156 protein-coding genes, 1 tRNA gene and 4 pseudogenes (1 of these 161 only partly in view) are annotated in these 176,558 nt (G+C 63.4%); 74 read left to right on the top strand and 87 right to left on the bottom strand.

The features are described 5' to 3' along the window. Positions 1 to 91 precede the first annotated feature (91 nt). The gene (gene ilvD / locus NKH03_RS08800) at positions 92 to 1,936 is read right to left on the bottom strand and encodes a dihydroxy-acid dehydratase (protein WP_352968074.1); all 1,845 of its coding nucleotides are present in this window, start codon (positions 1,934 to 1,936) and stop codon (positions 92 to 94) included. A gap of 268 nt (positions 1,937 to 2,204) precedes the next feature. Between ilvD and NKH03_RS08795 the strand changes: the two genes are divergently transcribed. After that, the gene (locus tag NKH03_RS08795) at positions 2,205 to 2,675 is read left to right on the top strand and encodes a VOC family protein (RefSeq protein ID WP_352968073.1); all 471 of its coding nucleotides are present in this window, start codon (positions 2,205 to 2,207) and stop codon (positions 2,673 to 2,675) included. Between the two features lie 174 nt (positions 2,676 to 2,849). Here NKH03_RS08795 and NKH03_RS08790 read toward each other — a convergent pair whose 3' ends face one another. After that, on the bottom strand, positions 2,850 to 4,442 hold the full coding sequence (locus NKH03_RS08790) for a peptide chain release factor 3 (protein WP_352968072.1): 1,593 nt from the start codon (positions 4,440 to 4,442) through the stop codon (positions 2,850 to 2,852). A 225-nt stretch (positions 4,443 to 4,667) separates the two neighbouring features. Here NKH03_RS08790 and NKH03_RS08785 point away from each other — a divergent pair, with 225 nt between their 5' ends. Then, positions 4,668 to 5,741: an NAD(P)/FAD-dependent oxidoreductase gene (locus NKH03_RS08785; protein WP_352968071.1), complete on the top strand. Its 1,074-nt coding sequence runs from the start codon at positions 4,668 to 4,670 to the stop codon at positions 5,739 to 5,741. Positions 5,742 to 5,811: 70 nt separating this feature from the next. Here the strand turns inward: NKH03_RS08785 and NKH03_RS08780 are convergent, their stop codons facing one another. Then, positions 5,812 to 6,036: a hypothetical protein gene (locus NKH03_RS08780; protein ID WP_352968070.1), complete on the bottom strand. Its 225-nt coding sequence runs from the start codon at positions 6,034 to 6,036 to the stop codon at positions 5,812 to 5,814. A gap of 117 nt (positions 6,037 to 6,153) precedes the next feature. Next, positions 6,154 to 6,396, bottom strand: a complete 243-nt coding sequence (locus NKH03_RS08775; RefSeq protein ID WP_352968069.1) for a hypothetical protein — start codon at positions 6,394 to 6,396, stop codon at positions 6,154 to 6,156. 319 nt (positions 6,397 to 6,715) lie between these two features. Here NKH03_RS08775 and NKH03_RS08770 point away from each other — a divergent pair, with 319 nt between their 5' ends. Further along, entirely contained in the window at positions 6,716 to 7,666 is a 951-nt protein-coding gene (locus tag NKH03_RS08770; RefSeq protein ID WP_352883125.1) for a hypothetical protein, read from the top strand. Between the two features lie 44 nt (positions 7,667 to 7,710). Here the strand turns inward: NKH03_RS08770 and NKH03_RS08765 are convergent, their stop codons facing one another. Both NKH03_RS08765 and NKH03_RS08760 read right to left on the bottom strand, forming a co-directional pair. Beyond that, a complete protein-coding gene (locus tag NKH03_RS08765) occupies positions 7,711 to 8,511 on the bottom strand; it encodes a class II glutamine amidotransferase (protein ID WP_352968068.1) in 801 nt (266 codons plus the stop codon). Between the two features lie 15 nt (positions 8,512 to 8,526). Continuing rightward, complete coding sequence (locus NKH03_RS08760) at positions 8,527 to 8,775, bottom strand: DUF6356 family protein (RefSeq protein WP_352868929.1); 249 nt, start codon at positions 8,773 to 8,775, stop codon at positions 8,527 to 8,529. Positions 8,776 to 8,890: 115 nt separating this feature from the next. On the opposite strand from NKH03_RS08760, the gene NKH03_RS08755 reads away from it, so the two are divergent. The 5 genes from NKH03_RS08755 to NKH03_RS08735 all read left to right on the top strand — a co-directional run bounded on the left by NKH03_RS08755 (position 8,891) and on the right by NKH03_RS08735 (position 12,660). Further along, positions 8,891 to 9,361: an Lrp/AsnC family transcriptional regulator gene (locus NKH03_RS08755; RefSeq protein ID WP_352968067.1), complete on the top strand. Its 471-nt coding sequence runs from the start codon at positions 8,891 to 8,893 to the stop codon at positions 9,359 to 9,361. Between the two features lie 78 nt (positions 9,362 to 9,439). Continuing rightward, on the top strand, positions 9,440 to 9,925 hold the full coding sequence (gene dut, locus NKH03_RS08750) for a dUTP diphosphatase (protein ID WP_352968066.1): 486 nt from the start codon (positions 9,440 to 9,442) through the stop codon (positions 9,923 to 9,925). Further along, a complete protein-coding gene (locus tag NKH03_RS08745) occupies positions 9,925 to 10,587 on the top strand; it encodes an HAD family hydrolase (RefSeq protein WP_352968065.1) in 663 nt (220 codons plus the stop codon). The genes dut and NKH03_RS08745 overlap by 1 nt, the downstream gene beginning before the upstream one ends. 260 nt (positions 10,588 to 10,847) lie before the next feature. Continuing rightward, on the top strand, positions 10,848 to 11,651 hold the full coding sequence (locus tag NKH03_RS08740) for an isocitrate lyase/PEP mutase family protein (RefSeq protein WP_352883129.1): 804 nt from the start codon (positions 10,848 to 10,850) through the stop codon (positions 11,649 to 11,651). 13 nt (positions 11,652 to 11,664) lie between these two features. Further along, positions 11,665 to 12,660 (top strand): proline racemase family protein, encoded by a 996-nt coding sequence (locus NKH03_RS08735; RefSeq protein WP_352968064.1) that lies wholly within the window; start codon positions 11,665 to 11,667, stop codon positions 12,658 to 12,660. 7 nt (positions 12,661 to 12,667) lie between these two features. Here the strand turns inward: NKH03_RS08735 and NKH03_RS08730 are convergent, their stop codons facing one another. Together NKH03_RS08730 and NKH03_RS08725 are read right to left on the bottom strand one after the other, a co-directional pair. Continuing rightward, the gene (locus NKH03_RS08730; protein ID WP_352968063.1) at positions 12,668 to 13,372 is read right to left on the bottom strand and encodes a sulfate transporter family protein; all 705 of its coding nucleotides are present in this window, start codon (positions 13,370 to 13,372) and stop codon (positions 12,668 to 12,670) included. A gap of 88 nt (positions 13,373 to 13,460) precedes the next feature. After that, positions 13,461 to 14,345: an EamA family transporter gene (locus tag NKH03_RS08725; protein WP_352968062.1), complete on the bottom strand. Its 885-nt coding sequence runs from the start codon at positions 14,343 to 14,345 to the stop codon at positions 13,461 to 13,463. A 290-nt stretch (positions 14,346 to 14,635) separates the two neighbouring features. Here NKH03_RS08725 and NKH03_RS08720 point away from each other — a divergent pair, with 290 nt between their 5' ends. Next, positions 14,636 to 15,628, top strand: coding sequence for an adenosine kinase (locus NKH03_RS08720; protein WP_352968061.1), 993 nt, complete (start codon positions 14,636 to 14,638; stop codon positions 15,626 to 15,628). A gap of 478 nt (positions 15,629 to 16,106) precedes the next feature. Further along, positions 16,107 to 16,808: an antitoxin Xre/MbcA/ParS-like domain-containing protein gene (locus NKH03_RS08715; RefSeq protein WP_352968060.1), complete on the top strand. Its 702-nt coding sequence runs from the start codon at positions 16,107 to 16,109 to the stop codon at positions 16,806 to 16,808. A 25-nt stretch (positions 16,809 to 16,833) separates the two neighbouring features. On the opposite strand, the gene NKH03_RS08710 is transcribed toward NKH03_RS08715, so the two are convergent. Together NKH03_RS08710 and NKH03_RS08705 are read right to left on the bottom strand one after the other, a co-directional pair. Beyond that, positions 16,834 to 17,928, bottom strand: coding sequence for a diguanylate cyclase domain-containing protein (locus tag NKH03_RS08710; protein ID WP_352968058.1), 1,095 nt, complete (start codon positions 17,926 to 17,928; stop codon positions 16,834 to 16,836). A gap of 184 nt (positions 17,929 to 18,112) precedes the next feature. After that, entirely contained in the window at positions 18,113 to 20,392 is a 2,280-nt protein-coding gene (locus NKH03_RS08705) for an NADP-dependent malic enzyme (protein WP_352883138.1), read from the bottom strand. A gap of 212 nt (positions 20,393 to 20,604) precedes the next feature. Here NKH03_RS08705 and mutS point away from each other — a divergent pair, with 212 nt between their 5' ends. Beyond that, complete coding sequence (gene mutS, locus NKH03_RS08700; RefSeq protein WP_352968057.1) at positions 20,605 to 23,331, top strand: DNA mismatch repair protein MutS; 2,727 nt, start codon at positions 20,605 to 20,607, stop codon at positions 23,329 to 23,331. Positions 23,332 to 23,530: 199 nt separating this feature from the next. Here the strand turns inward: mutS and NKH03_RS08695 are convergent, their stop codons facing one another. The 3 genes from NKH03_RS08695 to NKH03_RS08685 form a co-directional block, all read right to left on the bottom strand. Further along, positions 23,531 to 24,376 (bottom strand): aldo/keto reductase, encoded by an 846-nt coding sequence (locus NKH03_RS08695; protein WP_352968056.1) that lies wholly within the window; start codon positions 24,374 to 24,376, stop codon positions 23,531 to 23,533. Between the two features lie 85 nt (positions 24,377 to 24,461). Then, positions 24,462 to 24,854, bottom strand: coding sequence for a CopM family metallochaperone (gene copM / locus NKH03_RS08690; RefSeq protein ID WP_352868970.1), 393 nt, complete (start codon positions 24,852 to 24,854; stop codon positions 24,462 to 24,464). A gap of 43 nt (positions 24,855 to 24,897) precedes the next feature. Next, positions 24,898 to 27,402 (bottom strand): heavy metal translocating P-type ATPase, encoded by a 2,505-nt coding sequence (locus NKH03_RS08685; RefSeq protein WP_352968055.1) that lies wholly within the window; start codon positions 27,400 to 27,402, stop codon positions 24,898 to 24,900. Positions 27,403 to 27,594: 192 nt separating this feature from the next. On the opposite strand from NKH03_RS08685, the gene NKH03_RS08680 reads away from it, so the two are divergent. Beyond that, a complete protein-coding gene (locus NKH03_RS08680) occupies positions 27,595 to 30,396 on the top strand; it encodes a [protein-PII] uridylyltransferase (protein ID WP_352968054.1) in 2,802 nt (933 codons plus the stop codon). A gap of 46 nt (positions 30,397 to 30,442) precedes the next feature. Beyond that, positions 30,443 to 32,041, top strand: a complete 1,599-nt coding sequence (gene murJ, locus NKH03_RS08675) for a murein biosynthesis integral membrane protein MurJ (protein ID WP_352868979.1) — start codon at positions 30,443 to 30,445, stop codon at positions 32,039 to 32,041. A gap of 30 nt (positions 32,042 to 32,071) precedes the next feature. Here the strand turns inward: murJ and NKH03_RS08670 are convergent, their stop codons facing one another. After that, the gene (locus tag NKH03_RS08670) at positions 32,072 to 32,236 is read right to left on the bottom strand and encodes a hypothetical protein (protein ID WP_352968053.1); all 165 of its coding nucleotides are present in this window, start codon (positions 32,234 to 32,236) and stop codon (positions 32,072 to 32,074) included. 425 nt (positions 32,237 to 32,661) lie between these two features. On the opposite strand from NKH03_RS08670, the gene trpS reads away from it, so the two are divergent. From trpS to NKH03_RS08655, 3 genes are all read left to right on the top strand, one after another. Then, positions 32,662 to 33,729 (top strand): tryptophan--tRNA ligase, encoded by a 1,068-nt coding sequence (trpS, locus tag NKH03_RS08665; protein ID WP_352968052.1) that lies wholly within the window; start codon positions 32,662 to 32,664, stop codon positions 33,727 to 33,729. Between the two features lie 99 nt (positions 33,730 to 33,828). Continuing rightward, positions 33,829 to 34,320, top strand: a complete 492-nt coding sequence (locus NKH03_RS08660) for a universal stress protein (RefSeq protein WP_352968051.1) — start codon at positions 33,829 to 33,831, stop codon at positions 34,318 to 34,320. A 188-nt stretch (positions 34,321 to 34,508) separates the two neighbouring features. Further along, entirely contained in the window at positions 34,509 to 35,078 is a 570-nt protein-coding gene (locus tag NKH03_RS08655; RefSeq protein WP_352968050.1) for a NifU family protein, read from the top strand. A gap of 184 nt (positions 35,079 to 35,262) precedes the next feature. Here the strand turns inward: NKH03_RS08655 and NKH03_RS08650 are convergent, their stop codons facing one another. After that, entirely contained in the window at positions 35,263 to 35,880 is a 618-nt protein-coding gene (locus tag NKH03_RS08650) for a L,D-transpeptidase (RefSeq protein ID WP_352968049.1), read from the bottom strand. Between the two features lie 227 nt (positions 35,881 to 36,107). On the opposite strand from NKH03_RS08650, the gene cueR reads away from it, so the two are divergent. After that, entirely contained in the window at positions 36,108 to 36,530 is a 423-nt protein-coding gene (gene cueR, locus NKH03_RS08645; RefSeq protein WP_352868993.1) for a Cu(I)-responsive transcriptional regulator, read from the top strand. A 161-nt stretch (positions 36,531 to 36,691) separates the two neighbouring features. On the opposite strand, the gene NKH03_RS08640 is transcribed toward cueR, so the two are convergent. Next, positions 36,692 to 36,910, bottom strand: a complete 219-nt coding sequence (locus NKH03_RS08640) for a hypothetical protein (RefSeq protein WP_352883144.1) — start codon at positions 36,908 to 36,910, stop codon at positions 36,692 to 36,694. A 1,430-nt stretch (positions 36,911 to 38,340) separates the two neighbouring features. Between NKH03_RS08640 and NKH03_RS08635 the strand changes: the two genes are divergently transcribed. After that, positions 38,341 to 38,841, top strand: a complete 501-nt coding sequence (locus tag NKH03_RS08635) for an MmcB family DNA repair protein (RefSeq protein ID WP_352869159.1) — start codon at positions 38,341 to 38,343, stop codon at positions 38,839 to 38,841. A gap of 8 nt (positions 38,842 to 38,849) precedes the next feature. Here the strand turns inward: NKH03_RS08635 and nhaA are convergent, their stop codons facing one another. The 5 genes and pseudogenes from nhaA to NKH03_RS08610 form a co-directional block, all read right to left on the bottom strand. Next, positions 38,850 to 40,046: a Na+/H+ antiporter NhaA gene (nhaA, locus tag NKH03_RS08630; RefSeq protein WP_352968048.1), complete on the bottom strand. Its 1,197-nt coding sequence runs from the start codon at positions 40,044 to 40,046 to the stop codon at positions 38,850 to 38,852. Between the two features lie 224 nt (positions 40,047 to 40,270). Next, positions 40,271 to 40,834, bottom strand: a complete 564-nt coding sequence (locus NKH03_RS08625; protein ID WP_023762754.1) for an ActR/PrrA/RegA family redox response regulator transcription factor — start codon at positions 40,832 to 40,834, stop codon at positions 40,271 to 40,273. 85 nt (positions 40,835 to 40,919) lie between these two features. Beyond that, positions 40,920 to 42,251: an ActS/PrrB/RegB family redox-sensitive histidine kinase gene (locus NKH03_RS08620; RefSeq protein ID WP_352869002.1), complete on the bottom strand. Its 1,332-nt coding sequence runs from the start codon at positions 42,249 to 42,251 to the stop codon at positions 40,920 to 40,922. Positions 42,252 to 42,277: 26 nt separating this feature from the next. After that, positions 42,278 to 44,854 (bottom strand): ATP-dependent helicase HrpB, encoded by a 2,577-nt coding sequence (gene hrpB / locus NKH03_RS08615; protein ID WP_352968047.1) that lies wholly within the window; start codon positions 44,852 to 44,854, stop codon positions 42,278 to 42,280. A 46-nt stretch (positions 44,855 to 44,900) separates the two neighbouring features. Further along, positions 44,901 to 45,016 (bottom strand): annotated as a pseudogene (locus NKH03_RS08610) (DMT family transporter); the annotation flags it as partial. Positions 45,017 to 45,220: 204 nt separating this feature from the next. On the opposite strand from NKH03_RS08610, the gene NKH03_RS08605 reads away from it, so the two are divergent. The 14 genes from NKH03_RS08605 (at position 45,221) to NKH03_RS08540 (ending at position 58,484) form a co-directional block, all read left to right on the top strand. After that, on the top strand, positions 45,221 to 46,552 hold the full coding sequence (locus NKH03_RS08605; RefSeq protein ID WP_352968046.1) for an ABC transporter substrate-binding protein: 1,332 nt from the start codon (positions 45,221 to 45,223) through the stop codon (positions 46,550 to 46,552). A 223-nt stretch (positions 46,553 to 46,775) separates the two neighbouring features. Then, positions 46,776 to 47,723 carry a carbohydrate ABC transporter permease gene (locus NKH03_RS08600; RefSeq protein WP_352968045.1) on the top strand — a complete coding sequence of 316 codons (948 nt, stop codon included), beginning with the start codon at positions 46,776 to 46,778 and terminating at the stop codon, positions 47,721 to 47,723. Then, positions 47,720 to 48,670, top strand: a complete 951-nt coding sequence (locus NKH03_RS08595) for a carbohydrate ABC transporter permease (protein WP_352968043.1) — start codon at positions 47,720 to 47,722, stop codon at positions 48,668 to 48,670. The genes NKH03_RS08600 and NKH03_RS08595 overlap by 4 nt, the downstream gene beginning before the upstream one ends. 199 nt (positions 48,671 to 48,869) lie before the next feature. Next, complete coding sequence (locus NKH03_RS08590) at positions 48,870 to 49,073, top strand: hypothetical protein (RefSeq protein WP_352869012.1); 204 nt, start codon at positions 48,870 to 48,872, stop codon at positions 49,071 to 49,073. Positions 49,074 to 49,075: 2 nt separating this feature from the next. Further along, positions 49,076 to 50,188 (top strand): ABC transporter ATP-binding protein, encoded by a 1,113-nt coding sequence (locus tag NKH03_RS08585; protein WP_352968042.1) that lies wholly within the window; start codon positions 49,076 to 49,078, stop codon positions 50,186 to 50,188. Next, positions 50,181 to 51,194, top strand: a complete 1,014-nt coding sequence (locus NKH03_RS08580) for an ABC transporter ATP-binding protein (protein WP_352968041.1) — start codon at positions 50,181 to 50,183, stop codon at positions 51,192 to 51,194. Before NKH03_RS08585 ends, NKH03_RS08580 begins: the two co-directional genes overlap by 8 nt. A gap of 85 nt (positions 51,195 to 51,279) precedes the next feature. Further along, positions 51,280 to 52,923, top strand: a complete 1,644-nt coding sequence (locus tag NKH03_RS08575) for a dihydroxyacetone kinase subunit DhaK (RefSeq protein WP_352968040.1) — start codon at positions 51,280 to 51,282, stop codon at positions 52,921 to 52,923. Positions 52,924 to 52,995: 72 nt separating this feature from the next. Beyond that, the gene (dhaL, locus tag NKH03_RS08570) at positions 52,996 to 53,598 is read left to right on the top strand and encodes a dihydroxyacetone kinase subunit DhaL (RefSeq protein ID WP_352968080.1); all 603 of its coding nucleotides are present in this window, start codon (positions 52,996 to 52,998) and stop codon (positions 53,596 to 53,598) included. Continuing rightward, on the top strand, positions 53,595 to 53,984 hold the full coding sequence (dhaM, locus tag NKH03_RS08565) for a dihydroxyacetone kinase phosphoryl donor subunit DhaM (RefSeq protein WP_352869026.1): 390 nt from the start codon (positions 53,595 to 53,597) through the stop codon (positions 53,982 to 53,984). The genes dhaL and dhaM overlap by 4 nt, the downstream gene beginning before the upstream one ends. A 21-nt stretch (positions 53,985 to 54,005) precedes the next feature. Next, a complete protein-coding gene (locus tag NKH03_RS08560; RefSeq protein WP_352869029.1) occupies positions 54,006 to 54,308 on the top strand; it encodes an HPr family phosphocarrier protein in 303 nt (100 codons plus the stop codon). Beyond that, complete coding sequence (gene ptsP, locus NKH03_RS08555) at positions 54,292 to 55,878, top strand: phosphoenolpyruvate--protein phosphotransferase (RefSeq protein ID WP_352968038.1); 1,587 nt, start codon at positions 54,292 to 54,294, stop codon at positions 55,876 to 55,878. Before NKH03_RS08560 ends, ptsP begins: the two co-directional genes overlap by 17 nt. 11 nt (positions 55,879 to 55,889) lie before the next feature. Then, positions 55,890 to 56,312, top strand: a complete 423-nt coding sequence (locus tag NKH03_RS08550) for a hypothetical protein (protein ID WP_352881567.1) — start codon at positions 55,890 to 55,892, stop codon at positions 56,310 to 56,312. 95 nt (positions 56,313 to 56,407) lie between these two features. After that, positions 56,408 to 57,394, top strand: coding sequence for a dihydroxyacetone kinase subunit DhaK (gene dhaK / locus NKH03_RS08545; protein WP_352968037.1), 987 nt, complete (start codon positions 56,408 to 56,410; stop codon positions 57,392 to 57,394). A 70-nt stretch (positions 57,395 to 57,464) separates the two neighbouring features. Then, positions 57,465 to 58,484, top strand: coding sequence for a nucleotidyltransferase family protein (locus NKH03_RS08540; RefSeq protein ID WP_352968036.1), 1,020 nt, complete (start codon positions 57,465 to 57,467; stop codon positions 58,482 to 58,484). Between the two features lie 7 nt (positions 58,485 to 58,491). On the opposite strand, the gene NKH03_RS08535 is transcribed toward NKH03_RS08540, so the two are convergent. From NKH03_RS08535 to NKH03_RS08520, 4 genes are all read right to left on the bottom strand, one after another. Further along, positions 58,492 to 59,379: a phosphoenolpyruvate carboxykinase (ATP) gene (locus NKH03_RS08535; protein ID WP_352869043.1), complete on the bottom strand. Its 888-nt coding sequence runs from the start codon at positions 59,377 to 59,379 to the stop codon at positions 58,492 to 58,494. Positions 59,380 to 59,465: 86 nt separating this feature from the next. Continuing rightward, positions 59,466 to 59,900 (bottom strand): lasso peptide biosynthesis B2 protein, encoded by a 435-nt coding sequence (locus NKH03_RS08530; protein WP_352869162.1) that lies wholly within the window; start codon positions 59,898 to 59,900, stop codon positions 59,466 to 59,468. Between the two features lie 20 nt (positions 59,901 to 59,920). Next, on the bottom strand, positions 59,921 to 60,205 hold the full coding sequence (locus NKH03_RS08525; protein ID WP_352869046.1) for a PqqD family protein: 285 nt from the start codon (positions 60,203 to 60,205) through the stop codon (positions 59,921 to 59,923). A 443-nt stretch (positions 60,206 to 60,648) separates the two neighbouring features. Continuing rightward, positions 60,649 to 61,446, bottom strand: coding sequence for a DUF2259 domain-containing protein (locus tag NKH03_RS08520; RefSeq protein ID WP_352968035.1), 798 nt, complete (start codon positions 61,444 to 61,446; stop codon positions 60,649 to 60,651). Positions 61,447 to 61,589: 143 nt separating this feature from the next. Here NKH03_RS08520 and NKH03_RS08515 point away from each other — a divergent pair, with 143 nt between their 5' ends. Further along, positions 61,590 to 63,497 carry a propionyl-CoA synthetase gene (locus NKH03_RS08515; RefSeq protein ID WP_352968034.1) on the top strand — a complete coding sequence of 636 codons (1,908 nt, stop codon included), beginning with the start codon at positions 61,590 to 61,592 and terminating at the stop codon, positions 63,495 to 63,497. Positions 63,498 to 63,777: 280 nt separating this feature from the next. On the opposite strand, the gene NKH03_RS08510 is transcribed toward NKH03_RS08515, so the two are convergent. The 6 genes from NKH03_RS08510 to NKH03_RS08485 form a co-directional block, all read right to left on the bottom strand. After that, positions 63,778 to 66,165 (bottom strand): polysaccharide biosynthesis tyrosine autokinase, encoded by a 2,388-nt coding sequence (locus tag NKH03_RS08510; RefSeq protein ID WP_352881552.1) that lies wholly within the window; start codon positions 66,163 to 66,165, stop codon positions 63,778 to 63,780. 237 nt (positions 66,166 to 66,402) lie between these two features. Further along, complete coding sequence (locus NKH03_RS08505; RefSeq protein WP_352869058.1) at positions 66,403 to 67,299, bottom strand: UTP--glucose-1-phosphate uridylyltransferase; 897 nt, start codon at positions 67,297 to 67,299, stop codon at positions 66,403 to 66,405. Positions 67,300 to 67,370: 71 nt separating this feature from the next. Next, positions 67,371 to 68,321, bottom strand: coding sequence for a glycosyltransferase family 2 protein (locus NKH03_RS08500; RefSeq protein ID WP_352869061.1), 951 nt, complete (start codon positions 68,319 to 68,321; stop codon positions 67,371 to 67,373). After that, complete coding sequence (locus NKH03_RS08495; RefSeq protein ID WP_352968033.1) at positions 68,311 to 69,261, bottom strand: glycosyltransferase family 2 protein; 951 nt, start codon at positions 69,259 to 69,261, stop codon at positions 68,311 to 68,313. The genes NKH03_RS08500 and NKH03_RS08495 overlap by 11 nt, the downstream gene beginning before the upstream one ends. Next, positions 69,261 to 70,256: a glycosyltransferase family 2 protein gene (locus NKH03_RS08490; RefSeq protein WP_352881548.1), complete on the bottom strand. Its 996-nt coding sequence runs from the start codon at positions 70,254 to 70,256 to the stop codon at positions 69,261 to 69,263. Before NKH03_RS08490 ends, NKH03_RS08495 begins: the two co-directional genes overlap by 1 nt. A gap of 25 nt (positions 70,257 to 70,281) precedes the next feature. Next, the gene (locus NKH03_RS08485) at positions 70,282 to 71,454 is read right to left on the bottom strand and encodes a glycosyltransferase (RefSeq protein ID WP_352968032.1); all 1,173 of its coding nucleotides are present in this window, start codon (positions 71,452 to 71,454) and stop codon (positions 70,282 to 70,284) included. Positions 71,455 to 71,745: 291 nt separating this feature from the next. Between NKH03_RS08485 and NKH03_RS08480 the strand changes: the two are divergent. Further along, positions 71,746 to 72,795, top strand: a pseudogene (locus NKH03_RS08480) (polysaccharide pyruvyl transferase family protein); the annotation flags it as partial. Positions 72,796 to 73,020: 225 nt separating this feature from the next. On the opposite strand, the gene NKH03_RS08475 reads toward NKH03_RS08480, so the two are convergent. The 7 genes from NKH03_RS08475 to NKH03_RS08445 all read right to left on the bottom strand — a co-directional run bounded on the left by NKH03_RS08475 (position 73,021) and on the right by NKH03_RS08445 (position 81,281). Continuing rightward, positions 73,021 to 74,487 carry a lipopolysaccharide biosynthesis protein gene (locus NKH03_RS08475; protein ID WP_352869073.1) on the bottom strand — a complete coding sequence of 489 codons (1,467 nt, stop codon included), beginning with the start codon at positions 74,485 to 74,487 and terminating at the stop codon, positions 73,021 to 73,023. Further along, positions 74,484 to 75,566 carry a glycosyltransferase gene (locus NKH03_RS08470; RefSeq protein WP_502913493.1) on the bottom strand — a complete coding sequence of 361 codons (1,083 nt, stop codon included), beginning with the start codon at positions 75,564 to 75,566 and terminating at the stop codon, positions 74,484 to 74,486. Before NKH03_RS08470 ends, NKH03_RS08475 begins: the two co-directional genes overlap by 4 nt. Positions 75,567 to 76,058: 492 nt before the next feature. Further along, positions 76,059 to 77,138, bottom strand: coding sequence for a glycosyltransferase (locus NKH03_RS08465; protein WP_352869078.1), 1,080 nt, complete (start codon positions 77,136 to 77,138; stop codon positions 76,059 to 76,061). A gap of 31 nt (positions 77,139 to 77,169) precedes the next feature. After that, complete coding sequence (locus tag NKH03_RS08460) at positions 77,170 to 78,501, bottom strand: UDP-glucose dehydrogenase family protein (protein WP_352881536.1); 1,332 nt, start codon at positions 78,499 to 78,501, stop codon at positions 77,170 to 77,172. Between the two features lie 67 nt (positions 78,502 to 78,568). After that, positions 78,569 to 79,432, bottom strand: coding sequence for an endo-1,3-1,4-beta-glycanase ExoK (exoK, locus tag NKH03_RS08455; RefSeq protein ID WP_352968030.1), 864 nt, complete (start codon positions 79,430 to 79,432; stop codon positions 78,569 to 78,571). Between the two features lie 150 nt (positions 79,433 to 79,582). Continuing rightward, a complete protein-coding gene (locus tag NKH03_RS08450; protein WP_352968029.1) occupies positions 79,583 to 79,978 on the bottom strand; it encodes a hypothetical protein in 396 nt (131 codons plus the stop codon). Positions 79,979 to 80,261: 283 nt separating this feature from the next. Beyond that, on the bottom strand, positions 80,262 to 81,281 hold the full coding sequence (locus NKH03_RS08445; RefSeq protein ID WP_352968028.1) for a glycosyltransferase family 2 protein: 1,020 nt from the start codon (positions 81,279 to 81,281) through the stop codon (positions 80,262 to 80,264). Here NKH03_RS08445 and NKH03_RS08440 point away from each other — a divergent pair. Then, positions 81,220 to 81,573, top strand: coding sequence for a hypothetical protein (locus NKH03_RS08440; RefSeq protein WP_352968082.1), 354 nt, complete (start codon positions 81,220 to 81,222; stop codon positions 81,571 to 81,573). The two genes, NKH03_RS08445 and NKH03_RS08440, sit on opposite strands and share 62 nt — an antisense overlap. 58 nt (positions 81,574 to 81,631) lie before the next feature. On the opposite strand, the gene NKH03_RS08435 is transcribed toward NKH03_RS08440, so the two are convergent. Continuing rightward, complete coding sequence (locus tag NKH03_RS08435; protein WP_352869090.1) at positions 81,632 to 81,844, bottom strand: hypothetical protein; 213 nt, start codon at positions 81,842 to 81,844, stop codon at positions 81,632 to 81,634. 31 nt (positions 81,845 to 81,875) lie between these two features. After that, the gene (locus NKH03_RS08430; RefSeq protein ID WP_352869092.1) at positions 81,876 to 82,148 is read right to left on the bottom strand and encodes an exopolysaccharide production repressor protein; all 273 of its coding nucleotides are present in this window, start codon (positions 82,146 to 82,148) and stop codon (positions 81,876 to 81,878) included. Positions 82,149 to 82,750: 602 nt separating this feature from the next. Here NKH03_RS08430 and NKH03_RS08425 point away from each other — a divergent pair. Both NKH03_RS08425 and NKH03_RS08420 read left to right on the top strand, forming a co-directional pair. After that, on the top strand, positions 82,751 to 83,428 hold the full coding sequence (locus NKH03_RS08425; protein WP_352968026.1) for a sugar transferase: 678 nt from the start codon (positions 82,751 to 82,753) through the stop codon (positions 83,426 to 83,428). A 100-nt stretch (positions 83,429 to 83,528) separates the two neighbouring features. Next, positions 83,529 to 84,794 carry a polysaccharide biosynthesis/export family protein gene (locus NKH03_RS08420; RefSeq protein WP_352869164.1) on the top strand — a complete coding sequence of 422 codons (1,266 nt, stop codon included), beginning with the start codon at positions 83,529 to 83,531 and terminating at the stop codon, positions 84,792 to 84,794. 213 nt (positions 84,795 to 85,007) lie between these two features. Here the strand turns inward: NKH03_RS08420 and NKH03_RS08415 are convergent, their stop codons facing one another. Further along, positions 85,008 to 86,318 carry an O-antigen ligase family protein gene (locus NKH03_RS08415; RefSeq protein ID WP_352968025.1) on the bottom strand — a complete coding sequence of 437 codons (1,311 nt, stop codon included), beginning with the start codon at positions 86,316 to 86,318 and terminating at the stop codon, positions 85,008 to 85,010. A gap of 126 nt (positions 86,319 to 86,444) precedes the next feature. After that, entirely contained in the window at positions 86,445 to 86,600 is a 156-nt protein-coding gene (locus tag NKH03_RS08410) for a hypothetical protein (RefSeq protein ID WP_352968081.1), read from the bottom strand. A gap of 194 nt (positions 86,601 to 86,794) precedes the next feature. Between NKH03_RS08410 and NKH03_RS08405 the strand changes: the two genes are divergently transcribed. From NKH03_RS08405 to NKH03_RS08395, 3 genes are all read left to right on the top strand, one after another. Beyond that, on the top strand, positions 86,795 to 88,144 hold the full coding sequence (locus tag NKH03_RS08405) for a glucoamylase family protein (RefSeq protein WP_352968024.1): 1,350 nt from the start codon (positions 86,795 to 86,797) through the stop codon (positions 88,142 to 88,144). After that, entirely contained in the window at positions 88,134 to 89,663 is a 1,530-nt protein-coding gene (locus NKH03_RS08400; RefSeq protein WP_352968023.1) for a mercuric reductase, read from the top strand. The genes NKH03_RS08405 and NKH03_RS08400 overlap by 11 nt, the downstream gene beginning before the upstream one ends. 226 nt (positions 89,664 to 89,889) lie before the next feature. Then, positions 89,890 to 91,065 carry a glycosyltransferase family 4 protein gene (locus NKH03_RS08395; protein ID WP_352968022.1) on the top strand — a complete coding sequence of 392 codons (1,176 nt, stop codon included), beginning with the start codon at positions 89,890 to 89,892 and terminating at the stop codon, positions 91,063 to 91,065. Positions 91,066 to 91,146: 81 nt separating this feature from the next. Here NKH03_RS08395 and NKH03_RS08390 read toward each other — a convergent pair whose 3' ends face one another. Together NKH03_RS08390 and NKH03_RS08385 are read right to left on the bottom strand one after the other, a co-directional pair. Beyond that, positions 91,147 to 91,722 (bottom strand): DUF1349 domain-containing protein, encoded by a 576-nt coding sequence (locus NKH03_RS08390; RefSeq protein WP_352968021.1) that lies wholly within the window; start codon positions 91,720 to 91,722, stop codon positions 91,147 to 91,149. 73 nt (positions 91,723 to 91,795) lie between these two features. Further along, entirely contained in the window at positions 91,796 to 93,235 is a 1,440-nt protein-coding gene (locus NKH03_RS08385; protein WP_352968020.1) for an aldehyde dehydrogenase family protein, read from the bottom strand. A gap of 264 nt (positions 93,236 to 93,499) precedes the next feature. On the opposite strand from NKH03_RS08385, the gene NKH03_RS08380 reads away from it, so the two are divergent. Continuing rightward, on the top strand, positions 93,500 to 94,159 hold the full coding sequence (locus NKH03_RS08380; protein ID WP_352881515.1) for a TetR/AcrR family transcriptional regulator: 660 nt from the start codon (positions 93,500 to 93,502) through the stop codon (positions 94,157 to 94,159). Positions 94,160 to 94,302: 143 nt separating this feature from the next. On the opposite strand, the gene NKH03_RS08375 is transcribed toward NKH03_RS08380, so the two are convergent. From NKH03_RS08375 to ssuD, 11 genes are all read right to left on the bottom strand, one after another. After that, positions 94,303 to 94,788, bottom strand: coding sequence for a hypothetical protein (locus NKH03_RS08375; protein ID WP_352968018.1), 486 nt, complete (start codon positions 94,786 to 94,788; stop codon positions 94,303 to 94,305). Positions 94,789 to 94,907: 119 nt separating this feature from the next. Further along, positions 94,908 to 95,468 carry an FMN reductase gene (gene msuE, locus NKH03_RS08370; RefSeq protein WP_352869118.1) on the bottom strand — a complete coding sequence of 187 codons (561 nt, stop codon included), beginning with the start codon at positions 95,466 to 95,468 and terminating at the stop codon, positions 94,908 to 94,910. Between the two features lie 65 nt (positions 95,469 to 95,533). Beyond that, positions 95,534 to 96,781 carry an SfnB family sulfur acquisition oxidoreductase gene (locus NKH03_RS08365; protein WP_352968017.1) on the bottom strand — a complete coding sequence of 416 codons (1,248 nt, stop codon included), beginning with the start codon at positions 96,779 to 96,781 and terminating at the stop codon, positions 95,534 to 95,536. 24 nt (positions 96,782 to 96,805) lie between these two features. Beyond that, a complete protein-coding gene (locus NKH03_RS08360; protein WP_352968016.1) occupies positions 96,806 to 97,612 on the bottom strand; it encodes an ABC transporter ATP-binding protein in 807 nt (268 codons plus the stop codon). A gap of 81 nt (positions 97,613 to 97,693) precedes the next feature. Then, the gene (locus NKH03_RS08355) at positions 97,694 to 99,031 is read right to left on the bottom strand and encodes an ABC transporter substrate-binding protein (RefSeq protein ID WP_352968015.1); all 1,338 of its coding nucleotides are present in this window, start codon (positions 99,029 to 99,031) and stop codon (positions 97,694 to 97,696) included. 82 nt (positions 99,032 to 99,113) lie between these two features. Continuing rightward, positions 99,114 to 100,154: a branched-chain amino acid ABC transporter permease gene (locus NKH03_RS08350; protein WP_352968014.1), complete on the bottom strand. Its 1,041-nt coding sequence runs from the start codon at positions 100,152 to 100,154 to the stop codon at positions 99,114 to 99,116. A 3-nt stretch (positions 100,155 to 100,157) separates the two neighbouring features. Next, positions 100,158 to 101,057, bottom strand: a complete 900-nt coding sequence (locus NKH03_RS08345) for a branched-chain amino acid ABC transporter permease (RefSeq protein WP_352968013.1) — start codon at positions 101,055 to 101,057, stop codon at positions 100,158 to 100,160. Continuing rightward, positions 101,054 to 101,989 (bottom strand): ABC transporter ATP-binding protein, encoded by a 936-nt coding sequence (locus NKH03_RS08340; RefSeq protein WP_352968012.1) that lies wholly within the window; start codon positions 101,987 to 101,989, stop codon positions 101,054 to 101,056. The genes NKH03_RS08345 and NKH03_RS08340 overlap by 4 nt, the downstream gene beginning before the upstream one ends. Before the next feature lie 120 nt (positions 101,990 to 102,109). Continuing rightward, positions 102,110 to 103,213: a dimethylsulfone monooxygenase SfnG gene (gene sfnG, locus NKH03_RS08335; RefSeq protein ID WP_352968011.1), complete on the bottom strand. Its 1,104-nt coding sequence runs from the start codon at positions 103,211 to 103,213 to the stop codon at positions 102,110 to 102,112. 162 nt (positions 103,214 to 103,375) lie between these two features. Next, on the bottom strand, positions 103,376 to 104,827 hold the full coding sequence (locus NKH03_RS08330) for an FAD/NAD(P)-binding protein (RefSeq protein ID WP_352968010.1): 1,452 nt from the start codon (positions 104,825 to 104,827) through the stop codon (positions 103,376 to 103,378). Beyond that, on the bottom strand, positions 104,824 to 105,996 hold the full coding sequence (gene ssuD, locus NKH03_RS08325; protein WP_352968009.1) for an FMNH2-dependent alkanesulfonate monooxygenase: 1,173 nt from the start codon (positions 105,994 to 105,996) through the stop codon (positions 104,824 to 104,826). Before ssuD ends, NKH03_RS08330 begins: the two co-directional genes overlap by 4 nt. Positions 105,997 to 106,324: 328 nt before the next feature. Here ssuD and NKH03_RS08320 point away from each other — a divergent pair, with 328 nt between their 5' ends. After that, positions 106,325 to 106,783, top strand: a complete 459-nt coding sequence (locus tag NKH03_RS08320; protein WP_352968008.1) for a GntR family transcriptional regulator — start codon at positions 106,325 to 106,327, stop codon at positions 106,781 to 106,783. Continuing rightward, positions 106,780 to 107,001 carry an FCD domain-containing protein gene (locus NKH03_RS08315; RefSeq protein WP_352968007.1) on the top strand — a complete coding sequence of 74 codons (222 nt, stop codon included), beginning with the start codon at positions 106,780 to 106,782 and terminating at the stop codon, positions 106,999 to 107,001. The genes NKH03_RS08320 and NKH03_RS08315 overlap by 4 nt, the downstream gene beginning before the upstream one ends. Before the next feature lie 211 nt (positions 107,002 to 107,212). Here NKH03_RS08315 and NKH03_RS08310 read toward each other — a convergent pair. After that, positions 107,213 to 107,288, bottom strand: a tRNA-Ala gene (locus NKH03_RS08310). Positions 107,289 to 107,459: 171 nt separating this feature from the next. Next, the gene (locus tag NKH03_RS08305; protein WP_352869150.1) at positions 107,460 to 107,852 is read right to left on the bottom strand and encodes a TIGR02300 family protein; all 393 of its coding nucleotides are present in this window, start codon (positions 107,850 to 107,852) and stop codon (positions 107,460 to 107,462) included. A gap of 207 nt (positions 107,853 to 108,059) precedes the next feature. Here NKH03_RS08305 and aroA point away from each other — a divergent pair, with 207 nt between their 5' ends. From aroA to rpsA, 3 genes are all read left to right on the top strand, one after another. Continuing rightward, positions 108,060 to 109,418 carry a 3-phosphoshikimate 1-carboxyvinyltransferase gene (gene aroA / locus NKH03_RS08300; protein ID WP_352968006.1) on the top strand — a complete coding sequence of 453 codons (1,359 nt, stop codon included), beginning with the start codon at positions 108,060 to 108,062 and terminating at the stop codon, positions 109,416 to 109,418. Positions 109,419 to 109,692: 274 nt separating this feature from the next. Beyond that, positions 109,693 to 110,343 carry a (d)CMP kinase gene (gene cmk / locus NKH03_RS08295; RefSeq protein WP_352968005.1) on the top strand — a complete coding sequence of 217 codons (651 nt, stop codon included), beginning with the start codon at positions 109,693 to 109,695 and terminating at the stop codon, positions 110,341 to 110,343. A gap of 208 nt (positions 110,344 to 110,551) precedes the next feature. Further along, positions 110,552 to 112,249: a 30S ribosomal protein S1 gene (rpsA, locus tag NKH03_RS08290; RefSeq protein ID WP_023811516.1), complete on the top strand. Its 1,698-nt coding sequence runs from the start codon at positions 110,552 to 110,554 to the stop codon at positions 112,247 to 112,249. A gap of 108 nt (positions 112,250 to 112,357) precedes the next feature. Here rpsA and NKH03_RS08285 read toward each other — a convergent pair whose 3' ends face one another. The 3 genes from NKH03_RS08285 to NKH03_RS08275 form a co-directional block, all read right to left on the bottom strand. Continuing rightward, a complete protein-coding gene (locus NKH03_RS08285) occupies positions 112,358 to 113,065 on the bottom strand; it encodes an SDR family NAD(P)-dependent oxidoreductase (protein WP_352968004.1) in 708 nt (235 codons plus the stop codon). 182 nt (positions 113,066 to 113,247) lie between these two features. Further along, positions 113,248 to 114,849, bottom strand: a complete 1,602-nt coding sequence (locus tag NKH03_RS08280) for a 5-guanidino-2-oxopentanoate decarboxylase (protein WP_352968003.1) — start codon at positions 114,847 to 114,849, stop codon at positions 113,248 to 113,250. After that, positions 114,846 to 115,694: a dimethylarginine dimethylaminohydrolase family protein gene (locus NKH03_RS08275; protein ID WP_352968002.1), complete on the bottom strand. Its 849-nt coding sequence runs from the start codon at positions 115,692 to 115,694 to the stop codon at positions 114,846 to 114,848. Before NKH03_RS08275 ends, NKH03_RS08280 begins: the two co-directional genes overlap by 4 nt. 244 nt (positions 115,695 to 115,938) lie before the next feature. Here NKH03_RS08275 and NKH03_RS08270 point away from each other — a divergent pair, with 244 nt between their 5' ends. The 6 genes from NKH03_RS08270 to NKH03_RS08245 all read left to right on the top strand — a co-directional run bounded on the left by NKH03_RS08270 (position 115,939) and on the right by NKH03_RS08245 (position 121,927). Continuing rightward, positions 115,939 to 116,754, top strand: coding sequence for an ABC transporter ATP-binding protein (locus NKH03_RS08270; RefSeq protein ID WP_352869385.1), 816 nt, complete (start codon positions 115,939 to 115,941; stop codon positions 116,752 to 116,754). A 54-nt stretch (positions 116,755 to 116,808) separates the two neighbouring features. Beyond that, entirely contained in the window at positions 116,809 to 117,606 is a 798-nt protein-coding gene (locus tag NKH03_RS08265) for a transporter substrate-binding domain-containing protein (protein ID WP_023761473.1), read from the top strand. Between the two features lie 156 nt (positions 117,607 to 117,762). Continuing rightward, positions 117,763 to 118,476, top strand: a complete 714-nt coding sequence (locus tag NKH03_RS08260; RefSeq protein WP_352968079.1) for an ABC transporter permease — start codon at positions 117,763 to 117,765, stop codon at positions 118,474 to 118,476. Continuing rightward, entirely contained in the window at positions 118,476 to 119,285 is an 810-nt protein-coding gene (locus NKH03_RS08255; protein WP_352869183.1) for an ABC transporter permease, read from the top strand. Before NKH03_RS08260 ends, NKH03_RS08255 begins: the two co-directional genes overlap by 1 nt. 130 nt (positions 119,286 to 119,415) lie before the next feature. Next, a complete protein-coding gene (locus NKH03_RS08250) occupies positions 119,416 to 120,417 on the top strand; it encodes an Ldh family oxidoreductase (RefSeq protein WP_352869185.1) in 1,002 nt (333 codons plus the stop codon). Between the two features lie 532 nt (positions 120,418 to 120,949). Next, positions 120,950 to 121,927: a complex I NDUFA9 subunit family protein gene (locus tag NKH03_RS08245; RefSeq protein ID WP_352968001.1), complete on the top strand. Its 978-nt coding sequence runs from the start codon at positions 120,950 to 120,952 to the stop codon at positions 121,925 to 121,927. Positions 121,928 to 122,077: 150 nt separating this feature from the next. Here the strand turns inward: NKH03_RS08245 and NKH03_RS08240 are convergent, their stop codons facing one another. Continuing rightward, positions 122,078 to 123,454 (bottom strand): cytochrome P450, encoded by a 1,377-nt coding sequence (locus NKH03_RS08240; protein WP_352968000.1) that lies wholly within the window; start codon positions 123,452 to 123,454, stop codon positions 122,078 to 122,080. A gap of 211 nt (positions 123,455 to 123,665) precedes the next feature. On the opposite strand from NKH03_RS08240, the gene NKH03_RS08235 reads away from it, so the two are divergent. The 4 genes from NKH03_RS08235 to gyrB all read left to right on the top strand — a co-directional run bounded on the left by NKH03_RS08235 (position 123,666) and on the right by gyrB (position 129,388). Next, positions 123,666 to 124,235: an NADPH-dependent FMN reductase gene (locus NKH03_RS08235; protein ID WP_352869190.1), complete on the top strand. Its 570-nt coding sequence runs from the start codon at positions 123,666 to 123,668 to the stop codon at positions 124,233 to 124,235. A 91-nt stretch (positions 124,236 to 124,326) separates the two neighbouring features. After that, positions 124,327 to 125,958 carry a caspase family protein gene (locus NKH03_RS08230; RefSeq protein ID WP_352967999.1) on the top strand — a complete coding sequence of 544 codons (1,632 nt, stop codon included), beginning with the start codon at positions 124,327 to 124,329 and terminating at the stop codon, positions 125,956 to 125,958. 8 nt (positions 125,959 to 125,966) lie between these two features. After that, positions 125,967 to 126,755, top strand: coding sequence for a tetratricopeptide repeat protein (locus NKH03_RS08225; RefSeq protein ID WP_352967998.1), 789 nt, complete (start codon positions 125,967 to 125,969; stop codon positions 126,753 to 126,755). A gap of 161 nt (positions 126,756 to 126,916) precedes the next feature. After that, positions 126,917 to 129,388, top strand: a complete 2,472-nt coding sequence (gyrB, locus tag NKH03_RS08220) for a DNA topoisomerase (ATP-hydrolyzing) subunit B (RefSeq protein WP_352880093.1) — start codon at positions 126,917 to 126,919, stop codon at positions 129,386 to 129,388. Between the two features lie 5 nt (positions 129,389 to 129,393). Here gyrB and NKH03_RS08215 read toward each other — a convergent pair whose 3' ends face one another. The 11 genes from NKH03_RS08215 to NKH03_RS08165 form a co-directional block, all read right to left on the bottom strand. Then, positions 129,394 to 130,848: a hypothetical protein gene (locus NKH03_RS08215; RefSeq protein ID WP_352967997.1), complete on the bottom strand. Its 1,455-nt coding sequence runs from the start codon at positions 130,846 to 130,848 to the stop codon at positions 129,394 to 129,396. A 133-nt stretch (positions 130,849 to 130,981) separates the two neighbouring features. Then, positions 130,982 to 132,379 carry an NAD(P)(+) transhydrogenase (Re/Si-specific) subunit beta gene (locus NKH03_RS08210; protein ID WP_352967996.1) on the bottom strand — a complete coding sequence of 466 codons (1,398 nt, stop codon included), beginning with the start codon at positions 132,377 to 132,379 and terminating at the stop codon, positions 130,982 to 130,984. Positions 132,380 to 132,385: 6 nt separating this feature from the next. After that, positions 132,386 to 132,811, bottom strand: coding sequence for a proton-translocating transhydrogenase family protein (locus NKH03_RS08205; RefSeq protein WP_091581083.1), 426 nt, complete (start codon positions 132,809 to 132,811; stop codon positions 132,386 to 132,388). Continuing rightward, positions 132,811 to 134,097, bottom strand: a complete 1,287-nt coding sequence (locus NKH03_RS08200; RefSeq protein ID WP_352967995.1) for a Re/Si-specific NAD(P)(+) transhydrogenase subunit alpha — start codon at positions 134,095 to 134,097, stop codon at positions 132,811 to 132,813. Before NKH03_RS08200 ends, NKH03_RS08205 begins: the two co-directional genes overlap by 1 nt. An 84-nt stretch (positions 134,098 to 134,181) precedes the next feature. Then, positions 134,182 to 134,406, bottom strand: a complete 225-nt coding sequence (locus NKH03_RS08195; protein ID WP_352869205.1) for an aa3-type cytochrome c oxidase subunit IV — start codon at positions 134,404 to 134,406, stop codon at positions 134,182 to 134,184. 217 nt (positions 134,407 to 134,623) lie between these two features. Then, positions 134,624 to 134,773 carry a DUF3096 domain-containing protein gene (locus tag NKH03_RS08190; RefSeq protein ID WP_013528205.1) on the bottom strand — a complete coding sequence of 50 codons (150 nt, stop codon included), beginning with the start codon at positions 134,771 to 134,773 and terminating at the stop codon, positions 134,624 to 134,626. Positions 134,774 to 134,888: 115 nt separating this feature from the next. After that, positions 134,889 to 135,659 carry an N-acyl amino acid synthase FeeM domain-containing protein gene (locus tag NKH03_RS08185; protein WP_352967994.1) on the bottom strand — a complete coding sequence of 257 codons (771 nt, stop codon included), beginning with the start codon at positions 135,657 to 135,659 and terminating at the stop codon, positions 134,889 to 134,891. Between the two features lie 236 nt (positions 135,660 to 135,895). Beyond that, the gene (locus NKH03_RS08180; RefSeq protein ID WP_352967993.1) at positions 135,896 to 138,211 is read right to left on the bottom strand and encodes a putative bifunctional diguanylate cyclase/phosphodiesterase; all 2,316 of its coding nucleotides are present in this window, start codon (positions 138,209 to 138,211) and stop codon (positions 135,896 to 135,898) included. Between the two features lie 136 nt (positions 138,212 to 138,347). Further along, the gene (locus NKH03_RS08175; RefSeq protein ID WP_352967992.1) at positions 138,348 to 141,842 is read right to left on the bottom strand and encodes an indolepyruvate ferredoxin oxidoreductase family protein; all 3,495 of its coding nucleotides are present in this window, start codon (positions 141,840 to 141,842) and stop codon (positions 138,348 to 138,350) included. A gap of 173 nt (positions 141,843 to 142,015) precedes the next feature. Beyond that, positions 142,016 to 142,564, bottom strand: a complete 549-nt coding sequence (locus NKH03_RS08170) for a hypothetical protein (RefSeq protein ID WP_352967991.1) — start codon at positions 142,562 to 142,564, stop codon at positions 142,016 to 142,018. Next, positions 142,557 to 143,168, bottom strand: coding sequence for a CGNR zinc finger domain-containing protein (locus NKH03_RS08165; RefSeq protein WP_352967990.1), 612 nt, complete (start codon positions 143,166 to 143,168; stop codon positions 142,557 to 142,559). Before NKH03_RS08165 ends, NKH03_RS08170 begins: the two co-directional genes overlap by 8 nt. 148 nt (positions 143,169 to 143,316) lie before the next feature. Between NKH03_RS08165 and NKH03_RS08160 the strand changes: the two genes are divergently transcribed. From NKH03_RS08160 to NKH03_RS08145, 4 genes are all read left to right on the top strand, one after another. Then, positions 143,317 to 144,222, top strand: a complete 906-nt coding sequence (locus tag NKH03_RS08160; protein WP_352967989.1) for a branched-chain amino acid ABC transporter permease — start codon at positions 143,317 to 143,319, stop codon at positions 144,220 to 144,222. 190 nt (positions 144,223 to 144,412) lie between these two features. After that, positions 144,413 to 144,997, top strand: coding sequence for a TRAP transporter small permease subunit (locus NKH03_RS08155; RefSeq protein ID WP_352869223.1), 585 nt, complete (start codon positions 144,413 to 144,415; stop codon positions 144,995 to 144,997). Continuing rightward, entirely contained in the window at positions 144,997 to 146,769 is a 1,773-nt protein-coding gene (locus NKH03_RS08150; protein ID WP_352880073.1) for a TRAP transporter large permease, read from the top strand. Before NKH03_RS08155 ends, NKH03_RS08150 begins: the two co-directional genes overlap by 1 nt. Before the next feature lie 19 nt (positions 146,770 to 146,788). Beyond that, positions 146,789 to 147,817, top strand: a complete 1,029-nt coding sequence (locus NKH03_RS08145) for a zinc-dependent alcohol dehydrogenase family protein (protein ID WP_352968078.1) — start codon at positions 146,789 to 146,791, stop codon at positions 147,815 to 147,817. Positions 147,818 to 148,252: 435 nt separating this feature from the next. Here the strand turns inward: NKH03_RS08145 and NKH03_RS08140 are convergent, their stop codons facing one another. Then, positions 148,253 to 149,362 carry a TRAP transporter substrate-binding protein gene (locus NKH03_RS08140; RefSeq protein WP_126067370.1) on the bottom strand — a complete coding sequence of 370 codons (1,110 nt, stop codon included), beginning with the start codon at positions 149,360 to 149,362 and terminating at the stop codon, positions 148,253 to 148,255. Between the two features lie 267 nt (positions 149,363 to 149,629). On the opposite strand from NKH03_RS08140, the gene NKH03_RS08135 reads away from it, so the two are divergent. After that, positions 149,630 to 150,403 (top strand): gamma-glutamyl-gamma-aminobutyrate hydrolase family protein, encoded by a 774-nt coding sequence (locus NKH03_RS08135; RefSeq protein ID WP_352880071.1) that lies wholly within the window; start codon positions 149,630 to 149,632, stop codon positions 150,401 to 150,403. On the opposite strand, the gene NKH03_RS08130 is transcribed toward NKH03_RS08135, so the two are convergent. From NKH03_RS08130 to NKH03_RS08115, 4 genes are all read right to left on the bottom strand, one after another. Further along, entirely contained in the window at positions 150,404 to 150,808 is a 405-nt protein-coding gene (locus NKH03_RS08130; protein WP_352968077.1) for a hypothetical protein, read from the bottom strand. It abuts the gene before it with no gap. 82 nt (positions 150,809 to 150,890) lie between these two features. Next, positions 150,891 to 151,874, bottom strand: coding sequence for a 2-hydroxyacid dehydrogenase (locus tag NKH03_RS08125; protein ID WP_352967988.1), 984 nt, complete (start codon positions 151,872 to 151,874; stop codon positions 150,891 to 150,893). Then, on the bottom strand, positions 151,871 to 152,893 hold the full coding sequence (locus NKH03_RS08120; RefSeq protein WP_352869391.1) for a LacI family DNA-binding transcriptional regulator: 1,023 nt from the start codon (positions 152,891 to 152,893) through the stop codon (positions 151,871 to 151,873). The genes NKH03_RS08125 and NKH03_RS08120 overlap by 4 nt, the downstream gene beginning before the upstream one ends. Positions 152,894 to 152,971: 78 nt before the next feature. Beyond that, positions 152,972 to 153,856 carry a DMT family transporter gene (locus NKH03_RS08115; RefSeq protein WP_352967987.1) on the bottom strand — a complete coding sequence of 295 codons (885 nt, stop codon included), beginning with the start codon at positions 153,854 to 153,856 and terminating at the stop codon, positions 152,972 to 152,974. A gap of 549 nt (positions 153,857 to 154,405) precedes the next feature. Between NKH03_RS08115 and NKH03_RS08110 the strand changes: the two genes are divergently transcribed. Next, complete coding sequence (locus NKH03_RS08110; RefSeq protein WP_352967986.1) at positions 154,406 to 155,650, top strand: multidrug effflux MFS transporter; 1,245 nt, start codon at positions 154,406 to 154,408, stop codon at positions 155,648 to 155,650. 9 nt (positions 155,651 to 155,659) lie between these two features. Here NKH03_RS08110 and NKH03_RS08105 read toward each other — a convergent pair. Then, positions 155,660 to 156,068, bottom strand: a pseudogene (locus tag NKH03_RS08105) (DUF2000 family protein). Between the two features lie 52 nt (positions 156,069 to 156,120). Between NKH03_RS08105 and NKH03_RS08100 the strand changes: the two are divergent. Continuing rightward, positions 156,121 to 156,974, top strand: a pseudogene (locus NKH03_RS08100) (AraC family transcriptional regulator). 15 nt (positions 156,975 to 156,989) lie between these two features. On the opposite strand, the gene NKH03_RS08095 reads toward NKH03_RS08100, so the two are convergent. Both NKH03_RS08095 and NKH03_RS08090 read right to left on the bottom strand, forming a co-directional pair. Then, entirely contained in the window at positions 156,990 to 157,460 is a 471-nt protein-coding gene (locus tag NKH03_RS08095) for a MarR family winged helix-turn-helix transcriptional regulator (RefSeq protein WP_352869234.1), read from the bottom strand. Positions 157,461 to 157,678: 218 nt separating this feature from the next. Then, entirely contained in the window at positions 157,679 to 158,425 is a 747-nt protein-coding gene (locus tag NKH03_RS08090) for an intradiol ring-cleavage dioxygenase (RefSeq protein WP_352967985.1), read from the bottom strand. 200 nt (positions 158,426 to 158,625) lie between these two features. Here NKH03_RS08090 and NKH03_RS08085 point away from each other — a divergent pair, with 200 nt between their 5' ends. From NKH03_RS08085 to NKH03_RS08070, 4 genes are all read left to right on the top strand, one after another. Beyond that, positions 158,626 to 159,678, top strand: a complete 1,053-nt coding sequence (locus tag NKH03_RS08085) for a CobW family GTP-binding protein (protein WP_352880064.1) — start codon at positions 158,626 to 158,628, stop codon at positions 159,676 to 159,678. A 91-nt stretch (positions 159,679 to 159,769) separates the two neighbouring features. Further along, entirely contained in the window at positions 159,770 to 160,048 is a 279-nt protein-coding gene (locus NKH03_RS08080) for a type II toxin-antitoxin system TacA family antitoxin (protein ID WP_352869241.1), read from the top strand. Further along, a complete protein-coding gene (locus NKH03_RS08075; RefSeq protein ID WP_352869243.1) occupies positions 160,045 to 160,572 on the top strand; it encodes a GNAT family N-acetyltransferase in 528 nt (175 codons plus the stop codon). Before NKH03_RS08080 ends, NKH03_RS08075 begins: the two co-directional genes overlap by 4 nt. Before the next feature lie 106 nt (positions 160,573 to 160,678). Then, positions 160,679 to 161,653, top strand: coding sequence for a WD40 repeat domain-containing protein (locus NKH03_RS08070; RefSeq protein WP_352869245.1), 975 nt, complete (start codon positions 160,679 to 160,681; stop codon positions 161,651 to 161,653). An 8-nt stretch (positions 161,654 to 161,661) separates the two neighbouring features. On the opposite strand, the gene NKH03_RS08065 is transcribed toward NKH03_RS08070, so the two are convergent. Further along, complete coding sequence (locus NKH03_RS08065) at positions 161,662 to 161,859, bottom strand: hypothetical protein (RefSeq protein ID WP_352967984.1); 198 nt, start codon at positions 161,857 to 161,859, stop codon at positions 161,662 to 161,664. On the opposite strand from NKH03_RS08065, the gene NKH03_RS08060 reads away from it, so the two are divergent. From NKH03_RS08060 to NKH03_RS08045, 4 genes are all read left to right on the top strand, one after another. Then, positions 161,833 to 162,192 carry a hypothetical protein gene (locus NKH03_RS08060; RefSeq protein ID WP_352967983.1) on the top strand — a complete coding sequence of 120 codons (360 nt, stop codon included), beginning with the start codon at positions 161,833 to 161,835 and terminating at the stop codon, positions 162,190 to 162,192. The genes NKH03_RS08065 and NKH03_RS08060 overlap by 27 nt on opposite strands. Before the next feature lie 78 nt (positions 162,193 to 162,270). Next, entirely contained in the window at positions 162,271 to 163,650 is a 1,380-nt protein-coding gene (locus NKH03_RS08055; protein ID WP_352967982.1) for an aspartate aminotransferase family protein, read from the top strand. Between the two features lie 32 nt (positions 163,651 to 163,682). Next, positions 163,683 to 165,068 carry a glutamine synthetase family protein gene (locus NKH03_RS08050; RefSeq protein ID WP_502913495.1) on the top strand — a complete coding sequence of 462 codons (1,386 nt, stop codon included), beginning with the start codon at positions 163,683 to 163,685 and terminating at the stop codon, positions 165,066 to 165,068. Positions 165,069 to 165,125: 57 nt separating this feature from the next. Next, positions 165,126 to 165,806 (top strand): UdgX family uracil-DNA binding protein, encoded by a 681-nt coding sequence (locus tag NKH03_RS08045; RefSeq protein ID WP_352967980.1) that lies wholly within the window; start codon positions 165,126 to 165,128, stop codon positions 165,804 to 165,806. A 2-nt stretch (positions 165,807 to 165,808) separates the two neighbouring features. On the opposite strand, the gene NKH03_RS08040 is transcribed toward NKH03_RS08045, so the two are convergent. The 4 genes from NKH03_RS08040 to NKH03_RS08025 form a co-directional block, all read right to left on the bottom strand. Beyond that, positions 165,809 to 167,068, bottom strand: coding sequence for a glycerate kinase type-2 family protein (locus NKH03_RS08040; RefSeq protein WP_352967979.1), 1,260 nt, complete (start codon positions 167,066 to 167,068; stop codon positions 165,809 to 165,811). Then, complete coding sequence (locus tag NKH03_RS08035) at positions 167,065 to 167,568, bottom strand: heme-degrading domain-containing protein (RefSeq protein WP_352967978.1); 504 nt, start codon at positions 167,566 to 167,568, stop codon at positions 167,065 to 167,067. The genes NKH03_RS08040 and NKH03_RS08035 overlap by 4 nt, the downstream gene beginning before the upstream one ends. A 65-nt stretch (positions 167,569 to 167,633) precedes the next feature. Further along, positions 167,634 to 168,947 carry a guanine deaminase gene (gene guaD, locus NKH03_RS08030; RefSeq protein ID WP_352967977.1) on the bottom strand — a complete coding sequence of 438 codons (1,314 nt, stop codon included), beginning with the start codon at positions 168,945 to 168,947 and terminating at the stop codon, positions 167,634 to 167,636. Between the two features lies 1 nt (position 168,948). Continuing rightward, positions 168,949 to 170,166 (bottom strand): urate hydroxylase PuuD, encoded by a 1,218-nt coding sequence (locus NKH03_RS08025; protein ID WP_352967976.1) that lies wholly within the window; start codon positions 170,164 to 170,166, stop codon positions 168,949 to 168,951. Between the two features lie 132 nt (positions 170,167 to 170,298). On the opposite strand from NKH03_RS08025, the gene NKH03_RS08020 reads away from it, so the two are divergent. The 3 genes from NKH03_RS08020 (at position 170,299) to NKH03_RS08010 (ending at position 173,932) form a co-directional block, all read left to right on the top strand. Further along, positions 170,299 to 171,219 (top strand): LysR family transcriptional regulator, encoded by a 921-nt coding sequence (locus NKH03_RS08020; RefSeq protein WP_352967974.1) that lies wholly within the window; start codon positions 170,299 to 170,301, stop codon positions 171,217 to 171,219. A gap of 437 nt (positions 171,220 to 171,656) precedes the next feature. Continuing rightward, positions 171,657 to 172,673 carry an LLM class flavin-dependent oxidoreductase gene (locus NKH03_RS08015; protein WP_352967973.1) on the top strand — a complete coding sequence of 339 codons (1,017 nt, stop codon included), beginning with the start codon at positions 171,657 to 171,659 and terminating at the stop codon, positions 172,671 to 172,673. Continuing rightward, complete coding sequence (locus tag NKH03_RS08010) at positions 172,670 to 173,932, top strand: LLM class flavin-dependent oxidoreductase (protein WP_352967971.1); 1,263 nt, start codon at positions 172,670 to 172,672, stop codon at positions 173,930 to 173,932. The genes NKH03_RS08015 and NKH03_RS08010 overlap by 4 nt, the downstream gene beginning before the upstream one ends. A gap of 19 nt (positions 173,933 to 173,951) precedes the next feature. Here the strand turns inward: NKH03_RS08010 and xdhC are convergent, their stop codons facing one another. Together xdhC and xdhB are read right to left on the bottom strand one after the other, a co-directional pair. Further along, positions 173,952 to 174,890 carry a xanthine dehydrogenase accessory protein XdhC gene (gene xdhC, locus NKH03_RS08005; protein ID WP_352968076.1) on the bottom strand — a complete coding sequence of 313 codons (939 nt, stop codon included), beginning with the start codon at positions 174,888 to 174,890 and terminating at the stop codon, positions 173,952 to 173,954. 73 nt (positions 174,891 to 174,963) lie between these two features. Further along, positions 174,964 to 176,558 carry the 3' portion of a xanthine dehydrogenase molybdopterin binding subunit gene (xdhB, locus tag NKH03_RS08000; RefSeq protein ID WP_352967969.1) on the bottom strand. The gene runs 748 nt beyond the window's last position, so only the last 1,595 of its 2,343 coding nucleotides appear in the window; its start codon lies off the right edge, out of view — the gene reads right to left on this strand; its stop codon occupies positions 174,964 to 174,966.

Raw genomic sequence — 176,558 nt, 5'->3', positions numbered from 1 at the left:
CATCACAGACGGCTTCGTTCTCGCCTCGCAAAATCAACCCGAAGCAAATGTGTGCGCACGCTAGCCCACAGGGGGAGAAGGAAGAACCGCCCTATTCCGGCACGAACCTGACCGCGCCCTTGGCCGCGCTGGTCGCCATGGCGGCATAGGCGCGCAAGGCGGTCGTCACCTTGCGCTTGCGCTTTTCCTCGGGCTTCCAGGCCAGGGCGCCCTTGGCCTCCATCGCCACCCGGCGGGCCGCGATTTCCGCATCGTCGACAGCAAGGCGGATGCTGCGGTTCGGGATGTCGATCTCGATCGTATCGCCTTCCTGCACCAAGCCAATCAGCCCGCCTTCGGCGGCTTCCGGCGACGCATGGCCGATCGACAGGCCCGACGTACCGCCGGAGAAACGGCCATCGGTGACCAGCGCGCAGGCCTTGCCCAGCCCCTTCGACTTCAGATAGCTGGTCGGGTAGAGCATTTCCTGCATGCCGGGGCCGCCGCGCGGCCCCTCATAGCGGATGACGACGACATCGCCAGCCTTGATCTCGTTGGACAGGATCGCCTTGACGCTCGAATCCTGGCTTTCGAAGACGCGCGCCGGGCCGGTGAACTTCAGGATCGATTCATCGACGCCGGCGGTTTTCACGATGCAGCCGTCGAGCGCCAGATTGCCTTTCAGCACGGCAAGGCCACCGTCCTTGGAAAAGGGGTATTCGGCCGAGCGGATGACCCCCTTTTCGCGGTCGAGATCGAGTTCGTCCCAGCGGCGATCCTGGCTGAAGGCGACCTGCGTCGGCACGCCGCCAGGGGCGGCGAGGAAGAAATCGCGCACGCTCTGGCTGGTCGTGCGGGAAATATCCCAACGATCGAGCGCTTCGCCGAGGGTTGACGTATGAACTGTCGGCAGGTCGCGATTGATCAAGCCGGCATTGTCGAGTTGGCCGAGGATCGCCATGATGCCGCCGGCGCGGTGGACGTCTTCCATGTGGACGTCGGACTTGGCCGGAGCCACCTTGCACAGCACCGGCACCTTGCGCGACAGCGCGTCGATGTCGTCCTGATCGAAGTCGATTTCGCCCTCATGCGCGGCGGCCAGGATATGCAGCACGGTGTTGGTCGAGCCGCCCATGGCGATATCGAGCGTCATGGCGTTCTCGAAGGCGCCCTTCGAGGCGATGTTGCGCGGCAGCGCGGTTTCGTCATCCTGCTCGTAGTAGCGCTGGGCGAGATCGACGATCAGGTGGCCGGCCTCGACGAACAGACGCTTGCGGTCGGCATGCGTGGCCAGCGTCGAACCGTTGCCCGGCAGCGACAGGCCAAGCGCCTCGGTCAAACAATTCATCGAATTGGCGGTGAACATGCCCGAGCAGGAGCCGCAGGTCGGGCAGGCCGAACGCTCGATGACCTTGACGTCCTCGTCGGAGATCTTGTCGTCGGCGGCCGCGACCATCGCGTCGACCAGGTCGAGCGCCTGCGTCTTGCCGGCGAGCACCACCTTGCCGGCTTCCATCGGCCCGCCGGAAACGAAGACGGTCGGGATGTTGAGGCGCAAGCTGGCCATCAGCATGCCGGGCGTGATCTTGTCGCAGTTGGAGATGCAGACCATGGCGTCGGCACAATGCGCGTTCACCATGTACTCGACGGAATCGGCGATCAGCTCGCGCGACGGCAGCGAATAGAGCATGCCGTCATGGCCCATGGCGATGCCGTCATCGACGGCGATGGTGTTGAACTCCTTGGCGACGCCGCCGGCCTTCTCGATCTCGCGAGCGACCAGCTGGCCGAGGTCCTTCAAATGGACATGGCCCGGCACGAATTGGGTGAAGGAGTTGACCACCGCGATGATCGGCTTGCCGAAATCGCTGTCCTTCATGCCGGTGGCGCGCCAGAGGCCGCGGGCGCCGGCCATGTTGCGGCCATGGGTGGTGGTGCGGGAGCGATAGGCAGGCATATTTTTTCCTTGGTGGCTGGCCGCAGCCCAGGAATGGCGCGGCGGAGCTGAATTCGGACCGCAGGCGTTATAGACGCGCAAGTATGGTCTGGCCACAATTTTGCAATGCGCCAGATTCCCCGCAAAAAACCAGAGCTTCCGAAAAAATTGCGGCCTGCTGTCGGATTGCATGCCGCATGCCCGTCCTTGGACAAACGGCAAGATATGGCATCATTCTCGAAACCTGCCGTTTCCCTGCAACAGCAAAAGACAACCCGAGGAGCACGACATGCAAAAGATCTCGACTTTCCTGTGGTTCGACACCCAGGCCGAGGAGGCTGTGAATTTTTACGTTTCCATCTTCAAGAATTCGAAGGTGCTGAGCACGACGCGCTGGGGCAAGAGCGGCGGCGATCGTGAAGGCCAGGTGCTGGTCATGTCGTTCGAGCTCGACGGTGTGGAATTCCAGGCGCTCAATGGCGGCCCGCAACACAAGTTCACCGAGGCGATCTCGCTCTCCGTCGACTGCAAGACGCAGGAAGAGGTGGACTATTTCTGGGACAAGCTTGTCGAAGGCGGGCAACCGGTCGCGTGCAGCTGGCTGAAGGACAAGTTCGGCCTGTGCTGGCAGATCGTGCCGGAGCAATTGCCGAAACTGCTTCGCGACCCTGATCAGGCCAGGGCCGACCGGGTGATGCAAGCGATGATGAAGATGGTCAAAATCGACATCGCCAAGATCGAGGAAGCGGCCAGGGGGTGAGAAGCGGTCCGCGTAGCGGACGAAAAGCCAATTGCTTGGCTTTTCGAGCTTCGAACGCCCTGAGCCTGCGAAGGGCCGGGGGCATATAGGGGTCCATTAATTCTTGAGGTTGGCGCTGCCCCCCATCCGCCCTTCGGGCACCTTCTCCCCGTAAAACGGGGAGAAGGGAGAACTTCAAGCCGCCTTGTCGCGGACCTGATAATCCTTGATCGTGGCGAAGCGGATCGCTTTCCAGCGCTCGGCCTCGTAGTTCAGCGAAAAGGCGTGCTGGGCCAGAAACACCGGGTCGTTGTCGAGATCGCGGGCGATGTCGCCGCGATGCGCCTCGATGAAGCGGGGAACCTCGGCCTTGTCGTCGGCCGAGATCCAGCGGCAGACGGAAAAGCGCGACATCTCGAATTCGACGGGCAGCGTGTATTCGAAGTTCAGCCGTTCCTTCAGCACGTCGAGCTGCAGCGCGCCGACGACGCCGACAATCGCTGGTGAACCATCCTCGGGTGAAAACAGCTGCACGACGCCCTCCTCGGCCATCTGGTGCAGCGCTTCCTTGAGCTTCTTGGCCTTCATAGCGTCGCCGAGGCGGACACGGCGCAGGATTTCCGGGGCGAAATTCGGCACGCCGCGGAACAGTATCTCCTCGCCCTCGGTCAGCGTGTCGCCGATGCGCAGCGTGCCGTGATTGGGAATGCCGACGACATCACCGGCGAAGGCCTCGTCGGCGGTGACGCGGGTGCGGGCGAAGAAGAATTGCGGCGCCGACAGCGACATCGGTTTTCCCGTGCGCACCAGCCTGGCCTTCATGCCGCGCTCGAGCTTGCCCGAGCAGACTCGGACGAAGGCGATGCGGTCGCGGTGGTTGGGATCCATGTTGGCCTGGATCTTGAAAACGAAGGATGTCATCTTCTCTTCGGTCGCCTCGACCTTGCGGGTATCGGCTTCCTGCGCGCGCGGCGGCGGCCCAAAGGCGCCAAGCGCCTCGATCAGGTCGCGGACGCCATAGTTGCGCAGCGCCGAGCCGAAATAGACCGGCGTCAGGTGGCCTTCGCGAAAAGCGTCGATGTCGAGCGGCCGGCAGGCTCCGCGCGCCAATTCCAGCTCCTCGATGAAGGCCTCGCGCTCGTTTTCCGGCAACAGCCCGGCAACGCGATTGGAATCGGGACCGTTTACCGGCGTGCGTTCCTTCTCGTCGTCGCCCTTGCGCACCGCGTTCAACGCCAGATGGTAAGTGCCCGAAAAGGTTCTTCCCCGACCAATCGGCCAGGTGATGGGCGCGGTGTCCAGCGCCAGCTTCTGCTCGATCTCGTCCAAAATCTCGAACGGATCGCGGCTTTCGCGGTCCATCTTGTTGACGAAGGTGATGATCGGGATGTCGCGCAGGCGGCAGACCTCGAACAGTTTCAGCGTGCGCGGCTCGATGCCCTTGGCGGCGTCGATGACCATGACGGCCGAGTCGACCGCCGACAGCGTGCGATAAGTGTCGTCGGCGAAATCCTCGTGGCCGGGCGTGTCGAGCAGGTTGAAGACATTGTCCTCGTACTCGAAGGTCATCACCGAGGTGACGACCGAAATGCCGCGCTCGCGCTCGATCTTCATCCAGTCGGACCGGGTCTGGATCTTGTCCTTCTTGGCCTTGACCTCGCCGGCAAGCTGAATGGCGCCACCGAACAGCAGCAGCTTTTCGGTGAGCGTCGTCTTGCCGGCGTCCGGGTGCGCGATGATCGCGAAGGTGCGGCGGCGCGCCACTTCTTCTTCTATTGCTTCGGGCATTCTCTGGGATTTCCGTGTGACAGGCCGGGCTTCTAGCAGCGCAGTGCCAAGCTGTCGACCGGTCCGGCGGGCGGACGCCGCTGGTTGCCGCCCGTCCGTCAGAGCACGGAGTCGGTCACGCCGTGGTTCGGACGAGAGCATTGCCGCATATTTCGCGTTGGCAAGCGGCTGCCGGGATGGCACTGGATGAACATCCCCACGAAATGACGAGGCAAAGGAGCGAACATGACAGCGGCCAAACAAGTGATCGTTATTGGCGCCGGCATCATCGGTGCCTCCATCGCCTGGCATCTGACCAAGGCGCGGGCGCGGGTGACGGTCATCGCCGACAGCGCCGCGGGCGGGGTGGCGACGCCGAACTCGTTCGCCTGGATCAACGCAAGTTGGGGCAATCCGGAGCCGTATTTCCGGCTACGCACCCGCGCGATGGCCGAATGGTCGCGGCTGGCGCAGGACCTGCCCGGCCTCCCGCTCAGCTGGTGCGGCGGCCTGTGCTGGGATTTGCCGGCCGCCGCAATGGAAACTTATGCCACGGAGCATTCCGCCTGGGGTTACGGCATCGAGCGCGTCGATCGCGCCGGCGCGGCGCGCATCGAGCCAAATCTCGCCGAGCTTCCCGAGTTTGCCCTGCATGTGGCTGAGGAGGGTGTCGCCGAGCCGGTGGCCGCCGCCCGCGCACTGTTGGCAGACGCGGAGCGACATGGCGCACGCATCATCTCCAGCACGGTCACGGCGCTGGTCCAGACCGGTGGCAAGATCACCGGTGTCGACACATCGCATGGCCTGATTGCCGCCAACGAGGTGGTGATCGCGGCCGGCGTCGGCTCCCCGGACATCGCCGCGACGGCCGGGATCAACCTGCCGATCGAGACACCGCCCGGCCTGATCGTTCACTCTCGGCCTTACAAAAAGCTGCTTAACGGCCTGGTGCTGGCCGAGCGGCTGCACATGCGCCAGACAGCCGAAGGGCGAATCATCGCCGGTTCGGATTTCGGAGGTGCCGATCCGGGCATGGATCCGCAAGACACCGCCCGCGCGCTGTTCGCGGCCATGAAGGCCATGCTGCGCGACAGTGACGGGCTGGAACTGGATTTCCACACGGTCGGCTACCGACCGACGCCGATCGACGGCTTTCCGATCATCGGCCGCGCCGAGGGCATGGACGGCGTCTATGTCGCGGTCATGCATTCGGGCATCACGCTGGCGCCGGCCGTCGGCCTGTTCGCCGCACGGGAAATACTGGAGGGCGAGCGCGACCCGCTTTTGGCGCCTTATGGATTGGGACGCTTCGCTCAATAGCCCGGCGGACGGCGAAAGCCAGCGGCCGATGCCGCACGGGTCATCGATCCGACGCCGGCCAGCAACCGGCCTAAAGGAAATTGAAATACAGCGCCGGCGGGTACTGCATCCCGTCGGTGGCTGGCGCCTTTGCATCCGCGGCCGGCCTAATCCCGCCTGTCGATGCGTTGTCGAGCGGTGGCCGGGTCGCCTGCGCCTTGGCGGCATTGTCCTGCGTCACCAAGACTTTCTTCTTCGCCTCCGCCACCTGCGACAAGGCAAGCAGCACAAGCAACGCGGACAGAACGAGTTTCATGACGGTTTCCTCTCTGGCTCCAAAGCGCTCCGCATTTTCTGGATCACCCATGCGTCGTGCCCAAGTTCTTGTCTCATGCACTCAAAACCGCCGCGCGGGCTTGCGCGGCTTGGCGCCTCACTGCCTGAAACCGGACTGATCGAGCAAGGCGACCTGTTTGCCATCGATGTAGAAGCGTATGGCGTGCGCCTCATTGTCGACGTCGATGCGCGTCGGATTTGCGGCGAGCGCCACCGGTGCGGCCTTGATATATTTCGAGGGGAATTCACCGGCCGGCGCGTATCGGAAGAGCAGCGCCAACGCGATACAACCAGCGGTAAATACAATGAACGTCAGTCTGGAAGAGGCATTCGAGGTCATCCGGTCGTTCCTTCAGGTTGAGGTGCCACAACGTAAGGTTGCCAGCAGGCTCCTTGAGCTTGGTTGCCCGTTGCTCGATTGGAGCGTGTCAGTGCTCTGCGAAGGAAGGGACGTGCTCGGCCCACGTTCAGCACGTTCTCGCGGAAGATATGCCCCTTGCCCTCCGCGAGCTTAGCGCCGGACCGCTACCGGAAAAGGCAGCACGTACGGAATACCGTGGAATTCTCTGGAATTCCTGGAATATTAGCTAATGGAAATATATCGTGAAAGGATAGATGCAGCATGATATGGCAGACAGCAAGCAGCAAGAGGCAGCCGTATGGCACAGCACATCGCGCAGAAATTGCGGCTGACGTCGGCGTTATTGGGGACCGTCACCCGCAAGGATCTGGCGGCGGCGTTCCGAGCCGTTAATCCCAAGACCGCGTTCGATCTCGGCCGCGCCGACAAATGGCTGCAAGGTCGCGCCCAGCCGCGCGAGCACAGTGTCTATGACGATTGGGCGAAGCTGCTTCGCTTGGAGCAGCCCGGCTCATGGATCGCCGACTGCGACCTGCCGCACTTCACCGCAGCCATCGCAGCCCGCCACGGCGTCGACAGCGCGGTGCTCGAACGCCGCGCCGGCAATCAATTCGATGCCTCCTCCAGCCATGATGAGCGCAGCCTCGTGTTCGCGCTGACCGGTGCTTATGCATGTTATTCGCGCGCCTGGTCGCCTTACTATCGCGGCCAGATCATCAAGGGCATCCTGTCGATCGAGGCAGGGCCTGGTCTGCATGGCTTGACCGCCACATATCGCGAAGCCTTGCCGACAGGCCAGCTGGTGCTTGGCGGCCCGGTCACGCCGGCCAAGCGCGCTCTTTACGTGCATCTGAAGGAAGCGGGCGGCGATGCCCAGTTCTTCATCAGCCTGTTGCCGCAGTCGCAGCCGGGAAGTGTGCTTGGCGGGTATATGTGCGGAACCGCTATTATCGGCCCGGAGACCCTGCCGTCATTGACCAGGATCCTCATGGTACGCCTGCACGATCCGGCGCCTGGGACCACCTCGTGGGGCGGATACCTGCTAGGCGACCAGTCGATATCAGAGGATTTGGCATCGCTCGGCATATCCATCGACCAGCCGGAGCAGGTCGACCGACAACTCATACGGTTCCTCGTGGGAGGCAGCGATGGCGGCGTCCACCAGATCCCGCCAGCCGAGTTCCGCGCCATTCTCGACGTCTTCGACCGCCATTGGCTGAGACATTCCAGCGCGCCGCAAAACCCCTGAGGGTGATTGCCAGCCGATGCGCGCGACGTTGCCGTGATTTGCAACTAGACGGCCAGGGCCAGCTTCGCCGCAGCCGGAGCAAAGGGACGAATAGCCATGCCATCCCTGGTCATGGTGACAAAGCTTGATGGCGGAATAGCCTGCCAATCGCCGCCCTCGCGGTCAAACGGTTCGGACATGATGCAGCGGCCGCCGCCCTTGCGTAAGGTGGAGGTGTAGAGCGTCGGCGCGTGGGCGTCGGTCGCATAACGCACAGCGTGAAGAGCCTGCCCCTCCGAGAAGGCGGCGGTGAGTTTCAGTGACGGATCGAGACCGGCGCGGTGAGAGGCGTCGAGCACGCGGCTGGTGGCACGCGAGACGGCACCTTGCGGATCACCGGCCAACCCTTCGTCGATCATCAGCAGGAAAAACAACTCGGAATCGGTGGTGCCTTCGCGCTGGTCGAAAACGGCGTCGGACAGCGAGTTCTCCAGCGCGCGGCGGATCTTCTCGAAGCCGCCGATCTGGCCGTTGTGCATGAACGACCAGTTGCCGGAGATGAACGGATGGCAGTTCATCCGGCTGGTGGCGCCGCCTGTCGAGGCCCGCACATGGGCGAGGAACAGGCCGGATTTGATCTGCCGGCACAGGCTCTTCAGATTGGGATCGGACCAGGCCGGTAGGATGTCGCGGTAAAGACCGGGCTCCGGACGGTCGCCATACCAGGCAAGGCCAAAGCCGTCGCCATTGGTCGGCGACTTTGCTTCCTGGGCGCAATGGCTTTGGGCGATCAGCGAGTGGCAGGGCGCGGTGAGGATGTCTTCGAGAAAGACCGCTTCACCGAGATAGGCCGCCCATCGGCACATCGCTTCTGTCGTCCTCTAGGCGCGATCCATAAGAGCCGCGGGCTCCTTGGTCGCGTGTGTGCCTCTGTTGTGCGTCCGCTCGTAGAGTTCGCGAACGATTCGGCTGGCTGTAGTTTCAAACAGAAATGGCAAGAAAGCGTGAACGAGCGCGGCGCCCGCCGCCATCAGCAGCCGCGATGAGAACCAAGCGGCAAAGGCCATGTGGCCGAAATAGGTTTCGCCGACCTTGGCCGGATGAGAGGTGAAAATCCTTGCGACCGACATGCTGGTTCCCCTTCAGCGCTTGAAGTTCCTGATATGAGTATCCTGACACGCTTCGCCGGTTCATCGGTCTCAAATTATCCTTGTATTTGGCCCATTGATGGGACAAACATCCCATATGGCATTGGAAATCGACGAAATCGACCGGAAATTGCTGAGCGAATTGCAACGCGACGGCACGCTGTCGGTCGACCAGCTGTCGGAGCGGGTGGCCTTGTCGCGCAATGCCTGCTGGCGCCGGGTGAAGCGGCTGGAAGAGGATGGCGTCATCATCGGCCGGGTGGCGCTGGTCGATGCCGAAAAGCTCGGACTTGGCCTTTCCGTCTTCATCCTGATCCGCACGTCCAACCACGACCCGGAATGGCTGCAGAAGTTCCGCGCGGCGGTGACCGGCTTTCCCGAGATCACCGGCGTCTACCGCATGTCCGGCGACCTCGATTATGTCTTGCGCGCCCGCGTCGCCGACGTGAAGGCCTATGACCGGCTCTACCAGCGGCTGATCGCCAAGGTGGCGCTGTCGGACGTTTCCGCCTCGTTCGTGATGGAGGAGATCAAGGAGACCACCGTCGTTCCGATGACCAGGTCATAGTGATGCCTGAAAGAAAGACGTTGATAGCATTGCGGTCGAGTTGACCGAATCGCCGTTCGCGCCGATAGGATCGATTTTATGCGCGCAGCCCTTCAAACTCCCTCCGTCATCGGTCCGACCGTCGGCTTCGTCAGGTTGCCGCATGGTGAAGGACTTCCCCTTCCAGCCTATGAAAGCACCGGTGCGGCCGGCATGGATTTGCGCGCCGCGGTGCCCGACGACCGGCCGCTGCTGATCCTGCCTGGCAAACGCGCTTTGGTGCCGACCGGGCTGATCCTGGAAATTCCGGAAGGCATGGAAGGTCAGGTGCGGCCGCGTTCCGGACTTGCTTTCAAACATGGGCTGACCGTCCTCAACACGCCCGGCACCATCGACAGCGACTATCGCGGCGAGGTGAAGGTGCTGCTGATCAACCTCGGCGACGAGGACTTTGCCGTGACGCGCGGCATGCGCATCGCCCAGATCGTCTTCGCGGCGGTGACGCAGGCGGCCGGGGAAGAACGCACATTGGCCGGCGGCACGGCGCGTGGCACGGGCGGGTTCGGATCGACCGGCACCGCCTGATGTCTGAACTGCCTAAACTTGTCATCTTCGACTGCGATGGCATCCTGGTCGACACCGAGAACCTCGCCAATCGGCGCCTCGCCGAATGGTTGAGCGCCGCCGGCTATCCGACAAGCTTCGAATATTGCCGCAAGAATTTCTCCGGCCGCAGCATGGCGTCGGTGCAAAAACAGATCGAAGAGGAAACCAGCGTCAGGCTCGGCGCCGATTTCGTCGATCGCTGGAATGCCGGCCTGCCCGACTTGTTCGCCCATGGCGTCGAGGCGATCCCCTACGTCCGCGAGTTTGTCGAAGCCGTGCGTTCAGCCGGCATCGCCTATTGCGTCGCGACCTCGGCCAGGGTGTCGAAGATGCACATCACGCTCGGCCAGACCGGGCTGTTACCGCTGTTCGAGCACGCAATGTTTTCTTCGACCATGGTCGCGCGCGGCAAGCCGTTTCCCGACCTGTTCCTGCATGCGGCCAAGACCATGGGCTTTTCGCCCGCCGACTGCATCGTCATCGAGGACAGCGTCGCCGGCACGCAGGCGGGCATCGCCGCCGGCATGCGGGTGTTTTCCTATTACGCCGATCCCCATTCCGACCGAGATGGCCTGATCCAGGCCGGCGGCATAGTGTTCGACGACATGCGCGAGCTGGCCGGGCTGGTGCCGATCCACTGACCTGATCTCCAGCCTACTGCTGTACGCCTCGATCGGCCGTGGTAGCTTGGCCCGCCAGACCTGAGGCCGCGCATGAAACCCATCCTGCCAGTCATATGCCGCCATCAGAAGACATCGCGCTACGCCAAGGATTCCGACGCGCTGGACAAATTGGCAGGAGAGAACGCCAAACGCTTCTGAACCAACCGCATTCGTTTGCCCGGCCAAAAAGAGCACGATAGAACCCGTTTAGCCACACCGCACATGATGGGGGAACTACCATGGACAAGGGCAAGATCTTTCGCGACCTGCATGCCTCGACCTTCGTCATGCCCAATCCCTGGGATATCGGCACGACGAAGCTGCTGGCTTCTTTCGGCTTCACGGCGCTGGCGACGACCAGCGCCGGCTTTGCCTTTTCGCGCGGCCTGCCGGATGGCGCCGTGACCTTCGACCAGATGATCCACCATTGCCGCGAGCTGACGGCGGCGACCAGCCTGCCGGTCTCGGCCGATCTCGAGAAAGGCAAGGGCGACAGCCCGACCAGTGCCGCGGAAACCGTCTTCGCGGCGGAAGCGGCCGGCCTTGCCGGCTGCTCGATCGAGGACCACACCGGCGACCCGGACAAGCCGATCTATGATTTCTCGCATGCCGTCGAGCGCGTCGCGGCGGCCGTAGAGGCGGCTCGCGCACTGAAGCGCGATTTCGTCTTCACCGCGCGCGCCGAGAATTTCCTGTGGGGCAAGTCCGACCTCGACGACACCATCAAGCGGCTGCAGGCTTTCGAGAAGGCCGGCGCCGATGTGCTCTATGCGCCGGGCATCGGCGACGTCGAGATGGTGCGTGCGATCTGCTCGGCGGTCGGCAAGCCGGTCAACGTCATGGCGAGGCCCGGCTTCACCATCGCCGATCTCGGCATGGCCGGCGTCAAGCGCATCTCGCTCGGGCCATGGCTGACCAATTTCGCCTATGGAATGCTGGAGACGGCGGCGCGCGAGATCCAGCAGGACGGCACGTTCGGCTTCACCCGCGCCGCCATGCCTTTCGGCAAATTGCAGGCCCTGTTCGGCAAACCTTCAGCTTAGATAGGGCCATCTCATGACGCTTACCGTCGTCGACATGCATACCGGCGGCGAGCCGCTCAGGATCGTCACCGGCGGCTATCCGGATATTCCGAAGGGCACGATCCTGGAGAAGCGCGCCTATGTGCGCGACCGTCTCGATCATCTCAGGAAAATCCTGATGTTCGAGCCGCGCGGTCATTACGACATGTATGGCGCCTTGTTGGTCGAGCCGGACTTGCCCGGCGCCGATCTCGCCGTGCTGTTCATGCACAATGAGGGCTATTCGACCATGTGCGGCCATGCCATCGTCGCGCTCGGGCGCTACGCCGTAGACGAAGGACTGGTGACGAAACGCGAGCCGGTGACGATCGTCAACATCGAGGCGCCGTGCGGGCTGGTCGTCGCCTCGGTCGAGGTCAGGGACGGCAAGGCCGGCGCGGTGTCGTTCGAAAGCGTGCCGGCGTTCCTGTTCGCCGGCCAGACGATAGAGCTTGCGGGCCATGGCACGATCGGCTTCAACGTCGCCTATGGCGGCGCTTTCTACGCGCTGGCCGATTGCCACCAATTCGGGCTCGAATTCGGCCGCGACCGGGTACGCGATTTCGTCGATGCGGCAACCGCGCTGACCAACAGGCTGAAGGCCGAATTTCCGCTGTCGCATCCCGACCATTCTGACCTGGCCTTCCTCTACGGCACCATCCTGACCGATGGCCGCGACGCATTTTCCAATGAGGTGACGAAGAACGTCTGTGTCTTCGCCGAGGCCGAGGTCGACCGCTCGCCGACCGGCTCCGGCGTCACCGCAAGGCTGGCGGCCATGCATGCCAAGGGCGAGATCGCGATCGGGCAGACACGCATGTTCGAGAGCATCGCCGGCTCGCGTTTTTCCGGATCCGTGGTGCGGACGGCGAAGGCTGGCCCGCACGAGGCGATCATCGCCCGCGTCGGCGGCCGCGCCTATTATTCCGGGCGGGCTGAGTTCATCGTCGAGGCGGACGACGAACTCGGACTCGGTTTCCTTCTACGCTGAGCAGAGCCTAGCCCCGGTGGGTAGCATGTTTCGCGCTGATTGCCTTGTGCAGATGCACCATCATGGCGGCGGCGAACAGCGGGGTCACCAGATTTAGCAGCGGCACGGCGAGGAAGGCAGCGATGAGCAGCCCGGCGAGAAACACGGTGCCGGCATAGTGCCTGCGCAAGGCCCTGGCCTCGTCTTCCCCGCGAAAGCGCATGGCGGCGAATTCGAAGAACTCGCGCCCAAGCAGATAGCCGTTGACGATGAAGAAGGCGGCGATGTTGACGCCCGGCACCAGAAGCAGCAGCAGCGCGACGATGTTGCCGAGGACGACGACACCGAGGAATCGCATCGACAGCACCAGCGAGCGCAGCGCCGGCATGGCACGTCCGGGCGGATCGCCGGGATAGTCGGTGCGCTCGACCACGTCGGCGATATCGTCGAGAAACAGGCCGGCGACAACAGCCGTCACCGGCGCGATGAGCAGCGCCATGCCGAAGGCAAGCGCGATAGCCGCGATGATGCCGCCGAGCCACCCGGCCCAGGAGGGCATGCCGGGCAAAAGCGTCTGCAGCCATGGCAGGGCCAGCCACTCGACAAGGCTGGTCAGACCGAACCACAAGGCCACCAGCGCCAGCAAAGTCAGCCCAAGCGTCTTGAAGAACACGGCGCGAAAGGGACGCGAGAGCAGCTCGAAGGCCGCGGTGCGGGCAGCGTCGAAAATCACTGTGCTTGGACCCCTCTAGCGGATACCACCGCGCGGGCGGACGCCTCCGAGATAGGCGGCGCAGGCCGCGAGCACAAGCGTTGGGCGTTTACCGTGCAAACGCCGGGTTGCGAACCGGGATGGTCATCGCTGCCACCCCGGCCACGACAAACGCCATTCCCAGCCATGCCGTCGAACCAAGGCTTTCGCCAAGGAAGACGGCGCCGATGCCGACGCCGATCGGCACGCGCAGATAGGCTTGCGAGGTGGTGCCGACCGAGCCCAGCGTGTGTATGAGGCGGAAATAGATGACGAAAGCCAGCGCGGTGGAAAAGACCGACAGGCCCAGCAAGGCCAGGATCGACGCCGTTGATGGCGCCAGCGTCCATGGTTGGTCGAACACAAGACTGAGCGGCACGAGAATGACTGCACCGCAGAGCATCGAGCCGGCGGCCGGCAGCATCGGGTCGAGGCCCTTGAAACCACGGCCGAAAATCGCCGCGCCGGCATAGCAGATCGTCGCCGCGACGATTGCCAATTGTGCCCACAATTCATGACCGAGACCACCCAGCGCCTCGGTGCCAATGATGAGGCAGATACCGGCAATGCCGGTGCCGACGCCGATCAGTTTGCGCAAGGTGACCGGCTCGTGTCGGGTGATGAGCGCGGTCAAAAGGAAGGTGAAGATCGGCGAGGTCGCGTTCAGGATGGTGGCGAGGCCAGCATCGACCGAACGTTCGGCCGCGGCGATCAGGGTGAACGGGATGACACTGTTGAGGCATGCCTGGAAGGCGAACCGACGCCAGCTTGCCGCATCGCCCGGCATGGCCAGCCCGCGCCAGCGGATGATGGCGAACAGGATGCCACCCGCGATCAGGGTGCGGGCGGCAATGAAGGTGACCGGAGGGATCGTCTCGACGCCTATCTTGATGAAGGTGTAGGAGGCGCCCCAGAGCACCGCCAGCACGGCGAGCAGTGCCAGGTCGGTCGTCATGTCGTTCTTTGCTGGCTCGTTCCTTGTAGACATGCTCTTTGTGGACATTGGGGGGCTGGCTCGCCTTCGAAACAGAATCGGCTGAGCCAGGCTTGTAGGCCGTGTGGCGACGAAATGCTTCGGCCACGGTCGAATTGTCATAGCGCCTCGTGGCGGATGCGCCTTTGGCTTGTTCCAGCCTGATCCGCCAAAGTTGCGTGTCACGACCTAGGCAAAACGGTTTCAAATCGCTAGACCCGCGCCGGGCCGGCGTGGCAAGAAGCCGGCTCGGGTTTTTGGCGGAGACATTGATGCCGAAATATGACGTGCTTTGCATCGGCAATGCCATTGTCGACATCATCGCCCAGTGCGACGAGGAATTCCTCGAGACCAACGGCATTATCAAGGGCGCGATGAACCTCATCGACACCCAGCGCGCCGAACTGCTCTACAGCCGCATGGGCCCGGCGATCGAAGCCTCCGGCGGTAGCGCCGGCAACACGGCGGCCGGTGTCGCCAGCTTCGGCGGCCGCGCGGCCTTCTTCGGCAAGGTCTCCAACGATGCGCTGGGCGAAATCTATGCCCACGACATCCATGCGCAGGGCGTCGCCTTCGACACCAGGCCGCTCAAGGGCGAGCCGCCGACAGCGCGCTCGATGATCTTCGTCACCCCCGACGGCGAGCGCTCGATGAACACCTATCTCGGCGCCTGCGTCGAACTCGGCCCTGAGGATGTCGAGGCCGACAAGGCGTCTGGCGCCAAGGTCACCTATTTCGAGGGCTATCTGTGGGATCCGCCGCGCGCCAAGGAAGCGATCCGGCAGACGGCGAAGCTGGCGCACGCGGCAGGCCGCGAAGTGTCCATGACATTGTCGGATTCGTTCTGCGTCGACCGCTATCGCGACGAGTTCCTCGACCTGATGCGTTCGGGCACGGTCGACATCGTCTTTGCCAACAGCCACGAGATCAAGTCGCTCTACCAGACCTCGTCGTTCGACGAGGCGCTGGCACAGATCCGCAAGGATTGCCGGATCGCCGCCGTGACCCGTTCGGAGAAAGGCTCGGTGATCGTGCGCGGCGACGAGACCGTGGTCATCAAGGCGACCGCGATCAGGGAACTGGTCGACACGACGGGCGCCGGCGATCTCTATGCCGCCGGGTTCCTGCATGGCTACACGCAAGGCCGCGACCTGCAGACCTGCGGCGACCTTGGCTCACTGGCGGCCGGATTGGTGATCCAGCAGATCGGCCCCAGGCCGCGGCAGAATTTGCGACGCGAGGCCGAGCAGGCGGGTTTGCTTTAGGGACAACTGCCGATCTCCCCCCTCGTGGGGGAGATGGCCGGCAGGCCAGAGGGGGCGCTGTCCTGCCTGCATCTCCAAGGCTTTACACTGGCGCCAACCCCAAAATAGACGGCATGAATTCCTGGATCCATGCGCGACGTCGACGTCGTCAGAAGGACGTGGAGCTCGGGCGCAAACATCGCTCCATAGCGATCCTTCGCGCCCCCCTCTGCCCTGCCGGGCATCTCCCCCAGGGGGGAGATCGGCGGTTTGGCGGTCGGTGCGCTCACCGTCGCGCGGCTGTCACACATCGCACCTACACGCAATCCAGGCGCCCCGACTGACATTTCGGTGCGCCCTCGGCCAGTTGGGGTGTCAAGAAATGCAAGACAGCAAGCTGTCGGGCTGCTGTATCTGTTGCCGCGGCGATTTCCGCTTTCCGCTCTAGAAGTTCAACAGCCGGCCGCTGGGAGGAGCGCGCGGCCCGGAAGACAGGTGCATGAACAGATTTCAGATCCAAGGCCTCAAGCAGGACGACTTCGCGGAGATGGTCGCGGAGGATGTCGAACGCGCGCTTGCCCACTATGACGAGGCCATCAACAAGCCCACCATGGTCTCGGTCGGCAAGATCGCCGGCAGCATAGCTTCCGCGGTCACCTTGCTGTCGCCGAAACACCAGCGCGCCATCGACACCATCCATGCCGACCTTCCCGGCCTGGCCTCGAAATTCGTGCGCGCGCTGGCGGCGGAGGCTGCGCGCCGCGGCGAATCCGGTATCACTGGCGCCACAAATCCGCCGACGACGCTATTGGCCGATATCGAGCAAACTTCGCCGCCAAAGTCCGACGACCTCGAATCGATGCTGATCGAGGACTGGGCGGGCCGCGTCGCCGGATCGACCTATCTTGAGGAGAACCTGCGCATCGCGCGGTCGACGCTGCACCGCTGGCAAAGGCGGGGCGAGGTCATCGCCCTGCGCAAGGGCGGCCGCAAACATGTCTTCCCGCTGGCGCAGTTCGTCGACGGCAGACCGGTGGCGGGCATCCGCGCCGTGCTGTCCCTGATCGGCAATCCGAGGCTGGCGTGGCTGTGGCTGACGCGCCCCTCAGCCGACCTCGAAGGCCAAGTCCCGATCGACCTGCTGCGGCAGGATCAGGTCGAGGAGGTCGTCGAGGCCGCACGCGTGTTCGCGCCGGCTTGATGGCTTTGGTACACCCCAGTCGCGCCTAGGCGGTCTTGCGAACTGGGTGGCGAGATCCGGACGACGGCTGTTGTTCCGCAGTCAGTTCCCCGGCAGTGACCAACCGGTTGCGGCCACTTTTCTTGCCGATATACATCAGCCGGTCGGCGAGAGCGACCAGTGCATCCGAATCGGCGGCATCCAGGGGACACATGGCGACACCGACGGTGCACCCGATCTGGATGGCGCTATCCGGTGCCGGGATTTTGATCTGCAGCCTTTCCAGGATGCGCTCGGCGACCCGCACCGCCTTTTGCCGCGCGAGGTCCGGCTCTCCCGAAAACAGGAAGGCGAACTCATCGCCACCGAGCCGTGCCACGAAATCGTCACTGCGCAGGATGGAGCGAAGGTTCTTCGACACGCGCTGCAGCAACGCATCGCCGGCCTCGTGGCCGAGCGTGTCGTTGACTTCCTTGAACCGGTCGAGATCGATGAACAGAAGTCCGGCCGCCTCGCCGGTGGCGCCGCAGCGCGCGACCACCGATTTCAGTTCGTCGTGGAAGGCGCGCCGGTTGGGCAAGTCGGTCAATGCATCGTGGTTGGCCGAATGGTCGCTCTGCAGCTTCGCCAGCTCGATCTCCCGCTTCTGCGCGGACAGCTCCTCGTTGGCTGCCTTCAGATCCAGCAGCAGCTGGGAATTGAGGTCCTCGACAACCTTGCGGTCGCTGATGTCGACGACGAAGCCTTCCAGGAACTCGAGTTCGCCGGTGTCGTCCCAGACACCGCCGCCGATCTCGCGCACCCATAGCGGTTCGCCGACCCGCGGGACGATGCGATAGTCGACGTTCCAGTTGCAGCGCGTCTCGAGCGCGCCGTCGACGGCGGCGTAGACGGCGGCGAGATCATCCGGATGGATGGCCGAGACATAGTCGCGCACCGCGTTGTGAATGAAATCGCTCGGCCGATAACCGCTAACAGTGAGAATGCCGTCGCTGATGTAGAGCATGGTGTAGGACGCATCGTTGCGGCAGCGGTAGAGATAGCCGTCCATGCGGCCGGTGATGCTGAGAAGCGCGTCCAGGCGCTCGTCGTGGTAGGCCCCGTGGCCGACCGCGGATGCTGGAACTCCGTCATGCTTCATGGCCGCACCCCCGTTTGGCGGTCTGAGCGCGCCGTAGATGCCGTTACGGCATGTCGGCAAGAGGTTCTCTATATCAGCTGAATCTTATCAATCTCTTATGGGCTGACGTCCGGCGGCGTTCTGGACACCCGTCCCGTCAGAAAGCCAGGTCGTCGGCTTTTCGTCCGCGGCGCGGACCGTTTCGTCAAGCCCCCGCTGTATAAGCCGCAATCGCCGCCATGTTGACGATGTCTGAGTCCTTGGCATTGAGCGAAACAATCTGAACCGGCTTGTTCAGCCCTACCAGCAGCGGGCCGATCACCGTCGAGCCGCCGAGTTCCTGCAGCATCTTGGTCGAGATCGAGGCCGAGTGGAAGGCCGGCATGATCAGCACATTGGCCGGGCCGGTCAGCCGGATGAACGGGTATTGCGCCATGGCGCGGGCGTTGAGCGCGACGTCGGCGGCCATCTCGCCGTCATACTCGAAATCGACGCGGCGCTTATCGAGGATGCGCACGGCTTCCTGGACGCGTTCGGAGCGTTCACCCTGCGGATGGCCGAAGGTTGAATAGGCAAGCATGGCGAGCCTCGGCTCATAGCCCATGCGCCGGGCGAAGCCTGCTGCCTCCTCGGCGATGTCGGCGATCTGCTCGGCGTTCGGCATATCGTGCACGGCGGTGTCGGCGACCAGCACGGTCCTGCCCCGCGCCAGCACGATCGACACGCCGATGACGCGGTGGCCGGGCTTGGCATCGATGACGCGGCGGATGTCGTCGAGCGCGGTGGAATAGTTGCGGGTCACGCCCGTGACGATACCGTCGGCATCGCCCAGCGCCACCATGCAGGCGGCGAAGTGGTTGCGGTCGTTGTTGATCAGCCGCTGGCAGTCGCGGAACAGGAAGCCTTTGCGCTGCATGCGCTCGTAGAGATAGTCGGTGTAGATGCCGTTGCGGCGCGACAGCCGTGCATTGATGATCTCGATGCCTTGCTTGTTGAGGTCTATGCCGGCGAGCTTGGCGTTGTCCTTGATAACGTCGTCGCGGCCGAGCAGGATGGCGGTGCCGAGCTTCTGGTTCACATAGGAGACGGCGGCGCGCATAACCTGCTCCTCCTCGCCCTCGGCGAAGACCATGCGCTTGGGCTGGCGGCGCACGCGGTCGTAGATGCGCTGCAGGGTCGAGGCGATCGGGTCGCGGCGGGCGGATAGCTCCTGCGCGTAGCGGTCGAGGTCGAGGATCGGCTTGCGGGCGACGCCTGAATCCATCGCCGCCTTGGCCACCGCGATCGGAATGGCCGAGATCAGGCGCGGGTCGAACGGCACCGGGATGATGTAGTTGGGGCCGAATTTCGGCCGGTTGCCCTGATAGGCGGCGGCGACGTCGTCGGGCACGTCCTGGCGCGCCAACGCTGCCAGCGCCTGGGCGGCGGCGATCTTCATGTCGTCATTGATGGTGGTTGCCCTGACATCCAGCGCGCCGCGGAAGATGTAGGGAAAGCCGAGCACGTTGTTGACCTGATTGGGGTAATCCGAGCGCCCGGTGGCCATGATGGCGTCGGTCCGGATCTCGGCCACTTCCTCCGGCGTGATCTCCGGGTCGGGATTGGCCATGGCGAAGATGATCGGGTTCTTGGCCATCGACCGCACCATGGCGGTGGTCAGCGCACCCTTGGCGGAGAGGCCGAGGAAGACGTCGGCGCCGTCGAGCGCCTCGGCAAGGCTGCGCGCCTCGGTCTTGATCGCATGCGCCGACTTCCACTGGTTCATGCCTTCGGTGCGGCCTTGAAAGACCACGCCCTTGGTGTCGCACAAAGTGATGTTTTCGGGCGCGAAGCCCATCGCCTTCATCAGCTCGATACAGGCGATGCCGGCCGCACCGGCGCCGTTGCAGACCATCTTCGTGGTCTTCATGTCGCGGCCGGTGACTTCCAGCGCGTTGATCAGGCCGGCGGCCGAGATGATGGCGGTGCCGTGCTGGTCGTCGTGGAAGACCGGGATGTCCATCAATTCGCGCAGCCGCTGCTCGATGATGAAGCACTCCGGCGCCTTGATGTCCTCGAGATTGATGCCGCCGAAAGAGGGCCCAAGGAAACGCACGCAGTTGATGAACTCGTCGGCATCCTCGGTGTCGACCTCGAGGTCGATGGAATCGACATCGGCGAAGCGCTTGAACAGCACCGCCTTGCCTTCCATCACCGGCTTGGAGGCCAGCGCGCCGAGATTGCCGAGGCCGAGGATGGCGGTGCCGTTGGAAATGACGGCGACCATGTTGCCGCGCGTCGTGTAGTCGAAGGCGCGGCTGGGGTCCTCGGCGATGGCCAGAACCGGAACCGCGACACCAGGCGAATAGGCGAGGCTCAGATCACGTTGCGTTGCCATCGGCTTGGTGGCGACGACTTCCAGCTTGCCGGGGCGCCCCATGGCGTGGAATTCAAGCGCTTCCTGCGCGCTGACGGACGGACCGTTGTTCTCGGTTTTCCTGGCCATGATGTTCTTGATTTCCTCACCGGTGCAGCACCTCGTTGAAGCGGGTGCTTTGTTTCGATCCGAATTAAGACCACACGCCGCCGCGTGTAAACCGTCAGCGCTTGGGAATCGCGGGTCGTCCAGGAATTGCGAACACCCGGCAGCCCGGTCGTCCCCTGTTTTTCGAAGCCCCGGCATTAAACCGCGCCATCACATCTGCTAGCGTGCCGTGCATGAACATGCATATTCCGAACGAGCCGGACGCCCCCGAGGCCATGACGCCGTTGCCCACTGCCGGCGCCACGCCGATGATAGAGCAGTTCATCGAGATCAAGGCGGCGAACCCGGATTCGCTGCTGTTCTACCGCATGGGCGATTTCTACGAACTGTTCTTCGACGATGCCGAGAAGGCGAGCCGGGCGCTGGGCATCGTGCTGACCAAGCGCGGCAAGTATCAAGGGCTCGACATTCCGATGTGCGGCGTGCCGGTGCATGCGGCCGACGATTATCTGCAGAAGCTGATCGGCCAGGGATTCCGCGTTGCCGTCTGCGAGCAGATCGAGGATCCGGCCGAAGCGAAGAAACGCGGCTCAAAATCGGTGGTGCGCCGCGACGTTGTGCGGCTGGTGACGCCGGGCACCATCACCGAGGACAAATTGCTGGCGCCATCGGAATCGAGTTTCCTGATGGCGCTGGGGCGGGTGAAGGGTGGCGGCAGCGATCACGCCTTTGCGCTGGCCTGGATCGACATTTCGACCGGCGCCTTCCGCGTCACCGACACTACCGCCGACCGGCTGCTGGCCGACATCTTCCGTGTCGATCCGCGTGAATTGATCGTCGCCGAGCCGGTGTTCCATGATCCGGAGCTGAAGCCGGTGTTCGACGTGCTCGGCCGAGTCGCCAGCCCGCAGCCGCCGTCGCTGTTCGATTCGGCCTCGGCCACCGGGCGCATCGCCCGCTTCTTCGATGTGGCGACGCCGGACTCCTTTGGCTCGTTTTCGCGTGCCGAGCTGTCGGCGATCTCCGGCGCTATCGCCTATGTCGAGAAGACGCAGAAGGCCGAGCGCCCGCCGCTGTCATGTCCCGAGCGCGAGGAGCAGGGCTCGACGCTGTTCATCGATCCGGCGACGCGCGGCAATCTCGAACTGCTGCGTACATTGTCGGGCAGCCGCGAAGGCTCGCTGTTCAGGGCGATCGACCGCACGGTCACCGGTGGCGGTGCAAGGCTGCTCGCCGACCGGCTGATGGCGCCGCTGACCGACCCGGCAGCGATCGGTGCCAGGCTGGATTCGGTGTCGTTCTTCCGCTCCGAGACGCGGCTCTGCCAGGCGGTGCGATCGAGCCTGAAGAGCGTCGCAGATATGCCGCGCGCGCTGTCCAGGCTGGCGCTCAACCGGGGCGGGCCGCGCGACCTCGGCGCGCTGCGCGCCGGTTTCGAGGCGGCCGGCGCGATCGCTGAAATTTTTGCCGCGACCGCCCTGCCCCAGGAACTCACGGCGGCATTGGCCGCCATTCAGGCGCTGCCCCAGGCATTGGCCCAACATCTGACGCAGGCGCTTGGCGACGAACTGCCACTGCTCAAGCGCGATGGCGGCTTCGTTCGCGGCGGCTACCATCCGGATCTCGACGAGATGCGGGCGCTGCGCGACGAATCGCGAAAAGTCATCGCCGGGCTGGAGCGCTCGCTGATCGACGAAACCGGCATCCGCTCGCTGAAGATCCGGCACAACAATGTGCTCGGTTACTACATCGAGGTGACCGCCAACCATCATGCGGTGATGACCGGCAGCGATGGCGCCAAGGCGCGCTTCATCCACCGCCAGACCATGGCCAACGCCATGCGTTTCACCACGACCGAGCTTGCCGAACTCGAGACCAAGATCGCCAATGCCGCCGACCGGGCGCTCAGCATTGAGCTGGCCGCCTTCGATGCGCTGACTGCGGAGGCGGTTGGCGAAGCCGAAAAGATCCGCGCCGGCGCCGATGCGCTGGCCGTGCTCGACGTGTCGGCGGCACTCGCGCTCTTGTCGGAAAGCGAAGCCTGGTGCCGGCCGGTGGTGGATTCGAGCCTTGCCTTCGAGATCAAGGGCGGGCGGCATCCGGTGGTCGAGCAGGCGCTGCGCCGCTCAGGCGAAGGCCCATTCGTCGCCAATGATTGCGACCTGTCGCCGGAGGGTAGTGCCAGGAACGGCGCGATCTGGCTTTTGACCGGCCCCAACATGGGCGGCAAGTCGACGTTCCTGCGGCAGAACGCGCTGATCGCCATCCTGGCCCAGACCGGCTCGTTCGTGCCGGCGGCATCAGCCCATATCGGCGTCGTCGACCGGCTGTTCTCGCGTGTCGGCGCCTCGGACGATCTGGCGCGCGGCCGCTCGACCTTCATGGTCGAGATGGTCGAGACGGCGGCAATCCTCAACCAGGCCGGCGAGCGCGCGCTGGTGATCCTCGACGAGATCGGCCGCGGCACCGCCACCTTCGACGGCCTGTCGATCGCCTGGGCTGCGGTCGAATATCTGCACGAGAAGAACCGCTGCAGGGCGATCTTCGCCACCCATTTCCACGAGATGACGTCGCTCGCCGGCAAGCTGGTGCGACTGCACAACGTCACCATGCGGGTCAAGGAATGGGAGAACGACGTCGTCTTCCTGCATGAGGTCGGCAAGGGTGCCGCCGACCGCTCCTACGGCGTGCAGGTAGCGCGGCTGGCCGGCCTGCCGGAGGCGGTGGTAGACCGGGCCAAGGAAGTGCTGCACCAGTTGGAGGAAGGCGAGGTTTCCGGCAAGACCAACCGCCTGGTCGACGACCTGCCGCTGTTTTCGGTGGCGGTGAAGCGCGAAGCGCCGAAGCCGGCGAAAAACGATGCGCTCGGCGACGCGCTCTGCGCGATCAATCCCGACGAGATGACGCCGCGCGAGGCGCTGGAGGCGCTCTACCGGCTGAAGGGGCTGGCGAGCCGGTAAAGATCGGCGGGACAGCACCCCCTCTGCCCTACCGGGCATATCCCCCGCAAGGCGGGAGATCGGCAGCTTCAGCGCTCCGCTTGTCCTCCATAGTTGGTGATTGGCGAAGGCCAAGGTGACGTCCGATCTCCCCCTTGCGGGGGGAGATGTCCGGCAGGACAGAGGGGGTGTGACGGAATGCGGCCTGCACTATCAGCGCCTAGATCATCTCGAGTCCGCGCTTGCGCGTTGGCGGCGGGAAGGCGCGGTCGAGTTCGGCGAGGTCTTCGCCGGTAAGCTTGATGTCCAGCGCGGCGACATTCTGGCGGACATGTTCCTGGCTGCTGGCTTTTGGGATGGCGATGACGCCCTGCTGATGCATCACCCAGGCCAAGGCGATCTGCGCGGCCGTGGCATTCTGGCGGGCGGCGACGGCGTCGAGCCTGGCATTGCGCGCCAGCGTGCCCTGCTCGACCGGCGAATAGGCCATCAAGGGGATGCCGCGCTGCCGGCTCCATGGCGCCAGGTCGAATTCGAGGCCACGCCGGACCAGATTGTAGAGCACCTGGTTGGTCTGGACATTGCCGCCGTCGGGCAAGCCGACCAACGCTTCCATCTCGTCGGCGTCGAAATTGCTGACGCCCCAGTGGCGGATCTTGCCGGCTTTTTTCAGGACCTCGAAGGCCGCGACCGTTTCCGCCAGCGGCACGCTGCCGGGCCAATGCAGCAGATAGAGATCGATGCGGTCGGTGCGCAGGCGCTTCAGGCTGTTTTCACAGGCGCGCTGCACGCCCGCGCGCGAAGCGTTCGATGGCAGAACCTTCGAGACCAGGAAGGTCTCGTCGCGGCGCCCGGCAACAGCCTCGGCCACCACCTCCTCGGCGCCGCCGCTTGCATACATTTCGGCGGTGTCGATCAGCGTGATGCCAAGGTCGAGGCCGAGCTTGAGGGCATTCACCTCATCGGCACGGCGACCGATATCCTCGCCCATCTTCCACGTGCCTTGACCAAGCACCTGAACGGCTTCGCCTGAGGGCAGTTTGGTGGTTCTGATGGTCGATGGCATGGCGGGCTCCAGTGGGGCCGGATCGCATCACAGGCTGGGCGAGAAATCCACAGGCGTTCTCGCCGCCTTGGCGGTTGCCTGAACCTTACTTCACCGGATGAGCGGCGAGCCATGCCTGCATCTGCTTGATCTCGGCTTCCTGAGCGGCGATGACGCCTTCGGCCAGCTTGCGGATTTCCGGATCCTTGCCGTTGGCAAGCACGACTTTGGCCATGTCGATGGCGCCTTGATGGTGCGGGATCATGCTGCGGACGAAATCGGCATCGGCATTGCCGGTGTACTCGGACGCCATCATGTCGGCATGCATCTTGTCCATCGCCGCCTTGTAGCCTTCGGTCGAAGGACTGGTCGCGTCCGTCGCCATGGCGCCCATGTCGTGTTTCATCTCTTCGCTCTGCGCCGGAACGCTTTCGAGGAAGACGGCAACCAGCATTCCGGCCGCCATCAGCAAAAGCACGAGTTTTCTAGCCAAGGTCATTCATGGTCTCCTGTTGGGTAGGTTTCGTATTTGGGAGCTTGGATCAGAGTTTCAATGTTCTGAGCCGCAGGGCGTTTGATATCACCGACACCGAGGACAGGCTCATCGCCGCCGCAGCCAGCATCGGCGACAAAAGCGTGCCGGTGAGCGGATAGAGCACACCGGCGGCGACCGGCACGCCAAGCACATTGTAGAGGAAGGCGAAGAACAGGTTCTGGCGGATGTTGCGGATCGTCGCCTGGGCCAGCGTGCGCGCCCGCACGATGCCGTTGAGGTCGCCCTTGACCAGCGTGATGCCGGCGCTTTCGACCGCGACATCGGCACCGGTGCCCATGGCGATGCCGACATCGGCGGCGGCAAGCGCGGGTGCGTCGTTGACGCCGTCGCCGGCCATGGCGACGCCCGCGCCTTTGGCGCGCAGTTCCTCGACGAGGGCCGCCTTCTGTTCCGGAAGCAGGCCTGCGCGAACCTCATCGATGCCGAGGCTTCTGGCGATGGCGTTGGCCGTGCGTTCATTGTCGCCGGTCGCCATGATGATCCTCAAGCCGCTGTCATGCAGCGCCTTGATTGCCTCGGCGGTGGTCGCCTTGACCGGGTCGGCGACAGCGACAAGGCCGGCCAGTCTGTTGCCGACGGCGACGAACATCGCCGTCTTGCCTTCGGTCTGCAGTGCCTCGGCCCTAGCCGAGACTGACCCGGTGTCGATCCCTAGATCGGCCATCATCGCGGCATTGCCGAGCGCGACCTTCTTTCCCGCCACCGTGCCGGAAACGCCCTTGCCGGTGACCGCCTCGAAGCCGCTGGCCTCGGCAACGGTCACACCGCGCGTGGCGGCGCCTTCGACGATGGCTTCGGCCAGCGGATGCTCCGAGCCTTTTTCCAAACCCGCGGCAAGCGCCAGCAATTCGTCTTCGGAAAAGCCGTTTGCCGCAACGACGTCGGTCAGTTTCGGCCGGCCTTCGGTCAGCGTACCCGTCTTGTCGACGATTAGCGTGTCGACGGAGGCGAAGCGTTCGAGCGCGGCGGCTTCCTTGATCAGTACGCCGGCGTGCGCCCCGCGCCCGGTGGCGGTCATGATCGACATCGGCGTGGCGAGGCCAAGCGCACAGGGGCAAGCGATGATCAGCACCGACACAGCCGAGACGATGGCAAAGATCAGGCTGGGCTCGGGTCCAATCACGGCCCAGGCGATGAAAGCGGCGATCGCGACAAGGACGACGGTCGGCACAAAGTAGAAAGAAACGCGATCGGCCAACCCTTGAATCGGGGCGCGCGAGCGTTGTGCCTTGGCGACGAGCTCGACAATGCGCGCCAGCGTCGTCTCGGAGCCGATCCGCTCGGCGCGCATGATCAGCGAACCTTGTCTGTTGAGCGTGCCGCCGGTCAAGGCATCGCCTTCAGTCTTTTCGACCGGCAACGGTTCACCCGTGATCATCGATTCGTCGACCGAGGAACGGCCTTCCAGCACCGTGCCGTCGACCGGCACCGCGTCGCCGGGACGAATGCGCAGGCGATCGCCGGCCTTGACCGCGTCAAGCGGCACATCGCTTTCGGAACCGTCGGCGACGATCAGCCGCGCGGTCTTCGGCGCGAGATCAAGCAAGGCGCGGATCGCCGATCCGGTTTTTTCACGGGCACGCAGTTCCAGCACCTGGCCGAGGAAGACCAGCGCGACAATGACGGCGGCAGCCTCGAAATAGACCGGTACGGCACCGCCATGGCCGCGGAATTGATGCGGAAAAATGTCCGGAAACAGCGTGGCGACGACGCTGTAGAAATAGGCAGCACCTACGCCTAACGAGATCAGGGTCCACATGTTGGGGCTGCGGTTGAGGATCGAATCCCAGCCGCGATGAAAGAAGGGGAAGGCAGCCCAAAGCACCACCGGACTTGCCAGTACCAGCTCGATCCAGACCTTTGTCCGATCCTCGACCAGGCCTTCAAACGTCAGGCCGAGCATGGGCGCCATGGCTATGATCAGAAGGGGGACCGACAGGGCCGCGCTCACCCAGAGCCGCCTGGTGAAATCGACCAGTTCGGGATTTGGCCCTTCATCGCCTGTCGGCACGCCCATCGGCTCCAGGGCCATGCCACAGATGGGGCAGGCGCCGGGCTTGTCGCGGACGATTTCGGGATGCATCGGGCAGGTGTATTGCGTGCCCTTGGGCATCTCCTGGGGCGCCGGCCTGTCGCCGAGATATTTTTGCGGCTCCGCTTCGAATTTCGCCTGGCAGCCAGCGGAGCAGAAGTAGAAACCCTGACCTTCGTGGCGGGCAAAGTGCCTGGCTGTCGCACGGTCGACGCTCATGCCGCAGACCGGATCGGTGGCCGTCAGGAATTTTTCCGGCTCGGCGACGAACTTCGTGCGGCAGCCTTGACTGCAGAAATGATAGAGATGGCCATCGTGCTCGGCCGTCGGCTTGCCGGCGGCCGGGTCGACGGTCATGCCGCAGACCGGGTCGCGGACGACGGCCTGTGCGGTAGGTACTGCGCCCTTTACTGAACAGCAGCCGCCATGCGCGTGATGATCGTGATCGGAATGCGTCATGCGAAAAATGCCTCGATGGGTCGGTGTGTGACGCGGAGATAGGGCTTCCAGTAACTGGAAGGTCAAGGGCTGGTTTTGATTTTGTGGCGGCGGGTGTCGAATGCCCGCGGGGAGCTCGTCCGTCCGCCCCATACCCAGCGCCGCGAAAACGCGCTATAGACGCCGCCGAAAAGGCAAGGCCGACTTGGACATATGGCAAGAATCTCCCTGAAGCTCGACGAACTGATCGACGGCGAAGCCTTGCGCCGCGAGATGACCGCGCAGACCGCGGCCAAGGCGGGTGACGGCTCCGGACAGGCGGCGCGCAGCGGTGTGCTCCAGCTGCTCAAGGGGCGCCTGGCAGACGGGCGCGCCATTGCCGAACGCATGCTGCGGGACGACGGCGGCGGCAGTGCCTGCGCGGCGCGGCTGTCGCATCTCATGGACGAGATCATCCGGGCGCTTTACGATTTCGCCGTCACCCATGTCTACCGGGTCAAGAACCCGTCTTCGGCGGAGCGCATGGCCGTCGTCGCTGTCGGCGGCTATGGCCGCGGCACGCTGGCGCCTGGGTCCGACATAGACCTGTTGTTCCTGCTGCCCTACAAGCAGACGCCGTGGGGCGAACAGACCGTCGAATACATGCTCTACATGCTGTGGGATCTGGGGCTGAAGGTCGGTCACGCCACCCGCAACATCGACGAATGCCTTCGGCTGTCGCGCAACGACGTCACCATCCGCACCTCGATCCTCGAAGCGCGTTTCCTGTGGGGCGAGGAAAAACTCTATGACGAGCTGATGCTGCGCTTCGACCATGAGGTGGTGCGCACGACCGGTCCCGAATATGTCCAGGCCAAGCTTGCCGAACGCGACGACCGCCATGCCAAGGCCGGCGAAAGCCGCTATCTCGTCGAACCCAACGTCAAGGACGGCAAGGGCGGCCTGCGCGATCTGCAGACGCTGTTCTGGATCGGCAAATATTTCTACCGGGTGCGCACCGGCCAGGAACTGGTCGACAAGGGCGTCTTCACCGAGGGCGAATACCGGGAGTTCCAGAAGGCCGAGGATTTCCTGTGGGCGGTGCGTTGCCACATGCATTTCCTCACCGGCAAGGCCGAGGAACGGCTGCATTTCGACATTCAGCGCGAGATCGCCGAACGGCTCGGCTACACCACTCACCCCGGCCTGTCGGCGGTCGAGCGCTTCATGAAGCACTATTTCCTCGTCGCCAAGGATGTCGGCGACCTGACCCGCATCTTCTGCGCCGCGCTCGAAGAAGAGCAGGCCAAGCACGTGCCGGGCTTCAACCGTATCTTCCTCACCTTCTCGCGCCGCAAGCGCAAGCTGGCCGGCACGTCGGACTTCATTGTCGACAACCACCGCATCAACATCGCCGACGACCAGGTGTTCGAACGCGATCCGGTCAATCTTTTGAGATTGTTCTGGTTTGCCGACAAGCACGGCCTGGAGTTCCACCCCGATGCGCTGAAGCTGCTGACCCGCTCGCTCGGCCTGGTCAACAAGTCGTTGCGGCGCGACGAGGAGGCCAACCGGCTGTTCCTCGACATCCTGACCTCGGACCGCAATGCCGAACTCAATCTGCGCCGCATGAACGAGGCTGGGCTGCTCGGCAGACTGATCCCGGATTTCGGCAAGATCGTCGCCATGATGCAGTTCTCGATGTACCACCACTACACGGTGGACGAGCACCTGATCCGCTGCATCGGCGTGCTGGCCGAGATCGAGCGCGGCGACGGCGAAAAGGTCCATCCCCTCTCGCACACGCTGATGCCGGGGCTGAAGAAGAGCCGCGAGGCGCTCTATGTCGCCGTGCTGCTGCACGACATCGCCAAGGGCAGACCTGAAGATCATTCCGAGGCCGGTGCCAGGATCGCGCGGCGCATCTGCCCGCATATGGGGCTGTCGCCGGCCGATACCGAAACCGTTGCCTGGCTGGTCGAGAACCACCTGGTGATGTCGATGACGGCGCAGACCCGCGACCTCAACGACCGCAAGACCATCGAGGATTTCGCCGCGATCGTGCAGTCGGTCGAGCGGCTGAAGCTGCTTTTGATCCTGACCGTCTGCGACATCAGGGGCGTTGGACCCGGTGTCTGGAACGGCTGGAAGGGCCAGTTGCTGCGCACGCTCTACTACGAGACCGAACTGCTTTTGACCGGCGGCTTTTCGGAAGTGTCGCGCGCCCAGCGCACGGCGGCGGCGCGAGAGCGTCTCGCCGAGGCACTTGCCAGTTGGCCGGACAAGGCTCGCAAGCGCTATGTCGGCCAGCACTACGAGAACTACCTTTTGACCGTCGATCTCGCCGACCAGCTGCGCCATGCCGAGTTCATCCGCGAGGCTGATGTGGCGGGCAAGAAGCTCGCCACCATGGTCATGACCCACCAGTTCGAGGCAGTGACCGAAATCACCGTGCTGGCGCAGGACCACCCCCGCCTGCTCTCGGTCATCGCCGGGGCTTGCGCCGGAGCCGGCGGCAACATCGTCGACGCACAGATATTCACGACGTCGGACGGCCGTGCCCTGGACACCATCCTGATCTCGCGAGAATTCGACCGCGACGAGGATGAGCGCCGACGTGCCGAGCGTGTCGGACGGCTGATCGAGGACGTGCTGTCTGGCAAGAGCTGGCTGCCGGAGATGATCGAGAAGCGCACCAAGCCGCGGCGCGGCGCCAAGGTGTTCAAGATCCCGCCGCGCGCCGAAATCCGCAACACGCTGTCGAACCGTTTTTCGGTCGTCGAGGTCGAGGGCCTGGACCGGCCGGGGCTGCTGTCGGAGATCACCGGAACGCTTTCCGACCTGTCGCTCGACATCGCATCGGCCCACATCACCACCTTCGGCGAGAAGGTCATCGACACCTTCTATGTCACCGACCTCACCGGCCAGAAGATCGACAGCCCGGCCCGCATCGCCACCATCCGCAACCGGCTGATGGCAACGCTCGAAGGCATCGTGCCCGAACGCGGCGGCAAGGCCAGGGCGGCGGCCGAGTGACCGCCGCCATCACTTTGTCCTTATCCCGCAGGCAGTCTCCAAACGCATGAGCCTCGTCAAGAAATTCGCAACGGTCGCTTCCGGCACGCTGATGAGCCGCGCGCTCGGCTTCGGCCGTGAGATGCTGATGGCGGCCGCACTCGGCACCGGACCGGTCGCCGACGCCTTCAACGCCGCCTTCCAGTTTCCCAACACGTTTCGCCGGCTGTTCGCCGAGGGCGCCTTCAACGCCGCCTTCGTGCCGCTGTTCGCCAAGGAGATCGAGACCCACGGCACCGACGGCGCCAAGCGCTTTTCCGAGGAAGTGTTCGGTGTGCTGTTCACGGCGCTGCTGGCGCTGACGATCATCATGGAACTGTCGATGCCGCTGATCGTGCGCTACCTGGTGGCGCCGGGTTTTGCCGGCACACCGGGGAAATTCGACACCACGGTGACGCTGGCGACGATCATGTTCCCCTATCTGATCTGCATGTCGCTGGGCGCCATGATGGCGGGCATGCTGAATTCGCTGCGCCGCTATTTCGCAGCGGCAGTGGCACCGGTGTTCCTCAACGTCATCCTGATCAGCGTGCTCGCCTATGCCTGGTACAAGGGCTCCGACGCACTCACCGTCGGCTACGGGCTGTCCTGGGGTGTGCTTGCCGCCGGGCTGGTGCAACTGGCGATCGTCTGGGTGGCGGTGCGCCATGCGGGCATCTCGATCGGTTTCCGCCGTCCGAAAATGACGCCCGCTGTCAAGCGGCTGCTGATCCTGGCGCTGCCGGCGGCAATCACCGGCGGCATCACTCAGATCAACCAGCTGATCGGCACGGCGATCGCCTCGGCGCAAAACAGCGCTGTCTCTTCGCTTGCCTATGCCGACCGCATCTACCAGTTGCCGCTCGGCGTGGTCGGCGTGGCGGTGGCGATCGTGCTGTTGCCCGAACTGTCCCGGGCGCTGAAGTCGGGCAATCTGATCGAAGCGGCCAACCTGCAGAACCGCTCGGTCGAGTTCACGCTGTTTCTGACCCTGCCGGCTGCAGCCGCGCTCTGGGTGATGTCGGAACCGATTGTGCGGCTGGTCTATGAGCGCGGCGCGTTTGCCGCCAACGGTTCGACACCGACGGTGGCGGCGATCCTGGCGATCTTCGGCCTCGGCCTGCCGGCCTTCGTGCTGATCAAGGCGTTCACCCCGGGCTATTTCGCCCGCGAGGACACGCGCGCGCCGATGATTTTTGCCGCCATCTCGGTGGCGGTGAACGTGACGACGGCGCTGACGCTGTTCCCCCGGATGGGCGCGCCCGGCATCGCGGTGGCCTCGGCCGTCGCCGGCTGGGTCAACGCGCTGATGCTGCTCGGCGTCTTGATCCGGCGCGGCCATTGGGGCCGCGACGTGCCGCTGATGAAACGCATTCCACGGCTGGTGCTGTCGGCGGTGGTGATGGGGGCGGCGCTCTATTTCGCCGAGCACTGGTTCGCCGTCAGGCTCGGACCCGGCTCGCCGCTGGTCGTCAAGGCGACGACGCTGCTGTCGCTGGTCGCCGGCGGAGCGCTGCTCTACTTCATCACCGCGTTTGCCACCGGCGGCGCCGACTTCGGCATGATCCGGCGCAATGTTGGGCGGAAGGGCACGCCCCCTGTCAAGGAACAGTCTCCAGATCCGTGAGCCCAACTGTATTGACCCCGTCGACAAGCATCAGTCTTCGCCAGACAATTCGTCGGAGACCGGGCGTCGCAGTGGCTCGCGTGCTTGCTTGCTAAGTTCGATTCCGAATTCGGCCCGAAGCCGCGCCGCTGTTTCCAGCGGCGTCTCGAGGGCGCGACGCTTCAAAGCTGCTTCGATGTTGATGTCGACGGGCATTTATTTTTCATCAGATCGTATGCAGAATATGTCCCACTCTATCATGAATGCCGATGTCTGCGCTGCCCCCTCATTGCGCTGCCGGGCATTTCTCCCCGTTTACGGGGAGAAAGTAGCTGACCGCAACGCGGCGCGTTTCTTGCAGCGCTGGCGATTAGCGAAACCGGTGATGACGGCCTCTTTCTCCCCGTCTCTATACGGGAAATGTCCGGCAGGACAATGAGGGGCGGCGCCAAGCTGGCAGGTCAAGAGACCAGCGCTACAAGCGCGCTCCCAACAACATGGGAACAAGCAATCCGACCTGACGCAATTGCTCCGCCGCGATCACCGAACCTCTTGATCCGCTCCACACTCTCGTCCATAAGCGCGCCGTCGCAAGACTTTCGCCGCGCGCGAAACGGCCCTCCACAAGCCTTGAGGAAACCATGACAGCCTTCAAGCCACTCGTCTTTTCCGGCGTCCAGCCGACCGGCAATCTGCATCTCGGCAACTATCTCGGCGCCATCAAGAAATTCGTCGCCCTGCAGGACACTTCCGACTGCATCTATTGCGTCGTCGACCTGCATTCGCTGACCGCCCAACTCGTTTATGAAGACCTCGCCGACCAGACGCGGTCGATCACCGCGGCGTTCCTGGCCTCGGGAATCGACCCGACGAAGCACATCGTCTTCAACCAGTCGCGTGTGATGCAGCATGCGGAGCTTGCCTGGATCTTCAATTGCGTGGCGCGCATCGGCTGGATGAATCGCATGACGCAGTTCAAGGACAAGGCCGGCAAGGACCGCGAGAACGCGTCGCTCGGCCTGCTTGCCTATCCGAGCCTGATGGCTGCCGACATTCTGCTCTATCGTGCAACGCATGTCCCGGTGGGTGAGGACCAGAAGCAGCATCTGGAGCTGACCCGCGACATCGCGCAGAAATTCAACAACGACTTCTCCGGCCGCATCGCCGGTCTTGGCGTCGGCGTCGAGATGCAGGTCGGCGAAGAGACCGTGAACGGTTATTTCCCGCTGACCGAGCCGGTCATCGGCGGGCCGGCGGCGCGCATCATGTCGCTACGCGACGGCTCGAAGAAGATGTCGAAGTCGGATCCGTCGGACCTGTCGCGCATCAACCTGACCGACGATGCCGACGCCATCTCGAAGAAGATCCGCAAGGCCAAGACCGACCCGGAAGCGTTGCCGAGCGAGGTGGACGGTCTGGCCGCCCGGCCCGAGGCGGAAAACCTGGTCGGCATCTATGCTGGCCTCGCCGAGATGTCGAAGGCGGATGTGCTCAAGGAGTTCGCCGGCCAGCAGTTTTCGGTGTTCAAGCCGGCGTTGGCAGACCTTGCGGTGGAAAGACTGGCGCCGATCGCCAGCGAGATGCGCCGCATTTCCGACGACCGCACCTATGTCGACGCGGTGCTCAAGGACGGCGGCGAGCGCGCCGGCGTGCTGGCCGAAGCGACGATGAAGACGGTCCGCGACATCATCGGGTTGCTGCAGGCCTGATCTCGCTGCCGCACTGCACCATACTGCCCCAAGGCCGGCGGCTTGCCGCCGGTCCGTGGCGGTGGCAGATTACGGCCTCAGTAACACCGAGTAGAAGACATGGTCTCCAAACGCCTCAGCCGCGAAGCCGGCCATCGCCGCAAGTTCCTGGCGATCATCGACGACACGCCGGAGTGTGAGCGCGCAGTCGCCTACGCCTCTAAGCGGGCGCAGAGCACCAGCGGCACGCTGGTGCTGCTCTATGTCATCGAGCCGGATGATTTCCAGCACTGGCTGGGCGTCGAGAAGATCATGCGCGAGGAGGCGACCGCCACGGCGCGCGCAGCACTCGACAGCTATGCCAGCAAGGTGCGCCAGAAGCTTGGCATCGAGCCGGAGATGGTGGTGCGCGAAGGCAAGGCGACGGAAGAGATCCACAAATTGATCGAGGAAGACCAGGACATCGCCATCCTGGTGCTGGCCGCCGGTGCGGGCAAGGAAGGCCCGGGGCCGCTGGTCGGCGCCGTGGCCGGCAAGGGTGCCGCCTTCCCGATCCCGGTGACGGTCGTGCCGCAGAACCTTTCGGACGAGGAGATCGACAGCCTCGCCTGAGATGTATCGATGTCGGGGTGATGCCGGCCTGACCTGAATCTCGACACACCTTCGAGCACCTACCGAGGCGCGCAAAAACATTCCGCCAGCCAGTCGTTCCGGCGATGCGTTTCGCTTGAATGTCCAGCCGATTGAGCCTATTTAGAATTATTCCAAACTAGCTGCCCGAAACGGGCACGGAGATGGCCATGTTCATCCAGACCGAATCGACGCCAAACCCGGCGACGCTGAAATTCCTGCCTGGCAAGGAAGTGCTTCTGGAAGGCACCGCCGATTTCCGCGATGCCGACGGTGCCGCACTTGCCTCGCCGCTGGCGGGCCGGCTGTTCGAGATTCCCGGCGTCACCGGTGTTTTCTTCGGCTATGACTTCATCACCGTGACCAAGGACGGCCCCGACTGGCAGCATCTGAAGCCGGCGATCCTCGGCGCCATCATGGAGCATTTCATGTCCGGCGCGCCTGTCATGGCCAAGGCCGGTCCTGCCGCCGAGACCAGCCTGACCGGCGAGTTCTACGACAAGGCCGACGAGGAACTGGTCATCACCATCAAGGAACTGCTCGATACGCGGGTGCGCCCGGCGGTCGCCCAGGATGGCGGCGACATCACCTTCCGCGGCTTCGAGAACGGTACGGTGTTCCTGCATATGAAAGGCGCCTGCGCCGGCTGCCCGTCATCGACGGCGACGCTGAAGCACGGCATCCAGAACCTTCTGCGCCACTTCGTGCCGGAAGTGCAGCAGGTCGAGCAGGTCTCCTGACCGTTCAACTCGCCGTCTTGCCGGCTAACAAACTCGATCCATCGCAAAAAACAAAAAACCGGGCCAAATTGCCCGGTTTTTTGTTTGGGACGTCCGTTGTTGCCTAGACGGTCCGCGTATGAAAGCTGCCTCTATCCGATCATGATTTTCCCGAGAACCGATACCGCTTTCTCGGAATCATGATCTAAAGAACAATGACCTTGGCGCCGACCGAGGCGCGGTCATAGAGGTCGATAATGTCCTGATTCATCAGGCGGATGCAGCCCGACGACATCGCTTTGCCAATCGAATTCCATTCCGGGCTGCCATGCAGGCGATAGCCCGAGTCACCGCCCTTGTTGAACAGGTACATGGCGCGCGCACCGAGCGGGTTCTTCAGGCCCGGCTCCATGCCGCCGGCAAACTTTTCCAATTCGGGCTGGCGCTGGATCATCTGCCGCGGCGGCGTCCAGGTCGGCCATTCGCGCTTGAGCGCAATGTGGGCGGTGCCGTGCCACTCGAAGCCTTCACGGCCGACGCCGATGCCGTAGCGAATGGCCCTTCCGTCACCTTCCACGAAATAGAGGAACTTGTTCTGCGTATCGACGATGATGGTGCCCGGCTTTTCCGGGCTGTCGTAGTTCACTTCCTGCCGATGGTACTTCAACGGCACTTTCTCGATCGGGACGCGCGGCAGCTGGTAACCGGCGTCAGTGACCGCGCCATAGTCGTTGGAAAAAATCCGCGAGCCGATGGTGCTGCAACCGGCGATAGCAGTGGACAGCGCCAGTGCGGCGACGATAGCAAACGACTTCATGCGCATCAGGTGATCCGGTGCCCCGCCCCAACTTCGGCGGCACGAGTCGGCCGCTTTCTCGCAATCATTCATGCTGGCATTTGCTTTGCTTGCCAAGCGCGCGATGCCTATATGCCGGAGTTGACGTGCTGGTAAGCGCACTACTATGGCATTTCGGCAACAGCCCTCACAGGATTGTGGAGGAAATTCAATGACCGGGCCCACGGCTTCGTCAGGAATCGAGGAGAACCATCATGAATGTCGGTGACGCCGCCCACCGCTCCGGCCTGCCGGCCAAGACCATCCGCTACTATGAAGAGATCGGCCTGATCGCCCCGGCGCGCGCCGCCAACGGCTACCGCGACTATTCCGGAGACGACATCCACCGGCTGACCTTTTTGCGCCGCGCGCGCAATCTCGGCTTTTCCATCGATGATTGCCGGCAGCTGATGGCGCTTTACAAGGACCGCGGCCGCGCCAGCCACGACGTGCGCGAGATCGCCGCCGCCCATGTCGCGGCGATCGAGGAGAAGGTGCGCGAACTGCAGTCGATGCGCTCGACCTTGCAGAAGCTGATCCACGCCTGCCATGGCGACGAAAGGCCGGATTGCCCGATCCTTGATGACATGGCGGGGGCGACGTTGCTCAGCGACAAGGGTGCTTCGGCCCCTGCATAAGGACTTCGCATCGACCATGATCGAGCGGCGCCTTGGCGCACGGATTGTCGAGCAGGCGCTAAAAAGGTCCGCCGCCGGCCGCACGGCAGTTCGATCGGCACAATTTCCTTCGATATCTGGGCGCGTCAATCGACCGCACTATTTCATCCTTGTCGCAATGATCAACGATGGAGGTTGGCATGGATCGGCGATTGTTCCTGACTGGAATGCTTGGAATGGCGGGGGCCGCGACCGTGGTCGCACTTGCGCGCCCCGCCACTGCGTTGGCCGGCATCCCGAATACGGGACCCGGCATTCTCGATGAACTCGACAAACTGTCCGACGATATTCTCGACCAGGATGGTCCTGACGTCCAAGACGGCATCGAGCTCGTGCGGCATCGCAGGTGGCATCGCCGCCGTCGCGGGTGGAGACGGGTTTGCCGTCGCTATTGGCATCACGGTTACTGGCGCCGCAGGTGTTTCCGCAGATCCTTCTGGATCCGCTTCTGACCGAGGCCGGCAAACAAGAAGTCGCATTCGTCGGGCCTGCGCCGTCGCTGTCGGCTAGACTTCCGATCAGGGCAAAAAAGGCCCGCCGCTGTGGGGCGGCGGGCAGTCTCTGGAGTGCCAGGGGATCAACCCGGCATTGGGTCAACGAGCGGGCCATGGGTTGGTTGCAAAAAGGCACATGGGCATTCGATTGTACGATCATAACCAAGCAGCCAGGCGCATTGCCCACCTTTTGAGCCGCGCTAAACTTGAAAGGCGGCAATCCCAAATCCGCCGCAGATGGCCGACGCGATTAGGCAATGTTGTCTCACCGGCATCCGCGTCGGCCATTTTGGCGACGAATATACATTTGAGGCGCGGGGGCGAGTTGTCATCCTGATGACCGGCACTACCTTTGATGGGGCGGGTCGACGCGACTTACATGTCGACTGACTAAAGTGGCGGTACGTCCAATGGACATTTCCGGAACTGTCGGATTTTTGCGTATGAACCTCGGACTTTGGCCCCATTTTCCAGCTGTTGATGGAAGGCGGCGGCCCGGTGGCCTTTCCTTTGGGTGGACCGCTACCGGGCCTGACCGGAGCGGGGTGTAAGGGGGAGCTCCGGCTGCCTCCTAAAATACCACCTTTCCGTTATATGCGCGCTAGCTAATTTAAAGAGAGGCTATGCGCCTGCCGCTGGGCGGGAGTCATTAGGGGGAACGAACGTGGCGCTGCGGTGGGCCGGAGTCTGTCAAATATAAAATCGCCTTGCTGTGACCGCTCCGGGCACCTGCATGAAGCGCTGCTGAATGCCGAGGCGCAGGCAAGCAAGGACGCCATTCCTCGGATGGAATGAAACGGGGCGGTGAGCCAGAGCCGCCTTCCGGACTTCGACGGTACGGTTTTTACCAAAGCCCTCGCCTTTTGTCTCCCGATGCTAGTCTGGTGGGGCGGCATACCCCCAAAAATCGCCGCAGTGGCCGACGCGGCTTCGGCAATGCCGTCCCACCGGCATGCGCCGGCCACTTCTTGGCTCGTCGCCGAGTTGGCGAATCCGGGTGCGCTGATATGAATCGCGCATGGGGATGGTGCGGTTTCTTTGGAGCGATCCAGGGCATCGGGATTCTTTGGACCGTTCCTCGCAGATGGGAAGGCAGCAATCAGAAATGCGACCCAACGCAGGCTCATCAGCAGCACTTCCCATGGCGTTTGGGGCATGACGTCGCGTCCCTCTGTCGGCAATTGATTGTTCGAGGATTATATTCCTATTCCGCCGAGTTTGTCAATCGCCCCGCGGGCGGGGTTCAAACCGTGAACAAAATCTGGCATGCTGCCGTCATGCCGATTATCTCTCCCATCCAAATCAACCCTCTCATCGACGGTCGCCAGTCCGAACGCGCCATGCTGGTGCGGCGCGGCGTGCAGCGGCTGCTCATGGAAATGGGCGCGCATGTGCTGCCCGAGCTGTCGCTGGCCACCGGTCGCCGCGCCGACCTCGTCGCGCTGACGCGGCAGGGCGACATCTGGATCATCGAGATAAAATCCTCGATCGAGGATTTCAGGGTCGACCGCAAATGGCCCGACTACCGGCTGCACTCCGACCGCTTCTTTTTCGCCACCCATCCCGGCGTGCCCTCGGAGATATTTCCCGAAGAGTGCGGCTTCATCCTCTCCGACGGCTACGGCGCCGAAATCATGCGTGATGCCCCGGAGCACCGCATGGCGGCGGCCACGCGCAAGGCGCTGATGCTGCGGATCGCGCGGGCCGGCGCTTCACGGCTGCTGGCGGCTGAACTCGCCGGCGTGTCGGTGCCGGCGCTCGAGGGTGAGAGCGAGTAGGTATCGCCTTACCCTTCACCCTCTTCCAGCCCACGCTCGGCCGGGGCCATCAAAAGCACGGCGGCACCCAGAATAGCGGCGATGAAGGAGCCGGCGAGGATGCCGACCTTGACCGCGTCCTGCAATGCCACGTCACTGGCGAAGGCGAGCAGGCCGATGAACAGGCTCATGGTGAAGCCGATGCCGCACAGCAGCGAGATGCCGATCATGTGCGCCCAGCCGGCATTGGCGGGCAGATCGGCAAGCCCGAACCGGATCGCAAGTGCCGAGGAACCGAACACGCCGACTGGCTTGCCGACCACGAGGCCGGCGGCGACACCCAGCGTCAACGGCTCGATCAGCGCGCCAAAACTCAGGCCGGCGAGCGAAACGCCGGCATTGGCAAAGCCGAAGATCGGGATGACGACAAAGGGCACTATCTTGTGCAGGCCGTGCTCGAGCCGGTGCAGGGGCGAATGATCGAGATCGTGGCCGATCCCGGCGGAGCGTTCGAGCGGAATGGTCAGCGCCAGCGCGACGCCGGCAAGCGTCGCATGGACGCCCGATTTCAGCACCAGCACCCACAGGATGGCGCCCAGCACAAGGTAGGGCACCAACGTCATCACCCGCATGCGGTTGAGCACGACCAGCGCGGCAATCACAGCGAAAGCGGCGCCGAGATAGGTGAGCGACAGACCGCTGGTGTAGAAGATGGCGATGATGATGACGGCGCCGAGATCATCGATGATGGCCAGCGCGGTGAGGAACACCTTCAGCGAAGCCGGCACGCGGCTGCCGAGCAGCGACAGCACGCCGAGCGCGAAGGCGATGTCGGTGGCGGTCGGGATCGCCCAGCCCGACAGTGCCGCCGTATTGTCGCGGTTGATGGCGACATAGACGAGCGCCGGAACCACCATGCCGCCGGCGGCGGCGATGCCGGGCAATGCGCGCCGGGGCCAGGTGGAGAGCTGGCCATCCAGCATCTCGCGCTTGATCTCCAGCCCGACGAGCAGGAAGAACACCGCCATCAACCCGTCATTGACCCAGTGCGACACGCTGAGCGGGCCGAGATAGGCGTGGAGCGCGGAAAAGTAGGTTTCGGCCAGCGGCGAATTGGCGACGATGAGAGCCAGTGCCGCCGCCGCCATCAGGACGATACCGCCGGCCGCTTCACTATCGAGGAATTCGCGGAAGACGGAAACCGGCCGCTGCTTCAAATCCCGCATGTCGCCTCCGTTAAGCCGCGTCACTCGCGATGATGCTCAAACTCCGGCAGTGGAGCAAGCATCGGACTGTGTTCCGCGCCCCAGAGACTGTTTCGAAATTCGCTCTGGCGAGTCATATGTGGCGGTTTCGAGAACCGTAGCGCAGCGGACATTTGGTCCGTGAGCAACGGAAGCGCAGAAAACGCCATCAGATGGCCGCCAGAGTAGAGTTTCCAAGCAGTCTCTCAGCGTGGCGCGCGCTTGGCCAGTATCCGCTGCAAGGTGCGGCGATGCATGTTGAGCCGGCGCGCTGTCTCTGAGACATTGCGCTCGCACATTTCATAGACGCGCTGGATATGCTCCCAGCGGACGCGGTCGGCCGACATCGGGTTTTCCGGAGGCGCCGCGCGCTCGCCGGCGGTGCGGGTGAGTGCCGCGAAGATATCGTCGGCGTCGGCGGGCTTGGAGAGGTAATCGACGGCGCCAAGCTTCACCGCGGTCACCGCGGTGGCGATGTTGCCGTAGCCGGTAAGGATGATGGCGCGGGAATCGTCGCGCTTTTCGCGGATGGCCGCGACCACGTCGAGGCCGTTGCCGTCGCCAAGCCGCATGTCGACCACGGCGTAGGCGGGCGGATTGGCGCGCGCCTTGGCAACCGCCTCCTCGACGCTCTCGGCCGTCTCGACCACGAATCCCCTGGTTTCCATGGCGCGGGCCAGACGCGTAAGGAACGGCTTGTCGTCATCGACGATGAGCAGCGAGGTGTCCTCGCCTTCAACCATTGCGCCAATATTTTCGTCGCCTGTCATAGTCTCAAAATTCCTGCTGCCTTAATTTTACGCAGATATAGTTCCCGAGCCTCATTGTCCAATTTTTAGAGCTCCTTCAAGGCTCTCAGGCGGTGTCGAACATGCTGGCCGAAGTGATTTCCGGATTGAGGAACACACCACGCGGCCACGATATCTGTACCACGGCGCCCTCGCCCAGGCCGCTCGAATTGCGGAAATCGAGCGTCGCGCCAGAGCGTTCGAGCAAAGTCTTGGCGATGAACAGGCCGAGCCCCAGGCCGCCGCCGCCTTCATTGCCCTGGCGCGTCGACATATAGGGCTCGCCGATGCGGTCGATGATCTCGGCCGGAAAGCCCGGTCCGTCATCGATGATCGAGAAGGTGACGGTGGCCTCGTTCCAACTCCAGCCGACGGTGACGCTCTTGCGGGCGAAGTCGACGGCGTTCTCGACCAGATTGCCGAGGCCGTAGATGACGCCCGGATTGCGGCGCCCAACCGGCTCGGGCCCGATGCGTTCGCCAGGCCGAAGCTTGATCGAGATGCCGAAGTCGCGATGCGGCGCGGTGACCTCCTCGACCAGCGAGGTCAACGGCAGCCGCGAAAGATGCGCTTCGCCCTCGGAGGACAGGCTGGTCAGGCGCTTGAGGATTTCGCGGCAGCGCTCGCTCTGCGAGCGAAGCAGCTTCACGTCTTCCCCGTATTTCAGATCGTTGCCGAGGGCCTTTTCCATCTCCTTGGCGACAAGCGCGATGGTGGCGAGCGGCGTCCCAAGTTCGTGCGCGGCCGCGGCGGCCAGCCCGTCGAGCGCCGAAAGATGCTGCTCGCGCTGCAGCACCAACTCCGTGGCGGCGAGCGCATTGGCCAGAAGCCGTGCTTCGGCGGCCACCCGGAAGGCGTATATGGCGGTGAAGGCGATCGAGGACAGCACCGCCATCCACATACCGGCGACGTAGATGAAGGGCATCTCCAGCGGCGCGCCTTCATGCCAGGGCAGCGGCAGATGGACAAAGACCAGCAAGGTCGCCGCCGACATCACCAGCCCGCCGAGGATGGCGGTCAGGCGCAGGGGCAGCGAGGTCGCCGAAATGACGACGGGCACGGTCATCAGCAGCGAGAACGGGTTGGTGAGGCCGCCCGTCATGTAGAGCAGGCCGGCAAGCTGCAGGCTGTCGAAGATGAGGATGCCGAAGGCCGCGAGCGGAGTGAGCCGGTGCGCCGCCGGAAAACGGAAGGCGAGAAACAGGTTCATCCAGGCCGAACAGGCGATCAGGGCAAAGCAGAGGCTGACCGGCAGCGGAAACTTCAGGCCATAGGCAACGACGAGAACCGCAACGCTCTGACCGACGATGGCAAGCCAGCGCAGCCGGATCAGCGTGTTGAGGCGCAGTCTCTGACTCTGCTGGAAATCGGGCGAACGCAAAACGCTGATCATGACCATGAAATACAGCCGCGGGACGGCAAGCGCTAGGTACCTCTGGGTTTTGCCCGGGCGGTGGCGGCGGCGAGAAGCGGATTTTCCGGCCAGACATGCTGGGGATAGCGGCCGCGCATGTCGGCGCGCACATCGGCCCAGGAGCCGCGCCAGAAGCCGGGCAGGTCGCGCGTCGTCTGGATCGGCCGGTGCGCCGGCGACAGGAGTTCGAGCGTCAGCGGCACGCTGCCATTGGCGATGGCGGGATGGCGGTCGAGACCGAACAGTTCCTGCACGCGAACCGCCAGCACCGGCCATTCGCCGTCATAGCGGATCGGCACATGGCTGCCCGACGGGGCCTCGAAATGGGTTGGCGCCAGCGTATCGATCCTGCGCTGCAGATCGTGCGGCACGAGTGTGGCCAGTCCGGCCGAGACAACGCCCGCATCGATGGCGGCAAAGGATGCCGCGCCGGACAGGAACGGCAGCAGCCAGTCGTCGAGACGCTCGATGAGGACGGCATCCGCCATATCGGGCCAGGGCGCGCCAAGGCCACGATGCAGCCAGCCAAGCCGCTGGCGCAGCGTTTGCGCCTCCTTGCTCCAGGTGAGCAGCGACAGCCCGTGCTCGCGCACCGCATCAAGGATGGCCCGATCGGCATCTGTGCCGGTTGGCGGCGGCTGCATGCGTTCGGCAAGCGTGATGGCGCCAAGGCGAACGGCCTCGCGCACGCGCACCGCGCGCTTGTCGCGGTCGAAGCTCGTTTGCCTTCGTGTTTCGATCTTGTCCGCGAGCGCGGCGCGGACATCGTCCTCGCTGATTGCCGCCGCCGCCGTGATGCGCGCGTTCTGCGCCTTGCCCTGCAAATCGGCGACGACCAGAAACGGCTCACCCGCCAGCGGGTCGGCTGCGTCGAGCATCGCGCCCGAGCCATTGGCCAGTATGAAACGGCCGCGCTCGCCGCGCGCCTTGGCGACGCGATCCGGCCAGGCGTGGACGAGCAGGGGGCCGGCTCCACCCTCCCCCTTGTGGGGAGGGTAGGCGAGCTCGCCTTGCGCAGCAAGACGAGGGAGACGGGGTGGGGGTGCCGCGCTCGGCCGACCCCCACCCCGATCCGCTTCGCGGATCGGCCCTCCCCACAAGGGGGAGGGTGAAGATGCCTGCCTCGCCAGCCGTTCGGCGAGTTGGCGCGCGGCGGTGGCGCGCGGCGATCTTTCCTGGCGAAAGCGCATCAACCGTCGCTCTAGGTCAGCGCCATCGCCGCCAAGGCCGCGTTCGGTGAGCAGCACGGCAAGCATGGCTGCCTCATGGGCGTGACCGCTCTCGGCTGCCTCGGCGACCATATGCGCAAGCCGCACGGGCAGAGCGAGCTTGCGCATCGCCATACCCGCATCGGTCAGGCGCCCATCCTCGTCGATAGCATCCAGAGCGCGCAGCAGCGCCCTCGCCTCGTTGAGCGCTGGCGCCGGCAGCGGATCGAGAAAGGCGAGCCCTGTCGGATCGGCGACGCCGAAAGCGGCGCAGTCGAGCAGCAGGCCGGACAGGTCGGCTTCCAGGATTTCGGGTGGCGTGAAGGCGGGAAGTGCGGCCGTCTGCTCGGCCCGCCACAGCCGGATGGCGACGCCAGGCTGCGTGCGGCCGGCACGGCCGGCGCGCTGGTCGGCGGAAGCCTTGCTGACGCGCACGGTCTCCAGCCGGGTAAGGCCGCTCGCCGGCTCGTAGCGCGGCAGCCGCGACAGGCCGGAATCGATGACGACGCGCACGCCGTCGATGGTGATGGAGGTCTCGGCGATCGAGGTGGCCAGCACCACCTTGCGGCGGCCTGGCGGCGCCGGCTTGATCGCCGCGTCCTGCGCCTTGCCGTCGAGCATGCCGTAGAGCGGCACGATGTCGGTATCGGCACTGATCCTGTCGGCCAGCCGCTCGGCGGTGCGTTCGATCTCGCGCTGGCCGGGCAGGAAGGCGAGCACGCTGCCGCTCTCGTCGGCAAGGGCGGCGCGGATCGCCTTGGCCATGGCGTCTTCGATGGTGGTGCCCGCCGACCGTTCGTCGTAACGCACATCGACAGGAAAGGCGCGGCCCTCGCTCTCGATCACCGGGGCGCCCGACAGCAGCTTCGCGACGCGCGCGCCATCGAGCGTCGCCGACATCACCAGCAGCCGCAGATCCGGCCGCAGCGCGCCCTGCACGTCGATCGCCAATGCCAGACCGAAATCGCCGTCGAGCGAACGCTCGTGGAATTCGTCGAAAATCACCGCCGAGACGCCGGGCAGGTCTGGGTCGTCGAGGATCATGCGCGCGAGCACGCCCTCGGTGACCACCAATATCCTGGTCTTTGCCGAGGTGCGGTTCTCCATGCGCATGGCGTAGCCGACGGTGGCGCCGGGCTCCTCATCAAGCAATTCGGCCATGCGGCGGGCGGCGGCGCGGGCGGCGAGCCGGCGCGGTTCGAGCAGCACGATCTTGCCGGCCCCAAGCCAGGACGCATCGAGCAGCGCCAGCGGCACCAGCGTCGTCTTGCCGGCGCCGGGCGGCGCCACCAGCACGGCGCTGTTGCCATGGCCGAGCGCTTCGCGCAGCGCCGGCAGCACGTCGGAAACAGGAAGCTCGGGCAAGGGCTTTGTCGTCATGGCGTCCGCATATCAGCGGTTACGGTCGCCGTGCAACCGGGGCGGCTCAGAGCCGGGTGCGGGAAAACGGGTTCCAGCGCACGGTGCCCAGCCGCGCTTGCTCGCGCACCATGGTCAGCAGCCGGCTCCACCGACGACCGCCAGGCCGTAGCCGACCAGCGCTTTTCCCAACGTTTTCAGACATCGCCATGAGCATGCTGCGGCGCAGCAACGAATTTGCTTGCCTTGTTTAGTAAAAATTGCATCACTAAACAAATTACTAAACATCTGCGATGCTGTTGCGCCGCCATGTTTGGGCCCCTGAGGAGAGGGGTTGAAGGCTCTTGAAACCGTCATCCGGGCGCGTTTCGCAAATGGGAGGAAGACATGAAATCGAGTTTGAAACTGGCGTTGGGACTGACCTCGGCGATTGCAGCGTCGACAGCCGTCTCGAACGTCGCGCACGCTGAAGACCTGACGCTCTGCTGGGCCGCCTGGGACCCGGCAAACGCGCTTGTCGAACTGTCCAAGGATTTTACCAAGGAAACCGGCATCGGCATGAAATTCGAGTTCGTGCCGTGGACCAACTATGCCGACCGGTTCCTCAATGAGCTGAATTCGCACGGCAAGCTGTGCGACCTGATCATCGGCGACAGCCAGTGGATCGGCGGCGCCGCCGAGAACGGCCACTACGTCAAGCTGAACGACTTCTTCGACAAGGAGAAGATCAGCATGGACGACTTCGTACCGGCAACCGTCGTCGGCTATTCGGAATGGCCGAAGAACACGCCGAACTACTGGGCGTTGCCGGCCATGGGCGACGTCGTCGGCTGGACCTATCGCAAGGACTGGTTCTCCAAGCCGGAACTGCAGAAGGAATTCAAGGAGAAGTACGGTTGGGATCTCGGCCCGCCGGCCACCTTCGACCAGCTGAAGCAGGTCGCCGAGTTCTTCCAGAAGCGTGAGATCGACGGCAAGACCGTCTACGGCGCCTCGATCTATACCGAGCGCGGCTCTGAAGGCATCACCATGGGCGCCATGGACGTGCTCTACAGCTATGGCTTCCAGTACGAGAACCCCAAGAAGCCCTATGAGATGGAAGGCTTCGTCAACTCCGACAAGTCGGTGAAGGGCCTGGAGTTCTACAAGGCGCTCTATGATTGCTGCACACCGCCCGGCGCCTCGAACAGCTACATGGGCGAAGGTGTCGATGCCTTCAAATCCGGCCAGGTGGCGATGCACATGAACTTCGCCTTCACATGGCCTGGCCTGCAAAAGGACGAGAATGTCGGCGGCGACAAGATCGGCTACTTCGTCAATCCCAAGGGTCCCGACGGCGAGCAGTTCGCCCAGCTCGGCGGCCAGGGCATCTCGGTGGTGTCCTATTCCGACAAGCAGGAAGCGGCGCTGAAATACATCAAGTGGTTCGCCAACAAGGACGTGCAGTCCAAGTGGTGGTCGCTCGGCGGCTATTCCTGCCTCAACGCGGTGGTCAAGGATCCTGCCTTCCCGGCCAGCCAGCCCTACGCGCAGACCTTCCTCGACTCGATGGCCATCGTGAAGGACTTCTGGGCCGAGCCCAGCTACGCACCGCTGCTGCAGGCCTCGCAGAAGCGCTTCCACGACTATGTCGTCGCCGGCCAGGGATCGGCCAAGGACGCACTCGACGGCCTCGTCAAGGACTGGACGCAGGTCTTCGAGGACGACGGCAAGATGTAATCGGCTCCTCCCGAGCTAGGCCCTGGAGGCGGATGATTTTCAGGTCGAACCGACCAGAAATCATCCGCCTCCAGGGATAAAAAGAGAGAGAGCATGATGTCGTCCGAAAACCGCTGCACACTTTTCGGCATCATGCTCTTGGTCCCGTGCCGCCCTTGGCACGGGACGCGGTTCAGATAAATTCCATGACAGAGACGACCAAGTGACCGAAGCAGGACTCACCATGCTCAATCGGACCGCGGAGAACGTTGCCCGGGCGACCCCGGAACCGTTGGCCCGCAAAGTCCGGGGCATCAGCGACAAGGGCCTGGCCTGGCTGTTCATCTCGCCGACGATCCTGTTGCTGCTCGCCATCAACATCTTCCCGCTGTTCTGGGCGATCTACCTGTCGTTCACCAACTACCGCGCCAACCGCCCGAACGAAGTGTTGAAGAATCTCGGCTTTGCCAACTACCAGCGCATCCTCGGCGACAAGGATATCTGGATCGCCATGCAGACCACGGCGCATTTCGTGTTCTGGACCATCCTGTTGCAGACGCTGATCGGCTTCACGCTGGCCTGGCTGATCGACAGGAAGTTCCGCGGCCATGCCTTCTGGACGACGCTGATCCTGGTGCCGATGATGCTGTCGCCGGCGGTGGTCGGGAATTTCTGGCGCTTCCTCTACGAACCGCAGATCGGCCTGTTCGCCTACGCGATTTCCTTCGTCACGAGGATCCCGCCGACCGATATCCAGATGCTCTCCAACGTGTCGCTGGCGCCCTGGTCGATCATCATCGTCGATACGTGGATGTGGACGCCCTACGTGATGCTGATCTGCCTCGCGGGCTTACGCTCCATTCCCGAATACATCTATGAGGCGGCCGAGGTCGACCGCGCCTCCAACTGGCGGCAGTTCTGGTCGATCACCCTGCCGATGGCGCTGCCCTTCATCATGCTGGCGGTGCTGTTTCGCGGCATCGAGAATTTCAAGATGTTCGACATGGTCAATCTGTTGACCGGCGGCGGGCCGGGCTCGACCACCGAGGTCGCCTCGATCACGCTGAAGCGGCAAGCCTTCGAAAGCTGGCGCACCGGCTATTCCTCGGCCTTCGCCATCATCCTGTTCGTTGCGGTGTTTGGCCTCGCCAACATCTACGTCAAGGCGCTCAACAAGGTGAAGCAGAGATGAGCCTGACCACAGCCCACTCGGTCGTCGCACCTTCGGCCAACTCGAAGCGCATCGCCGGCGCGATCATCATTGCCTATGCACTGATCTCGATCGTGCCGCTGCTGTGGATCTTCGCCACCAGCTTCAAGACGCCGCCGGATTCGATCGCCTATCCGCCCAAGATCCTGTTCCAGCCGAGCCTCGAAGGCTACTGCAATCTGTTCACGACGCGGACGCGGCAGACGCCGGAATACATCAACTCGCTGGGACCGGCGACGAGCTTCTGCGACGAGACCACGCGCAAGCGCAACATGGTGATCGCCGGCCCTTCCAACTTCCTGCCGCGCTTCCTCAACTCATTGATCATCGCCTTCGGCTCGACCTTCTGCGCGGTGTTTCTCGGCACGCTGTCGGCCTACGGCTTCTCGCGCTTCAAGGTGCCGCTGGCCGACGACCTTTTGTTCTTCATCCTGTCGACGCGCTTCATGCCGCCGATCGCCGTCGCCATTCCGATCTACCTGATGTACCGCGAGCTTGGCCTGTCCGACACGGCGCTCGGCATGATCCTGCTTTACACGGCCGTCAACGTGTCGCTGGCGGTGTGGCTGCTGAAAGGCTTCATCGACGAGATCCCGCGCGAATATGAGGAAGCGGCGATGATCGACGGCTATACGCGGCTGCAGGCCTTTTGGCGCACCGTGTTGCCGCAAGCCACGACCGGTATTGCCGCGACCGCTATCTTCTGCCTGATCTTCGCCTGGAACGAATACGCCTTCGCGGCACTCCTGACCTCCGGCACGGCGCAGACCGCGCCGCCCTTCATCCCGACCATCATCGGCGAAGGCGGCCAGGACTGGCCGGCGGTAGCAGCCGGCACGACGATCTTCCTGGTGCCGATCCTGGTCTTCACCATCCTGCTTCGCAAGCAATTGCTGCGCGGCATCACTTTCGGCGCGGTGCGCAAATGAGCAGCATCATGAGTTGTCAGCAGGCATGGAACCGACGGCGCGGCAGCGTCCCTTCCCCCCGTTTACGGGGAGAAGATGCCGGCAGGCAGATGAGGGGCAGCGCTAGCTTTCCGGACTTGGGCGCCGCCCCTCATCCGGCCCTTCGGGCCACCTTCTCCCCGTGTAGTGACGGGGAGAAGGTGTCGCGGAGGTTGTCGCCATGACCCGCCGCAGCTCTGCCAAGCGCTCGTCCTGGCCGCGCGCGCTCCGCCGCGGCCTGATGGAAAACATCGCGACGGCGCTGATCGCCATCGGCTTCCTGATGCTGTTCCAGCCCTTCGCGCTGTCGCTCTACACCTATTCCTTCATCACCATGCTCGCCGGCACGGTGATGTTCATCATCGTCTCGAAGTTCCCGGAATAATCATGGCCGAAATTCGCGTCCAGCACCTGAGAAAGGCCTTCGGCGATTTCGTCGCCGTGAAGGATTCCAACTTCGTCGTCGAGGATGGCGAGTTCTTCGTCATGCTAGGGCCATCGGGCTGCGGCAAGACGACGACCTTGCGAATGATTGCCGGGCTCGAATTGCCGACCGGCGGCCAGATCCTGCTCGGCGGCGACGACGTCACCATGCGGCGGGCACGCGAGCGCGACATCGCCTTCGTCTTCCAGCTGTTCGCGCTCTATCCGCACATGAACGTGCGCAAGAACATCGGCTTTCCGCTCCTGGCGCAAGGCATGCCTTCGGCCGAGATTCGCACGCGGGTCGAGGAGACGGCGAAGCTTCTGCGCATCGACCATCTGCTCAACAAATCCGTCTCCGGCCTTGCCGGTGGCGACCGCCAGCGCGTGGCGCTCGGCCGCGCCATCGTGCGGCGGCCCAAATGCTTCCTGATGGATGAGCCGCTTGGCACGCTCGACACCGAATTCCGCGATCTGATGGTCCATGAGCTGCGCGAGCTGCACAACCGCATCCACGCCACGACGGTCTATGTCACGCACGACCAGATGGAAGCGATGTCGATGGCCGACAAGATCGCGGTGATGAACCATGGCGTCATCGAACAGTTCGGCACGCCACGCGAAATCTACGACCGCCCGGCGACCATGTTCGTCGCCGACTTCATCGGCTCGCCGCCGATGAATTTCTTGGGATTCGGCGGCGGGCTCGCCAAGGGTGCCAGGGAGATCGTCGTCCAAGGCGCGAAGGTCTCGGTGCCGGAGGTGCGCGAGGATATCGCACCTGCCGACATGGTGCTCGGCATCAGGCCCGAACACATCCGCTTCGACGACAATTCGAAGCTGCGCGGTGCCATCTATGGCACCGAATATCTGGGCACCACGCAAATCGTGGCGGTAGAGACGGCGGACGGCATCATCAAGGCACGCGTCCCGGCCGAAATCCGGCTCTCCACCGGCGACCATGTCGGGTTGGCGCTGAGCAGCGCGCGGCTGTCGCTGTTCGAGAAAGGATCCGGCCGCGCCGTGAGAACCGCGATCCACGATGTCGCCTCCGAGCGGAGGGCCCAGCATGGCTGACGTGCACATCAAGAACGTGACCAAGAGTTTTGGCGACCATGCCGCCGTCGACGGCCTTGATCTGCATATATCAGATGGCGAGTTCGTCGTGCTGCTCGGACCGACGGGGGCCGGCAAGACGACGACGCTGCGGCTCATCGCCGGGCTGGAACGGCCGGATTCCGGCGCGATCGAAATCGGCGGCCACAATGCCACGACGCTGTCGCCGGCAGAGCGCGACACCGCCTTCGTCTTCCAGCAGTATTCGCTCTATCCGCATCTGTCGGTGTTCGACAATCTCGCCTTCCCGCTGCGCTCGCCGGCTCGGAAAATGCCGGAAGACCAGATCCGCCGCCGGGTCGAGGAGGTGGCCAGGATGGTGCGCATCCATCACAAGCTCGCCAACCGCTCGACCAAGCTTTCGGGCGGCGAAATGCAGCGCGTCGCCATCGGCCGCGCGCTGGTGCGCAAGCCCTCGATCTATCTGATGGACGAGCCGCTGTCGTCGCTCGACGCCAAGCTGCGCGGGGATCTCAGGCTCGAGCTGAAGCGCATCCAGACCGAACTCGGCGCCACCATGCTCTATGTCACGCACGACCAGATCGAGGCGATGACGATGGCCGACCGCATCGGCATCCTTGCCGACGGCGTGCTGGTGCAGATCGGCTCGCCGCGAATCATATATTCGGAGCCGGCGAACCTGCATGTCGCGGCAAGACTCGGCCAGCCGGCGATCAATCTTCTGCCGACCGGACTGCTGCCCGATGGTGGCGCGCCGGCGGGAACCAAGACGATCGGCGCGCGCACCGAACATCTGACGATCGAAAAGGCAACCAACGGCCACGCCGACGGCGTGGTCGACTGGGTCGAGCATCTCGGCGACCAGAACCACCTGCATGTGACGGTTGGGTCGAAGAAACTGGTGACGCTGACCGACCCCGACACGGATCTGGCGCAGGGCGACAGAGTGGTGATCCGCTACCGGTCGCCGCTGTATTTTGGCGCCGACGGACAACGACTGATGTGAATGGGGCTGATGTGAGCGGTTTTCGGTGTTTGCCTGCCAAGGGCTCGGCGCCGGTTTTTGACTTTGCGAGTACGGGACGAATTCGATGAAGCACTTTTTCAATCGCAGGGAAACGATCGTCACCGAGGCGCTGGACGGTCTGTTGCGGACCATCGGATCAGGCGATCTCGCGCGCCTCGACGGCTATCCCGAGATCAAGGTGATCCTGCGCGCCGGTTGGGACAAGACGAAGGTCAGCGTCATCTCCGGTGGTGGCGCCGGGCACGAGCCGTCGCATGCCGGCTTCGTCGGCAAGGGCATGCTGACGGCGGCGGTTTCGGGCGAGATCTTTGCCTCACCGAGCGTCGAAGCCGTGCTGGCGGCAATTCGCGCGGTGACCGGCCCGGCCGGCTGCCTGCTCATCGTCAAGAATTATACCGGCGACCGTCTCAATTTCGGCCTGGCGGCCGAGAAGGCGCGCGCCGAAGGGTTTCGTGTCGAAATGGTCATCGTCGCCGACGATATCGCTTTGCCTGACATCACCCAGCCGCGCGGCGTCGCCGGCACCTTGTTCGTGCACAAGATCGCTGGCCATCTGTCGGAAGCCGGTCATGACCTCGCGTCCGTTGCGGCAGCCGCGCGCACGGCTGCGAAGGACATCGTTTCGCTCGGCATGTCGCTGTCGTCCTGCTCGATCCCCGGTCAGCCGCATGAAGACCGGTTTGGCGAAAATGACGGCGAGCTCGGCCTCGGCATTCATGGCGAGCCGGGCGTCGAGCGCATTGCGGTGCAAAGCGCCGACAGGCTGGTCGCGATCATGGCCGAGCGCCTGTCGGCACGGCTCGACCCTGCGGCCAGCTACGCCCTGCTGATCAATAATCTCGGTTCGGTGCCACCGCTCGAAATGTCCGTTATCGCCAACGCGGTGCTTGCCGCACCACTCGCCAAAGCGATCAAGCTGACGATCGGCCCGGGCCCGCTGATGACGGCGCTCAACATGAACGGCTTCTCGCTGTCGCTGATCCGGCTCGACGCGGCACGCGAAACAGCCTTGCTGGCGCCGGTCGGCCCGCATGCCTGGATACCGGCAAAGCCCGTTGTGCCGCCTGCCGTCGTGCCGATGGCGAAAGCGGCCGGACAGAGCGCGGTGCCCAAGCCCACCCAGGATGCACGCACCAGACGGCTGGTCGTCACGGTCTGCGAAAGGCTGATCGCGCTCGAAGGCACCTTGAACGCGCTGGACGCCAAGGCAGGCGACGGCGACACCGGCTCGACGGCAGCGACCGGCGCACGCAGCGTGCTGGAACGGCTCGACACGCTGCCGCTTGCCGAACCTGCCGCGACCCTTGGTGCGATAGGTGACATACTGAGCGCGTCCATGGGCGGCTCCAGCGGCGTGCTGCTGTCGATCTTTTTCACCGCGGCGGCGCAGGCTCTGAACGGCGGCGCGAACCTGGCCAAGGCGCTGCTGGCCGGCCTGGAGCGGATGACGTTCTATGGCGGTGCAAGGATGGGGGATCGCACGATGATTGATGCCCTGGAACCCGCGCTGAAAGCGCTCGCCGCCAGTGGCCTGGAAGATGCGGCACCAGCGGCCCGACGCGGTGCCGAGGCCACCGCCGCCATGGACAGGGCGAGAGCCGGACGGTCCGCCTATGTCGGCGGTAAGCTGCAAGGCGTTGTAGACCCCGGCGCGCATGCGGTGGCCGAGGTCTTCGCGGTCGCCGCCGCGCTGCATGAAGCGGCCTGACGCATGCTCCAGTTGTCGAATGAGCGTTATTTCGATACTGCCGGAAAGGTGGAAACCAAGAATGCGGGTGACATGGCGGCGCTGAACCTTGCCGGGCTGATCGTGGCCGCCGCGGATACGATCGCCGCTCACGCCGAAGAGTTGACGGCGCTCGACCAGGCGATCGGCGACGGCGACCACGGGCTGAACATGAAGCGCGGCTTCGAGGCGGTGAGGGCCGAGGCCGAGTCGTTTTCGGCCAAGCCGCTGCCCGAAGCCCTGAAGGCGATCGGCACCAAGCTGGTGATGACCGTGGGCGGCGCTTCCGGCCCGCTGTTCGGCACCTTGTTTATGGCGCTCGGCAAGGAGATTTCGGCGGCGCCCGACCGCGCCAATCTCACCACCGCCTTCGGCAAGGCGATCGAAGCGGTGGCCGCGCGTGGCAAGTCGCAGGTCGGCCAAAAAACCATGCTCGACGTGCTGCAGCCGGTGCATGACGCGTTGGTCGAGGGAAAGACTGGATCGGAAATCGCTGACTTCGCCGACGCCGCGGCTAAGGCGACCGTGCCAATGAAGGCGCTGCGTGGCCGCGCCTCGTTCCTCGGCGACCGCTCGATCGGCCATATGGATGCCGGCGCGCGTTCGACCGCGCTTCTGGTGCGCACGATCGTCGAAACGCTGGAAGGTCAGCCATGAGCAATGTCGGCATCGTCATCGTCTCGCACTCCCCGCTGGTCGCCGAGGGCACGGCCGACATGGTGCGGCAGATGGTGGGCGACGAAGTGCCGCTTGCATGGTGCGGCGGAAACGGCCATGGCGGGCTCGGCACCAATGTTGAGGCGATCATGGGCGCCATCGACAAGGCCTGGTCGGAAGCCGGTGTCGCCATCCTGGTCGATCTCGGCGGCGCCGAGACCAACAGCGAAATGGCGGTGGAGATGATCGGCGAGCCACGGTCGCAAAAGATCATCGTGTGCAACGCGCCGATCGTCGAGGGCGCGATCATGGCGGCGACCGAGGCCTCAGGCGGTGCCTCGCTGAAAGAAGTGGTGGCGACGGCACATGAATTGTCGCCGTCGTGAGTGAACGGGAAGCTTGACGACATGTCCGCAGCAGCCGAAGCGACCGTTGTGATCACCCACGAGGTGGGCCTGCACGCGCGTCCTTCGGTGAAGTTCACCAAGCTGGCCAAGACTTTTGCCGCCGAGGTGGAAATAGCGCTGGCCGCCAACGGGCCATGGTTCGACGCCAAGAGCATCGTCAAGGTGATGGCGGCCAAGGCGCCGAAAGGCACGCTGCTGCACATCAGGGCGAGCGGCGACGGCGCCGATGATGCCGTCGACGCGCTGGTCGAACTGGTGCGGCGCGACTTCGATGAAGGCACGGACCATGTCCGGACCGCTTAGGCTGCAAGGCATTTCGGCCTCGGTCGGCTATGCCGAGGGGCCGCTGTTCGATCTCGACCGGATTGCCGCATCCTATGTCGGCAAGGCCACAGCCGCCGAAGAGAAGGCGGCGCTTGAGAGCGCAATCGCCAGTGCGGCCGCTCGTCTCACCGCATTGATCCAAACCGCCGACGGCGACGCCGCCGATATTCTTGAATTTCAAATCGCCATGCTGGAAGACGATGCACTGAGCCGCCCGGCCTTTGCCGCGATCGGGACTGGTCAACCCGCCGATGTGGCGTGGCGACAGGCACTGGATGCCGAGATCGCCGGCTACGATGCCTCAGACCAGGACTATTTCCGCGCGCGTGCCGCCGACATACGCGACATTAAGGACCAGGTGCTGCGGGCGCTGACCGAGGATAGCGATATCCAGGCACCGGCCGGCGCCATTCTCTATGGCGATGACATCGCGCCGACGCGCTTTCTCGAAACCGACTGGAGCAGCGGCGGCGGCATCGCGCTGAAGGCGGGCAGCACCGCCAGCCACGTCGCCATGCTGGCGCGCTCGCGCGGCATTCCTATGGTAGTCGGGCTGGGCGCTTCGCCGGCTCACCTTGCGGGCATCGCCCTGCTCGACGCCGAACATGGCGGCATCGTGCTGTCACCCTCCAAGGACGATATCGCCGCCTTTCGCCAATCGTCGTCGTCGTTCTCGATGCGCCGCGACCGGGCTGGAACGTTCCTGGCACGGCCGGCGGTGACCAAGAACGGCACGGTGGTGCGCGTGCAGGTCAACATCGCCGACCCGTCCGAAGTCGACGGCATCGACATCGCCACCTGCGACGGTGTCGGCCTGATGCGCACCGAATTCCTGTTCGGCAGGACGCTTCCGGATGAGGAGACGCAATATCGCGCCTACCGCAAGGTGCTGGAGTGGGCCGGCGGCAAGCCAGTGACGATCCGTACCGTCGATGCCGGCGGCGACAAGCCGGTTCCGGGCTTCACCGTCGAGGAGAGCAACCCGTTTCTTGGCCTGCGCGGCATCAGGCTGTCGCTGGCAAGACCGGAGGTTTTTCGTGTACAGATTCGTGCGCTGTTGCGCGCCGCCGTGCACGGCAGTCTGAAGGTGATGTTCCCGATGATCGCCGTTATTGAGGAATACAGGCAGGCAGCGGCGATGTTCGCCGAGGAACAGGCAGCGCTTGCCGCGCGCGGCATCGCGCACAAGATGCCGCCGCTCGGCATCATGGTCGAGGTGCCTTCGGTGGCGATCGTGCCGGAAGCCTTTGCCGAGGCCGCCTTCTTCTCGATCGGCTCCAACGATCTCACCCAATATGTCATGGCTGCGGCCCGCGACAACGCCGCCGTGGCACATCTCAATTCGGTCCGTCATCCGGCCGTGCTGCGGCTGATCGCCGCCGTGACCGCATTCGGCCAGCGTGAAAAGATTCCGGTCAGCCTGTGCGGCGATGCCGGCGGCGATCCCGCCTCGATCCCGTCGCTGCTCGAGGCCGGCCTGCGCGATCTTTCCGTCGCGCCGGCGCAACTCGCCATGGCCAAGGCGGCCATCGCCGATATTTCGGTCTAGGCGCGGCTGGCATGATCGACAAGAAGCCCGAACCCGGTTCCGAAGAGGCAATCCGCGCCTACAAGACGATCCTGTCGCACGTCATCGACCAGCGGCCGTCCGGCATGCGCCAGCGCCTCGCCGACGCGCTCGGCAAGCATCGCAGCTTCGTCACGCAGATTTCGAGCCCGGCCTATTCGATCCCGATCCCGTCAAAACATTTGCCGGCTATATTTTCGGTGTGCCATTTCAGCCCGGCAGAGCGCGATCAGTTTCTCGCAGCCTATCATCAGGCGCATCCGGGAAAAATGTCGGTCGCGGCAGGCATGCGCAAGACGCGGCATGTTTCATTGATCGTGCCGGATTTCGGCGACGACAAGCAGAACGCCGCGCTCGACAGGGCTGTCAACGATTTCATCCAGAAGATCACCAGCATCACCGGCAAGGGTGGCTGACCCCTTGGAGTTTGTACGCAATTCCGGACGGAAAACCGTTACACACTTTTCCTGGAATTGCTTCGATGTCACGCCTATTTCGGGAGGAGACGGCCGTGAAGAAATTCATGAATTCGGTGGACACGGTGCTGACCGAGAGCCTCGACGGTTTCGTTGCCGCCCATGCCGACATCCTGGTGCTTGGCGACGAGCACAAATTCATCCGCCGCAAGACCTTGCGGCCGGGCAAGGTGGCGCTGATCTCCGGCGGCGGCTCCGGCCACGAGCCGCTGCATGGCGGCTTTGTCGGCCATGGCATGCTGGACGCCGCCTGCCCCGGCCAGGTGTTCACCTCGCCGACACCGGACCAGATGCTGGCGGCGGCGGAAGCCGTCGACACCGGCGCCGGCTGCCTGTTCATCGTCAAGAACTACGAGGGTGACGTGATGAACTTCGACATGGCGGCAGAGATGTCGGAAGGGATCCAGCAGGTCGTGACCAATGACGATGTCTCCGTCGAGAATTCTTCTTATACGACCGGCCGGCGTGGCGTCGCCGGCACGTTGGTGGTGGAAAAGATCGTCGGCGCGGCGGCCGAACATGGCCTGGCGCTGGCGTCGTTGAAGGCAGTGGGCGACCGCGTCAACGCTGCCACCCGCTCCATGGGCGTGGCGCTGACCAGTTGCACGGTGCCGGCGGCGGGCAAGCCGACTTTCGACATCGGCGACGGCGAGATGGAATTCGGCGTCGGCATCCATGGCGAGCCCGGCCGCCGGCGCGATACGTTGAAAAGCGCCGACGCTATCGCGCAGGAGATTTGTGCCGCGATCCTGGGCGATCTCGGCGACGGGGCGAAAGGCCCGGCGCTGCTGTTCGTCAATGGCTTCGGCGGCACGCCGCTGATGGAACTCTATCTGATGTACAACAGCGCGCGGGCGATTTTCGAGAAGCACGGCGTGACGGTGACCCGTTCGCTGGTCGGCTCCTACGTCACCTCGCTCGACATGGCCGGCTGCTCGATCACACTCACCATGCTCGACGACGAGACGACGGCATTCTGGGATGCGCCGGTGCGCACGGCGGCACTGCGATGGGGCATGTAACGCTGGCTTCCACTCCGCTTTTCTGCAACCATCCTGGACAATCCCTTTAGCCGCAACATTGTCCGGGTTGATGCTGCCATCTCTCACGCCACCCGAAGAAAAGCTGCTGCTGCGCTACGCCGATCCGGAAGCGTCGGCCTTCGACGCCGATAATTTGCCGGCAAAGTCCCTGACGGCGCTGCTCGACAATGCCGAGTTCCATGGTGTCCTGCCGATCATGCTGCGCAAGCTCAGCGGCGACGCGCGGCTGCCACCGGATCAGGGGCTGCGGGACAGACTGGAGGATCTGCGCCAGAAGGCGACGATCGCCACCGGCCAGTCGATGCTGCTGCGGTACCATGGCGACCGCATCATGAAGGGGCTGGCGGCGGACAACGTTCCGGCGCGGATCGTCAAGGGGCCGGTCTTCGCGCGCAAACTCTACCGCAACGTCGCCGACAGGCCGTTCACCGACATCGACATACTGGTCGAGCCGGCCAACCTGGCGCGGGCAAACCGGGTGATCGCGGCATGCGGCTTCGAGCTTGGCAGCAACGAGGCGCAATCCTACGAGTTGCAGGAGTTCAAATGGCTGGAGAAGGAGAATTCGAGCCTGCTGGTCGAACTGCATGGCGATCTGGTGCATGACACCGGCATGCGGCGGCGCCTGTCGCTGGGGTTCCGGGAATTGCGCGCCATCGACGGCGAGGCGACGGACACGCCGGCGGCGCTTTTGACGATCGCCATCGTGCATGCCGCCGGCGGCCACAAATTCCACCGGCTGCAGCTTTGCGTCGACGTGCTGCAAGGGGTGCGGGCGTTGCAGTCGGCGGAAGCGGAAGCGTGCCTGTTCGACGCTGCCCGCATGACCGGGATCGAGCTCGAACTGGCTGTTGTGCTCAATGTGACCGGCGAATTGTTCGAGGAGACCCGCGCGCTTGAACTCGCCGGCCGCATCAAGCCCGATCTCTCGATACGGCTGGCCAGACGGTTGATCACCACGAATACGCTGCTCGGCGTCAATTCCAGGGACAAGCTTGGTTCGCGCCTGCGCCGCGACGCCTTCCGATGGATCCAGCGGCTGGCCAAGGCCAGGCCACAGCTTGCCTGACTTGACGTCAATCCGGGGTAGAGCTGATCAGCGCCGCCGCGTCGGCCGGGTGCGCGCCCACCTCCAACCGGAAGGTCGGCACCGAATTGACCAGCCCGGCGATGGTCGCCAACCGGCGTTTTTGCATTGGCAGCAGCCCGGTCATGCCCGTGCGGACATTGTCCACTGCCAGCGCCACCATTGCGTCGGTCCTGGCCATGGCGACGAGCCGGGTCTGGCTGTCGGCGGAGCGCGCCAAGTGCAGAAGGGCCGCTACCGGCCGGGCGGACGCGTTTTCGACCCGCACGATCCCGGCCAGCCTTTCAAGCGAGACCGGCTGTTCGCCGTTGCGATCCCACGTCTGGCCGAGGCATGGCGCCACCCGCGGAATCATCTGCGCCGTCTTCCGGTGGATCTTGACGGCGCGCGGCAAGCCCCAGGCCACGACCTTGCTTGAAGCGACATTCACGATCATGGCGTCGTCGGAGCAGAGGCCAAAGCCCTGCGTTGCCAGAGCCAGCGACGTCGTGGTCTTGCCGGTGCCGCTCGGGGCATGGATCAGCACCACCGCATCGCTGCCCGGCAACGTCAGGCCCGCGGTATGCAACATATGCTGGCCGCCAGCGTCGAGCGCGGCGTCGAGCACCAGCATCCAGGCCGTCCAGGCGACTTTCGTGCCGGGGCGCACCCGGAGCTCGGCCCAACCCTCGTCGCTCTTGATCGAGACGGTGAGACGTGCGGGAAAGACGAGATGGATGGTGCCGCCGGCCTCAATCATCCGGCAGTGGCCATCCTCCGGGACCTCGCCATCGAAAACGAGGGATCCGTGGGGTGTCTCATCTAAGGTGTCGGTCTCGGTGATATCAAGGCGAAAGCCCGGCTCGACGGGTTCGGCGATACGCAGGCCGGCGAACATCCTGTCGAAATCCCGCCACAGCTCGGTGCGCTCGGCCGATATGCCGAGAATCTGGCCGTTGAGGGCGTAGCACGCTGAAGGTCTGGTCAAGCGGGACGCACCTTCGTGGCATCGGCATGGTGACGGTAGATCTCGACCATGCCGGGAAGGCTGTCGCTGACCACCGGCCTGCCGTCGAGGCAGACCCAGCAATGCGCCGACATGCGTGGCGCGTGCATCGACTGGGGATCAACGCCGAAGCGCAGGTCCGGATCGAAGCCGGCAAGGCGCAGGAAACGATGGCCGAGCAGACCCTCTCTCAGACACCTGCGGTCGCGCATCAGCCAGGGATGGCGGACGGTGCGGTTGACGCTGGCGACGATGTAGGCGGACGGCAAGCCGCGATAGGGCGTCGACGAGGTGAGCGGCGCCCATTTGAGCACGTCCTCGAAGCTGCGGTTGGCGACCAGGAACGGCATCAGCCGCGCGCTTGCCCAGAGATGGCAGCGAAACAAGGCGCGCATGAGCGGACCGTCGGCCATCAGGCGCGTATCTTTAGCCATCAAGCACCCGGCGCGGCGAGGATACCTTCCTCGATCAGATCGGTGGCCAGTGACGCCATATCCTGATCGAGCGTCCCCTTGTCGACCTCGAACTCCCCGCAAAGCAGGTCGACGATCTGGTCGAGGTTGCGCGCGCCGTCCACCTTGTCGAGGAAGGCTTCGGTCGTGCCGTTGCATGTGTAAAGCTGGCCGCTGCGCGCCAAAAGCACGACTGCACCATCGCCGACATGCTGGACCGAAGCGTCTTCCGCCAGCCGCAGAACCGTTCCAGAGCCAATTTCCATCACCAACCCCACCAAGCCATGCAAAAACCCCGGATTTCAGATAGCGCGGCGATGGAACGCTGTCTATCAGCCGATCATGGAGACCGGCGGCGGGCAGCCGCGGTTTTGCGTTCCGACAGATCCTCGTCCCGGTCGCGAAATCGCATCCGCGGCCTGCTCCCGGCCGGAATCGTCTCAGAAATAGACGCCAAGGCGAGGCATGGACAAGGGAACCGACCGGCTCGGCCGTTGCTTTTCTTCCCTGGAGTAAGGTAAAGCCTGCCTGGGTCTTGGGGAGATAGCGTATGGGTTACAATTGGGAGCGGGCTCCGACGAGCTTCGAACGTCACAGAAAAGCGCTGGCGACGGCAATTTTGATCGCTGGCGGCATTGGTCTCATGCTTGTGGCCCTGCCTATCTAGAACCATCAATAGACATCGACAGGGCAACTTTGGGCCGTCGTGTCAGCGCGGTTGCCCGGTCACGGCGAGGAAGCGGCGATCACGCCCCTCAAAACCCTGGCTGAAACGCTGTACCAGCACGACGATCACCGCCGGCTTGCCGGCCGGGGTGAATTCGTAGGATTCCGACAGGCTGTAGGAGGTCGGGCAGTTTCTTGAGCCCGGCACGGCCTTGTCCTCGTGCAGGATCTTGAACGGCTTGCTGTCTTGCCCTTGCAGCGTCAGCCGGAAGCCGAGCGCCTTGCCGGATGTATCGCCTTGCCGCGCCGCATCGAAACTCGCCGAACAATCGCCCGTGCTGGCCGCCAGGATCTGGTCGAGCTGAATGGTCGAAATACCCGTTTCGCCATAGAGCGGCGCCAGCCATTTCTGCGACACCTGTTCGAGGCGGGAAATGTCGTTGTAGGCAATCATCTCACCTGGAAAGGTGAACTTATCGGAAGCTGTCTGATCACCGCGCGATGCGATGGCATATCTGGCAAGAACGGGCGCCGCCCTGACGGCGGCCTGCGCCCTCGCCTGTTCCAGGGTCAGCGTCGCCTCCTCCGACGCGTCGACGACGAGGATCGGCTTGCCGCCGACGAATTCATCGGTGCGCGTGTCGATGATGTCGATCTCCGACCAGCCGGAGTCCGAGGCGCCGGCATCGAGCGTTCCATATTGCTCGAAGGCGAAATAGACACCGTCGGGCGAAAAACCGATGATACGCCGTGCCGCGGCATCGCCGGCCTGAGCGGCTCCGGTGGAGATCGCGAGCAAGACAGCCAGGAAGGATGGAAGCAAGGATCGCCTGGCAAACATCGCGGCTCCAATCCCATATCGCAATTTCATAGCAGCTTGCCCCCAAGCACCAGGTCGATGTCGTCAGCACAATGGCGTACATTTGCGGCCAAGGTTAGAGCGCGCTATCTGGAGGGAAGAAAATCGTTCCTGGGGAGGGCCTTATGGCTTCACGCTATCACGAGGTCTATGACGGCTGGAAACGCGACCCGGAGAAATTCTGGGCGGACGCGGCCGGCGCCATCGACTGGTATTCGCCCTACGACAAGGTGTTCGACGCCACTGCCGGGGTCTATGGCCGATGGTTCACCGGCGCCACCTGCAACACCTGCTACAACGCCATCGACCGCCATGTGGCGGGCGGACGCGCCGGCCAGATCGCGCTGATCCATGACAGCGCCATCACCGGGACGGTCAAGAAATTCACCTATGCCGAACTCAAGCGCGAGGTGGTCGCACTCACCTCGGTGCTGAAGAACCGCGGCATTCGCAAGGGCGACCGCGTCATCATCTACATGCCGATGGTGGCCGAGGCGGCCATCGCCATGCTGGCCTGTGCCCGCATCGGCGCGGTGCATTCGGTGGTGTTCGGCGGCTTTGCCTCGCATGAGCTCGCCACCCGCATCGACGACGCCAGGCCGAAGCTGATCATTTCCGCCTCCTGCGGCCTGGAGCCGGGCCGCGTCGTCGCCTACAAGCCGCTGCTCGACAAGGCGATCGAGATCTCCCGCCACAAGCCGGACGCCTGCCTGATCCTGCAGCGCGACCAACTGCGCTGCGAACTGAGGGAGCATTTCGACATCGACTACGCCGATGCCGTCGCCCGCGAACGAGCAGCGGGCGCCAATATCGATTGCGTGCCGGTGCTCGCTACCGATCCGCTCTACATCATCTACACATCGGGCACGACCGGCCAGCCCAAGGGCATCGTGCGCGACAATGGCGGCCACATGGTCGCGCTGAAATGGACGATGGAAAACGAGTTCGGCGTCAACCCGGGCGAGGTGTTCTGGGCGGCATCCGATGTCGGCTGGGTGGTCGGCCATTCCTATATCGTCTACGGGCCGCTGCTGCATGGCTGCACCAGCATCCTGTTCGAGGGCAAGCCTGTCGGCACGCCCGATGCCGGCACCTACTGGCGGGTGATATCGGAGCATGGCGTCGTCGCACTTTTCACCGCGCCGACCGCGTTCCGTGCCATCAAGGGTCAGGACCCGAAGGGCGAGTTCATCGCGAAACACGATTTGTCGAAATTCCGCACGCTGTTCCTCGCCGGCGAGCGCGCCGACCCGGAAACCATCAAATGGGCGGAGCAGAAGCTGAACGTGCCGGTGGTCGACCACTGGTGGCAGACCGAGACCGGCTCGCCGATGACGATCAATCCCGCCGGCCTCGGCCTGCTGCCGGTGAAATACGGCTCACCGGGCGTGCCGATGCCCGGCTACGATATCCGCGTGCTCGACGATGCGGGCCACGAAGTGCCGCGCGGCACGCTGGGCAATGTGGTGGTCAAGCTGCCGCTGCCGGCCGGCTGCCTGCCGACGCTGTGGAACGCCGATGAACGGTTCCGCCAAGCCTATCTCGACGAGTTCCCCGGCTTCTACAAGACGGCGGATGCCGGCATCGTCGACGAGGACGGCTATCTCTACGTCATGGCCCGCACCGACGACATCATCAATGTCGCCGGCCACCGGCTGTCGACCGGCGCCATGGAAGAGGTGCTTTCGGCCCATCCCGATGTCGCCGAATGCGCGGTCATCGGCATTGCCGACGCCATGAAAGGGCAGGTTCCGCTCGGCTTCGTGGTGCTGAATGCTGGTGTGACGCGCGATATCGGCCTCATCGAGACCGAGGTGGTCGGCCTGGTGCGCGAACGCATCGGCCCGGTCGCCGCCTTCAAGACGGTGGTGACGATCAAGCGCCTGCCCAAGACACGCTCGGGCAAGATCCTGCGCGGCACCATGCAGAAGATCGCCGACAAGGAAGAATGGGCGATGCCTGCGACCATCGACGACCCGGTCATCCTCGACGAGATCGCCGCCGCCCTGAAGGAGCGCGGGATCGGCCTTTGAGCCGCTGAAGGGCTTGGCTTGTCGGGGCTGCCATGCTTGAGTGGCGATGGTCCGCGCCGGAGCGCCTTATCTCTATCTCCGGTCGATGGCAATCGGCGCGACGATGATCGCGGCAAGCTGGTGGCGACCTAAGCCGAGCCACGCATCCGGCTACTGCTCGACCGCACCATTTCCGCTGCCGGCTCAAGGCCGCGTACCAATCGTCTGCTCCGGTTAGCGCATCGCCACGTCACGTGCAGCCACAATGAACGCGGCCGGCCTTGCCCTGGCAGCGGTCAAATCAGACCGGTGCCTTGCTGCGCACTTCCGATTTTTCCAGATAGTAGGTCGAGTATTTATCGAAGAACTTTTCCGAGCCGCCGAACGATCCGTATTTGGCCAGCTTCTTCAGATCGACCTTGTTCAGCACCGCGCCGACGATCTTGTTGGCGACATACGGTTCGGATTCCAGCATCGACCTGACCATGGCGCGCGGCGTGCGCCCCCATTCGGTGACGAGCAGAAAACCGTCGACCAGCGGCGCGAAGGCCTTGGCGTCGACCACTGGTCCAAGCGGCGGCAGATCGACGACGATGTATTCGAATGTCTCCTTGGCGTTCCCGATGAAGCGCCGCATGCCGGCGGAGGAGAGCAGTTCGCTGGTATGCGAGAAGTTGCCGCGCAGCACGGCCGGGATGATCGCCAGCTTCGTCTGCCTGTCGATCTTGCCGACGGACTGCCAGGTCTGGCCGTTGACCACCGCTTCCATCAAGCCCTGCTCGGCTTCCATGCCGAGGCCACGGCTGAGGCCGGGATTGCGCAGGTCACCATCGATCAGCAACGTCTTGGCGCCATTGGCGGCAAGCAGGCCGGCGAGATTGGCCGCGACCGTCGACTTGCCCTCGCCGGGAAGCACCGAGATGATGCCGATGACGCGGCTGCCTTGCCCTTCCAGCACGACGTCGAAGGCAATCTTGGCGCTGCGCAGCGTTTCGGAGAACATCGAGGCAGGCGAATCGATGCTGACCCGCATGCGCGCCCGTTTTTCCGCGGCCGACAGCGATTTGGCGGTCTTGGCATCCACCTGGGTATCGCCCGGCTTTTCTTCCTTGCCGAGTTTGCCGCCGATCATTGGCAGATAGCCGAGGAATTTCAGGCCGACCCGGTCGCGTACATCCTCGCCGGTCCTGAAGAACCGTTCGTTGAACTCGTTCAGGCCGCCGAAGCCGGCGCCCATCAGCATGCCAAGAACCAGCGAAAGTCCCAGCACGATGATCGTGCGTGGGCTTGACGCGGAGGTCGGCATCGAGGCGTCCGAGATGATGCGGATCTTGCCGACCGGGAAGGATTGCTGCTGCGCGGCTTCCTCATAGCGGCCGAGGAATGTCTGATAGAGCGTGGTGAGCGCCGTCGCCTGCTGTTCGAGTTCACGCAGCTTGACCTGCGTCTGGTTGTCAACGGAGCTCTTGCCTTGTGCGGCCGCGACATTGGCCCTGAGCGCGGTCTCGCGCGCCTGCGCCACTTCATATTCGTTGCGATAGCTTTCGGTCAGCTGCTTCAGTTCGCCGAAAATCTGCGTCGATATGTCGGTCTTCTCCTTGGTAAGCGCCACCGCCTGCGGATGCTGGGGGCCGAAATTCGCCTCGACGTCCTGCAGCCGCTTGGAGACCGTGAGGTAGCGGGTCTTGAGCGCCGCGATGACCGAGCTGCTCGGCTGGTCACTCGATATGGCGGCATCCTTGAAAGCGTTGTCGGAGCCGCTTTCGACAATTGCCTTGTACTGCTGGTAGCGGGCACTGGCGCGTGCGGTGTCGGCCTGCGCGACGATGAGCTGGGCGTTGAGATCGGAGAGTTGCTTGTCGCTCATCAGCTGACCATCGCTGTTGGCGGCCAAGCCATGTTCGGCCCTGAATTTCTCGACCGCGAGCGATGCCGCCTGCGAGCTCTGGCGCAATTCCGTCAACCGGCCCTGCAGCCAGACCGCCGCCCGCTCGGTGGCGTCGAAGCTGGCATCGAGCTGATCGGCGAGATAGGCATCGGCATAGGCTTTGGTGACCGCGTTTGCGAGGGCCGGATCCGTTGCCTGATAACCTATGGTGATCACGAAGCTTCGCCCGGTGCGCTCCGCCTGGACCTCATTCTGCAGCTTGAGGATCGCGTAGTCGCGACGAGACGTGGCGATAAGCGCATCGCGGGCGGCGGGGTCGAGCTTGCTGATGTCACCGACGCCCGGCGTGGCGGGGCTGGGGCGAACATACTGGATCAGGCTCCGGGCCAGACCGACGCCCTGGGCCAGAGCCGATACGGGCGGATTCATGAACGCATCGTTCTGGTCGAGCTTCAGCTTGTCGACCACCACGGCGGCAAGCCGCGTCGAATTCAGTATTTCGATCTGGCTCAGGATGGCGGAATCGGTCTGCATGGTTGTCGATGCCGCTGAGATGTCATCGACGATCTTGTTCAAGCCTTCGTCGATCAGCACGCTGCTGACCGACTGATATTTGGGCGGCGTGGTCTGCAGATAGAGCACGCCAAGAATGAGACCGATGATGGCGCACACGGCAACCACCTTGGCTTGCCGTGCGGCCATGCCAAGCAGCCGCTCGATATCGATGAAGTCTTCGCCGTCTCCTGCGTCTGAATTCGGCAATGGCATCCTCTTGTCGAGAGGAAAGTTGGCATAGTTCATCTTCGGTCCAATTCTAGAGCCGGTCCCATTCCGATTGATCGCAATGGGCTCTATCTCACTGTTTGAACATGATCTTTTCCGGAAACCGGGACCCACTTTCCGGGATCATGCCCTGGCTTGCAGGCGCCGCCAAGATCGGGAGCGTTTGCGCAAAACGACGCAAACCTCGTGCCAGACAGCGCAAAGCCTATCGCCCCGCGCCATCCACCATCTGAAAATGCTCCCGAAACATGGGCATTATGCGGCTTCTTCCTGACGTTCATGCGTCCGGACGAACTCCTGAAGCATCTCGAAAACCGGGCCCTTCATGTCGTCGCGCGCCAGCGCGAAGGCGATGTTGGCCTGGATGAACCCTTCCTTGGAACCGCAGTCGAACATGCGACCCTTGAAAGGCTGGGCGAAGAACGGCTGATCCTTCGACAGACGGACCATTGCGTCCGTCAGCTGGATCTCGTTGCCGGCGCCGCGCTGCTGATTGCCCAGAAGCGCGAAAATCTCGGGCTGCAGGATGTAGCGGCCGTTGATGTAGAAGTTCGACGGCGCGTTGGCCGGCGCCGGCTTTTCGACCATCGCCGTCACCTCGAAGCCACTGCCGATCTCGGCGCCGCGGCCAACAATGCCGTATTTGTTGGTCTCGGTCGGTTCGCAACGCTCGACGGCGATGACATTGCCGCCGGTTCGCTCGTAGAGGTCGACGGTTTCGGCGAGGCATCCGCGCCCGCCAAAGGAGACCATGTCCGGCAGCAGCAAGGCGAAGGGCTCGTTGCCGATGACTTCGCGCGCGCACCAGACGGCATGGCCGAGGCCTTGCGGCGATTGCTGGCGGATGAAGCTGGTGGCGCCGGCCACCGGCAAAAGGCTTTCCAGCGACTGCAACTGCGCCTTCTTGCCGGTCTGTTCCAGGGTTCCGATCAGTTCCGGATGGAGGTCGAAATAGTCCTCGATTACCGCCTTGTTGCGACCGGTCACGAACACGATGTGCTCGATGCCCGCCTCGAAGGCCTCGTCCACCGCATATTGCACGACAGGCCTATCGACGACGGGAAGCATTTCCTTCGGCATCGATTTGGTCGCCGGCAGGAACCGTGTTCCAAGCCCCGCCACCGGTATCACGGCCTTCCTGATTTTCTTCATCGCAAATTCCTTCTGAGGAGATCGACTTCAGTCCATTCACAGGCCACGAAAACCTCCATGTGCCTGCATCTTCACCTGCCCACCCCAACGGCAAACTGCGCCGCCATTCTTCGCAACCGCACGGCGATCGGCATGCCCATATGCCTGACCGCCGCCGGGTCGCCGAGCGCTGTCAGGATCGCCTTGAGCGGTGACCGCGCCTTGATGTGCTGAACCATCGACAGGAATGAAGCGGCCTTGCGCAGGCTGCGGCCGCGCCGGGCGAACGCGGCCCGAGCGGCGTCATCCATCTGATGAGTTTGAGCGAACACCGCATCTGCCCTGTGCATCGCTTCGACATGGTGAAGCTCGAGCACGCGGGAGATGGAGCCGCTGCGGATATGGTAGGCATAGCCGATATCAGGTTCGACGACGCATTTGCCGCCCATGGCCAAGGCGTTGGCCAGGAGGATGTAGTCTTCCCCGATGATCAGTTTTTCATCATAGCGAAGTCCGTTCTCGTTCAGGAACTCGCGCTGGAAGATCGGCTTGAGATAGCCGAGATTGAACTTCGATTCGAAGAGGACGTTGCCGGCGATGTAGGTGGCTAGCGAAATTTCGCGCAAGCCTTCCAGATAGTGCCGCGGGAACATCGCGTCCTCGATGACACCGTCCTCGCGAATGACCTGGAGGTTGTCGACGGCGATCTGGGCGCCTGCACTCTCGGCACGCGCGATCATGGCGGCGAGCCTATCGGGAAAGACGGCGTCGTCGGAATCAAGAACCGCGATCCACCTGCCTCGGGCGGCGTCGAGGCCCGCATTCCTGGCGCCGCCAGGGCCGCGATTGCTGGCAAGGGCGACGACGCGGACGATATCCTGCGGATAGGCCCGCGCCACATCGAGCGTTGCGTCGCGCGACTGGTCGTCGACGACGATGATTTCGACGCTGACGTTGTTCTGGGCGATAGCGCTGGCGATCGCCCGGTCGAGGGTCGCCTCGGCGTTATAGGCGGCAATCACGAAGCTCACATCAGGCTGCACGATTGCCTCCCTCCTGTGGCGAAGGCTGGCCGTAGAGCCGGATTTCGCGGATGCCGACAAGGCCGCTGACGACGCCGACATGCATAATGCCGCGTAGCACGCTTCGGTTCCTTCGAACCGGACTGATGAGGACCGGAAGTGCCGAGGCGAAGCAATAGATGGCCTTTGCCGACGCCAGGCCGACCTGCTTGACCAGGCCGATGCCCCGCGCGTTGCGCCCCAGCAGGTGGCCATGCGTCTGCCCGACGCGAAAGCGGCGGCGGCCGAGCCAGTCGAATGCCGCCCTTGTGCGCGGCACCACCTCGTCGACCCAGGCTTCCGGCGCAAAAGCGATGCGGCCGCCGGCCTTGTGCATCTGGTCGAAGAATTCGGTGTCCTCGCCGCCGGTCTGGCCGCGCGCCAGGCTGAAGCGGCGGACGCGCAGGCTGTCCGATCCCATCCGCAGCAGAACGTTGCAGGTGTAGCCGGTCTGGATCTCGCCGCGCACCCAGACGGGCAAGGTCGAATGGAAATCGCCGCGCCGCATCCAGTCCGGCGCATCCGGGCGATAGTGCGCCCTGACCGGGCCGAGCACAGCGGCGGCACCGCTTGCTTCAGCCATAGCGACCAGTTCGGCGAGCCATGCGGGCGTGGCCGTCTCGTCGTCATCGATGAAGGCGACGAAATCTGCGGTGCTGGCTTCGAGGCAAGCGTTGCGGGCGATCGAGATGTTTCGCGCCGGGGCATGCTGATAGCGGATCGGCACCGTCAATTCCCGCGACAGCGCCGTCACCAGATCACGGGCGGTCGGGGCGTCGTCATTGTCGGCGACGACGATGCTGACATCGAATCCCGCCGGAATCTCCATGGCGTCGAGCGAGCGCAGCGTGTCAGCCAGTTCCGGTCGGCGGAACGTGCAGACGCCGATGTCGATGCCGCGGTTCTTGGCCTGCGCCGTCATCACGCCACCCCGCGCCGCGACCCGAGGCCGAGAAGCTGCAGCCAGAAGCCGACCGACCAGCCAAGATGCATGACCATCGCCGAGACGCCGGCAAGCGCGATATCGGCATTGCGCTGGCGGATGGCCGTCCACATGCCGTAGCCGAGGCATACCGACGCCCAGATCAGCAGCGGCACCGCCGCCAGCCAATGCACGAAAGAGAAGGCCGCCAGAAGCACGACCGGAAACACCAGCAGCGGCACCATCTGCCGGACCTTCGGGATGACGCGGTGCTTCAGCACGTTCTTGGCGCGGCCGCGACCGTAGCCGAGATACTGGAAATAGAGGCCGATGAGCGAGGCGCGCGGATAGTACACCATCTGCGTCTTGCCGCTCATCCAGATCTTGTAGCCGGCCTGACGAAGGCGGTAGTCAAGCTCTGCGTCCTCATTGTGGCTGAACGTCTCGTCATAACCGCCGACCGCCCCGAAGGCCGATATCCGCATCAGCGCGTGATGGCCGTGGTCGATCCACTCTCCTCCCGAAAGGTGCCGATGCTTCGAGCCGCCGGTGCCGAGCTTGGAATTCTGCGCCGCGGCGGCGGCCTTCTGCACGGTGCCGCTGCCGCTGGTCAGCATCGAAACCACAACCGAATCCGCGCCGGTGGCCAATGCCTCCTCGACCAGCCGGTCGCAATAGTCGTCGGGATAGCCGCCATGCGCATCGATGCGGATGAGATAGTCGGCACCCTTACCGAACGTGCCGACGGCGAGATTGATCGCCGCACTCTGGATGCGCCGCTCATTGTGAAGCAGGATAACGCGCTGGTCCTTCGCAACGATGTCCTGGACGATGGCCAGCGTGCCGTCGGTGCTGCCGCCGTCGGCGACGATGATGCTGGCGTCAAGCCTGGCGGCCGCGGGTCGCAATTGATCGAGCAGCGCGCCGATATGGGCGGCTTCGTTCAAGCACGGAATAACGATCAGGCAGGATGAGGGTTTTTCAGTCTGCGTCATCCGCCTCTGTCCATCTCTGGCCATCCTATGCCAATGCCTCGGCTACAAAGGAGCCGGGCACGGCGGTCAGGCCGCGCAACCGCTCGACGAGCGCCCGGCAATCGCTTCGATCGTAGCTCCAGGTCCTCGGGTTGCGGGCCAGAACACGCGACTTCAGCCTGGCGAAGAGATGCTCTTCCATCTTGCCGAGCGCGGTTTCGAGCGCCTCGGGCGAAGCCTGCGGCAAGAGCACGCCGATATCCTGCTGCTTGAGGAATCGCCCGGTCTCGGTGTTGCCCATCGAGATCGGCACCGCGCCGAAACGACAGCCTTCATAGAGCCGGTTGGGCAGAAGCCATTCGGAGTTCTGCCCCGCCTCGAAGAAATCGATCGCCCAGGAAAAATGGACGTCGTTATAAATCGCCGCCATGTCCTCCGGGTTACGGTAGGGCCCGCGAAACGACAGCCATGGTTCGGCTTCGACGAAGCCATGGAAATCCGGGAATTCGGACAAAGCCGGACGGCCGCGCAGCACGATCTCGAAGCGTCCGTCCATGCGGCGGGAAAAATCGGCCAGCAGTTCGAGCGAACGGCGGCAGCGCAAAGCGCCGAACCAGCCGATCCGCCATGGCGGGCCGAGCGGACTCTCCAAGGCCTCGGGCGCGCCAGGCAAGATGGCCGCGGCCTCGAAATACTTGTTTTCGACCAGATCGATGGGTGCCGCGACCTGGCCGAACGGCTTGAAATAATTGGCGATGAAGGCAGGCGAACTGGTCACTAGCAGCTTCACGTCCCTGGCCAGGAAGCGTTCCGTGGCGCGCAGCGCCTTGCCCAGGACATCGTTGCGCAGCACAAGGCGATGAATGTCGAGGCACTCGTAGACGATCGGAACCGACGCACCGAAGGCTGAACTGGCGCGGCGGGCGAGCGCCAGCATTTCCAGGTTGCGCGCGATGATGAGATCGGGCCTCGGCACCCCGGCAAGCTTCGAGCCGACCGATAGAGCCGCCTTGGCGACCGCCGCGAGGCGCTGGCCGAATTGCCCATCACGCGTCGCGCCAAGGTCGATCGGCCGCAATCCCTCGACATCCGCAATCGGATTCGTGGTGCGACGGAAGCCGGCCAAAGTGACCTGGGCCCCACCTGCCTTGAGCATCGTAATCCTTCGGCGCACGGCCGGGTCGGAAACGTCGTGCACAAGGTACAAGACATGCAGCATGAAAACTCGACCGCTGTTGGCCCACCCACAAGAATGCTAGTACACCTCTTGCTGCATCGCAACATTTTTGGTGCAGTGATCCACGTTTTCTGTTGCACTGCAAAATTGATGCGTTAATCTCGGGCTTGCTTTTAGTGCCACTCGGACCGTGCGGTCACCGACCTGGTGCGGCGCCCTAATCGTGACGCGGAGCGCATCGGGATCGTCCTGGCGTGCAGCATTTTCGGTCACCCCCGTCTTAAGCACCGCTGGCCTAGCTGCGGAATCTGCTGACGATATGAGGTAAATTCCATGAAGATCGTGGTCGAAAACACAGTCTGCCTGAACACCGGGGATGCAGCGATTCTCCTAGCGATCCGGCACATCCTAAAGGCAGTCGCCGGGAGCGACCTGCAGTTCTTCATCTTCGACAGCCAGCCCGAGGTCGCGGCGAGGCTCTACCCGAAAAGGGAGTATCCGGACCTCGAATTTCACAAGCTGCTGTCGGAATCCCTTTTCAGGTACAAGAATGGCGATGGACTGAAGAACCGGATCAAACCGATCTACAACAAAATTGTCCTTCAGGCCCTGCGGTGGTTTGGGAGCAGCGCGCTTGGCACTTTCTTCAGCCGGAGTGACCGTCGCAGCCTCGATATCTACACTGGCGCCGATCTCGTGGTCACGACGGGCGGCACCTATCTCGTCGAGAACTACAATCTCGAGAGGCGTCTCAATCAGTTCCGGCTTGATGCCGTGCTCGGCAAGGATCCGGTCTTCTTCACGCAATCGCTCGGCCCGTTCAATAAAAGTTACAACCGCCAGGAATTGAGTCCGATCTTCGACCGCAGCCCGCTCATCCTGCTGCGTGACGAACGGTCCAGAAACCATATTCAGGATCTGGTTAAGGATTTCGGCAAATGCCATGTGGTTGCCGATGCCGTCTTTGCCCTGGCAGAAACCGACAGGATCGAGAAAATTCTAGCCTCCAGTCAGCCGCCGGCGCCGACAGGCCGCGTCGCCATTTCCGTCCGCCACTGGAACTATGTCAGCGACGGCGAAGGTGGCATGCGCCGCTATCTCGATTCGATCCACGAGATCGCGACGATTCTCGTCAGGGACCACGGCAAGGAGGTGACCTTCGTCTCCACGTGTCAGGGGGTGCCGGAATATGCCCATGACGATTCCAAGACCGCACGGGCGATCGTCGCCGAACTCGATCCGGAGATCGCCAAACATGTGACCGTAGACGCTGCGTTTCACACGCCGGACCAGTTGATGGCACTGGTGAAAGGCTTCGACTTCGTGGTCGCCACGCGTATGCACATGATGATCATGTCGCTTTGTGTCGGCACGCCGGTGCTGCCAATCGCCTATGAGTTCAAGACCAAGGAAGTAGCCAAGCGGATCGGTGTCGCCGACGTGCTGCTCGACATCGACACAGTGACGCCTGAGGAAGCGAGCGAAAAGCTCGGCAGATTTGCAGGAAACCTCAACCTCTATCGCCAGACCAGCCTTCAGGCGGTGCTTGAGGAGCATGCCTCGGCAATGTCGGCCACAAACCTGCTGGCGCCTTTGATCGAGGGTCACTCAGCGGATGTTGCGCGCGGCATTGGACAGGGTGGTGAACAACGCGCGGCGCGATTGGGCGACCGCAAGCATGAGAATGAGACCGATCCCGTAATTGAGGGCAATCGCAAGAAAGACCGCGAGCAGGTCTGACTGTCCGGTCAGCGACGCCGGCAGCCACGAGTATGCGTGCCAGGCGAGCAGGGACGAGGCAATGAAAAGCCCCTGCATGACGAGAAAGTCGGCGGCTGTGACGGGACCGACTCGATGGACCAGCACGGCAAGCACGGGAACGCGCAGCACGTAACCGCTGATGGCATAGGCCGCGGCAACGCCGACGGCACCCCAGTGCAAGCCGACGATGAAGGCGGCGACGGTCGTCAGTGACGAATAGATGCCCCAGTGGAACATGGTCTTCGTCTTGCCCTGACAGATGAATATCCAGCCTGTGGTGCTTGAAACGGACTGGACCAGGCTAGCGATGCCCAGCCAGGCGAAAATCGGCGCCACCGGCGCCCAACCCTGGCCGAAGAGAAGTCCTACGACCTGATCGGAGGTCATCGTCAGCGCCGCAATGCCGGGCATGGTAACGGCAGCCAGCATCCAGTTGGTCCGCACGTAAATGTCGCGAAATCGAGCCTTGTCCTCATGGATGCGGCTTAGCAGAGGCACCATCACGCGCGTCAGCGGCTGGTTGATGTTCTGCAGCGGGAACAGCAGGAGCTTATAGGCGCGGTCGTAATAGCCGAGCTCGATCGCGCCGGAATATTTTCCGATGAGAATGTTGTCGAGATTGCGCGAGAAGAAGTTGGCAAGATTGAAGCCCGTCAGATTGGCGCCGAACGACAATATGTCGGCATCGACTTTCAAATCAGGCCGTAGCGGCCTCCACCGCGCCACCCGCCACGCGGCCGCCAATGCGACAACCGCTGAAACAGCTGGGCCGATGACCAGCGACCAGTAGCCAAGCCCCGCGTAGGCCGCGACCGCAGCGGCCAGAAGTCCGGCGGCGGCGCTTGTCACATCGTTCACGGCGAGCTGGCCGAATTGCAGGTGGCGATTCATCAATGCCAGCGGCACCGCGGCAAGACTGCCGAGGAGCAGCGGCAAGGCGGAGCCAAGAGTGATGCCGGACATGCGCTGATCGCCGTAGAAAGCGGCAATCGCGGGCGCCAGGCCGGCCACTGCCACGGCACTGCCCAGCCCGACGAGCGCACTGATCCAGAAAACCTGGTTGAGTTGCTGGTCGCTGATGTCCTTGCGCTGAACCACAGCCTGCTGGAGGCCCAGGTTTTGAAGCAATCCAACAAATGCCACGATCGGCCCGACGGAAGCCACCAGGCCGAAATCCTCGGGAACGAGCAGACGGGCGAGCACGATGACGGAGAGAAACTGGATCGCCATCTTGAAGCCCTGCGCACCGATCGTCACCAATCCGCCACGAAGGGCGACACGACCGAAATGGGGGGGCGGCGGATTGACATTCATGAACCGAACCTCGTTTCGCCAAGCTGCTCGGCTATCTGTGCGAAATGTTCGTTCAGCACATCTGCGTTGAAGTCCGCCTCGATCTTCTTGCGCGCGGCGAGGGCAATTTGCTCGCAGGGCTTCGGATTCTCGGCGATCCAGGCAAGTTTGCTAGTCAGCGCCGCAATGTCTCTCTCGGGAGCGAGAAAACCTGTCTTTTGATCCTCGATCAGTTCGGGAATCCCCGAGTGATATGTGCTGACCACTGTCAGGCCGGCGGCCATTGCCTCCATCAGTGAAACCGGAATGCCTTCCAGATCGCCATCGCGCGCAGTGACGCTAGGCAGCAGGAACACATGAGCATCGCGCAGCCGCTGCTTCACTTCGCTGTGCGAACGCGGGCCAAGAAAGGTCACTCTGTCGGCGATGCCGAGATTTGCGGCGATCCCCTTCAGCTCCTCCAGAAGTTCTCCGCCTCCGATCACCGAATAGGCCCAATCGCGCCGCGGCAGGCCGGCGAGCGCGCGAAGCGCATATTCGATGCCCTTTTTTTCGGTCAGGCGGCAGACCGAGATGAAAGATAGAGTGGCGTGCTCCCATGAACGCCACCGATAGCCGATCTCGCTCGGCCGCACGCCCATATGGTGAACCATAACTTGCGTCGGCGGTGCACCGACGTCGATCAAAGCATCGCGGAAAAACGCATTCACCGGCAATTGAAGAGCGCCCTTTTCGAACACAATTTTGTAGCGCGCGAGTGAATTGTCATGCAGCGGCTCGCCGACATCGCGGCCATGAAATATCGTCATAAGGGGAGCGGAAATCCTGCCTCGCTTGATAGCGCGGGCCACGCGCATGCCGTTGTTGCCGAAATGGGCGACGATCAGGTCGGCGTTCTGCAATTTACGCGCATAAGCAATGTCGATGGCGGTCGACAGTTTATCCCAGAACCTGCCAGACCACTTCCTGAGCAGCGGGCGATAGCGAGCCAGGCCACCCCACCAGCATACGACCTTTCCCGGCAGCGCGTGCCAGCGAGAATCGTCGATATTGCCGTCCTTGCCAAACGACATTTCATTGCAGACGACGCCGACTTCCATGCCGCGCTCAAGGCATCCGGCTATCTGGTCGAGAACGAAAGTCTCCGACAATGAGGGGAACTTGTCGACTACGAAGCAAATCTTCATCGGCAGGATGCGTTCGTGCGAACACCGATCAAGCAGCCCGTTGTGAACCGCCCCGCATGGGGACTGACAGGTGACACGGAAACCTTGCAAGGTGGCTGCAGGTCAACCGCGCTGGGAGCCGGTGCGCGCCCGACGACGGCCGGGCCGAAAACATCGTGCCCGAGGCACAAGACGTGCAGCATAGAATTCTACCGCTGTTTGGCCACCCGGACGGACGTTAGTACAGGTCTTGCTGCACTGCAACATTATTGGTGCGACCTTGCAAGATTTCAGGCAATTTGGCGTGTCTGCCGATCAACCTCCAAGGCCTACAGGATCCGCCAGAACCCCGGCAGCGCCGGCATGCTTGGCGGGTCCAGGTGCGGAGGCCGGCATGGCCAGTTGGGCAAATCCAACGCAGCGCGTTTAGGCAGCACGCTCCAGGCCGACGCGCCGAGCGCTGTCGAGAACGTCCATGAACGTGGCAAACTGACGGTCTGGGTTCATTTGCGATCGCTCGGAAAACTGAATCGCCGCCGCCGACAGACGCTTGTACTCGGCCTCGTCGCTCCACAGCCGCCTGACGGCCGAGACCCAGTCGGCAAGCGGTGCGTCGTAGTCCAGAACCACGCCGCCGGAGCCGATTGCTTCCGGCAGACCGCCGCGACGTGAGCCGACCACGGGAATGCCGCTGCAATGCGCTTCTGAGGCTACCCTGCCCCAGGCCTCCTCCCATTTGCTGGGCGCAAGCAGTATCTTCGTGCGGCCGTAGACCGTCTTCATGTCACTGGTGCGGCCTTCCAGCTTGACGTTTTGCAATGGAGAGATTGTCGCTTCGATCCGGGCCCGATGATCGTCATCGAGCTTCCAGCTTTCGACGAACAGGAATGGGATCTCAGGACAGGCGGCGGCAATGCGGACTGCAAGGTCGAAGCCCTTTTCCTCATAGGGGTTGATGAGCGTGACAAATTCACCGGTCGTGGGAGTGCTGTAGAACCCGGGATTGATGGTCGGCGGAATGACCGTCGAATCGATATCGAATTTTGCCTTGTAGGTGCGCGCGGTGAACTCGGAATTGGCGATATAGAGCGCCGATTGCAGGTCGCGCAGGTCACCGGCCAGTTCGCGGAATTCGACATTCCTCAGATAAACGACGACAGGCACGCCTTCGGCTTGCAGTGCCCTGCCGATCGGAACCGAGTTGTGGCATTGCACCACGGCAACATCCGGCCTCAGCTTTTCGACCGCAAAGCCGACCGCTTCCCAGGGAAACCATGCGCGCACCACCGGATAGCCCGGAAAAGTGTCGATGACAGCGCGCTGACGAAGGAGCTTCATCTTGGCGCGCGCCCTGAAGCCGAATATGCCATCGCCGAACAGCGCTGCCAGAACGGACGCATCATGACCGTTCTCGCGCAATTGTTCGACCAGATGGTGGGTGCTCGACTGCACACCGCCGCTGAATTGCGGCGTGTAGCCGCTGCCGCCCGCAAATAGAACTTTCATGGACCTGGCTCCTTGTTGTGCCGCCCTGCCGTCACGCCGCCATTCTGCCGATCGAGTGATATTCGATGCCGTGACGGGCGATGACCTTGGGATCATAGAGGTTGCGGCCGTCGAAGATGACCGGTGTGGTCAGCGCATCTCTCAGCGCATCGAAGGACGGCGCGCGGAAATTCTTCCACTCGGTGGCGATCAGCAGCGCGTCGGCGCCGCGCAGTGCCGCCTCCTTGGTGCCGCACAGAAGCAGATCGTCGCGCAGGCCGTAGATGGCCTGGCATTCCTGCATCGCCTCGGGATCATAGGCCTGGACATTGGCGCCGGCCTTCCACAGCGCTTCCATCAGGACGCGCGCCGGCGCCTCGCGCATGTCGTCGGTGTCGGGCTTGAAGGCGAGGCCCCACAGCGCGAATGTCTTGCCCTTGAGATTGCCCTTGAAATAGCGGTCCACCTTGTCGAAGAGAACCGATTTCTGTGCGTTGTTGCGCTCCTCGACTGCGCGCAGCAGCTTGGCGTCGAACTTGACCCCTTCGGCGGTCTTGATCAGCGCCCGCACGTCCTTCGGGAAGCACGAGCCGCCATAACCAAGACCCGGATAGATGAAATGGTAGCCGATGCGCGGGTCGCTGCCGATGCCCTTGCGGACCTCCTCGATGTCGGCGCCGAGCTGCTCGGCCAAATTGGCCATCTCGTTCATGAAGCTGATCTTGGTCGCCAGCATGCAATTGGCGGCGTATTTGGTGAATTCGGCGCTGCGCACATCCATCACGATCATCTTCTCATGGTTGCGGTTGAACGGTGCGTAGAGTTCGCGCATCACCGCCTCGGTGTCCTCGCTGTCGGTGCCGACGATGATGCGGTCCGGCTTCATGCAATCGGCAACCGCGGACCCTTCCTTGAGGAATTCCGGATTGGAAGCGACGTCGAAGCTCAGGTCCTCGCGGCCTCGTTTCTTCAGCGTCTCGGCGATCCTCGCCTTGACCTTTTCGCAGGTGCCGACCGGCACCGTCGACTTGCCGACGACGATCTTGGGTTTGTCCATCTCGCGGCCGATGGTCTCGGCGACGGCCAGCACATATTTGAGGTCGGCCGAGCCGTCCTCGCCGGGCGGCGTGCCAACCGCGATCATCTGGATGTCGCCATGCCTGACGGCGGCGGCGGCATCGGTGGTGAACTTGATGCGGCCGGCGGCATGGTTCTCCTTGACGAGGTTTTCCAGCCCGGGTTCGAAAATGGGAACCAGGCCCTGATTGAGCCGCTCGACCCTGGCGGCATCGATGTCCACGCACACCACATGGTGCCCTACTTCGGCAAGCACCGCCGCCTGCACGAGGCCGACATAGCCAATTCCAAACACCGTCAAATTCATTCGTTTTCATTCCCATGCAAGGCGGCGGACCGTTCTCGGCCCGGCCAGTTCAAATCGACTATCCCAACTACTTTACGCTGCATGCCAGCGATTCCGGAAATTGACAGGGTTCGCCGAGCGCCGTGAAAGCAACGCGCTCGACCTGCAGCGAAAGCTTGCGGCCTGGGTCGGCGAAGGCTCCCATCCAACCCTTCATCGTATCGCTGCCCCAAAAGCTGAAGAATATCTTCTGCGCATGGGTCGGCAATTTCGCCGGATCGGTGATGGTATTGACCAACTGGCCGTTCACGTACCAGCGCAAACTGTCCTTTTGCCAGACGAAGGCGTAGTCGTTGAAAGCACTCTCGGTGCCACCCGGCACGTCGACCAGCTTCTCGTTCTTGCCCTTGCCCGCGATATAGGCATTGACCTGCACCTTGGAGGTGTCCTTGGTCAGGATTTCGAAGTCGATCTCGTCCCAGGGCTGCTTGTCGGACGGACCGATATAGGAGAAGAACGCCGCGTTGAGGCCGGAGCCGGTGTCGGTCTTCAGCCGCGCCTCATAGGTGCCGTAGCCGAAGCGCTGCTTGGTCTGGATCTCCCCGCAAGCAAACTCACGGTCTTTCAGCTGCTGCTTCTCGAAGCCCAGCGACAGCACCCCGTCCGACAGGCTGACCTGTCCCTTCGACCAAGTGCAATTCTGATGGCTGCCATTGTTCCAGCCGTCGGAAACATACCAGCGCGCACGATCGAAGCTCTTGAAATCGTCGACAAAAGACGGCGATGTCGGAATGTCCTGGGCATGGGAAGGGGTTGCCAGGAAACTGCCAAGAGCGGCCAGCAGCAACGCGCCGAGCGAAACCAGTCGCCGCCGGCCGGCTTGCCCGGGCCGCTGTGCGAACGACGGTGCGTCGAGTGTTGTCATGGACTTGGATTTCGGATTCGAATTCATACCAAACTCACCCTTGCGCTGTGCGTCCCCAACCCAAAGTCGACGTTCGAACCGCTCCTGAACGGGCAACCCTGACCTCTTTTGTGACCCTCCCGAATTGCTTTTCCTGCCTTGCATCAAATCCGTTGCAACAGTTCCGAGCCCTCACCTTCAACCCCTGCCGACTCCCGCCGGCCTGGCGAATTCAGCCTTGGCGGCCGATTCGGCATTCTCGTCGAAGACCATATCCAGCGAATGACGGAGCTCTTTCATCATGCCATCCTGGCGCGACAGTGCCGCGATGCGGCGTTCGCAATTCAGGATCGACTGCGTCAATGCGCTGACTTCCGAGGACCGTCTGTCGGAGGCGGAGCCGTTTTCCATCGCTTCGACCAGGAAGGCGGCATTGGTCGCCTTCGTCCGGTAGCGATTCTCGAGCCCGGCCCTCTCGGACTCGATCTCGGCCGCGATTTGCTCGAACAGCTTTGCCAGACGATCAAGACGTGAAACATCGGTCTGCCGGTCGCGGGCCGGATCCCTTGATCTGAAACCGAATATCGAGGCCATGAACTCAAATTCCTGTCATCGCCGGCTTGTGGGCCGGGCTTCTGGCCGATCCCCGCAGCCGGGGCTCAGAAAACTCGCGCCGCATTGTCCTGCTCCTCTTAGGGAGAGACATCAAACCGATCGGGGGCCAGTTCGGCTGGTCGTCTAATTTGCTGCACCGCAACATAGACTGCCATCGTCGGAGCCATGAGGCAACTACCCAATTCGTAAACTCATAATTCCGGCCGAAATGGTTTGCGTGATGAAGTGTCCCTTGGCAGGCAACCGCACGCATGGACCGCGCTTAACGTTCCTTGCCCGTGCTGGTTCCGGCCATCAGAAAACGCAGCGGCGGCACGTTTTGCCTGGAGACAAGGCCGACACGGCGAAACAGCGCCTCGAGCTTGTCGGCGGCCACGCCCTGGACGATAGGGACGAGGTTAGATTGGCTTGACAAGGCATAGGCCGCGGCCGATGCCAGCCCCCGCTCGGCCTTGACGTCGAGGAAATTGCGCAGCCGATACTTGTCGCGCACGTGCCGCTCATGCCGCCGCAGCATCGCTTTCGAGCCTTCCGGCAGGCTGTCGATCGCCAGCAGCGCCAAATCCGCATCGGCCAGACGCTTCAAATCCTGCGTCTTGTGGCGGCCGCTCAGCGAATCGGCGCGGACGATGGCGCCGTAGCCGCAGGAGCGAATGACCTTGAACCGCGCCCCGCGGGCGACCGCACGGGCGTAGAGTTCATAGTCCTCGCCCAGCCGCAGGCTCTCGTCATAGCGCAAGCCGTGGTGGTCGAGGAAGGCGCGGCTGATCACCGGCTTCAAAAAGCCTAACTCGCCCCTTTGCACGCGGCGCCTGGAGATATTGCCTTCGACGAAGCGTTCGAAATCGAGGAATTCCGGATCGGCGGCAAATTCAGGCGCGACGATTTTCGTCGCATCGCCCGTCGCACCATCCCTGATCAGCATGATGTTGTCCGCCGCGAAATCCCAATCGGCACCGGCAAACAGGCTGCGAAACCGACCTTCGAGGAAGAAATCGTCGGCATCGAGAATGGCGATGAACGGCGATTTCGAGCCGGCGATCGCCGCGTTGCGGGCAAAAGAGGGGCCGCGATTGACGTCGAGGCGCATCACCGTGAGCCGGCCGCTGCCGTCGTCGGCGGATCGTGCGACGTCAGCGGTGCCGTCGGTGGAGCCGTCATCGACGACGACGACCTCCGCCACCTCCGGTTCGCGCAACGCGGATGCGATGGCGACAGCGATGGTCGCTGCCGCGTTTTTTGCCGCGATGATCACGCAGACCTCGGATTTCATCATCGACATGGATTTGCCTCTCGTACAGGTGATATCGATTTGCCCTCGCCCCATGCTCGTTCGATGCCCGATGGAAATGCCATCGGCAAATGCCCGGCCGTTCAAAGACGCGGCGACCGAAATCGACTGCCGCGGCAAGTGTCGAGCCACTGGAAAAGCTCAGGCGGCCTGTCATGCGCAGCTGCGCGCGACGGGCTTTGAGGACGAAGGTCGCGAGCTTGTTCAGCCAGGCAATGTCGGCAATTTTGGTGGCGCCGGGGCCAGGCATCGACACGGCGGCGGCGCGCAATCATTCGTATGAACCATCCGGCAAGGCCATTTAGCGCACAGTCTCCCAAAGAAAGCGGTTCGCGCGACGCTTATGCTGCAAGTGCGAAGCAAGCATCACCAAAAACCTTGATGCCGTAAAGCCTTTCCTTTTGCCGTGCGGAATTTTGCAACCAGAGCGTTACATAAGTGCGGTCATGCGCCGTATCGTCGAGGTCGGCCAATATCAGCGGCTGAAGGAAAAAACCCGGCAGCCGGTTGTCGAGGATGCTGTCGGGGGAACAGTCGGAGAGCGAAGCCGCCAACGTCGCGTGAGGGCGGCGCGATTCCGACCGGCTAATGCAGGCCGCGCCTTGCGCTCAGCTTTTCGCCTTCGGCAACCTCGGGCGCATTCAGTTTTCGCTCGGCGTCACGAGCCATGTCGGCCGGCGTCGGCGGGCTCCTGGCGATCATGGCATAGACGAGCACGAAGTAACCCGCCTGGATGACAACCGCGCAAATGATGGCGCGCACCAGTATTGTGCCTATCGACGCGCCGCCCAGCCAGGACCAGCCGACCACGATAGCCAAAGCGAAAATCATCCCGAGGATGAATTTTGGAAGTGCCATACCCAACAGCCCATAAACCGGCTCGGGTACATATAACGTTTGCCCCACCCGAGCGCCGTCCCTTGTTATGTGGGCTTGTTAAGGTCGCCCACTCTCGGCCGGTTGCTTCCGGCCTTTTCTACCTGTCGCCACTCTGACAGATATAATTTGCAATTCTATTAAGGCGAGCAATAGGCGGCAAGGGCAACTCCGGATATTTTTCATCGGGCTTTTGCGATCGACTCCATCATGCTGCAATGCACGCAATGGGATTCAAGCCGATCTCCGGCCATCAGTTACCTCCAGTAGAATAAGCAATATTAAGTAGTATTTTACGTGGTTTTGCCCAAGCATCACCGAACACTGAAGCACTAATATGGGCCGTGCCTTGGCAGATAGGTAGGCTTGCCTAAAAACCGCCCTAAAAATGTCCGTATTTTTTCGACGATGCCCATTTCTTGTCACAAATGTGCTAAATATGCCGAAATTTGTGCATGGCTAGCTTATTATTTAGTCAATTCATGACGCGACTATTTCAACGAGATGGGAAATTGTGTGTTGCGCTGCAACATTTTTTTGGTATCTTGCCGCGAACCATTCGTTCAACGCATGGAGTTTACGGCATGAGGTACGTTGCCAAGTCGGCCACGGCGGGCTTTTCGCAGGCTGACATCGATTTTCCGCCGCCGATCGGCGGCCTGCTCAAACGCAGTTTCGACATCACCGGTTCGCTGATTGGCTTGATCGCTCTCAGCCCGCTGTTTGTCATGATAGCGCTGCTCGTCAAGTTTTCCGACGGCGGTTCGATTTTCTATGGCCACAGGCGAATAGGGCGCGGCGGGCGGATTTTTCCGTGCCTGAAGTTCCGCACCATGGTTCCGGACGGCGACAAGGTGCTGGCAGCCTATCTCGCCGCCAACCCGGACGCCAACGCGGAATGGAATGCGACCCGCAAGCTGAAGAACGACCCGCGCGTCACTCGTGTGGGAGCCGTGTTGAGGAAACTCAGCCTCGATGAACTGCCGCAGATCATCAACATCCTGCAGGGCGACATGAGCCTTGTCGGCCCTCGTCCGGTCGTGCGCGACGAACTGGAAATCTATGGCACATCCGCGGTCTACTACCTGAAATCCCGCCCCGGCCTGACCGGCCTGTGGCAGGTCAGCGGCCGCAACGATGTGTCCTATGACAGCCGCGTCGCCTTCGACCGCCACTATGTCGAGAACTGGTCGCTGTTCGAGGATGTTCGCATCATCATCAAGACCGTCCCGGCCGTCTGGATGTCGCGCGGCTCTTACTGACCAGCCGATGGCCGATGCCAGACATTGGCGCCGGCCATTCGACGCAAGCTCATCGGGCGATGGGGCTAAAGCGGATCGGAACGTTCAGTTGAAAACAGATATTTTCGAAGCCTTTCGCAGCGGCCCGGTTTCCGGCCGCCCGCGGCGGGCGCGTTTGTTGGCCACGTGCCTTGCCGTGTCGCTCGTTCTCCCCCACGTCGCCACCGCCGGCGACTACCGCCTCGGTTCGCAAGACAAGCTCACCATCCGCGTTGCCGAATGGCAGACCGTGGAGGGCACGTTTCGTGACTGGTCGGCGGTGAATGGCGAGTACACGGTCGGTCCATCGGGCACGCTGTCGGTGCCGTTCGCCGGCGAGCTGCCGGCAGCAGGCAAGACCACGTCCGAAATCGCAACGGCGATAGGCGAGGCGCTGCAGCGTAAGCTCGCTCTATCGGACAAGCCGGAAGCCTCGGTCGAGATGGCGCAGTTCCGGCCATTCTACATTTCGGGCGAAGTGCAGAACCCCGGCAAATTTCCTTATGTGCCCGACCTGACGGTGTTGCAGGCGATCAGCGTCGCCGGCGGCATCAGGCGAAACACTGACTACGGCCCTCAGCTAGGCAAGGATCTGGTCACCGCCAAGGGCAACTTCGATATCTCTGACGACGTGCGCGTTCGGCTGATCGTCAAGCGCGCCCGCATCGACGCGGACATGGCCGGCAAGACGAGTTTCGACGTACCGAAGGAGGTCGAGGGCGATCCGAGATTGCCAGCCATCGTCGCCGACGAGATGACGATCCTGACAGCCGACCAAAAGGCGCTGAAGCTGAAACTCGAGGCGCTCGACGAGCTGAAGGGGGTTCTACAGTCCGAAATCGAATCTCTGCAGAAGAAGATCGTCAACCAGCAGCAGCAGGTCGACCTGGCGCAGCAGCAACTCACCAGCATCGGCCCGCTGGCGCAGAAAGGCCTGATCGCCAACGCCCGACTGCTGGATTCGCGCCAATCCGTTGCCGACCTGCAGGGCAAGATCCTGGACTACGAAACGGCCATCCTCACCGCCAAGCAGGCGATCAGCAAGGCTACGCAGGATGCCATCGATGCCCAGAACACCTTGAGTTCAAGGCTCGCCACCGACCGGCAGCAGACCGAAGCCGACCTGAATGAGGCGGCGCTGAAGGCGAATATGCAGAAAGGCCTCATGGCCCAGGCAACCGATCCCGCCACGATAGCGGCCAGTGCTACCAACGAAGAGCCTACCCTGATCTACACACTGGTGAGGGTCGCCGACGGCAAGACCAGCGAAATCGCCGCGAAGGAAGACACGCCGGTGCTGCCTGGCGATGTGATCAAGATCAAGCTGGCGCCGCTGGCCAGTCAGTAGACCCGCGAACCCCGGCACTGTCCAGTGTTTCGATCCATCCCGGCAAGGGATGGCCTAAACCGCTGCGCGTTGAAGCGAATTCAGTCGACGCGCTTTAGGCTTCGTTTTTTATGCATGTCGTTGCGGGGGCCACTTTTGGGCGACATGCATTAGGCGTCACGCAAGCCGGGCGGAGGCTTCCCGTGCGCTGAGTTCAACCAGCGAGCTGATAGCTCATGACGGGCCGGCGGCCGCCGGCCCGCCGGCATGCCGGGGCCAGTCAGCCTCCCCCCTGGCCTCTGCCTGCTCCAGGGCCCGCGACCGCCGCGTGCGGGTAACGGGCAGCCGCGCCAGCTTGAAGAAGCTGAAATACATCAGGAAAGAGCCCATGATGTAGGGGTTGAGTACCTCGACCTCGACGAAAGAGCGGATCAGCAGCAGCACCATGACGCCGAAGAGGACCACCGAATCCGCCTGCCATGTCCTGAAGATCACCGCCGAAACATGGCCGTAGAGCGTGCGCAGCATGATCAGCGATACCAGCGTCGCTCCGACGAAGCCAAGTTCGACGAGGGCTTCGATGTAGGTGTTGTGGAAGTGGAAGCCGGTGCGTGTGGTGATGTAGAATTCGTTCCACAGCCGCTCGGCTTCGGCAAAACCCTGCACCCAATAGGCGGCATAGCCAACACCGAGAATCGGCGATTTCTGTATGGCATTCCAGCCCTGCTCCCACAGATAGGTCCGCCCGGTGAGCGTCGAATCCTTGCCGAAGATGCCGAGGACGAAGTCCATCAGCCCGAGATTCAAGGCGACAAAGGCAGTCACCACCAGCAGGCCGGCGCCGATCAGGAAGATCACGCGGCGGTAGCGGCGTGACAGTAGTTTGCTCATGGCAAGAAGCGCCACCAGCGCCAGAACCGCCGGTATCGAGGCCATCGAGGTGGCGGAATGCGAAACGACCAGAACATAGGCCGACAGCAGCACGACGGGCGCCGCCAGGATGAGGCTCAGCCGGCCGCGCCTGTAAAAGGCGAGGAAGACGGCGCAGAAATAGACGCCGAGCGACCCGACAAAGCCGATCTGGTTCTTGGAGGCGAAGGCGCCGACAAAGTTGACGGTGCCATCCAGAACGTCCTCGGAATAGTTCGCGACCTTCAGTGAATAGATGAGGACGACGAATATCCCGACCAGGGCACCTATGGTCAGGGTGCGCACACTGACGGTGCGCGCGGCGACGTAGGCGCAGGCTATATGGGAAAAGTACTGGATGGCCGTTCTCGCCGTGACGCCGGGCGCCTGCGACCAGAAGACGGAGGAGCAGACATAGGCCGCAAACAGCAGCGGCAGCCAGGCGCTGGACAGTTGGCGCAGGAACCGCCGGTAATCGACCAGGATGAGCGGAAGCCAGACCGCATAGTAGGCCAGGATCAGCACCTGGCCGAAAATGACGGAGTAGGAAAACGCCCAGATCGAGACGGCCACGGCAAAGGCGCCATAGACCGAATTTCTCTCGGGATCGATCAGCAGGGACTTTGGGATCTTCATCTCAGAGTCCCGTCGGCGCGACCCGGAACCGCCAAGCCATGGGCCAGACGGCATATCCGCAAACAAGGGCGTGCAATAAACGGCGTCTCCATTGTGCAGTGCAATATAACCTATCGCGCCCGGCGCTCAATGGCAAATCCGGTCACCTTGTCTTACGGCGAGGCATTTGCGGAGAGGTCCGCCCGGCCGCACGGCACGGGTGACGCGGAAGGTGTCGACGATCTTGTCCCACAGCGTATTGCAGACCGGCTGCTGGATCGCCTCGGAGGAGTGTTCGTTCACGACGGCCGCCGTGTTCGACGTATCCGGCGGCCGCGCCAGCTAATGAGGCCGGATGCATCTCAATTCCGCGTGACGGTGCAACGAACGGGAGCGTACGGGCGTATAGTCCCAGACTTCGAATCGACGATCATGCAAGGAAGCTATGCCGGGAACCATGACACGGAACGAAGCCATCGGGCGGGAGCCAGCTTCTTTTGCTTAAAGTCGACGCTGCCGCACTGTCCGACGACGAGCTTCTGGAGCGCTATCAGCGTGCCGCCTTCGACTACTTCCTCGAAAACGTGAACCCCGACAACGGACTGGTCGCCGATACGTCGCGACCGAATTCGCCGGCCAGCATCGCTGTCGTCGGCTTCGCGCTGTCTTGCTACCCGATCGGAGTCGAGCGCGGCTGGATGACGCGCGATACGGCCGTGAAGCTGACGCTTGCCGCCCTGCGTTTCTTCTCGACCAGCCGGCAAGGCAATGGCGACGAGGTCACCGGCCACAAGGGCTTTTACTACCATTTCCTCGACATGCGGACCGGCCTGCGCGTCTGGCGTTGCGAACTGTCGATGGTGGATACCGCATTGCTGATATCGGGCATGCTGGTGGCAGGCGCCTATTTCTCCGACGACAGTGGCGACGAAGCCGAAATCCGCCAACTGGCCGAGGCGCTCTACCGGCGCGTCGACTGGCGATGGGCGCAAGGCTCAAGCTCGACCCTGCGGCAGGGCTGGAAGCCGAAGAGCGGCTTTCTCCACTATGGCTGGGAAGGCTACAACGAAGCGATGATCCTCTACGTGCTGTCGATGGCCTCGCCCGACAAACCGACCTCGGACAACAGCTACGAGGGCTGGACGGCGACCTACCAATGGGAAAACATCTACGGCTACGACGTGCTCTATGGCGGTCCGCTGTTCATGCACCAGTTCTCGCATGCCTGGATCGACTTCGCGGGCATCCGCGACGCTTTCATGCGTGAGAAGAATTCGGACTATTTCGAAAACAGCCGCCGCTCGACCTACCTGCACCGCGACTATGCGCGCCACAACCCTTACGGCTACGGCGGCTACGACGAGAACCTGTGGGGACTTTCGGCGGGCGACGGACCAGGCGGCTTTCGTGCCAGCGTAGCGCGACAGCGTCGCCGGTTTTCCGGCTATGCCGCGCGCGGCGCGCCTTTCGGGCCGGATGATGGAACGATCACCCCATGGTCCTATCCGGCGTCGCTGCCCTTCGCCCCGGACATCTGCCTGGCGGCATTGCGCCATCTCGGGGATCGCTACCCCGAGGTGATCGACAATTTCCGGCTGCCAAGCGGCTTCAATCCGACATTGGCCAATCGGCGAAAATTCGGCCGCGACGGCTGGGTGTCGGAAGGCCATTACGGGCTGGATCAGGGCATCGTGGTGATGATGATCGAGAACCACCGGTCGCGCTTGATCTGGGAGCTGATGCGGTCCAATCCGCACATCCGCCGCGGCCTGGGCAGAGCCGGATTCAGCGGCGGCTGGCTGTCTCAGCCGGCCAGCCCGGCGTCAGGTGACGGCGATGTCGCGTGACCGGACCATGGCCAACGCCTTCCCTGTCGACCGCAATGACATCGAGCTGATCAGGGATGCCCATCCACCGCTCTGGAAGAATCCCGAGCCCAATGGCCCATACAATCTTGTCGTCATCGGCGCCGGGCCAGCCGGCTTGACCGCTGCCAGCGAAGCGGCAGACCTCGGTGCGAAAGTCGCGCTGATCGAGCGCGGGCTGATCGGCGGCACCTGCATCAATGTCGGCTGCATCCCGTCGAAAGCGATCATCCGCACGGCCAGGCTCTATGCCGATATGCGCGATGCCGAGAATCTTGGCGGCGACACGCCGGACCGTCTTCACATCGACTTTCAGCGGGCAATGACGCGGATGCGGCAAATCCGGCAGCGGATCAGCCGCGCGGATTCGGCCGCGGGCCTGGCTTCCGCGGGCATCGATCTCTATTTCGGTCAAGCGCGATTTTCCGGGCCTGACGAGGTCACGGTTGCCGGGAAGACGCTGCGTTTCAGGAAGGCGCTGGTTGCGACGGGCGCACGTCCGGCCCTGCCGACGATTCCGGGCCTCACCGAAGCCGGCTATCTCAGCAACGAAACCATGTTCGATCTCACGGAGTGCCCGAAACGGCTTCTGGTCATTGGCGGCGGACCGCTCGGCTGCGAGGCGGCGCAGGCCTTCTGCCTGCTGGGCGCGAACGTCATCCTGGTGCAGCGGGAACCGATGTTCCTGCCTGGCGAGGAACGCGACGCCGCCCAGATCCTTTCGGACGCGCTGGCGCGCGAAGGGGTCGAGGTTCGCCTGAATACCGAGGCGGTGGCGGTGCGGACAGAAGGCGGCAAGAAGCTCGCCGACCTTGTGCGCGATGGCGACACGATGACGGTTTCCGTCGACGAGATCATCACCGGCATCGGCCGTTCGCCCAATGTCGACGGCCTCGACCTGGAAGTCGCCGGGGTGGCGTACGACGCCACCGGCATCAAAGTGGACGACTACCTCAGAACCACCAATCCACGCATCTATGCGGCTGGCGATGTCTGCCTCGCATACAAATTCACCCATACCGCCGAGGCGACAGCCCGCATGGTCGTGCGCAACGCCCTTTTTCTCGGACGCAGGAAACTGAGCGAACTGGTCATTCCGTGGTGCACCTACACCGATCCGGAGATCGCCCATGTCGGCTTCTATCCGGCGGAGGCGCGGCAGAACGGCATCCCGGTCAAGACCTATACGGTGCTGATGCACGACGTCGCGCGCGCGGTCATGGACGGCGAGGAGGAGGGTTTCGTCAAGATCCACGTCAGGGAGGGGTCCGACCGCATCCTGGGTGCCACGGTCGTCGCCAGCCATGCCGGCGAGATGATCAATGCGGTGTCGCTCGCCATGCGGTCTGGCATGGGATTGCATGCGCTGGCCAACGTCATCCATCCTTTCCCAACGCAGGCGCAAGGCATCAAGATGTCCGGCGACGCCTATCGGCGGACAAGGCTCACCTCATTTTGGAAGCGTCTGGCGGGCCGCTGGCTGGCATGGTCCAGGCGGTGATCGCGCTATACCGGCAGGCCTGCCGCAAGGCTGGAGCACCAGACATCCACAGAGGATACGACGCTTGACGAAAGCCCCGTTCGGCTAAACAAGTCGAAGCTGATTGTTGTGGCTTGGGGCGGTCGTGAATGCCATCTGGAATGAAGCCTTTAAAGCAGTGCCTGGTGCAACGTCCCGGGCCCCCGCTTTGAACCCTACTGTTTCCACGCGGAACGCCGAGCGGCGCGTGCTGCTCGTCTCCCACGATCCGGCCTTTCCGCCGACATCCGGCGCTGACCTGAGGAATTACCGCAACGCTGAGGCGGCAACGGAATTCGGCCCGGTCTGCCTGGTGTCGGTGCGGCCGCGGACCGTGGAAGCAGCCGATCCGTCGATCCGTATCGAGGCTTTGTCGATCGAAGGAGAGGCCCGCTCCGGTTCGATCGGGTGGTGGCGCATAAGGGCGGAGCATCGCATTTCGCACGCCGCCTTGACGCGGCTGGAGGCACTGGTCCGGGACTTCCGCCCGGACACCGTGCTGGTCGAGGGTATCGGCCTGTTCAAGCTGCTGCGGCCTTTGCGAGCGCTGACAAGACAGCTCATCCTCGACATGCACAATGTCGAATCCGACCTGGCAGGACAGTTGCGGCGCGCCGATGCGAAGCGACCTGCCATGGCGACGATCAAGCCAAGCCTTGGCATCAGGCGCCTCGAGCGAAAGACGCTTGCCCTTGTCGACAGGGTCTGGGTCTGCTCGGGCCAGGATCGCGAGAGGCTGATGGCCCTCTCGCGGCACACGGTGCCGATCGATGTCGTTCCAAACGGAATTCCCCACGCCGGGCACAGTTCCGAAACGCTACCCGCCGAGCCCGGACCCGGCAATGGCTTTCCGGTGATCCTGTTTATCGGCCATCTCGGCTATCCGCCAAACGTCGATGCCGTCGAGCGGCTAGCCGGCTCCATATTGCCGCGCATCCGACAGGCCTTGCCGGCGGCGACACTGGTTCTCGCTGGACGCAGCCCGAAGCCCGCGGTGCGGGCACTGGCCGGATTGCCTGGCGTGGAACTCGTCGAAGACCCCGAAACCGTGGCGCCGCTCCTGTCCAGGGCGCATCTCAGCATCATGCCGCTTGCGGCAGGCGGCGGCACGCGCATCAAGATTCTGGAGGCGATGGCCTGGGGCGTGCCGGTGATCGCGACGCCGTTGGCGGCCGAGGGTCTGGACCTTACCGACAACGAGGAGTTGCTGCTGTCGGATACCGATGAAGGGCTTGCCGATATGGCTGTCGAACTTTGCCTGGACGCTGACCGCCGGGCACGGCAGCGCATCCGCGCGCATCAAGCGGTTTGGGCCAGGTTCAGCCCGCGTGCCATCCGCAATGCCGTCCGAGCCGGGCTGGGACTGGACGAGGCTGGCGCATGATTTCACCGATCCTTCACCAGACGTGGAAGAGCGACATCGTTCCGCATCGTTTCAGGCCTAACGCTGGAAGCGACGGCAGTGTCAGTCGTGCAATTCCCGCGATATCGGTGGGCCGACCGAAAAGCCGGCGAATGTGACCTCGAAGCCTTCGCGCTGCGGCGAACAGCACATCATGCCGACATCGACCGTCTTCGAGATCGGAAAATAGGCAAGCCGCACCGGCTTCCAGTGGCCGTCGGAAGCATCGAGGTATTGGACGCGGATCGTCTCGGCGTGACGGGTCAACCGGATCCTGACACCGTCGGGACTGGCCGGAATGGTGGCCAGCGACCAGTCGGAGGCATCATTGGTGACGACGACGGAAAAGTACATCACGCCGTGGGTGTATTCGATACCGGCCTTGATCCAATGCGTTTCGCTGAGCCGGACCATCAGCCCGGCTTGATCATAAAGCACCTCGTAGTCGCCTTTGACCGTGACCTCGGCGGTGAAATCGCCCTCGACCTGGCGGTACAGGAAGTGACCGTTGTCGCGCCAGAAACCGTAGAAGGTTTCGCGCCAGAAATCGGTCTCCTTGCCGGTGCGTACACGAACGCTGTCGCCGTCGATGGAATGGTGCGGCGGCGGATTGAGCCAGGTCAGGTCCTGCACTGTCATCGCTTCGCGCCGCTCCAATCTAGAATGTGCCCAATCTTGATGTGCATGGCGGGTTGCCGGCCCGATCGGCCGATCAGCCTGGGAACGTATAGGCGGTTTTCACGGTGGTGTAGAATTCCGCCGCGTAGCGGCCCTGTTCGCGCGGGCCGTAGCTCGAGCCCTTGCGCCCGCCGAAGGGAACATGGAAGTCGACACCCGCCGTCGGCAGATTGACCATCACCATGCCGGCCTCCGAATTGCGCTTGAAGTGGGTGGCGTGCTTGAGGCTCGAGGTGCAGATGCCCGAGGTCAGCCCGAAGGGCGTGTCGTTGGCGACGGAAAGCGCCTCGTCATAGTCCTTGACGCGGATGACGCTGGCGACGGGTCCGAAGATTTCCTCGCGCGAACTGCGCATGGCGTTGGTGGCCTGCGTCAGCAGCGCCGGCCGCAGGTAGAAACCCGCCGTCTTGCGGTCGAGCCGCTCGCCGCCGAAGGCAAGCGTGGCACCTTCCCTGACGCCGATAGCGATATAGTCCTCGTCTTGCTTCAACTGGGTGGCGTCGACGACCGGGCCGATCTGGGTTTGCGCGTCGAGCGCGTCGCCGATGACCAGTTTGCTCATGCGATCCTTGAGAGCTTCGACGAAACGGTCATGAATGGCGTCGGTCACAATCAGCCTGGACGATGCCGTGCAGCGCTGGCCGGTCGAGAAGAAGGCGCCATTGAGCGCGCAATCGACGGCAACCGCGAGGTCGGCATCGTCGAGCACGACCAGCGGGTTCTTGCCACCCATTTCAAGCTGGAACTTGCGCATATGCTCGATGCTTGCCGCGGCGACGCGCTTGCCGGTGCCGACCGAGCCGGTGAAGGTGATGGCGTTGACATCGGGACTGTCGAGCATCGCCTGGCCGACCACCGAACCCTTGCCCATGACGAGATTGAGCACGCCCTTCGGCAGGCCGGCGCGATGCAGGATATCGACGATGGACCAGGCGCTCTCGGGAACCAGTTCGGCCGGCTTGAAGACGACGGTGTTGCCGTGGCACAGCGCCGGCGCGATCTTCCAGGCCGGGATGGCGATCGGGAAATTCCATGGCGTGATGATGCCGACGACGCCGACCGCCTCGCGCGTGATCTCGACGCCGACACCCGGCCGCACGCTCGGCACGACCTCTCCCGCCAGGCGCAATGCTTCACCAGCAAAGAAATCGAAGATTTGGGCGGCGCGAATGGTCTCGCCGATGCCCTCGGCCAGCGTCTTGCCTTCCTCACGTGCCAGGTTGCGGCCGATCTCGTCCTTGCGCGCCATGATCTCGTCCGAGGCTTTTTTCAGCACCGCGTGGCGCGCCAGCGGACCGGAGCGGGACCACGCCGGAAACGCCGCCTTGGCCGCGGCGATCGCCTGTTTGGCCTGCTCGACGCCCGCCGAGGCATAGTCGCCGACGACATCGCCGGTATCGGAGGGATTGATGTTGCGCGAACCGGCCTCGCCGACCCATTCGCCATCGATAAGGTTCTGTCGAAACAGCGTCATGTTCCTATCTCCCTGCTGGTTGGCCGCGCGGCGGCATCTGTCTGAACTGGTATTTGCCAGACAATTGGCTTGCGGGAAAGCACGCACTGATCCAGCAGCCGCGACAAAAAACCCCCTCGCTCGATATGACGCTGCGACGACAGCGCCATATCGATCCCGTCCGGCTAACATCTGTGCCGCACCATTCGGGCCAGGTCGAATTGCTCTGTACATTAGTGTCCATAGCCTTGAGTTGCCTGAGGCAGCATGTCATGCGTCGTGTCGATGGCAGCTCTCGAAACGACGATTCAACGCGCTGGCGCCACCGGCAACATCAAGGCCACTCGCGAAGACTGGCTGAAGCTTGCGCTTGAAACGTTGATCTCGGACGGTGTCGAACGCGTCCGCGTGCTGACGCTTGGCCAGAAGCTCGATGTGTCGCGTTCCAGCTTCTACTGGTATTTCAAGAGCCGGCAGGATCTGCTCGACCAGTTGCTCGACTACTGGCGGCAGACCAACACCAAATTCATCGTCGAACGCGCCAGGCGACCGTCCGCGACCGTCATCCGCGGGGTGATGAGCATTTTCGAATGCTGGGTGGACGAAAGGCTGTTCGATCCGCAGCTGGATTTCGCGATCAGGGCCTGGGCCCGCCGCTCACCTGCCATCCGGCGCGCGCTTGACGAGGCCGACGAGGAGCGCGTCAACGCCATTCGCGACATGTTCATGCGTCATGGCTATGAAGAGGTGAATGCGTTCGTGCGGGCTCGCGTGCTCTATTTCATGCAGATCGGCTATTACTCGCTCGAGCTCAACGAGCCGATGAGCAGCCGGCTGGCTCATGTTGCCTCCTATCTGCGCAGTTTCACTGGCCAGGAACCGTCACCCCGGGACGTCGAGGATTTCTCGCGCTATGTCGAGAAAACCGTTCCTCGCGGCCGGTAGCCATGAAATTGCCGGGGCCCGGCAATTTCATGTGGCAGTGATCGCATCCATATCGACCGTGGTCTCGCGGCCTATCTCTGGACATGGATGGAAATTGCCGCCTGCAACATCGCCGCCGGATCAGCGGATTAGCCGGTGCCCCTTCAGAGCGTGAACGACCAGAACAGGCAGGCCAGCGTCGCGACGGCGAAGACCACGAAAAACAGGCTGCGCAGCAGAACGTTGCGGCGCAGTTCGTTCATGACGAGGTGGCAACCGACGATCGCCGCGGCAAACAGAAACCGCCAGTTCAGCAGCGCCCACACGGCGCTGCCCTGACCGAAAGCCCATCTGGCGGCGAGACAGCCGACGATCGCCGCAAACAGCACGATCACCGTCCAGAAGATCGCGTCGGCGGCATGGGTCAGGACAATGCCGGCCGCCCTGATCGGCAGGATCATCATCAGCATCGCGCTGAAGAAATAGACCGCGGCGATCGGGATGAACACGCCGGCATCGGCGATGCCGTCAAGGCGCCTGACGCCGATCGCGCCATAGGGATAGCCGTGCCTGGCCACGGCCAGGCTCAACGCCATGAGCAAGGCGGTCAGCACGGCGACCAGTGCGAAAGAGGTGAGGGCTTTGCTCATGAGGTTCCTGTCCCAGACGAATCAGACAGGAACAGATGTAGCGTGCGGTCGTAAACCGCGCGTAAGCGAGGGTGCGGTCCTTGCTTATTTCGATCGTGGCGAAATCCGGTGACGGCAGGCTATTCGGCGGCGATCCTGCCCGCCGAGCGGTTGGCCAGCACGAAGCCGACCTCGTCGACCGCCTGCGCCGCACGCTTCAGGATGGCCTCGGAATGCAGCACACCGTCGGTGAAATCCTTGTCGGTGGCATAGACGGCGGTGGGCAACGCAAAAGCCTCGAAGAAGCCGAACAGCGGCCGCAGCTGATGTTCGACGATCAAGGCATGGCGCTCGCCACCGCCGGTCGCCGTCAACACGATGGGCTTGCCCCGCAACGCTGCCGGGTCGATCAGGTCGAAGAAATGCTTGAACAGGCCGGTATAGCTGCCCTTGTAGGTCGGCGACCCGACGACGAGCACGTCGGCGGCGAGGATTTGTTCCAGGATCGTGCGCGCCTGGCCGTCGAGATCGCGGGCCCATCTTGCCGTGCCGAGCGACGGACCGAGATCCTCGATATCATAGGTACTCGCCGACAGGCCGTGACTGGCGGCGATGTCCCTGGCGACCAAATCGACGAAGGCGCGCGTCTTTGACGGCCGGGTGATGTTGCCGGAAAAGCCGACGACTGTTGGGTTTGACATGGCAGTGGGCCTCTCTTGGATGGTCGAAGTTTTGACGCGGCGAGCCGCTCGCCGCCGATGGGAAATCAGCTCCAGGCGTGCAGCGGCGGATTCTCGCCGTTCAGGAAATATTTGCCCAGGATCGCATATTTCCAGCGTACCGGGTCGTGCAGCGTGTGCGTGCGGGCGTTGCGCCAATGCCGGTCGAGATTGTGTTCGGCCAGGGTCGAGCGGGTTCCCGCCAATTCGAACAGCTTGTTCGTCGCGGCGATGGCGATTTCGGTCGACAGGATTTTTGCCTCGGCGGTGACGATCTGGGCATGCGCCACCGTCTCGGCGGTTGGCTCAATCACCGCCCGGTCGATTGCCAGTCCGGCCTTTTCGAGCAGCGCCTGCGCCGCGTGCAGGCGCAGCGTCAGATCGCCGATGGCCTGGATGGTGTAGGGATCGTCCCAGGCGTTGTCGACGCCGCTGTCGATCCAGGCGCGGCTTTTGGTCCTGACGAAACTGACCGTCTCGTCGATCGCCGCCTGGGCGATGCCGGTGTCGACCGCCACCTGGATGATCTGGAAGATGGCGCCGTCGGCGGTCGGCTTGTCGTAGCCCTTGTAGCCAGGCACCAGATGGGTCTTCGGCACCTTGACGTTGTCGATGATGACGGTGCCCGACAGCGTCGTACGCTGGCCGAAGCTTGACCAGTCGTCGATGACCGTCAGGCCAGGTGCGCCACGGTCGGCGATCGCATACCAGGCGCGGCCCTCGTCATCGAGCGCGACGATCGGCACCAGATGCGCCAGCAGCGCGCCGGACGAATAGAATTTCCGGCCATTGACGACCACATGATCGCCGGCGTCGGTGAAGCGGGTCTCGAAATCGGCGGCACGCTTGGAGCCGAACTCTGAAAACGCGTTGCCGAACCGGGTGCCCTTCAGCGCTTCGGCGAACAGCAGCTTCTGCTGATCCTTGTCGGATACGGTGCGGATGGCGGCGACGACGCCGAGATGGTTCTGCGCCACCTGGCCGATCGAGGAATCCGCCGCCGAGATGATCTCGATCACCTTCGCCAGCGTCGCATAAGACACCTCCGGCCCGCCGAATGCCCTGGGCACATTGATCGACCACAGGCCGCTTTGCGAAAACGCATCGAGTTCGGCAACCGGCCAGATCCGCTCGCGGTCTCGTTTGGAGGAGTCCTTGGCGAATTCGGCGGCGAGCGCGTGGGCGATCGCAATCGCCTCGGCGTCGTCCTTGATGATATGCGCCGGCACGGTCGGCCTTGCGACTGGCGGCACGGCGGCGGAAGCTTGGTCGGTCTTGACGGTCGAAACGGTCATTTCACTGCTCCTTGAGATTTCGGTTCAGGCGACGGCATGGAGATGGGATGGTTTGGCGGCGGGCGATGCCTGTTGCCCGGGGGTCGATTGACCGAGATAGAAGGCCCTGATGTCCTCGCGCTGGCGAAGCTCGGCGGCCGCGCCGGAGAGAACGGAGACGCCGTTTTCCAGCACCGTGGCGTGGTCGGCGTATCTGAGGGCAACCGCCGAGTTCTGCTCGGCGACCAGGATCGACAGGCCGGTCTCACGGTTGAGTTTTCTCAAGCTCTGGAAAATGTCCTGGACGATGAGCGGGGCGAGCCCCATCGATGGTTCGTCGAGGACCAGCAGGCGCGGCCGCGACATCAGAGCCCGCCCAATCGCCGTCATCTGCTGTTCGCCGCCCGAGGTCAGGCCGGACAATGTCCGGCGCTTCTCCCTGAGACGCGGAAAATAGCCGTAGATCCGTTCGAGATCCCCGTTGATCTCGGCGCGGCTGCCGCTGCGGCCAATGCCGCCGGCGACCAGGTTTTCCTCGACGGTGAGGCTTTTGAAGCAGTGGCGGCCTTCCAGCACCTGGACCAGCCCGGCACGCACGAGATCGCCCGGCTTGCGGCGCGAGACATCCGAGCCTTCATAGCAGACGGTGCCGGCGTTGACCTGCCCACGTTCGGCCGGCAGCAGGTTGGAAACAGCCTTCAGCGTCGTGGTCTTGCCGGCGCCATTGGCGCCAAGCAATGCCAGGATCTGGCCCCGCCTCAGCTCTAAGCTGACGCCGTGCAACGCCGTGATGGCGTGGTTGTAGGTAGCATGAACCGCGTCCACGGCAAGAATGACGTCATCGTCCGACATAGGCTCTCATTTCCGTGGTTCGATGAACCGAAACAGGCCGGGCGCTACGGAAAGTTGTCCGAAGCGCCCGCCCTTGGCTGATCAGTTGGTTGTCACCGCATCGGCGTCGTCGGCCGTGCGCAGCTTGATGCCCTTCTCGGCCGCATAGGCTTCGGCGGACTTCTCGATGATCGGCCGCAGCAGCGCCCAGTCCGGCGCGATCCAGTCGGAGACGACGTTCCATTTCTTGCCATCCCACTGCTGGAAGGTCACGTAGCCTTCGCCCTCGTGATTGTCCCAGCTGACATTGATCGAGTGGAACAAGTCCTTGGCGCCGAGCGCCTCGACCTTGGCCGGATCAAGCTTGAGGTGCTCGAAGCCCCAGCGGACCTCGTCGCCGGTCAGCGTGCGGTGGCCGAACTTCTCCTGCGCGACGCGGATCGCCTCGACATTGAGGATGCCGTTGACGATGCCGAGGTTGTGGTAGACCGAGCCGATGCGCGACTTGTCTTCCAGATTGCCCTTGCCGGCTTCGTAGACCGTCTTCACGATCTCCTGCACCACCGGGTAGGAGTTGCCGGAAGCCTGGGTGGTGATGGCGGTGTAGCCCTTGGCGGCATCACCGGCCGGGATCACGTCCTCTTCCGAGTTCGACCAGACATTGCCGACGATGTGGTCGACAGGATAGCCGACCTTGACCGCCGTCTTCAGCGCCACCGGGTTCATCACCCCCCAGCCGCGCAGGACGACGAAGTCCGGCTTGGCGCGACGGATCGTCAGCCACTGCGACTGCTGCTCGTTGCCGGGATGCGGCACTTCGATCTGCTGCACGGTGAAGCCGTATTTCTGCGCCAGCAAGTCATAGATCGGGATGGTTTCCTTGCCGTAGGGCGAGCCGTGATAGAGCACGACGATCTTCTTGCCCTTCAGCTTGTCGATGCCGCCTTCCTTGGAGGCGATGTAGTTCACGATGCCCGAGGTCTCGCTGTAGGGATTGAGCAGCAGCGGGAAGACATAGGGGAAGACGCGCCCGTCGGTGGAATCGGTGCGGCCGTGGTTGACGGTGATCAGCGGCACCTTGTCGGCGGTGATGCGGTCGATCATGGCGTAGGCGATGCCCACCGAGAGCGGGTTCCAGGCGGCTGCGGCGGCATGACTCTTCTGCCGCTCGTAGCATTCGACGCCGCGCTCGACCTCGTACTGGGTCTCGCATTCGTCCCAGGTCAGCTTGACGCCGTTGACGCCGCCGTCACGGATGTTGATGAGGTTGAGGTAGTCGATGAAGCCGCCGAAGAAGCCGGTGCCGCCGGCCGCATAGGGCCCGACTCGATAGCTCTGCAGCGGGAAATATTGCTCGTCCGCGTGCGCGGCGGGCAAGGCCACCGACACGATCATCGCCGCGGACAGCGCCGCCGTCTTGATTGTGCTGAGGAAAGTCATGGTCGAGGTACTCCCGGTATGGGCCGTCTTGGGTTCGGCCCCTGTTCATTTTCAGATGTGGTTCATTTTCAAATGCACGGGCTCAAGTCGTCTGCCAGGCGAACAGGAGCCGTCTTCGGAGCCTGTCCCAAAGGGCCACCAGCCCGTCGGGTTCCAGGATCAGAAACAGGATGATGAGCGCGCCCAGCACGATGCGCTGGCTCATGTCGAGCACGCCCGAGTCGAAGAGATCGCCGAGCAGGAAGCCGCCGAGGCGCGACAGGGCGAGCGGGAAGACGACGATGAGGGCGGCGCCGAAGAAAGCGCCGCGAATCGAAGCCAGGCCGCCGATGATGATGATGAACAGGATCTGGAACGACCGATCGAGATCGAAGCCGTCCGGCTCGACGGTCCGCAGATAGGCGAAGGCCCAGATGACCCCGGCAACGCCGATGATGAAGGATGAGATGGCGAAGGCCAGAAGCTTGGTCTTCAGCACCGGGATGCCGATGATGCGGGCCGCGGTTTCATTGTCGCGGATGGCGATGAAGTTGCGCCCGGTCTGGGACGTGACCAGCCGATAGGCAAGGAAGGTCAGCACTGTGACGATGGTCAGCGCGAAGAGATAGCGGCCGACGGCGTCATCCAGAGCGAGCCCGCCGATCGAAAGTCTCGGCGCGTCGATGACGCCGGAAGCCGAGTTGTTGGAGAACCAGCTGAATTTGGTCAGCGCCCATTGCACGAAGAACTGCGCGGCCAAGGTCGAGACCGCGAGATAAAAGCCCTTCAGCCGCAGGCTGGGCAGGCCGAATACGATACCGATCGCGGCCGCGACAATGCCGGCCAGAAAGATGCTGCCGATCAGCGGCAGGCCTTCGATCCTCAGGTTGAAATTGTAGGCGGCGAAGGCGCCCGCCGCCATGAAGGCGGCACTGCCGAGCGAAACCTGGCCGGCATAGCCGGTCAGGATGTTCAAGCCCACGCCGGCGAGGCTGAGCGCCAGGAATGGCAGCAGGATGGCCTCGAACAGATAGCTCGAGCCGATCAGCGGCACGACACCGTAGGCGAAGGCGAGCAGCAGCGCGGGCATGACCCATTTCGGCAGCACCGGCGCGGAGGCGAAATCGCTTGTTATCGCGGTCATCGCTCAGATCCTCTCGACGAGTTTCTGGCCGAACAGGCCGGAAGGGCGGATCAGCAGTAACACGAGCGCTACGACATAGGCGAACCAGCTTTCGATGCCGCCGCCGAAATAGTCGCCGATATAGACCTCGGCGAGCTTCTCGCTGGCGCCGATCAGCAGCCCGCCGACGATGGCGCCGAGGATGGAGTCGAAGCCGCCGAGCACCAGCACCGGCAGCGCCTTCAGCACCACTAGGGACAGCGAGAACTGCACACCGAGGCGTGCGCCCCAGAGCAGTCCCGCCACCAGTGCGACGAGGCCGGCGGCGGCCCAGACGGTCGCCCATATCAGCGGCAGACGCAGGCCAACCGCAAGCGCGGCAAACTGGTCGTCGGCGACGGCACGGAAGGAGAGGCCGATGCGGGTGTAGCGGAAGAACAGCGACAGCAGGAGAACCATGCCGGCGGCAACCACGGCGGCGAAGATGTCGAACTGGCTGATCAGCACGCCGCCGATTTCCAGCGGCACATCCTCGATGCCAAGGTCGAGGCCGTGGACCTGCGTGCCCCAGATCAGTTGGGCGGCGCCCTCGATGATGTAGGACAGGCCGAGCGTCGCCATGAACAGCGTGATCGGCGGCTTGTTGGTGAGCGGCCGCAGCACCGTACGCTCGATTGCGACACCCATCGCCACCATGATGGTGAAGGTGATCACCAGCGCCAGCGCGAACGGAATACCGCGCTCGACAAGGCTGACGAAGGTGAGTGCCGCGAACAACAGCATCGCGCCTTGCGCGAAATTGAGCACGCCCGAGGTCTTGTAGATCAGCACGAAGCCGATCGCGACCAGCGAGTACATGACGCCGGAAAGCAGGCCGCCGACGAGCACTTCGATGAAGAACTGGTAGTCGAAATCGGCGATCATATGCCTGCCCTGTCCACATTGTCCGAGGCGACGCCGAGATAGGCATCGATGACCCGCTGGTCGTTCCTGACTTCATCGGGCGTGGCGTCGGCGATCTTGCGGCCGTAGTCGAGAACGGCGATGCGGTCGGACAGGCCCATGACGACGCCGACATCGTGCTCGATCAACACCACTGATGTGGCGAAGCGGTCGCGCGCGGCGCGGACGAAGGCCGCCATCTCGCTCTTTTCGTTTGCGGTCATGCCGGCCATCGGCTCATCGAGCAAAAGCAGGCGCGGCTCGGCGACCAGTGCACGGGCGAGTTCGACCCGCTTCCGCAGCCCGTAAGGCAGCGTGCCGGCAAGGCGATCGCGAACAGACGTGAGATCAAGGAATTCGAGGATCTGTTCGGCACGGCTGCGCGAGTGGCGCTGCTCGTCGCGCGAGCGGCCGATGCCCAGCACCTGACCGGCAAAGTTGGAGCGGGCCTTGTAGGCGAGGCCTGAAGCTACATTGTCGAGCACGCTGAGGCCTTTGAACAGCGCAAGGTTCTGGAAGGTCCTGGCGACCCCGAGATGCGCCAACCGCTGCGTCGGGACCTGGGCATAAAAAGTACCGTCGAGCTGGACATGGCCGCGATCCGGCCGGTAGACCCCGCTGATGACGTTGATCAGCGAACTCTTGCCGGCGCCGTTCGGGCCGATGATGGCGCGGATCTCGCCGGGACGGACCGACAGGTCGATGTCCGCAAGTGCCACGACGCCGCCGAACGACAGGCCGATGCCTTCCAGCGAAAGCAGCGCAGCGGGTACGCCGGCAACGGAGCCGACCGGCTCGCTATTGTCTTCGGGCTGCTGCTGCGGCCGCGAGCTTGACGGCAGGCCGCGCGCAAAGACCTCCGGTGCATAGGCGGAAGCCTCCATCACTCCTAAGGCATAACTGGGCAGAGGCATTCCAATGTCCTCGATTGCTTCAGCAGGCGCGCAAGTTCCCAGGCCGCCCGATGGATCGAGCGCGCCGGCAAGCTTCACGCGAGTGCTGGCCGGTGCTTGTCCGGCCAGCCTGTGGGGTAACTACTCCGCCGCCAGCGACGCCGCTGCCTCGGCATTTTCCAGCTCGCGGACCAACGGGATGACATGCTTGCCGAAATACTCGACCTCTTCCTGGAAATGCAGGAAGCCGAGCAGGATGAGATCGGCACCGGCGCGCTTCAGGTCGACGATGCGCTCGGCGACTTGCCTTGGCGTGCCGATCAGGTTCGAGCGGAAGCCGTCATTGTACTGGACCAGATCGTCGAAAGAGGATTTCGCCCAATTGCCCTCGCCTTCCGGCGAGGCCTTGCCGGCATTCTTGACCTCGTGGCCAAAGGCGTTGACCGCCTCGGGATTGGCCTTGGCGATGATTTCGGCGAGCACCGCCCTGGCCTCATCCTCGGTCTCGCGGACGACCGCGAAGGCGTTGACGCCGACCTTGACGGAATGGCTGTTGGCCTTCGCCTTGGCCCTGAGATCGTCGACCTGCTTGGATATCTCGGCCGGCGTGTTGCCGTTGGTGAAGTACCAGTCCGAGACGCGCGCGGCCATGTCGCGTGCGGCGCGCGACGAGCCGCCCTGGAATATCTCGGGCAGCGGATGTGGCGGCTTCGGCTTCAGCGAATATTCGTTGAAACGATAGAAGTCGCCTCGGAAGGTGAAGCTGTCTTCTGTCCATATTCCGCGCAGCGCACGAATAAATTCCTCCGAGCGGCGGTAGCGCTCGTCATGGTCGAGCCAATGCTCGCCGATGGCGTGGAATTCGCCGCGGAACCAGCCGGAGACAAGGTTGATCGCGACACGGCCATTGGTCAGATAGCTGATGGTGGCGATCTGCTTTGCTGCCAGCGCCGGATTCCAGGGGCCGGGCAGGATCGCGGCGATGACCTTGAGCGTCGTGGTCGCGGCCAGCAGGTCATGGCTGAACGCCACCGATTCATGCTGTTCGTCGGCGCCGTAGCCGGCGGTGAAACGTATCTGGCTGAGCGCATAGTCGAAGCCGGATTTCTCGGCGATCCGCGCCAGCTTGCGGTTGTACTCGGCCGAATGGTTGGTGCGCTGCTCGATGTTGGAGATCACCAGGCCGCCCGAAACATTCGGCACCCAGTAGGCGAACTTGATCGCGTCGGTTTCTGCGTGTGCCATGAACTGTCTCCCATCCAGGCCGTGTCGTTGATCGCTCCGGTCACGCCGGCTTCCAATATTTATTATGTTTATAGAATATATATACAAAGGAGGATTTTCCGTTTTTGAGGCCCTCTTGGGACGGAAATACCAATTTTGCCCGACCAATCCGGCTTGCCGATGTCAGCTCGCGAGCGGACCAGGCACAACATTGGCGCTGATGGTGGCTGGCGTTTCGAGCAGCTTGGCAATTTCGGCCGCGACCGCCTGGGCATGGCGGGCGACCTCGGGCAGGCCCATGAGTTCGCCGAAAGTCGCTCGCGCCAGCGGACCCGCGACGAACAGTGTCGTGGTTGTCCCGCCATCCCGGCTGACGGCGCGGCTGTCGAGACTGGTCTCGATGCCCAACCCGTATTGGTCCATCCTGATCAGCCCGGCTTGCGCCAGCGAGCTTAGCGCCCGGTTCAGCCGCAGTGCCTGCCCATGGGCCGGACCCGTGGTGTTGATGACGGCATCGAAGCGCGCCGTCTCGATCCGCGTCTGCCCGCGCCGCTGAAAGCTGACCGCCAGGCTGCCGTCCTCAACGTTCGACGCGACAAGCCTGGCGGCGATGGTGTCGAATGTGCCGCCCTCATGACGGCGGTCGAGCACGGAAGCGACCTGCGGAGCGATCCGGAAGCGATGCACGTCCCAGAACACGCGCAGCTGGCGGACCAGCCTTGCCCGCTCCGACGGAGCAAGTGCCGACCACAGCGCAGGACCCTGCAGACGCAGTTGGTCGAAGACCGACTGCCAGTTGACATTGGCCGCACGCGCCGCCGCCAACGTCGCGCGAATGTTCTTGAGCAGGCCAAGCGCCGTTATGGCCGGGGCCGAGGCAAAGTCGCCGAAAGGCTCGCCCCTGATGTCCGGGTGGCCGCGCGAGCGCAGCCCACGGCGCGACAGCGCCAGGATGCGGCCGCGATGGCCACGGCGGTCGAGCTCCGCGACCATATCGGCCGAAGTCAGTCCGGAGCCGACGATCATCACCGACGCCTCCGGCCCGATCCCGGCAAGCGCTGACGCGGCGTAGGGGTCGGCGATGAAACCCGGCGCTTCCGCCAGGTGGATCAGCGCGGCTGGAATCGCGGGCTGCGGGTGCGTCGCTGCCAGGACGACGATGTCGGCGGCGACCAACCCACTGGACGTATGCACGGTCCAGCCCGCGCCACTGGCATCGCGCGTTACATTTGTGGCGGACCCTTCAACATGGTGGACAACGCCTGAACAGAGATAGGGCGCCAGATGTTCGGCGACATAGCGGCCGAACACGCGCCGGCGCGGATAGGCGTCGCCATTCTTCCAGATGGCGTCCGTGTCGCGCTCGAGTTCTCCGCTGCCGGTCAACCAGCGCGCGAAGTGCTGCGGGTCGTCGGGTACCATGCTCATTCTGACAGCCGGGACATTGACCCGGTGCGACGGCTCCTCGGTGGAGTAGGCAAGGCCGCCGCCGAGCACCGGCCGCGGCTCGATCACTGAAATGGAAATACGCTCCGGCGGATGCATTCGTGCCAGGTGCCAGGCCACCGCCGCGCCGGAAAAACCGCCGCCGATTATGGCGACACGCAACCGGCGGATCGGAGGGAGCGCGTTCATGAAGCGCTGGCGAGCGACTTCGGCCGGTGGTCGCCGGCGATGGTCTCGCCGAACGGGCCGGTATTGACGGACGAAGCGGCAACTTTGACCGGATGATCGGTCGGCAGTCTTGGCAGCACCAGTTCACCGAAGCGATAGGCTTCTTCCAGATGCGGATAGCCGGAGAGGATGAAGGTATCGATGCCGAGGCGCCGGTATTCATCGATGCGCTCAGCGACCGTGTCGGGATCGCCGACAAGTGCGGTCCCGGCGCCGCCGCGCACCAGGCCGACACCGGCCCAGAGATTGGGCGCGATCTCGAGCTTGGCACGGTTGCCGCCATGCAGCGCGCTCATCCGCGCCTGGCCGACGGAATCCATTCGGGCAAAGACCTTCTGTGCCGAGGCGATCGTCGCATCGTCGAGCCTGCTGATAAGCCGGTCGGCGGCGGCCCAGGCTTCCTCGCTCGTTTCGCGGGCGATGACATGCAGGCGAATGCCGAAGGAGAGTTTGCGGCCGGCCTTCTGCGCAAGTTCACGCACGCCATCCAGCTTGCGCTCGACGTCGGCGGGCGGCTCGCCCCAGGTCAGATATTTGTCGATCTCCTGCGCCGCCACCACGGATCCGGCGTCGGATGAGCCGCCGAAATAGAGCGGCGGATAGGGCGTCTGCACCGGCGGAAACAGCAGCCTTCCATCCTCGATGCGGAAATGCTTGCCCTCGTGCTCGACCATCTCGCCGCTCAGCACCCGCTTGTATATCCGCAGGAACTCCTGCGTCACCTCGTAGCGCTCGGCGTGCGATAGAAAGATGCCGTCGCCCTTGTTCTCCAGCGGATCGCCGCCGGTGACCACATTGATCAGCAGGCGCCCGTTGGAGATGCGGTCCAGCGTCGCCGTCATGCGCGCGGCCAACGTCGGCGACTGCAGGCCGGGCCGCACGGCGACAAGGAAGCGCAAGCGCTCGGTCAGTGGCACCAGCGCCGACGCGATCACCCAGGAATCCTCGCAGGCCCGGCCGGTCGGCAACAGCACGCCGTAGTAACCCAGCGTGTCGGCGGCCTTCGCGACTTGCGTCAGATAAGGCAGATCGACGGCCCTGCCGCCTTCCGTCGTGCCGAGATAGCGGCTGTCGCCATGCGTCGGCAGAAACCAGAGCACCTTGATGCGTTCAGGAATGTCGCTGGTCATGGCCTGCCTCCCGTGTGCTGACGGAGGCGGCCGGCAATGCCTGCTTTGGTCGAGAGCAAGTGCAAAAGGGTGGGCATGGCGTGGTCCTGTCCGTGTGGAAACCAGATCGCCCGTGCAGATTGCTTATTCCATAAATTCTGTAGAGTTAGTTTATTCCAATTCCGCCGACGGGATTAGAAATTCTCTCCAGCCGGCCCGAATCCGAACTCACTGGCTGTGACGCTTTGCCCGGGGTGCGAATTCCAGGTCGAAGCCGCGCCTCGCATTAGGTGCTTTCTGATTTACATTCTAATCTGACCATTTCCGGTGACCTAACCACGGATTTCCCATGGACCTGGACCCTTCGACTCTCAATCGGGCTCTTCCGCTCCGCGATCAGATCTATCATCAGATTCGCAACCTGATCGTCATCGGACAGATGAGGCCTGGGGACGTGATCAACGAGGTTAGCATCGCGGAAGCACTCGGTGTTTCGCGTACCCCGGTGCGCGAAGCGGTCAAGCGCATCAGCGACGAGGGTCTGGTCAACATCCTGGCGCAGACCGGCACCTATGTCGCCCCGATCAGCCGAGCCGACCTGGAAGAAGCCTATATCATCCGCCGGGCCTTGGAGATGGAAAGCACCAGGGGCGCGGCCGCCAAATTCTCACCGGCAGCCGGCGAATTGCTGGAAGACAATATGGCGGCGCACCGGCTTGCCATATCGCGGGGCAGATATGCCACCGCGATACAGAGCTCGACGACGTCTTTCACCGGACCATCGCCGAAATCTGCGGCCTGCCGATGATCTGGAGAGCCGTCGACATCTCCAAGGCGCAAATGGACCGTGGCCGCTATCTCGTCATTCCGAAGCCCGGCTATGGCGAACAGACGATCGAGCAGCATGAAGCCATTCTCGAGGCGCTGAAGCGTCACGACGCCGAGAGCGCCGCGCAAGCGATGGAACACCATCTCGAGACATCGTTGCGCAACACGCTCGAAGTCGCGGCCGACCTTCTCGGCTGAAGCCGCCAGGGCGGCCACCAGTTGCTGCGCCCTTCGATGCCGTCTTGTGTCCCATCAAAGCGTCGGCGACCCGGCCAAGGCCTGGGGGCTGAAATCCACCGGTGCGAGACAAGCGCAATCTCTGTCAGGCTTTGTAAACTTGACGCCAGCAAGCCTTTGAAGAGGCGCGATTATCCCGCAAGGGAATAGCCAGTTTTGCAGAGGGACTGTTTGGTGGAGCCAATCGGGATCGAACCGACGACCTCTTGAATGCCATTCAAGCGCTCTCCCAACTGAGCTATGGCCCCACTTCCGGCAGTCTACCGGCGCCGTTTCCGGCGAAGAGATCCGGCGCGGGTTGGAGCCGCGCCGTTAGTGCAGGCGGCTTCTAACCCCGCCTTTCGTCAATATCAAGCCTTCGAGAGCCGCTTTTTCGCAACAGGCCACGAAAGCTTGCAAACGCCCGCTTTCAAGGCCGATCAGACCTCGTCGTCGTCGTCGCCAACGCCGATCATGTCGGCAACGTCGTCGTCTTCTTCCTCTTCGTCGGCAAGGAAAGTGTCATCCTCGTCGTCGCCGAGATCGACATCGTCCTCGTCGTCGCCGAGATCGGGCAGGTCGTCGCCCTTGGCGTCCTCGTCCGCCTCTTCGAGCGAGACGACCTCAACGCCCTCTTCTTCCTCGGCGTCCACTTCCTTCTCGGCCACTTCCTCTTCTTCCTCCTCGAGAGCGGCAATCTTGCCTTCCTCGAAATAGGAACGCGGATAGGTCTTGCCGGTGTAGGGCGAGACGATCGGGTCCTTGTTCAGGTCGTAGAATTTTCGGCCCGTCTCCGGGTCGATACGTTTTGTGCCAAGTTCGGTTTTTGCCACGGCAAGCCTCGTCGATAAAAGAGTGGTCCCCTTAACCACAGTTTGCAGCGCTGTCAAAGCGAAAAGCCGGCGTCACAAAACCATGCATTGAAAGGCCTCCCGTCAAGCGACGACCACGGGGGATGACCATTTCGGCCCGCCGTGATACGAGACCGCCGCAACAAATGAAAAGCGCCGGCCCGCCGGCATTCCGTCCAGGGAAATTCCATGTCTCACGCCGCCGCCCCAAAGCCGGCCACCGCCCGTAAATCATCAGCGCTTTCCGGCACGGCCCGCGTGCCGGGCGACAAATCGATCTCGCATCGCTCCTTCATGTTCGGCGGCCTCGCCTCCGGCGAGACCCGCATCACCGGCCTGCTCGAGGGCGAGGACGTGATGCGCACCGGCGCGGCCATGAAGGCGATGGGCGCGCATATAGAGAAGCGCGGCGCCGAGTGGGTGATCCGCGGCACCGGCAATGGCGCGCTGCTGCAGCCGGAAAGCCCGCTCGATTTCGGCAATGCCGGCACCGGCTCGCGGCTCACCATGGGCCTTGTCGGCACCTATGACATGGAAACGACCTTCATCGGCGACGCCTCGCTGTCCGGCCGGCCGATGGGCCGGGTGCTCGAACCCTTGCGCCAGATGGGCGTGCAGGTGCTGAAGGCGACGCCCGGCGACCGCATGCCGATCACGCTGCATGGGCCCAAGCATGCCGCACCGATCACTTATCGTGTGCCGATGGCCTCGGCGCAGGTGAAGTCGGCGGTGCTGCTCGCCGGGCTGAACACGCCGGGCATCACCACGGTCATCGAACCTGTCATGACGCGCGACCACACCGAAAAGATGCTGAAAGGCTTCGGCGCCAACCTTTCGGTCGAGACCGACGAGCGCGGCGTGCGCCACATCTTCATCGAGGGCCAAGGCAAGCTGACCGGCCAGACCATCGCGGTGCCGGGCGACCCCTCCTCGGCCGGCTTCCCGCTGGTGGCCGCGCTGATCGTGCCGGGATCGGACATAACAATCGAGAACGTGCTGATGAACCCGACCCGGACCGGCCTGCTTTTGACGCTGCAGGAAATGGGCGGCAAGATCGACATCCTGAACCCGCGCAATGCCGGCGGCGAGGACGTCGCCGATCTGCGCGTGCGTTACTCCGAGCTGAAAGGCGTCATCGTGCCGCCCGAGCGGGCGCCGTCGATGATCGATGAGTACCCGGTGCTCGCGGTCGCCGCCAGCTTCGCCGAGGGCGAAACGCTGATGCAGGGGCTGGAAGAGCTGCGGGTGAAAGAATCCGACCGGCTGTCGGCCGTCGCCAACGGGCTCAAGCTCAACGGCGTCGACTGCACCGAGGGCGAAGCTTCGCTTGCGGTGCGCGGCAAACCGGGCGGCAAGGGTCTCGGCGGCCATCCCAACGGCCAGGACACGACCGTGCAGACCCATCTCGACCACCGCATCGCCATGAGCTTTCTGGTGATGGGACTGGCGACGGAAAAGCCGGTCACCATCGACGACCAGGCGATGATCGCGACAAGTTTCCCGGAATTCATGGGCCTGATGAAGGCGTTGGGCGCGGAGATTGGGTGACGTTCATGGCAATCGCTAGCGTTGAAGATTGCGCTCTGGCAGAGACGTCGGCGGGACAGCACCCCCCTCTGTCCTGCCGGACATCTCCCCCGCAAGGGGGGAGATTGGCAGCTTTGACGCTCCGCTCAGTCCTGCAACATTGGCGATTGGCGAAGTCAGCGGTGACGGCTGATCTCCCCCCTTGCGGGGGAGATGTCCGACAGGACAGAGGGGGGTGCGACGGATCGCGGCGCTTGTCTTTTTCATCGCGCCTTTCGATCGCGGCGGCCAGCCAATGAGCATCCCCTTCACCATCGCCATCGACGGACCCGCGGGCGCCGGCAAAGGTACACTCGCCCGGCGGCTCGCCGACCACTACCGGCTGAACCTGCTCGACACCGGCCTCACCTATCGTGCCGTCGCCTATGCGCTGCTTCAGCACGCGCTGCCGCTCGACAATGTCTCGGCCGCCGAGACCGCTGCCCGCCAGGTCGATCTGGCCAAGCTCGACCGCGCGGTGCTGTCGGCGCATGCGGTCGGCGAGGCGGCGTCGAAGGTGGCGGTGTTCCCGACCGTGCGGCGCATCCTGGTCGAAAAGCAGCGCGACTTCGCTCAGACACCACCGGGCGCCGTGCTCGACGGGCGCGACATCGGCACCGTCGTCTGCCCTGACGCCGACATCAAACTCTATGTGACGGCGAGCGCCGAGGTGCGCGCGAGGCGCCGGCTGGCCGAGATCGAGAGCATCGGCGGCACCGCCGATTTCGCCGAGATCCTTGCCGATATCGTGCGCCGCGACGAGCGCGACATGGGTCGCGCCGACTCGCCTTTGAAGCCCGCCGCCGACGCGCACTTGCTTGATACCAGCGAAATGGCTATAGAAGCCGCGTTTCTCGCAGCCAAGGCGATCATAGACGACGTGCTGGTCAAGAGAGACAACGCCTGATCCGGGTTTTTCCCTCGCGTTTCCGTTGTCGGAGGCGAAGAAGACACCCATATCGGGCACGAACCAGCCTGCCAGCATTCTTCATGCGCCGGAATTGCCGCTTAAAGAGCGGCCCAGGGCTTTTGTAGTCCGGAACGCCGGCAGGCTAACGCAACGCTAACCCACGGCGCCCGTCCCGCTTGAGATGCGGGACACTCCAGGAGAAACAATGTCAGCTGCAAATCCCACTCGCGATGATTTCGCGAGCCTGCTCGAAGAATCATTTACCGCCGGCCATTCCGGCGAAGGCCAGGTCGTCAAGGGCATCATCACCGCCATTGAAAAAGACATGGCGATCATCGACGTTGGCCTCAAGGTCGAAGGCCGCGTGCCGCTGAAGGAATTCGGCGTCAAGGGCAAGGACACCACCCTCAAGGTCGGTGACACCGTCGAAGTCTATGTCGAGCGCATCGAGAACGCGCTTGGCGAAGCGATGCTTTCGCGTGAGAAGGCCCGCCGCGAAGAGAGCTGGGTCCGTCTCGAAGAGAAGTTCACCAAGGGTGAGCGCGTCGAAGGCGTTATCTTCAACCAGGTCAAGGGCGGCTTCACCGTCGACCTCGACGGCGCCGTGGCCTTCCTGCCGCGCAGCCAGGTCGATATCCGCCCGATCCGCGACGTCTCCCCGCTGATGCACAACCCGCAGCCCTTCGAGATCCTCAAGATGGATCGCCGCCGCGGCAACATCGTGGTGTCGCGCCGCACCGTGCTCGAGGAGAGCCGCGCCGAACAGCGTTCGGAAATCGTGCAGAACCTCGAAGAAGGCCAGGTTGTCGAAGGCGTCGTCAAGAACATCACCGATTACGGTGCGTTCGTCGACCTCGGCGGCATCGACGGCCTGCTGCATGTCACCGACATGGCATGGCGCCGCGTCAACCATCCGACCGAAATCCTCAACATCGGTCAGACGGTCAAGGTGCAGATCATCCGCATCAACCAGGAAACCCACCGCATCTCGCTCGGCATGAAGCAGCTCGAGAGCGATCCGTGGTCCGAGATCGGCACCAAGTTCCCGATCGGCAAGAAGATCAAGGGTACCGTCACCAACATCACCGACTACGGCGCGTTCGTCGAGCTGGAGCCGGGCATCGAGGGTCTCATCCACGTTTCGGAAATGTCGTGGACGAAGAAGAACGTGCATCCCGGCAAGATCCTGTCGACAACCCAGGAAGTCGACGTTGTGGTGCTCGAGGTCGATCCGGCCAAGCGCCGCATCTCGCTCGGCCTCAAGCAGACGCTCGAGAACCCGTGGCAGGCTTTCGCAAGCAGCCATCCGGTCGGCAGCCAGGTCGAGGGCGAGGTCAAGAACAAGACCGAGTTCGGCCTGTTCATCGGCCTCGAAGGCGACGTGGACGGCATGGTGCACCTTTCCGACCTCGACTGGACGCGTCCGGGCGAGCAGGTCATCGAAGAGTACAATCGCGGCGATATGGTCAAGGCGCAGGTGCTCGATGTCGACATCGACAAGGAGCGCATCTCGCTCGGCATCAAGCAGCTGGCCAAGGATACGGTCGGCGAGGCGGCGACTTCAGGCGAACTGCGCAAGAACGCGGTGGTCACCTGTGAAGTCATCGGCGTCAAGGATGGCGGTCTGGAAGTGCGGCTGGTCGACAGCGGCATCGAGACCTTCATCAAGCGCTCCGATCTGAGCCGCGACCGCGACGAGCAGCGCCCCGAGCGCTTCACCGTCGGCCAGAAGGTCGACGCCCGCGTCATCGCCTTCGACAAGAAGACCCGCAAGCTGCAGGTCTCGATCAAGGCGCTGGAAATCGCCGAAGAGAAGGAAGCGGTCGCTCAGTACGGCTCGACCGACTCCGGCGCTTCGCTGGGCGACATCCTGGGTGCCGCGCTGAAGAAGCAGGGCAGCTAAAGTCCTTCGCACCGCGAAGCCCTTCGCATAAGCTCGAAAACAAAACCCCGCCGGAGCAATCCGGCGGGGTTTTTCTTTGATCGACGTGAAGGTTGGAAGGTCGGAAGGTTACGCCCTGCCGTAAAGCGGCACCAGCGTGCCGCTCATCGCCTGATTGGCCGGCGAGGCGAGATAGGCGATGGCCTCGGCGGCGGCTTCGAGGCTGACCCATCTGGTGACATCGGCATCCGGCATATCGGCGCGGTTTGCCGGCGTGTCGAGCGTCGACGGCGCCACGGCGTTGACCAGGATGCCCTTGTGCTTCAGCTCCTCGGCCATCGCCACCGTCATCGCTGCCACCGCCGCCTTGCTTGCCGCGTAGGCGACCGAGCCCGCACCCTTGCGCGGCTCCAATGCCGCCCGTGCGGCGATATTGACGATGCGGCCTGCCGTGCCTGATGCCAGCATCGAGCGCACCGCCGCGCGGCAGCACAGGAAGGCGGTGCGCGCATTGGTGTCCATCATCTCGGCAAAGGACGCCGACTCGATCTTTTCCACCGGCGCTTCTGTGAAGCCGCCGGCCAGGTGGATCGACCCCCACAGGCCGGGAACCTGGCTGTAGAACGCCTCGACCTTGGCGGAGTCCGAGAGATCGACATTGTGCACCAGTTCGACACGATCATGCGCGGTGAAAGGGAAATGGGCTGGTGCGGCGGCATGGGCATTGGGCACATGGCAGATCGCGCCGTCACTCAAAAGTTTGCCGACAACCGCACCGCCGAGCGCACCGGTTCCGCCGGTCACGACGATATGCCTGCCTTCAAGGGTTTCCGTCATCTTGGACCGCTCCTGTCATTTTTTATCGTTAGGTCGTTTCTTGCGCCGCCGACGCGAAGCGTCGCGCCTTTCTCGCCATCACTCAATTGAAATCTCGACATGGCAGTTGTCGCGTCTTTGCATGCGTCCGCCACCGGCTAGCCGTGGGCAATGGCCGAGGCGGGAAGTCGGGCCACCGATATTCAGTCAACCGTGATTTCGATGACGCGTGGCAGTCCGGTTGCGCGGGCGCGTTTCAGCGCGTCCGTCAGAGCGGCGATATCGGACAGCCGTTCGGCGCCGATTCCATAGGCCTCAGCCAGCTTGCAGAAATCCGGCGGCGCCGGCGACACGCCGACCGGCTCGACCCCGACATCGAGCATCGAGGTTTCGATCTCGCGGTAGCCGCGATTGTTCCACACCACGAAGATGACGGGCGCCCGGGCATCTAGCGCGGCGCCCAGTTCCGGCAGCGTGAACTGGAAGCCGCCGTCACCCGTGAGGCAGACGACCGGCGCCTCGGGCACGGCAAGGGCGGCGCCGATCGCCGCCGGCGGGCCATAGCCGAGCGCGCCGAAGCCGGTCGCGGCATTGAACCAGCCGCCTGGCCGATCATGGTCGTAATAGAGGTTGGCGGCATAGATCGGCTGCGTCGAATCGCCGACGATGAACGCGCCCGGCAAAGTGTCGCGGATCGCCTCGACGGCGCGGACCTGCCCCTGCAGCGTCGGATTGAGCTCGGCAAAGGCCGCTTCGCGCGCAGCAGCCGCACGCGACGGGCCGCCCTCGCCTACAGGGACATGGCTGATCTGCGGGAGCAGGGCCTCGAGCGCCTCGGCGCAATCGGCCTGGATCGAAACCGTTGCCGGGCGGCGGGCAAGCTGGTCCGCGCCGATATCGATGCGGATCAGATTGGCGGGCAGCACAAAGCCGCCATCGCTATAGCCGTCATAGTCGGTGGGGCCGAATTCGGTGCCCGCGGCAATCACCAGATCGGCGTCGGCCATCAGCGCCCGCACCGACTTCAGGCTGGGACTGGCCGGCACGCAAAGCGCATGACCATGCAGTAGGCCGCGCGCATTGGCGGTCTGGACGACCGGCGCTCCCAGCCGTTCGGCCAGGCGGCGCAATGGCGCTTCGGCACGCTTGGCACCGCCGCCGACCAGGATCAGCGGGCGGCGCGCGGCAGCGATGAGCTTGGCGGCGCTGGCAATTGAGGCAGCTTCCGGCGCGGGCGGCGTTACATTGCTCAGAACGGCAGCGATGCCATCGGCCGGCTTGACCATGACGTCGGTCGGGATCTCGATATGCACCGGGCCGGGCCGGGCCGATGAAAACAGGGCGAAGGCCTGCGCCAGGGCACCGGGCAATTCCCTGGCCTCGGTAACGCGGTGCGAAAACAGCGCCACTTTCTCCATCATGCCGCGCTGGTCGGGCAGTTCGTGCAGAAAACCCAGCCCCTTGCCCAGCGTCGGCATGGCGTTGACGCCGGAGATGACCAGCATCGGCACGGAATCGGCACGTGCCTGTCCCATGGCGGTGATGGTGTTGGTGAGCCCCGGTCCGGTGATGACGAAGGCGACGCCCGGCCGGCCGCTGGCGCGTGCATAGCCGTCGGCCATGAAGCCGGCGCCCTGTTCGTGGCGCGGCGTGACATGGCGGATCGTCGAGCGCGCCAGCCCCCGGTAGAGTTCGACCGTGTGCACCCCGGGAATGCCGAAGACCGTGTCGACGCCATGAGCTTCGAGCAGCGAGATAAGCGCCTCGCCGACAGTCGTCCCAGTGATGGTCCCAATGGTGGTCATTGGCGCAGCACCGGGCGCGTCAGGCAGGTCGGGCCGCCCTCGCAGGCGATGCAGAGTGCGTCCGCCTCGAAGGTGGAAACCACGCAGCCGGCGGCCTGCATGGCAGCCGCAGTCCTGGGGAAACCGGCAACGGCAATGACCTGGCGCGGCGCGGTCGGCAGCACGTTGAGGCTGAGCCCGTTGGAGATGAAGAACTCGTCGGCATCACCCTCGACCAGCGTGATGCCGCGCGCCCGCAGCAGCTGGTAGAAGGCGGCTGGCAGCAGCGGCGCGTAGACCAGCGCCAGATCGTCGGCGAGCGGACTGATCACCGACATCAGATGCAGGCAGGCTTCCTCCCCATGCCAGAGCGGCAGGTCGAAGCCAAAAACCGAAATGCCCTTGGGCGAAAGCAGGTTCGAAAGCTGCTGGATACCGTCCTGGTTGGTGCGCACGCCTCGGCCGACGGCCAGCGTGGTCGCATCGACCCAGACACAGTCGCCGCCTTCCACCTGGCCCGGATCGTCGATGCGGCCGAGAATGGGGATGCCCATGCGATCGTAGGCTGCCTCATGCAGGCCGGGCTCGACCCGGCGCAACGCCTTGCCCATCGAGAGAATAATCGCGCCATGATCGGTCATCAGCGACGGATCGTGGGTGAAGACGGAATCGGCCAGCCCGTCATCGGCATCCGTCAGCCATTCGATCTCGGCGCCGGAGGCCGCGACCATGCCGGTCAACTGCTCATGCTGGGTTGCGGCCTTTTGCGGATCGAAACCCGGACCATAGTGCCATTCCTGTGCCCTTGCATGACGCATGGCGCTGGCGGCGGACCGCATCAGCACGCGTTTCAGGGGTCCGGCCATGGACTGCGACCCGTATGATTTGCCCACTAAATTCTCCCGAAACGTCCGTTGCCGCCACTAACCACTACGGCAGGCTGTGATCAATAGTCCAAAAACCATGGTTGACGGAGGCAAGCGGAACGGTCCATCCTGAGAATGGGAACTCTGTCCAGTGATGGGTAATGGGTAAAAGATACCAGCAGCGACGAGGTCGACCGCTCCGCGGAGCGTCGAAGGGATGACGGCTACAAGTGCCGCATCCGGGATGATAGCGCAAGGCGCCGCATCCGCATTGAAACAGACGGCGCAGGGCGGCGCCGCCGAAGCCATTCATGTCGAGAACCTGCACAAGAGGTTCGGTGAGCTGCATGTGCTGAAGGGCGTGTCGCTGTCGGCGCGTGACGGCGAGGTGATCGCCATTATCGGGGGCTCAGGCTCGGGCAAGTCGACGCTGCTGCGCTGCATCAACTGCCTGGAAAATCCGACCAGCGGTATCATCCGCGTCAATGGCGAAGAGATCAAGCTCAAAGCCGACAGCCACGGCCACACGGTTCCGGCCGACCGCAAGCAGATCGAGCGTATCCGCTCCAAGCTCGGCATGGTGTTCCAGAACTTCAACCTGTGGAGCCACATGACGCTGATCGAAAACGTCATCGAGGTTCCAGTGCATGTGCTTGGTGTCAAGCGCGATGTGGCGATCGCAGAGGCCGAAAAGCTGCTCGCCCGCGTCGGCCTTGCCGAAAAGCGCGACGTCTATCCGGCCTATCTGTCGGGCGGCCAGCAGCAGCGCGCCGCAATCGCCCGGGCGCTGGCCATCAATCCGCGCGTCATGCTTTTCGACGAGCCGACCTCGGCGCTCGACCCTGAGCTGGTCGGCGAGGTGCTGAAGGTGATCGGCGACCTGGCGCGCGAAGGCCGCACCATGGTGCTGGTCACCCATGAAATGAAGTTTGCCCGGGAGGTCGCGACGCATGTCGTCTACCTCTACAACGGGCTGGTCGAGGAAGAAGGGCCGCCGGAGCAAATCTTCGGCGCGCCGAAATCCGAAAGGCTGAAGCAGTTCATCCGCAACATCGGCTAGGACAGGCCGGGACGGAAGAAAACCGGGAACCAACAACAAACTGGGAGTCGTGAAATGAAGACCGTTCTGAAGACATTCGCCGCAGCGCTGCTGCTCGGCGTCGCCGCCATGGGCGTGGCCAAGGCCGATCCGGTCAAGATCGGTGTCGCCGCCGAGCCCTATCCACCCTTCACCTCGCCGGATGCATCGGGCAAGTGGGTCGGCTGGGAAATCGAGTTCATCGACGCCGTCTGCGCGGAAGAGAAACTCGACTGCGTCATCACTCCGGTTGCCTGGGACGGCATCATTCCGGCGCTGACGACGAAGAAGATCGACCTCATCGTCAGCTCGATGTCGATCACCAACGAGCGCAAGAAGACGATCGACTTCTCGGACAAGTATTACAACACCCCGACGGCGATCATCGGGCCAAAGGACCAGAAATTCGGCGCCACTCCGGACGACCTCAAGGGCAAGGTCATCGGCGTTCAGGTCTCGACCGTGCACGCCGTCTACGCCAAGAAGCACTTCACCGGAGCGGCGGAAATCAAGGAATACCAGACCCAGGACGAAGCCAACAACGATCTGGCGGCCGGCCGCCTCGACGCGGTGCAGGCCGATTCCATCGCGCTTGGTGAATTTCTCAAATCGGACCAAGGCAAGGCCTGCTGCGATCTGAAGGGCATGGTGGCACCGGATGACGAAGTGCTCGGTCCGGGCGTCGGCGCCGGCGTGCGCAAGGAAGACACCGAGTTGAAGGACAAGATCAACGCCGGCATCAAGGCAATCCGCGCCAACGGCAAATACGACGAGATCTCGAAGAAGTACTTCGATTTTGACATTTACGGCGGCGGCGGCGCGCAGTCGAACTGACGATCCTCGCATGAGCTGAGGGCATGGCGTCAGCGCCATGCCCTCCTGCCCGATCTTTCCCAGGCATGTTTGCCGCCGACGCAGCCGTCGGCGGTTAGAGCCAGCAATCCGGGGGCGACGCTGATCGACGCATTTCTTTCGGCCTCGGCGGCCGGCATCATCGAACTTCTCTCGCCCAATCCGCCGGGCTGGGGCGGGACCCTTTTGGTTGGGCTGCTCCATTCGATCGAGATCGCGTTGGGCGCCACATGTCTCGGTCTCTTGATCGGCACCGGCGGCGCCTATGGCAAGCTTTATGGCGGCCCGGTGGTGCGCGATCTGCTGGCGGTCTACACCACCATCGTGCGCGCCGTGCCCGAACTGGTGCTGATCCTGCTGCTCTATTATGCCGGAACCGACCTGATCAACCAGGCGCTGACGGCAATGGGTTATCAGCGCGTCGACATTAGCGGCCTTGCCGCCGGCATCGCCGTGCTCGGCTTTGTCCAGGGCGCCTATTCGACCGAGGTGATACGCGGCGCGATCCTGGCCATTCCGCAAGGGCAAATCGAAGCCGCCCGCGCCTATGGAATGTCTCCCGGCCTGCTTCTGCGGCGCATCACCTTACCGGCCATGCTGCCCTTCGCCATACCGGGCCTCGCCAATCTCTGGCTGATCGCCACCAAGGACACCGCGCTGCTGGCGGTCGTCGGTTTCTACGAGCTGGCGCTGGCAACGCGGCAGGCCGCCGGCGTCACCAAAGCCTATTTCACCTTCTTCTTCGCCGCGGCCGTGCTCTATCTGCTGCTGTCGCTGTTTTCCAACCTCCTCATCGGCCGTGTCGAGGCCTGGTCGCGGCGCGGCATGCCTTCGCTCAGGGAGGCCCGCTGATGGCCAACGAGGCGGCCATCATCAACGTCGTCGCGCGAACGTCGCTGTGGCTGCAGCCGCACCGCATCATGCTGATCCTGATCGCACTCGGGCTGGTTCTGTCGGCGGCCTTTTTCATGCGCTGGGACTGGCTGCCGCAATATTATGAAATGGGATTGATCGGCATCTGGCGCTCGCTGTGGATCCTGGCCGTCACCTGCGTGCTGGGCTTCCTGCTTGCCGTGCCACTGGGGCTGGCGCAGGCCACCGGCTCCTTCTGGTTCGCCGCGCCCGCCAAGGCGTTCTGCACGGTAATCCGGGGCACGCCGCTGCTGATCCAGCTGTGGCTGCTCTATTACGGGCTGGGCTCGCTGTTCCCGCAATATCCGTGGATCCGTGGATCCTGGATGTGGCCGTATCTGCGGCAAGCCTGGCCCTATGGCGTGCTGGCGTTGACCTTGTCTTTTGCCGGCTATGAAGGTGAAGTGATGCGCGGCGCCTTTGCCGGCGTGCCCAAGGGGCAACTCGAGGCCGCCCGCGCCTTCGGCATGAGCCGCTGGAAGGCATTCCGGCGCATCTGGCTGCCGCAAGCCATCTACCGGGCGCTGCCGACGCTGACCGGCGAGACCGTGCTGCAATTGAAGTCGACGCCGCTGGTGGCGACGATCAGCGTCATCGACATCTTCGCCGTTTCGTCCAAGGTGCGGCAGGATACCTACCTCACCTATGAGCCCCTGCTGCTGCTGGCGCTGATCTACATGACGATCACCGGTATTCTGGTCCTCGCCTTCGGCAGGATCGAGGCCAGGATCCCGAACAAGATCGGTTAGTGAGTTAGCGAATAGGGAATAGCGAATAGCAAGCGCCCGCTATTTCCGCTATTTCCGCCACTCGCCACTCGCCACTCGCCACTCGCTACTCGCTACTCGCTACTCGCTACTCGCTTAGGAACTCATTGCGATGCAACTCAGTCTCGACCAGGCAAAAGGATTGTGCCGGATGGCGGCACTCGGCGCCGGGGCCAATGAGGAAGCGGCACAATCGCTGACCGCTTCGATCATCGCCGCCGAGTCGGAAGGGCTTTCCTCCGTCGGGCTGTCGCATTTCATCGATTACCTCGAGGCTCTGGAAGCCGGCCGCATCGACGGCAACGCAGACCCGGTGATCACCCGGCCGGCGTTGGCGATCTACCTCTCCGATGCACGCGGCGGGCTGGCGCACACCGGCTTCGACCGCACCATCGACGACCTCGCCAAGGCGGCAAGGCTGTTCGGCGTCGCCATCTTCTCGCAGAAGAACGCCTATACATGCGGCGCGCTCGGCTATTTCACCGGCCGGCTGGCAGCGCAAGGGCTGGTGTCGTTCGCCGCCACCAACGGTCCAGCGGTGCTTGCCGGCTCGGGCTCGGTCAAGCCGGTCTATTGCACCAACCCGATGTCGTTTGCCGCACCCGCCGCCGATGGCGCGCCGCTGGTCATCGACCAGTCGTCGAGCGCCACCGCTTTCGTCAACATCCGCAAGGCGGCCGAGGAGGGCAAGACAATCCCCGAAGGCTGGGCGCTGGACGCCAGCGGCAATCCGACCACCGATCCGGCGGCCGCCATGAAGGGCGCGATGCTTGCCTTCGGCGGCCAGCGCGGCGCCAACATCGCGCTGATGGTCGAGGTGCTGGCGGCGGGCCTATCGGGCGCCAACTGGTCGCTCGACGCGCCATGGTTCAGTGGCGGACCGGACAGCCCCGGCACCGGGCTGTTTGTGCTTGCGATCGAACCCAAGCTGCTCGATCCCGATTTCGAGCAGCGGATGAAGGACCAGCTCGACCGCCTGCGGCGGCGCTTCGGCGTGCATGTGCCCGGCCGTGCCCGGGCCGAAGCCGCCGAGAAGGCGCAAGCGCGGGGCATCAGCGCGTCCAAGGCCGTGGTGCAGCGCATTTCCGAATTCGCCGCCCGCTATTCTTCCTGAATAATCCATTAGATATCAGATTGTTACCTGAAATCTGTCCGCTTGAGGCGCGGCGCGGTGCAATTTTCTTCGCGCCCCGCTGAACCTTTCCGCGCGCTGCCGCGACCCAGATTTGTCCAGGGCAAGGCGAGCTTGCCCGATCCACACCGGAGGCAGCAAACCGCCAACTGCAGCGCCGACCTCGTCGCCGCCTGCAAGAAGGTCGGCGGCACCATGTCGGATGTTCAGGGCTGGGGTGGGCGTACTTGCTTCACGCCCTCCTGATACCGTCTCAGGTCAGGCCGCTCCGGCGGCCCCTGGCTTCGCATGGATGCAGCCCGGAAAACCCCGCTTCGGCGGGGTTTTCTGCGTTTTTGCATCCACGTCTTCAGGCGGCGATCCTGCTGTTCTTCGTCATTCGCGGCGGCAACCACCACTCGGCCGACCCTGCATCGGCAAGGCGGCTGGCAGCGACCACGCGTCACCCTTTGCCTTTGGCGCGAAACCGATTATGAAACGGCTTCAGCCAAGCCTGCGAGCGCCGGAGCCAGCCATGACCGAAATCCTGCAGACCCCAAAGCTCGTCGTCGTCTTTGGCGGGTCAGGCTTTGTCGGTCGTCATGTCGTGCGCGCGCTGGCCAAACGGGGCTATCGCATCCGCGTCGCCTGCCGGCGGCCCGATCTCGCCGGCCATCTGCAGCCGCTCGGCAATGTCGGCCAAATCCAGCCGGTGCAGGCCAATGTGCGCGTGCGCTGGTCGGTCGACCGCGCCGTGCAGGGCGCCGACCATGTCGTCAATCTGGTCGCCGTCCTGCATGAGAGCGGCCGGCAGAAATTCTCCGCCGTCCACGAGTTCGGCGCCCGCGCCGTGGCCGAGGCAGCGCGCGCGGTCGGCGCCGGTCTCACCCATATTTCGGCGCTGGGCGCCGATCTGAACTCCGGATCGAACTATGCGCGCACCAAGGCGCTCGGCGAAAAGGCCGTTCTGGAGACGATCAAGGACGCCGTGATCTTCCGGCCGTCGATCAATTTCGGACCCGAGGACGCCTTCTTCAACCGCTTCGCCAACATGGCCCGCTATTCGCCGGTGCTGCCGCTGATCGGCGGCGGCCAGACCAAGTTCCAGCCGGTCTATGTCGGCGACGTCGCCGAAGCGGTGGCGCGCTCGGTCGACGGCAAGGTCGAGGGCGGCCAGATCTATGAACTCGGCGGGCCGAAGGTGCTCACCTTCAAGGAGTGCATGGAAGAGCTGCTCGAGGTGATCGAGCGCAAGCGCCTGCTGGTGCCGGTGCCGTGGTGGGTGGCCAACATCCAGGCCTCGATCCTCGGCCTCTTGCCCAATCCGCTGCTGACCAAGGACCAGGTGATACAGCTGCGCGAGCACAACATCGTGTCGGACGCGGCGGCCAAGGCCAACAGGACGCTCGCCGGCCTCGGCATCCAGCCGCAATCGATCGCGACGATCCTGCCCAGCTACCTCTGGCGCTACCGCGCCGCCGGCCAGTTCCAGCAGCGCAAACCCGCAGCTTAATTCATTACCACAGCTTGAAGGTGTGTTGAGGATTCAGGTCAAGCTGAGCCGAGAGCGGTGGATTCCGAGAACCGGAACGGAGCGTACTTTTGGTACGTGAGTACCGGAAGCGCAGGAAGCCATCGTTCGCAGGCCGGCATAACCTGAATATCACCACACCTGGCGGGGCGTGACCTGCATCGGCAGACCGCCTTGCGGCTGTGTGGTCAGCTTCTGCACCGGCCAGGGTTTTGTCTCCGCGGTGGTGTCGAAGCGGAAGCGTGACAGTATGATCGCCAGCGCGATGATCGCCTCCTGCATGGCGAAGCTGGCGCCGATGCAGACGCGCGGGCCCGCACCGAACGGCAGATACTGGAAGCGGTCGATCTTTTCGCGGTTTCCCGGATGGAAGCGCTCCGGCAGGAAGGCATTCGGCTGATCCCAAAGCTTCCGGTGGCGATGGACGACCCATGGCATCACCAGCACGGCGGCGTGTTTCGGGATATAGAGATCCTTCCACATTTCCGGCTCGATCGGCTCGCGGTTGATCGACGGTGCCGGCGGATACAGCCTGAGTGCTTCGTCGAAAGCCGCACGCGTGAAAGGCATGGCATCGAGCCACTTCGTCGGATCGGGCTCGCGCGCCAGCACCCGGTCGATCTCCTGCTCGACGCGGTTGCGCTCCCACGGGGATTCCGCAAGGCAATAGAGCGTCCAGCCAAGCGCGCGCGCCGTGGTCTCGTGGCCGGCGCCGATGAAGGTGATGATGTTGTCCTCGACCTCGGCCCGCGTCAGCCCGTCGGGGCCTTCGGCCTTGAGCAGCAGCGTCAGGAAATCCTGCGGCACGGCATCGGGATCCCGCTTGAATTTCTCTTCGCGCATCTTGACCGTGTCGGTGACGATCTTGCGGAAATAGGCCATGGTCTTGCGGCCGCGGATGCGGGTGAGACGCGGCAGCCAGTCGGGCGCGCGCAACAGGTCGAGCGGGTCGACGCGGCCCATAGTCTCGAACAGGCGGTCGATCTCATTGGCGAAACTGCCCGGCACGCCAGCGATTTCGCCGGAAAACAGCGTCTCGGCCAGGATGTCGTAGGTGAGCAGCGTCATATCATGGGCGATGTCGGATATGCCGCCGGCTTCGTAACGGGTGACGAACTCCCGCGTGCGCCAGAGCATCGGCTGGGCGAAACCGAAGATATGGCGCGGCGTGAACACCGGCGCCATCGCCTTGCGCGACCGTTTCCAGACCTCGCCCTCGGCGGTCAGCAGGCCGTCGCGCAAGATCGGCCGCAGGATTTTCTGGCGCACCGTCGCCATCTTGTAGTTCTTGGCGTTGTCGACCAGCACGTGGCGGATCAGGCCCGGATCGTTGGCAACGATGAGATGTCCACCAACGCCACTCGCCGAGATCCAGGGCTCGTTGTAGGTATGCTCCCCCCACAGTTCGAGCGGGTTGCGGTAGACGATGCGGATCATCTCCAGCGTCGAGGGAGGCGTCGTGCGCGGCTTTGGCGCCGGGGGGACGAAGGGGGCGGGCTGGATGTCCATGGGCTGCTCCGCTGATACACCAATGTAGTGGCTGGCAATCCGGGCGTCCATGGGACCGAACGGCAGGCACGAACCATGCAACCCGGGACGTGCGGCAGACAGTCCGTTCAGGCAATTGTGACCGCCTCCCTGGCGGTGTCGCCTTGTCCGCGGCCATGGCCTGCCGTAGGTCACGGTCACCAACAGATACCGCCAAACGAAGGAGCCCGCCTTGAAGCACCAGTTGAACATCATCATCGGCAGCACGCGGCCCGGCCGCGCCGGACCGGTTTTCGCCGAGTGGCTGGAGAGGTTCGCGCGCGAGCATGGAAAATTCGAGCCGGTGCTGACCGACATCGATACGTTCAAGCTTCCGGTGCTGGACGAACCGCACCATCCAAGGCTTGGCAACTACCAGAACGACCATACCAAGGCCTGGTCCAAGGCGATCGATGCCGCCGACGCCTTTGTCTTCGTCGCGCCGGAATACAATTATTTCGTGGCGCCGGCGATCGTCAACGCGATCGACTATCTCTTGCGCGAATGGAAATACAAGCCCGCCGGCATTTTCAGCTATGGCGGCGTCTCCGGCGGTCTGCGCGCGGCGCAGGCGCTGAAGCCATTGCTGACCTCGGTGGGCGTCATGCCGATCCCGGAAGGTGTCGCGCTGCCGATGTATCAGAAACTGCTCGACGAGAAAGGCGCTTTCAGCGCCAGCGAGCAGGTGCGCGGCGGCGCCAAGACCATGCTGGACGAGCTGTCGCGCTGGAGCGAGGCCTTGAAGCCGATGCGGGCTGCCTGAAAGCATCGGCTTTCCGCCAAAAGCTTGGCTTGCTCATGCCATAAAGAGGTGGAATGTTCGCGCAAATGAACGAGCCGGGGGGCGGTTCGACTTGCGCTTGCTGTTTGCCTTGCTGCTGATGCTCACGGCCACCGCCGCCGCGGTGGCCGAGCGGCGCGTGGCCCTGGTCATCGCCGATGACGACTACCGCCTGGTCCGGCCACTCGCCAATCCGGTCCATGACGGCGAGGCGATGGGAGCGGCGTTGAAGAAGCTCGGCTTCGAGGTCGTTCTCGAAACCAATCGCGATCTGCGGCGGATGCGCCGCGCGCTCGACGATTTTCGCGAGGATGCCAGAGGCGCCGACGTGGCGCTCGTCTATTTCTCCGGCCACGGCGTCGAAATCTCGGGCGACAACCGGCTGCTGCCGGTCGACGCCGACGCCTCCTCGCTCGATGCGCTGGAGAAGACCAGCCTGCCGCTGGAAGAGGTGCGCGACACCGTGGCGGCCACTGCCAAGGTCGGCCTGATCATGCTCGATGCCTGCCGCAGCGATCCGTTTTCGGGCACGATGGGCGAAGGGCGAGGCGCGACATCGCTGGCAAAGGATGTCGCGGAAAAAGTCCGGCCGGGTCTCGGCCGGATTGGCCGCGCCGAAAACATCCTGTTCGCGTTCTCGGCCGCACCGGGCGAGACGGCGGCCGACGGGACCGGCCAGAATTCGCCGTTCACGACAGCGCTGACCAAATATCTCGGCACCGACGGGCTCGAGATCCGCTCGGTGCTGACACTGGTGCAGCAGGAGGTCTATGACCTGTCACGCGGCAAACAGCTGCCCTATGTCGAGAGCGGCCTGCCAAAACTGTTCTTTGCCGCAGCGGCCAAGGAACAGCTGCCGGAGCGCGAACGCCTGCTGCTCGCCATGGCCGATGTGACGCCGGAGATGCGCGGCGAGGTCGAGCAGATTGCCAGCGATGCCGACATGCCGCTGGCGCCACTCTATGGCGCGCTGATCGGCTCCGATGCCAGCCACCTCTCGGCGGACAGCCTGAATGCCAGGCTGCACGAGGCGGCCGACGCTTTCGTCAAGGTGCGCAGCGATATGAGGACGCTCGCCTCCGACGATCCGCAAGTGACGGAACTGCGCCGGCAGGCCGAGGTGCAGCTATCGCTCGGCGCCTTCGATGGCGCGCGCGCCATCCTCGCCAGGGCCGCCGACATCGACAATGTCTCGCGCAACGCCTTGAAGGTCAATTTCGTCAGCCGCACGCTGTCGGAGGCGGCGACGCGTTTTCTGTCTGGCGGTGCGGCACGCGCCGATCTCGACTACGCCACGGCCATCAAGGACTATGAATCGGTGCTGGCCCTTTACGGCGAGGCCGGACAGACCTCGCTGACGCTGGACGACGCCGACCGCCAGATCCGGACGCTGGACGACCTCGGCAAGCTCTACACCCTTATCGGCAACACCGATGCGGCAGGCCGCGCCTTTGCGGCGCTGGTATCCAATCTCGAGTTGCGTTCGGCCCAGGAAACCGATCCGAGCGTCAAGCGCGATTTCGCCGTCAGCCACATCAAGCTCGGCAACATCAGGCTGGTGCAAGGCGACCTGCCGGAAGCGCTCGAGAACTATCAGGCCGCCAGAACCATGCTCAGGGATTTGACTGCGGCCGAGCCCGATCGTCTGCCGTGGTTCGGCGACTTCGCCATGGCCGACGACAAGAGGCCTATGAAGAGAGCCTGAAGGTCCGATTGGCGCTGGCCGAAAAGAAGCCGCAGGATGCCGAGCGGCAGCGCGATGTCTCGGTCAGCCATACGACGATCGGCGACCTCAAGCGCGAGAAGAGCGATGCGGTGGGCGCACTCGCGGCCTATCGGGCAAGCCAGGCGATCGTCGAACGATTGGTGGACCGCGACCCGGACAACAGCGAGCTGAAGCGCGACCTGTCTGTCGGCAATGCCAAGATCGGCAATGCGCTGAGCGACCAGGAAAAATGGCCGGATGCGCTGTCGGCTTACAGGCAAGCCCTCTCGTTGGCCCGCGTGCTGGCGGCCGGCGACCCGAACAATACGGATTGGCAGCGCGACCTCTCCGTCAGCCTCGAAAAGGTCGCCGGCATTCTGGAAATACAAGGCGACCGGGCGGGCGCGCTCAAGGCCTACACCGACAGTTTCGTCATCGCCGACCGGCTGGCCAAGCTCGATCCTGCCAATGCCGACTGGCAGCGCGACCTGTCGATCACGCTGTCCGAAATCGGCATGCTCAAGGGCAAGCAGCGCGACTTCAAGGGCGCGCGGCAGGCCTTCCAGGATAGCCTCGACATCCGCCAGCAGCTTGCCCAGTCCGACCCCAACAATGCCACCTGGCAGCGCGACCTCGTGGTGGCCATGATCGACTATGCTCAGGTCGCCAAGAACCCCAAGGCGGTGCTTTCCCAGGCGCTCGACATGACGCTGGAACTTGATCGGACTGGGCGGCTGGCGCCGCGATACAAGTTCATGATCAAGTTTCTCAGGGACCGGCTGGCCAAGGCCAGATAAGGCCTGGAGAGAGCGCGTCATGGACAGCCGGCCCGTCCCCGGGGAAATGCCTGCAAACCTTGGAAAAACCGCCTTTAGCGCCTATATCTAATGGATATTAGAGGCGCGATTCGGGGCCGATTTTTCGCGCCGTGCGAGCGGCATCCAGACAACAGGTTTTCATGAGCGATCAGATCGACAACATCAACGGCGCTGAAGCCGAATACGGCGCCGATTCCATCAAGGTTTTGAAGGGGTTGGATGCCGTGCGCAAACGCCCCGGCATGTATATCGGCGACACCGACGACGGTTCTGGCCTGCATCACATGGTCTATGAGGTGGTCGACAACGCGATCGACGAGGCGCTGGCCGGTCACGCCGACCTCGTCACCGTGACGCTCAACCCCGACGGTTCGGTCACCGTGATCGACAATGGGCGCGGCATTCCGACCGATATCCACACCGGAGAAGGCATTTCGGCGGCTGAAGTGATCATGACTCAGCTGCATGCCGGCGGCAAGTTCGACCAGAATTCCTACAAGGTCTCGGGTGGCCTGCATGGCGTCGGCGTCTCGGTGGTCAATGCGCTTTCGGCCTGGTTGAAACTGAAAATCCGCCGTAACGGCCAGATCTTCGAGATGAGCTTCACGCATGGCAATGCCGACGCGCCGCTGAAGGCGACAGGCAGCTATAAACAGGACAAGCAGCCGGGCACCTATGAGGGGCGCAGCGGCAGCGAGATCACCTTCTTCCCGTCGACCGAGACCTTCACCATGGTCGAATTCGACTTCGGGACGCTGGAACACCGGCTGCGTGAGCTTGCTTTCCTCAATTCCGGCGTGCGCATCGTCCTGACCGATGCCCGTCACGCCGACGTCGTGCGCCATGAACTGCACTATGATGGCGGGCTGGAAGAATTCGTCAAATATCTCGACCGGGTCAAGAAGCCGCTGATCGACAAGCCGATCGCCATCAAGGCCGAGCGCGACGGGATAACCGTCGAAGTGGCGATGTGGTGGAACGACAGCTACCACGAGAACGTGCTGGCCTTCACCAACAACATCCCACAACGCGACGGCGGCACCCATCTGGCCGGCTTCCGCGGCGCGCTGACGCGCCAGATCACCGGCTATGGCGAATCCTCGGGCCTGACCAAGAAGGAAAAAGTCTCGCTGATCGGCGATGACTGCCGCGAGGGTCTGACGGCGGTGCTATCGGTCAAGGTTCCCGATCCGAAATTCTCCTCGCAGACCAAGGACAAGCTGGTTTCCTCGGAAGTCCGGCCCGTCGTCGAAGGCTTGGTCAACGAAGCGCTCGGCACCTGGCTGGAGGAGCACCCTGCAGAGGGCAAGGTGGTGGTCGACAAGGTGATCCAGGCGGCGGCGGCACGTGAAGCGGCACGCAAGGCGCGCGACATCACCCGCAAGAGCTCGCTCGGCGTTACTTCCCTGCCCGGCAAGCTGGCCGACTGCCAGGAACGCGACCCGGCGAAATCCGAAATCTTCATCGTCGAGGGTGATTCCGCCGGCGGCTCGGCCAAGGGTGGCCGGTCGCGCCAGAACCAGGCGATCCTACCGTTGCGCGGCAAGATCCTCAATGTCGAACGGGCGCGCTTCGACCGCATGCTCGGCTCCGACATGATCGGCACGCTGATCACCGCGCTCGGCACCTCGATCGGCAAGGACGAGTTCAACGCCGACAAGCTGCGCTACCACAAGATCATCCTGATGACCGACGCCGACGTCGACGGCGCCCACATCCGCACCTTGCTGCTCACCTTCTTCTTCCGGCAGATGCCGGAGCTGATCGAGCGCGGCCATCTCTATATCGCCCAGCCGCCGCTCTACAAAGTGACGCGCGGCAAGAGTTCGCAATACATCAAGGACGAGAGCGCCTTCGAGGAATTCCTGATCGGCTCGGGGCTGGAAGAAGCATCGCTTTCGCTCGGATCGGGCGAGGTTCGTGCCGGGCAGGATTTGCGCGGTGCCATCGACGACGCGCTGGCCGTGCGTCAGCTGATCAACGGCCTGCACACACGCTACAACAGAGGCGTGGTCGAACAGGCGGCGATCGCCGGCGGGCTCAACCCGGACGTCTTCACCGATCTTGGCCGCGCCAACGCCATGGCGGAGCGGATTGCAAAACGCCTCGACATAATCGCCGAGGACACAGAGCGCGGCTGGACCGGCCGCATGTCGACCTCGAATGAAGGCGTCGGCGGCTATGTGTTCGAGCGCACGGTGCGCAGCGTCAAGGAATACGCGCATCTCGATCTTGCGCTGATCAACTCGGCCGATGCACGCCAGCTCGACCGCTACGCACAGCGTCTCAGCGACGTCTACGGGTCGCCGCCGGTGCTGCGCCGCAAGGATGTCTCCGAAACCATCTCGGGGCCGCTGGCGTTGCTCAACGCCGTCTTTGCGACCGGCCGCAAGGGCCTGACCATGCAGCGCTACAAGGGTCTCGGCGAGATGAACGCCGAACAGCTGTGGGAAACCACGCTCGATCCGAACGTGCGCTCGCTGCTGCAGGTCAAGGTCAACGACGCGACGGATGCGGACAGTCTGTTCTCGCGGCTGATGGGCGATGAAGTCGAACCGAGGCGCGAATTCATCCAGGACAACGCGCTGTCGGTCGCCAATCTGGATATCTGAGGCATCTACGCCGGCGGTGGCTGGCTTGGTTCCAGTTTGCGGCCGAGGTCGACAGCATCGCGCAGCACGGCAAGGTGCGAGCGCTGCCGAGCGCCAGCCTCGACGCCGGTCGCCGTTAACGACCAATAGAGCGTGTGGGTGAAGATGCGGCCACGGGAGCCGCGCAGCTCGACCTGGATATTCTCCACGCCCGGGCCGAAATTCTCCGTCATCGGCCCCGAGATCGGATCGCCGGTCAGCCAGCCATTGCCGTGGTCGAAGATGTTGGTCCAGCGCGTCGCGGCGAAAACCGCTCCATGATGCACCGCCCGCCGTGGTTTGCCTGAACGGCTGCGCCCTTCCTGATAAAGCACGGTCCCGCCGGCTGCCGTGTCAGCGATCGGCGGGCATGCCGAGAACAGCCGCTCGGCGATACCGCGCCTGAATTCGGCGAGATCATGCGTCACCAGAAACTCGCTGTGGGTCAGAGGACTGCCCAGCGTGATGAAATCGCTGATCTTCCATGGCAGCGGATGGTCGGCATCGCCAGTGCGCAGTTGTCGGTAGAGCTCCCATTGGTCGCGCCGGAAGCCGGCGAGGTCGTCCAGCCTGTCAGGCCATGCCGAACCGTCGGCAATAAGCGTGGCCTTGTCGATGGCGTGGATGGCCTTCAGTTTCGTCTTGTCGCGGATGGCCTCCAGTTTTCGGGGTCTGAAATCGGCCCATAATATCTGCAACAGATCGTAGGCGATCATCGATCCAAGGCTGTGCGACACCAGCACGATCCGGTCGTAGGCATCGTCCATCATGAGACGTTTCAGCAGCCGCAGGCCGCGGTCGCGGATCAGCGCCCGCTTCTCGACCGTCGCTGCTTCCGCGCGCACATAGGCCGCGACATCGCCGAAATAGGGAAGACCAAACCGGTCCACCGCCCAGATGATGAATGAGGCCAGGATGGTGACGAGCAGGCCGGCGGCGAAGGAAATATACGCCTGCCAAACCGACGTCGCGAGCGCGAGCACCGCGCACAGGACGACGATGACGGCAAGAAGCGTGACGAGATAGAGCTTGCGGGCGTCGCGCGGAATGTCGGTGGGCTTGCGCCACAGCAGATTTGTCACCCAGGCGGCAAGCCGGCCCCGCGTCGTGCCCTGCGTGATGTCGGCCCAGTAAAGCTCGTAGAAATCGGTGCGGCGGCCATCGACGTCGTAGGGCGTGGTGATGCGGCGAAGTTCGTATGAATTGGTCCGGCTGTCGGGTGTGATCCAGCTCCGGTTGATCTTCGCGCCGGCGGGGTCGGCCGGATCGGCGACATGGGCATAGAACGGCGCGCGGGCGGGGTCGTGGCTCCAGACAGCCTGGACAAAGCCGCGCAGCGTATCCATCGGCCGCTGTTCGCCCATGCCATGCACGATCACCACCGCCTGACTGGGCTTGCGCGGCGCTTTTCCGGTGGGCGGCGATGCGATGGGGTCGGGCACCAACGTCTCCGTTGACGACAATCCCGCCAGCGAGACGGGATTTCCTCATCGTAGCCTGGAAATCGCCGTCAAGCCAAGAAAAAGCCCGGCGCAAGCCGGGCGTTCCTTGGCGTGTCGCGGTGCTGATTCCTGATCAGTGATCCATCGCCTTGACGATCTCTTCGGTCATTTTCTTGGCGTCGCCGAGCAGCATCATCGTGCCGTCCTTGTAGAACAGCGTGTTGTCGATGCCGGCATAGCCGGAGCCGAGCGAGCGCTTGACGAACAGGCAGGTGCGGGCCTTGTCGACGTCGAGGATCGGCATGCCGTAGATCGGCGACGACTTGTCGTCACGGGCCGAAGGGTTTGTGACGTCGTTGGCGCCGATAACATAGGCGACGTCCGCCTGCGCGAATTCGGAGTTGATGTCCTCGAGCTCGAACACTTCGTCGTAAGGCACATTGGCTTCTGCGAGCAGCACGTTCATGTGGCCAGGCATACGGCCGGCGACCGGATGAATGGCGTACTTCACGTCGACGCCATTGGCCTTGAGTTTGTCGGCCATTTCGCGCAGCGCGTGCTGGGCCTGAGCGACCGCCATGCCGTAGCCCGGCACGATGATGACCTTCTGCGCGTTCATCATCAGGTAGGCGGCGTCGTCGGCCGACCCCTGCTTGACCGTGCGCTCGATGCCGTCGTCGGCCGCGGCCGCCGTCTCGCCGCCGAAGCCGCCAAGGATGACGGAGATGAAGCTTCGGTTCATGCCCTTGCACATGATGTAGGACAGGATCGCACCGGACGAGCCGACCAGCGCGCCGGTGATGATCAGCGCCAGATTGCCGAGCGTGAAGCCGAGGGCCGCCGCCGCCCAGCCGGAATAGGAGTTCAGCATCGAGACGACGACCGGCATGTCGGCGCCGCCGATCGGGATGATGAGAAGGACCCCCAGGACGAGCGAGGCCACGACGATCAGCCAGAAAACCAGCTTCGATTCCGTGGTGACCAGGAGCACGATCAGCACGATGAGTGCCACGCCAAGCGCCGCGTTGATGAAGTGGCGGCCGCCGATCATGATTGGCTTGCCCGACATGCGGCCATCGAGCTTGAGGAAGGCGATGACCGAGCCGGTAAAGGTGATGGCGCCGATGGCGACGCCGAGGCTCATCTCGATCAGCGCCTGGGCGTGGATGTCGGCGACCGTGCCGATGCTGAAACTCTCAGGCGCATAGATCGCCGCGGCCGCCACCATCACGGCGGCAAGGCCAACGAGCGAGTGGAAGGCGGCGACCAGCTGCGGCATCGAGGTCATGGCGATGCGCCGTGCGGTGACCGCGCCGACACCGCCGCCAAGGGCAAGACCGAGCACGATCAGGCCGAAGCGTCCGGCCGAAGGGGTCGCCAGCGCCAGCGTGGTGGCGATGGCAATGCCCATGCCGATCATGCCGTAGAGGTTGCCCTGGCGGCTGGTGGTCGGGTGCGACAGCCCGCGTAGCGCCATGATGAACAGGACGCCGGAAACAAGGTAGAGGAAGGACGCGAAGTTGGCGTTCATGGCGCTCTACTTGTCCTTCTTCTTGTACATGGCCAGCATGCGCTGGGTGACGAGGAAGCCGCCGAAGATGTTGACCGAAACCAGCATCAAGGCGACGAAGCCGAAGCCCGCGGCGATGCCGGAGGCCGCGATGCCGACGGCAAGCAATGCGCCGACGACGATGACCGAGGAGATGGCGTTGGTGACGGCCATCAGCGGCGTGTGCAAAGCGGGGGTCACCGACCAGACGACATAATAGCCGACGAAGATCGCCAGCACGAAAATGGCGAATCGGAAGACGAAGGGATCGATGGCGCCGCCGGACAAAGCGTGCGCGGCATCACCCGCCGCCTCGGCGCCACCAGGCGCGGTCGCCATATTCTGCACCGCCAGCCGAACGGCGGCGGAGGCCTGGTCGAGCTGATCGAGGGCTTTCTGCAGGGTCTGATCCATCACGCAATGCCTTTCGACTTCGACGAAGGCGACTTGGACGCGGCTGCCTTCTTGGGAGCGGCCTTCTTCGGTTTGGCCGAAGCGTCGGCGACCATGGTCTTGGCCGTAATTGCCGCCGGCTCGACATATTGGCCCTTTGGCGGCTGCTGGTCGGCCTTGGCGAAGGCCGGATGAACCACCTTGCCGCCATCGGTCAGCATCGTCGCCTTGACCAGGTCGTCGTCTCGATTGATGGCAAGCGTCTTGGTCGTCTTGTCGACCAGCGTCTCGAGGAAGGCGAACAGGTTCCTGGCGTAAAGCAGCGATGCCGACGCCGCGATGCGGCCGGGCACATTGAGATGGCCGACGATCTTGACGTTGTTGGCCGTGGTGACGACCTGGCCTGACACGGCGCCCTCGACATTACCGCCGCGCTCGAGCGCCAGGTCGACGAGCACCGAGCCCGGCTTCATCGAGGCAACCATCGCCGCCGAAACCAGCTTCGGCGCCGGACGGCCGGGGATCAGCGCCGTGGTGATGACGATATCCTGCTTGGCGATATGCTCGGCGGTGAGGGCCGCCTGCTTGGCCTGGTATTCCTTCGACATTTCCTTGGCGTAGCCACCGGCCGTCTCGGCAGCCTTGAACTCCTCGTCCTCGACCGCGAGGAACTTCGCGCCAAGCGAGGCGACCTGTTCCTTGGCGGCGGGGCGAACGTCGGTGGCGGTGACGACCGCGCCAAGCCGACGCGCGGTGGCGATCGCCTGCAGGCCGGCAACACCGACGCCCATGACGAAGACCTTTGCCGCCGGCACCGTGCCGGCCGCGGTCATCATCATCGGCAGCGCCCGGTCATATTCCGAAGCGCCGTCGATGACCGCCTGGTAGCCAGCCAGGTTGGCCTGCGAGGACAGAACATCCATCGACTGCGCCCGGGTGATACGCGGCATGAATTCCATCGAGAAAGCGGTGACGCCAGCCTTGGCCAAGGCTGCCACGGCGGCGTCGTTGCCATAGGGATCCATGATGGCGATGACCGCTGTGCCCGGCTTGTAGCTCTTCAGCTCGGCATCCGTCGGCCGACGCACCTTCAGCACGACATCGGCCTTGGCGACATCCGAAACCTTGCCGACGGCGGCACCGGCCTTGGCGAATTCCTCGTCGGGGATGCGCGACCGGGTGCCGGCACCGGTCTCGACGACGATTTCGAAGCCCAGCGCCGCCAGCCGTTTCACCGTATCGGGCGAGGCTGCGACGCGCGGCTCGTTGGCATCGAGTTCACGAGGGATGAATACCGTCTGTCCCACCGCGTGATCCTTTCGGCGGGAAGCTCGTTCCCGCAAGATGCCGGCCGGCCTCGCGGCGGCGGCGTGGACAAGGTGTCGGAAAATCTATCGGAGGATAAAGGCGCCGGCGGCCATAATCAGCACGAACAGGATGGTCGCCGAGAAGAAGCCGCCCGCGAAGAAGCCGAAGGCCATCGCCAGGAGCAGGGCTCCGCAGAAAAGTGATCCGTATTTGGCCAGCATGAGGAAGCCCGCATAGGTGCGGTCATGCTCGGCATAGTCCATCTTCGCGCCCAGTTCGACAGGACCGGTCGGCGAGTGATCAGCCATAGGAATACCCCTTCGAAGACATCTTTCAGGCACATAGCGAAAAGCCGGGCCGAGAGCAATGGCGCTATTGCCGCATCGCAGCGACAACTGCCTCAACGGAAATTTGAAGCCGGCTGCCGACATGACGCCGGAGCCCGACCCCGGATTCGGGCGCCTGATGCGAAGATGCTCAGAAAGGGGGTCGAGGCAGACGGTTGCGCTGCCTCAAGTGGCGCTGTCAGCCGGCAAGGTGCGGGAAAAGCCCGAGCAGTCCGACGACAATCAGATAGAGCGCGACGATGTAGTTCAACAGCCTTGGCATGACGAGGATCAGCACGCCGGCGATCAGCGAGATGAGCGGAGTGAGCGCAAGCGTGGAAATGGTCATGTCGGGTTCCTTCTGGGAGATCCGTCGAAATGCAGATGCCGAGCGTCAAAACGCGCCATCATCAGAACGCCTGTCCGGCTGGAAAGCTCCAGACGCTCCGCAAAAATCGGAAGCCTCAGGCGGCGTCGCGATAATATTTCGCTGTCGGCACGATGGACAGGGGTGTCAGTCCGTTGATGGCCGGATCGGCAAACATCAGCCGCTGTTCCGTCGACGTCGACCTGAAGAATGGGAACCGTTCGAGCGTCAGTCGCATATTCTCGCCGGCGGGGATTTCGAACAGAGCGATCGGGGCAAGAACGCCCGGAAATACTTTTCCCTCGGTTCTCTGCACGGCATTGAAGTAACGGGAATAAAAATTGGAATGCTCGATCTTGACCGGCGTAAGGACCGAGTTCTGGCCAAAGTAGCGCGAGGCCACCATGGCAAGCCTGAGTGTCAGGAAAGGCAACACTCCGGGCGCCGGTGCACTGTCGGGATCGGTTGCGAAGCGGGTTCCGTCTATGAAGGTTTCTCCGCGGGCAAGTCGCTCGATCAGCACTTCCGGATAGGCATCGACGGAGGGCGAATGCGGGTGCTCGCTGGAAATGTAATGGAAGCGGATCGTGCTGACCAATTCGCCATAGCAATAGACACCGAACCGGTAGGAATTGGGCAGATCGTCCCAACGGTCCTCGAACATTCCGCTGGCGATTGGGCCGCACATGCCTGAGCGCAGGTAGGATTTATAGCGAAGCCGGTAAATCGCCTCCAGATCCTCGCCTCCGGTAATGAGGCGATAATCGACATGCTCCAGCTGTTGCATGATCGATCGGTTCAGCACCGAATCCCCGGCCGCGCTGATCGCGCCCGGCGCATTCCTTGCACCCCTTGCAGCATCCATCATCTGTCCTCGAAATTCCGCCTACGGACAAGCTATTCGAGTGGAAGTGAGACACAAGCTGAAATTTAGATGTTGTTGATTTACCTTCTGTTAACCTTAACAGCCGGACCCGCCCACTTGAGAACGTCTTAGTGGGGGATTACGCCCCGAAAAGGATTTGGATCATTGCCTCCAAGGCATCGCACCCCGTCAATAAAGGTGCGTGAGCCAAGCCAACGCTTGAGCTGTCGGTCACGGCGCTAAATGGCTGTCCGCTTGCCGATGAGACGCAGGTCAGCGGCGAAGGGCCAAGTGACATTCGACATCGTCTCGATACCCGACGCACTGAGCGCGGCACCGAACAGGAAGCCCTGCACGAGATCGGGTTTGACCTGCGAGGCCAGGATCTTGAGTTGTTCGAAGGTCTCGACGCCTTCGACGGTCACGGAAAGTCCCAGCGGCCGCGACAGGTTGACGATGCCCTTGAGCAGTTCCAATGAACGCGGGTTCTGGGTGACGTCCATCAGGAACGAGCGGTCGATTTTGATCTTGTCGAGCGGCAGCTTATGCAGATAGCTCAGGCTCGAATAGCCCGTGCCGAAATCGTCGAGCGCGATGCGCACGCCGATCTGCTTCAATTCCTCGATGTACTGGCGTGTCAGCGACTTGTCGTCGAGCAGCGCCGTTTCGGTGACCTCGATTTCCAGCCGGCCAGCGGCTAGACCGGAGCTCGCCAGCGCGTCGCGAACCTTCTGGATGACATCGCGGCTGCGGAAATCCTTGGCGGAGAGATTGACGGAGACGCTGGTCTGGTCGGGCCAGTTGGCGCATTCGGTACAGGCTGCCTGCAGCACGAAGGTGCTGATCTCGGAAATGATACCCATTTCCTCGGCCAGCGGAATGAAGATGCTGGGCGAGATCGGCCCGAGATCGGGATGGTCCCAGCGGCACAGCGCCTCGCAACCGGCGATGCGCATCGTGTTCATCGCCACGATCGGCTGGTAGACCACCCGCAATTCCTTGTTTTCCACCGCGCTGCGCAGATCCGCCTTCATCAGCTGACGGTTGCGGAACGCGGCGTCCATTGCCGCCTCGAACAGCCGCCAGCCGTTCTTGCCGAGCTCCTTGGCCTTGTAGAGCGCCAGGTCCGCCTTGACGATCATGGCGTCGACATCGGTGTCCTTGACACGCGACAGCACGGCGCCGCCGCTGGCCTGGACACGCAGCCCGTGACCGGCGACGTCGACTTCTCCTTGCAGGCCGGCGAAAATCTCGTCGAGCTGGCTGGTCAGATGGCTCTCATCCTCGACGCGGTCGAAGAAGATCATGAACTCGTCGCCGCCGAAACGACTGACCGTGATGCCTTGCCCGGCAATGGCGGCAAGCCGCTCGGCAACGGCGTAGATCAAGCCGTCGCCGATCGGATGGCCGAGCGTGTCGTTGACGCTCTTGAAATCGTCGAGGTCGAGTACCGCCAGGCCGCAGAGCCGGTCGCGATCGCCGGACGCCATGGCCTCGCCGATCAACTCGTGGAAATAGGCACGGTTGGGCAGGCCGGTAAGATTGTCGTAGCGCGCCATGAAGCGGATCTTGTCTTCCGCCTCGACGCGCGCCGTCACGTCCTCGAAGGTGATCACGCCCAGCTCCTGGCTGCCTTCGCGAGCCGAGAATTCATAGTGCTGGCCGTTGGCGAGGGAAACCAGCACCTTGCGGTCGCGGCCCTCGCGCAGCGCGCGCGTCAATTGGGCTTCGATGTAGCGGCAATCCTTCGGTGCCAACATGCCGGCGGCGACGCCGCGCATCAAAAGACCGTGGATGGACCGCCCAAGCAGCGCATCCCCGGACTTGAGCGACATCAGATGGGCGGCTTCGGCATTGGCTACCGCCACGCGGCCGTTGGGGCCGAGCATGACCAGGCCGTGTGACATGGTGTTTAGGGCGCGATCGAACCTATGCGCGAGCTTCTTTGCTTCCTTGTGGCCGATGACCGCCGAGAAAAGCACGTCGCGGACGTGGTCGGCGCTGTTGATCGTGATAAACGTCAAGGGGATGATCATCAGCCCCAGAACGACCGAGGGGATATCCATGCGCAGCAAGAGTGCAAGTGCTGCCGGACCAATGAAGGTCACGGAAAAAATCCGCACCATGAGCGGAGATCCGTAGTTCCGGCCAACAACCGTCACCAAGGTTGCGATGGCCAGCGACGTCGCGGCCAGTTCGGCAAAGGGATCGGGATAGACATAGATCGATATGAAGCACAGCGCGCCCAGGCCGAGGCCCTGCAGGCTGCCCTTGAGGATATAATTGCGCTCCCACCGCCGCGCCTCTTGGACATTGGCTATTACACCGCCCGCCTTCCGGAAGTCGCGAATGCCGAAGTAGCGGAAAAGGCTGATGGACAGCAGACTAAAAGAGAAAGCCAGGAACAATGAATTGTGCGTGCGCAAGTAGATCATGAATCCGAGGATCCAGTAGCACACGCCGCCAATCACCAGCATGTGAGCGTTGTCGAACAACGACCGCACAAACTGGATATAAACATCCGCCGGGATGTTTTCGGTCTTTGTTCTGCCCATATCGTCGGCCCAACGCTAGGCCTCGTCATCCCACATCCGCCTTAAGAAAGGCTTAGAACAGTGGCTTTGGCCCGGTTGCCGAAGGAGCGCAAAAGCAGGACAGACCGGAAAATCAAGCTTCAGGTAAACAAGGCCTTCACTCGGCGGCCTGAAGTGCCGCCCCCGCCGGTGCGTTTGCGAGGCGCTGGAGCAACCGGGAGCGCTCGCCGGCTGCCTTTTCGGCGCTGGCCTGCCGTACGTGTCCATAGCCGCGAATGAGGCTGGGCACCGAGGCAAGGGCAACCGCCGCATCGACCCTGGCCGGCGCCAGCGCCCCGGCGATTAGCTCCAGATCCGCCTCGTACTGTGCCAGGAGCTGCCGCTCCATGCGCCGCTCGGCGGTGTAGCCGAACGGGTCGAAGGCGGTGCCGCGCAGGCCCTTCATCGCCGCCAGCAGGCGAAATCCCTTCATCATCCAGGGGCCGAAGCTCGATTTCCTCGGTTTGCCGTCATTGCCGCGGCGGCCCATGATCGGCGGCGCAAGGTGGAATTCGAGTTTGTCGTAGCTCTGGAACTGCTTGCCCAATTCGGCGGCGAACGAGCCGTCGGTATAGAGCCGCGCCACCTCGTACTCGTCCTTGATCGCCATCAGCTTGAACAGGTTCCTGGCGGCGGCTTCCGACACCGCGGTCGAACCGGGCACGGCCTTCGCTTCTGCGGCGCGCAATAGGGCCAGTCTTTCGGCATAACGCCTGCCATAGGCGCCGTTCTGATAGGCGGTCAGGAATGCCACGCGACGGGCAATGATGTCGTCCAGGGTCTCGGCGACATCGGCGGCCTTGCCGGTCTTTCCAGCGACGGTTGGGCCCGGCTGGGCGACAAGGCCGCGTACGAAGTCCGGCTGGTGGGCGGCACGACGGCCCCAGCGGAAGGCGGCGATGTTCATCGCCACGGCTTCGCCATTGAGCTCGATCGCCTTCTCGACGGCTTCGGCTGAGAGCGGCAAGCCGCCATGCTGGAAGGCAAAACCGAGCATGAACATGTTGGCGCCGAGCGAGTTGCCGAACAGTGCCGTGGCGGTGCGGGTGGCGTCGAAGAAATGCGCCTTGTCGTCCCCGGCAGCGGTGCGGATCGCCTTCTTCAGGCGCTCTGTCGGCAACGAGAAATCGGCCGAACGGGCAAATTCGCCGGGCATGATCTCGGCGGTGTTGGCGAGGAAGATGGTATGGCCCTCGCGCACCGCGGTCAGCACCTTCTTGGCGCCCGACACGACGAGATCGCAGCCAAGCACGAGATCGGCCTTTCCCGCCGAAACGCGGATGGCATGGATGTCGTCCGGAGTACGGGCGATACGGACATGGGTGAACACCGAACCGCCCTTCTGGGCAAGACCGGCCATGTCGATCATGCCGCAACCCTTGTCCTCGAGATGGGCGGCCATGCCGAGCACGGCACCGACAGTGACGACACCGGTGCCGCCGACGCCATCGATGATCGCTGCCCAGCCTTGCTCGCCCAGCGGGAATTCGGCGGGCGTCGGCACGCCGTCGAGCGGGTTGGCCTTGCCGGCAAGGCCTTCGGCCTTGCGAATCTTGGCACCATGCACGGTGACGAAGGACGGGCAGAAGCCGTTGACGCAGGAGAAGTCCTTGTTGCAGCTCGACTGGTCGATCCTGCGCTTGCGGCCGAATTCGGTCTCGACCGGCTGGATCGAGACGCAGTTCGACTGCACGCCGCAATCGCCGCAGCCTTCGCAGACAAGTTCGTTGATGAAGACGCGCTTGTCGGGATCGGGAAAGGTGCCGCGCTTGCGGCGGCGGCGTTTTTCGGCGGCGCAGGTCTGGTCGTAGAGCAAGACCGATACGCCCTTGACGTCCCGCAGTTCGCGCTGGACGAGATCGAGATCGTCGCGGTGATGGATGGTGGCGCCGGCCGGGAATTCGGCCTTACCGGCATATTTGTCGGGTTCGTCGGTGACGATGGCGATGCGATCGACGCCTTCGGCCCGCACCTGCCTGGCGATCATATCGACGGTCAGACCGCCTTCGTGCGGCTGGCCGCCGGTCATGGCGACGGCGTCGTTGTAGAGGATCTTGTAGGTGATGTTGGCGTCGGTCGACAGCGCGAAGCGGATCGCCAGCGTGCCGGAATGGTTGTAGGTGCCGTCGCCGAGATTCTGGAAGATGTGGCCACGCTTCGAGAACGGCGCCTGGCCGACCCATTGCGCGCCCTCGCCGCCCATGGCCGTGAACCCGACGGTGTTGCGGTCCATCCACAGCGCCATGAAATGGCAACCAATGCCGGCCCCGGCAATCGAGCCGTCCGGCACCTTGGTCGACGAATTGTGCGGGCAGCCGGAACAGAAGAACGGCGTGCGCGAGCCGATGTCGGTGGCGTCGGCGAGCATTGCCTGGAACTGACGCAGCTTGGCCACCCGTGCCGAAATCTCCTCGGACGGACCGATGGTCCTGATGATCCTCTCGCCAAGCGCGATGGCGATCTCGTTAGGGTCGAGCGCGCCCTTGGCCGGGAATAGCCAGTCGCCGCGCTCGTCCTTCTTGCCGACAATGACCGGCTGCGTGGCGGTGCCGTAAAGGCTCTCGCGCAGCTGCACCTCGATCAGCGAGCGTTTCTCCTCGACGACGACGATGGTGTCGAGGCCGCGGGCGAAGTCGGCGATGTGATGCAGGTCGAGCGGCCAGGGGCAGCCGACCTTGAACAGCCGCACGCCGATGCGGTTGGCGGCCGCCTCGTCGATGCCGATGTCCTCCAGCGCCTGGCGGACGTCGAGATAGCTCTTGCCCAGCGTGATGATGCCGATCTTGGGGTTGCGGCCGCCCGAATAGACGATGCGGTTCAGCCCGTTGGCATGGATAAAGGCGGAAGCCGCGGCGCGCTTATGCTCATGCAGCCGCTCCTCCTGGCCGAGCATATCGATCTCGTGGCGGATGTTGAGACCGCCGGGCGGCATGTCGAAATCCGGCACGACGATGTTCAACCGCTCGAGCGAGGCATCGACCGAGGCCGTCGATTCGATGTTGTCCTTGACGCATTTGATCGCCGCCCAGGTGCCGGCAAAGCGCGACATGGCAAAGCCGTAGAGCCCGTAATCGATGACCTCCTGGACACCGGCCGGGTTGAGGATCGGCACCATGGTGTCGACGAACAGGAATTCGGTGGCATGCGCGTTCGTCGAGGATTCGGCCATATGATCGTCGCCCATCAGGGCGAGCACGCCGCCATGCTTGGACGAGCCGGCGAGATTGGCATGGCGGAACACATCGCCGGAGCGATCGACGCCCGGCCCCTTGCCGTACCAGACCGAAAAGACGCCGTCATGGGTGCCCTCGCCCAGCAGCTCCGTCTGCTGCGCGCCCCAGCAAGCGGTGGCGGCCAGCTCCTCGTTGAGGCCTGGCTGGAAGACGATGTCGGCCTGAGCGAGCTGTTTCTTGGCCTTCCACAGCTGCATGTCGAGGCCGCCGAGCGGCGAGCCGCGATAGCCGGAGACGAAACCGGCCGTGTTCAAGCCGGCGCGGCGGTCACGCTCGCGCTGCATCAGGAGCATGCGGATGACCGCCTGCGCGCCCGACAGGAAGATGCGCTCCTTTGCGAGGTCGAACTTATCGTCGAGCGCGACGTCATGCAGCGTCATCAGGAATTTCCTCTGCGGAGGCCGCGCGGGGGCAGGCAGCCAACGTCGGGGTCGGATGACGCATCCTTTCTTCCCTTGCAAGGCAGGTCAAACAAAATCGCAGGTGCCGGGCAACGCACGACGAACAGTCGGCGACCATCGCCGCGGGCATTGCACGGCGCTGCAGCGACGCGTCAGGTGCCCTTCGAGCAATCCGGCTTCGGCTCGCCCGGCAGCTTGCCGTCGGGATGGCCGGCGAGATCGGGATTGGCCGTATAGAGCTGGTCGATGACCAGCGGCCGGTCGGGCAGGATCGACTGGTCTTCCGTCGACATCAGCGTGGTGTCGATCTCCTGCAAGACCGCACCGTCGGCTCCCTTGATGCTGATGGCGATCGCATAGGGCTTGTTCTTGACGACGCAGGTCAGCGCCGGGCTCTCCAGCGTCACCTTGTCGAGCTTCGGCCACACCTTCTGCTCGACCACCAATGGCGCGCCGCCGGCGGGATCCTGGAAGCTGGCGATCGCCACCTGGCCTTCTCCCATCGGCTTCAGCGGCCGCAGCGTCACGACATAGGTCGCCCTGGCGAGGCGGTAATTGAAGACGAATATCTTGCCGGAAATCTCGAACAGCTTGCCTTCGTCTTCACCGGTATCGCGGCCGGTGTCGCGGCAGGCGCCGAGCGCAACGGCGGCAATGAGTGCCGCACCGACGACGATCGAACGGGAAAGACCCTTAGGCATTCTTGGCCTCATTTTCCGCCATGCGGCGGCGACGATAGTGACGCCTAGCCTTCTGCCTGTTGCCGCACACCGCCATGTCGCACCAAAGACGGCTGGAATTGCGGCTTCTGTCGACGAACAGCCAGGTGCAGTTGGGACAAATTCTGAGCCTTGCGGCGGTGTCGTCGCACAGCAGCGAGAGCGCCGAAACCGCCAGCGCCGTCTCGAAGGCGATCGGCGTCACCGGATCGCCGAACGGTTTTCCCGGCGCACCGATCTCGGTCCGGCTACCGTCCAGGCCATCGGAGCAGGCTTTGAGGAAGCCCGGCAAATCGGAGGTTGTAATAGAACCCTTCGACACCGCGCCACGAAACAGCCGGTCCGTCGCCTCACGGATCGACAGCACGACGGGTGCAATCGTTGCCGGTGACGGTGCTGCCAGCGGTCTGCCGCCAAGCTCGGCTGCGCGAAAGCGGCTCGCCGCATCGGCGAAGCGGGCAATCTCGGCTGGATCGTCGAAGCGGTCGAAAGACCTCCGCGGATCGCCGCGCAGCACGACGGTGTTGGCCGTGTCGAGCGCAAGCAGGCCGCCGGTGAAGCGGTGCGGGGTCCAGGATACCGTCATATCGGAAATCTAACCGATAAATCGCATTTGACAAGTTAGATTCGACGATGCAAACCTTACCGCGGGATGCGGTCTCCGCAGCCTTTTGAGCATGTCGTCGTCACAAAACCACTTCGCTTTTTTGGGCGACATGTTCCGAGGTTCTTGCATGCTCTACTTCTTCCAGCAGGTCCTGAACGGACTGCATTCGGGCGCGCTCTATGCGCTGCTCGCCTTCGGCTATGTGCTGACCAACGGCATCCTGCATCGCACCAACCTCGCCTATGGCGCGCTGTTCGCCTTTTGCGGACAAACGATGATCCTCACCGCGGCCTTCGGCTATCAGGTGCTGTGGCTGACACTGCCTGCGGCGGTGGCGCTCGGCGTCGTCGCGGCTTTCCTCTATGCCGCGCTGCTTAGCCAAGTGCTGTCGCGCAGCGTCTTCGAACCATTGGCCGACCGTACACCCAACGCGATCGTGGTGACGACACTCGGCATCCTGCTGCTGTTGTCCGAGGCGAGCCGCATCGCCGCCGACACGCATGATCTGTGGCTGCCGCCGATGCTGGCACAGCCTGTCATTTTCGCGCAGGGCGCGACCTTCAAGGCGACGCTGACGCTTATCCAGCTCATCGACTGCGCGCTGGTGCTGGCGGCAATCGCACTGGCGAGCTGGGCATTTGCCCGTTCGAGCTTCGGCCGGCAGTGGCGCGCCGTCTCCGACGATCCCAAGGCAGCCGCGATGTGCGGCGTCGACGTGCGCGCGGTGTTACGGCATGCTGTGCTGTTCGGCGGTTTCTGCGCCGCGCTGGCCGGCGTCATGGCCGGCCTCTATTACGGCAATGTCAGCTTCGGCTCCGGCCTCGTCTACGGGCTGAAGATCCTGTTCGTGACGGCGGTCGGCGGCTATCTCTCGCCGCCGCGGGCGGCGCTCGGCGCGGCCGCTTTCGGCATGGCCGAATCGCTGTGGGCCGGCTATTTCCCGGTCGAATGGCGCGATGCGTGGATGTATCTGTTCCTGGTCGCGATCCTGGTGCTGATCGGCGCCGGCCGCGACACCGGCAAAATCGCCTGAACCGCATCAGACTTTGGTTGAATGACGCGGGGGCAGAGAGCCGGTATCCGCCCAGCTCTCCCGTGCAATGATATTTTGCCGCCGCTATCCTTGTTGACCCGTCAGTCCACGCGCGGCATACCGTTGGACCACGCGGCGTGACGGGCAATAAGGGGGAGCCGGCACGCCTCCGACACACAGGGAGGAATGCATGGCAGGGCTTCTCGCTCTATCCAGGACCATCGATCGCGCGAATGAGTTCATTGGCAAATGGGTCTCGTGGCTGATCCTGCTGGCGATCCTGGTGAGCGCAGCCAACGCCATCATCCGCAAGGTGTTCGACATATCCTCGAACGCCTGGCTCGAGCTGCAGTGGTATCTGTTCGGCGCCGCCTTCATGCTGGCCGCCGCCTATACGCTGAAGCAGAACGAACATATCCGCATCGACGTCGTCTACGGCCTGTTTTCGCGCCGCATGCAGCACTGGATCGACCTGCTTGGCCATATCCTCTTCCTGATGCCGTTCGTGACGCTGATGGTGATCTATTTCGTTCCCTATGTGTCGCTGTCGTTTCGCAGCGGCGAGATGTCCAACAACTCCGGCGGGCTGATCATCTGGCCGGCCAAGGCCATCCTGCTGGTCGGCTTTTTCCTGCTCGCACTTCAAGGCATCTCCGAGATCATCAAGAAGATCGCCATCATGCGCGGCGACATGGACGACCCCAATCCCTTCATATCGGTGCATGAGCAGGCCGAGCTCGAAGCCAAGGCGCTGGCCGACGAGGTGCGCTCGTGATGGAGTTCATCGCCCAGAACATGGCGCCGATCATGTTCGCTTCGCTGATCCTGTTCATGCTGATCGGCTATCCAGTCGCCTTTTCGCTGGCCGCGAACGGCTTGATGTTCTTCTTCATCGGTGTGCTCCTCTCGCCCTATTCCGGTGGATCGATCAATCTTGCCTGGCCGCTTCTGCACGCACTGCCGGATAATTTCTACGGCAGCCGGGTGATGTCGAACGACACGCTGCTGGCCATTCCGTTCTTCACCTTCATGGGCATCGTGCTTGAACGATCGGGCATGGCCGAAGATCTGCTCGACACGATAGGCCAGCTGTTCGGGCCGATCCGCGGCGGCCTCGCCTATGCGGTGATCTTCGTCGGCGCGCTGTTGGCGGCGACCACCGGCGTGGTGGCGGCATCCGTCATTGCCATGGGCCTGATCTCGCTGCCGATCATGCTGCGTTACGGCTATGATCGGCGCGTGGCGGCCGGCGTCATCGCGGCGTCGGGCACGCTCGCCCAGATCATCCCGCCATCGCTGGTGCTGATCGTACTCGCCGATCAGCTCGGCCGGTCGGTCGGCGACATGTATGCGGGCGCGCTGATCCCGGGCCTCGTGCTCACGGGCCTCTACATGCTCTACATCCTGATCATGTCGATCATCCGGCCGAACTCGATGCCGGCGCTGCCGCTCGAGGCCCGCAAGCTCGGCCATGGCGTGATGTCCTTGCTGGTGGCGCTGGCGGTCACATCAGCGGTTTCCTACGCGGCGTATCGCTATCTCGCGCCGGCCCATGGCGACAATGCCGACATTCTCGGCGCCACTGCCGGCGTGTTCTTCATCTACATCGTGGCCATTGCCGACAAAGGCTTGAACTTCAACATGATGTCCAGGCTCGCGCAACAGGTGATCATCGTGCTGATCCCGCCGCTGGCGCTGATCTTCCTGGTTCTGGGCACCATCTTCCTCGGCATCGCCACCCCGACCGAGGGCGGCGCCATGGGCTCCGTCGGCGCCTTGATCATGGCGGCGGCAAAGGGCCGGCTGTCGCTTGACGTGGTCAAGCAGGCGCTGACCTCGACGACGCGGCTGTCGTCCTTCGTGCTGTTCATCCTGATCGGCGCGCGGGTGTTCTCGCTGACCTTCTACGGCGTCAACGGCCACATCTGGGTCGAACACCTGCTCACCTCGCTGCCGGGCGGCGAAGTCGGCTTCCTGATCGGCGTCAACCTGCTCGTCTTCTTCCTCGCCTTCTTCCTCGACTTCTTCGAGCTCGCCTTCATCATCGTGCCGCTGCTGGCGCCGGCCGCCGACAAGCTCGGCATCGACCTGATCTGGTTCGGCGTGCTTCTGGGCGTCAACATGCAGACCAGCTTCATGCACCCGCCCTTCGGCTTCGCCCTGTTCTACCTGCGTTCGGTGGCCGCCCGCGTGCCCTATCTCGACCGCCTCACCGGCAAACAGATCGCACCCGTGACCACTGGACAGATCTATTGGGGCGCGGTGCCCTTCGTCTGTATTCAGGTGATCATGATCGGGCTGACCATCGCCTTCCCGCAAATGGTGATGCACTACAAGGGAACGACCGTCGATCCGGGCACGATCGATTACAAGGTGCCGGAGGCACCCGGCCTGTCGCCGCTCGGCACACCATCTGCCGGCGGCACGGCACCAGCCGCTCCCGCCGCGCCCGATGATCTGTCGCAGCCGCCGAACTTCGGCGAACCGGCGCCGGCCCAACCGGCAGCACCGCAGCCGGATCTGTCGCAGCCGCCAAGCTTCAACTGAACCCGGCATGGGCAAGATCATGAAGGCGGTTCGACTGGAAGCGGCGGGCAGCATCGCGCTGCGCGAAGTCGACAAACCTGATATCGGGCCGGACGAGCTTCTGGTGCGTGTCGAAGCCTGTGGCGTCTGCGGTACAGACCGGCATCTGTTTCACGGCGAATTTCCTTGCACGCCGCCGGTGACTCCCGGCCACGAATTCTCCGGCATCGTCGAGGCGATCGGAACATCCGTATCCGGCTTTGCCATTGGTGATCGTGTCACCGGCGACCCCAACATCGCCTGCGGGCGTTGCGCGCATTGTCATGCCGGACGGGTCAACCTCTGCAGTAATCTGCAAGCCATCGGCATCCATCGCGACGGCGGCTTTGCCGAATACCTTGCCTTGCCGCAGAAGCAGGCTTTTGTCCTGCCTGTGGGCCTGGATCCGATGCACGGTGCATTCTGCGAGCCGCTCGGTTGTTGTCTGCATGGCGTGGACCTTGCCGGGATCAAACCGGGCAGCTCGGTGGTCGTTCTGGGCGGCGGCGTGATCGGCCTGCTCACCGTGCAACTGGCAAGACAGGCAGGCGCCACCACCGTCATTCTGTCGACCAGGCAAGCCTCGCGGCGCGCGCTCGCCGAGGAACTCGGTGCCACGGCGACGGTCGATCCGACCGCCGCCGATGTCATCGAAGCCATCGCCGGACCGGCGGGCATGGTGCCGGGCGGAGCCGACGTGGTGTTCGAATGCGCGGGCGTGCGAGAGACCGTCGAGCAATCGATGCGGCTGACCCGCGCCGGCGGCACCGTCGTCATCGTCGGCGTGACGCCGCAAGGCATGAAAGCGGAATTCGAGCCCTTCGACCTTTTGTTCCGGGAACTGAAGGTGCTCGGTTCCTTCCTCAATCCGTACACCCATCGCCGCGCCGCCGAACTCATCGCATCGGGTGCAATCGAGATCGACAGGCTGATCTCCAGGCAGGTGGCACTCGAGCACGCGGCCGCGGTGATTGCCAATCCACCGGCGCCCGGCGAGGTAAAGGTGCTGGTGGTGCCAGGCCGGAGCTGAGTGGCTACCGCCCCAGATTGTTAGTTACAAGCGTCCGCGCCGCCCCTCATCGCCCTGCCGGGCACTTCTCCCCGTATAGTGACCTATCGGATTCACACATCTTTCTGCGGCGGCTAAAGAAACGTGAAATCAAAGACTTAAGTGAGGGCGATGTCGTCATGATCCCTTGGCGGCGCTAGGATGCAGGCGTTGAAAATGCTGGCATTTTTGACCACCGTCCATGAGCGGAAAAAGATGCGTGAATGCCATAGGTATAGTGACGGGGAGAAGGATGCTTTCATCGCCGATTTCGCCGATCATCCGCGTTGCAGGGCGCTGCGGCCGGTGCCAGCTCTCTTCTCCCCGTCACTATACGGGGAGAAGGTGCCGGCAGGCGGATGAGGGGCGACGCGGACTTTTAATCCTTAGCCGGCGCAACCCATCTATAAGATAGGGCTACAGTTTGCCGTTGCGCTGCTGGACCATCATGAAGGTGTCGTAATTGTATTCGGCCACCTGCGCCCAGAGATAGTGCTCCTTGCGGAAGCCCTTGATCGATTCCCAGATCTTCTTGAACGGGGCGTTGGAGGCTTCCATTTCGGCATAGACCTCGTTGGCCTTTTCGAAACAGGCGGCCATGATCTCCTGGCTGAACGGGCGCAGTTTCGCGCCGCCGGCCACCAGCCGCTTGACCGCCGCGGGGTTCAAATAATCGTATTTCTGCAGCATGTTGGCATCGGCGGCTTGTGCCGCGGTGCGCAGCAGCGACTTGTACGTCGGCGAAAGCTCGTCGTATTTCGCCTTGTTGAACATCAGGTGGACGGTCGGGCCGCCTTCCCACCAGCCGGGATAGTAGTAGTAGGGCGCGACCTTGTAGAAGCCGAGCTTCTCGTCGTCATAGGGGCCGACCCATTCGGCTGCGTCGATAGTGCCTTTTTCCAGCGCCGGGTAGATATCGCCGCCGGCGATCTGCTGCGGCACGACGCCGAGCTTCTGCACCACCTTGCCGGCAAAGCCGCCGATGCGCATCTTGAGGCCGGAAAGGTCGGCCACCGTGTTGATTTCCTTGCGGAACCAGCCGCCCATCTGCACACCGGTGTTGCCGCCCGGCAGGCCGAAAAGGCCCTGCGTGGCGAGAAACTCGTTGAACAGGTCGATACCGCCGCCATGGTAGTGCCAGGCATTCATGCCACGTGCGTTGAGCGAGAAGGGAACCGCCGCGCCAAGCGCCCATGTCGGGTCCTTGCCCCAGTAATAATATGCCACCGTGTGGCAGGCCTCGACCGTGCCGGCCGTGGTGGCGTCGGCGGCCTGGAGGCCCGGCACCAGTTCGCCGGCGGCGAAGACCTGGATCTGAAAATTGCCGTCGGTGGCCTCCGACAGCATCTTGGAGAACACCTCGGCGCCGCCATAGATAGTGTCGAGCGACTTCGGGAAGGACGATGCCAGCCGCCACGTCACCTTGGGATTGGACTGAGCGATTGCTGGCGCCGCCAGCGTGGCCGCCGCCGCCGCGGCACCGACGCCGGTGACACCGGCCTTGCGAATGAATGAACGACGATCCATGAAGTTCCTCCCTTTCGGATCAACAGACCGATGTTCGGGGATATCCTCGATTCCCATATCGGTTCGCTCGAAACAATACACGGGCAAGAAGTCGAGTCCAGCACGGCGGCCCGATTTGACGGCGAAGCCCAGCTGCCCTGCAACTATAGTCTAACAGGCCGTTTCGTGGCCCATGCGACACGCTGAAACTTGGCATGGAAAAATAGCCGGGGATCGCCTATTTTAGAGGCAGGACATCCCCTTGCCCAGATGGAACACAGAGCCAAAATGCATCAGCCGCTCGTCGCCATATCGACCGACGTCCGTCAGTTCGACAACTACACCTGGCATGCCGCCCCGCAGCAATATCTGGAAGCGGCGATCACCGGCGCCGGCGTGTTCCCGGTGCTTGTGCCATCATTCGGCGACCGGCTCGACTTCGACGAACTTCTGTCGTCGGTCGACGGCGTCATGGTCACCGGCTCGAAATCCAATGTGCATCCTTCGCTCTATGGCGGCGATGCCAGCGAAGCCAACGGCCCCTATGACCCGGCGCGCGACGCCACGACGCTGCCGCTGATCCGCCGGGCGATCGAGCGCGGCGTGCCGCTGCTCGCCATCTGCCGCGGCATCCAGGAGATGAACGTGGCGCTGGGCGGCACGCTCGGCACCGAGATCCAGGAGCGTGAGGGTTCGCTGGATCACCGTGCGCCGGTGAGCGACAATCAGGACGAACGCTTCGGTATCCGGCAAAAGGTGACGATCAAGCCCGGAAGCTGCCTGGCCGGTGTGTTCGGCGAGGGTGATATCATGGTCAATTCCGTACACCGCCAAGCCGTCGACCGGCTCGGCCCGAAGCTGCAGATCGAGGCCGTCGCCAGCGACGGCACGGTCGAGGCGGTGTCGGTCAGGGATGCCCGCGCCTTCGCCGTCGGCGTGCAATGGCATCCGGAATATTGGGTCAAATCGGACAGCAACTCGACGAAAATATTCCGTGCCTTCGGCGATGCGGTTCGCCTGCACGCCGCGGCGAAGGCTGGCGCGCGGGCCGCGGCCGAATAATCAATCGCCGGATTTCGAATCACCGGTAGCCGCCAGCGACAGAAGTGGCGCGGCCGGGGCATAGGATTCATAGCCGTCGCCGTCGGCAGCCGCGAATGTGACGATCGCATCGACACCGTTGGCGCTGAAGGCGACCGTGCCGTCGTTTTGCTCGCGCCAGAACTTCGCCTGCTCTATGCCCGGCAAGAGCCGGCGGCATTTCGGAGCAACGGTGAGCAGGGCCAAGCCATCCGAAATTTCGGCCCCGCGGCTGACCGCACAGGCCGCCTCATCGCCATTGGCGACCAACCTGTAGCTGTTGGACGGCGCGACTTCGTCGGCGGCACTTTCACCGCTGCCACCGTGAAACAGCTGAATGCCGCCAAACAGCGCTGCGGCAGCGATCAATGCGGAAAGTGCTTTCATCATTCTTCATCCACGCACACGCACAGGATAAAGAATGATTCCAAAGGGTTAAGCTGACGTTAATAAGTGTGGCAGCCGCGGCTCAGCCACGAGCCCTGACCCCAGCCGTCTCGGGCACCGGCGTCAGCGGGCGGCGCTCGGTGAACCAGGACACCAGATTGTCGACGCACAGGTCGGCCATGGCGCGGCGGGTGTGGTCCGAAGCCGAGCCGACATGCGGCAACAGCGAGGTGTTTGGCGCGTCGAGCAACGCCTTGGGCACGTTCGGTTCGTCGGCAAAGACATCGAGGCCGGCAGCGGCGATGATGCCGTTGGCGAGTGATGCCGCAAGCGCCGTCTCATCGACCGTGCTGCCACGGCCGATGTTGACGAAGACGCCGTCGGCGCCAAGCGCCGACAGGATTTCGGCATTGACCGCCTTCTCCGTCGAAGCTCCGCCAGGTGCCACCGAAATCAGGGTATCGACGGCTTCGGCAAGCCCTTTCAGCGTCGGGTGATACTGATAACTCAAGCCTTCAACCTGACGCCGGTTGTGGTAGGAAACCGGCAGGCCGAAAGCTTCGAGCCGCCGGGCGATAGCTTGCCCGATGCGGCCCATGCCAAAAATACCCACACTGCGCCCGCGCAAGGTCAGCCGGCTCAGCGGATAGTTGCCCTTGCGCACCCAACTGCCGTCGCGCAGCCAGGTTTCGGCGCGCGGCAGGTCGCGGACAGTGTTGATCAGCAGCCCGATGGCGGTGTCGGCAACCTCCTCGGTCAGCACGTCGGGGGTGTTGGTGACCATGATGTTTTTCGCCGCCGCATGGCCGACATCGACCGAATCATAGCCGACGCCGAAGGAAGCGATGAGTTCGAGATTGGGCAGGGCATCCATCATCGCCGCGTTGATGCCGGCAAACGAAGCAATGCCACGCACGTTGCCGCGCATCTCGTCGGTGACCAGGGACGGATCGGCGCGTTCGATTGTGACACGCCTGAATGTGCGGTTGATGCGGTCGATCGCATGATCGTTGAAATCGCCCGGCACCAGGATGGCGACGGTTTGCAGCTGTTCGGCCTTGGTCATGCACGCTCCACCGGCTTGCCGGTCGACTGACGCACATGCAGTTCCGGCTTGATCAATTCCTGCGAGGGCCGCACCATCTGCCCGTTGAGCTTGTCGAGCAGCGCGCTGGCGGCGCGGCGGCCAACCTCGCGCTGTCCGTTCCAGACGGTGGTCAGCGCCGGCGTCGCGATCGCCGCCTCTTCGAGATCGTCATAGCCGGTGACGGAGATATCGACGCCAGGCACCAGGCCGGCGCGGGCAATGCCGTTCATGAGGCCGATGGCAACGAGGTCGTTCCAGCAGCAGGCAGCCGTCGGTCTGTCCTTCAGCGCCAGGAACTGGCCGGCTGCCTCGAAGCCGGCCTGCTTGGTGCGCGGGCCGGCGATGCGCCAGGACGGCCTGACTTCCAGCCCGGCCGCGTCCATGGCGTTGACATAGCCCTGGTAGCGGTCGCGGCCGGTCGAGGTCTGGTCGGTGCCGCCGATCATGGCGATGCGCTTGTGGCCGAGTGAGATCAGATGGTTGGTTGCGAGCCCGGTGCCATAGGCATCGTCGCCGCGAAAGACCGGCACGTCGGCGCCCTCGACGGTGCGCGCGATCAGCACCGCCGGCAGGCCGTTCTCCTCGGCCATCACGATGTCGGAGGCCGGTGTGCCGATGGCCGGCGACATGATGACCCCGTCGGCGCCGAGCTGCAAAAGCGTGTCGATGAAAGTGCGCTGCTTTTCGAGCTGATCATAGTGGTTGGACAGGATGAAGGTCTGCCGGCTGCGGTCGAGCTCGCTTTCGATCGAGCGCAGGATCTCGGCGAAGAACGGGTTCATGATGTCGTGGACGACAACGCCGACAATGCCCGACCGCGAGGTGCGCAGGCTGGCGGCGCGGCGGTTGTAGATATAGCCGATGGCGCGGGCGTGTTCCTTGATGCGGTCGCGGGTGATTCCGGCAACCAGAGGGCTGTCGCGCAGCGCCAGCGAGACCGTGGCCGTGGACACGCCGAGCGCATCCGCGATCGTCGAAAGCTTGATTTTCTGTGCCAGCGCCTTGCGCCCCCCGAACGACCTGAATTCAGACCTAAACTGTTTAAAGGCGGCGTTATGCCACCGATCGGAGGCAAATCAAAGTTTTTTTGCCAGCGCTTCCGCCTCGACATCCGAGGCCGCGCGGCTCTGCAGCCGAAGCCGGTGCTCGCGGTGGACGATGTAGAGGCCGCTGGCGACGATGATGGCGGCTCCGACCAGCGTCCAGCGGTCGGGAAACTGCTTGAAGACGATCCAGCCGGAAATGATCATCCACACCATCTGGGAATAGGGATAGGGCGCCAATGCCGTGGTCGTCGCCAGCCGGTAGGCCTGAACCAGCAGCCAGTGGCCGACGCCGCCGAACACGCCAAGCATGAGCAGCACGAACCAGTGCCAGCCGTCATGTGGGAGCGAAAACGAAAACGGCAGCAAGGGCAACAGCAGCAGCGCCGGCGCCAGCGCCGAGAACAGGATCAGGCTCTCCGACGTCTCGGTCGCCGACATGCGGCGCGTCATGATGACGTACAAGCAGTTCGACAGCATCGAGCCGAGCGCGAAGAGATGCCCGATGCCGAAAACCCCGACGCCTGGCCGGGTGATGATGAGAACCCCCGCAAAGGCCGCCAGGATCGCCAGCCAGCGGCGCCAGCCGGCCCACTCACCAAGCAGCGGACCAGCCAGCGCCGTGATCACCATCGGCCCGAAGAAATAGATCGAGGTGGTCTCGGCCAGTTGCAGGGACCGCAGCGCCAAGACGTTGAATATGGTCGATCCAAACAGGAACAGGCCGCGCAGGACATGTGCCGGCAGATTGACCGGGCGAAATCGCGCCGGCTGGCGCCAGCCGCGCAGCAGCGTGCCGACCAGCACCACATGCACGGCAAAGCGCACCCAGGCGACGATCAGCACGGAAACGCCGGCCAGGACGAGATACTTGCTGCTGGTGTCGAGGAAGGTGAAGCAGACATAGCTGGAAAGCATGCACAGGATCGCCACCGGGGGCGTCGCGCTTTCTGGATATCTTTGGGGAGCACTCACTTGCAGGCCGGGTGGGAAGCTGGCTGAAGCCCACCTTTGCGGGAATTGCCGGCTCCCGGCAAGCCAAAAGCGCCTGGCACAACAAGACGCGGCGACAGGCTTAGCTCTCGTCTATCACCTGACATCGCGCCGGCGTTCACCGTCCCCGACGGCCTAGTGGCGCGGCGAATAGCCGTTACGGCCACAACTGCAAAAATCAGGGCAAACCACGGTGCAACACCGAATGGTATTCGAAGGCCCCGCGAAACCTCCACTTGATCGATGTCGAAAGCATGCGGTCTTGACGACATACAACTTTGCGCCTAGCCCTAATGCAATGAACATCGCAACGGTTTTCATCGTAGTAAGGGGGCGCATGGGCAGGATGGTGTAAACCATCCGGCGAAAGCATCCCATGCGCGGTAGGCAGGCTCCTGACGGGGCCTTTTTTTATGCCCGGAATTGGGCCGCCTCGTCAGACCATCACATTACCCTCCTGACAAGGCGAAGACCATGGCGAGCGACAACCCCACTCGGGGTCCGAGCACAGACATATCCGGGGAGACGGTCATCCCCGGACCCGCTGCTCCACCCCGACTAATTACCCTCATCTTGCTTTCGGCTCTTGCAGTGCTGCCGGTGAACATGATCTTGCCGTCGCTGCCGAATATTGCCGCAGCGTTCCAGGCTGATTTCGCACTGGTCAATCTATCTGTTGCCGGCTTTGCGATCATCACCGCCGTCATCGAGGCCATCGGAGGCGTCATATCGGACCGATTTGGGCGCCGGCCGGTCGTCTTGATATCTCTCTCGATCTTCATCGCCGCGTCTATTGGCTGTGCTCTGGCCCCCAATATCGGCATTTTCCTGCTGTTTCGCGCGATGCAGGCATGCATTGGCCCCTGCTATTCAGTCGCTCTGGTCATTGTCAAAGAGACATCAGGTGAGCGCGAAGCCGCCAGTAAATTCGGCTATCTCGCCATGGGCTGGGCGCTTGCGCCCATGATCGGTCCTTTGTTTGGTGGGTCACTGGATGAACTATTCGGATGGCGGTCAAGCTTCGTTGTCTTTGCGATCCTCGGTGCGGCCGCCTTCGCCTTATCCATGCGCGAGCTCAGAAGAACGGCCACCCAATTGTCGAGATCGAACAGGAACTACGTTGACTCATACAGGTTGCTCCTAGGTTCGGCACGGTTTTGGGCCTACACAATGTGTATGGCGTGCTCGATGGGGGTGCTTTATGTGTTCCTGGGAGGGGCACCTTTGGTCGTCGGCGACGCGCTCGGCGGATCAAGCGCGAAGCTCGGCTTTTACATGGGATTGGTTCCTACCGGCTTCATTCTCGGCAGCTATCTGGCTGGCCGTTACGCCTCGAAGAACTCGCTGAGCGCCACACTTGTTCTTGCGCGCCTCCTGACTTGCGCAGGCCTGTTGGTCGGTCTGGCTCTATCGACTTTTGGTATCAGCGGCGTTCTGGCCTTCTTTGGGCCTTGCGTGTTCATCGGCGTAGGTAATGGACTGACCATGCCTGCCGCGAACAGCGGCGCTTTGTCGGTACGACCCGATCTTGTTGGCACCGCTGCAGGACTAGCCGCCGCAATGAGGATCGGTGGCGGAGCGCTCATAGCCTCCATCGCTGGTCTGTTCCTTGCCGATTCGATCCATGCGCTTTTCACCATGATGTTGATATCGGCGGCACTCGCATTGTTGGCGGCACTCTATGCCGCCCTTCTCGATCGGCGACAGCCAGCCGATTGAGCTTTGATCCTACGGATGCATGCGGGCACCCTTGGTGATCTTGTCGACCAGCTTCTTGTCGGCGCGAAGCGCTAAACCGACCACCTTGGCGTCGTCAGGCGCGAATTCGGCGAAGACGGCGCGGTTGGCGGCGTCGAAGCTGGTCGAAAACATCTCCTCGACATAGAGCGAGGTGGTCACGCCGCGCTCCAGCGTGCGCCTGGTGGATGGTGCCCAGCGTCGCATGGTCGGCGGACAGCACGATGACGGGCTGGATAGACAGCGGGTTGTAGAGATTGCCAGCGCGGTCGCGATAGGGCTCGCCGATGATGTCGGGAAACTGCGCGGCGATGCCGCTGGTCAGGAAGGCGGTGACGTTGAGTTTCTGCCAGACCGGCAGATCCTGCCTGAGCACGATTGCAAATTTGGTATCGAACATGAGAAAATAGACCATTCGAGGTTGCGCCCCGGTTTCGGGACTGAAGGAGACGATGTCTCACGATCTAGACAGCCAGGCCTTTAGGGGTCTTGGACGTTTGTGCGTCGATGCGGCGGAAAACTGCATCATCTCCGCCTCCGACCCCGCCGGCATGGAGCGCATCGAGGCGCGGTTCCATGGCAGCGCCTTCGACCTGCATCGTCACGATACCTATGCGATCGGCGTGACGCTGCACGGGGTGCAGACGTTTCGCTATCTCGGCGAGACGCGCCACAGCCTGCCCGGCCAGATCATCGTGCTGCATCCCGACGAGTTGCATGACGGCGGCGCGGGTACCGAATGCTCTACCTGGAGCCGTCGCTGATGCTCGACTGCCTTGGCGGCGCTTCGCTGCCTTTTGTTGGGGATGGCGTGGTGACGGACGCGGCCTTCCGCGCAACGCTGCTTTCGGCGCTGGGGCCGCTGGAGCAGGAACTCGACGAGTTGTTCGTCGTCGACTTCCTGACGCAACTGATGCAAAGCCTGACACGGCATGCCGGCCAACCTGCCAAGCCAATGGCCAGAGCGGCGTGGCGGGCGGCTATGCTGGCGCGCGACTATCTTACGGAAAACCTCGCCCGGCCGGTGCGTTCGGGCGAACTGGAAGCGGTCACCGGGCTCGACCGCTATGCCCTGTCACGGCATTTCCGCGCCGCCTTCTCGACCAGCCCGCATCGCTTTCTGGTGATGCGCCGGCTTCAGCGCGCACGGCGGATGATCGCCGCCGGCGAACCATTGGCGCAGATCGCCGTCGACGCCGGCTTCAGCGACCAAAGCCATTTCATCAGACAATTCAAGAAGGCGTTCGGCATGACGCCGGGACGCTGGTCTTCGCTGATCCGTGGATCGGCCGCAGCGGCGGCTTGAACGCCTGCCGTACGATCAGTCGTCCAACTCGGCGTCGTCGTCGATCAACGCCAGTTCTTCGTTCGAGAGGTTGGCCTCGATGCGGGCGAGCAGCTTGAACAGCGTCTTCTGGTCCTTCTTGTCGAGGCCTTTCAGCGCCTGCTTTTCCGTCTTCTTCACCGATTTCTCGATAGCGTGAATGATGTCGCGCCCGGTGTCGGTGAGGAAGATATGCGCCTGGCGGGCATCGGCCTCGGAGGCGCGCTTCTCCAGGAAACCCTGGGCCTGAAGCCGGTTGATGGTCTTGGTAATGGTGGGCGGGCGCACGCCGAGGCGTCCGGCCAGATTGCCAGGCGTCTGGCCATCTTCACGGTCGAGCGACAGCATGATCTGGTCCTGGCCGGCATAGAAGCCGTGCGCCAGAAGCCGTGCCGCCAGCGCGGTTCTTGCCAGCCTTGCCGCCGAATGCAGCCGGCTCATTGTCGCAGTCTTGTCCGCCTTGGCCATGGTCATCCCTCTTCGGCCGTACCGGTGCGGGTAGCATAGAGGCAGCCGGCCGGTTGGCAATCGACGATCAAAAAGATTCCGGCGCTTCAAACAGCTTTGCCGGCAAGCAATTGTGGTGTCCGCCGTGGCTAATGCCAGATGTTTATTTCAGTTAGATGACAAACGAGTTTTCGCGGCCGGAGTTTTCGCCGTGGGCAGGGTGCGTGAGGGAATGCCGCTCAGCTGGGCTTCACCGCGACGATCATCAGCGCCTGATAGACATCCTCCACCTCGCGCAGTGCTGCCTGCGACAGCGGTCCGGCCCGCCTGGCGATGCCGTCGCTGGCGTTCGAGGTGTCGCGCTTGCCGGGCCGGTCATTGTAGGGTGCGACGGTGGTGAATATCTGCTCGCTGAGACCGTCGGGGAAAAACAACTGGCCGGTCATCACCGAACTGTCGTCGGGGAAAACCTTGAAATGGATATGGGTGGTGCGACCGCGATACCAGCCGGGATAGATGGTGGCGAAGGAAACGATGCCGCTTGCATCGGTCTTCTGCCAACCGCGCAGGAAGGTCTGGCCCGATGTATCGACATCCCTGCCGTCACCTTGTCCCGGATAGCCCGAATAGGCACCTTGGGCGTCGCAATGCCAGATGTCGACGCGAGCGCCGGCAAGCGGGCGGCAGCCGGCGTCGACGACCTGCAGCCGGACAGCAAGAGCAATGCCCTTCTTGCCTTCGGTGACATCGGCACGTTCGAGTTTCGGGTCGAAATAGAACGGTCCCTCGGTCACCTCAGGCGTAATGACGCACACGCCCGCGCCGGTTTCGAACAGAGCCAGTCCGGCATAGGGTGAAACTTGGGTAGCCGAAGATTGGGCGGCCATCGCGGAGGCGGGCAGGAAGGCACCACCGCCGGCCGTGACCGCGATCAAGCCGAGCGCCTGGCGCCGGCTCAATGGGAAGGAGGATGGCTTGCCGGACATCTCTTGCCTCTCGAATTGGCCTCCTGTGTCCTGATCTAGGCGGTCACAGCGGCTCTCGCCAGTCAAAATTCGGTAATGGCAGCAGCTTGTTTGGCCCATCGGTTTGCCTCGTGCAAAAGCCCGGCGCACATCCTATATGGAGCCGACAATCTCATTTCGATGGCCGGATCTTTCGCGGCCCAGATAGTTCGAGGCAACCCATGAGCGACGCACAGACGCAGATTCCCGTAACCGTTCTCACCGGCTATCTCGGCGCCGGCAAGACGACGCTGCTCAACCGCATCCTGTCGGAAAACCACGGCAAACGCTACGCCGTCATCGTCAACGAGTTCGGCGAAATCGGCATCGACAATGACCTGATCGTGGAATCCGACGAGGAAATCTATGAGATGAACAATGGCTGCGTCTGCTGCACGGTGCGCGGCGACCTGATCCGCGTCGTCGAGGGCCTGATGCGCCGACCCGGCCGCTTCGACGCCATCGTGGTCGAGACCACCGGGCTCGCCGATCCGGTGCCGGTGGCGCAGACCTTCTTCATGGACGACGACGTGCGCTCCAAGACCAGGCTCGACGCGGTGGTGGCGCTGGTCGACGCCAAGCATCTGCCGCTGCGGCTCAAGGATTCCAGGGAAGCCGAGGACCAGATTGCTTTCGCCGACGTCGTCGTGCTCAACAAGACCGACCTCGTCACCCCCGAAGAGCTTGCCAAGGTCGAGGCGACGATCCGCGCCATTAATCCGGCGGCGAAGATCCATCGCACGACGCGAGCCGGCGTCGCTTTGTCCGAAGTGCTCGACCGCGGCGCGTTCGACCTGTCCCGGGCACTGGAAAACGATCCGCATTTCCTCGAGGCGCATGACGATCACGACCATCATGACCACGACCATGACGGCCACGATCATCATGATCATGACGGACACGATCACCACCATCACGCGCATCCTTCCGACATCCATGACGTGACCGTGCAGTCGGTGTCGCTGCGCGGCGGCGAGATGGACCCGAAGAAATTCTTCCCGTGGATCGAGAAGATCACCCAGATGGAAGGCCCCAACATCCTGCGGCTGAAGGGCATCATCGCGCTCAAGGGCGATGACGAGCGCTATGTCATCCAGGGTGTCCACATGATCATCGAGGGCGACCATCAGCGCGCCTGGAAGGACGGCGAGAAACATGAGAGCCGGCTGGTGTTCATCGGCCGTGAACTCGACGCCGAGCGGCTGAAAAAGAGCTTTGACGCCTGCCAGGCCTAGGTCATCCTTCGTAGCGCTGCTCATTGCGGGTTGAATATCTCCTCGTGTACACATATCATGTGTACACGATATTAGCGGCGAGGAGTGACCTATGCCTAGATCAGCCGACAACAAGACCGAGCGCTACCAAATCCGCATTCCGGCTGAGCAAAAGGCGATGATCTCCCGCGCCGCAGCGCTGTCGCACAAGGATATGGCCGACTTTATCCTCGACAAGGTCGTGCCCGAAGCGCAGGCCGTGATCGAAGCAGCGGAGGTGACGAAGGTGTCCGGTCGCGATTTCTCGCGCATCCTCGACCTGTTGGAGCACCCGCCAAAGCCAAACGCCAAGCTCAGGGCCGCGATCGCTGCCTTGCCGGCTACTCTGTGACGCTTCCATCCTGGCACGAAGAACCGATTGCGAAACGTCATGATCGGGCTTCCTTCGATTGCGGCGACGCGCAGATGAACGATTTTCTACGGCGTTTCGCGCGACAGAGCCACGATCAGAATGCAGCCAAGACCTTCTGTGCGGTCGATGACGCGGCTTCGGAGCATATCTTCGGTTTCTATACGATCGCACCGTCTGCAATCGCCTACGAAACCGTGCCCGAAGACATGACGAGAGGCTTAGCCCGACACGAGGTTTCCGGCTTCAAGCTTGCACGGCTCGCGACCGACCGCACCGTCGCAGGGCAAGGGCTCGGCGGCCAGTTGCTTGCTGCCGCGGCGTTGCGCTGCCTGCGACTTGCTGGCGAGGGCGGCGGTATCCTGCTCATCATCGACGCCAAGAGCGAGCGAGCGGCAAGGTGGTATGCCAGCTATGGCGCCGAGCCCCTCCAAGAATCGGATTTGACCCTGGTGATGCCCCTGGCGACGTTTGCAACCGATCTGCGGGAGAAAGGACTGCTTTGACAATCGCCTCTCGGGACTTGCCGAATCTCATGGTTGCCGGAACCGCAAACGTCGAGTAAGCCGCCCGGGCTGTTTCTACAATCTCGTCCAGGTGAATAGAATAGTCATGCCCACAGTCGCCCCGCTTGATCTCGAAGGCCATTGCATCGCCGCCGTCTTCCTCGGCGACGTGCCGCATTTCGCGATGGCCGACGGCGCCATCCACCGGCTGGACCATGGCCACAAGACGGTGCAGGCCAATGACGGGCTGCTAGCCGCCTTTCACGATGCCCCCAATGACCGGCTGATCACCGGCGGCGAGGACGGCAAGGTGTTTGCCGTGAAAGCGGGCGGCGAGGCCACGGAATTGGCAAGCGCGGCCAAGAAGTGGATCACCAGCGTTGCCGCCGGACCGCAAGGCGCCATCGCCTATGCGACCGGCAAGACCGCCTACGTGCGCTTCGCCGACGGCAAGACCCGGGAATTCGTCCATCCGCGCTCGGTCGAGGGGCTGGCGTTCTCGCCCAAGGGCATGCGCTTCGGCGTTGCCCGCTACAATGGCGCGACGCTGCATTTCCCGGCCGCCGAGGGCAAGCCGGTGGAGCTCGAATGGGCCGGCGCCCACACCGGCATCACCTTCTCGCCGGATGGCGCCTTCCTGGTCACCACCATGCAGGAAAACGCATTGCACGGCTGGAAGCTCGCCGACGGCAAGCACATGCGCATGAGCGGTTATCCCGCCAAGGTCAAGAGTCTGTCGTGGAGCGCGAAGGGCAAGTGGCTGGCGAGTTCCGGCGCGCCGGCGGCGATCGTCTGGCCGTTTTCAGGCAAGGACGGTCCGATGGGCAAGGCACCGCTGGAACTCGGCACGCGCGGCAACGCCATGGTGACGGCTGTCGCCTGCCACCCGAGCCAGGATGTCGTCGCCGTCGGCTATGATGACGGCATGGTGATGGCGGTGCGTTTTGCCGACGCCAAGGAAGTGCTGTTGCGGCGGCCGGGCAAGGGCGCCATCACCTCGATGATGTGGGACAAGGAAGAACGCCGCGTCGCTTTCGGCAGTGCGGCCGGAGATTGCGGCGTCATCGACATCACGGCGTAATTTCAGGTTCATTCGGCCCCGCAGGAGACCTTTCCGGTCAGTTCGACCGTCTTGCCGTCCTTGTCCGTGTCGGCGGCATGGTCATAGACGGCGAGCGTGTACTGGCCGTCATAGACGCCTTCGTCGCTGGTCTTGGTCAGGATCGTCAGCTCGACATAGTTGTAGGTATCCGCGAGCTGATGCTCGCGGTAGATGTTCAGCCGCAATTCCTTGCCGTCCAGCCAGTACTGGGTGAGGTTGGAATCCTCGAACGCCGTCTTGCGCAGGTCGTCGCCGACGGGCTTCGCCTTGATTTCGAGATCGCCGCGAAAGTTGAAGGTGGGCTGCCCATGCCTCTGGTGACGCCGGCACCGACGTCGAATGTCACAGCGGCATCGTCAACGTTGCACCAGATGCCGCCTGAGGCGAAAGCCGCGCTGGCCGACGACAGAAGCGTCGCCACACAGATGATCGTCTGCATATTTGCTCCCCTACCTTGGTTCCCGCTCATATTGGCGCTGACTTCGGCGGCACGGTCAAGCGCCGCTGCCAAGGGCTGAGCCAATGCAGGACAGATGCGCGGCCAATTGCGGTTGCGGACATGGATTGGCTAAGAGGGACAGACCAGAGGGGTTTTCATGCACAGCGACACTTCCAAGATGGCCATCGGCGGCATCGGCCGCGACCGCATTGCCGAATTGCGCGAGACCGAGGGCGCGGCCTTCCGCAAGGCCCGGCCAAAGTCGCAAGCCAAGGCCGGCAATGGCCTGCCCGGCTTCTTCGGCGGCGTGCCGATGCACTGGATGAACGACTGGCCGACGCCGTTTCCCATCCTGGTCGACAGCGCCAGGGGCGCGACCATCACCGATATCGACGGTATCAGGCTCGACGATTTCTGCCTTGGCGACACCGGCTCGATGTTCGGCCATTCGCCGACGCCGGTGGCGCGCGCCATCCGCCGCCAGGCCGGACGCGGCCTGACCTATATGCTGCCTTCGGAAGACGCGCTCGCGATCGGGCCGCTGCTGCGGCAGCGTTTCGGCCTGCCGTTCTGGCAGATCGCGACGACAGCGACCGACGCCAACCGCTTTGCGTTGCGCGTCGCCCGCGCCGTCACCGGCCGGGAGAATATCCTGGTCTTCAATGGCTGCTATCACGGCTCGGTCGACGAGACGATGGTGCGGCTGATCGACGGCAAGCCTGTCAACCGGCCGGGATTGGCCGGCGAGTTCCGCGACCTGACCCGTACGGCCAAGGTCATCGAGTTCAACGATGTCGCTGCGCTGGAAGCCGCGCTCAGGGACAAGGACGTGGCCTGTGTCATTGCCGAGCCGGTGCTGACTAATTCCTGCATGGTGCTGGCCGATGCCGGTTTCCACGATGCGCTGCGCAGACTGACGCGCGAAGCCGGCACACTGCTTCTGATCGACGAGACCCACACGATCTCGACCGGTCCGGGCGGCTACACCAGGAAATACGGACTGGAGCCGGATTTTTTCGTGCTGGGCAAGCCGATCGCCGGCGGCGTGCCGGCAAGTGTGTGGGGTATGAGCGACGACGTCGCCTCGCGCTACGCCGCCTACAACAGGACCAAGGAGCCGGGCTATTCCGGCATGGGCACGACGCTGTCGGCCAACCCGTTGCAGTTCGCGGCGATGCGCGCCACGCTCGAAGAGGTGATGACTGAAGAAAATTATGACCGCATGGATCATCTGGCGCGGCGGCTCGATGCCGGGCTGACCGGCGTGATCGACCGCTGCCGCCTGCCCTGGCATGTTTCCCGCGTCGGCGCGCGCGTCGAGTTCATCTGCGCGCCCGGCCCCTTGAGGAATGGCGCCGAGGCGGAAGTGGCGCATGCGCCGGAACTGGAGGCGGCCATCCATGTCGCGCTGGTCAATCGCGGCGTGCTGATCGCCCCGTTCCACAACATGATGCTGATCTCGCCGGCGACTTCAGGGGCCCAGGTCAACCGGCTGATTGCCGCCTTCGGCGCGGTTGCGGCAAAGCTTGCGGCATGAGACAAGCGGCGATGGACAACCCCAATGCCATGATGACCTCCCCTTCGGGCTCGACACCCACCGAGTCGCAAGCCTTTCTCGAGGCCCATCCCGAGATCGAAGCCTTCGATATCGTGCTGACCGACGCCAATGGCGTGGGCCGCGGCAAGATCGTGCGCCGGCACGAGCTGAAGAGCATTTTCGAAGGCGGCCGACATATGCCGATCTCGATCCTCGGCCTCGACATCACCGGCGAGGATGTGCACGAGACCGGGCTGATCTGGACGACCGGCGACGGCGACCTCAGGGCTTGGCCGATCCCCGGCACGCTGGTGCCGCTCTACGGCACGAACCCGCCGCGCGGCCAGTTGCTGATGGCCATGTACCACCTCGACGGCCGGCCGATGTCATCGGATCCGCGGCTGGCGCTGGCACGGCAGGTCGACATATTGGCAGCCAAGGGTCTTTATCCGGCCGGCGCCTTCGAACTCGAATTTTTTCTCCTTGCCAATGAGCGTGATGCCGACGGCAAGGTGCAGCCGGCGCGCGCCGTGCTCGACGGCCGCGTCTCGGGCAAGACCGAGGTCTATTCCGTCGATCACCTGCACGGCATGGAGCCGCTGTTTTCCGACATCTATGCCGCGGCCAAGGCACAAGGCATTCCGGCCGAGACGGTGATTTCCGAATATGCGCCCGGCCAGTACGAATTGACGCTGAACTACCGCAAGGACGTGATGCGGGCCGCCGACGACCTGGTCATGCTGAAGCGCCTGGTGCGGGCGCAGGCGCGCCGCCATGGCGTCACCGCCTGTTTCATGGCCAAGCCGATCGAGAAATATGCCGGCTCGGGCATGCATTTCCATGTCTCGCTGCAAGACAAGGCTGGCCGAAACGTCTTTGCCGAAGCCGGCGGCGAGAGCTGGTCGCTGCCGCTGCTCCAGGGGCTTGGCGGCCTGATCCAGACGATGGCGGAATCGATGCTGGTGTTTGCGCCGCACGCCAATTCCTGGCGGCGCTTCGTCTCGCAATCCTATGCGCCGGTGGCGCCGACCTGGGGCGTGAACAATCGTTCGGTGGCGCTGCGCGTGCCGGCGGGCGACGCGAAAAATCGGCGCATCGAGCATCGGCCATCCGGCGTCGATGCCAATCCCTATCTGATCGCGGCGACGGTGCTGGCCGCTATAACCAAAGGGCTCGACGACGGTCTCGACCCTGGTCCCGAAACCACCGGCAACGGCTACGAGGCGCCAGTCACGCGCACGACCATGCCTGTCGATTGGCGCGCCGCGATCGAAGCCGCGCGAGCATCCAGCTTCCTGAAGGGCGCGCTCGGCGAAGACCTGCACCGGACCTTCGTGGCGATCAAGCAGTCGGAATATCTGCGCGTGGCGCGCACGGTCAGCGAACTGGATTACCACCTCTATCTGCACGAGGTGTAAGGAAGGAACCATCGTCGATCTCGTTCATTTCAATATCGAAATGGACGAGGCAAGACGATGGCGAGCACGGGCCTTCCGCACGAAGCGAAGATTCCACCCCGGCGTGTTTCCATAGCGCGTGCGGAGCCGATAGCGGACGAGGCCAAAGCCAGCTCGATCACGGAACTGCAAGAGGCCGCGAATGGCTGCCGCCGCTGCCCGCTCTGGCGTCATGCGACGCAGACCGTGTTCGGCGAAGGACCGGACAATGCCAAGGTGATCTTCGTCGGCGAACAGCCGGGTGATCAGGAGGATCTCGCCGGCAAGCCCTTCGTCGGGCCCGCAGGCAGGGTGTTCGACGCCATCCTTGATGACGCTGGGGTCGACCGTCAGAAAGTTTACGTCACCAATGCGGTCAAGCACTTCAAATTCGAACCGCGCGGCAATCGGCGCATCCATTCCAAGCCGAATGCCGGCGAGATTCAGGCCTGCCGCTGGTGGATCGACCAGGAGTTCGACCTGATCAAGCCGAACATCGCGGTGGCACTCGGCGCGACAGCGGCGACGTCGCTGCTGGGCAAGGCGATCCCGGTGATGAAGATGCGCGGCCAGGTGATCGAGCGCGAGGACGGTTTGCGCGTCTTTGTCACTATCCATCCCTCCCTCATCCTGCGCATTCGTGAGCCGGCGGACAAGCAAGCCGAACGCGAGCGGTTCCTGGACGATATGAGAAAGGTGAAGCGGCTGATGGCCGCCTGAAGCTACCTGATCAGGATCGCCCTGAGATCGTTGACATTCGTGCCGGTCGGGCCCGGCACAAAAAGATCGCCAATCGCATTGAAGGCCGTCCAGGCATTGTTGCCGGCCAGCATGGCTTGGGCATCGACCCCGGCTGCCCGCATGCGCGATACGGTCGAAGCGTCGGCGAAGGCGCCGGCATTGTCTTCCGAACCGTCGATGCCGTCGGTGTCGGCGGCCAGCGCATGAATTCCTTCGATGCCGTTGATGCCGATGGCGAAGGCGAGCAGGAATTCCGAGTTGCGGCCGCCTTTGCCCTTGGCGCGGAGCGTTACGGTTGTTTCGCCGCCGGACAGGATCAGCACCGGCTTTGGAAATGGGCGGTTGCGCGTTGCCACTTCGCGGGCGATTGCGGCGTGCACGCCGCCGATCTCGCGCGCCTCACCCTCGATAGCATCGGAAAGGATGACGGACTCGACGCCTTGCCGTTTCGCTTCTGCGGCCGCCGCATCGAGCGATACGCCGGCAGAGGCGATCAGATGGACCTCGTTGCGCGAAAAGCGTTCATCACCTGGGCGTGGCGCATCGGCGGCCGGCGAATTGATATGCGCCATCACCGAGGCCGGCAGCTTCATGCCATAGGCTGATATCGACGCCAGAGCGTCTGCGCGGCTGCCGGTATCCGGCACCGTCGGGCCGGAGGCGACGAGCGACGGATTGTCGCCGGGAATGTCGGAAACGACCAGCGACACCACCTTGGCCGGCCAGGCGGCAGCCGCCAGCCGACCGCCCTTGATGGTCGAAAGGTGCTTGCGGATGGTGTTCATGGCCGCGATCGGCGCGCCCGAGGCGAGCAGCGCCTCGTTGACGGCGATCTCGTCGGCCAGCGTCAGGGTGCCGGCCGGCGACGGCAGCAGCGCCGAGCCGCCGCCCGAAATCAGCGCCACGACCAGGTCGTCCGCCGTCAGTCCCTGGACCTTGGCGAGTAGGCGGCGCGAGGCTTCAAGCCCGGCGGCGTCCGGCACCGGATGCGCCGCCTCGATGATCTCGATGCGCTCGCAGGTCGCGCCATAACCATAGCGGGTGACGACCAGCCCTTCGATCGGGCCGTCCCACACCTTCTCGAACGCCGCCGCCATCTGCGCCGAGCCTTTTCCGGCGCCAATGACGATGGTGCGGCCCTTGGGCTTGGCCGGCAAATGATTCCGGATGGTTCGTTCCGGATTGGCGGCGGCGACGGCCGCGTTGAAGATGGAGGTGAGAAACGATTTGGGGTCACTCATTTCTCTTCCGGGGGCAGTATCAGCCCGAGCTTGTCGATGCCCAAATGATCGCACAGTGCCTCGACGACGACGCCGTGATCCTGGCGCTCCGGCAGGCCGGAGACGGCGATCACACCAATGACCCCGGCGCCTTCAACCGTGACCGGAAAACCGCCGCCGGCCAGCACGTAGTCAGCGATGTCGAGGCCCTCACCGATCTTGAAGGTGCGGTCGGGGCGCTGCTGTTCCAGCACCATCCGATAAGTGCTTTTCAGGAACCGCTTCACGACATTGATCTTGCGTCGCGCCCAGTCGGGATTGGAAGCGTTCGAGCCCGGCATCGCGGCATAGAAAAGCGGCCGGTCGAAGGTCCTGATATCGACGATAATAGGCAGGCTCTCGGCCAGTGCCCGGTCGCGGATGGCCGAACCGAGCTTGAACGCAACGGCTTCGTCGAAGACGGAGAAGACAAGGGTCTCTTCCTGTCTCTTGATCAGAGCGATGTCGTCAGCAACGGCCATGTCGTTCCCCTGTCAACTTCGCCGCACGCTGTGACCGATGGCTGCCGTGGGGTCAAGCAAGGATTCTAAATTGCAATATCAGTCTTGGCCGGACGGCCGGCCACATAGACCTCGCGCACGGCGCGGTCGTCGCCCAGCGTCTGCAACAGGAACAGTTCCTGCGCCAGTATCTCGACCGTTTCCATCCTGAGCCGCATCGCAGGCGTGGCCCTGGCATCGAGCACGACGATGTCGGCGTCGGTGCCTGCGTCCAGCGTGCCGATCCTTTCCGCCACCGACAGCGCCTCGGCATTGCCGCGCGTCAGCTGCCAGAAGGACTGGAACGGGTTCAGCTTCTCGCCATTCAGCGCGATCACCTTGTAGCCCTCGTCCATGGTGCGCAACATCGAATAGTTGGTGCCGCCGCCGACATCGGTGGCGGCGGCGATGCGGATCGGCTTGTCGCGGCGGCGAAAGCGCTGATAATCGAACAGGCCGGAGCCAAGGAACAGGTTCGAGGTCGGACAGAACACCGCCACCGAGCGCGAGTCCGAAAGCGCATCCGCCTCGCGCTCCGACAAATGGATGCAATGGCCGAACAGGCTTTTTTCCCCCAACAGCCCATAATGCTCATAGACGTCGGTGTAGTCGCGCGACCACGGATAGAGCTGCTGCGTGAAGGCGATCTCGGCATGATTTTCCGACAGATGCGTCTGCATGTGCAGGTCAGGATGCTCGCGGCACAGCACGCCGGCCATCTCCATCTGCTCCGGCGACGAGGTGATGGCGAAGCGCGGCGTGATGGCATAAAGCTGCCGCCCCTTGCCGTGCCACTCGGCGATCAGCGCTTTCGTGTCGTCGTAACCGGATTGCGGCGTGTCGAGCACGCCGTCGGGCGCATTGCGGTCCATCATCACCTTGCCGGCGATGTTGAGCATGTTGCGGTCATGCGACTCCGCAAAGAAGGCTTCGGCTGACGCCTTGTGCACCGAGCAATAGGCGGCGACCGTCGTGGTGCCGTGGCGCACCATCTCGTCGAGGAACAGCCGCGCGATGCGGCGGCCGTGCTGCGCGTCGGCGAACTTGGTTTCTTCCGGGAAGGTGTAGGTGTTCAGCCAGTCGAGCAGTTCGGCGCCATAGGAAGCGATGATCTGCATTTGCGGGAAATGCGCATGCGCATCGATGAAGCCCGGCAGCAGCAGATGCGGCCGGTGGTCGATTCTTTTCGCCGCTTCACCGGCCTGTTTCTCCACGTCAGCGTAGGCACCGGCGGCGACGATCCGGCCATCGCGGATCAGCAAGCCGCCATCCTCCTCGTAGCGCCAGGCGGCATGGTCGTCGATGGTTTGGGGCCAGCGCACAAAGGACAGCGTGCGGCCGCGCAGAAATGTCGAAATCATGCTATTTCCCTGCGCCTTCGAACCAGGCCACCAGCAGCGCCCGTTCCTTATCGGTGATCTGCGAGACGTTGGCAGGCGGCATGGCGTGGCTGCGGCCGGCCTGCAGATATATCTCGCGAGCATGGTTGGCGATGCCGGCGTCGGTATCCAGCATCACGCCCTTCGGCGCATGATAGATGCCCTCGTAGACCGGCTCCGCCGCATGGCACATCGAGCAGCGGCCGAGCACGGTGTCGCGCACCGCTGGGAAATGCACCGAAGCGACATAGACCTGCGCCGACGCCGATTCCCGGGGTTCGCCGGTCAGCACCTTCGGCGCGGTCGACAGCCAGATGATGATGATGAACAAGACAAGAGCGCCCAGCCAGGTCCAATGCGGGTTGCCCTTGCGCGCGTGGACACTGTTGAAATAATGCCGGATCAGCACGCCGATGATGAAGACCAGCGAGGCGATGACCCAGTTGAACTGCGTGCCGAACGCCAGGGGATAGTGGTTCGACAGCATCAGGAACAGCACCGGCAGCGTCAGATAGTTGTTGTGCAGCGAGCGCTGCTTGGCGATCTTGCCGTATTTCGGGTCGGGCTTGCGGCCTGCGATGAGGTCGGCGACGACGATCTTCTGGTTGGGGATGATGACCATGAAGACATTGGCCGACATGATCGTGGCGGTGATGGCGCCCAGATGCAGGAAGGCTGCGCGGCCGGTGAACAAATGCGTCAGCCCCCAGGCGATGAACACCAGCACGCAATAGAGCACCAGCATCAGCCCGGTGTCGCTCTTGCCAAGCGGCGAGCGGCACAGGAGATCATAGACCACCCAGCCGACGCCGATGGTAGCCAGCGATAGCAGGATCCCGACCGGCACCGACATGGGCAGCACGTTGGGATCGATCAGGAACAGATCGGCTCCGGCATAATAGACCACGCACAGCATGGCGAAGCCGGACAGCCAGGTGGCGTAGGATTCCCATTTGAACCAAGTCAGGTGCTCGGGCATCTCGGCCGGCGCCACAAGGTATTTCTGGATGTGGTAGAAGCCGCCGCCATGCACTTGCCATTCCTCGCCGAAGGCACCGACAGGCATGCCCGGCCGCTGGCGCAGGCCGAGATCGAGCGCGACGAAGTAGAACGACGAGCCTATCCAGGCGATGCCGGTGATGACATGCAGCCAGCGCACGGCGAAGCTCAGCCAGTCCCAGAAAATCGCGAAATCCATCATTGAAGTCGTCCCTGCCGATTGGGTGACTTTACGGGCTGGAGCGCAAACGGAAAGGGGCGAGGTGCACGATGACTTTCAAAAAAAAATGGAAAATACTAGGCTTATCGCTGCAAACCGGCGAAGGTGCTTCGTATGGCCTATCTCGACAACATCGCCGTCTTCGTCCGCGTCGTCGAGCTCGGCAATCTGTCGGCCGCCGGGCGCGACATGCGCATTTCACCGGCGGTCGCCTCCAACCGCATCAAGGAGTTGGAGAAGCATCTTGGCGTGCGGCTTTTCAACCGCACCACACGGCAATTGATGCCGACCGAACACGGCACGGTTTTTTATTCTGGCGCCAAGCAGGTGCTGGAGGCGATCACGGAGGCCGAAGCGGCTGTCTCGGCCCTTTCCGGCCAGCCACGCGGTACCATCCGCGTCACGGCACCCTTGGGCCTCGGCCGCCGGCTGGTGGCTTCGGGCATTCCCGATTTCCACGACAAATACCCTGATATCGAGGTACGGCTGAGACTCTCGGACCACAATGTCGACATCATGAAGGAAGGGATCGACGTCGCCTTCCGGCTCGGCATCATCGAGGATTCCAGCCTCAGGATGCGCGGCATCATGGAATGCGAGCGCGTGCTGGTGGCGGCGCCGGAATATCTGGAGGCGCGCGGCGAACCGTTGGAGCCACAGGAGCTGATCGGCAAGAAACACGACTGCCTGATGCTGCGCTACTCCGGCGCGCGCGAATATGTGTGGACGCTGCAGACACCCACAGGCCCGCAGAAATTCGAAGTGCACGGGCCCTACGACACCGACGATGGCGACGTGCTGACCAGTTGGGCGCTGTCGGGGCGCGGCATCATCAACAAGCCACGCTTCGAGGTCGAGCCGTTCATCCGCGACCAGCGCCTGAAGGTGATCCTGAGCAACACGCCGCCGACGCCAGTGCAGTTCGCCGCCGTTTACCCGCACAAGAAGCTGCAGGATCCAAAAGTGCGGCTGCTGCTCGACTTCATGGCTGAGCGCTGCCAGCGGCTGATCAATGATCTGCTTGCGGGTAAGTGAGGGTTGCTCGTGGCACCGGTCGATCCTTGACGCTGACGTTCGAGATTGGCCGAAAGCCTCCCCGCTTCGTCATCCCTGGGCGGAGCAAGGAGCGAAGCTCCGACGCGGAGACCCTGGGATCCAGGCCGCGACCTTCGCCGTATGGCGCAGCGGAGCAGAATTCTGCACCGCAGCAGCGCTCGGAGGTCGCGGATCCTATGGTCTGCGCCGCGTCGCTTCGCTCCTTGCTCCGCCATAGGATGACGAAGCGGGGAGCGTTTCGGCTAATCATCAAAGTATGCGATCCGCCACCGCAAGCACATACGACCCGGCTAAACTACCGCACACGGGAGCTTGCTGGCCGGCAAGTGACCGGTAGTTGGCCCAGCGCCGGCGGTTGCCATCCCTGCGAGCGCCGAACATAGTTCCGGCTCTGTTTGGTCTTTCAGGGATCATCGATGGACAACGGCGCCACAATGCATCTTGCGGTTTCGCTCATTCCGGGACCCTCCGATTCCGAAGCCAAGCCGGAGTTCAGCCGTCTGGCCGGCCTTGTGCAAAAGGCCGAAGCTGCGGGGTTGGACATGGTGCTGTTCGCCGATTCCGCGCCGACTGCCGGTGGCGATGCAGCGAATAGGCCGGTGCCCTTTGAAGCGACGACGCTGCTGGCCGCACTGGCAACCGTAACGAGCAGAATCGGGCTCGGCGCCACGGCCTCCACAATTGGCCATCAGCCCTACAACCTGGCGCGCCGTTTCGCCTCGCTCGACATCATCAGCCATGGCCGCGCCGGCTGGAACGCGACCATGGCGCAGAACCCGCGCGAGGCGGCCAATTTCAGCCGGCCCGAAGGCTTTTCGTCCGACGATTTTCGCCGGCGCACGGAGGAGTATATCGGCATCGTCCAGGGCTTGTGGCGGGGCTGGGATGCGGATGCGCTGCTATTCGACAAGAGCGGTGGCCGCTTCCACGACCCCGGAAAAATGCACCTGCTCGACCACAAGGGCGAGTTCTTTTCCGTGCGCGGACCGCTGAACGTCGCGAGATCGCCGCAGGACAGGCCGGTGCTGGTGCTGTCCGGTCTGTCGGAGCCCGACCTGGATATTGCCGCCCGCGCCGCCGATGTCATTCTGCTGGACGACGGGCCGATCGATGGCGCGAAAGCGCGCTATGAGGACCTGAAGCGCCGCGTTGTCGCCTGCGGACGCGATCCTGATGCCGTGAGGCTTCTGACGAATATCTCGCTCCTCACCAATGGCACCACCAAGCCGATCATCGCCGACAGCATGGAAAAAGAATTCCGCTCGAAAAGCTGCGACGGATTCAATATCCAGATGCCGGCACAACTCTCAGCGCTCGACGATTTCGTCGATCTGGTTTTGCCGGAGCTGCGGCTGCGCGGCCTGTTTCGACAGAGCTATCGCGGCGCGACGTTGCGCTCGCATCTCGGGCTTGCCGGCGGAGAAGATCAATGACCGGCGCGCACCGTCAGATGAAGCTTGGTGCCTTCCTGTGGGCGACCGGCCACCACATCGCCGCCTGGCGCCACCCAAAGGCGCATGTCACGGCGGGCATAGACATCGACCATTACATCCGGCTGGCGCGCACGGCGGAGGCGGCGAAATTCGACATGGTGTTCTGCGAGGACGCCGCCGGCCTGCGCGAAGCCGATGTCGGCATCGCCAGCCAGACGTCGCGCTCGATCGGCTTCGAGCCGATCAGCCTGCTTTCGGCGCTCGCCGTCCAGACCAGCCGCATCGGCCTCGTCTCCACGGCCTCGACAAGCTACAACGAGCCCTATGGGCTGGCACGGACCTTTTTGTCGCTCGATCATCTAAGCGGCGGCCGTGCCGGCTGGAACCTGGTCACCTCGGCCAGCCCCATCGAAGCCGCCAATTTCGGCTCGACTGGCCTCAAGCCCCATGCCGACCGCTACGAACGGGCGCGCGAGTTCGCCGAAGTGGTCGCCGGGCTTTGGCGCGGCAAGCTCGGCGCCTCTGCCCACGACGGCCAGAGTTTTTCGGTGCGGGATCCGCTCGACCTGCCGCGTTCACCGCAAGGCGCGCCGGTCATGGTCCAGGCCGGCGCCTCTGAGATCGGCCGCGACCTCGCCGCCCGCACCGCCGATATGGTGTTCACGGCGGCGCAGACTTTCGAGGAAGCCAAGGCCTTCTACGACGACCTCAAGGGGCGTCTGGCGGCCTATGGGCGTGAGCCGGACGACATCAAGATCATGCCGGGCGTCGCACCGGTGGTGGCGGAAACCGAGGCGGAGGCCCAGGAAAAATACGAAGAATTGCAGGAGCTGATCCCCGACGATGTCGGCGTGGCGCTGCTGTCCAGCTATCTCAGCATCTCCGATCTCTGGCGCTATCCGATCGATGGACCGCTGCCGGAGCTGCCTGAGAGCGAGGAGATGAAGAGCCGGCAGGCGCTGGTGATCGAGCAGTCGCGCCGCGACGGACTCTCCATCCGGCAGCTGGCGCGGCATTTCGCCGGCGCGCGCGGCCATTGGCGCATCGTCGGCACAGCGGCCCAAATCGCCGACGAACTACAGGCCCGGTTCGAGTGCGGAGCGGCCGACGGCTTCAACGTCATGCCCTCGTATTTTCCCGGCGAACTCGATGCCTTTGCCGCGTTGGTCGTGCCGGAATTGCAGCGGCGAGGCCTGTTCCGCAGGGATTATGACGGCCGCACACTGCGCGAGCATCTGGGCTTGAAACGGCCTGACTGAGATGCGTTGAGGCGCAAGCTTAGCCGACCGTCAGCTTGTCATGCGGAACCTGATGGCCGACATTTGATGCTGCGGCGTGGGCGACCAGCGCCGTCATGATCTCGGCAGCCGCAAGCGCCGCGATGACTTGCGGACGCTTGTCCTTGACGGTGTCGCCGCCGATCGGCGAGACGAGGCGGGCAAATTCCGCCTCGCTGCCATCCGCCGATTTCAAGAACCAGTTCTTGAACGTCGCTTTCTTGGTCTTCGAGCCAATCATGCCGACATAGGCGGTGTCGCCGCGTTTCAGCGCCTCGGCGACAATCAGGAAATCCAGCGCGTGGTCGTGAGTGAGAATGACGAAGGCGGCGCCGGCAGGCGCATCGCGCACCATCGCTTCGGGTATAGCTGTCAGCCGCGTCTCCACGGTTTCCGGCATACCTTCCAACGCCTCGGCCCGCGTTTCGATGACGACGCCATGCACGGGAAGAAGTGAGATCGTCGACGCCAGCGCCTGGCCGACATGGCCGCCACCGAAGATATAGACATGCGGCAGATGAGCCTCCTCGGCTTCCGCGGCCGCAACCAGCTCGGCGGCGAGCGCGGCATCGACGAGCCGGATCAGCACTTCGACGCGCCCGCCGCAGCATTGGCCGATCTCGGGGCCTAGCGGGACGTCGAGGGTGGCGCGAATATCCCTCCCCCTTGAGGGGAGGGTGGCGGCGAAGCCGTCGGGTGGGGTCGCCGCGGCGCGGGGTCTCTCCCCCCTTGAGGGGGAGAAAAGCATCTGCCTAGCCTTGTCGATGGCCATATACTCAAGTTGCCCGCCGCCGATCGTGCCTGAAGTCGCCTCTTGCGAGACGAGCATGAAGGCGCCCTTCTCGCGTGGCGTCGACCCTTTCGTGCCGGCGATCTCGACCAAGGCGATGCGGCCTTGGCCAGCAAGGAAGTCTTTGAGGTTTTGCACTTTCGAATTCATCATTCGCATTCCCGTGCGGGAAACATAGGGTTTTTCGGCCTGAATTGCACGCATACCGACCCCTGGCGCGGACTCAAGCCTTGGCCTCAGACTTCAGCCGCTCGATCGCCATCAGAACCCGCTCCGGTGTCGCCGGCGCATCGAGGCGCGGACAGATCCGGTTGTCGGCGACGCTCGCCACCGCGTCCGACAGGGCGTGCAGCACCGACATGCCGAGCGGGAACGGCGGCTCGCCGACCGCCTTGGAGCGGTGGATCGTCGGCTCGCTGGCTTCCGGCCAGTCGGCCAAGGTGACGTTGAAGATCTTCGGCCGATCGGAGGCGAGCGGGATCTTGTAGGTCGATGGCGCGTGGGTGCGCAGCCGGCCTTTGTCGTCCCACCACAGTTCTTCCGTCGTCAGCCAGCCCATGCCCTGGATGAAGCCTCCCTCGATCTGGCCGATGTCGATGGCGCGGTTCAGAGAGCGGCCGCAATCATGCAGAATGTCGGTGCGCTCGACCATGTATTCGCCGGTCAGCGTGTCGACCGAGACCTCCGAGCACGAGGCTCCATAGGCGAAATAATAGAATGGGCGCCCCTCGCCCTTGTCACGGTTCCAGTGGATTTTCGGCGTCTTGTAGAAACCGGCCGCCGAAAGCTGGATGCGGGCCATATAGGCTTGCTTGACGAGGTCGGCGAAGGCGATTTCCTGGTTGCCGATGCGCACCCGGTTGGGCAGGAACAGCACCTGATCGCGCGGCACCTGATATTTTTCGGCGGCGAAATCGGTCAGCCGATCCTTGATCTGGCGAGCGCCGTTCCGCGCCGCCATGCCGTTGAGGTCGGAGCCGGACGACGCCGCCGTGGCCGAAGTGTTCGGTACCTTGCCGGTCGTGGTCGCGGTGATCTTCACTTGGTCGAGGTCGATCTGGAACTCTTCCGCCACCACCTGCGCCACTTTGACGTAGAGGCCCTGCCCCATCTCGGTACCGCCATGGTTCAGGTGCACCGAACCGTCGGTATAGACATGCACCAGCGCACCGGCCTGATTGTAGTGCGTGGCGGTGAACGAGATGCCGAACTTGACCGGCGTCAGCGCCAGGCCCCGCTTGATGAAACGACTGTTGGCGTTGAAGGCCGATATTTCCCGCCGCCGCCGTGCGTAGCTGGCGCTTTCCTCCAGTTCGGCGACGATGCGCTGGATGATGTTGTCCTCGACCGTCTGGTGGTAGGGCGTGATGTTGCGGTCGGATGTGCCGTAGAAATTCTTCTTGCGGATTTCGAGTGGATCCTTGCCGACCGCAAAGGCGACCTCGTCGATGACGCGCTCGGCGCCGACCATGCCTTGCGGGCCGCCGAAACCACGGAAAGCGGTGTTCGACACGGTGTTGGTGTAGAGCGGTGCCGACTGCGCATGCACCGCCGGCCAGAAATAGGTGTTGTCGCAGTGGAACAGTGCGCGATCGGTCACCGGGCCGGAAAGGTCCGACGAAAAGCCGCAGCGCGCCGCGAACATGAAATCGACACCGAGGATGTTGCCCTCGTTGTCGAAGCCGACCTCATAGTCGACCAGGAAATCGTGACGCTTGCCGGTGGCGATCATGTCGTCGTCGCGGTCGGGCCGGATTTTCACGGCGCGATGGTGCTTCTTCGCGGCGATCGCGGCCAATGCCGCAAACTGGTTGCCTT

Origin of the sequence: Mesorhizobium sp. M1406 (assembly GCF_040317555.1) — a bacterium.
In the GTDB taxonomy this organism is placed as follows: Bacteria; Pseudomonadota; Alphaproteobacteria; order Rhizobiales; family Rhizobiaceae; genus Mesorhizobium.
Note: the sequence above shows the minus strand (reverse complement) of the source record. Positions and strands in the feature narration are given on the sequence as shown.

Bases quoted from the DNA above. Each gene is read 5' to 3' on its own strand.
- ilvD (WP_352968074.1), bottom strand. From the start codon at position 1,936: ATGCCTGCCTATCGCTCCCGCACCACCACCCATGGCCGCAACATGGCC.
- NKH03_RS08795 (WP_352968073.1), top strand. From the start codon at position 2,205: ATGCAAAAGATCTCGACTTTCCTGTGGTTCGACACCCAGGCCGAGGAG.
- NKH03_RS08790 (WP_352968072.1), bottom strand. From the start codon at position 4,442: ATGCCCGAAGCAATAGAAGAAGAAGTGGCGCGCCGCCGCACCTTCGCG.
- NKH03_RS08785 (WP_352968071.1), top strand. From the start codon at position 4,668: ATGACAGCGGCCAAACAAGTGATCGTTATTGGCGCCGGCATCATCGGT.
- NKH03_RS08780 (WP_352968070.1), bottom strand. From the start codon at position 6,036: ATGAAACTCGTTCTGTCCGCGTTGCTTGTGCTGCTTGCCTTGTCGCAG.
- NKH03_RS08775 (WP_352968069.1), bottom strand. From the start codon at position 6,396: ATGACCTCGAATGCCTCTTCCAGACTGACGTTCATTGTATTTACCGCT.
- NKH03_RS08770 (WP_352883125.1), top strand. From the start codon at position 6,716: ATGGCACAGCACATCGCGCAGAAATTGCGGCTGACGTCGGCGTTATTG.
- NKH03_RS08765 (WP_352968068.1), bottom strand. From the start codon at position 8,511: ATGTGCCGATGGGCGGCCTATCTCGGTGAAGCGGTCTTTCTCGAAGAC.
- NKH03_RS08760 (WP_352868929.1), bottom strand. From the start codon at position 8,775: ATGTCGGTCGCAAGGATTTTCACCTCTCATCCGGCCAAGGTCGGCGAA.
- NKH03_RS08755 (WP_352968067.1), top strand. From the start codon at position 8,891: ATGGCATTGGAAATCGACGAAATCGACCGGAAATTGCTGAGCGAATTG.
- dut (WP_352968066.1), top strand. From the start codon at position 9,440: ATGCGCGCAGCCCTTCAAACTCCCTCCGTCATCGGTCCGACCGTCGGC.
- NKH03_RS08745 (WP_352968065.1), top strand. From the start codon at position 9,925: ATGTCTGAACTGCCTAAACTTGTCATCTTCGACTGCGATGGCATCCTG.
- NKH03_RS08740 (WP_352883129.1), top strand. From the start codon at position 10,848: ATGGACAAGGGCAAGATCTTTCGCGACCTGCATGCCTCGACCTTCGTC.
- NKH03_RS08735 (WP_352968064.1), top strand. From the start codon at position 11,665: ATGACGCTTACCGTCGTCGACATGCATACCGGCGGCGAGCCGCTCAGG.
- NKH03_RS08725 (WP_352968062.1), bottom strand. From the start codon at position 14,345: ATGACGACCGACCTGGCACTGCTCGCCGTGCTGGCGGTGCTCTGGGGC.
- NKH03_RS08720 (WP_352968061.1), top strand. From the start codon at position 14,636: ATGCCGAAATATGACGTGCTTTGCATCGGCAATGCCATTGTCGACATC.
- NKH03_RS08715 (WP_352968060.1), top strand. From the start codon at position 16,107: ATGAACAGATTTCAGATCCAAGGCCTCAAGCAGGACGACTTCGCGGAG.
- NKH03_RS08710 (WP_352968058.1), bottom strand. From the start codon at position 17,928: ATGAAGCATGACGGAGTTCCAGCATCCGCGGTCGGCCACGGGGCCTAC.
- NKH03_RS08705 (WP_352883138.1), bottom strand. From the start codon at position 20,392: ATGGCCAGGAAAACCGAGAACAACGGTCCGTCCGTCAGCGCGCAGGAA.
- mutS (WP_352968057.1), top strand. From the start codon at position 20,605: ATGAACATGCATATTCCGAACGAGCCGGACGCCCCCGAGGCCATGACG.
- NKH03_RS08695 (WP_352968056.1), bottom strand. From the start codon at position 24,376: ATGCCATCGACCATCAGAACCACCAAACTGCCCTCAGGCGAAGCCGTT.
- copM (WP_352868970.1), bottom strand. From the start codon at position 24,854: ATGACCTTGGCTAGAAAACTCGTGCTTTTGCTGATGGCGGCCGGAATG.
- NKH03_RS08685 (WP_352968055.1), bottom strand. From the start codon at position 27,402: ATGACGCATTCCGATCACGATCATCACGCGCATGGCGGCTGCTGTTCA.
- NKH03_RS08680 (WP_352968054.1), top strand. From the start codon at position 27,595: ATGGCAAGAATCTCCCTGAAGCTCGACGAACTGATCGACGGCGAAGCC.
- murJ (WP_352868979.1), top strand. From the start codon at position 30,443: ATGAGCCTCGTCAAGAAATTCGCAACGGTCGCTTCCGGCACGCTGATG.
- NKH03_RS08670 (WP_352968053.1), bottom strand. From the start codon at position 32,236: ATGCCCGTCGACATCAACATCGAAGCAGCTTTGAAGCGTCGCGCCCTC.
- trpS (WP_352968052.1), top strand. From the start codon at position 32,662: ATGACAGCCTTCAAGCCACTCGTCTTTTCCGGCGTCCAGCCGACCGGC.
- NKH03_RS08660 (WP_352968051.1), top strand. From the start codon at position 33,829: ATGGTCTCCAAACGCCTCAGCCGCGAAGCCGGCCATCGCCGCAAGTTC.
- NKH03_RS08655 (WP_352968050.1), top strand. From the start codon at position 34,509: ATGTTCATCCAGACCGAATCGACGCCAAACCCGGCGACGCTGAAATTC.
- NKH03_RS08650 (WP_352968049.1), bottom strand. From the start codon at position 35,880: ATGCGCATGAAGTCGTTTGCTATCGTCGCCGCACTGGCGCTGTCCACT.
- cueR (WP_352868993.1), top strand. From the start codon at position 36,108: ATGAATGTCGGTGACGCCGCCCACCGCTCCGGCCTGCCGGCCAAGACC.
- NKH03_RS08640 (WP_352883144.1), bottom strand. From the start codon at position 36,910: ATGCCGCACGAGCTCGATGCCGTCTTGGACGTCAGGACCATCCTGGTC.
- NKH03_RS08635 (WP_352869159.1), top strand. From the start codon at position 38,341: ATGCCGATTATCTCTCCCATCCAAATCAACCCTCTCATCGACGGTCGC.
- nhaA (WP_352968048.1), bottom strand. From the start codon at position 40,046: ATGCGGGATTTGAAGCAGCGGCCGGTTTCCGTCTTCCGCGAATTCCTC.
- NKH03_RS08625 (WP_023762754.1), bottom strand. From the start codon at position 40,834: ATGACAGGCGACGAAAATATTGGCGCAATGGTTGAAGGCGAGGACACC.
- NKH03_RS08620 (WP_352869002.1), bottom strand. From the start codon at position 42,251: ATGGTCATGATCAGCGTTTTGCGTTCGCCCGATTTCCAGCAGAGTCAG.
- hrpB (WP_352968047.1), bottom strand. From the start codon at position 44,854: ATGACGACAAAGCCCTTGCCCGAGCTTCCTGTTTCCGACGTGCTGCCG.
- NKH03_RS08605 (WP_352968046.1), top strand. From the start codon at position 45,221: ATGAAATCGAGTTTGAAACTGGCGTTGGGACTGACCTCGGCGATTGCA.
- NKH03_RS08600 (WP_352968045.1), top strand. From the start codon at position 46,776: ATGCTCAATCGGACCGCGGAGAACGTTGCCCGGGCGACCCCGGAACCG.
- NKH03_RS08595 (WP_352968043.1), top strand. From the start codon at position 47,720: ATGAGCCTGACCACAGCCCACTCGGTCGTCGCACCTTCGGCCAACTCG.
- NKH03_RS08590 (WP_352869012.1), top strand. From the start codon at position 48,870: ATGACCCGCCGCAGCTCTGCCAAGCGCTCGTCCTGGCCGCGCGCGCTC.
- NKH03_RS08585 (WP_352968042.1), top strand. From the start codon at position 49,076: ATGGCCGAAATTCGCGTCCAGCACCTGAGAAAGGCCTTCGGCGATTTC.
- NKH03_RS08580 (WP_352968041.1), top strand. From the start codon at position 50,181: ATGGCTGACGTGCACATCAAGAACGTGACCAAGAGTTTTGGCGACCAT.
- NKH03_RS08575 (WP_352968040.1), top strand. From the start codon at position 51,280: ATGAAGCACTTTTTCAATCGCAGGGAAACGATCGTCACCGAGGCGCTG.
- dhaL (WP_352968080.1), top strand. From the start codon at position 52,996: ATGGCGGCGCTGAACCTTGCCGGGCTGATCGTGGCCGCCGCGGATACG.
- dhaM (WP_352869026.1), top strand. From the start codon at position 53,595: ATGAGCAATGTCGGCATCGTCATCGTCTCGCACTCCCCGCTGGTCGCC.
- NKH03_RS08560 (WP_352869029.1), top strand. From the start codon at position 54,006: ATGTCCGCAGCAGCCGAAGCGACCGTTGTGATCACCCACGAGGTGGGC.
- ptsP (WP_352968038.1), top strand. From the start codon at position 54,292: ATGTCCGGACCGCTTAGGCTGCAAGGCATTTCGGCCTCGGTCGGCTAT.
- NKH03_RS08550 (WP_352881567.1), top strand. From the start codon at position 55,890: ATGATCGACAAGAAGCCCGAACCCGGTTCCGAAGAGGCAATCCGCGCC.
- NKH03_RS08540 (WP_352968036.1), top strand. From the start codon at position 57,465: ATGCTGCCATCTCTCACGCCACCCGAAGAAAAGCTGCTGCTGCGCTAC.
- NKH03_RS08535 (WP_352869043.1), bottom strand. From the start codon at position 59,379: ATGTTCGCCGGCCTGCGTATCGCCGAACCCGTCGAGCCGGGCTTTCGC.
- NKH03_RS08530 (WP_352869162.1), bottom strand. From the start codon at position 59,900: ATGGCCGACGGTCCGCTCATGCGCGCCTTGTTTCGCTGCCATCTCTGG.
- NKH03_RS08525 (WP_352869046.1), bottom strand. From the start codon at position 60,205: ATGGAAATTGGCTCTGGAACGGTTCTGCGGCTGGCGGAAGACGCTTCG.
- NKH03_RS08520 (WP_352968035.1), bottom strand. From the start codon at position 61,446: ATGTTTGCCAGGCGATCCTTGCTTCCATCCTTCCTGGCTGTCTTGCTC.
- NKH03_RS08515 (WP_352968034.1), top strand. From the start codon at position 61,590: ATGGCTTCACGCTATCACGAGGTCTATGACGGCTGGAAACGCGACCCG.
- NKH03_RS08510 (WP_352881552.1), bottom strand. From the start codon at position 66,165: ATGAACTATGCCAACTTTCCTCTCGACAAGAGGATGCCATTGCCGAAT.
- NKH03_RS08505 (WP_352869058.1), bottom strand. From the start codon at position 67,299: ATGAAGAAAATCAGGAAGGCCGTGATACCGGTGGCGGGGCTTGGAACA.
- NKH03_RS08495 (WP_352968033.1), bottom strand. From the start codon at position 69,261: ATGACGGCGCAGGCCAAGAACCGCGGCATCGACATCGGCGTCTGCACG.
- NKH03_RS08490 (WP_352881548.1), bottom strand. From the start codon at position 70,256: ATGACGCAGACTGAAAAACCCTCATCCTGCCTGATCGTTATTCCGTGC.
- NKH03_RS08485 (WP_352968032.1), bottom strand. From the start codon at position 71,454: ATGCTGCATGTCTTGTACCTTGTGCACGACGTTTCCGACCCGGCCGTG.
- NKH03_RS08475 (WP_352869073.1), bottom strand. From the start codon at position 74,487: ATGAATGTCAATCCGCCGCCCCCCCATTTCGGTCGTGTCGCCCTTCGT.
- NKH03_RS08470 (WP_502913493.1), bottom strand. From the start codon at position 75,566: ATGGAAGTCGGCGTCGTCTGCAATGAAATGTCGTTTGGCAAGGACGGC.
- NKH03_RS08465 (WP_352869078.1), bottom strand. From the start codon at position 77,138: ATGAAAGTTCTATTTGCGGGCGGCAGCGGCTACACGCCGCAATTCAGC.
- NKH03_RS08460 (WP_352881536.1), bottom strand. From the start codon at position 78,501: ATGAATTTGACGGTGTTTGGAATTGGCTATGTCGGCCTCGTGCAGGCG.
- exoK (WP_352968030.1), bottom strand. From the start codon at position 79,432: ATGAATTCGAATCCGAAATCCAAGTCCATGACAACACTCGACGCACCG.
- NKH03_RS08450 (WP_352968029.1), bottom strand. From the start codon at position 79,978: ATGGCCTCGATATTCGGTTTCAGATCAAGGGATCCGGCCCGCGACCGG.
- NKH03_RS08440 (WP_352968082.1), top strand. From the start codon at position 81,220: ATGGTCGCTGCCGCGTTTTTTGCCGCGATGATCACGCAGACCTCGGAT.
- NKH03_RS08445 (WP_352968028.1), bottom strand. From the start codon at position 81,281: ATGTCGATGATGAAATCCGAGGTCTGCGTGATCATCGCGGCAAAAAAC.
- NKH03_RS08430 (WP_352869092.1), bottom strand. From the start codon at position 82,148: ATGGCACTTCCAAAATTCATCCTCGGGATGATTTTCGCTTTGGCTATC.
- NKH03_RS08425 (WP_352968026.1), top strand. From the start codon at position 82,751: ATGAGGTACGTTGCCAAGTCGGCCACGGCGGGCTTTTCGCAGGCTGAC.
- NKH03_RS08415 (WP_352968025.1), bottom strand. From the start codon at position 86,318: ATGAAGATCCCAAAGTCCCTGCTGATCGATCCCGAGAGAAATTCGGTC.
- NKH03_RS08400 (WP_352968023.1), top strand. From the start codon at position 88,134: ATGTCGCGTGACCGGACCATGGCCAACGCCTTCCCTGTCGACCGCAAT.
- NKH03_RS08390 (WP_352968021.1), bottom strand. From the start codon at position 91,722: ATGACAGTGCAGGACCTGACCTGGCTCAATCCGCCGCCGCACCATTCC.
- NKH03_RS08385 (WP_352968020.1), bottom strand. From the start codon at position 93,235: ATGACGCTGTTTCGACAGAACCTTATCGATGGCGAATGGGTCGGCGAG.
- NKH03_RS08380 (WP_352881515.1), top strand. From the start codon at position 93,500: ATGGCAGCTCTCGAAACGACGATTCAACGCGCTGGCGCCACCGGCAAC.
- NKH03_RS08375 (WP_352968018.1), bottom strand. From the start codon at position 94,788: ATGAGCAAAGCCCTCACCTCTTTCGCACTGGTCGCCGTGCTGACCGCC.
- msuE (WP_352869118.1), bottom strand. From the start codon at position 95,468: ATGTCAAACCCAACAGTCGTCGGCTTTTCCGGCAACATCACCCGGCCG.
- NKH03_RS08365 (WP_352968017.1), bottom strand. From the start codon at position 96,781: ATGACCGTTTCGACCGTCAAGACCGACCAAGCTTCCGCCGCCGTGCCG.
- NKH03_RS08360 (WP_352968016.1), bottom strand. From the start codon at position 97,612: ATGTCGGACGATGACGTCATTCTTGCCGTGGACGCGGTTCATGCTACC.
- NKH03_RS08355 (WP_352968015.1), bottom strand. From the start codon at position 99,031: ATGACTTTCCTCAGCACAATCAAGACGGCGGCGCTGTCCGCGGCGATG.
- NKH03_RS08350 (WP_352968014.1), bottom strand. From the start codon at position 100,154: ATGACCGCGATAACAAGCGATTTCGCCTCCGCGCCGGTGCTGCCGAAA.
- NKH03_RS08345 (WP_352968013.1), bottom strand. From the start codon at position 101,057: ATGATCGCCGATTTCGACTACCAGTTCTTCATCGAAGTGCTCGTCGGC.
- NKH03_RS08340 (WP_352968012.1), bottom strand. From the start codon at position 101,989: ATGCCTCTGCCCAGTTATGCCTTAGGAGTGATGGAGGCTTCCGCCTAT.
- sfnG (WP_352968011.1), bottom strand. From the start codon at position 103,213: ATGGCACACGCAGAAACCGACGCGATCAAGTTCGCCTACTGGGTGCCG.
- NKH03_RS08330 (WP_352968010.1), bottom strand. From the start codon at position 104,827: ATGAACGCGCTCCCTCCGATCCGCCGGTTGCGTGTCGCCATAATCGGC.
- ssuD (WP_352968009.1), bottom strand. From the start codon at position 105,996: ATGACCAGCGACATTCCTGAACGCATCAAGGTGCTCTGGTTTCTGCCG.
- NKH03_RS08320 (WP_352968008.1), top strand. From the start codon at position 106,325: ATGGACCTGGACCCTTCGACTCTCAATCGGGCTCTTCCGCTCCGCGAT.
- NKH03_RS08315 (WP_352968007.1), top strand. From the start codon at position 106,780: ATGATCTGGAGAGCCGTCGACATCTCCAAGGCGCAAATGGACCGTGGC.
- aroA (WP_352968006.1), top strand. From the start codon at position 108,060: ATGTCTCACGCCGCCGCCCCAAAGCCGGCCACCGCCCGTAAATCATCA.
- cmk (WP_352968005.1), top strand. From the start codon at position 109,693: ATGAGCATCCCCTTCACCATCGCCATCGACGGACCCGCGGGCGCCGGC.
- rpsA (WP_023811516.1), top strand. From the start codon at position 110,552: ATGTCAGCTGCAAATCCCACTCGCGATGATTTCGCGAGCCTGCTCGAA.
- NKH03_RS08285 (WP_352968004.1), bottom strand. From the start codon at position 113,065: ATGACGGAAACCCTTGAAGGCAGGCATATCGTCGTGACCGGCGGAACC.
- NKH03_RS08280 (WP_352968003.1), bottom strand. From the start codon at position 114,849: ATGACCACCATTGGGACCATCACTGGGACGACTGTCGGCGAGGCGCTT.
- NKH03_RS08275 (WP_352968002.1), bottom strand. From the start codon at position 115,694: ATGGCCGGACCCCTGAAACGCGTGCTGATGCGGTCCGCCGCCAGCGCC.
- NKH03_RS08270 (WP_352869385.1), top strand. From the start codon at position 115,939: ATGATAGCGCAAGGCGCCGCATCCGCATTGAAACAGACGGCGCAGGGC.
- NKH03_RS08265 (WP_023761473.1), top strand. From the start codon at position 116,809: ATGAAGACCGTTCTGAAGACATTCGCCGCAGCGCTGCTGCTCGGCGTC.
- NKH03_RS08255 (WP_352869183.1), top strand. From the start codon at position 118,476: ATGGCCAACGAGGCGGCCATCATCAACGTCGTCGCGCGAACGTCGCTG.
- NKH03_RS08250 (WP_352869185.1), top strand. From the start codon at position 119,416: ATGCAACTCAGTCTCGACCAGGCAAAAGGATTGTGCCGGATGGCGGCA.
- NKH03_RS08245 (WP_352968001.1), top strand. From the start codon at position 120,950: ATGACCGAAATCCTGCAGACCCCAAAGCTCGTCGTCGTCTTTGGCGGG.
- NKH03_RS08240 (WP_352968000.1), bottom strand. From the start codon at position 123,454: ATGGACATCCAGCCCGCCCCCTTCGTCCCCCCGGCGCCAAAGCCGCGC.
- gyrB (WP_352880093.1), top strand. From the start codon at position 126,917: ATGAGCGATCAGATCGACAACATCAACGGCGCTGAAGCCGAATACGGC.
- NKH03_RS08210 (WP_352967996.1), bottom strand. From the start codon at position 132,379: ATGAACGCCAACTTCGCGTCCTTCCTCTACCTTGTTTCCGGCGTCCTG.
- NKH03_RS08205 (WP_091581083.1), bottom strand. From the start codon at position 132,811: ATGGATCAGACCCTGCAGAAAGCCCTCGATCAGCTCGACCAGGCCTCC.
- NKH03_RS08195 (WP_352869205.1), bottom strand. From the start codon at position 134,406: ATGGCTGATCACTCGCCGACCGGTCCTGTCGAACTGGGCGCGAAGATG.
- NKH03_RS08190 (WP_013528205.1), bottom strand. From the start codon at position 134,773: ATGACCATTTCCACGCTTGCGCTCACTCCGCTCATCTCGCTGATCGCC.
- NKH03_RS08185 (WP_352967994.1), bottom strand. From the start codon at position 135,659: ATGATGGATGCTGCAAGGGGTGCAAGGAATGCGCCGGGCGCGATCAGC.
- NKH03_RS08180 (WP_352967993.1), bottom strand. From the start codon at position 138,211: ATGGGCAGAACAAAGACCGAAAACATCCCGGCGGATGTTTATATCCAG.
- NKH03_RS08175 (WP_352967992.1), bottom strand. From the start codon at position 141,842: ATGACGCTGCATGACGTCGCGCTCGACGATAAGTTCGACCTCGCAAAG.
- NKH03_RS08170 (WP_352967991.1), bottom strand. From the start codon at position 142,564: ATGCCTAAGGGTCTTTCCCGTTCGATCGTCGTCGGTGCGGCACTCATT.
- NKH03_RS08165 (WP_352967990.1), bottom strand. From the start codon at position 143,168: ATGACGGTATCCTGGACCCCGCACCGCTTCACCGGCGGCCTGCTTGCG.
- NKH03_RS08160 (WP_352967989.1), top strand. From the start codon at position 143,317: ATGCTCTACTTCTTCCAGCAGGTCCTGAACGGACTGCATTCGGGCGCG.
- NKH03_RS08155 (WP_352869223.1), top strand. From the start codon at position 144,413: ATGGCAGGGCTTCTCGCTCTATCCAGGACCATCGATCGCGCGAATGAG.
- NKH03_RS08150 (WP_352880073.1), top strand. From the start codon at position 144,997: ATGGAGTTCATCGCCCAGAACATGGCGCCGATCATGTTCGCTTCGCTG.
- NKH03_RS08145 (WP_352968078.1), top strand. From the start codon at position 146,789: ATGAAGGCGGTTCGACTGGAAGCGGCGGGCAGCATCGCGCTGCGCGAA.
- NKH03_RS08140 (WP_126067370.1), bottom strand. From the start codon at position 149,362: ATGGATCGTCGTTCATTCATTCGCAAGGCCGGTGTCACCGGCGTCGGT.
- NKH03_RS08135 (WP_352880071.1), top strand. From the start codon at position 149,630: ATGCATCAGCCGCTCGTCGCCATATCGACCGACGTCCGTCAGTTCGAC.
- NKH03_RS08130 (WP_352968077.1), bottom strand. From the start codon at position 150,808: ATGAAAGCACTTTCCGCATTGATCGCTGCCGCAGCGCTGTTTGGCGGC.
- NKH03_RS08125 (WP_352967988.1), bottom strand. From the start codon at position 151,874: ATGACCAAGGCCGAACAGCTGCAAACCGTCGCCATCCTGGTGCCGGGC.
- NKH03_RS08115 (WP_352967987.1), bottom strand. From the start codon at position 153,856: ATGCTTTCCAGCTATGTCTGCTTCACCTTCCTCGACACCAGCAGCAAG.
- NKH03_RS08110 (WP_352967986.1), top strand. From the start codon at position 154,406: ATGGCGAGCGACAACCCCACTCGGGGTCCGAGCACAGACATATCCGGG.
- NKH03_RS08095 (WP_352869234.1), bottom strand. From the start codon at position 157,460: ATGGCCAAGGCGGACAAGACTGCGACAATGAGCCGGCTGCATTCGGCG.
- NKH03_RS08090 (WP_352967985.1), bottom strand. From the start codon at position 158,425: ATGTCCGGCAAGCCATCCTCCTTCCCATTGAGCCGGCGCCAGGCGCTC.
- NKH03_RS08085 (WP_352880064.1), top strand. From the start codon at position 158,626: ATGAGCGACGCACAGACGCAGATTCCCGTAACCGTTCTCACCGGCTAT.
- NKH03_RS08080 (WP_352869241.1), top strand. From the start codon at position 159,770: ATGCCTAGATCAGCCGACAACAAGACCGAGCGCTACCAAATCCGCATT.
- NKH03_RS08070 (WP_352869245.1), top strand. From the start codon at position 160,679: ATGCCCACAGTCGCCCCGCTTGATCTCGAAGGCCATTGCATCGCCGCC.
- NKH03_RS08060 (WP_352967983.1), top strand. From the start codon at position 161,833: ATGCTCGCGGTAGATGTTCAGCCGCAATTCCTTGCCGTCCAGCCAGTA.
- NKH03_RS08055 (WP_352967982.1), top strand. From the start codon at position 162,271: ATGCACAGCGACACTTCCAAGATGGCCATCGGCGGCATCGGCCGCGAC.
- NKH03_RS08050 (WP_502913495.1), top strand. From the start codon at position 163,683: ATGACCTCCCCTTCGGGCTCGACACCCACCGAGTCGCAAGCCTTTCTC.
- NKH03_RS08045 (WP_352967980.1), top strand. From the start codon at position 165,126: ATGGCGAGCACGGGCCTTCCGCACGAAGCGAAGATTCCACCCCGGCGT.
- NKH03_RS08040 (WP_352967979.1), bottom strand. From the start codon at position 167,068: ATGAGTGACCCCAAATCGTTTCTCACCTCCATCTTCAACGCGGCCGTC.
- NKH03_RS08035 (WP_352967978.1), bottom strand. From the start codon at position 167,568: ATGGCCGTTGCTGACGACATCGCTCTGATCAAGAGACAGGAAGAGACC.
- guaD (WP_352967977.1), bottom strand. From the start codon at position 168,947: ATGATTTCGACATTTCTGCGCGGCCGCACGCTGTCCTTTGTGCGCTGG.
- NKH03_RS08025 (WP_352967976.1), bottom strand. From the start codon at position 170,166: ATGATGGATTTCGCGATTTTCTGGGACTGGCTGAGCTTCGCCGTGCGC.
- NKH03_RS08020 (WP_352967974.1), top strand. From the start codon at position 170,299: ATGGCCTATCTCGACAACATCGCCGTCTTCGTCCGCGTCGTCGAGCTC.
- NKH03_RS08015 (WP_352967973.1), top strand. From the start codon at position 171,657: ATGGACAACGGCGCCACAATGCATCTTGCGGTTTCGCTCATTCCGGGA.
- NKH03_RS08010 (WP_352967971.1), top strand. From the start codon at position 172,670: ATGACCGGCGCGCACCGTCAGATGAAGCTTGGTGCCTTCCTGTGGGCG.
- xdhC (WP_352968076.1), bottom strand. From the start codon at position 174,890: ATGAATTCGAAAGTGCAAAACCTCAAAGACTTCCTTGCTGGCCAAGGC.